This is a genomic window from Kribbella sp. WER1 (assembly GCF_054189145.1).
Genome location: NZ_CM135186.1, coordinates 5,220,184 through 5,446,637 on the forward strand (window position 1 = coordinate 5,220,184; position 226,454 = coordinate 5,446,637).

209 protein-coding genes, 3 pseudogenes and 1 riboswitch (1 of these 213 running past the window's edge) are annotated in these 226,454 nt (G+C 69.3%); of the genes and pseudogenes, 115 read left to right on the forward strand and 97 right to left on the reverse strand.

The genetic code is table 11. The features are described from left to right. Together ACXJJ3_RS25365 and ACXJJ3_RS25370 are read left to right on the forward strand one after the other, a co-directional pair. Positions 1 to 230, forward strand: the final stretch of a protein-coding gene (locus tag ACXJJ3_RS25365; RefSeq protein WP_458164339.1) for an alpha-ketoacid dehydrogenase subunit beta. 757 nt of this gene lie to the left of the window's left edge; only the last 230 of its 987 coding nucleotides appear in the window; its start codon lies beyond the left edge, outside the window; its stop codon occupies positions 228 to 230. Next, a complete protein-coding gene (locus ACXJJ3_RS25370; RefSeq protein ID WP_458164340.1) occupies positions 227 to 1,537 on the forward strand; it encodes a dihydrolipoamide acetyltransferase family protein in 1,311 nt (436 codons plus the stop codon). Before ACXJJ3_RS25365 ends, ACXJJ3_RS25370 begins: the two co-directional genes overlap by 4 nt. On the opposite strand, the gene ACXJJ3_RS25375 is transcribed toward ACXJJ3_RS25370, so the two are convergent. Then, on the reverse strand, positions 1,534 to 2,262 hold the full coding sequence (locus tag ACXJJ3_RS25375) for a TetR/AcrR family transcriptional regulator C-terminal domain-containing protein (protein ID WP_458164341.1): 729 nt from the start codon (positions 2,260 to 2,262) through the stop codon (positions 1,534 to 1,536). The genes ACXJJ3_RS25370 and ACXJJ3_RS25375 overlap by 4 nt on opposite strands. Before the next feature lie 105 nt (positions 2,263 to 2,367). On the opposite strand from ACXJJ3_RS25375, the gene ACXJJ3_RS25380 reads away from it, so the two are divergent. Next, positions 2,368 to 3,462 (forward strand): hypothetical protein, encoded by a 1,095-nt coding sequence (locus ACXJJ3_RS25380; protein WP_458164342.1) that lies wholly within the window; start codon positions 2,368 to 2,370, stop codon positions 3,460 to 3,462. On the opposite strand, the gene ACXJJ3_RS25385 is transcribed toward ACXJJ3_RS25380, so the two are convergent. Next, positions 3,449 to 4,270 carry an aldo/keto reductase gene (locus ACXJJ3_RS25385; RefSeq protein ID WP_458171943.1) on the reverse strand — a complete coding sequence of 274 codons (822 nt, stop codon included), beginning with the start codon at positions 4,268 to 4,270 and terminating at the stop codon, positions 3,449 to 3,451. The two genes, ACXJJ3_RS25380 and ACXJJ3_RS25385, sit on opposite strands and share 14 nt — an antisense overlap. Further along, on the reverse strand, positions 4,267 to 5,451 hold the full coding sequence (locus ACXJJ3_RS25390) for an MFS transporter (RefSeq protein ID WP_458164343.1): 1,185 nt from the start codon (positions 5,449 to 5,451) through the stop codon (positions 4,267 to 4,269). The genes ACXJJ3_RS25385 and ACXJJ3_RS25390 overlap by 4 nt, the downstream gene beginning before the upstream one ends. Positions 5,452 to 5,575: 124 nt before the next feature. On the opposite strand from ACXJJ3_RS25390, the gene ACXJJ3_RS25395 reads away from it, so the two are divergent. Together ACXJJ3_RS25395 and ACXJJ3_RS25400 are read left to right on the forward strand one after the other, a co-directional pair. Continuing rightward, a complete protein-coding gene (locus ACXJJ3_RS25395) occupies positions 5,576 to 6,025 on the forward strand; it encodes a MarR family winged helix-turn-helix transcriptional regulator (protein ID WP_458164344.1) in 450 nt (149 codons plus the stop codon). Between the two features lie 2 nt (positions 6,026 to 6,027). Next, positions 6,028 to 6,216 (forward strand): DUF3099 domain-containing protein, encoded by a 189-nt coding sequence (locus tag ACXJJ3_RS25400; RefSeq protein ID WP_458164345.1) that lies wholly within the window; start codon positions 6,028 to 6,030, stop codon positions 6,214 to 6,216. Here the strand turns inward: ACXJJ3_RS25400 and ACXJJ3_RS25405 are convergent. Next, a complete protein-coding gene (locus ACXJJ3_RS25405) occupies positions 6,201 to 7,133 on the reverse strand; it encodes a cation diffusion facilitator family transporter (protein WP_458164346.1) in 933 nt (310 codons plus the stop codon). The two genes, ACXJJ3_RS25400 and ACXJJ3_RS25405, sit on opposite strands and share 16 nt — an antisense overlap. Next, positions 7,126 to 8,019, reverse strand: coding sequence for a LysR family transcriptional regulator (locus ACXJJ3_RS25410; RefSeq protein WP_458164347.1), 894 nt, complete (start codon positions 8,017 to 8,019; stop codon positions 7,126 to 7,128). Before ACXJJ3_RS25410 ends, ACXJJ3_RS25405 begins: the two co-directional genes overlap by 8 nt. Positions 8,020 to 8,090: 71 nt before the next feature. Here ACXJJ3_RS25410 and ACXJJ3_RS25415 point away from each other — a divergent pair, with 71 nt between their 5' ends. From ACXJJ3_RS25415 to ACXJJ3_RS25440, 6 genes are all read left to right on the forward strand, one after another. Further along, complete coding sequence (locus ACXJJ3_RS25415; RefSeq protein WP_458164348.1) at positions 8,091 to 9,143, forward strand: SDR family oxidoreductase; 1,053 nt, start codon at positions 8,091 to 8,093, stop codon at positions 9,141 to 9,143. Positions 9,144 to 9,171: 28 nt separating this feature from the next. Further along, the gene (locus tag ACXJJ3_RS25420) at positions 9,172 to 9,756 is read left to right on the forward strand and encodes a helix-turn-helix domain-containing protein (RefSeq protein WP_458171944.1); all 585 of its coding nucleotides are present in this window, start codon (positions 9,172 to 9,174) and stop codon (positions 9,754 to 9,756) included. Positions 9,757 to 9,877: 121 nt separating this feature from the next. Beyond that, complete coding sequence (locus ACXJJ3_RS25425; RefSeq protein ID WP_458164349.1) at positions 9,878 to 11,038, forward strand: NAD(P)/FAD-dependent oxidoreductase; 1,161 nt, start codon at positions 9,878 to 9,880, stop codon at positions 11,036 to 11,038. Beyond that, the gene (locus ACXJJ3_RS25430) at positions 11,035 to 12,873 is read left to right on the forward strand and encodes a 2Fe-2S iron-sulfur cluster-binding protein (RefSeq protein WP_458164350.1); all 1,839 of its coding nucleotides are present in this window, start codon (positions 11,035 to 11,037) and stop codon (positions 12,871 to 12,873) included. The genes ACXJJ3_RS25425 and ACXJJ3_RS25430 overlap by 4 nt, the downstream gene beginning before the upstream one ends. Beyond that, complete coding sequence (locus ACXJJ3_RS25435) at positions 12,870 to 13,781, forward strand: dihydrodipicolinate synthase family protein (protein WP_458164351.1); 912 nt, start codon at positions 12,870 to 12,872, stop codon at positions 13,779 to 13,781. The genes ACXJJ3_RS25430 and ACXJJ3_RS25435 overlap by 4 nt, the downstream gene beginning before the upstream one ends. 7 nt (positions 13,782 to 13,788) lie before the next feature. After that, complete coding sequence (locus ACXJJ3_RS25440) at positions 13,789 to 14,790, forward strand: proline racemase family protein (protein WP_458164352.1); 1,002 nt, start codon at positions 13,789 to 13,791, stop codon at positions 14,788 to 14,790. A gap of 79 nt (positions 14,791 to 14,869) precedes the next feature. Here the strand turns inward: ACXJJ3_RS25440 and ACXJJ3_RS25445 are convergent, their stop codons facing one another. Both ACXJJ3_RS25445 and ACXJJ3_RS25450 read right to left on the reverse strand, forming a co-directional pair. Beyond that, on the reverse strand, positions 14,870 to 15,217 hold the full coding sequence (locus tag ACXJJ3_RS25445; protein ID WP_458164353.1) for a UBP-type zinc finger domain-containing protein: 348 nt from the start codon (positions 15,215 to 15,217) through the stop codon (positions 14,870 to 14,872). A gap of 47 nt (positions 15,218 to 15,264) precedes the next feature. Next, complete coding sequence (locus tag ACXJJ3_RS25450) at positions 15,265 to 15,897, reverse strand: HD domain-containing protein (RefSeq protein WP_458164354.1); 633 nt, start codon at positions 15,895 to 15,897, stop codon at positions 15,265 to 15,267. A 62-nt stretch (positions 15,898 to 15,959) separates the two neighbouring features. On the opposite strand from ACXJJ3_RS25450, the gene ACXJJ3_RS25455 reads away from it, so the two are divergent. Then, positions 15,960 to 16,943 carry a GlxA family transcriptional regulator gene (locus ACXJJ3_RS25455; RefSeq protein ID WP_458164355.1) on the forward strand — a complete coding sequence of 328 codons (984 nt, stop codon included), beginning with the start codon at positions 15,960 to 15,962 and terminating at the stop codon, positions 16,941 to 16,943. A 37-nt stretch (positions 16,944 to 16,980) separates the two neighbouring features. Further along, positions 16,981 to 17,472 carry a VOC family protein gene (locus ACXJJ3_RS25460; protein ID WP_458164356.1) on the forward strand — a complete coding sequence of 164 codons (492 nt, stop codon included), beginning with the start codon at positions 16,981 to 16,983 and terminating at the stop codon, positions 17,470 to 17,472. 21 nt (positions 17,473 to 17,493) lie between these two features. Here the strand turns inward: ACXJJ3_RS25460 and ACXJJ3_RS25465 are convergent, their stop codons facing one another. Genes ACXJJ3_RS25465 through ACXJJ3_RS25475 form a run of 3 tightly spaced genes read right to left on the reverse strand, consistent with a single transcriptional unit; the run spans position 17,494 to position 19,684 of the window. Beyond that, positions 17,494 to 18,330: a 5-oxoprolinase subunit C family protein gene (locus tag ACXJJ3_RS25465; protein ID WP_458164357.1), complete on the reverse strand. Its 837-nt coding sequence runs from the start codon at positions 18,328 to 18,330 to the stop codon at positions 17,494 to 17,496. Then, on the reverse strand, positions 18,327 to 18,932 hold the full coding sequence (locus ACXJJ3_RS25470; RefSeq protein ID WP_458164358.1) for a 5-oxoprolinase subunit B family protein: 606 nt from the start codon (positions 18,930 to 18,932) through the stop codon (positions 18,327 to 18,329). The genes ACXJJ3_RS25465 and ACXJJ3_RS25470 overlap by 4 nt, the downstream gene beginning before the upstream one ends. Beyond that, a complete protein-coding gene (locus tag ACXJJ3_RS25475; protein ID WP_458164359.1) occupies positions 18,932 to 19,684 on the reverse strand; it encodes a LamB/YcsF family protein in 753 nt (250 codons plus the stop codon). The genes ACXJJ3_RS25470 and ACXJJ3_RS25475 overlap by 1 nt, the downstream gene beginning before the upstream one ends. 242 nt (positions 19,685 to 19,926) lie before the next feature. Here ACXJJ3_RS25475 and ACXJJ3_RS25480 point away from each other — a divergent pair, with 242 nt between their 5' ends. The 3 genes from ACXJJ3_RS25480 to ACXJJ3_RS25490 all read left to right on the forward strand — a co-directional run bounded on the left by ACXJJ3_RS25480 (position 19,927) and on the right by ACXJJ3_RS25490 (position 22,497). Further along, positions 19,927 to 20,664 (forward strand): GntR family transcriptional regulator, encoded by a 738-nt coding sequence (locus ACXJJ3_RS25480; protein ID WP_458164360.1) that lies wholly within the window; start codon positions 19,927 to 19,929, stop codon positions 20,662 to 20,664. Between the two features lie 42 nt (positions 20,665 to 20,706). Next, positions 20,707 to 22,125: an aminopeptidase P family protein gene (locus ACXJJ3_RS25485; protein WP_458164361.1), complete on the forward strand. Its 1,419-nt coding sequence runs from the start codon at positions 20,707 to 20,709 to the stop codon at positions 22,123 to 22,125. Between the two features lie 150 nt (positions 22,126 to 22,275). Beyond that, entirely contained in the window at positions 22,276 to 22,497 is a 222-nt protein-coding gene (locus ACXJJ3_RS25490) for a hypothetical protein (RefSeq protein ID WP_458164362.1), read from the forward strand. Here ACXJJ3_RS25490 and ACXJJ3_RS25495 read toward each other — a convergent pair. Next, on the reverse strand, positions 22,484 to 23,851 hold the full coding sequence (locus tag ACXJJ3_RS25495) for an alpha/beta hydrolase (protein ID WP_458164363.1): 1,368 nt from the start codon (positions 23,849 to 23,851) through the stop codon (positions 22,484 to 22,486). The two genes, ACXJJ3_RS25490 and ACXJJ3_RS25495, sit on opposite strands and share 14 nt — an antisense overlap. Before the next feature lie 97 nt (positions 23,852 to 23,948). Between ACXJJ3_RS25495 and ACXJJ3_RS25500 the strand changes: the two genes are divergently transcribed. The 7 genes from ACXJJ3_RS25500 (at position 23,949) to ACXJJ3_RS25530 (ending at position 28,204) form a co-directional block, all read left to right on the forward strand. After that, positions 23,949 to 24,302: a DUF3817 domain-containing protein gene (locus ACXJJ3_RS25500; protein ID WP_458164364.1), complete on the forward strand. Its 354-nt coding sequence runs from the start codon at positions 23,949 to 23,951 to the stop codon at positions 24,300 to 24,302. Then, positions 24,300 to 24,392, forward strand: a riboswitch (glycine riboswitch). It overlaps the preceding gene by 3 nt. 79 nt (positions 24,393 to 24,471) lie before the next feature. After that, complete coding sequence (locus ACXJJ3_RS25505) at positions 24,472 to 25,845, forward strand: L-serine ammonia-lyase (protein ID WP_458164365.1); 1,374 nt, start codon at positions 24,472 to 24,474, stop codon at positions 25,843 to 25,845. A 96-nt stretch (positions 25,846 to 25,941) separates the two neighbouring features. Beyond that, positions 25,942 to 26,772: a helix-turn-helix transcriptional regulator gene (locus tag ACXJJ3_RS25510; protein WP_458164366.1), complete on the forward strand. Its 831-nt coding sequence runs from the start codon at positions 25,942 to 25,944 to the stop codon at positions 26,770 to 26,772. A gap of 129 nt (positions 26,773 to 26,901) precedes the next feature. Beyond that, positions 26,902 to 27,516, forward strand: a complete 615-nt coding sequence (locus tag ACXJJ3_RS25515; protein WP_458164367.1) for a hypothetical protein — start codon at positions 26,902 to 26,904, stop codon at positions 27,514 to 27,516. A gap of 25 nt (positions 27,517 to 27,541) precedes the next feature. Continuing rightward, a complete protein-coding gene (locus ACXJJ3_RS25520) occupies positions 27,542 to 27,775 on the forward strand; it encodes a ribbon-helix-helix domain-containing protein (protein WP_458164368.1) in 234 nt (77 codons plus the stop codon). Beyond that, a complete protein-coding gene (locus ACXJJ3_RS25525) occupies positions 27,772 to 27,954 on the forward strand; it encodes a hypothetical protein (protein ID WP_458164369.1) in 183 nt (60 codons plus the stop codon). The genes ACXJJ3_RS25520 and ACXJJ3_RS25525 overlap by 4 nt, the downstream gene beginning before the upstream one ends. Before the next feature lie 25 nt (positions 27,955 to 27,979). After that, on the forward strand, positions 27,980 to 28,204 hold the full coding sequence (locus ACXJJ3_RS25530) for a hypothetical protein (RefSeq protein ID WP_458164370.1): 225 nt from the start codon (positions 27,980 to 27,982) through the stop codon (positions 28,202 to 28,204). On the opposite strand, the gene ACXJJ3_RS25535 is transcribed toward ACXJJ3_RS25530, so the two are convergent. Both ACXJJ3_RS25535 and lysX read right to left on the reverse strand, forming a co-directional pair. Then, complete coding sequence (locus ACXJJ3_RS25535; protein ID WP_458164371.1) at positions 28,201 to 29,115, reverse strand: hypothetical protein; 915 nt, start codon at positions 29,113 to 29,115, stop codon at positions 28,201 to 28,203. The two genes, ACXJJ3_RS25530 and ACXJJ3_RS25535, sit on opposite strands and share 4 nt — an antisense overlap. 41 nt (positions 29,116 to 29,156) lie before the next feature. After that, positions 29,157 to 32,513, reverse strand: a complete 3,357-nt coding sequence (gene lysX, locus ACXJJ3_RS25540; RefSeq protein ID WP_458164372.1) for a bifunctional lysylphosphatidylglycerol synthetase/lysine--tRNA ligase LysX — start codon at positions 32,511 to 32,513, stop codon at positions 29,157 to 29,159. Positions 32,514 to 32,621: 108 nt separating this feature from the next. On the opposite strand from lysX, the gene ACXJJ3_RS25545 reads away from it, so the two are divergent. From ACXJJ3_RS25545 to ACXJJ3_RS25555, 3 genes are all read left to right on the forward strand, one after another. Then, a complete protein-coding gene (locus tag ACXJJ3_RS25545) occupies positions 32,622 to 33,374 on the forward strand; it encodes a DUF998 domain-containing protein (RefSeq protein ID WP_458164373.1) in 753 nt (250 codons plus the stop codon). Between the two features lie 10 nt (positions 33,375 to 33,384). Further along, positions 33,385 to 34,044, forward strand: a complete 660-nt coding sequence (locus ACXJJ3_RS25550; RefSeq protein WP_458164374.1) for an alpha/beta hydrolase — start codon at positions 33,385 to 33,387, stop codon at positions 34,042 to 34,044. Positions 34,045 to 34,245: 201 nt separating this feature from the next. Further along, positions 34,246 to 34,383, forward strand: coding sequence for a hypothetical protein (locus tag ACXJJ3_RS25555; protein WP_458164375.1), 138 nt, complete (start codon positions 34,246 to 34,248; stop codon positions 34,381 to 34,383). A gap of 150 nt (positions 34,384 to 34,533) precedes the next feature. On the opposite strand, the gene ACXJJ3_RS25560 is transcribed toward ACXJJ3_RS25555, so the two are convergent. The 4 genes from ACXJJ3_RS25560 to ACXJJ3_RS25575 all read right to left on the reverse strand — a co-directional run bounded on the left by ACXJJ3_RS25560 (position 34,534) and on the right by ACXJJ3_RS25575 (position 41,830). Further along, entirely contained in the window at positions 34,534 to 35,763 is a 1,230-nt protein-coding gene (locus ACXJJ3_RS25560) for an ROK family transcriptional regulator (protein ID WP_458164376.1), read from the reverse strand. Positions 35,764 to 35,931: 168 nt separating this feature from the next. Continuing rightward, entirely contained in the window at positions 35,932 to 38,856 is a 2,925-nt protein-coding gene (locus ACXJJ3_RS25565) for an ATP-binding protein (RefSeq protein WP_458164377.1), read from the reverse strand. 101 nt (positions 38,857 to 38,957) lie between these two features. Continuing rightward, the gene (locus ACXJJ3_RS25570) at positions 38,958 to 39,131 is read right to left on the reverse strand and encodes a hypothetical protein (RefSeq protein WP_458164378.1); all 174 of its coding nucleotides are present in this window, start codon (positions 39,129 to 39,131) and stop codon (positions 38,958 to 38,960) included. Positions 39,132 to 39,145: 14 nt separating this feature from the next. Beyond that, entirely contained in the window at positions 39,146 to 41,830 is a 2,685-nt protein-coding gene (locus ACXJJ3_RS25575) for a type 2 lanthipeptide synthetase LanM family protein (protein ID WP_458164379.1), read from the reverse strand. A 466-nt stretch (positions 41,831 to 42,296) separates the two neighbouring features. Here ACXJJ3_RS25575 and ACXJJ3_RS25580 point away from each other — a divergent pair, with 466 nt between their 5' ends. Further along, positions 42,297 to 43,274, forward strand: coding sequence for an MsnO8 family LLM class oxidoreductase (locus tag ACXJJ3_RS25580; protein ID WP_458164380.1), 978 nt, complete (start codon positions 42,297 to 42,299; stop codon positions 43,272 to 43,274). 41 nt (positions 43,275 to 43,315) lie between these two features. Beyond that, positions 43,316 to 44,782: an NAD-dependent succinate-semialdehyde dehydrogenase gene (locus ACXJJ3_RS25585; protein WP_458164381.1), complete on the forward strand. Its 1,467-nt coding sequence runs from the start codon at positions 43,316 to 43,318 to the stop codon at positions 44,780 to 44,782. 109 nt (positions 44,783 to 44,891) lie between these two features. Here the strand turns inward: ACXJJ3_RS25585 and ACXJJ3_RS25590 are convergent, their stop codons facing one another. From ACXJJ3_RS25590 to ACXJJ3_RS25615, 6 genes are all read right to left on the reverse strand, one after another. Further along, positions 44,892 to 45,752, reverse strand: a complete 861-nt coding sequence (locus tag ACXJJ3_RS25590) for a polysaccharide deacetylase family protein (protein ID WP_458164382.1) — start codon at positions 45,750 to 45,752, stop codon at positions 44,892 to 44,894. Between the two features lie 4 nt (positions 45,753 to 45,756). Further along, the gene (locus tag ACXJJ3_RS25595; protein WP_458164383.1) at positions 45,757 to 46,485 is read right to left on the reverse strand and encodes a 3D domain-containing protein; all 729 of its coding nucleotides are present in this window, start codon (positions 46,483 to 46,485) and stop codon (positions 45,757 to 45,759) included. Positions 46,486 to 46,576: 91 nt separating this feature from the next. After that, positions 46,577 to 49,018, reverse strand: coding sequence for a glycoside hydrolase family 2 protein (locus tag ACXJJ3_RS25600; protein ID WP_458164384.1), 2,442 nt, complete (start codon positions 49,016 to 49,018; stop codon positions 46,577 to 46,579). A 73-nt stretch (positions 49,019 to 49,091) separates the two neighbouring features. Next, the gene (locus tag ACXJJ3_RS25605; protein ID WP_458164385.1) at positions 49,092 to 49,694 is read right to left on the reverse strand and encodes an SGNH/GDSL hydrolase family protein; all 603 of its coding nucleotides are present in this window, start codon (positions 49,692 to 49,694) and stop codon (positions 49,092 to 49,094) included. After that, on the reverse strand, positions 49,691 to 50,788 hold the full coding sequence (locus tag ACXJJ3_RS25610; RefSeq protein ID WP_458164386.1) for a Gfo/Idh/MocA family protein: 1,098 nt from the start codon (positions 50,786 to 50,788) through the stop codon (positions 49,691 to 49,693). Before ACXJJ3_RS25610 ends, ACXJJ3_RS25605 begins: the two co-directional genes overlap by 4 nt. Beyond that, positions 50,785 to 51,534 (reverse strand): sugar phosphate isomerase/epimerase family protein, encoded by a 750-nt coding sequence (locus tag ACXJJ3_RS25615; protein WP_458164387.1) that lies wholly within the window; start codon positions 51,532 to 51,534, stop codon positions 50,785 to 50,787. Before ACXJJ3_RS25615 ends, ACXJJ3_RS25610 begins: the two co-directional genes overlap by 4 nt. A 274-nt stretch (positions 51,535 to 51,808) precedes the next feature. Between ACXJJ3_RS25615 and ACXJJ3_RS25620 the strand changes: the two genes are divergently transcribed. Next, positions 51,809 to 52,858 carry a LacI family DNA-binding transcriptional regulator gene (locus ACXJJ3_RS25620; protein ID WP_458164388.1) on the forward strand — a complete coding sequence of 350 codons (1,050 nt, stop codon included), beginning with the start codon at positions 51,809 to 51,811 and terminating at the stop codon, positions 52,856 to 52,858. A gap of 400 nt (positions 52,859 to 53,258) precedes the next feature. Here ACXJJ3_RS25620 and ACXJJ3_RS25625 read toward each other — a convergent pair whose 3' ends face one another. The 3 genes from ACXJJ3_RS25625 to ACXJJ3_RS25635 form a co-directional block, all read right to left on the reverse strand. Next, positions 53,259 to 55,376: a molybdopterin-dependent oxidoreductase gene (locus ACXJJ3_RS25625; protein ID WP_458164389.1), complete on the reverse strand. Its 2,118-nt coding sequence runs from the start codon at positions 55,374 to 55,376 to the stop codon at positions 53,259 to 53,261. Positions 55,377 to 55,408: 32 nt separating this feature from the next. After that, positions 55,409 to 55,924 (reverse strand): AAA family ATPase, encoded by a 516-nt coding sequence (locus ACXJJ3_RS25630; protein WP_458164390.1) that lies wholly within the window; start codon positions 55,922 to 55,924, stop codon positions 55,409 to 55,411. 72 nt (positions 55,925 to 55,996) lie between these two features. Continuing rightward, positions 55,997 to 56,596, reverse strand: a complete 600-nt coding sequence (locus ACXJJ3_RS25635; RefSeq protein ID WP_458164391.1) for a TetR/AcrR family transcriptional regulator — start codon at positions 56,594 to 56,596, stop codon at positions 55,997 to 55,999. Positions 56,597 to 56,674: 78 nt separating this feature from the next. Between ACXJJ3_RS25635 and ACXJJ3_RS25640 the strand changes: the two genes are divergently transcribed. Genes ACXJJ3_RS25640 through ACXJJ3_RS25650 form a run of 3 tightly spaced genes read left to right on the forward strand, consistent with a single transcriptional unit; the run spans position 56,675 to position 58,548 of the window. Further along, complete coding sequence (locus tag ACXJJ3_RS25640) at positions 56,675 to 57,211, forward strand: 2TM domain-containing protein (RefSeq protein ID WP_458164392.1); 537 nt, start codon at positions 56,675 to 56,677, stop codon at positions 57,209 to 57,211. A gap of 40 nt (positions 57,212 to 57,251) precedes the next feature. After that, positions 57,252 to 57,893: a Pr6Pr family membrane protein gene (locus ACXJJ3_RS25645; protein WP_458164393.1), complete on the forward strand. Its 642-nt coding sequence runs from the start codon at positions 57,252 to 57,254 to the stop codon at positions 57,891 to 57,893. Between the two features lie 4 nt (positions 57,894 to 57,897). Next, positions 57,898 to 58,548, forward strand: a complete 651-nt coding sequence (locus ACXJJ3_RS25650) for a class I SAM-dependent methyltransferase (protein WP_458164394.1) — start codon at positions 57,898 to 57,900, stop codon at positions 58,546 to 58,548. Between the two features lie 75 nt (positions 58,549 to 58,623). Here the strand turns inward: ACXJJ3_RS25650 and ACXJJ3_RS25655 are convergent, their stop codons facing one another. Beyond that, positions 58,624 to 59,244, reverse strand: a complete 621-nt coding sequence (locus ACXJJ3_RS25655; protein WP_458164395.1) for a transglycosylase family protein — start codon at positions 59,242 to 59,244, stop codon at positions 58,624 to 58,626. A gap of 560 nt (positions 59,245 to 59,804) precedes the next feature. Between ACXJJ3_RS25655 and ACXJJ3_RS25660 the strand changes: the two genes are divergently transcribed. Then, entirely contained in the window at positions 59,805 to 60,368 is a 564-nt protein-coding gene (locus ACXJJ3_RS25660) for a response regulator transcription factor (RefSeq protein ID WP_458171945.1), read from the forward strand. Here the strand turns inward: ACXJJ3_RS25660 and ACXJJ3_RS25665 are convergent. The 9 genes from ACXJJ3_RS25665 to ACXJJ3_RS25705 all read right to left on the reverse strand — a co-directional run bounded on the left by ACXJJ3_RS25665 (position 60,347) and on the right by ACXJJ3_RS25705 (position 71,683). Then, on the reverse strand, positions 60,347 to 62,032 hold the full coding sequence (locus ACXJJ3_RS25665) for an ABC transporter ATP-binding protein (RefSeq protein WP_458164396.1): 1,686 nt from the start codon (positions 62,030 to 62,032) through the stop codon (positions 60,347 to 60,349). The two genes, ACXJJ3_RS25660 and ACXJJ3_RS25665, sit on opposite strands and share 22 nt — an antisense overlap. Next, positions 62,029 to 63,681, reverse strand: a complete 1,653-nt coding sequence (locus tag ACXJJ3_RS25670; RefSeq protein WP_458164397.1) for an ABC transporter ATP-binding protein — start codon at positions 63,679 to 63,681, stop codon at positions 62,029 to 62,031. Before ACXJJ3_RS25670 ends, ACXJJ3_RS25665 begins: the two co-directional genes overlap by 4 nt. Then, entirely contained in the window at positions 63,678 to 65,438 is a 1,761-nt protein-coding gene (locus ACXJJ3_RS25675) for a prolyl oligopeptidase family serine peptidase (RefSeq protein WP_458164398.1), read from the reverse strand. Before ACXJJ3_RS25675 ends, ACXJJ3_RS25670 begins: the two co-directional genes overlap by 4 nt. A 293-nt stretch (positions 65,439 to 65,731) precedes the next feature. Then, complete coding sequence (locus ACXJJ3_RS25680) at positions 65,732 to 65,869, reverse strand: SapB/AmfS family lanthipeptide (RefSeq protein ID WP_184839847.1); 138 nt, start codon at positions 65,867 to 65,869, stop codon at positions 65,732 to 65,734. A gap of 4 nt (positions 65,870 to 65,873) precedes the next feature. Then, positions 65,874 to 68,429, reverse strand: a complete 2,556-nt coding sequence (gene lanKC / locus ACXJJ3_RS25685) for a class III lanthionine synthetase LanKC (RefSeq protein WP_458164399.1) — start codon at positions 68,427 to 68,429, stop codon at positions 65,874 to 65,876. 212 nt (positions 68,430 to 68,641) lie between these two features. Further along, positions 68,642 to 69,715 carry an ABC transporter ATP-binding protein gene (locus tag ACXJJ3_RS25690; protein ID WP_458164400.1) on the reverse strand — a complete coding sequence of 358 codons (1,074 nt, stop codon included), beginning with the start codon at positions 69,713 to 69,715 and terminating at the stop codon, positions 68,642 to 68,644. Continuing rightward, complete coding sequence (gene modB / locus ACXJJ3_RS25695) at positions 69,712 to 70,485, reverse strand: molybdate ABC transporter permease subunit (protein ID WP_458164401.1); 774 nt, start codon at positions 70,483 to 70,485, stop codon at positions 69,712 to 69,714. Before modB ends, ACXJJ3_RS25690 begins: the two co-directional genes overlap by 4 nt. A 29-nt stretch (positions 70,486 to 70,514) precedes the next feature. Beyond that, complete coding sequence (gene modA, locus ACXJJ3_RS25700; protein WP_458164402.1) at positions 70,515 to 71,297, reverse strand: molybdate ABC transporter substrate-binding protein; 783 nt, start codon at positions 71,295 to 71,297, stop codon at positions 70,515 to 70,517. Then, positions 71,297 to 71,683, reverse strand: coding sequence for a TOBE domain-containing protein (locus ACXJJ3_RS25705; RefSeq protein ID WP_458164403.1), 387 nt, complete (start codon positions 71,681 to 71,683; stop codon positions 71,297 to 71,299). The genes modA and ACXJJ3_RS25705 overlap by 1 nt, the downstream gene beginning before the upstream one ends. Before the next feature lie 109 nt (positions 71,684 to 71,792). Between ACXJJ3_RS25705 and ACXJJ3_RS25710 the strand changes: the two genes are divergently transcribed. Then, positions 71,793 to 73,727 carry an acyl-CoA dehydrogenase family protein gene (locus tag ACXJJ3_RS25710; protein ID WP_458164404.1) on the forward strand — a complete coding sequence of 645 codons (1,935 nt, stop codon included), beginning with the start codon at positions 71,793 to 71,795 and terminating at the stop codon, positions 73,725 to 73,727. Beyond that, positions 73,720 to 74,358, forward strand: a complete 639-nt coding sequence (locus ACXJJ3_RS25715; protein ID WP_458164405.1) for a hypothetical protein — start codon at positions 73,720 to 73,722, stop codon at positions 74,356 to 74,358. Before ACXJJ3_RS25710 ends, ACXJJ3_RS25715 begins: the two co-directional genes overlap by 8 nt. A 456-nt stretch (positions 74,359 to 74,814) precedes the next feature. On the opposite strand, the gene ACXJJ3_RS25720 is transcribed toward ACXJJ3_RS25715, so the two are convergent. Next, a complete protein-coding gene (locus ACXJJ3_RS25720) occupies positions 74,815 to 77,328 on the reverse strand; it encodes a bifunctional FO biosynthesis protein CofGH (protein WP_458164406.1) in 2,514 nt (837 codons plus the stop codon). A gap of 91 nt (positions 77,329 to 77,419) precedes the next feature. Here ACXJJ3_RS25720 and ACXJJ3_RS25725 point away from each other — a divergent pair, with 91 nt between their 5' ends. Then, positions 77,420 to 77,974: a TetR/AcrR family transcriptional regulator gene (locus tag ACXJJ3_RS25725; protein WP_458164407.1), complete on the forward strand. Its 555-nt coding sequence runs from the start codon at positions 77,420 to 77,422 to the stop codon at positions 77,972 to 77,974. 78 nt (positions 77,975 to 78,052) lie between these two features. Continuing rightward, complete coding sequence (locus tag ACXJJ3_RS25730; RefSeq protein WP_458164408.1) at positions 78,053 to 79,879, forward strand: ABC transporter permease; 1,827 nt, start codon at positions 78,053 to 78,055, stop codon at positions 79,877 to 79,879. Here ACXJJ3_RS25730 and ACXJJ3_RS25735 read toward each other — a convergent pair. The 8 genes from ACXJJ3_RS25735 to ACXJJ3_RS25770 form a co-directional block, all read right to left on the reverse strand. Further along, complete coding sequence (locus tag ACXJJ3_RS25735; protein WP_458164409.1) at positions 79,827 to 80,324, reverse strand: DUF2867 domain-containing protein; 498 nt, start codon at positions 80,322 to 80,324, stop codon at positions 79,827 to 79,829. The two genes, ACXJJ3_RS25730 and ACXJJ3_RS25735, sit on opposite strands and share 53 nt — an antisense overlap. A gap of 10 nt (positions 80,325 to 80,334) precedes the next feature. Continuing rightward, positions 80,335 to 80,862: a TetR/AcrR family transcriptional regulator gene (locus tag ACXJJ3_RS25740; protein WP_458164410.1), complete on the reverse strand. Its 528-nt coding sequence runs from the start codon at positions 80,860 to 80,862 to the stop codon at positions 80,335 to 80,337. A gap of 31 nt (positions 80,863 to 80,893) precedes the next feature. After that, entirely contained in the window at positions 80,894 to 83,275 is a 2,382-nt protein-coding gene (locus ACXJJ3_RS25745; RefSeq protein ID WP_458164411.1) for a GH116 family glycosyl-hydrolase, read from the reverse strand. A gap of 65 nt (positions 83,276 to 83,340) precedes the next feature. Continuing rightward, a complete protein-coding gene (locus tag ACXJJ3_RS25750; protein WP_458164412.1) occupies positions 83,341 to 84,555 on the reverse strand; it encodes an MFS transporter in 1,215 nt (404 codons plus the stop codon). Continuing rightward, positions 84,552 to 84,998 carry a MarR family winged helix-turn-helix transcriptional regulator gene (locus ACXJJ3_RS25755; RefSeq protein ID WP_458164413.1) on the reverse strand — a complete coding sequence of 149 codons (447 nt, stop codon included), beginning with the start codon at positions 84,996 to 84,998 and terminating at the stop codon, positions 84,552 to 84,554. Before ACXJJ3_RS25755 ends, ACXJJ3_RS25750 begins: the two co-directional genes overlap by 4 nt. Positions 84,999 to 85,062: 64 nt before the next feature. Continuing rightward, positions 85,063 to 85,422 (reverse strand): VOC family protein, encoded by a 360-nt coding sequence (locus ACXJJ3_RS25760; RefSeq protein ID WP_458164414.1) that lies wholly within the window; start codon positions 85,420 to 85,422, stop codon positions 85,063 to 85,065. 52 nt (positions 85,423 to 85,474) lie between these two features. After that, the gene (locus ACXJJ3_RS25765) at positions 85,475 to 86,014 is read right to left on the reverse strand and encodes a hypothetical protein (protein ID WP_458164415.1); all 540 of its coding nucleotides are present in this window, start codon (positions 86,012 to 86,014) and stop codon (positions 85,475 to 85,477) included. Positions 86,015 to 86,054: 40 nt separating this feature from the next. Beyond that, the gene (locus ACXJJ3_RS25770) at positions 86,055 to 87,008 is read right to left on the reverse strand and encodes a winged helix-turn-helix domain-containing protein (protein WP_458164416.1); all 954 of its coding nucleotides are present in this window, start codon (positions 87,006 to 87,008) and stop codon (positions 86,055 to 86,057) included. 57 nt (positions 87,009 to 87,065) lie between these two features. Here ACXJJ3_RS25770 and ACXJJ3_RS25775 point away from each other — a divergent pair, with 57 nt between their 5' ends. Then, complete coding sequence (locus ACXJJ3_RS25775) at positions 87,066 to 88,298, forward strand: MFS transporter (RefSeq protein ID WP_458164417.1); 1,233 nt, start codon at positions 87,066 to 87,068, stop codon at positions 88,296 to 88,298. Positions 88,299 to 88,845: 547 nt separating this feature from the next. On the opposite strand, the gene ACXJJ3_RS25780 is transcribed toward ACXJJ3_RS25775, so the two are convergent. Then, on the reverse strand, positions 88,846 to 90,459 hold the full coding sequence (locus ACXJJ3_RS25780) for a GMC family oxidoreductase (protein WP_458164418.1): 1,614 nt from the start codon (positions 90,457 to 90,459) through the stop codon (positions 88,846 to 88,848). A gap of 121 nt (positions 90,460 to 90,580) precedes the next feature. On the opposite strand from ACXJJ3_RS25780, the gene ACXJJ3_RS25785 reads away from it, so the two are divergent. From ACXJJ3_RS25785 to ACXJJ3_RS25795, 3 genes are read left to right on the forward strand one after another with little or no spacing between them, the layout of a single operon-like run. Beyond that, positions 90,581 to 91,201 (forward strand): TetR family transcriptional regulator, encoded by a 621-nt coding sequence (locus tag ACXJJ3_RS25785; protein ID WP_458164419.1) that lies wholly within the window; start codon positions 90,581 to 90,583, stop codon positions 91,199 to 91,201. Further along, positions 91,198 to 92,775, forward strand: coding sequence for an MDR family MFS transporter (locus tag ACXJJ3_RS25790; RefSeq protein ID WP_458164420.1), 1,578 nt, complete (start codon positions 91,198 to 91,200; stop codon positions 92,773 to 92,775). Before ACXJJ3_RS25785 ends, ACXJJ3_RS25790 begins: the two co-directional genes overlap by 4 nt. Beyond that, positions 92,772 to 93,071, forward strand: a complete 300-nt coding sequence (locus ACXJJ3_RS25795; protein WP_458164421.1) for a thiamine-binding protein — start codon at positions 92,772 to 92,774, stop codon at positions 93,069 to 93,071. Before ACXJJ3_RS25790 ends, ACXJJ3_RS25795 begins: the two co-directional genes overlap by 4 nt. On the opposite strand, the gene ACXJJ3_RS25800 is transcribed toward ACXJJ3_RS25795, so the two are convergent. Then, the gene (locus ACXJJ3_RS25800) at positions 93,060 to 93,791 is read right to left on the reverse strand and encodes an SDR family oxidoreductase (RefSeq protein WP_458164422.1); all 732 of its coding nucleotides are present in this window, start codon (positions 93,789 to 93,791) and stop codon (positions 93,060 to 93,062) included. The two genes, ACXJJ3_RS25795 and ACXJJ3_RS25800, sit on opposite strands and share 12 nt — an antisense overlap. Before the next feature lie 99 nt (positions 93,792 to 93,890). Here ACXJJ3_RS25800 and ACXJJ3_RS25805 point away from each other — a divergent pair, with 99 nt between their 5' ends. Both ACXJJ3_RS25805 and ACXJJ3_RS25810 read left to right on the forward strand, forming a co-directional pair. Further along, the gene (locus ACXJJ3_RS25805) at positions 93,891 to 94,730 is read left to right on the forward strand and encodes a helix-turn-helix transcriptional regulator (RefSeq protein ID WP_458164423.1); all 840 of its coding nucleotides are present in this window, start codon (positions 93,891 to 93,893) and stop codon (positions 94,728 to 94,730) included. A gap of 116 nt (positions 94,731 to 94,846) precedes the next feature. Continuing rightward, complete coding sequence (locus ACXJJ3_RS25810; RefSeq protein ID WP_458164424.1) at positions 94,847 to 95,173, forward strand: hypothetical protein; 327 nt, start codon at positions 94,847 to 94,849, stop codon at positions 95,171 to 95,173. 142 nt (positions 95,174 to 95,315) lie between these two features. On the opposite strand, the gene ACXJJ3_RS25815 is transcribed toward ACXJJ3_RS25810, so the two are convergent. The 8 genes from ACXJJ3_RS25815 to ACXJJ3_RS25850 form a co-directional block, all read right to left on the reverse strand. Further along, positions 95,316 to 96,086, reverse strand: coding sequence for an endonuclease/exonuclease/phosphatase family protein (locus ACXJJ3_RS25815; RefSeq protein WP_458164425.1), 771 nt, complete (start codon positions 96,084 to 96,086; stop codon positions 95,316 to 95,318). 76 nt (positions 96,087 to 96,162) lie between these two features. Continuing rightward, positions 96,163 to 97,110, reverse strand: a complete 948-nt coding sequence (locus ACXJJ3_RS25820) for an AMP-binding protein (protein WP_458164426.1) — start codon at positions 97,108 to 97,110, stop codon at positions 96,163 to 96,165. A gap of 706 nt (positions 97,111 to 97,816) precedes the next feature. After that, a complete protein-coding gene (locus tag ACXJJ3_RS25825) occupies positions 97,817 to 98,842 on the reverse strand; it encodes an LLM class flavin-dependent oxidoreductase (protein WP_458164427.1) in 1,026 nt (341 codons plus the stop codon). After that, positions 98,839 to 100,209 (reverse strand): condensation domain-containing protein, encoded by a 1,371-nt coding sequence (locus ACXJJ3_RS25830; protein WP_458164428.1) that lies wholly within the window; start codon positions 100,207 to 100,209, stop codon positions 98,839 to 98,841. Before ACXJJ3_RS25830 ends, ACXJJ3_RS25825 begins: the two co-directional genes overlap by 4 nt. Then, on the reverse strand, positions 100,206 to 101,786 hold the full coding sequence (locus ACXJJ3_RS25835; RefSeq protein WP_458164429.1) for an amino acid adenylation domain-containing protein: 1,581 nt from the start codon (positions 101,784 to 101,786) through the stop codon (positions 100,206 to 100,208). The genes ACXJJ3_RS25830 and ACXJJ3_RS25835 overlap by 4 nt, the downstream gene beginning before the upstream one ends. Positions 101,787 to 101,788: 2 nt before the next feature. Continuing rightward, the gene (locus tag ACXJJ3_RS25840; RefSeq protein ID WP_458164430.1) at positions 101,789 to 102,043 is read right to left on the reverse strand and encodes a phosphopantetheine-binding protein; all 255 of its coding nucleotides are present in this window, start codon (positions 102,041 to 102,043) and stop codon (positions 101,789 to 101,791) included. Positions 102,044 to 102,573: 530 nt separating this feature from the next. Beyond that, on the reverse strand, positions 102,574 to 103,842 hold the full coding sequence (locus ACXJJ3_RS25845) for a condensation domain-containing protein (protein ID WP_458164431.1): 1,269 nt from the start codon (positions 103,840 to 103,842) through the stop codon (positions 102,574 to 102,576). A gap of 34 nt (positions 103,843 to 103,876) precedes the next feature. Further along, positions 103,877 to 104,158 carry an acyl carrier protein gene (locus ACXJJ3_RS25850; protein ID WP_458164432.1) on the reverse strand — a complete coding sequence of 94 codons (282 nt, stop codon included), beginning with the start codon at positions 104,156 to 104,158 and terminating at the stop codon, positions 103,877 to 103,879. Positions 104,159 to 104,443: 285 nt separating this feature from the next. Between ACXJJ3_RS25850 and ACXJJ3_RS25855 the strand changes: the two genes are divergently transcribed. The 4 genes from ACXJJ3_RS25855 to ACXJJ3_RS25870 all read left to right on the forward strand — a co-directional run bounded on the left by ACXJJ3_RS25855 (position 104,444) and on the right by ACXJJ3_RS25870 (position 108,365). Next, positions 104,444 to 105,544 (forward strand): hypothetical protein, encoded by a 1,101-nt coding sequence (locus ACXJJ3_RS25855; RefSeq protein ID WP_458164433.1) that lies wholly within the window; start codon positions 104,444 to 104,446, stop codon positions 105,542 to 105,544. Between the two features lie 677 nt (positions 105,545 to 106,221). Further along, a complete protein-coding gene (locus ACXJJ3_RS25860; RefSeq protein WP_458164434.1) occupies positions 106,222 to 106,503 on the forward strand; it encodes a phosphopantetheine-binding protein in 282 nt (93 codons plus the stop codon). Continuing rightward, entirely contained in the window at positions 106,500 to 106,886 is a 387-nt protein-coding gene (locus tag ACXJJ3_RS25865) for an AraC family ligand binding domain-containing protein (protein WP_458164435.1), read from the forward strand. Before ACXJJ3_RS25860 ends, ACXJJ3_RS25865 begins: the two co-directional genes overlap by 4 nt. A gap of 216 nt (positions 106,887 to 107,102) precedes the next feature. Next, entirely contained in the window at positions 107,103 to 108,365 is a 1,263-nt protein-coding gene (locus ACXJJ3_RS25870; RefSeq protein WP_458164436.1) for a hypothetical protein, read from the forward strand. 147 nt (positions 108,366 to 108,512) lie between these two features. On the opposite strand, the gene ACXJJ3_RS25875 is transcribed toward ACXJJ3_RS25870, so the two are convergent. From ACXJJ3_RS25875 to ACXJJ3_RS25885, 3 genes are all read right to left on the reverse strand, one after another. Then, positions 108,513 to 108,632, reverse strand: a complete 120-nt coding sequence (locus tag ACXJJ3_RS25875; RefSeq protein WP_458164437.1) for an ATP-binding protein — start codon at positions 108,630 to 108,632, stop codon at positions 108,513 to 108,515. Positions 108,633 to 108,652: 20 nt separating this feature from the next. Continuing rightward, positions 108,653 to 108,982, reverse strand: coding sequence for an ATP-binding protein (locus ACXJJ3_RS25880; RefSeq protein WP_458164438.1), 330 nt, complete (start codon positions 108,980 to 108,982; stop codon positions 108,653 to 108,655). Positions 108,983 to 109,265: 283 nt separating this feature from the next. Next, complete coding sequence (locus ACXJJ3_RS25885) at positions 109,266 to 109,472, reverse strand: hypothetical protein (RefSeq protein ID WP_458164439.1); 207 nt, start codon at positions 109,470 to 109,472, stop codon at positions 109,266 to 109,268. 185 nt (positions 109,473 to 109,657) lie between these two features. Here ACXJJ3_RS25885 and cysC point away from each other — a divergent pair, with 185 nt between their 5' ends. Together cysC and ACXJJ3_RS25895 are read left to right on the forward strand one after the other, a co-directional pair. Beyond that, positions 109,658 to 110,215, forward strand: coding sequence for an adenylyl-sulfate kinase (gene cysC / locus ACXJJ3_RS25890; RefSeq protein ID WP_458164440.1), 558 nt, complete (start codon positions 109,658 to 109,660; stop codon positions 110,213 to 110,215). A gap of 893 nt (positions 110,216 to 111,108) precedes the next feature. Next, complete coding sequence (locus ACXJJ3_RS25895; RefSeq protein WP_458164441.1) at positions 111,109 to 112,233, forward strand: cytochrome P450; 1,125 nt, start codon at positions 111,109 to 111,111, stop codon at positions 112,231 to 112,233. A 950-nt stretch (positions 112,234 to 113,183) separates the two neighbouring features. Here ACXJJ3_RS25895 and ACXJJ3_RS25900 read toward each other — a convergent pair. Together ACXJJ3_RS25900 and gntD are read right to left on the reverse strand one after the other, a co-directional pair. Beyond that, the gene (locus ACXJJ3_RS25900; protein WP_458164442.1) at positions 113,184 to 114,461 is read right to left on the reverse strand and encodes an MFS transporter; all 1,278 of its coding nucleotides are present in this window, start codon (positions 114,459 to 114,461) and stop codon (positions 113,184 to 113,186) included. Positions 114,462 to 114,491: 30 nt separating this feature from the next. Further along, positions 114,492 to 115,511: a guanitoxin biosynthesis L-enduracididine beta-hydroxylase GntD gene (gene gntD, locus ACXJJ3_RS25905; RefSeq protein WP_458164443.1), complete on the reverse strand. Its 1,020-nt coding sequence runs from the start codon at positions 115,509 to 115,511 to the stop codon at positions 114,492 to 114,494. Positions 115,512 to 115,948: 437 nt separating this feature from the next. Between gntD and vioD the strand changes: the two genes are divergently transcribed. The 7 genes from vioD (at position 115,949) to ACXJJ3_RS25940 (ending at position 124,241) form a co-directional block, all read left to right on the forward strand. Next, entirely contained in the window at positions 115,949 to 117,076 is a 1,128-nt protein-coding gene (vioD, locus tag ACXJJ3_RS25910; protein WP_458164444.1) for a capreomycidine synthase, read from the forward strand. Beyond that, on the forward strand, positions 117,073 to 119,040 hold the full coding sequence (locus tag ACXJJ3_RS25915; protein ID WP_458164445.1) for an amino acid adenylation domain-containing protein: 1,968 nt from the start codon (positions 117,073 to 117,075) through the stop codon (positions 119,038 to 119,040). The genes vioD and ACXJJ3_RS25915 overlap by 4 nt, the downstream gene beginning before the upstream one ends. Beyond that, positions 119,037 to 119,930 carry a transglutaminase-like domain-containing protein gene (locus ACXJJ3_RS25920; protein WP_458164446.1) on the forward strand — a complete coding sequence of 298 codons (894 nt, stop codon included), beginning with the start codon at positions 119,037 to 119,039 and terminating at the stop codon, positions 119,928 to 119,930. Before ACXJJ3_RS25915 ends, ACXJJ3_RS25920 begins: the two co-directional genes overlap by 4 nt. Before the next feature lie 482 nt (positions 119,931 to 120,412). Beyond that, a complete protein-coding gene (cysD, locus tag ACXJJ3_RS25925) occupies positions 120,413 to 121,306 on the forward strand; it encodes a sulfate adenylyltransferase subunit CysD (RefSeq protein ID WP_458171946.1) in 894 nt (297 codons plus the stop codon). After that, positions 121,306 to 122,601, forward strand: coding sequence for a sulfate adenylyltransferase subunit 1 (locus tag ACXJJ3_RS25930; protein WP_458164447.1), 1,296 nt, complete (start codon positions 121,306 to 121,308; stop codon positions 122,599 to 122,601). Before cysD ends, ACXJJ3_RS25930 begins: the two co-directional genes overlap by 1 nt. 72 nt (positions 122,602 to 122,673) lie before the next feature. Next, positions 122,674 to 122,835: an FAD/NAD(P)-binding protein gene (locus tag ACXJJ3_RS25935; protein WP_458164448.1), complete on the forward strand. Its 162-nt coding sequence runs from the start codon at positions 122,674 to 122,676 to the stop codon at positions 122,833 to 122,835. A 1,052-nt stretch (positions 122,836 to 123,887) separates the two neighbouring features. Then, complete coding sequence (locus ACXJJ3_RS25940) at positions 123,888 to 124,241, forward strand: hypothetical protein (RefSeq protein WP_458164449.1); 354 nt, start codon at positions 123,888 to 123,890, stop codon at positions 124,239 to 124,241. Positions 124,242 to 124,609: 368 nt separating this feature from the next. Here ACXJJ3_RS25940 and ACXJJ3_RS25945 read toward each other — a convergent pair whose 3' ends face one another. Then, a complete protein-coding gene (locus tag ACXJJ3_RS25945; protein WP_458164450.1) occupies positions 124,610 to 126,529 on the reverse strand; it encodes a RiPP maturation radical SAM C-methyltransferase in 1,920 nt (639 codons plus the stop codon). A 338-nt stretch (positions 126,530 to 126,867) separates the two neighbouring features. Between ACXJJ3_RS25945 and ACXJJ3_RS25950 the strand changes: the two genes are divergently transcribed. From ACXJJ3_RS25950 to ACXJJ3_RS25985, 8 genes are all read left to right on the forward strand, one after another. Beyond that, complete coding sequence (locus ACXJJ3_RS25950) at positions 126,868 to 128,157, forward strand: aminotransferase family protein (RefSeq protein WP_458164451.1); 1,290 nt, start codon at positions 126,868 to 126,870, stop codon at positions 128,155 to 128,157. An 18-nt stretch (positions 128,158 to 128,175) separates the two neighbouring features. Continuing rightward, complete coding sequence (locus tag ACXJJ3_RS25955) at positions 128,176 to 129,159, forward strand: TauD/TfdA family dioxygenase (protein WP_458164452.1); 984 nt, start codon at positions 128,176 to 128,178, stop codon at positions 129,157 to 129,159. Between the two features lie 93 nt (positions 129,160 to 129,252). Further along, positions 129,253 to 129,987 (forward strand): hypothetical protein, encoded by a 735-nt coding sequence (locus ACXJJ3_RS25960; protein WP_458164453.1) that lies wholly within the window; start codon positions 129,253 to 129,255, stop codon positions 129,985 to 129,987. 24 nt (positions 129,988 to 130,011) lie between these two features. Continuing rightward, positions 130,012 to 132,540: an amino acid adenylation domain-containing protein gene (locus ACXJJ3_RS25965; RefSeq protein WP_458164454.1), complete on the forward strand. Its 2,529-nt coding sequence runs from the start codon at positions 130,012 to 130,014 to the stop codon at positions 132,538 to 132,540. After that, a complete protein-coding gene (locus ACXJJ3_RS25970) occupies positions 132,537 to 134,021 on the forward strand; it encodes a lyase family protein (RefSeq protein WP_458164455.1) in 1,485 nt (494 codons plus the stop codon). The genes ACXJJ3_RS25965 and ACXJJ3_RS25970 overlap by 4 nt, the downstream gene beginning before the upstream one ends. Beyond that, positions 134,018 to 134,962 carry a GHMP family kinase ATP-binding protein gene (locus ACXJJ3_RS25975; RefSeq protein ID WP_458164456.1) on the forward strand — a complete coding sequence of 315 codons (945 nt, stop codon included), beginning with the start codon at positions 134,018 to 134,020 and terminating at the stop codon, positions 134,960 to 134,962. Before ACXJJ3_RS25970 ends, ACXJJ3_RS25975 begins: the two co-directional genes overlap by 4 nt. Further along, entirely contained in the window at positions 134,959 to 137,241 is a 2,283-nt protein-coding gene (locus ACXJJ3_RS25980) for a pyridoxal-phosphate dependent enzyme (protein ID WP_458164457.1), read from the forward strand. The genes ACXJJ3_RS25975 and ACXJJ3_RS25980 overlap by 4 nt, the downstream gene beginning before the upstream one ends. Positions 137,242 to 137,251: 10 nt before the next feature. Beyond that, complete coding sequence (locus ACXJJ3_RS25985) at positions 137,252 to 138,286, forward strand: GntG family PLP-dependent aldolase (RefSeq protein WP_458171947.1); 1,035 nt, start codon at positions 137,252 to 137,254, stop codon at positions 138,284 to 138,286. A 7-nt stretch (positions 138,287 to 138,293) separates the two neighbouring features. Here the strand turns inward: ACXJJ3_RS25985 and ACXJJ3_RS25990 are convergent, their stop codons facing one another. Next, positions 138,294 to 139,016, reverse strand: coding sequence for a hypothetical protein (locus tag ACXJJ3_RS25990; RefSeq protein WP_458164458.1), 723 nt, complete (start codon positions 139,014 to 139,016; stop codon positions 138,294 to 138,296). A gap of 458 nt (positions 139,017 to 139,474) precedes the next feature. Here ACXJJ3_RS25990 and ACXJJ3_RS25995 point away from each other — a divergent pair, with 458 nt between their 5' ends. From ACXJJ3_RS25995 to ACXJJ3_RS26010, 4 genes are all read left to right on the forward strand, one after another. Continuing rightward, positions 139,475 to 140,848, forward strand: coding sequence for an FAD-binding oxidoreductase (locus ACXJJ3_RS25995; protein WP_458164459.1), 1,374 nt, complete (start codon positions 139,475 to 139,477; stop codon positions 140,846 to 140,848). Between the two features lie 175 nt (positions 140,849 to 141,023). Then, on the forward strand, positions 141,024 to 142,031 hold the full coding sequence (locus ACXJJ3_RS26000; RefSeq protein WP_458164460.1) for a hypothetical protein: 1,008 nt from the start codon (positions 141,024 to 141,026) through the stop codon (positions 142,029 to 142,031). Positions 142,032 to 142,864: 833 nt separating this feature from the next. Beyond that, entirely contained in the window at positions 142,865 to 143,677 is an 813-nt protein-coding gene (locus ACXJJ3_RS26005; RefSeq protein WP_458164461.1) for an endonuclease/exonuclease/phosphatase family protein, read from the forward strand. Positions 143,678 to 143,923: 246 nt separating this feature from the next. Further along, positions 143,924 to 145,357 carry an NlpC/P60 family protein gene (locus ACXJJ3_RS26010; protein WP_458164462.1) on the forward strand — a complete coding sequence of 478 codons (1,434 nt, stop codon included), beginning with the start codon at positions 143,924 to 143,926 and terminating at the stop codon, positions 145,355 to 145,357. 203 nt (positions 145,358 to 145,560) lie between these two features. Here the strand turns inward: ACXJJ3_RS26010 and ACXJJ3_RS26015 are convergent, their stop codons facing one another. The 3 genes from ACXJJ3_RS26015 to ACXJJ3_RS26025 are packed head-to-tail and all read right to left on the reverse strand — an operon-like array spanning position 145,561 to position 148,183. Continuing rightward, a complete protein-coding gene (locus tag ACXJJ3_RS26015; protein WP_458164463.1) occupies positions 145,561 to 146,268 on the reverse strand; it encodes an SDR family oxidoreductase in 708 nt (235 codons plus the stop codon). Positions 146,269 to 146,314: 46 nt separating this feature from the next. Further along, positions 146,315 to 147,205, reverse strand: a complete 891-nt coding sequence (locus ACXJJ3_RS26020; protein ID WP_458164464.1) for a LysR family transcriptional regulator — start codon at positions 147,203 to 147,205, stop codon at positions 146,315 to 146,317. A gap of 12 nt (positions 147,206 to 147,217) precedes the next feature. Beyond that, the gene (locus ACXJJ3_RS26025; RefSeq protein ID WP_458164465.1) at positions 147,218 to 148,183 is read right to left on the reverse strand and encodes a quinone oxidoreductase family protein; all 966 of its coding nucleotides are present in this window, start codon (positions 148,181 to 148,183) and stop codon (positions 147,218 to 147,220) included. A gap of 88 nt (positions 148,184 to 148,271) precedes the next feature. On the opposite strand from ACXJJ3_RS26025, the gene ACXJJ3_RS26030 reads away from it, so the two are divergent. Then, positions 148,272 to 148,703: a MarR family winged helix-turn-helix transcriptional regulator gene (locus ACXJJ3_RS26030; RefSeq protein WP_458164466.1), complete on the forward strand. Its 432-nt coding sequence runs from the start codon at positions 148,272 to 148,274 to the stop codon at positions 148,701 to 148,703. Here ACXJJ3_RS26030 and ACXJJ3_RS26035 read toward each other — a convergent pair. After that, entirely contained in the window at positions 148,700 to 149,188 is a 489-nt protein-coding gene (locus ACXJJ3_RS26035; RefSeq protein WP_458164467.1) for an inorganic diphosphatase, read from the reverse strand. The genes ACXJJ3_RS26030 and ACXJJ3_RS26035 overlap by 4 nt on opposite strands. A 50-nt stretch (positions 149,189 to 149,238) precedes the next feature. Here ACXJJ3_RS26035 and dacB point away from each other — a divergent pair, with 50 nt between their 5' ends. From dacB to ACXJJ3_RS26110, 15 genes are all read left to right on the forward strand, one after another. Beyond that, complete coding sequence (dacB, locus tag ACXJJ3_RS26040; protein ID WP_458164468.1) at positions 149,239 to 150,594, forward strand: D-alanyl-D-alanine carboxypeptidase/D-alanyl-D-alanine endopeptidase; 1,356 nt, start codon at positions 149,239 to 149,241, stop codon at positions 150,592 to 150,594. 29 nt (positions 150,595 to 150,623) lie between these two features. After that, positions 150,624 to 151,715: a zinc-dependent metalloprotease gene (locus tag ACXJJ3_RS26045; RefSeq protein ID WP_458164469.1), complete on the forward strand. Its 1,092-nt coding sequence runs from the start codon at positions 150,624 to 150,626 to the stop codon at positions 151,713 to 151,715. Between the two features lie 8 nt (positions 151,716 to 151,723). After that, a complete protein-coding gene (gene tilS / locus ACXJJ3_RS26050; RefSeq protein ID WP_458164470.1) occupies positions 151,724 to 152,752 on the forward strand; it encodes a tRNA lysidine(34) synthetase TilS in 1,029 nt (342 codons plus the stop codon). Positions 152,753 to 152,757: 5 nt separating this feature from the next. Further along, complete coding sequence (gene hpt / locus ACXJJ3_RS26055; protein ID WP_458164471.1) at positions 152,758 to 153,312, forward strand: hypoxanthine phosphoribosyltransferase; 555 nt, start codon at positions 152,758 to 152,760, stop codon at positions 153,310 to 153,312. Positions 153,313 to 153,486: 174 nt separating this feature from the next. After that, complete coding sequence (ftsH, locus tag ACXJJ3_RS26060) at positions 153,487 to 155,532, forward strand: ATP-dependent zinc metalloprotease FtsH (protein WP_458164472.1); 2,046 nt, start codon at positions 153,487 to 153,489, stop codon at positions 155,530 to 155,532. Between the two features lie 71 nt (positions 155,533 to 155,603). Further along, positions 155,604 to 156,176, forward strand: coding sequence for a GTP cyclohydrolase I FolE (gene folE / locus ACXJJ3_RS26065; protein ID WP_458164473.1), 573 nt, complete (start codon positions 155,604 to 155,606; stop codon positions 156,174 to 156,176). 218 nt (positions 156,177 to 156,394) lie between these two features. Then, entirely contained in the window at positions 156,395 to 157,546 is a 1,152-nt protein-coding gene (locus ACXJJ3_RS26070) for a S1 family peptidase (protein WP_458164474.1), read from the forward strand. A gap of 103 nt (positions 157,547 to 157,649) precedes the next feature. Next, the gene (gene folP, locus ACXJJ3_RS26075) at positions 157,650 to 158,447 is read left to right on the forward strand and encodes a dihydropteroate synthase (protein WP_458171948.1); all 798 of its coding nucleotides are present in this window, start codon (positions 157,650 to 157,652) and stop codon (positions 158,445 to 158,447) included. Next, on the forward strand, positions 158,444 to 158,917 hold the full coding sequence (locus ACXJJ3_RS26080; RefSeq protein ID WP_458164475.1) for a nuclear transport factor 2 family protein: 474 nt from the start codon (positions 158,444 to 158,446) through the stop codon (positions 158,915 to 158,917). The genes folP and ACXJJ3_RS26080 overlap by 4 nt, the downstream gene beginning before the upstream one ends. Then, positions 158,914 to 159,303 (forward strand): dihydroneopterin aldolase, encoded by a 390-nt coding sequence (gene folB / locus ACXJJ3_RS26085; RefSeq protein ID WP_458164476.1) that lies wholly within the window; start codon positions 158,914 to 158,916, stop codon positions 159,301 to 159,303. The genes ACXJJ3_RS26080 and folB overlap by 4 nt, the downstream gene beginning before the upstream one ends. Then, the gene (gene folK, locus ACXJJ3_RS26090; RefSeq protein ID WP_458164477.1) at positions 159,300 to 159,857 is read left to right on the forward strand and encodes a 2-amino-4-hydroxy-6-hydroxymethyldihydropteridine diphosphokinase; all 558 of its coding nucleotides are present in this window, start codon (positions 159,300 to 159,302) and stop codon (positions 159,855 to 159,857) included. The genes folB and folK overlap by 4 nt, the downstream gene beginning before the upstream one ends. 2 nt (positions 159,858 to 159,859) lie before the next feature. Further along, positions 159,860 to 160,369 carry a DUF3180 domain-containing protein gene (locus ACXJJ3_RS26095; protein ID WP_458164478.1) on the forward strand — a complete coding sequence of 170 codons (510 nt, stop codon included), beginning with the start codon at positions 159,860 to 159,862 and terminating at the stop codon, positions 160,367 to 160,369. Between the two features lie 95 nt (positions 160,370 to 160,464). Beyond that, positions 160,465 to 160,821: a hypothetical protein gene (locus ACXJJ3_RS26100; RefSeq protein WP_458164479.1), complete on the forward strand. Its 357-nt coding sequence runs from the start codon at positions 160,465 to 160,467 to the stop codon at positions 160,819 to 160,821. A 187-nt stretch (positions 160,822 to 161,008) separates the two neighbouring features. After that, positions 161,009 to 161,779, forward strand: a complete 771-nt coding sequence (locus ACXJJ3_RS26105; RefSeq protein WP_458164480.1) for an inositol monophosphatase family protein — start codon at positions 161,009 to 161,011, stop codon at positions 161,777 to 161,779. Between the two features lie 103 nt (positions 161,780 to 161,882). Continuing rightward, complete coding sequence (locus tag ACXJJ3_RS26110; RefSeq protein WP_458164481.1) at positions 161,883 to 162,851, forward strand: hypothetical protein; 969 nt, start codon at positions 161,883 to 161,885, stop codon at positions 162,849 to 162,851. Between the two features lie 52 nt (positions 162,852 to 162,903). Here the strand turns inward: ACXJJ3_RS26110 and ACXJJ3_RS26115 are convergent, their stop codons facing one another. Then, on the reverse strand, positions 162,904 to 164,091 hold the full coding sequence (locus ACXJJ3_RS26115) for an NADH-quinone oxidoreductase subunit D (RefSeq protein WP_458164482.1): 1,188 nt from the start codon (positions 164,089 to 164,091) through the stop codon (positions 162,904 to 162,906). A 26-nt stretch (positions 164,092 to 164,117) separates the two neighbouring features. Here ACXJJ3_RS26115 and ACXJJ3_RS26120 point away from each other — a divergent pair, with 26 nt between their 5' ends. Continuing rightward, positions 164,118 to 164,606 (forward strand): PH domain-containing protein, encoded by a 489-nt coding sequence (locus ACXJJ3_RS26120; RefSeq protein ID WP_458164483.1) that lies wholly within the window; start codon positions 164,118 to 164,120, stop codon positions 164,604 to 164,606. After that, a complete protein-coding gene (locus ACXJJ3_RS26125; protein ID WP_458164484.1) occupies positions 164,603 to 166,009 on the forward strand; it encodes a PH domain-containing protein in 1,407 nt (468 codons plus the stop codon). The genes ACXJJ3_RS26120 and ACXJJ3_RS26125 overlap by 4 nt, the downstream gene beginning before the upstream one ends. Positions 166,010 to 166,116: 107 nt before the next feature. Here ACXJJ3_RS26125 and ACXJJ3_RS26130 read toward each other — a convergent pair. Beyond that, a pseudogene (locus ACXJJ3_RS26130) lies at positions 166,117 to 166,755 on the reverse strand (SAM-dependent methyltransferase); the annotation flags it as partial. A gap of 30 nt (positions 166,756 to 166,785) precedes the next feature. Here ACXJJ3_RS26130 and ACXJJ3_RS26135 point away from each other — a divergent pair. After that, a complete protein-coding gene (locus ACXJJ3_RS26135) occupies positions 166,786 to 169,578 on the forward strand; it encodes an AAA family ATPase (RefSeq protein ID WP_458164485.1) in 2,793 nt (930 codons plus the stop codon). Here ACXJJ3_RS26135 and ACXJJ3_RS26140 read toward each other — a convergent pair. Continuing rightward, the gene (locus ACXJJ3_RS26140; RefSeq protein ID WP_458164486.1) at positions 169,568 to 170,125 is read right to left on the reverse strand and encodes a 2'-5' RNA ligase family protein; all 558 of its coding nucleotides are present in this window, start codon (positions 170,123 to 170,125) and stop codon (positions 169,568 to 169,570) included. The genes ACXJJ3_RS26135 and ACXJJ3_RS26140 overlap by 11 nt on opposite strands. Positions 170,126 to 170,207: 82 nt before the next feature. Between ACXJJ3_RS26140 and ACXJJ3_RS26145 the strand changes: the two genes are divergently transcribed. From ACXJJ3_RS26145 to ACXJJ3_RS26180, 8 genes and pseudogenes are all read left to right on the forward strand, one after another. Beyond that, on the forward strand, positions 170,208 to 171,035 hold the full coding sequence (locus ACXJJ3_RS26145) for a Rossmann-like and DUF2520 domain-containing protein (protein WP_458164487.1): 828 nt from the start codon (positions 170,208 to 170,210) through the stop codon (positions 171,033 to 171,035). After that, positions 171,032 to 171,859, forward strand: coding sequence for a pantoate--beta-alanine ligase (panC, locus tag ACXJJ3_RS26150; RefSeq protein ID WP_458164488.1), 828 nt, complete (start codon positions 171,032 to 171,034; stop codon positions 171,857 to 171,859). The genes ACXJJ3_RS26145 and panC overlap by 4 nt, the downstream gene beginning before the upstream one ends. Before the next feature lie 141 nt (positions 171,860 to 172,000). Next, a complete protein-coding gene (locus ACXJJ3_RS26155) occupies positions 172,001 to 173,659 on the forward strand; it encodes an L-aspartate oxidase (RefSeq protein ID WP_458164489.1) in 1,659 nt (552 codons plus the stop codon). Then, positions 173,652 to 174,506: a carboxylating nicotinate-nucleotide diphosphorylase gene (gene nadC, locus ACXJJ3_RS26160; protein WP_458164490.1), complete on the forward strand. Its 855-nt coding sequence runs from the start codon at positions 173,652 to 173,654 to the stop codon at positions 174,504 to 174,506. Before ACXJJ3_RS26155 ends, nadC begins: the two co-directional genes overlap by 8 nt. Beyond that, the gene (locus tag ACXJJ3_RS26165) at positions 174,506 to 175,282 is read left to right on the forward strand and encodes a type III pantothenate kinase (RefSeq protein ID WP_458164491.1); all 777 of its coding nucleotides are present in this window, start codon (positions 174,506 to 174,508) and stop codon (positions 175,280 to 175,282) included. Before nadC ends, ACXJJ3_RS26165 begins: the two co-directional genes overlap by 1 nt. A 61-nt stretch (positions 175,283 to 175,343) precedes the next feature. Then, complete coding sequence (locus ACXJJ3_RS26170) at positions 175,344 to 175,775, forward strand: DUF6220 domain-containing protein (RefSeq protein ID WP_458164492.1); 432 nt, start codon at positions 175,344 to 175,346, stop codon at positions 175,773 to 175,775. A 26-nt stretch (positions 175,776 to 175,801) separates the two neighbouring features. Beyond that, positions 175,802 to 175,906: pseudogene (locus ACXJJ3_RS26175) on the forward strand (multicopper oxidase domain-containing protein); the annotation flags it as partial. Positions 175,907 to 176,114: 208 nt separating this feature from the next. After that, positions 176,115 to 176,381 (forward strand): annotated as a pseudogene (locus ACXJJ3_RS26180) (multicopper oxidase domain-containing protein); the annotation flags it as partial. On the opposite strand, the gene ACXJJ3_RS26185 reads toward ACXJJ3_RS26180, so the two are convergent. Further along, a complete protein-coding gene (locus ACXJJ3_RS26185; protein ID WP_458164493.1) occupies positions 176,369 to 176,929 on the reverse strand; it encodes a carboxymuconolactone decarboxylase family protein in 561 nt (186 codons plus the stop codon). The pseudogene ACXJJ3_RS26180 and the gene ACXJJ3_RS26185 sit on opposite strands and share 13 nt — an antisense overlap. 246 nt (positions 176,930 to 177,175) lie before the next feature. On the opposite strand from ACXJJ3_RS26185, the gene ACXJJ3_RS26190 reads away from it, so the two are divergent. Further along, positions 177,176 to 178,438 carry a hypothetical protein gene (locus ACXJJ3_RS26190; RefSeq protein WP_458164494.1) on the forward strand — a complete coding sequence of 421 codons (1,263 nt, stop codon included), beginning with the start codon at positions 177,176 to 177,178 and terminating at the stop codon, positions 178,436 to 178,438. Here the strand turns inward: ACXJJ3_RS26190 and ACXJJ3_RS26195 are convergent. Genes ACXJJ3_RS26195 through ACXJJ3_RS26210 form a run of 4 tightly spaced genes read right to left on the reverse strand, consistent with a single transcriptional unit; the run spans position 178,424 to position 181,089 of the window. Next, positions 178,424 to 179,086, reverse strand: coding sequence for a DedA family protein (locus ACXJJ3_RS26195; protein ID WP_458164495.1), 663 nt, complete (start codon positions 179,084 to 179,086; stop codon positions 178,424 to 178,426). The genes ACXJJ3_RS26190 and ACXJJ3_RS26195 overlap by 15 nt on opposite strands. A gap of 46 nt (positions 179,087 to 179,132) precedes the next feature. After that, positions 179,133 to 180,041: an SPFH domain-containing protein gene (locus ACXJJ3_RS26200; RefSeq protein WP_458164496.1), complete on the reverse strand. Its 909-nt coding sequence runs from the start codon at positions 180,039 to 180,041 to the stop codon at positions 179,133 to 179,135. Continuing rightward, positions 180,029 to 180,475 (reverse strand): NfeD family protein, encoded by a 447-nt coding sequence (locus ACXJJ3_RS26205; protein ID WP_458164497.1) that lies wholly within the window; start codon positions 180,473 to 180,475, stop codon positions 180,029 to 180,031. Before ACXJJ3_RS26205 ends, ACXJJ3_RS26200 begins: the two co-directional genes overlap by 13 nt. Positions 180,476 to 180,531: 56 nt before the next feature. After that, positions 180,532 to 181,089, reverse strand: coding sequence for an ArsR/SmtB family transcription factor (locus ACXJJ3_RS26210; protein ID WP_458164498.1), 558 nt, complete (start codon positions 181,087 to 181,089; stop codon positions 180,532 to 180,534). Positions 181,090 to 181,147: 58 nt separating this feature from the next. On the opposite strand from ACXJJ3_RS26210, the gene ACXJJ3_RS26215 reads away from it, so the two are divergent. From ACXJJ3_RS26215 to ACXJJ3_RS26245, 7 genes are all read left to right on the forward strand, one after another. After that, positions 181,148 to 182,359 carry an MFS transporter gene (locus tag ACXJJ3_RS26215; RefSeq protein WP_458164499.1) on the forward strand — a complete coding sequence of 404 codons (1,212 nt, stop codon included), beginning with the start codon at positions 181,148 to 181,150 and terminating at the stop codon, positions 182,357 to 182,359. Positions 182,360 to 182,368: 9 nt separating this feature from the next. Continuing rightward, on the forward strand, positions 182,369 to 183,889 hold the full coding sequence (gene lysS, locus ACXJJ3_RS26220) for a lysine--tRNA ligase (RefSeq protein WP_458164500.1): 1,521 nt from the start codon (positions 182,369 to 182,371) through the stop codon (positions 183,887 to 183,889). Positions 183,890 to 184,078: 189 nt separating this feature from the next. Further along, the gene (locus tag ACXJJ3_RS26225; protein ID WP_325039858.1) at positions 184,079 to 184,411 is read left to right on the forward strand and encodes a histone-like nucleoid-structuring protein Lsr2; all 333 of its coding nucleotides are present in this window, start codon (positions 184,079 to 184,081) and stop codon (positions 184,409 to 184,411) included. 390 nt (positions 184,412 to 184,801) lie between these two features. Then, positions 184,802 to 187,342, forward strand: coding sequence for an ATP-dependent Clp protease ATP-binding subunit (locus ACXJJ3_RS26230; RefSeq protein WP_458164501.1), 2,541 nt, complete (start codon positions 184,802 to 184,804; stop codon positions 187,340 to 187,342). 126 nt (positions 187,343 to 187,468) lie between these two features. Next, entirely contained in the window at positions 187,469 to 188,689 is a 1,221-nt protein-coding gene (locus tag ACXJJ3_RS26235; RefSeq protein ID WP_458164502.1) for a right-handed parallel beta-helix repeat-containing protein, read from the forward strand. A gap of 312 nt (positions 188,690 to 189,001) precedes the next feature. Then, entirely contained in the window at positions 189,002 to 191,281 is a 2,280-nt protein-coding gene (locus ACXJJ3_RS26240) for a kinetoplast-associated-like protein (RefSeq protein ID WP_458164503.1), read from the forward strand. Positions 191,282 to 191,353: 72 nt separating this feature from the next. Next, complete coding sequence (locus ACXJJ3_RS26245; protein WP_427888292.1) at positions 191,354 to 192,304, forward strand: DivIVA domain-containing protein; 951 nt, start codon at positions 191,354 to 191,356, stop codon at positions 192,302 to 192,304. Positions 192,305 to 192,355: 51 nt separating this feature from the next. Here ACXJJ3_RS26245 and ACXJJ3_RS26250 read toward each other — a convergent pair whose 3' ends face one another. Further along, positions 192,356 to 193,243 (reverse strand): A/G-specific adenine glycosylase, encoded by an 888-nt coding sequence (locus tag ACXJJ3_RS26250; RefSeq protein WP_458171950.1) that lies wholly within the window; start codon positions 193,241 to 193,243, stop codon positions 192,356 to 192,358. A gap of 27 nt (positions 193,244 to 193,270) precedes the next feature. Between ACXJJ3_RS26250 and ACXJJ3_RS26255 the strand changes: the two genes are divergently transcribed. Next, a complete protein-coding gene (locus tag ACXJJ3_RS26255) occupies positions 193,271 to 193,933 on the forward strand; it encodes a hypothetical protein (RefSeq protein ID WP_458164504.1) in 663 nt (220 codons plus the stop codon). Here ACXJJ3_RS26255 and ACXJJ3_RS26260 read toward each other — a convergent pair whose 3' ends face one another. From ACXJJ3_RS26260 to ACXJJ3_RS26310, 11 genes are all read right to left on the reverse strand, one after another. Next, positions 193,934 to 195,445: a DHA2 family efflux MFS transporter permease subunit gene (locus ACXJJ3_RS26260; RefSeq protein WP_458164505.1), complete on the reverse strand. Its 1,512-nt coding sequence runs from the start codon at positions 195,443 to 195,445 to the stop codon at positions 193,934 to 193,936. It abuts the gene before it with no gap. Beyond that, on the reverse strand, positions 195,421 to 195,993 hold the full coding sequence (locus tag ACXJJ3_RS26265) for a PadR family transcriptional regulator (protein ID WP_458164506.1): 573 nt from the start codon (positions 195,991 to 195,993) through the stop codon (positions 195,421 to 195,423). The genes ACXJJ3_RS26260 and ACXJJ3_RS26265 overlap by 25 nt, the downstream gene beginning before the upstream one ends. Before the next feature lie 131 nt (positions 195,994 to 196,124). Continuing rightward, the gene (gene disA / locus ACXJJ3_RS26270) at positions 196,125 to 197,219 is read right to left on the reverse strand and encodes a DNA integrity scanning diadenylate cyclase DisA (RefSeq protein ID WP_458164507.1); all 1,095 of its coding nucleotides are present in this window, start codon (positions 197,217 to 197,219) and stop codon (positions 196,125 to 196,127) included. Positions 197,220 to 197,388: 169 nt separating this feature from the next. Continuing rightward, positions 197,389 to 198,336: a beta-ketoacyl-ACP synthase III gene (locus ACXJJ3_RS26275; RefSeq protein ID WP_458164508.1), complete on the reverse strand. Its 948-nt coding sequence runs from the start codon at positions 198,334 to 198,336 to the stop codon at positions 197,389 to 197,391. A gap of 109 nt (positions 198,337 to 198,445) precedes the next feature. Continuing rightward, complete coding sequence (radA, locus tag ACXJJ3_RS26280; protein WP_458164509.1) at positions 198,446 to 199,846, reverse strand: DNA repair protein RadA; 1,401 nt, start codon at positions 199,844 to 199,846, stop codon at positions 198,446 to 198,448. Between the two features lie 10 nt (positions 199,847 to 199,856). Continuing rightward, on the reverse strand, positions 199,857 to 201,128 hold the full coding sequence (locus tag ACXJJ3_RS26285) for a hypothetical protein (RefSeq protein WP_458164510.1): 1,272 nt from the start codon (positions 201,126 to 201,128) through the stop codon (positions 199,857 to 199,859). Beyond that, positions 201,125 to 202,897: an ABC transporter permease subunit gene (locus ACXJJ3_RS26290; RefSeq protein WP_458164511.1), complete on the reverse strand. Its 1,773-nt coding sequence runs from the start codon at positions 202,895 to 202,897 to the stop codon at positions 201,125 to 201,127. Before ACXJJ3_RS26290 ends, ACXJJ3_RS26285 begins: the two co-directional genes overlap by 4 nt. After that, a complete protein-coding gene (locus tag ACXJJ3_RS26295; protein ID WP_458164512.1) occupies positions 202,897 to 204,150 on the reverse strand; it encodes an ABC transporter substrate-binding protein in 1,254 nt (417 codons plus the stop codon). The genes ACXJJ3_RS26290 and ACXJJ3_RS26295 overlap by 1 nt, the downstream gene beginning before the upstream one ends. Further along, on the reverse strand, positions 204,140 to 204,691 hold the full coding sequence (locus tag ACXJJ3_RS26300) for a hypothetical protein (RefSeq protein WP_458164513.1): 552 nt from the start codon (positions 204,689 to 204,691) through the stop codon (positions 204,140 to 204,142). The genes ACXJJ3_RS26295 and ACXJJ3_RS26300 overlap by 11 nt, the downstream gene beginning before the upstream one ends. A gap of 78 nt (positions 204,692 to 204,769) precedes the next feature. Next, positions 204,770 to 205,465 carry a class I SAM-dependent methyltransferase gene (locus ACXJJ3_RS26305; RefSeq protein ID WP_458164514.1) on the reverse strand — a complete coding sequence of 232 codons (696 nt, stop codon included), beginning with the start codon at positions 205,463 to 205,465 and terminating at the stop codon, positions 204,770 to 204,772. Positions 205,466 to 205,469: 4 nt separating this feature from the next. Next, positions 205,470 to 206,669: an MFS transporter gene (locus ACXJJ3_RS26310; RefSeq protein ID WP_458164515.1), complete on the reverse strand. Its 1,200-nt coding sequence runs from the start codon at positions 206,667 to 206,669 to the stop codon at positions 205,470 to 205,472. Between the two features lie 49 nt (positions 206,670 to 206,718). Here ACXJJ3_RS26310 and ACXJJ3_RS26315 point away from each other — a divergent pair, with 49 nt between their 5' ends. After that, on the forward strand, positions 206,719 to 208,143 hold the full coding sequence (locus ACXJJ3_RS26315; protein ID WP_458164516.1) for a beta-N-acetylhexosaminidase: 1,425 nt from the start codon (positions 206,719 to 206,721) through the stop codon (positions 208,141 to 208,143). A 206-nt stretch (positions 208,144 to 208,349) separates the two neighbouring features. Further along, positions 208,350 to 209,876, forward strand: a complete 1,527-nt coding sequence (locus ACXJJ3_RS26320; RefSeq protein WP_458164517.1) for a WS/DGAT/MGAT family O-acyltransferase — start codon at positions 208,350 to 208,352, stop codon at positions 209,874 to 209,876. On the opposite strand, the gene ACXJJ3_RS26325 is transcribed toward ACXJJ3_RS26320, so the two are convergent. Beyond that, complete coding sequence (locus tag ACXJJ3_RS26325) at positions 209,873 to 210,505, reverse strand: VOC family protein (RefSeq protein WP_458164518.1); 633 nt, start codon at positions 210,503 to 210,505, stop codon at positions 209,873 to 209,875. The genes ACXJJ3_RS26320 and ACXJJ3_RS26325 overlap by 4 nt on opposite strands. Before the next feature lie 54 nt (positions 210,506 to 210,559). Next, on the reverse strand, positions 210,560 to 211,300 hold the full coding sequence (locus tag ACXJJ3_RS26330) for a hypothetical protein (RefSeq protein ID WP_458164519.1): 741 nt from the start codon (positions 211,298 to 211,300) through the stop codon (positions 210,560 to 210,562). Between the two features lie 62 nt (positions 211,301 to 211,362). Between ACXJJ3_RS26330 and ACXJJ3_RS26335 the strand changes: the two genes are divergently transcribed. From ACXJJ3_RS26335 to ACXJJ3_RS26360, 6 genes are read left to right on the forward strand one after another with little or no spacing between them, the layout of a single operon-like run. Further along, positions 211,363 to 212,295, forward strand: coding sequence for a Ppx/GppA phosphatase family protein (locus ACXJJ3_RS26335; protein ID WP_458164520.1), 933 nt, complete (start codon positions 211,363 to 211,365; stop codon positions 212,293 to 212,295). A 4-nt stretch (positions 212,296 to 212,299) separates the two neighbouring features. Further along, positions 212,300 to 213,148 (forward strand): sugar phosphate isomerase/epimerase family protein, encoded by an 849-nt coding sequence (locus tag ACXJJ3_RS26340; RefSeq protein WP_458164521.1) that lies wholly within the window; start codon positions 212,300 to 212,302, stop codon positions 213,146 to 213,148. Continuing rightward, complete coding sequence (locus tag ACXJJ3_RS26345) at positions 213,145 to 213,735, forward strand: TetR/AcrR family transcriptional regulator (RefSeq protein WP_458164522.1); 591 nt, start codon at positions 213,145 to 213,147, stop codon at positions 213,733 to 213,735. Before ACXJJ3_RS26340 ends, ACXJJ3_RS26345 begins: the two co-directional genes overlap by 4 nt. Then, positions 213,735 to 214,304 carry an HD domain-containing protein gene (locus ACXJJ3_RS26350; RefSeq protein WP_458164523.1) on the forward strand — a complete coding sequence of 190 codons (570 nt, stop codon included), beginning with the start codon at positions 213,735 to 213,737 and terminating at the stop codon, positions 214,302 to 214,304. The genes ACXJJ3_RS26345 and ACXJJ3_RS26350 overlap by 1 nt, the downstream gene beginning before the upstream one ends. A 43-nt stretch (positions 214,305 to 214,347) precedes the next feature. After that, positions 214,348 to 215,070 carry an ABC transporter ATP-binding protein gene (locus ACXJJ3_RS26355; protein ID WP_458164524.1) on the forward strand — a complete coding sequence of 241 codons (723 nt, stop codon included), beginning with the start codon at positions 214,348 to 214,350 and terminating at the stop codon, positions 215,068 to 215,070. Then, entirely contained in the window at positions 215,067 to 215,804 is a 738-nt protein-coding gene (locus ACXJJ3_RS26360) for an ABC transporter permease (protein ID WP_458164525.1), read from the forward strand. Before ACXJJ3_RS26355 ends, ACXJJ3_RS26360 begins: the two co-directional genes overlap by 4 nt. A gap of 620 nt (positions 215,805 to 216,424) precedes the next feature. On the opposite strand, the gene ACXJJ3_RS26365 is transcribed toward ACXJJ3_RS26360, so the two are convergent. The 4 genes from ACXJJ3_RS26365 to ACXJJ3_RS26380 form a co-directional block, all read right to left on the reverse strand. Beyond that, positions 216,425 to 217,453, reverse strand: a complete 1,029-nt coding sequence (locus ACXJJ3_RS26365) for a hypothetical protein (protein WP_458164526.1) — start codon at positions 217,451 to 217,453, stop codon at positions 216,425 to 216,427. Positions 217,454 to 217,464: 11 nt separating this feature from the next. Further along, a complete protein-coding gene (locus tag ACXJJ3_RS26370) occupies positions 217,465 to 217,971 on the reverse strand; it encodes a SigE family RNA polymerase sigma factor (protein WP_458164527.1) in 507 nt (168 codons plus the stop codon). A 69-nt stretch (positions 217,972 to 218,040) separates the two neighbouring features. Next, the gene (locus ACXJJ3_RS26375; protein WP_458164528.1) at positions 218,041 to 218,211 is read right to left on the reverse strand and encodes a hypothetical protein; all 171 of its coding nucleotides are present in this window, start codon (positions 218,209 to 218,211) and stop codon (positions 218,041 to 218,043) included. Between the two features lie 46 nt (positions 218,212 to 218,257). Further along, positions 218,258 to 219,292 carry a DUF695 domain-containing protein gene (locus tag ACXJJ3_RS26380; protein ID WP_458164529.1) on the reverse strand — a complete coding sequence of 345 codons (1,035 nt, stop codon included), beginning with the start codon at positions 219,290 to 219,292 and terminating at the stop codon, positions 218,258 to 218,260. Between the two features lie 161 nt (positions 219,293 to 219,453). On the opposite strand from ACXJJ3_RS26380, the gene ACXJJ3_RS26385 reads away from it, so the two are divergent. From ACXJJ3_RS26385 to ACXJJ3_RS26395, 3 genes are all read left to right on the forward strand, one after another. Further along, positions 219,454 to 220,383, forward strand: a complete 930-nt coding sequence (locus tag ACXJJ3_RS26385) for a proline dehydrogenase family protein (RefSeq protein WP_458164530.1) — start codon at positions 219,454 to 219,456, stop codon at positions 220,381 to 220,383. Positions 220,384 to 220,412: 29 nt separating this feature from the next. Next, the gene (gene proC / locus ACXJJ3_RS26390) at positions 220,413 to 221,216 is read left to right on the forward strand and encodes a pyrroline-5-carboxylate reductase (protein ID WP_458164531.1); all 804 of its coding nucleotides are present in this window, start codon (positions 220,413 to 220,415) and stop codon (positions 221,214 to 221,216) included. A gap of 73 nt (positions 221,217 to 221,289) precedes the next feature. Beyond that, on the forward strand, positions 221,290 to 221,874 hold the full coding sequence (locus ACXJJ3_RS26395) for a hypothetical protein (protein ID WP_458164532.1): 585 nt from the start codon (positions 221,290 to 221,292) through the stop codon (positions 221,872 to 221,874). A gap of 20 nt (positions 221,875 to 221,894) precedes the next feature. On the opposite strand, the gene ACXJJ3_RS26400 is transcribed toward ACXJJ3_RS26395, so the two are convergent. From ACXJJ3_RS26400 to ACXJJ3_RS26420, 5 genes are all read right to left on the reverse strand, one after another. After that, entirely contained in the window at positions 221,895 to 222,641 is a 747-nt protein-coding gene (locus tag ACXJJ3_RS26400) for an endonuclease/exonuclease/phosphatase family protein (protein ID WP_458164533.1), read from the reverse strand. After that, on the reverse strand, positions 222,638 to 223,606 hold the full coding sequence (gene trpS / locus ACXJJ3_RS26405) for a tryptophan--tRNA ligase (RefSeq protein WP_458164534.1): 969 nt from the start codon (positions 223,604 to 223,606) through the stop codon (positions 222,638 to 222,640). The genes ACXJJ3_RS26400 and trpS overlap by 4 nt, the downstream gene beginning before the upstream one ends. Before the next feature lie 149 nt (positions 223,607 to 223,755). Beyond that, positions 223,756 to 224,511 (reverse strand): hypothetical protein, encoded by a 756-nt coding sequence (locus tag ACXJJ3_RS26410; RefSeq protein WP_458164535.1) that lies wholly within the window; start codon positions 224,509 to 224,511, stop codon positions 223,756 to 223,758. Between the two features lie 222 nt (positions 224,512 to 224,733). Next, entirely contained in the window at positions 224,734 to 225,828 is a 1,095-nt protein-coding gene (locus ACXJJ3_RS26415; RefSeq protein ID WP_458164536.1) for a GDSL-type esterase/lipase family protein, read from the reverse strand. A 59-nt stretch (positions 225,829 to 225,887) separates the two neighbouring features. Further along, a complete protein-coding gene (locus ACXJJ3_RS26420) occupies positions 225,888 to 226,445 on the reverse strand; it encodes a TetR family transcriptional regulator (protein ID WP_458164537.1) in 558 nt (185 codons plus the stop codon). Positions 226,446 to 226,454: the final 9 nt, after the last annotated feature.

Sequence of the window (226,454 nt, forward strand, 5' to 3'; positions counted from 1 at the left end):
GGCGGACCGGGCGGGCGGTGGTGGTCGCGGAGGCCAGCGGGTTCGCGAGTGTGTCGTCGGAGATCGTTGCCCGGGTCACCGAGAAGTGCTTCCACTCGCTGGCGGCGCCGGTCCGGCGGGTGACCGCGTTCGACATCCCGTTCCCGCCGCCGAAGCTGGAGAAGTACCAGCTGCCGAGCGTGGACCGGATCCTCGACGCGGTCGACGACCTGCAGTGGGAGGACTCGTGAACACGTTTCTGCTGCCTGACCTCGGTGAAGGGCTGACCGAGGCGGAGATCGTGCGGTGGCTGGTGAAGGTCGGCGACGTGGTCGCCGTCGACACACCGATCGCGGAGGTCGAGACGGCCAAGTCGATCGTCGAGCTGCCGTCGCCGTACGCGGGAGTGATCGAGGAACTGCACGGTGAGCCCGGTACGACGGTTCCGGTCGGGAAGCCGCTGATCACTGTCGGGGATCCGGCGGGGGCGGCGTACCGCGAGGAGGAGCGCGCGGGGTCGGGGAACGTGCTCGTCGGGTACGGCACGGTCGAGTCGAGCGGGAGCGGACGGCGCCGGAAACCACGAGTTTCCTCGGTTTCCGAAGCTTCGGAAACCGTTTCGCCGGCTCGGGTACCGGTGGTGATCTCGCCGCTGGTACGGCGGCTGGCGCGGGACGCCGGGATCGATCTCCGCGAGCTGACCGGCTCGGGGCCGGACGGGTTGATCGTGCGCCGGGACGTGGAACACGCGATCGCCTTCCGCGCCCGGTCGACGACGGCTGCGGCGCCTGCGGCGGGCGCGGCATCGGCGGACGCGGTGTCTGTGGGTGGGCCGACGGTGGAGGGGGAGTCGCGGACCGGGCTTCCGGAGTTGCGGCGGGTGCCGATGAGTGGTTTCCGGAAGGCGGTTGTCGCCACGCTGAGCCGGAGCCGCGCAGAGATCCCCGAGGCAACCACCTGGGTCGACGTCGACGCGACCGCCCTCGTCGACCTCCGCGAATCATTGCGCTCGGCAACAGACCCCGGCCCGGGCCTGCTCGCGCTGATGGCCCGCTTCGTGGTCGCCGGCCTACTCAAGTACCCGGAGCTCAACGGCTACGTCGACACCGCCCGCGAGGAACTCGTCCAGTACGACGGCGTCAACCTCGGCCTGGCCGCGCAGACGGACCGCGGTCTCCTGGTACCGGCCGTCGGCAACGCGCACACGCTGACGACCCGCGGCCTGGACGCGGAGATCCGCCGGCTGACCACGTCGGCGCGCGACGGCCGGCTGACCCAGCACGAGCTGACGTCCGGCACGTTCACGCTGAACAACTACGGCAGCTTCGGCGTGGACGGCAGCGCGGCGATCATCAACCACCCGCAGGTCGCGATCCTCGGCGTCGGCCGGATCATGGACCGGCCGTGGGTGGTCGACGGCGAGATCGCGGTCCGCAAGCTGACCCAGCTGTCCCTCGTCTTCGATCACCGGGTCTGCGACGGTGGCACCGCGGCCGCGTTCCTCCGGTTCGTCGCCGACGCCTTCGAGAACCCGGCGTCCGCGTTCGCCGACCTCTAGGGCGTGTCTCCTGCGCCCACGCCGTAGAAGATCTGCCGCGGGCGCAGGCCGACGAGGATCACCCGCAGCCCGGAAGCGAACCGTGCTTCCGGGCCGGCGGTGCTCTCGTGGTTCAGGTACGCCGCGAGGTGCTGCGCGTCGACGCCCATCCGGTGCGCTGACCTCGACGCCCAGCGTGGTTCGCTCAGCCCGCTGCGGCGTACGACCGTGAGCCACGCGGAGTCCGCGACCGCCGAGCCGATCAGGTAGTGGATGACCGCGGACACCGCGGAATCCAGGTGTGTCCCCTTGAAGCCGGCGGAGGCCAGGATGCCCTGCACCCGATCGGTCAACGCCTGGTAGTTCGGCCCGAGCCCGGCGTGCGTCGGCAGCAGTTGCGCGGCCCACGGATGCGCGCACAACGCCTGGTACGCGGCCATCAGTACGTCGGTCGCCTGCTCACGCCAGTCGCCCTCCGTCTCGACCAATGCGTCGCCGAGGACCGCGTCGACGATCAACTCGAGGAGATCGTCCTTGTTCGCGATCCGCCAGTACAGCGCGGACGTCGCCGCGGTGCCCAGCTCGGCCGCCATCGCCCGCATCGAGAACCCGTCGAGGCCGTCCCGGTCCAGCACCCGAATCGCGGTCGTGACGATGTCCTCGCGGCTCAGCCGGCTCCGCGTCGGCTCCGGCTCCTCCCGCAGCCACACCGATCCGAGCGCCGTCCGTCGATCTGCCTCACGCACTGAAACAGTGTGTCACAGTCGAGTACACCGTTTCACGACCAAAGTCGGCCAGCCCGCGACCTCGGTACGACGACCTGCCCGCCGTACTGGCGAAGACTCGGCGGCATGACGATCAACCGGGCCCAGTTCCTCGCCCTAGGGGCAGCCGCCGCGACCGCGGGTGTGGCGACACCGGCCGCCGCGTCGCCGAATCGGCTGACGCTCAAGGGCGTCGCGTACGACACCGGCGGCGGACCGGACGACAGCCGCGCGCGCTGGCGGCACAGCCTGATGCGCGGCGAGATCCACGCCGTCCGGCACCGGCTGCACGCGAACTGGGTCAGCATCTACGGCAGCGACGTACGCCGGCTGATCGACACCGCGACGGTCGCCCTCGAGGAGGGGTTGACGGTGTCGATCCAGCCGCGGTCGTTCGACGAGCCGCAGGCGGCGGAGCTGGAAAAGCTGCGTCAGGTCGCCGTCGAGGCCGAGCGGTTGCGGCGCCGGTACGACCGGGAGGTGATCCTGGTCGTCGGGTGCGAGTTCATGCTGTTCACGCCGGGAATCGTGCCGGGTGCGACGTTCTACGAGCGGGTCGCGTACCTGTCCAAGGGCGGCTTCGACATGGCCGAGCTGCAACGGAAGTTCCGCGCGTTCACCGCCCGGACGGTGAAGGTTGCCCGTAGCAACTTCCACGGCCGGGTCACGTACGGCGCGGCGTCGGATCTCGAGCAGGTCGACTGGTCGATCTTCGACATCGTCGGGCTGGACTACTACTCGTACCACGCGGACCACGCCGGCCATGCGAAGGAGCTGGCGCCGTTCCGCCGGTGGAACAAGCCGATCCTGATCCTGGAGTTCGGCTGCTGCACGTTCACCGGGGCGGCCGAGCTCGGCGGGATGGGGTGGGACATCGTCGACTACAGCGGCGATGTCCCGGTGATCCCACCGCAGTACGTCCGCAACGAGCAGGAGCAGGCGGACCACCTGGCCGACATGCTGCAGGTCTTCACGGAACAGGGCTTCCTGGGTGCGTCGCCGTACACCTTCATCTCAGCCGACGCCCCACACCGCCCGCGCGACCGCCCCCACGACGAGGACATGGCCGCCTTCAGCCTCTGCAAGGTCCTCCGCTACGACGACCAGAACCCGTCCTCCCCGTACTACTGGCTCCCGAAGAAGTCCTTCCACGCGGTGTCACGGGCGTTCAGGCGACGTTGAAGGTGTCGGGGTCCGGGCCGGTGCGTTCGTTGCGGTTCAAGGGGTTGAGAGTCGCCATGTCTTCGCTGGTCAGGGCGAAGTCGAAGACGTTGAGGTTCTCGCGGATGCGGGCCGGGGTGACTGACTTCGGGATGACGATGTTGCCGAGCTGGAGGTGCCAACGGAGTACCACTTGGGCCGGTGTGCGGTCGTACTGCTTGGCCAGGGCTTCTACGGCCGGCTCGGTGAGCAATGCTCCGCCCTTGGCCAGCGGGCTCCACGCTTCGGTGCGGATCCCGAAATCGGCGTTGTACGCGCGTACGTCGGCCTGCTGCAGGTACGGGTGCAGTTCTACCTGGTTCACCGCGGGTGTAAGGCCCATAAGACGGTCCAGGTGGTCGGGCTGGAAGTTCGAGACACCGATGGCGCGGACGCGGCCGTCCGTGTACAGCTTCTCGAGTGCGCGCCAGCTGTCGGCGTACAGCTCGCGGGCCGGCGTGGGCCAGTGGATGAGGTACAGGTCGAGGTACTGGAGGCCTAGCAACGACAGGCTCTGGTCGAATGCCTTGAGCGTCGAGTCGTAGCCCTGGTCCGCGTTCCAGAGCTTGGTGGTGACGAACAGCTCGCTCCGGTCGATTCCGGATGCGGCAAGAGCCTGCCCGACACCTGCCTCGTTCTGGTACGCCGCAGCAGTGTCGATGCTCCGGTACCCGGCCTCGAGCGCGTGCGTCACGGCCGTTGCCGTCTCGTCGTTCGGGACCTGGAACACGCCGTACCCGAGTTGGGGCATCTCGACGCCGTTGTTGAGCGTCACGGCGGGAATCATCAGTGGCTTCCTTCAAGAACTAGTGCGGGGACCTGGCTGCGCTGGCGGCGGTCCAGGAGGCCGGAGGTGAGGGCTACGAGCAGGCCGGCGACAGCCAGCGCGGCGCCGACCCAGTTGGGGGCTGTGTAGCCGAGGCCGCGCTCGATGGTCAGGCCGCCGAGGTAGGCGCCGATGGCGTTGCCCAGGTTGAAGGCGGCGATGTTGGCGGCGGACGCCAGCGCGGGAGCGCCAGATGCCTTGTCCATGACTCGTTTCTGCAGCGGGGCGACCGTGGCGAAGCCGGCTGCGCCGAACAGCGCGATCGTTACGGCAGAGGGGATCTTGGCGTGCGCCGTAAACACAAAGACCACCAGTACGGCGGCCAGCAGCGTAAGAATCAAGTACAGGCTCGGCATCAGCGACCTATCCGCAGCCTTACCTCCCAGCAGGTTGCCCACGACGAGCCCGCCGCCGAACAGCACCAGCAACCAGGTCACCGCTCCAGCAGAGAAGCCCGCGACCTCCGTCATCATCGGAGCGATGTAGGTGAACGACGCAAACACCCCAGCGAAGCCCAAGGCTGTCATGGCCAGCGCCAGCCACACCTGCAGGCTCTTGAACACTGCCAGCTCGCTCCGCAACCCGGGCCCTTCAGCAGAGTCCTGCCGCGGTACGAGGAACACAATGCCCAGCAGCCCGATCACCCCGAGCGCCGTAACCGCCCAGAACGTCGACCGCCACCCGAACTGTTGCCCAAGCGCGGTCCCGCCCGGTACGCCGAGCACGTTCGCAACCGTGAGCCCGGTGAACATCAAAGCGATCGCACTGGCCTGCTTCGCCTTCGGTACGAGCGACGCCGCCACGACCGACCCGACACCGAAGAACGCGCCGTGGGACAGCGCCGCCACGATCCGCCCGGCCATCAGCACGCCGTACGACGGGGCGACCGCGGAGAGCAGGTTGCCGGCGATGAAGACGCCCATCAGCGCGAGCAGCACGGTCTTGCGGGAGACCTTGGAGCCGATCGCGGTGAGCAGCGGGGCACCGACCACGACGCCCAGCGCGTACCCGGAGATGAGCAGTCCGGCGGACGGGATGCTGACGCCGAAGTCGGTGGCGACCTCGGGGAGCAGCCCCATGATGACGAACTCGGTGGTGCCGATCCCGAAAGCGCCGATGGCTAGCGCGAGGAGGGCCGCGGGCATGGGTTCTTCTCTCCCTCGAATGTAGTCTTATGACTGTTACCGGCGTGCGCGATAGTTGCACACGCGGGCTATTGCACAAGCGCTATGATTGCGCATGCAAGCGCAATGTTCAAGTGGAGGTGTCGTGGGACTACCGGATGACGCCGCGGAGGCGCGGGCGCAGGGGTGGCGAACCCTCGCGGCGCTGCACGCCCGGATCGAGGACGAGCTGGAGCGCGCGCTGCAGAAGGAACACGGGCTCTCGGTGAGCGAGTACAGCGTGCTGGACGTGCTGGCGCGGCAGGACGACTACCACCTGCGCATGAACCAGCTCTCGAACGCCGTAGTGCTCAGCCAGTCGGCTACTACCCGCCTGGTGAACCGGCTGGAGGACCGCAAGCTGCTACAGCGGTACCTGTGCCCCACAGACCGGCGCGGTATCTACACAGAGGTCACCAAGGCCGGCCGTGACCTGCTGGACGAGGCCCAGCCGACCCACGACGCCGTATTGACGTCCGCACTGTCGACTGCTGCCGAGCTACCCGAGTTGTCCCCGCTGGTGCGTGCGCTGGGGAAGCTCCCGCTGACGGTGTGACCATGGCCCGCAAGTACGACAACCGCAAGCTGTACGTGCTGTTGATGGGCAGCTGTGCGACGTTGATCATCCTGGCGTGGTTCGTCGTCCGGCTGTTCTCGATCCCGGCAGCCGTCGCGATGAGCGCGGTCGCCGCGGTACTGCCGCCGGCCGCCGCGATCGTCGCGAACTGGGGTCACGACAAGCGCTGACGCGGATCCCCGGGTGTCGGGTCCAGGTACAGGTGCCGGATGCTCGGGTGCTTCCGGCGTACCTCGGCGTCGACCTTCTCGGCGAGTTGCTCGATCGCCGCCCCGGTGGTGCCGGCGTCGACCAGGTCCACGGTGGCGACGACCAGCACCTGGTCGGGCGCGAGCTGCAGGCTGAGCAGATCGAGTACGCGGACGATCCCGGGCTCGGCACCGATGATCGTCCGCACCTCGCGCTGGATGTCGTCCGGCAGCGCCCGCCCGATCAGCATCGCCTTGTTGTCGCGGCCGAGGGTGAACGCGACGGCGATCAGCAGTACGCCGATCGCGATCGAGGCGGCGCCGTCCCAGATGTGGTCTCCGGTCAGGACGGCCAGCGTCACGCCGACGGCTGCGAGCAGCAGGCCGATCATCGCCGCGGAGTCCTCGAAGGCCACGGTCTTCACCGCGGGCTCGGCGCTCCGGAGCTGCTCGAGCAGCGGTACGCCGGCCTCCTTCGCCTCCCGCCGGAGCTGGAGTACCGCTCGCAGCCAGGACGATCCCTCGAACACGAACGAGATCGCGAGCACGGAGTAGATGACGGCGAGCGCCGCGATCGGTTCGGGCGCGAGGATCGAGCGGAGGCCTTCGGTGATCGAGAAACCGGCGCCGAGGACGAAGATGCCGACGGCGGCGAGCAGCGCCCAGAAGTACCGCTCCATGCCGTAGCCGAAGGGATGTCGCGCGTCGGCCGGCTTCCGGCTACGGCGCAGCGCGGTCAGCAGAAAGGCCTGGTTGAGCGTGTCCGCGACCGAATGCGCCGCCTCCGCGAGCAACGCCGTCGATCCGGACAGCAGCCCGGCGGCGACCTTGGCGATCGCGATCACCAGGTTCGCCGTACCGGCGAGCAGGACTGTGCCGTCCGACGCTTCCTCAGCCATCCTCTTCGCGTGCCCGCAGGCCGCCGGACCGAAACAGTACGTCGATGAACGCGGCGGCCAACGGGTCCGGCGTACCGCGCGTGTATGCCGTGAGCGTGCGGCGTACCGGAGGCTCCGGGCGGAGGACGTGGCCATCGAAGTCCTTCGGGAGGATGTTGTCGGGGACCAACGCGGGCCCGAGGCCGGCCGCGGCGAGCGCGGGGGCTGCCGCCGTCTGCTCGGTGCGTACGGCGATGCGCGGCTCGAAACCGGCTTGTGCACAGGCGTTGTCGAGGACATCCGCGAGCCCGTGACCTGGCGCGTAGTGCACCCAGGAACGGTCCGCGAGGTCCTGCAGCTTCACGGTGTCGCCGGTTGCCGCGGGGTCGTCGGCGGCGACCACGACGACCAGGTCTTCGGTGCCGAGTACGTGCGTGAGACCGGTCCAGTTCGTGGGCTCGGGCCCGACGGCGAGGTCGGCCTGGCCGGCGTGCATCGCGTCGACGAGTTCGTCGGTATGGCGGTGTTCGAAGAGGCGGATGCCGACGTTCGGACGGGTCTGCCGCCAGCTGCGGAGCGCGGCGGGCAGGACGCCCAGGGTGATCGAGTAGAGCGTCGCGATTTGCAGCTCGCCGACTTCCAGTCCGGCCGCCTGGCGTGCGGCGCATCGGGCACGCTCCGCGTCAGCCAGCGCCGCGCGGGCGTGCGGGAGCATCGCTCGGCCGGTCGGGGTGAGGCGGACGCTGCGCGGCAGGCGCTCCAGTAACGGACCGCCGGCGGAGCGTTCGAGTGCGCGGATCTGATGGGAGAGCGCGGGCTGCGTGACGTGCAGCAGCTCGGCGGCCTTGGTGAACGAGCCCTCGCCGATCACGGTGACGAAGTACTCGAGCTGCCTGAGCGTTGTCATGAGCGGAGTTTATGGCTTCGGTGAAAACTATGTCTTGGATTTATCTTCGCAGGTCAGCAAGGCTGTTGGGCATGGAGAACGTTGCGTTGGTGGTGGGCGCCCGCGGAGTGATCGGGACGAATCTGGTCGAGCATCTGGCGTCGCTGCCGGACTGGCGGGTGATCGGGCTGTCGCGGCGCGGCGGCACCGACGTATCCGGGCGGGTCCGCCATGTCGCGGTGGATCTGCTCGATCCGGACGACACCCGCGAGAAGCTCTCGGGGCTGTCCGACGTGACACATGTCTTCTATGTCGCGTACCAGGATCGCCCGACGTGGGCCGAGCTGGTGCCGCCGAACCTGGCGATGCTGGTCAACGTCGTGGATGCGATCGAGCCGGTCGCGCGGGGGCTGCGGCACGTCAGCCTGATGCAGGGCTACAAGGTGTACGGCGCGCATCTCGGGCCGTTCAAGACGCCCGCCCGGGAGGACGATCCGCCACACCTGCCGCCGGAGTTCAACGTCGACCAGCAGCAGTTCCTGACCGCGCGTGCGGAGGGGAAGACGTGGACGTGGTCGGCGTTGCGGCCTTCTGTGGTTGGCGGTTCGGCGCTCGGGAACCCGATGAACCTCGCGGTCGCGATCGCGGTGTACGCCTCGCTGTCGAAGGAACTCGGCGTACCGCTGCGGTTCCCGGGCAAGCCCGGCGCGTATCACTCGCTGCTGGAGCTGACCGACGCCGGATTGTTGGCCAAGGCAACTGTATGGGCGGCGACCGCGCCGGCCGCGGCGAACCAGGCGTTCAACATCACGAACGGTGACCTGTTCCGGTGGAGCGAACTGTGGCCGAAGCTCGGCGCGTGGTTCGGGCTGGAGGTCGCGTCCCCGTTGCAGCTGTCGCTGCAGGACGTGATGGCCGACAAGGAGCCGGCCTGGAAACAGTTGCAGGCGACGCACGGACTGGCCGCGACCCCGTTCGCCGAGGTCTCGTCGTGGCTGTTCGCCGACTTCGTGTTCGGCTGGGACTACGACTTCTTCGCCGACGCCTCGAAGTCCCGCCGGGCCGGTTTCCACGCGTACGTCGACACCGAGCAGATGTTCTACCGGATCTTCGCCGACCTGCGGACCCGCCGCGTCATTCCGTGAATGTGGCATGCTCCGGGCTGTGACTGCGATGGGTGCGGGAAAGCTGCTCGGGACGAACCTGCGGGCGCGGCGGGACGAGCAGGGCATCTCGCTGTCCGAGCTGGCCCGCCGGTCCGGGATCGCGAAGGGGACGCTGTCCCAGCTGGAGTCCGGCGCGGGCAACCCGACGATCGAAACAGTGTTCAGTTTGTCGAACGCTCTGGGGATTCCGGTGTCGGCGTTGCTGGCCGAGTCGCCGGCCGCCGGCGTGGTCCTGGTACGGTCCGCGGACGTCGACGTCCTGTCCGGTGATGCCATCGACCTGCGGATGCTCCGGCGGCTGGAACACCCGGGCGGGCTGTTCGAGATCTACGACCAGGAGATCCGGCCGGACGCGGTCCAGCACTCGGACGGGCATCCGGGTACCGAGCATCACGTCGTACTCTCCGGGCGCCTGCTCATCAACACCCATGGGCAGAACGAGGAACTCGGGCCGGGGGACTACCTCGCGTTCCGGGCGGCCGGGGAGCATTCGTACCAGGCCGTGGACGGGCCGGTGCGGTCGGTCTTGCTGCTCGAGTACCCGCCGGACGTGTACCCGACGGCGGCCGGCGGGCCGCATCTGCCGGGATAGTTCCGGGATAGTTCCGGGAAAGGTCCGGGAGAGGTCCGGTTGGGTGCATTGACCGGTCGTCGGGACCGCGCGTAATCTCGGTATCGTTCATTTTAGCGAACGTCCAGCCGAGGAGGCCGTCATGCACCGGTCCGCGACACCCGACGTGGTGGTGGTCGGTGCGGGCATGGTCGGGGCCGCGTGCGCGGAGGCCCTGGCGGCGGCCGGCGTCCGGGTGCTGGTGATCGACCGCGACGGCCCCGCGAGCGGTACGACGGCGTCGGGCGAGGGCAACGTACTGGTCTCCGACAAGGAGCCCGGGCCGGAGCTGGAGCTGGCGGTCGCGTCGCGCGCGGAGTGGGACGTCGTCCGCGGCCGACTGCCCGAGCGGGTCGCGGACGTGGAGTGGGAAGCGAAGGGCGGCGTCGTGGTGGCGACGGGCGACCCGGAGCCACTGACCGCGTTCGCCGCGAAGCAGCGCGAGGCCGGGGTCGACGCGCGGGTGATCACGCCTGCGGAGGTCTTCGAGCTCGAGCCGCTGCTCACCCCGCGGGTGACGATCGGGGTGCACTACCCGGACGACGCGCAGGTGCAGCCGGTGCTGGCCGCGACCGCGTTGCTGGCAGCCGTTCGCGAGCGCGGCGGCGAGGTGCGATCGGGGGTCACCGCGCTCGGGATCCGGCAGTCACGCGGCCGGGTCGTCGGCGTCGACACGTCGGACGGCGACATCGCCTGCGGCGCGGTGCTGAATGCCTGCGGCCCGTGGGCGGGCGCGTTCAGCGCGGCGGCCGGTGCCCGGATCGAGGTCCTCCCTCGGCGCGGGATGATCCTCGTGACGGCACCCCTGCCCGAGTGCGTGCGGCACAAGGTGTACGACGCGGACTATGTCGGCGCGGTCGGCAGCGGAGACGCGGAGTTGCAGACGTCGACCGTGGTCGAGTCGACCCGTGGCGGGACGGTGCTGATCGGTTCGAGCAGGGAGCGGATCGGGTTCGACGACACGATCCGGGTGCGCGTGTTGCGCGAGCTCGCCCGGAAGGCCGTCGGGCTGTTCCCGTTCCTCGGCGACGTCCCGGTGATGCGCGCGTACGGCGGGTTTCGTCCGTACGCTCCGGATCATCTGCCGGTGATCGGCGAGGACCCACGGGTGCACGGCCTCTGGCACGCCACCGGCCACGAGGGCGCGGGCATCGGTCTCGCACCGTCGACCGGCCGGCTGATCACCGAACAGTTCCTGGGCCTGACACCGCACCTCGACCCGGCGCCGTTCCGCGTCGACCGCCCGGCGGTGATCGCAGCATGACCGCCTACCAACGCCATCGCCCGGACGACCCCGCCGAGATCGGCACACCCCCGAGTTTCGAGGTCACCGTCGACGGTCGTCCCGTCACCGCCGAGGCCGGCCAAACCGTCGCCGCCGTACTCCTCGCCAACGGCCAAGACACCTGGCGAACTACCCGAGTCCACAACCGTCTCCGCGGCGTCTTCTGCGGCATCGGCGCCTGTCAGGACTGCTTGATCACCCTCAACAACACTCCGAACACCCGAGCCTGCCAACGCACCGTCACCCCCGGCGACACCATCAGCACGCAACCCGCGCCACTCCTTCAGACCCCCTCTGCGGACGAGGCCAGCAGCTCGGTGAGGGTTGAAACGGAGGTTGTCGTGGTGGGGGCCGGTCCGGCAGGGGTTGCGGCTGCGCTTGCTGCTGCGGAGGGTGGGGCGGAGGTGCTGGTGGTCGACAACGGGCGGGCTGTCGGCGGGCAGTACAACCGGCAGTTGCCGGAGGAGTTCGCGGCGCGGCGGCCGGATCGGTTGCAGCACGAGTGGAAGACGTTCGCGGCGCAGCGGGATCGGCTGCTCGACGATCGGCGGATTACCTATCTGCCGGAGACCTCGATCTGGGCTCTCGAAGGACCCCGACTGTGGGCGCAGACCGGCCCGGCGGACGCACCCGGGCGCCAACCGTTCCCCATCGACGCGAAGGCTGTCGTGCTGGCGACCGGTGCGTATGACCGCGTGCTTCCCTTCCCTGGTTGGGATCTCCCCGGCGTCTATACCGCAGGCGCCGCGCAAGCCCTCGCCAAAGGCCAACGCATCGCGGTCGGGCGCCGGGTGCTCGTAGCCGGCACTGGCCCGTTCCTCTTGCCGGTAGCCGAGTCGCTGATCGGCGTCGGCGCACACGTCGTCGCCCTCCTCGAAGCCAATACTCTGAAGACCGTCCGTAAGGGCTGGTCCACCGACCCACTAGTTGCCCCCGGCAAGATCCGCGAGGCCGCCACCTACGCCACCCTGCTCGCCCGCCACCGAGTCCCCCTCCGCCACGGCTGGACAGTCCTGGCAGCCCACGCCTCCGACCACCCAGAGCCCGCGGAACACGCGGGTCGGGGTGAGGCGGAGCATGTGGTGGCGGCGACGATCGGCCGGTTGGACGAGAACTGGCGGGTGATTCCGGGGAGCGAGCGTCGGGTCGAGGTCGACGCGATCTGCCTCGGCTTCGGCTTCACCGCGAACCTGGAGCTCGCGGTCTCCGCCGGCTGCACCCTCGGCCCCGGCCCGGACGGCGGACCGGCCGTGATCGTCGACGCCAACCAGCAGACCACCACCCCCGGCTACTTCGCCGCCGGTGAACTCACCGGCATCGGCGGAGCAGCCCTCTCCTCCGCCGAAGGCGCTGTCGCCGGGACCTCAGCCGCCCGCCACGCCCTCTCCGCACCCCCCTCGCCACGAACAACACCAGCCGCACAGCCAGCCTTGGGAGATGTCGAACCAGCTGTTGCCAAGGGGCGCCGGTTCGCGGCCGCGCTTGCCAAGGCTTATCCGGTGCGCGATGGGTGGAAGAGCTGGAGTACTGCGGACACGCTCGTCTGCCGGTGTGAGGAAGTGACCCGCGGCGAGCTCGAAGCCGCCGCGGACGATCGCGGCCTGCCGGACGGACGTGCCATGAAGCTGAGTAGTCGCGCCGGCCTCGGGATGTGTCAGGGGCGGGTGTGTTCGCGCACCGTCGCCGCGCTGCTCGCCGTGCCGGGCGACGTACCTGATCCGAGCATGAAACGACCGATCGCCGTGCCGGTGCGGCTGCGGGATCTAGCAGCGGCCGAGGTCGCGGACTCAGCAGAAACGATGGAGGAACAATGACCGAGAAGCTGGACGGCGTGATCGTCGCGACCGCCCTCCCGTACGTAGAGGACGCGTCGGCGCCGGCCGGGTTGCGGCCGGATCTGGACAAGTACGCCGAGCACTGCCGCTGGCTGGTGGACAACGGCTGCCGTGGCGTCGGGCCGAACGGGTCGCTCGGGGAGTACTCGTCGCTCACCGACGACGAGCGCCGCGCCGTCGCCAGGACCGCGATCGAGGCGGTCGGCGACGACGGCATCGTGGTCGTGGGCGTGCACGGTGTCGGGTCGCACCAGGCCCGCGCCTGGGCGGAGAAGGCTGCCGAGGACGGTGCGCACGGCGTGCTGTGTCTGCCGCCGACGATGTACCGGGCGAACCGCGGCGAGGTGATCGCGCACTTCACCGAGGTCGCGAAGGCCGGGCTGCCGGTGATGGTCTACAACAACCCGCTCGACACCAAGGTCGACCTGACGCCGGACCTGCTGGCCGAGATCGCGCAGATCGAGAATGTCGTCGCGGTGAAGGAGTTCTCCGGCGACGTCCGGCGGATCCTGGAGATCCGCGAACTGGCGCCGGACCTGGCCGTGATCGCAGGCGCCGACGACCTGACGCTCGAGGCGTTGCTGATGGGCGCGACCGGCTGGTTCGCCGGATTCCCGAACGTGTTCCCGAAGGAATCGGTGCAGTTGTTCGAGCTCGCCACGCAGGGCAAGCTGGAGGAGGCGCGGGCGCTGTACGAGCCGCTGGTCGCCGCGTTCCGGTGGGACTCGCGGACCGAGTTCGTGCAGGCGATCAAGTACGGCATGGACTACGTCGGCCGGTTCGGCGGACCGTGCCGGCCGCCGCGCGGACCCCTCGTGCCCGAGCACGTCGCGCAGCTGGAGCAGGACATGAAGAAGGCAGTGGAGTCGCTGGAGTCACCGAGATGAGGTCGGCATGAGGTCCGTCCGGACGATCAGCGCGATCGACTCGCACACCGAGGGCATGCCGACCCGCGTCGTCACCGGCGGCGTCGGCGTGGTCCCGGGCGCGACGATGGCGGAGCGCCGCGAGTACTTCGTGAAGCACCTGGACGACCTGCGGTTGTTCCTGATGAACGAGCCGCGCGGGCATGCCGCGATGAGCGGGGCGATCCTGCAACCGCCGACGCGGTCCGACGCGGACTGGGGCGTGCTGTACATCGAGGTCTCCGGCTGCCTGCCGATGTGCGGCCACGGGACGATCGGGGTCGCGACCGTGCTGGTCGAGTCCGGGATGGTCGCCGTCACGGAGCCCGTGACGCAGGTCCGGCTGGATACGCCTGCCGGGCTGGTTGTCGTTGACGTTGCCGTGAGCAACGGTCGGGCGGAGCACGTGACGTTGCGGAACGTTCCGTCGTACTCGCATGCGCTGGATGCGACGGTCGACGTACCTGGGCTGGGTGCGGTCACGTACGACATGGCGTACGGCGGGAACTACTACGCGATTCTGCCGTTGGCGCAGTTGGGGATCCCGTTCGATCGGGCCGAGAAGGACCGGATCTTGAAGGCCGGGCTGGACATCATGGATGCGATCAACGCGAGCGATCGTCCGGTGCATCCGCTCGATCCGGGGATCAACGGGTGCAAGCACGTGCAGTTCACCGCGCCTGGTGCGGATGGGGCGGACTCACGGAATGCGATGGCGATCCATCCGGGCTGGTTCGACCGCTCGCCGTGCGGCACCGGTACGTCCGCCCGAATGGCCCAGCTGCATGCGCGGGGTGAACTCGCCCTCGACACCGACTTCGTCAACGAGTCCTTCATCGGCACCCGCTTCACCGGCCGCCTCGTGGAGGAAACCACGGTCGGACCGTACGTCGGCGTCGTACCCACGGTCACCGGCCGCGCATGGATCACCGGCACCGCCAACTACCTGCTCGACCCGGACGACCCGTTCCCCACAGGCTTCGTTCTGTAGTCGAGAGTTACCTGCAGTCAGCCGGAACGCCCTGCACGAGGGGTGAGTACTGCGCGGGGTGTTTGCGCGCGGGGCGGGGTCAGCGGTGGAGTTTGGATTGCCAGTCGGTGGGGACGTTGCCGCCGGGGACCGGTTGGGTTTCGGGGCGGGAGGCGGGTGGGGCGAGGTCCGGGCCGTCGTAGTACTGGGATTCGCCGTAGTGCCAGAACCAGTCCTCGCCCGGCTCGAAGCTGCGGACGATCGGGTGGCCGGTCTCGGCGGCGTGGGCCGATGCGTGCTGCGCGGGCGAGGAGTCGCAGCAACCGATGTGGCCACACTGTGCGCAGCGCCGGAGGTGGAACCACCAGCCGTCGACAGCCAGGCACTCGACACATCCGGTACCGCTCGGCGGGACAGTGCTGTCGATACCCGGCGTTCCAGAAGTCATACCGCCCATCCTCGCGGCTCCTCGGCCCACGGACAAGCAACGCGGGGCTACTCGGGCCAGGCGGAGTTCTTGATGGCTTCGACGAAGTCGGTGTGGCGGAAGCCGGGTACGAAGTGCTCGAGTACGTCGCTCTTGACGTTGCCGAAGGTTGTCGCCGGTCGGTCCCAGATGCCCTCGGTGAACGCCGCGAGGATCCGGGACTTGAAGTCGGGGCGGGGGTGCGCGGCCGTGATCGCGGCGCGTTGCGCGTCGGTGATCGCGTCGTACCCGAGGCCGAGGACGTCGAGTTCGACGCCGCGAGTGACGAGCGCGACCTCGGGGGACAGGTGCAGCGGGATCTCGGGTGTGGTGTGCAGCGCGATCGCGGTCCACACCCGGTCGGCCGGATCGCCGGTGATGCCGTGTGCGTCGAGGAATCGCCGCGCCTCGTCGGCGCCGTCGATCTCGAAGCGCTGGTCGGTACGGCGGTAGCGCTCGGTCAGGCCGAGGTCGTGGAACATCGCGCCGACGTACAGCAGCTCCGGGTCGTACGCGAGCCCCTCGCCGCGGAGCGAGCCGAACAGGAACACGCGGCGCGAGTGGTCGAACAGCAGCGCGGAGGCTGCGTCGCGGACGAGTTCGGTCGCCTCGCGCGCGAGGGTGCTGTCGGGGATGCGGATGCCGGCGATTTCCTCGGCCATTGGTGGTCCTCTCGGGGTGGAGTCGATGGGCCCAGGTTCGCGGTGCGGGTTACGCTGGCGCCATGGCCGTATCGCCACATGAACCACAGATTCGGACACGCCGGGTCGCTTTCGTCGTGTACGACGGCGTGACGCTGCTCGACGTCACCGGGCCGCTCGAGGTGCTCCATCAAACGGGCCGCTACGAGACCGTGCTCGTGTCCGCGACGGGCGGGCAGGTGACCGCTGCGTCCGGGGTGACGCTGGCAGGAGTTGTCCCGGTTGCAGAAGCCTTCGCAGTCTTGGACACAGTGCTGGTCGCGGGGGCGGATCGGCTGGTGGACGGTGTTCCCGAGGACGTGTTGGCGGTGACGGCGGCGCTCGCCGGGCGGTCCGGGCGAGTCGCATCGGTGTGCAGCGGGGCGTTCGTGCTGGCGGCGCTCGGGATGCTCGACGGGCGGCGCGCGACGACGCATTGGCGGCATACGGCGGCGCTGGCGCGGCAGTACCCGAAGGTGCGTGTCGAGCCGGATGCGCTGTACGTCGTCGACGGCCGCTACCTGACCTCGGCCGGCATCAGTGCGGGCATCGACCTCACCCTCGCCTTGGTCGAAGCCGATCACGGGCCCGAGGCCGCGCGACGCGTGGCGCGTGAGCTAGTGGTGTTCATGCAGCGACCGGGCGGACAGACCCAGTTCTCGACGGCGATGGCGACACCACCGGCGCGAAGCGATTCGTTGCGCGCCATCACCGACACAGTGGTCGCCGACCCGGCCGCGGACCACAACCTGTCGACGCTGGCCGCGGCCGCCGCGATCAGTCCGCGACACCTGACACGGCTGTTCCGGAACGAGTTCGACACCACCCCTGGCCGATGGGTCGAACGCGTGCGCCTCGACCGCGCTCAGCACCTCCTGCTGGACGGCCACAGCATCACCACGGCGGCACGCCTCAGCGGGCTCGGCAGCGACGAGACCCTGCGCCGAGCGTTCGCACGGCACCTCAACACCACGCCGACGGAGTACCGACGCCGCTTCCAGGCCACCGCAGAACGGCCCGCTGAGTAGGACACGAGCTGTCCGCTGTCCCCGGGAAGCTTGGGGCATGACGAAGATCCCGGGTGGTAAATCGACAGTCACGCCGTACGTAGTGGTGAAGGGTGCGGATCGGTTCCTGGAGTTTGTGGAGCGAACGTTCGAGGTGCAGACGAGTGGCCGGTTCACGAACGAGGACGGCACCGTCGGACACGCCGAGATCACCGTCGGCGAGTCCGTGCTGATGAGCTTCGACGCCGCACCGGAGTGGCCTGTGACGCCTGCCTTCTTGAGCGTGTACGTCGACGACGTCGAGCGGACGTACGAACGCGCACTCGAGGCCGGCGCGACCGTCGTGACCGAGTTGATGTCCTCGCGGATCACCGGCGACCGTGGCGGAAGGGTGAAGGACCCGGTCGGCAACATCTGGTGGCTGCAGACACACGTGCGGGATGTCGACCCGGCCGAACTGCCTGGCCTGTTCGCGGATCCGGTCGAGGCAGCGCTGATGCGCAAGGCCCAGGAGAGCTTCGCGGACGAGATGCGCACACGGAGCCGATGAGCGCGGCGTCTGGAAGAAAGGTCAGTTGCCGAGGCGGACGGACTGGCCCGGGCGGAGTTGTGCGCAGGCGTCGAGGTCGCGCTCGGCGACGTACGCGATGACCGGGTAGCCACCGGTGACCGGGTGGTCGGCGAGGAAGATGACCGGGGTGCCGGACGGCGGGATCTGGATCGCACCCCGCGCCATGCCTTCGCTGGCGAGTTCACCGGAGCGGGCGCGTTCGAGTGGCTCGCCGTCGAGCCGTACGCCGACCCGGTTGCTGTTGCTGCTCACCTCGTAGACCTGCGAGACGAGCGACACCCAGCCGGCGTCGGTGAACCAGTCCCGTCGCGGTCCCGGCGTCACGCGGACGACGATCTGTCCTGCGGCTGGATGGGCGACCGGAGCGTGGTCGACACCCGGCATTGGCTCGGCCAACGATCCGACCCGCAGCGTCTGCCCGGTGATCAAGGGCGCGGGGCCGAGTCCGGACAGGAGGTCGGTGGAGCGGGAGCCGAGGACGGCCGGGATGTCGATGCCGCCGCGGACCGCGACGTACGTGCGCAGTCCGCTCGGCGGGGGTCCCAGCCGCAGGATCTCTCCGGATCTGAGCAGAGCAGGAGCATTCAAAGGTACGCCGGTGCACGGGGCGCCGGTGATCGCGACGACGAGATCGCCGTCGGCGTGGACGGCGAGACCGCCGTACGTCACCTCGACGACGGCCGCACCGGCGACGTTGCCGACCAGCCGGTTCGCCAAGGCGTAAGCCGCGCGGTCACACGCGCCGGAGACCGGGACGCCGAGCGCGGCCTGGCCGGCCCGCCCGCTGTCCTGGATTGTTGCCAACGGCCCCGTTGCGAGAACGGTCAGGCTGCTCATCCACGACCTGCGTCGACGAACCGGACGCGGCGCCCGGGGTACAGCAGTGCCGCGGGTTCCCGCGCCGAGTCGAAGATCCGCACCGACGTACGGCCGATCAGCTGCCAGCCGCCCGGCGACTCGCGCGGGTAGACTCCGCTGAACTCGCCGCCCAGCGCGACGGCACCGGCCGGTACCTTCGTCCGTGGCGACGTCCTGCGCGGGATGTCCCACGCGTCGGTCGAGGTCAGGTAGCCGAACCCGGGCGCGAACCCGGAGAACGCGACCGTCCACTCGCCGGCGGTGTGACGCGTGACCACCTCGTCCGCACCGCAGCCGAGTAACTCGGCGACGTCGTCCAGGTCCTCGCCGTCGTAGACAACCGGGATCTCGATCAGGTCGCCGGTCGTCCGGCGGTCCTGCGCCGGTGTCAGCTTCCGTAGGAACTGTGACAACGAGCCGAGGTCGCCGCGAGTGGTGACGAGAACCGTCCGCGCGGCCGGGACGATGTCGACCACGTCCGGCGGCGGATCCGCGGCCAGTGCCGCGTAGTACCCGAGTACCTCGTCCAGATCGTCGAGCTCCACCAGCAGCGCCTGATGCCCCGACGGCAGAATGCGCATCAGCCCGTGAACGGGCGCAACGGTACGCCCGCTCCCTCCAGCGCGCCACGCACCCGCCGCGCGATCTCGACGGCGCCCGGGGTGTCACCGTGGACGCAGATCGACGCCGCTTCGACGACGAACGTGCCCCCCGCGTGGTCGCGGATCGCCTGGCCGGTCGCCATCGCCGTACAGCGGGCCGCGATCTCGTCGGCGTCGTGCAGCACCGACCCGGTCTCGCGACGTGGGACCAGCGTGCCGGCCGGCGTGTACGCACGGTCCGCGAATGCCTCGTGCACGACGCCCAGGCCGGCCTCGGCGGCCAGCCGTAGCCAGGCGGATCCGGGCAGGCCGAGCACCGGGAGCGTCCGGTCATACTCGGCGACGGCGGTCACCACGGCGGTCGCCTGCTCCAGGTGGTGGCCGATCGTGTTGTACAGCGCTCCGTGTGGCTTCACATAGCGGACCTGGCCGCCCGCGATCCGTGCGAAGGCGTCCAGCGCGCCGAGCTGGTACAGCACCTCGTCGCGCAGCATGTCCGGGTCGATGTCGACGTGCCGCCGCCCGAAACCGGCCTTGTCTGCGTACCCGACGTGCGCGCCGATCGCGACGCCGCGCTCGACTGCCTCGGCGGTCACCCGGCGCATGATCGACGGGTCGCCGGCGTGGAAGCCGCAGGCGACGTTCGCGCTGGTCACGACCTCGAGCAGCGCCGAGTCGTCACCCATCGACCAGGAGCCGAAGCCCTCGCCCAGGTCCGCGTTGAGGTCCATGTGCCCGAGCGTAGGGATTGTTGAACAATCCGGCAAGAGGCTTGTTCCACTTTTCCCCCCCAGCTGGGATGATGCAGAGATGAGAGAGAGGGCATCTGAGAACTCTGCGCCTACTGCGGGGCACTCGGCACGGCATCTCGGCGCACGGGTGCAAAGGCCACGATGCTCCGCATCGAGACCTTCGCCCCCGCACGCCGAGCTACCGCACCGAGCACCTCCTCGCTACGACGCAGAGTCCTCAGATGCCCTCTGAGACCGGCCGCCAGGCCTGGCTGCGGACCGTCGCCGCGGACGTCGCGCGGCTGGACCGGAGCAGCTCGGCGGAGCGCGCTGCCGACATCCTGCGCCGTAGTATCACCGAGGGCGCGCTGCCGCCCGGCGCGCAGCTGTCCGAGGTCGAGCTGACCGAGGTCCTGGAGGTCAGCCGGAATACGCTCCGGGAGGCGTTCCGGCTGCTCACCCACGAGGGGCTGCTGGTCTACAAGCTGCACCGCGGAGTCTTCGTGCCGGAGCTGGACGAGCAGGACGTGATCGACCTGTACCGGCTGCGCCGGGTGCTCGAGGTGGACGTCGTCCGCGGGCTGTCCGCGCGCGACCCGGAGCTGCCCGCAAGCCGGCTGGAGCCGCTGCACGACGACGTCGAGGTGGCCGAGGCCGCCGCCCGCGCGGACCGCTGGCCGGCCGTCGGTACGGCGAACATGCGCTTCCACCAGCACCTGATCGGGCTCGCCGACAGCTCGCGGATGGACGCGATGACCGGCCGGCTGCTCGCCGAACTGCGGCTGCTGTTCCACGTGATCGCCGCCCCGCGCGAGCTGCACGAGCCGTACATCGCGCGCAACCGCGGCCTGCTCGAACTGCTCGAGGCCCGCAAGTACGACGAGGCCACCGCGGACCTGCACGAGTACCTGCTCGACTCCGAACAGGGCATCCTGGCCGCCTTCCGGGATAAGGGCTTGCAAACCCCCGCGGCGACCTGAGTTGATGAGTCATACCGTCAGCAGCAAAGGGGAGCACAGGTCATGACCGAGTCCGACGAGACGCCGAAGTCCTACCGCCCGATCGACGCCAAGGGATTCCGGGACTTCATCTCCCGCGGCTGGGGACCGGTCGACCGGTCGGTGTCCGTACCGGAGGGGCTCGCCGAGGCGGCCGCGGAACACCGGCGGAAGCTCGCCGCGGCGCTGCCGGGCCGCCGGATCGCGCTCGCAGCGGGCCGCGCGCCGGTCCGATCGAACGACACCGACTACCAGTTCCGCGCGGACAGCGACTTCGTCTGGCTGACCGGCTGCCAGGCCGAGGGTGCCGTCCTGGTCATCTCCGGTGACGGCGACGCGACGCTGTACCTGCGCGAGACCGCCGGCCCGGAGGAGGCGGATTTCTTCGCGAACGCGCGCGACGGCGAGCTGTGGATCGGCCCGGTGCCCGGCCTGAAGGACTGGTCGGACGCGCTGCAGATCGCCTGCCGCCCGATCGACGAGTTGCCTGCGGCGGTGCGTGGCGCCGTACCGTTCATGCTGTCGGTGCCTGGGGTGGAGCCGATGCTGGACGCCCTGGTCCGGACGTCGCCGACCGACGGCAACGCGCTGCGGCAGAGCATCGCCGAGCTGCGCCGGATCAAGGACGACTGGGAGCTGGACCAGCTCCGCGAGGCGGTCGCGGCGAGCGTGCTGGCGTTCGGCGACGTCGCGAGCGAGCTGCCGGAGGCGATCCGGGGCGGCGGCGAGCGCTGGCTGCAGGGCACTTTCGACCGGCGCGCGCGGACCGCCGGCAACGGCGTCGGGTACGCCTCGATCGTTGCTGCTGGCAACCACGCGCCGGTACTGCACTGGGTCCGCAACGACGGCCCGGTGAACGAGGGCGACGTGATCCTGCTGGACGCCGGCGTCGAGACCCGGACGCTCTACACCGCCGACGTGACCCGGACCTTCCCGGCCACCGGCGAGTACACCGCGGCGCAGCGGCAGGTGCACGACCTGGTGTACAAGGCGCAGCTCGCGTCGCTGGACGCCGTCAAGGTCGGGGCGCCGTACCGCGCCTTCCAGTACGAGGCGCTGCGGGTGCTGGCCGAGGGGCTGCGCGACTGGGGTCTGCTGGACGCGTCGATCGACGAACTGCTCGGCCCGGACGGCCAGCAGCACCGCCGGTACATCGTCTGCGGGACCGGCCACTACATCGGCCTCGACGTGCACGACTGCGACGCGTCCCGTCCCGAGGCGTACTTCGCCGGCACCATCGAGGCCGGGATGGCGCTCGCGGTCGAGCCGGGCCTGTACTTCCACCCGAACGACGAGACCGTGCCGCCGGAGCTGCGCGGGATCGGGATCCGGATCGAGGACAACGTGGTGGTGCACGAGGACCGGCTGGAGATCCTCACCGAGGACCTGCCGATCACCACCGACGGGCTGGAGCAGTGGACCCGCTCGCACCTCGGGAAGTAATCAAGATTACCGATCACGAACAGTAACGTTCGTCGCTCCCTGCCGATGTACTAGGCGGGGGAGGGCTGAACTCGGCCCGGCGCGTGGCAGTGGGGGGCCGCGATCCACGCGCCCGGCCGAGCCGGCCTCGTACGGGGGTTGGTGGGGGACATGAACCTACGGGTGCGCGTACTGAACTGTGGCAACCGGCATTGGTACGCCGACATCGACGACGCGGACGATCCGCAGCCGGACGACCCGTTCTGGTACGTCGACAACTGCCGGAGCCAGGCGCAGGCGCTGGAAACCGCCTGCTCCGAGCTCCGGCTGCTGGCGAACCGGGTGGGGCACGGGGACGAGCTGGGCCGGGTACTGGAAGCTAGGTCGGCCTGACTGCCGGACAACTGAGCCTCGGCACCCTCTTGTCGATCAGGTAGCCGTCGATTGCGCTCTGCATGCACGGGCTGGTCGTGTAGCTCCCATGTCCCCAGCCCTGGTACGTCAGCAGTACGCCGTGCTGCCCGAGCTGCCGTTGGACGTTCTGGGCCCAGCTATAGCCCGTGGCCGGGTCGTGGACCGCGTTGGCGAGCAGTACCGGTGTCTTGAGCCCGTGTACGTCGAGCACGTGCTGTGGGTTGTTGGCCTGCGGTGCACCGAGACAGATCGACACAGCCATCAGCTGACCCGGGTAGCGCAGGTCCTGGTTGTTGCGCGCCAGCCGCTGCAGGTGTGCGGCGTACTCGCGGTAGTCCCGGACGGGCAGGCTCCAGTCCTGGCAGAAGACGGCCAGCGGGTACTGCCCTGTCTGCGGTTGCTTCGGGGGAGTGCCGCCGGCCTTCAGCAGCGCAGCCAGCCCGGGCCAGTCCGGGCCGTAGAGCCGCTTGAACACGACGAAGCTCAACGTGAACGGATCCGGTGACTTCGCCAATTCCGAGGCCCACAGTGCGTGGATGTCCTGGCCGTGCAGGACGCAGGTGGTCGTCGCGTCACACCACTTCACGAACTCGTCGAACGAGTCCTGTGCCGCCGACGCCTGGTCGTCGAGGAAGGACCGCGTGGTCGGCGAGCTGTGATCGCTCACGCTCTCCAGCACCATCGCGCGCACGCGCCGCGGGTAGGTCTCGGCGTACTGCGCTCCCAGCAGCGTCCCGTACGAGCTGCCGTGGAGCGAGATCGTCGACTCGCCTAGCGCCCGGCGGATCGCGTCGACGTCGCGGACCGTCTGCCAGGTGTCGAGGTGGTCGTACAGCGGACCGGTCCGCGCGCGGCAGTCCGCGGCGAGCCTGCGGTTGTAGCTGATCGTCGTACGGAACTCGGCCTCGCTGGTGATGATCGGTGACGGCTGCTGGTTGAGGAGGTCGACCGAGCACGTCACCGGGTTGCTGCGCGCGACGCCGCGTGGGTCGAAGCTGACGATGTCGAACCTGTCCTGCAGGTCCTTGCTGAACCGCGACATCCCGGTCTTGATCCGATCGACACCGGAATCACCCGGCCCGCCGGGTCCGAACACCAACACCCCGACCCGCTCGCTGGGCACCGCCGCCTTCCTCCGGGCCAGCGCCAGGCCGAAGGTCGGGCCGTTCGGGTTCCGCCAGTCGACAGGTAGTTGCAGGGTCGCGCACTGAGCTCCGTCGGACTGGCAGTCGGTCCACTGCAGGCGTGGACCGGCGGAGGCGGCGGTCGTCAGCCCGGCGGTCGTCACGCCGACCACTACTGCGCCCACCAGGACGCGTCGGATGAATTTCATGCGAACGATCGTTCGGCAATCGCTTGCTGACGGCATCCGGGAGCAGCCCCGCCGACACCCCGAACCGGGCTTGGGGGGCTTGTTAGGGTCGGCGGTGATGAGTACCAAACATGCACAGTGGTTCCGGGCGGTGGCGATCGCGGAAGCGATCTCGTGGACCGGGTTGCTGATCGGAATGCTGTTCAAATACGTGCTGTCCGACAACGAGATCGGGGTCAAGATCTTCGGCCCGATCCACGGCGGCATCTTCGTGGCGTACGTCGTCACCGTGCTCGCCGTCCGCGGCCCGCTGCGCTGGTCATGGCCGGTCACGCTCGCGGCGCTGGCGGCCAGTGTTCCGCCGCTGTTCACCTGGTTCTTCGAGATCTGGGCGGTCCGCACGGGCCGGATTGACGGCGCCCGGCAGACCGCCGTACCGTCCACAACGTCAGTCAACTCAACAGCCGCATGAACCCGTGCGGGAGAGTCCCGGGCACGAGCCGGGCGCCGTAGGAGCAACTCTCCCCAAGAATCTCTCAGGCACCTTCACCGCGCGGGCGAGGCACCTCTGGAAGACCTCCGTCTGACAGAGCGGGGAGGACACCAAACGGTCAACGGCGACCGGAAGGAACCTCCACACGATGGCGATCAGTGTCTTCGACCTGTTCAGTATCGGGATCGGCCCGTCGAGCTCCCACACCGTGGGGCCGATGCGCGCCGCCCGCACCTTCGCACTCGGTCTCGCCGAGGACGGCCTGCTGGCCGCGACGGCACGCGTCGAGGCGCAGCTGTTCGGCTCGCTCGGGGCCACCGGCCACGGGCACGGCAGCAACAAGGCCGTCGTCCTCGGGCTCGAGGGCGAGGACCCCGAGACGATCGTGACGCATTCCGTCGACGCCCGGGTCGAGACGATCCGCGAGCGCGGCCGGCTGCGGCTCGCGGGCGTCCAGGAGATCGCGTTCGACGAGCACCACGACCTGGTGATGCACCGCCGCAAGGCGCTCCCGTACCACCCGAACGGGATGATGTTCGCGGCCCGCGACGACCAGGGCGCGGTCCTGCGGGAACGCACGTACTACTCGGTCGGCGGCGGCTTCGTGGTCGACGAGAACGCCGCGGCGGGGGACCGGATCGTGCCGGACACCACCGCGCTGAAGTACCCGTTCAGTACCGGCGCCGAGCTGCTCGACCGGTGCCGCGAGTCGCAGCTGCCGGTCAGCGAGGTGATGCTCGCGAACGAGCTGGCCTGGCGGACCGAGGACGAGATCCGGGCCGGCCTGCTGCGGATCTGGCAGGTGATGCAGGATTGCGTCCGCGAGGGCTGTGAGACCGAGGGCATCCTGCCCGGCGGGCTGAAGGTGCCGCGCCGCGCGCACGCCCTGCACAAGAAGCTCAGCCAGGACCCGTGGTCGGTCGACCCGCTCAAGGTGATGGACTGGGTGAACCTGTTCGCGCTCGCGGTCAACGAGCAGAACGCGTCCGGCGGCCGGATCGTCACCGCGCCGACGAACGGTGCCGCCGGCATCATTCCCGCGGTGCTGCACTACTACCGGCGGTTCGTGCCCGGGGCAACCGACGACGGCGCGGTCCGGTTCCTGCTCGCGGCCGGTGCGATCGGCGTGCTCTACAAGGAGAACGCGTCGATCTCCGGCGCCGAGGTCGGCTGCCAGGGCGAGGTCGGTTCCGCCTGCTCGATGGCCGCCGCCGGTCTCTGCGAAGTGCTCGGCGGTACGCCGCAACAGGTCGAGAACGCCGCCGAGATCGCGATGGAGCACAACCTCGGGCTGACCTGCGACCCGGTCGGCGGGCTGGTGCAGATCCCGTGCATCGAGCGGAACGCGATGGCGTCGGTGAAGGCGATCAACGCGGCCCGGATGGCCATGCACGGCGACGGCGTCCACGTGGTCACGCTCGACAAGGTGATCAAGACGATGCGCGAGACCGGCCGGGACATGAAGGTCAAGTACAAGGAGACCTCGCGCGGCGGCCTCGCGGTGAACGTCATCGAGTGCTGATCACCACGGCACGGTGCCGAGCACGTTCCGGAACTCCGCGGTCATGGGACCAGCAGTACCAGGCTCGGCCGGATCGCGCGCGGGATACTGGACACCATGGGTGAGCTCGGGAAGACGTTGCACGCCTGGCGGGACCGGGTGACGCCGGCCGACGTCGGGCTGCCGGCCGGCGGGAACCGGCGCGCGCCCGGCCTCCGCCGCGAGGAGCTGGCGTTGCTCGCCGGGCTCTCGGTCGACTACGTCGTACGGCTCGAGCAGGGCCGTTCGGACTCGCCGTCGCCCCAGGTACTGACTGCGCTGGCCCGGGCGCTCCGGCTGTCCGATGCCGAGCGCAACCATCTGTTCGTGCTGGCCGGCGAGGTGGAGCCGTCGCCCGGGCGGATCTCGACGTACATCCCGCCCGGCGTGCAGCGGATCGTGGACCAGCTGGACGGCGCACCGCTGTGCGTGTGCGACGCGGCCTGGACGGTGATCAGCTGGAACCCGATGTTCGCCGCGCTGGCCGGCGATCCGTCGCCGTGGCACGGCCGGCAGCGCAACATCGTCTACCGGCACTTCCTGGCGCCCGGCGACCGGATCGTGCAGACACCGGAGCAGCGGCGGGACTTCCGGATCGCGATGGTCACCGACCTGCGCGCGTCGGTCGCGCGGTACCCGCACGACCCGGATCTGCGCGCGTTGATCGAGGAGCTGCGGGCGGTCCCGGAGTTCGCGGTGTTGTGGGACCAGCCGGTGATCGGGTTCCACCGGTCCGAGCAGAAGGTGATCCGGCATCCGGAGGTCGGCACGTTCGCGATCGACTGCGACGTACTCGCGGTCCCGGGCAGCGACCTGCGGATGGTCGTCTACACCGCGGCGCCGAACACCGAGGCCGCCGAGAAGCTCCGGTTGTTGTCGGTGATCGGCCTGCAGGAGCTGACCCGCTGACGCACCGCATTGCTACGGTCGCGTAATCGGTACCGGAATTCCCGGAAGGTCTCGCTTTGGCGTGGAATTTCTTCGAAGGATTGTTTGAAACGACTGCTGAGCCGATACCCTGCGGGACTTGTGAACGCGATGCCTGCCACGGCTACCCGCCGCCCGCCCTGGCAGCACCCGCGGCGCCGTCAGGTCGCCGCCGGCATCGGCGTCCTGCTGCTCGCGTACGCCGTCCTGTTCGTGATCGCGCTGCTCGGCGGCCCACGGATCGGCGCGTCGTTCCTCCCGCTCCCCGGCGGCGGCCCGGACCCGGCCAGCCCGGTCGCCGGTCTCCAGCCCGGCCAGTCGACGCAGACGGTCACGGTCCCGCACCAGACCCCGTCGACCCCCGCGGCCACCCCGACGGCGACGCCTACCGTCGTACCGACGCAGTTGCCGACCGCAACCACCCCGCCCGGGGCGACGGTGCGGACGGCCGGAAGTACGGTCACGCCTGGTTCCGCTGAGACGCCGACACCGGAGATCGTCGAGTCCACCGGCCCGACGCACCCGCCGGTCACCGAGCGCCCACCGACCGACCCGACCACGACCGCACCGACCGAACCCACAGTTCCCCCGGTACCACCGACGACGGCGACCCCGACCGCCAGCCCGACATCCCCCACCACCCCGCCGACCACCCCGAACGACCCCAACCCACCCGGCAAGATCGGCGGCTTCCTCGGCCGCCTCCTGCACAAGCTCGGGTTGTGATGTGTACGTGTCTTAGGGTTGCTACATGTCGACGAAGCGCACGAACGTCTATGCCGATCCGGAGGATCTGGCGTTGATCAAGGACGCTTCCCGGCGGCGTGGAATCCCGGAGGCCGAGATCATTCGAGAAGGCATCCACCTGGCTGCAATGGCGAACCGGGTCTGGGACGAGCCGCTCGACTGGCCGACCTTCGACGGAACCGGTGAACCGGTGACCAAGGACGAGATCCGCGGCGTGGTTGCCCGGCGTACCGAGTGATCCTCGTCGCCGACACGTCCGGCATCATCGCGGCTTTCGATCGCAACGCGCCGGAAGGTCCCAGTTGCCGGAAGCTTCTGCAGGAGGCCGGGACGGTGGTCCTGTCCCCGCTGGTCCCGGCAGAGGTGGATCATCGCGCGCGCACGGCTCGGCGCGGCGGCGCGATCGACAATTCTTGAACTACTGACTACGCAGGTGCAACGGATGCGTTTTCAGGTGCCGGACATCGGCGCCGAGACGTTGGCGACGGCTCTCACAGTCATTCACCGTTATGCCGATCTCGACCTGGATCTCGCTGACGCGGTCACCGTTGTGCTGGCCGCCGACTATCGCACCGACGTGGTCCTCACCCTCGATCGCCGCGACTTCCGCGCTGTGCGGCCATTGACTCCGCATTCTTCCTTCCGCTTGTTCCCGGACGACCTCTAGTACGCCTCGACCTCGGTTGTGGTGGCGTTGCCGTTTGGGCTGGGTTGGAGGTTGATCTGCCAGCCCTGGTCGGGGGTGAAGGTCTGCGCGAACTTCTTGAACGAGCAGTCCGAGCGGAACTTGCGGCGCTGTGCGTCCCAGTCGGCGCCGCTCTTGAAGTACAGGTGGTAGGTGCCGCCGATCCGGTTCACGGTGGTGGTCTGGGAGGCCCGGATGTAGATCATGAGCTGCGGGCTGCCCGGCGGGCGGCCGTCGTTGACGATCGAGATCGCGACGTCCTTGGCGGTGCCGTTGGTGATCTTCAGCCGGCCGGATCCCTGCGTGCCGCGGCGGACCAGGACCTCGCCGCTCGCCGGGCGCTGCTCCTTCGGCGCCGGGCCCGGGTCGGGCAGCGTCGTACCGAACTTCAGCTTCAGCCGCCGCAGCTCGGCGAGCGCCGTACTCAGGTCGGCCCGCAGTTGTCGCTGGACTCGCTGTGAGGTGAACGCGACCCCGCCGCAGCGCGCATCCTCCTCGGTTTGGTCCAGCGAGCCGGTCAGCCGCGTCGCCGCGACACCGATCCGCTCCTGCAACAGCTGGTGTACGGCGCTCAACCGGGACGCCACGGTCAGCGCCGCCAGCCGGATCCCGATCGTGTTGAGCGACTGCGCCAGCGTCGTGATCGCCTCACCCAGCCCCTCGGCGGTCCGGACCCGGGTCAGCGCCTGCGCCGAGCCGCCCAGCACCTGGTCGATCCGGCCCAGCTCCTCCTGGTACGCCGACAGGCTCAGCGGCGCCCCCAACGGAACCGACGACACCGGCGCCGGCACGGCACTGTTCGACGCCGACACCGCCGGGTCCGGCCGCTCCGGATCCCCACCACAGGCCGTCAACACACCCAGCCCGACACACAGCGCAACCCAGCGCCTCATCCCCACCCCCAGGTCCCCACCCGAAACGCCAGCCTAATCCATTACTCGCGAGCCGCCGGACGGACGAACGGGAAGGCCAGCGTGCTGCGGATGTTCTGGCCCGTCAGCATCATCATCACGCGGTCCACTCCGATCCCGAGGCCGCCGGTCGGTGGCATCGCGTACTCGAGTGCGGACAGGAAGTCCTCGTCGAGCGACATCGCCTCGGGGTCGCCGGCGGCGGCCTTCAGCGACTGTTCGGTCAGCCGGCGGCGTTGCTCGACCGGGTCGACCAGCTCGGAGTACGCCGTGCCGATCTCGGCACCGAACGCGACCAGGTCCCAACGCTCGGCCAGCCGTGGTTCGGAGCGGTGGTTCCGGGTCAGCGGCGACGTCTCCAGCGGGAAGTCCGTGTAGAACGTCGGCAGCAGCGTGTTCGGCTCGACGAGCTCGTCGTACAGCTCCAGCACCAGCTCGCCCGCGGTCATCTCGAACGTCGTGTGGACGCCGTGCTCCGCGCACAGCTCGCGCAGCCGCTCCACCGGCGTGTCCGGGTCGATCGGCGTACCGGCGGCTTGGCCGACCGCGTCGTGCACGGTGACCACCGGCCACTCGCCGGAGATGTCGATCTCCTCGCCGTCACGCCGGACGACAGGCTTGCCGTACACCGCGGTCGCCGCCTCGATCAGCAGCTCGCGGGTCAGCTCCCGCATCACCACGTAGTCGGCGTACGGCTGGTAGGCCTCGACCGAGGTGAACTCCGGGTTGTGGGTCGCGTCCGCGCCCTCGTTGCGGAAGTTCCGGTTCAGCTCGAAGATCTTGCCCATCCCGCCGACGCTCAGCCGCTTCAGGAACAGCTCCGGCGCGATCCGCAGGAACAGGTCGGTGTCGTACGCGTTGATGTGGGTCACGAACGGCCGGGCGTTCGCGCCGCCGTGCACCGCCTGCAGCATCGGCGTCTCGACCTCGATGAACCCGCGGGTCTCGAAACCGTTGCGCATGGCCCGTACCGCGGCGCTGCGCTGCTGCATCATCCGCAGCGAGTCCGGGTTCATCACCAGGTCGATGTGCCGCAGCCGGACCCGCGCTTCGGGATCGGTGAAGCCCTTCCGCTTGTCCGGCAACGGGTGCAGGCACTTCGCGGCCATCGTCCAGGTGGTGACCGCGATCGACAGCTCGCCGCGGCGGCTGGTGACGATCTCGCCGGTCACGCTGACGTGGTCGCCGATGTCGACGAGCCGTCGCCACTGGTCCAGCGGTACCTCGCCGCACGACTCGGTGGTCAGCATCACCTGCAGCTGCGTCAACCCGTCCTGCAGCTGCGCGAACGACAGCCCGCCGTGGTCGCGCATCCGCATCACCCGGCCGGTCACGGACACGATGTGGCCGGTGTGGTGGTCGGGCGGCAGGTTCGGGTACAGCTCGCGGACGCGTTCCAGGGTCTCGGTCCGGGGCACGCTGACCGGGTACGGGTCGATGCCTGCAGCAACGAGTTCGGCAAGCTTGGTACGCCGGATCTGCTCCTGCTCGGTGAGTTTGCGGGCCGGGAGTACGGGCCGCAGCAGCTCGTCCTCTTGCTCGCGGACGGCGGTCGCGAACGCCCTGCCGTCGGTCGCCATGATCGCGTGCCGCTCACCGGCCTCGACGGTGTCGACGCGGGTCCACGGCCGCGGCGCGGGCAGGAATCCTTCCGCGGTACCGGCGGCGAGCACGACCTGCGCGAGCGAGGCGCCGCGCGAGTAACACATCAGCCGCGGCGACCAGCGGGGCAGGTACTTCTCGTTCGACTGGTACAGGCTCTCCAGCTGCCAGAACCGGGACGCCGCGGTCAGCAACGCGTTCGTGGCCCGCAGGACCGGACCGGCGCCGACCCGCTCGGCGTCGCTGAAGATCTCCCGGAACATCGCGAAGTTCAGCGAGATCCGGTGGATGCCGAGGTCGCTGCTCGCGTCGATCAGCGACGTGACCATGAACTCCATCAGGCCGTTCGCGGACTCCGGGTCGCGGCGCATCAGGTCCAGCGATACCCCGCGCACGCCCCACGGCACGAACGACAGCAGCCCGCGGACCTCGCCGTGGTCGTCCCGCGCGATCACCATCACGCAGCGCGCGTCGGCCGGGTCGCCGAGCCGCCCGAGCGCCATCGAGAACCCGCGCTCGGTCCGCGCCCCGCGCCACTTCTCGGTCAGATGCACGTACTGCGCCAGCGCCTCCGGGGACAGGTCGCCGTGCCGGATCACCTCGGCGTGGTACCCGGCGCGCTGGACCCGGGTGACCGCCTGCCGGACCGGTCGCATCGTCCGGCCGTCCAGGGTGAAGTCCGCGACGTCGATGATCGCCTCGTCACCCATCGACAACGCGCGCAGGCCGGCGTCGACGTACGCCTGCGCCGCCTCCTCGCTGGCCGACAGCACCGCGGGGGACCAGCCGTACCGCCGGGCCTCGGCGAGCCAGCGCTGGATCGCGGCCGGCCAGGCGACCGGGTCGCCGAGCGGGTCGCCACTGGCCAGGCTGACGCCGTTCACCACCCGGTACGCGATCGCGGCGTCGTTGCCCGGCGCGAACACGACCGCCTTGTCCCGGCGGGTCGCGAAGTATCCGAGGGAGTCCCGCTCGCCGTGCAGCAGGAGCAGCCGGCGTACTTCGAGCTCCTCGGGCTGGGTCAGATACCGGACGCGCTGGACGGAGCGGAGGAAGATCCAGAACGCGAGCACCAGCGAGGCGGCCGAGATCGCGCCCACCGTCAGGCCGATCCAGCCGTGTCCCTCGTGGCCGCCCATCTTGTTGCGGGACTGGCCGAGGGCGGCGATGACCGCCCAGCCGATCTTCTGCCGCTGTCCGCTCAACGTCCGCGGGAACAGCTGCGTCAGCGTGATGCTGACCGCGATCGAGATCAGCATGCCGAAGACGAGCGCACCGATCGCCAGCCGGCGGCTACCGGGAGCCAGCCGGGCCGGGAACGCGCCGCGGATCGTCCACAGCAGCACGACGATGGCGGCCACCACGACCGCCTGCACGATGCCCCACTCGAGGTCCTGCACGCTGGCCGGGCCGAAGTCGCGGAGCAGTTCGGCGTCCGTCGGGTTCGCCAGCCGGACGCTGGTGAAGGCGATGCCGGCGACCTGGGCGAGCAGCCAGAGGGCCTCGAAGACCCACAGCACCCAGAGCAGCGCGGCCCGCTTGCCGCGCAGCAGTGCACTGCCGACGACCCCGAGATAGACGGCGGAGAAGATCGTGTGCCCGGCCGGTATGCCGACGAAGTCGAACGCGATGTCGACGTGCTTGACCGTTCTCGGTGCCGCGAAACGCAACGGGATCGCAACAAACGACCAGACAGAGGCCAGCACTACGATGCGGCCCACCCAGACCGCCGCACGATGCTTCCACGCTGGTACTACTGCCACTTGTTCCGACCGCACCAGCCGATCATCCCATTACTTTGCTGAGACTTTGGTCGACCTAGCACTACCTCAACAGTACAGCTGACGCCACAGACGAGACTTTGGTTGACATGGAACGGTGTTGGGATGGACCACGTGCCCTACCGCCTGCTCCGCACCGTGATGCTCGTCTCTGCTGTTCTCTACTGCAGCCTGCTGCTGGAAGCGGCGGCAGGCTTCCCCCTGGACGTCCATCACTCGTTTCTGAGCGAGCTTGGTGCATTGGACCAGTCAACGAGTTTCCTGGCCCGGACGATGGATCTCGCCGCGGGCACGTTGCTGCTGCTCGTGGTGGTGTTGGCACGTCCCGCCGTGCGCGGCCGGCGGGAGCTGAGTGGTCTGCTCGTCAGTACGGCGGCCTTCGGCCTGGGGACGTTGTTCGACGCGTTGTCGCCGATGGACTGTGCGCCGTCGGCCAGTGCGGCCTGTCAGGCGGCTGAGGCGAACGGGCAGACCGGTGGTGACCTTGTGTTGCACGAGGTGACATCGACGGTCGCGGGCCTCGGCAGCATCGCCATGGGCGTCTATGCGGTGCTCGCACTCCGGAAAGCCGGCTGGGGCGGTGCCTGGTGCCGGGCGGTCGCCGTACTCGCGGCTGGTGTTGCTGTGACGCAGGCCTGGCTCGGGCTGCAGACGGGGAGCGACGTACTGCGTGGTGACGACCTGGATGCGCCAGGCATCCTGCAGCGGATGTCGGTGCTCCTGGTGTGCCTGCTGCTGGGGTGCTTGTTACCAGCCTTGAGGCACGCTGGTGTCGATGAGCATGACGTGGATCGTGGTGCCGGGCTTGGCCGTGGCCCCGGAGGAATTCGGGCACGTAGTCGAGCTGCTGCCCGCTGAAGACCTCCGTGTGATCGATCCGTGGCGTACGCCGGTCACCTCGGACGTCGACGCGCTGCGGGCCGCGGCCGGGGTGCCGCCGAGGACACCGGTCGGGTTGATCGGGCACTCGATCGGCGGGCTCGCCGTACTGCGTTGGGCGTTGACGCGGCCGGCCGAGGTGTCGCGGCTGATCCTGGTCGACAGCAGCCTGCCGTCTGAGACCGGGTGGCAGCCGTTCTACCCGGGACAGCGCGGTGACCAGGCGACCCGGTCCGTGGTGCGGTTCCTCGGGCAGGTCGGCGTACCGCAGACGGTCGGGACGACGGTCCGCCGGCTGAGCATCCGGTTCGGCAGTACGGCCAACCGCGACCCGTTGTCCAAAGCAACCGCGAAGGAGCGGTACGGCGGCCAGGACTCGTGGCTGATCTTCTGGGACGAGCTGTCCGCCAGCTGGGAGCTCGCCGCCGAGGTGGCCAAGCTGGTGGACGCACCGGTCGACGGCCTCCCGCCGACCACGTTCCTGGTGGCGACCGGCGGTATGAACCGTTTTACCGCCAAAAGCTGGCTAGACGGTCACGAGAAGCTCGCGGCCACCCTCGGTGCATCCCTGGAAGTCCTGCCCGACTCCGAACATCTGGTCCACCTTGACCGCCCGGACGCCATCGCCAGCGCGGTCCGTCGGCGCTAGACTCGACTGAAACAGTCGTGGCAGTACTTTTCTGTAGTGGATGTGAACTATGGGTGATCGCATTCCGTGGGATCTGCGGTGGAGATGGTTCGTCGACGACGTCCAGGCGCACTGGCGACGGATCCACCGGCTGTACGTCGGCCGCGCCTACAGCTGGGGCAGGCGGTGATCGTCATCGTCTGTGCGTCCTGTGATCGGCGCATGCTGCTGCCGTTGAGCATGGTGACGGGCCTGTCCCGCCGGATCGACCTGGCGGGACAGGTGCACTACGAACTCACCTACACCTGCTGGTGCGGCGTACCCGGGGTAAAGCTCGTCGACGGACCGAGTGCCCCGTAAGCGATGTGGCTTGACGCTACCGGCGCCCAGGCACGCACCTCGCGGCACTTGGTCAGCGCCCACGATGCTCCGCATCGAGGCCACTGACCAAGCACCCCGATGCACGCACCTGGACACCGCTATCGTTCAAGCCACATCGCTTACGGGGCACTAGGTAGTGCTGGTCATCGCCGGTGTCGGGAGCTTGCGCTGCCAGACCTCGTCCAGCGCCATCCGCATCGCGCCCGTGACCACCGCGTCCTCGGCCAGCGCGGACAGCTCCAGCTTCGGATGGTTGAGCGTCAGCAGCCGCAGCTGATCCGAGATGGCGTCCAGCAGTACGGCGCCCGCCCGGGCGACACCGCCGCCGATCACGACCGCGGTCGGGTCCAGCACGAGGACGGACGGTGCCAACGCCCGCGCGAACGTCCGCGCCACCTGCTGTACGACGGACTGCGCGATCGGGTCCCGCTCCGCCGCCGCCGCGAAAACATCCGCGGTGTCCAGCTGCTCACCGCCCAGCTCGGCAAGCCGGGACTTCGGGTTGTCCAGCGCCGCCTGACGCCCGAGCGCCGCGATCGCCTCCGAACCGACCGCCCGCTCCAGCGGCCCGCGGCTGTCCTCCGGGTTGATCACGTCGTCGGTGTCGGTGGCGATGAAGCCGATCTCACCGGCGGCCCCGGTCCCGCGGTGCAGCCGGCCGTCGATGACGATGCCCGCACCGAGCCGTTCGCCCCACTGGACCGCGAGCAGTGTCCCGGTGCCGCCGCGCGCGGCCGCGATTGCCAGGGCCGCCAGGTTCGCGTCGTTGTCCAGCATCACCGGGCAGTCGAGCAGACCGCGCAGGTGCTTGATCAGGTCGACCGCCGACCAGCCCGGCACACTCGGGACCAGCTGGACCCGGCCGGTGTGCTCGTCGACGATGCCGGGGCTCGCAGCCACCACCGCGGCGATGTCCTCGGGCGGCACCTCCGCCTCGCCCAGGGCCTCGTCGATGACCTCGCCGATCACGCCGAGCAGCTCCTGGGCGGACCAGCCCGGCCCGGAGCGGCGTACCAGCGAGAGCTTGCGGCCGGCCAGGTCGGAGACACCGACGGTGACCCGGTGCGGGCCGACGTCCAGCCCGAGCACCGGCGCGGCGCGGCCGCGGAGCGATACCCGGATCGCCGGGCGGCCGAGCGACCGGTCCGCGGAATCGGGCCCGTGCTGCTGCAGCCAGCCGGCGTCGAGCAGCTCGTCGACGGCCTGGGCGACGGTCGGCCGGGCCAGCCCGGTGCGCTCGACCAGTTCGGCGACGCGCAACGGTGCGGGCGCGGACCGCCGGACCGCGTCCAGGACCGAGGCGACATTGATCCGCCGCAGCATCGTCGTACCGCCGCCGCCGACCGTTCCCTTGCTCATGTCCGACCCCTTGCCTGCCACCCGCACAGTATACGGAGCGAGCGTTCGTAAATACTGTCCATTCTGCGCGCCGACTGGCGGATGCCGGTGCGTGCGTCGACAACTATCACCCCGGGACCGCCGGATGCTCCAGTACACGCACCCCTGCCCGGAATCGGCACCGATCGGTCAGTCCTGCAGCACGGTCCGGGCGAAACTGCTCAGCGCCTCCCGATCCGGCTGCTGGGTCTTCGTCATCAGACTCGCCACATGCTTCTCGACCGTACGCGGCGAGATGTGCAGCCGGGACGCGATCGACTTGTTCCCGATCCGGTCCACCAGCAGCCGGCACACCTCGTACTCCCGCGTCGTCACACCCAGTTGCCGCAGGTACGCCGGAACCTGATCCGACCCGCTCCGCCGCTGGGACACTGTCGCGCCGAGCTGCCGCATCAACCCGCGACACGCACTCGCGACCGCCGTGATCCCCGCGTTGTGGAAGTACTCCTCCGCCAGCCGCAACCACGCGACCGGCTCACCCCACCCGTCCGCGGCCGCCACCTCCGCCACCATCCGCAACCCGAGATGCTGCGCCAGCGGAAACAGGGATGCGGTCTCCAGCGCCTCCTGCATCTTCGCGTCGGCCGCATCGACCTGACCGTCCCGGCCGAGCAGTGCGGCGTGGGCGAACTGGACGAACTGCTTGTTCCACCGCATCCCACTCGCCGCGGTCGCCGTCACCGCCTCGAAGTGCTCCCACCCGTTCCGCCCCGACAACACACCGAGCAACAACGCGAGCCCATTCTTGCCGGTCAGATGCAGCGTGGTCGGGTTCTGTGCGTCGAACGCAAGCGCCTGCGCCAACTCGGACTCGGCCAGCTCCCGGTTCTCCTCGAGCAGGGCACAGAATGTCCGGGCCAGGCCATAGGAGTACGGCAGCTCGTACGACGCCCGCTCGCCGCCCCAGTGCGCCACCTCGGCCAGCGCCGCTTCCATCGCGGACCGGCGGCCCTGGTGCGCTTCCAAGATCGCCTTCATGGCCAGGAAGTACGTCGCCGGCCGACCCATCCGCAGTCGCCGGGTGACCTCCACGCCGTCGGCGATGATCTCGGCGGCCCGCGCGTACTCGGACCGCAGGATCGCCTGCTGGCCAAGGATGCTGTCCACGTCGTACATCAGCTGGATCGCGCCGATCCGGAGCGCCTGCTCGCGGGCCCGCTGGAGTTCGACGATGCCGCCGTCGGCGAGGCAGATGGTGCCGGCCTGGAAATAGTGGGAGACAACCCGCTGGACGACCATCCCGTGGTTCTCGGCGATCTGCCGAGCCCGATGGAAGTAGTCGATCGACAGGCCGAGATCGTGCTCGCGGGCCAGAATGCCCAACAGCTGCAGGGCATCGCAGGCCACGTCGGGCAGGGCCGCGCGTTCGGCCGCCGCGGCCGCGCGGGTGGCCAACTCGGTCGCGACCTGGATCCGGCGGGGGCTCTGGCGCGCGAGCTCGAGGTTGGCGGCGACCCCGTCGATCGGCGCGAGATCGGCGTCTCCTGGATCGGCGCCGAGCAGCGAGCGGGCGGCCGCGACATGGTCGAGCGCGACCGCCGAGCGCCCTGCCATCATCTCGGCGTTCGCGAACTGGACGTGCAAGGCGGCGAGCCGGCGGCTGTCGAGATTGCGGTCGGCCAGCTCGTCGACGGTCGCGGCGTGCGCGGCGATTCGCTCGAAGCCGCCGGTCGCGCTCAGCGCGAGCAGCAGCGAGCCGAGGACCTCGGCCCGGTAGCCGATGTCGGAATCGCCGGTCAGCAGGGTGTTCGCGCGATCCAGCAGGTTGGCCGCCGACCCGGTCGAGCCGTCGTCGTACGAGCGGCGTCCGGCCAGCGCGAACAGCCGGCCGGCACGGACCGTGTCGCCGCCGGTCTCGGCGAGTTCGGCGACCATCGGGCACCACTCACCTGGCAGCCCTGGGTGCAGTTCCTCGACCGCGTCCGCGCAGCGGCGGGCCAAGGTGGACCGCTCGGTCGGGGTCAGACCCGCAAGCAGGGATTCGGCCGTGAGCGGATGCCGGAACGCGTACCAGTCCGGCGCCGGTTCGTCCGGCCCGACCAGTTGCGCGGCGACGCCGGCCCGAAGCGTTGCCAGCAGCAAACGTTCGTCAGTCCCGGTCGCCTCGCGGACGACGCTCAACGGGAACCGGTGCCCGATCGCGGCGGCCAGCACGAGGATGTCCCGCGACTGCGGCCCGAGCTGCGCCGTACGGCTGCTGATACTGCGGACGACGGCGGGCGGCACGCTCGTGTGCAGGTCGTCGACCACCTGCACGCTGCCGTCCGGCCCGGACACGAGCTGGCCGCTGCGGTTCGCCTCCTGCAGCAGTTCCTCAACGATGAAAGGGATCCCGGCGCTGTCGCTCCACAGCTGGTCCGCCAGTTGCTCCGGTACGCCGTCGACCGGGACCTCCAGGCACCCGGCGGCGAGTTCGGCGACCTCGTCCCGCACCAGCGGCCGCAGTTCGACGAGCTCGGCGGCACCGCGTTGCGCCGACAGCTGGGCGAGTTCGTACGCCGGGCAGGTTCCGGACCGCAGCGTCGCCACGAGAGCGATCGGCTGCTCCTCGAGGTTGTCGAGGAGGTACTCGATCACGGCCAGCGTCTCCGGGTCGGAGCCGTGCAGGTCCTCCAGCACCAGCAGACAGCCGCGATCCTGCCCAGCCAGCGCAAGGAGCCGCAGTACTGCCTCTCCGAGTACGACCGGTGACGCAGCGGTGTCGTGGGCGGTGCCGTCGTCCCAGTCCGGGACGAGTCGGCCGAGCACCTGCCGGTACGGCCCGAGGCCTTCTGCGGTGGGCATCTCGCCGCGCCGGATCAACGAGAGCAGCGCTTCGGTGAACGGGCGGAAGGCAACCATCGTGCCGATCGCGCCGACCCGTCCGCGCAGCATCGTCATGCCGCTGTCAAGAGCCTGGGTGGTGGCGGTCGCGGCCAGCCGGCTCTTGCCGATTCCGGGCTCGCCGACCAGGAAGATCGCACCACCGCGCCCGCTGCGGGCACCGGCCAGCAGGCGGTGAAGGCTCTCGATCTCCGGGTCCCTGCCGACCACGGTAGGCGAACGGGTCTGCATGGTTGCCAACCTTAACGACTGATGGTTACCGGTGCAGGCAGTCGACCAGTGGCCGGCCGCTCGGACGAGCGGCCGGCCACTGGGTCAAACGTTTCGCCGGATCAGGTCTGCCCGTAGGGCCAGCCGTTCGCGGTCACGACGGTGGCCACCGCGGCGGCCATGCCGACGAGTCCGACGAGGGCCATCGCCCGGGCGCCGACCCGACGCCACCTCGACATCGTGATCGGAGCGGGTGGAACGTTGTGTTGCTCAACTTCGTGGTGCTGGGCGGTCATGCTGTAACCCCTTGTCACACAGTGGGTCCCGGTGCTGTGCCAGGCCGCGACCCGGCGGTTGGTTGGAGCAGCAGCACGGACGGAACCCGCTCGGGGTACGCAAGACGGAGCAGCCCGTAGCCAATCCCTGCCAGGCCGGTCAGCAGGCCTGGAGACGGCACGTTGTCGGGTGTTCCGCAGTGCGGTCCGTACTGCTCTACTGCCGCGAGCACCAGCCCGGCCCGACGTCGTCGGGCCGCCTCTGTGGCTGGGTACTCACGTGCGGCGAGCCACAACAGTGACTCCACCGCGCCGAGCTCGCCGTGGCACAGACTCAGGTCGGCGAGCACCGGACGTTCGGTTGCGGTCCTCAAGTAGGCGTCGAGGTCCGCGGGGACGCCGGCGGCAGCCCGGGCCAGAGTGGTGCCGGCATCGCCCCGGCACCACCCGTGGCCGGCTGGACCGTTCCGGCGGTCCAGATCGGTTGCGACTCGCGCAGCGTCGAGGTATCGGTCGCCGGGTACGCCGTACCGGCCGAGCGCCCACGCGATTCCCTGGAAGCCGCGAGCGAAGCCATGGTCCGCTGCTACTCGGCCATGGAGGCCGCTCTCGACTGTTGTCACCAGGTGGTCGGCGTAGCGCTCGGCCAGCCGGTCGGCGGCCGGAAAGCCTTGCACTGCTTGCATCGCGGCCAGCCCGCCCGCCGCGCCTTCGGCGTACGACGGGAAGTCGTTGGGGTCCTGCACGAGCTGTTCGCTGAGCTCCAGGGAGGTGGCCAGCCAGCCGTTGAGGTCGCTGTCGTCGAGCAGCTCCGACAGCCGGTGGAGCCCGTAGCTGATACCGCCGAGGCCGTGGAAGCCCGGACCGATCAGGTTGGCGGACTCGAGGTCGCCTTCGAGTGCCTGCAGCAACTGGGGGATCGGCCGAACGGCGTCCCGCGCCAGCTCGCAGTACTTCTGAGCCCCGGTCAGTACGCCGACCTGCGCGAGGAAGAGCGCCGTACCGGTGTAGCCGTTCGACAGGCCGGCGCCCATCTGGCGGACGGACCAGTGGTGGTCGTCCAGCAGTTCGAGACCGAGCCAGTTGGCGGCCCCGCCGCGTTCGCTGACGACCTGCGCGACGATCTCGTCGGCGATGTCCGCGGCCGCTGCCAGGAGCTGGTCGGGGTCGGCTTCGACCGTCCCTACGTGCGGCCGGACGGTCGTGCCGGCGTGCGTGACCGGCTCGGGACGGGTGGCGAGCGACGCGGAGATCAGCCAGGTCTGACGGTGTTCGTCGATGTCGCCGAGGTTCGCGACCTTGGCCCGGACCGCGGCGAGGCCGTCGACGGCCAGTACGTCGGCGATCCGGGTGCCGTCCGACGCCCACACGTCCCGGCTGTCCGGGCGTGCGGTGAACAGCGGTACGTCGCCCGCCCACAGGTCGGCCAGCTCGTACGGTACGAACGCCTGCAGCGACTCGTCCGCGTCCCACAGCAGGTCGAGGAGCTGCGTCCGGCCGGCCGCGTCCCGCAGTACGTCGGGATGGGTCGACTCGTCCAGCAGACCCGTGTAGAGACTGGTAGGCCGCGGTACGAACCGGAGCTGGTCCGAAGCACACTGCGCCAGCAGCCCGTCCGGTCCGAGGAGCTCGTCACGGTCCCGGACGATCGCCTCGTATGCGGTCCGGAACCCTGTGAGCACAGCGGTCTCGTGGACGCGCGGCTCGATCAGCCTGCCGTCGAGCAAGGGCCGGTTGGCTGCACGGTCCGTCCGGTCAGGACGGCGTACCAGATGCATCGAGTCCAGTCCGGCGTCGGCCCAGTCGACCACGCTCCGCGCGGCCGACGCATCGGCGTCACCGCCGAGCCCGGAGATGTCCGTGACACCGTTCTCATTCGTTACGAGCAGTGGCAGCAGCGCGGTGCGGTACACCGACTCGAGCAACGCCCGGTACGCCGGATCGCCGGTGGCCACCACCTGCGTCGGGTGGAACAGCGTCTCGACGTCCACCAGTACCGGTTGGTCGCCGGCGGCAATCAAGTTCTCGAAGTGCATGTCCGTGCCGTCCAGCACGTACAGCAGCGCCAGCAGGGCACCCTGGCGGTGGTAGAACCGCCGTACGCCGGACAGGTCCTCGCACGGCTCGTGTACGACGAACTCGAGCCAGCCGTAGCCGTCGCGGGGGAGCAGCCGGACCGTACGGACGCCGAGCGCGGTTCGGGCGTTCAGCCAGTCGACAAAGGCGTTGAAGTGCTCGTGCAACGCGAGCGGCCGGGGCTTGTAGACGAGCCGCTGCCCGCTCGCGAACGTCAGAATCGCCGTACAACGGCCGCCCTGGTGGGCATCGCCGCCCGGCTCGATCGCGATCAGCGCGCCGGGGTCCCGGCCGTCGAGCAGCCCAGTGACGAGCGCCTTCCGGTCCTCGGCGAGGCGCGCGAGCAGTTCGAGGTGACCTTCGACACCCTGTCGGCAGGACTCGCCCAGAACCCGGGCCAGGACGGGGTACGCGGCCAGGAACTCCGCCAGCTCGCTCCCACCGACCAAGCGGTGGGTGAAGTCGAGGAAGCGGGCGGCCGGGGTGTCACCGGCGAGCTCGCCGCGGTCCCTGGCCCGGGCCAGTTCCAGGACCAGAGTGCGCGCGGCGAGCTTCACCAGCCGGAGGCCGAGACGCTGCAGGAACGCCTCGGCCAGTACGCCACTGTGCCCCGCCGCGGCCAGGTCCTGCCGGGCGGAGTCCAACAGTGGCTCCAGGCAACGCATGAGCGCCTGCCGCCAGTCCGTGCCGGACCCATCCGTTGCAACGGCCGTCCCACCTGACGCGTGGCCACCGTTGACACCGGTCCCTGCAGGGTCTCGACCGGCGACAGGCGCGCTCGGTGGGAGAGAGGTACTGCGTTCCACGTACTCGGCCCAGGCCGGCGCCGACTGGGTCAGCGCGTAGCCCTGTTCTTGTGGCCGCAGGCCTGCCGACCACCAGGTCTTGCATCGATCGGTCCTGGTGGGCCGGGTGGTCGCGGGGTCGAGCACGCGCTCAGGTTGTCATCGCGGGCAGGGGCGGGGCATGGGTGATCAGCACCCATATTTAGCCCCCGGAGCAGCCCTCAACTTTGGGTGACGACTCCCCATGTGCGAGCCGGACCCGCACTGTCACTGTGGGTGCGTGCTCACCCCCCTTGCTCCTGGACTGCCTGTCTCGGCTCACTCTGTGCTGGACGTCGTACCGCAGCTGCCCGGTCAGTCGGCTGCGGCCGCGCTCCGGGAGACCGCGGAGGTGGCACTGACTGCCGACGACCTCGGATACCGTCGCTTCTGGCTGGACGAGCAACACGGTGTCCGAGGTGTCGGCGGCGCAGCACCGGCCGTGCTGGCGGCAATACTCGCCGCACGGACCGACCGGATCCGCCTGGGCGCCGGCGGACTCCCACTGGCCAACCACCAGCCGCTCGTGGTCGCGGAGCAGTTCGCCGCGCTGGCTGCGGCGTACCCGAGCCGCATCGACCTCGGCGTCACCGGGCAACGCGGTCTTTCGAGCGGTACGGCGGGTACGTCGTTCCCGGAGCGGCTGGACGAGCTGCGCGGGTTCCTGAACGCGGGCGACGTACGGCTGGCGCTGGCCGGCCTGCCGGTACCGGTGTTCGTGCTGGCCGACCACCCCAACGCTGCGGTGGCTGCCGCTGTGCGAGGGCTCCCCGTGTTCGTGGCGCATCATCGGGCGCCGGGGGTGACAGCCGCTGCGGTCACGGCGTACCGGGAGCACTTCGAGCCCTCCAACGGGCAGCCCTACCTGGCTGTAACGGTCGGTGTGGTTGCCGCGGACACCGACGAGGAGGCGTTGGGCCGCTTCGCCGAGTACGTGCGGGTCAGTTCGCGGCTGGCTGCCGCCGGGACGGAGGCTACGTCGGCTGAACTGACAGCGTTGCTGGCGCCGCCAATCACCAGAGACGAGCGAGAGCTGTCCGAGCGCTTGCTGGACGATCCGGGCCATGTCGTCGGCTCCCGTGCGACCGTCGCCGGCCGGCTGGGAACGCTGGTGGCCGAGACCACCGCGGACGAGGTCATGCTGGTCCCACTGGCCTTCGACGGACTGATCCGGTCAGCGATCCTCCGCACCGTCGCGACCGCCCTGCCCCGGCCCGCGCGGACGGTCCCGCGGCGCACTTCTCCGCTGACTGCCACCGCCTAGTCTGGGAATTACCAGACCCGCCCTAGTCGAAAGGCAGGCTCATGGCACGAGAGCAGGAAGTCGTCGAGGCGTGTCCGACCGAATTGTTCATCGGTGGGAAGTGGGTCGCGGCCGCCAGGACCTTTGCCGTCGAGGACCCGGCGACCGGTGCGACGCTCTGCGAGGTGGCGGACGCGAGTCCGGCGGACGGCAAGGCCGCCCTGGACGCGGCCGTCGCCGTCCAGGAGGAGTGGGCCGCGACGCCGCCGCGGGAACGGGGCGAGATCCTGCGGCGGACGTATGAGCTGATGACCGCGCAGGCCGACGACCTGGCGTTGCTGATGACGCTGGAGATGGGCAAGCCGGTCGCCGAGTCGAAGGGCGAGATCGCGTACGCGGCCGACTTCTTCCGGTGGTTCGCGGAGGAGGCGGTGCGGATCGACGGCGGGTACCAGATCGCCCCGAACGGCGCGAGCCGCTTCCTCGTGATGCGGCAGCCGGTCGGCCCGTGCCTGCTGATCACGCCGTGGAATTTCCCGGCCGCGATGGGTGCCCGCAAGATCGGGCCGGCGATCGCGGCCGGCTGCACGATGGTGATCAAGCCCGCGGCGCAGACCCCGCTCTCGATGCTCAAACTGGCCGAGCTGATGACCGAGGCGGGCCTTCCGGCGGGGGTGCTGAACGTCGTCACCACACAGGACGCGGGCGGCGTGATGGAGCCGCTGATCCGCGACGGCCGGGCCCGCAAACTGTCCTTCACCGGCTCGACTCCGGTCGGTAGGAGGTTGCTCGAACAGGCCTCCGGTCAGGTGTTGCGGACCAGCATGGAGCTCGGCGGGAACGCGCCGCTGCTGGTGTTCGAGGACGCCGACCTCGACAAGGCGGTCGACGGCGCGATGCTCGCCAAGATGCGCAACGGCGGCGAGGCCTGTACGGCGGCCAACCGGATCTACGTGCACTCGTCGGTGATGGACGCGTTCGCGGCGAAGCTGACCGAACGGATGGCCGCGCTGAAGGTCGGCCGCGGGACCGAACCCGGCGTCGACGTCGGCCCGCTGATCGACGGGAAGCAGCGCGACAAGGTGGCCGATCTGGTCGCGGACGCGATCGCCCAGGGCGCCCGCACGCTGACCGGCGGAGCGGTTGCCGCGGGCAACGGGTACTTCTACCAGCCGACCGTGCTGGCCGACGTCCCCGGGACCGCCCGGCTGCAGCGGGAGGAGATCTTCGGCCCGGTCGCACCGTTGACCGCGTTCGAGACCGAGGACGAAGCGGTCCGGATGGCCAACGACACCGAGTTCGGCCTGGTGTCCTACGTCTTCACGCAGGACCTGAACCGCGCCCTCCGCGTCTCCGAACGCCTCGAAGCCGGCATGATCGGCCTCAACCAGGGCATCGTCTCCAACCCCGCCGCCCCCTTCGGCGGCGTCAAGCAGTCCGGCCTCGGCCGCGAAGGCGGCACGGTCGGCATCGACGAGTACCTCGAGGTCAAGTACGTCGCCATCAACCTCGACCATTTGCGGGGTTGACGCCTGAAACGCTGGGTTTGCGGTCGGCATGCGGGTAGGTAACCCCACAGCTCAGACGCTAACCCCTCAAATGACCGGCCCTGCGAACGGCCGCCACCGCGCAGGGTGGCTACCTTTCGACTAGTTGGGTGACGGTGACGAACTGGTAGCCGCGGGTGCGGAGTTCGCGGACGATGGGGCCGACGGCATGGGCGGTGTACGGGGCGTTGTCGCCGCCGTGCATGTGGAGGACGACGATCGAGCCGTTCTGCACGTGGTCGAGGACCTGTTTGACGATCGGCTGTGCCGACTTGGTGAACCCGTCTCCGCCCGGCACGTCCCCGCCGACCGCAGTGACGCCGGCGGGCGCGAGTTCGTGCAGGGCGGTCGCGTCGTAGCAGTCGCCGGGGAAGCGGAACCATCTGGTCGCGTGTGGATCCACACGGTCCAGCTCCACGATGGCCCGGCGTACGTCCGAGAGCATCTGGCCGGGTGGCACCGTTCCGAGGCCATAGCACTTGTTGGTGAAGCCGCGGTGGTCGTAGGTGTGCGTGCCCAGCTCGAACAGCGGGTCGGCGGCGAGTTGCTTGGTGATGTCCGGGTACTGCTCCATCCACATCCCAGTCAGGAACAGCGTGGCCGGCACGTGCAGTGCACGCAGCTCCTGGATCAGGGCGGCGTTGTAGTACGACTTGACCGTGCCGGAGACCAGCCGTCGCCGCATGAGTGCCGTGAGGTCGGCGTCGAACGTCAACGCGACCTGCTTCTTGTCTCGCGGCCCGTGGTCGAGCACAGGCATCACCTGGGCGTTCTTGGACGTACCAGGCTTCACCTGCACCGGTGCCAGCGTGGGCCGCAGCGGTTTCGTCGTACGGACCGGCTCGACGGGTGCACGTGTCTCCGGCACCACTCCAGCCGTCTGCTTGGAGTCGCTGCACGCGACGAGAGTCAGCAGCAACGCTCCGACGGCAACACGCTTCCCCCAGCTCACACGCTCACTCTACGGTGAGCGTGAGTCGCTGGATGCCCCAATTGTCCGCATCCGGGCCGGGCGGGAACCACACGTCGACAATGTCGTCCTTGATCCAGCTACCGATGTCAGCCGCGTAGCAGTGCCCGTAGCCGGGGACGTACAGCCGCGTACCCCACGGAATGTTCCGGGCGTCCACCGCACAGATCCCCGTCCCCGCGTTGTACCCAAGAGCCGTCTGGGCGACGTCGTTGTACGCCGACACGCGATACGTCAGAGTCGTACCCGCAGGCAGCCGGTACGACGCCAGGTGGTTCGAGGAGTCCAGCCGGTACGACGTACTGAGCTGGCCGATCGACGACGGAGAGGTGTCCTCGGTGGACATCGCGTAGATCTGGTAGTGCGCGCCGTCGCACGGGCTCGCGTCCGTGACCTGCAGCGTCGGCTGACCCCAGTCGCTGATCCACTGCAACGCTTGCCCGTTCCGGAACGCCCGGTACGCCTTCGCGCCCGGGACCCGGTCGAACGTGAACGTGACCTTCCCGTCCGCGCCGAGACCACCCGCAATGCCCCCGGGCGCCGGCAACCGGCCGCTGACGTCGTACGGCGGTGCCGTCGTCCCGTTGCCGTGGCCGCCGGAGACCGGGCGGTCGGGGATCGGGCCGGTGTAGAAGTGCTGGCAGGCCGGCAAAGAAGCAGTCGGAGCGGCAACGAGAGAGCTGAAGCTCAACAGGGCAGTGGCAAGAAGATGCATGGCGACAAGACCTCCGAGGTGGGGCGGGACCTAGGGGTTTCACCCACCAGTAACGGTCCCGCCGCACCTTTAGTCAAGGTCTTGACGTAAATCAGTTCACCAGATCGTTGGCCGACCGCAGCACCGGTACGCCGACCTGCTCCGGCGCGCTCGCACCGGTGACGTGGAACGTGTGGCTCTCGCCCGCGGACAGCGTGACGAGGCACGAGTCCACCCGGGCCGCCGCATCCAGCCGGTCCGGGAACAGCGCCAGGTCCTTGGTCAGCGCGGTCGCGGTCACCGTCACGTCGTACCCGTCGGCGGTCGGGGTGACCGTGATCGTGTAGGCGTCGGCGGCGAGCCGCAGCTCGGTGTCCTCGGCGAAGTACGCGTACGCCGTCTCCCCGTCGGCCGTCCGCACCTCGAGGTACTCCTCCGAAGGCCTGCCCGCAACGGCGACCGACTCCGGGAGATCGTTGACGACGGCCGAGCGCGCCGCGACCTCGATCGCGAACGTCTCCTGGGCCAGCACCTCCGCACCGCTCGTCGACCGTCGGCTGACCGTGACCTCGGTCGACCACGCCTCGTCGGTGTCGTTGTGCACGGCAACGACCAGGCCATTGTCCCGTGGCTGCACGGTGAGCAGGCGGTTGGCGTACACGCGCTTCAACGCGTACCACAACGGCTTGCGGATCCCGTGCCCGTCGACGGCGGCCCACGAGACGACCGGCCAGTTGTCGTTCAGCTGCCAGACGACCGCACCGGTGTTCAACGGGAACAGCGACCGGAAGTGCTCGATGCCGTAGGCAACCGCACGCGCCTGGTTCAGCTGCGTCGTCCAGTGCCAGTCGTCGATGTTCTTCCACTTCGGCAGGTGCGCACCCAGACCGCGCTCCAGCTTGAGGTTTCCCTCGAACGCCTTCTGGTGCACGAGCATCTGCTCGCCGTAGGGATCGAGTGGTACGTCGTGCACGACCGACGTCAGCGTCGACCACGCCGGTGGCCCCTGGAAACCGAATTCGGAAACGAAGCGCGGCTTGTACTTGCGGTACGTCGTGTAGTCCACCTGGTTCCAGACGTCCCAGATGTGCATCGTCCCGTGCCGGTCGTCGTTCGGGTGGATGAACTGGTCGAACGAGTACGGGCTGCCGGCCGAGTACGGCGTCCGCGGGTCGAGCTCGGCGACGATCTTCGGCAGCAGGTCCAGGTAGTACCCGGCGCCCCACGCGCGACCGGCCAGCGGGACCCGCCAGCCCCACTCGACGTACCCCCAGATGTTCTCGTTGTTGCCGTTCCAGACCGCGAGGCTGGCGTGGCTGCTCAGCCGGGTGACGGCCTCCCGCGCCTCGGCCTCGACCTCGCTCCACAGCGGCTCGTCCTCCGAGTACGCCGCGCACGCGAACAGGAAGTCCTGCCAGACCAGGATCCCGAGCTCGTCGCAGACGTCGTAGAACTGCTCGCTCTCGTAGATCCCGCCGCCCCAGACGCGCAGCAGGTTCATCCCGGCGTCGACCGCGTCCTCGACCGAGGTGCGGTACGTCGACGCGTCCAGCCGGGTCACGAAAGCGTTGTCCGGAATCCAGTTCGCGCCGCGGACGTAGATCGGCTTGCCGTTCACCGAGATCACGAGCGGCGTACCGTCGTTGTCCGGGGCAACGTTCACGGTGATGTTCCGGAAGCCGACCCGGCCGTGCCAGTCGTCCTCGTTCACCGTCACGGTCACGTCGTACAGCGGCTGCTCGCCATGGCCGCGCGGCCACCAGACGTCCACTGCGGAAACCGTGTTCTCGATTTCCGCCGAGGATGTTCCGGGCGTCACCGTCACGGACTGCTGGGTGCCGCCGACCTCGACGGTGACGGTCGCGTCGGCCGCGCCGTCCGCCCAGTCCAGCTCGACGAAGGTCTTGAGTACGCCGTCCGTGCCCTCGACTCCGGCGAGCGGGCGGACCGCGGCGATCCGGACGCCGGACCAGGACTCGATCCGGATCGGCCGCCAGATGCCGGCGGTCGCGACGTCCGGTCCCCAGTCCCAGCCGAAGTTCGAGGCCATCTTGCGAAGTTCGTTGTACGGGTGCAGGTTCGTGTGCGGCCAGCTGCCGCGCTTGTCCCGCTCCGCCTCCGCCGCGGTCACCGGGCCCTCGAACTCGACCACCAGCTCGTTGTCCCCGGCAACCAGAGCGCCGGTGACGTCGAACCGGTACGACCGGTGCTGGTTGGCGGTCCGGCCGAGCTCCTGGCCGTTCAGCGTGACGGTCGCGACCGTGTCCAGGCCCTCGGCCACCAGCTCCTGCCGGTCGTTGCCATCAGCAACCCAGGTGAAGCTGGTCGTGTAGCTCCAGCGGGTCCGGCCGATCCAGTGCAGCTTCGACTCGTTGTCGCCGTCGAACGGATCCGGGATCTCGCCGGCCGCGAGCAGGTCGGTGTGCACCTCGCCGGGCACGGTGGCGGCCAGCGCGCGGCCGATCAGTCCGTCGGGGGCCGGACCCTCGACGGCGCGCACGGTCCAGGCGGCACCGCCGGCGGTGGTCAGGTCGAGGGTCTTCAGTGCTGTCACAGTGGAGCTCCAGGGGATGAACCGGTTTAGTAAGAACGCACCGCTCCCCATCGGCGATGGGGAGCGGTCGACGTCAGTTCAGAACGTACTGGCGCCAGAGATCGGCGAGCGCCTGGTGTCCGATCGCGGACGGGTGCACGCCGTCGCCGGCGAGGGTCGCGGCGCCGACGGACGCCGCCTGCTTGGTCAGCTCGACATCGGTCGGCACCAGGATCGCGCCGTACTCGACGGCGAGCTTCCGGACCACCTCGAGCTTCGGGTCCAGGTCCTCGCGCCACGCGTCCTGCCCGTCCTTCACCGGCAGCAGGAACGGCTCCATCAGCACGACCGGACAGTTCAGCGGGTCGAGCAGCGACCGGTACGACGCCTCGAAGGACTCCGGCGTCGTCGGGTCGTTCTCGTCGTACCGGCGCCAGGTGTCGTTGATCCCGATCAGGATCGACACCAGTGCCGGGTCGTGGGCCAGCACGTCGTCGGCCCACCGGGCGGCCAGATCGACCGCCCGGTTGCCGCTGATGCCGACATTGACGATCGGCGGCCGCTGCTCGCCGAGGTCGTCGTACAACCTGCGGACATAGCCGTCGCCGAGCCCGTCAGGGTCGGTACGGCGGCCGCAGTCGGTCACCGAGTCCCCGGCGAACACCACGGTCCGCCGGGGGTCCAGAACGATGCTCACAGGGTGGCCGCCGTCACGTCCCAGTCGTCCGGCAGGATCGGCGCGACCTCGACGGTGCTCTGCACGTCGACGAACGCGCCGGTGTCGATCGAGTCGGTGATCGAGGCCATCACGTCGACGATGTGGAAGGCCAGGGCCCCGGTCGCCCGGTGCGGCCGGTCGGCCCGGATGGCGCGCGCCATCTCGAGGACGCCGGTACCGCGCTGCGCGACCGCCTTGGTCTCCGCGATCGTCTCCCAGTCGTCGCCGTCGCGACGGCGGATCTTGATCGCGCCGTCGAACCCGTTCGGGTCCGGGACCGCGAGCGTCGCGTCGGAGCCGGTGATCTCGACGAACCCGCCCCGCGGCAGCGGCGAGTCGAAGCTGAAGATGCTCTGCGACGACTGCCCCGACTCGAACTTCGCGATCGTGCTGACGTGCGTCGGCACGGTCACGTCGAAGTCGGTCCCCGCCAGCGGACCGGAGCCGATCGTGCGCTTCTCCTTGGACTTCGAGCCGATCCCCGCGACCGCGGCCACCGGACCGAGCAGCTGCACCAGCGTGGTCAGGTAGTACGGACCGATGTCCCAGAGCGGGCCCGCGCCTTCCTGGAACAGGAACGCCGGGTTCGGGTGCCAGGACTCCGGGCCGGGCGACTGGAACAGGGTGAGCGCGGTCAGCGGCGTACCGATGTCACCGCGCTCGATGATCCGGCGGGACTCCTGCAGGCCCGGGCCGAGGATGGTGTCCGGCGCGCAGCCGAGCCGGACCCCCGCGTCCTTCGCCGTCGCCAGCAGCTTCAGGCCGCTGTCCTGGTCGAGCGAGAACGGCTTCTCGCTCCACACGTGCTTGCCGGCGGCAACGGCCGCGAGCGCGACCTCGACGTGCGCGACCGGGATGGTCAGGTTGACCACGATCTCGACGTCCGGGTTGTTCAGCACCACCTCGGGGCCGCCGTGGGCCTCGATGCCGTACTCCTTGGCCTTCGACTCGGCCGCTTCCGGGCGGAGGTCGCCGATCGCGACGACCTTCAGGTCCGGGAAGCTCTGCATGCTCTTGATGTACGCGTCGGAGATCACTCCGGCGCCGATGATGCCTACGCCGACAGAAGTCATTCCGGTGCACCCTCTCCGGTCAGGAACGCGTACGAACCCTCGACCGCGTCGAAGATCTCGCCGGTGAAGTCGTCCAGCTCGACGACCCGCAGGGCCTGCGGCGCCGCGGCCAGGATATCCCGGACCGCGATGGTGCCGTCGCCGACCGCGACCTGCGCCTTGTTGTTCAGCGTCCCGTCGCCGTCCTTGACGTGGATCGCGGTGACCCGCTCGCCGAACTTCTTCAGCAGCGCCGGTACGTCGGCGCCGCCGACCGCGGCCCAGTACGTGTCGACCTCGAGGATCACGTTCTCGGCCAGGTTGTCGGCCAGGATCTCCAGGCCGTGCGCGCCGCCGATCTTCGCCTCGAGCTCGAACTGGTGGTTGTGGTAGCCGACCGTGATGCCGTGGTCGGCGGCCTCGGCGGCGGCCTTGTTCAGCCCGTCGGCGATCTCCTTGATGCCGTCGGCAGTCTGCCAGCGCGCGGCGTCGGTGTGCGGGTCGATCACCGTGGTGATGCCGAGCCGCTCGGCGGCCGCGTAGATCGGGGCGCTGTCCTCGCGGAGCAGGCCGGCGTGCGTCGTCGGGGCCGAGAGACCGTGCTTGGGCAGCGCCTCGGCCAGGCGGTCGGCGAAGGCCGTCACACCGAAGGGCTCGACCTTGGTGTAGCCGATCTCCGCGATCCGGGCCAGGGTGCCGTCGAAGTCTTCCTCGAGCTTGCCCCGGACCGTGTACAGCTGGAGGGACAGGTGGTCCTTTGCGACCATGGTTTCTCCTTGTCGGCGGCGCGTCACCCGCTGCCCTTGGGGTTTGCGCCGTCTGCTAAGCCGAACCGGTTAAGTAACGAAGGAAACCGTATCCCACTGCGACGGTTCCACACCACCCTCCGCCCAACGACTGGGCGGTCACCTGAGGGTTTCCCAAGAGTGTGGGGTTTGATCAAACAACTACCTTCTGTGGTCAAGTGATGACACAGGGTTGGATCGGCGCGACACTGGAGGTCCGGACCGGTTTGTCCGGGCGCACGGTGAGGAGGACGTCGTGCATCGAGTGACCATCAAGGAGATCGCCCGGCGGTGCGGGGTCTCGCAGGGGGCGGTGTCGTACGCCCTGAACAACCGGCCCGGTGTCTCGGCGGCCACCCGGGCCCGGGTACTGCGGGTCGCCGCCGAGCTGGAGTGGGTCCCGAACACCGCGGCCCGGCAGCTGTCCGCGGCGCGCAGCGAGACGTTCGGGCTGGTGCTCGCGCGGACCCCGCAGACGCTCAGCGAGGAGCCGTACTTCATGGGCTTCGTCGGCGGTGTCGAGTCGGTCCTCGCGGAACACTCGTACGCGCTCGCCCTGCAGGTGGTGGCCGAGCTCGGCGCGGAGCTCGCGACGTACCGGAAGTGGGCCGCGGAACGCCGGGTCGACGGCGTGATCGTGGTCGACCCGCGGGTCGGCGACCCCCGGATCCCGGTCCTGCGGAAGCTCGGGCTGCCGGCCGTCCTGGTCGGGGATCCGGCGCTGGCCGACGGGATGGCGTGCGTGTGGACGGACAGTACGGCGGCGATGACCGCGGCGCTCGACCATGTCGCGTCGCTCGGGCACACGGTGATCGCGCGGATCGCCGGACCGCCCGAGTTCGGCGACGTGTGGATCCGCGACCAGGCCTTCGACACCGCCGTACGGCGGCTCGGGCTGACCGCCGTCACCCGGCACACCGACTACTCCGCGGCGGCAGGTGCGGCCGCGACCCGGGAGGTACTGGCCGGGCGGCCGACCGCGATCGTCTACGACAACGACCTGATGGCGGTCGCCGGACTGGCCGTCGTCCAAGCGGCCGACCTGCGCGTCCCGGACGACATCACGCTGGTCGCCTGGGACGACTCGACGCTCTGCCGGATCACGCATCCGACGCTGACCGCCCTCAGCCACAACGTCGTCGGGTACGGCGCCGAGGTGAGCCGCCGGCTGTTCGACGTACTCACCGGAGCCCCGCCGCAGGCGCACCTCTACTCAACCCCACTGCTGATCATCCGGCAGAGCTCAGCCCACCCACCCACCCGCCCCAAGCCCCCGCCGCCACCTAGCCGCCCCGCGGCCGTTTGAGGGGTGAACCTCGCGCGTTGCGCGTTCACTGCTTGCCTGCGGTTGGTGAAGGGTCCGTTTGCGGGGTTCACCTCTCAAACGGTGCTGGGGTGGAGGGGGTCGGCGGGGTGGGTGTTGCGGTGGGGGTGCTGGTGATCGGTGCGCCGTTGCCTGTTTGGGGGGTGAACCTCGCGCGTTGCCCGTTCACCGCCTGCCTGTGGCTGGTGAAGGGTCCGTTTGCGGGGTTCACCTCTCAAATGGCGCTGGGGTGGAGGCGATTGGCGCGGTGGGTGTTGCGGCGGGGGCGGTGGGGGCGGTGGGGGTGCTGGTGATCGGTGCGCCGTTGCCTGTTTGGGGGTGAACCTCGTGCGTTGCCCGTTCACCGCCTGCCTGCGGTTGGTGAAGGGTCCGTTTGCGGGGTTCACCTCTCAAACGGTGCTGGGGTGGAGGGGGCGGCGGGGGTGACGGTGACTGGTACGCCGTTGACCGCGGACGTGCCGGACGTCGGATCGGTGAGCGCGGTGTCGGTGATGTCGTTGATGCTCGCGCCGGCCACCTGACGCGCGACCGTCAGCCGGGACCCGTCGCGGTTGTGGCCGAAGCCGTGCGGCAGGCTGACCACGCCGCGCATGATGTCGTTGCTGGCGGCAACTTCCACGGAGATCGCGCCGGCCGCCGAGGTGACCGTGACGAGCTGGCCGTCGGCGAGGTCGCGGTCGGCCAGGTCGTGCGGGTGCATCAGTAGGTGGTGCCGCGGCCGGCCCTTCACCAGCCGGGCGGAGTTGTGCATCCACGAGTTGTTGGTGCGCAGGTGCCGGCGCCCGATCAGTAGCAGCTCGCCGACGGACAGCGGCTGCAGTGCCTCCAGTCGCGGGAGGTCGTCGAGGATCATCCGCTGGGCGAGGTCGATCCGCTTCGACGACCGGTGCAGCGCCTGCGGCAAGGCCGGCTGCAACGGTCCGAGGTCGATGCCGCCCGGCGATCGGCGGAGCTTCCCGACCGACAGCCGGTACGGGCCGATCCGCAGTCCGGCATCGACGATCCAGCGTGGCGGGACCCGGAGTCGGGCCGTCGCCTCGGCGCGCCGCCGGCTCCACGGAGTCCGTCGTACCAGGGCCAGGCCGAGGTCGCGGAAGATCTCCCAGTCGTGCCGGGACGTCGCGGGTTTCGGGAGGACGGCGTCGTTCCAGCGGGCCGTGTTCCGGACCGCGAGCTGGTGGAACACGATGTCGTAGTGGTCCCGCTCGAGCGGCGGCGCCGGCGGCAGGATCACGTCCGCGTGCCGGGTCGTCTCGTTGATGTACGGATCGACCGCGACCATGAAGTCCAGCGACTCCAGCGCCTCGTCCAGCCGGCGCCCGTCCGGCGTCGACAGCACCGGGTTGCCGGCCACCGTCAGCAGCGCCCGGATCTGCCCGTCGCCGGGCGTCAGGATCTCCTCCGCCATCGTCGACACCGGCAGCTCACCGCCGAACTCGGGCAGCCCGCGGACCCGGCTCTTCCACACCCCGACATGCCCGCGGCCCATGCCGAGCAGCGTGTTCACCGCCGGCCGCGGGAACATCGTGCCGCCGGGCCGGTCGAGGTTGCCGGTGATGATGTTGAGCACCTGGATCGCCCACTGGCAGATCGCCCCGAACTGCTGCGTCGACACCCCGACCCGCCCGTAACAGGCGGCCCGTTCCGCCGCCGCGAACTCGGTCGCCACCCGCCGGATCACCGCGGCCGGAATCCCCGTGATCGCGGCCGCCCGATCCGCGGTCCATTTCTCGACGGCTGCCTCGACGTCCGCCAGCCCGTCGACGTACTCGGCAGGATGTGCGAAACCCTGCGAGATCACCTCGTGGATCAAGGCCAGCAGGAAAGCCGCGTCCGTTCCCGGACGGACGAAATGATGCTCGTCGGAAACCGCTGCCGTCTCGGTCCGGCGCGGGTCGACGACGATCACCTTTCCGCCGCGTTTCCGCAGTTCCTTCAGGCGTTTTCCGAAACCCGGCGCGGTCATCATGCTGCCGTTCGACGCGAGCGGGTTCGCGCCGAGGACCAGCAGGTACGACGTCCGGTCGATGTCCGGCACCGGGACCATCAGCTGGTGCCCGTACAGCAGGTACGACGACAGCATCTGCGGCAGCTGGTCGATCGACGTTGCGCTGAACCGGTTCCGGGTCCGCAGTTGCCGGACCATCGTCGGCATGTGGGTGAGCGCGCCGAGGCTGTGCACGTTCGGGTTGCCAAGGTAGACGCCGACCGCGTTCCGGCCGTGCTCCCGCTGGATCCCGGTCAGCCGGTCGGCGATCAGCTCGTACGCCGCGTCCCACCCGATCGGCTGCCACCCGTCGGCGGTCCGGCGTACCGGCGTGGTCAACCGGTCAGGGTCGTCCTGGAGATCGCGGAGCGCGACCGCCTTCGGGCAGATGTGACCGCGGGACAGCGGGTCCGACGCGTCGCCGCGGATGTCGGTCACCCGGCCGTCCTCGACCGTCACCAGCACACCGCAGATCGCTTCGCACAGGTTGCAGGACGTCCGCCGTACGGTCATCCCTTCAAACTACCCTCGGGTAGCCGTCGCCGCTACGAGTCGAAGCGGGCCTCGTCGAGGCGGCCGAGGATCGCGTCCACGGTCTCGCCGACCGACAGGTCGGAGTTGTCCAGCCACAGCCCGCGCCGCGGACTGAACGCATGCAGTTCGTAGTCGAGCTCGTCGACCAGATGGTGCGAACCGCCGAGCCGGCTGGAGATCACCTCCGGCCGCGGTGTCAGTACGACGAGATAGCGCGGCCTGGTCCGGATCCCGTCCAGGAACTCGCGCAGCAACTCGCCGATCACCACGTCCTGCAGGACCACGGTGAATCCGGCGCGCGCGTACTCGTCGGCGGTCAGGCAGGCGAGCCGGTAGCGCAGCTGCAACTGGCGCTGCGCCGCGATCACGTCGTCGGCCATCGAGGCCTGCCCACTCACGATCATCCGCCGGAAAACGTCCCCCCGTAGATGCACGCCGTACTGGAACCTCTCGGCGAGCATCTGGGACACCGACGACTTCCCCGCCGCCATGATTCCGCTGACGACGATCACCCCCTCGGACTCCATGCGGCGATCGTGTCACGTGCGGCCGAGGCGCAACCCCGATGCTCGGCGATTCTTGTCGAAAACAAAGGGGGATCAGGCGAGTAGTGACTCGACGTGGTGCCTCATCAACTGACGGACACGGGTTGGTGTGGTGCGTTCGGGCTGGATGGCCGCGTGCAACGCGAGTCCGTCGAGCAGCGCGTGCAACCTCTCGGTCTCGCGCCGTACGTCGAGACCCTCTCTCAACAGCCCCTCGTCGGCGAGCGCGCGGATCAGTTTCGCGCACAGCTCGCGGAGTTCGTTGTGCACGCTGTCGGTGTGCGCGTGCAGGGTGCCGACGCCGGTCTCGGCCTGGGCCTGCGCCATGAACGCGAGCCAGATGTCGAACTCCGCCCGGCGCTCCTCGTCGAGCGGCAGCACCTCGTCGAGGTAGCGCAGCACGATCGCCGGTACGGCGCCCTTCGGGGCGATCGCGCCGATCCGTTCGGTGACCCTGCGCGACACCAGGTCCATCGCGAAGCTGAGCAGCCCGTCCTGGTCCGGGAAGTAGTAGCGCACCGCGCCCGCGGACCAGCCGGCCTCGGCGGCGATGGTGCGCACCGACGCGGCCCGGATCCCGTCCCGGCGGACCACCCGCCAGAGCGCCTCGGCGATCTCCTCGCGGCGGGCGGCGTGGTCGACGATCTTCGGCATGAGGTCCTTTTTAGCACAGCTGTGTTAGTCTCGTTTTACAACACAGTCGTATTGAAACAATCTCGGGAGGGGAACACCGTGCTGCTCGCTGTGATCGCCGCGTGTGAGATCGGCTTCTGGGTGTTGCTGGCCGCCGGCCTGGTGACGCGGTACCTGCTCCGGCTGCGCCGCACCGGGATGGTGCTGCTCGCAGCCGTGCCGCTGGTCGACGTGGTGCTGCTGGTGGCGAGTGTCGTCGACATCCACCGCGGTGCGGCGCCGTCGTTCAAACACTCGTTGGCCGCGATCTTCGTCGGCGTCAGCGTCGGCTTCGGGCACCAGACGCTGAAGTGGGCGGACAAGTGGGCCGCGCACTTCCTGGCCGGTGCGCCGCGCCCGGCGAAGCTGCCCAAGAAGGGACCCGAGCGCGCCCGGCACGAACGCGCCGGCTGGTTCCGGCACCTGATCTCGTACGTCGTCGGCGTCGGCATCATGCTCGTCCTCGGCCTGCTCTCCGGACGCGGGTACGACGCGCTGCTCGGACCCGCCGGGCCGTGGACCCTGGTGCTGGTGATCGACGCGATCGTGTCGTTCAGCTACTCCTTCAACAGAACCGAAGAGAAGCAGCCGGTGTAACCTCCCCGGTCCACGCGGTCACTCGTCGTACATTTCCGGCATGACAACGGTTGGGCGGATCTGGGCTGGGCTTACCGGGCTGATCGTCGTGCTGGGGATCGTCATCCAGCTCCTGGTGACCGCGAACGGGCACGAAGGGTTCTTCCCGGACAACCCGGAGCGGGTCTTCAACGTGTTCGCGTACTTCACGATCCAGTCGAACCTGTTGCTCGGCGGTACGGCGCTGGCGCTGGCGGCGCAGCCGGACCGCCCGGAGACCACGCTCTTCAGGACGCTCCGGCTGAACGGCGTGCTGTGCATCGCGGTGACCGGCATCGTGTACCACGCCGTACTCGCCGGTCTGGGCGATCTGCACGGGTGGGCGGAGGTCGCGAACTTCCTGCTGCACACCGCGGCGCCGGTGGCCGGCGTCCTCGGGTGGCTGCTGTTCGGTCCGCGCGGCACGGTCGACTGGCGGATCGTCGGGTGGTCGATCGTGTACCCGCTGCTCTGGCTGGTGTTCACCCTGGTCCGCGGCGCGTTCGTGCACTTCTACCCGTACCCGTTCGTCGACGTCGACCAGTACGGGTACGGACGGGTGCTCCTGAACTGTCTGCTGGTGGCGGTACTGTTCCTGGCTCTGGCCGCCGGGGCGAACGCCCTCGACGGCCGCTTGCACCGGAACAGAATCGTCGAAAGGTAGACCCGTGCTGGTGACCTCGCGCTCGTACGAGGAGTACGAAGCGATGTTCGACCTGAAGGAACTCCCCGAGTCCGTGCTCGACTGCTGCGCGGGCGGGGCCGGCTTCACCGCCGAGGCCGCGGCCCGTGGCGTGGACGCGATCGCCGTCGATCCGGCGTACGAGCTGGATCACGCCGAGCTCGTCGACAGCGTCCGCAAGAGCCTGCCGGCCACCTCGGGGATCGTGGACGAGCACCACGGCAGTTTCGTCTGGCACTGGTACGGATCACCGGAGCGAAAGGACCAGTACCGGATCGAGGCCGCCGACCGGTTCCTGCAGGATGTCGAGGCGGCGCCGGAGCGGTACGTCGCCGCGGGGCTGCCCGAGCTGCCGTTCGGTGACCGCCGGTTCGAGCTCGTGCTGTGCTCGCACCTGCTGTTCACCTGGGCCGACAAGTACGACCGGGACTGGCATGCGGCTGCGTTGCGGGAGCTGATCCGGGTCAGCAACGCCGAGGTGCGGATCTTCCCGCTGGTGATGCAAGGCGCCGGCGAACCGATCGACTGGCTGCCGGAGCTGCTGGCCTCCCTGGAGGGTGTGACCTGCGAGCTTCGCAAGGTCCCCTACGAATTCCAGGCCGGTGCGAACGAGATGCTCGTCGTCGCTCGCGACTGACACCCGGGGTGCCGGGCGGAGTGGTGGGAGGACGGTCGACCTACCACTCGCCCGGCATCACCAGGTCAGCGGTGATCAGCGAAGGAACCGGCCGCAGACCGGCCACGGGGAGGCGCCGCGCTGCGAGTAGAGCTTCTTCGCCCGCATCAGCTGCTCGCCGGCCGACGCGTTCGTCGGGTTGCCGGAGCCGCCGACGCTGCGCCAGGTCTGCAGGTCGAACTGGAACAGACCGTAGTAGCCGCCGGAGTTCACAGCGCGCGGGTTGCCGCTGGACTCACAGTTCGCGACCTTGGCCCAGGCGCCGCTGAGGTTCGCCTTGCTGCCGCTGTTGCTTGCCTGCGGACGGTCCGCGGAGCGGCTCGTCCGGTTGCTGTCGGACTGCTTGGTCCGGGACTGCTGACCGTCGTTGCTGTCCGACTTGCGGGTCTCAGCCTTCGGGCTGAGACGCGGAGCCTGGTCCTGGCTGGCCGAGCTCTTGACGCCGTCGAGGGTCAGCGTCTGGCCGATCAGGATCAGGTTCGGGTCCTGCAGGCGGTTGATCCGAGCCAGCTGGTGCCAGTCGACACCGTTGGCCTGGGCGATCTGCGAGAGCGTGTCGCCGGACTTCACCGTGTAGTTGTCGGCCGCGAAGGCCGAGGCCGCTCCCGCGGCGGTGATGCCGGCTCCCAGACCGGCGATGGAGATGGTTCGGGCCACCCGGCGAGAGCTTCGCCGGGCGCGCGCATGTCGAGCCTTGGACATCTGAAATTGCTCCTTGTGAGCTTGGGCATGGTGGAGCACACCAGGCCCCCCGTGCAGGGGTGGGGGCAATCGGACCCGTTTCACTGCAGGTAACAGGACAGCGTCCGAATGGTCACGCCCCGGTAACGGCGCGACCTGAGCCATCCTCGGTGAGGTCTGGCGGAAACGCAAGTCCAGATCCGAATCTGCCCCGAATTTTTTCCTTCTGCTGATGATCCGAAACCCCAACAACTGAACGGTTTCCGGTCCCGACACGCCGATGCGGCAACGACTGGAACCGATCGGTTTTCAGCGTTCGGAATGCCGTTCAGAGACCGGTTTCAGGGTCAGATTCCGGACGGTTTCACGCTCAGCATCCGGCCCGGTGCGTGTCATCCGGGGCGTTCACTCGTTGATCGAAGCACGGGCACCGCCGCCCGGTATCCGGTTTTCGGCACCGGTGGCGGCCGAGGCGACGGATGTGATGGGGGCAAGCAGCGGTGATCCGAGTGGCTCTCGGCCATCGTGGCACGTTGGTGCGTGGTGCACTGGCCGCGGTGCTGGCAAGGGAGAACGACCTGGACGTGGTGGCGGACGTGGACCGCTCCGAGGACGTGCTCCAGGTCGCCGGCCGGCGTCCGGACGTGTTCCTGCTCGATCCACAACTGCCCGGGCGGATCCGGTTCGAGGAGCTCTGCCGCAAACTCGCCGGCCGCGGCGTGCTGGTGCTGATCGATCACGAGGCAATCCCGGCGACCAGTCTCGCGTTGGTCAAGCAGGCCCCGCGGATCGGGCTGATCGCGACGGACGCCACCACAGACCAGCTGGTGCAGGCGGTCCGCGATGTGGCGAAGGGGCTGCCCGTGGTCGACGTACGGCTGGCTGTGGCGGCTTTGAAGGCTGGGGACAACCCGTTGACCGATCGTGAGTGCGAGGTGCTGCGACAGGTCACCACAGGCGCGACAGCGCAGGAAGTGGCGCGGACGCTCAGCCTGAGCACCGGCACGGTCCGCAACTACTTGTCCCGGATCCTCACGAAAACAGGGTCTCGGAGCCGCATCGAGGCGATCCGGAAGGCTTACGAGGCCGGCTGGATCTGAGTCCCCGGAGTCCAGCTGCCGTGCAGGTCGCGGTACATCCGGGACGTGCGCATCAACGCGGCGTGGGTACCGAGCGCGGCCTGGTTGCCGTCGAGGACGAGGATGCGCCGGGCGCGCAGCGCGGAGCTGATCCGGTGCGCGATCACGATCAACGTGCCGGGACGTTTCGCGAACGCCTCCTCGGCCTGCCGTTCCGCTTCCGGGTCCAGGAAGCAGGTCGCCTCGTCGAGGACGACCAGCGGCGCCGGTGACAGGTACGCACGGACCAGTGCGAGCAACTGCTTCTCGCCCGCGGACAGCTCGCCCGGCTTCACCTCGGCGTCCAGCCCGCCGATCCGCTCGACCAACCGGCCGGCGCCGATCGCCTGGACGGCGTACCCGAGCTGCCTATCTGTTGCATCGGGCAACAAGTACGTCAGGTTGTCGCGGACCGTCCCGGTGAAGACGTACGCCTCCTGCGGGATCAGCACCCGGGTCCGCGCGAGTTGTCCGGTACTGATCTCGGTCGGCGGTGCACCGCCGAGCAGCAGCCGGCCGCTCGTCGGGGCGAGCATCCCGCAGACCAGCGCGGCCAGTGTCGACTTGCCGATTCCGCTCGGCCCGACGACGGCCAGGTGCTCGCCCTCGGCGATCGTCAGCTCGAGCTTCTCGAGCACCGGCTCCGCCTTCGGCCCGTACGCGAACGTCAGCCCGCGCAGCCGGACCTGGTACCCGCTGACCTCGTCGACCGGCCGCGCGCGTTCCGTCGGCGTCGACGTGTCGAGGATCCGGCCGAGCGTGATGACGTACCGCAGGCCGCTGTCGCCCAGGGCGTTCATCACCGTGTTCAACGCCGGCTGCAATCCGATCAGTACGTAGGTGAGCCCGCCGAGCAAGGTGCCCGTACTGACGCCACGCCCGACCAGCCACGGCCCGGTCGCGAGCAGGATCAGCAACGGCAGCCAGCCGCCCACCGCGAAGCACAACGTCCGCAACGCCGACACCTTCGCCAACGCCCGCTCGGCCGTCGCGTGTGCCTGGATCGGCTGCTCTGCAAGCCATTCGGCGTACTCCTCGGCACCCGTCGCGGTGATGTCGCGCACCCCGCCGAAGACCATGCCGGCTGCTGACGCGAGCTGCTCGTCCGCGGCCAGCGACGCCCGCACCCGGTCCGCGGCCATCCCGAGCACGGCCAACGACAACGCGAACCCCACCAGGAACGGCGGTACGACGAACGCCGCGACGAGCGGGGCGAGCGACAGCAACCCGGTGAGTACGCCGAACAACGTCACCGCGAAGCTCCGCAGTACGAGGACCAGCCCGGCGAAGGTGTCGCGGACGATCTCGACCTGCCGATTGAGCCGCGCCACCGCACCGTCGTCGCCGGTCCGCAGCGCGCCACCGACAACCCGGCGTACCAGGTCGTCCCGCAACGGTTCGACCAGATCCCCGAGCCGCCCGTACACCTGCCGCGCCCCGGCCGCGCCGAGCCCGGCGGTCGCGACCAGCCCGGCCAGCCAGGCGATCCCCTGCCAGGCGTGCCCGCCGAGGAAGCTGTCCGTCGCTCGGGCCACCGCGATCCCGTAAACCGCCGTCGGCAGGATCTCCGGGATCGACCACCCGATCAACCCGAGCGTGGCCTTCTTCCGGAGCGCGGCAGCGCCGTACGACAGCTCTCGTTTCATGCGAAGACGGCTCGGTACGACGTGTTCTGCCAGAGGTCGGCGTGCGGGGCGAGTGCGCGGACGCGGCCGTGGTCGAGCCAGAGGACCAGATCCGCACGGGCCGCGGTCGCCGGCCGGTGGGTGACGATCAGGCGGGTGCGGTGCCGGCGGTCGTCGGTGAGCGTCCGGGTGATCTGGCGTTCGGTCGCGGTGTCCAGGCTGGACGTCGCGTCGTCGAGGACCAGCAGCCGGCGGGCCGGCCAGGCCCGGGCGAGGCCGAGGCGTTGCCGTTCGCCGCCGGACATCGGGGCCTTGCGCAACGACGTGAAGTACCCGTCGGGCAGCCGGCTGACGAAGTCGTGCGCGTGCGTCGCACGGGCTGCGGCCAGGGTCCGGATCGGGCTGACCGCGTGCGGGTCGATCGCCTCGCCGACGGTCCGGCCGACCAGCTGCGGACGCTCGAAGGCGCAGCCGACCGCGTGCCGCAGTACTCGCCGACTGACGGCCTGCAGTGGTACGCCGTCCAGCGACACCTGCCCCGTCGACGGATCCCGCAGCCGCGCCGCGACCGCCGCGAGGACGGACTTGCCGGCGCCGCTCGGGCCGACGACCGCTACCGTGACGCCCCCCGGCAGGTCGAGATTCACGTTGTCCAGCAGGACATTCCCGTTCGCGACCACGCTGACGCCGTCGAACGTGAGCTGCCCGGAACCGCGCGGCAACGACAGCGTGCCGTGCGCGACCGGCGCGATCGCGATCACCTCGGCGGACCGCCGGACGCCGGCCTTCGCGCGGGCCAGCTCGCCGAGGACACCGGTCAGGTTGCCCAGCCCGGCGCCGAGCACGGCGTACTGCGAGGCCGCGAACAGCTCGCCCGCCGTGACGTTGCCGGCCACCAGCTGCAGGCCACCGACGGCCAGTACGGCGACCAGGACGAGCGGGCCGACGACCGCAGCCTGGGCGCCGGAGCGGGCCAGGATCCGCCAGGTGACGACGCCGTGCCGGTGCAGTTCGGGGAGCAGACCGAGGATGCGGCGCTCCTCGCGGTCGGTCGTACCGGCGGACTGGATGGTGCGGATGCCGGTCAGCGATTCGGACAGCAGGGCGGCGATCCGGCCCTGGGTCTCCTGGTAGGCCAGGCTGACGTCGGCGGTGCGTTTCGCGAAGGTCCAGAGCACCAGGACCACCAGCAGGACGCCGCCGAAGAACGCGGCCGCGAGCCACGGGTCGATGACCGCGAGCAGGACCAGGCTGCCGAGCGGGGGAGCGATCGCGGCGATCGCCGTCACCGCGGCCGGCCCGGCCTGGGCGGCGTCGGTCGCGTTCGCCGAGACCCGGGTGACCAGGTCGCCGGTCTCGAAGTCGCGGGACCCGTCGGGACCGCCGCGGACGACGTGCCGGACCAGCCGGTTCCGCAGCCAGGCGGTCGTTTCCGCGACGCAGGCGGCGCCCGCGAACGCGTCGACGATGCTGGCCGCGATCCCGAGCCCGATCGCCGAGGCCGCGACGATCAGCCAGCGGGTGTACCCGTCACCGGCCACGATCGAGTCCACCGACCGCCCGAGAATCGTCGGCAACGCCAAGGTCACACCACTGCCGATCAAAGCGTTCAGACCGATCAGCGGGAGCCAGCCACGCCCGTGCTTGGCCACCTCGTTGAAAGTGATCATGCGCCGAGTCCTGTCTGGTCGGCGAGGAACGCGAGGATGTCGGCGGCCAGGCCGATGCCGCCGGTGGTGTGGCCGGCGTCGGGTTCGAAGCGCAGCAGGACCGGGCGGGGCCCGGCGGTCGCGTGCTGCAGCGCCGCGGTCAACTTCCTTGCGTGCAAGGGGTCGACACGCGTGTCGTTGCCGAACGCGGTCAGCAGCACGGCCGGGTACTTCACCCCGTCGACGACCCGGTGGTACGGCGAGTACGCGAGCAGGTTCCGGAAGTCGTCGGCGTCCCGCACCGAGCCGTACTCCGAGGTCCAGCGCTCGCCGAGCCCGGACAGCTCGTACCGGACCATGTCGGTCAACGGCGCCGAGCAGACCACGGCGGCGAACAGCTCCGGGCGCTGCGTGAGCGCGGCGGCGGTCAGCAGTCCGCCGTTCGACTCGCCGCAGATCGCGAGCTGGTCCGCGATGGTCCAGCCGTCCGCGATCAGCCGCTCGGCCGCGGCGACGAACGCGTCGACCACGTGCTGCTTGTCGTGCGGCGTGCCCGGCGGGAGGTTCACGGTCACCAAGGATCCGCCCGCCTGCACCCAGGCCAGCGCGAACGCGGAGTACGTCGGCGTCAGCTCCTGCCCGAAACCGCCGTACCCGTAGAGGATGGTCGGGCCCGGTCCGCCGATCACGTGCAGGTCGGTCTGACGGGCGCTTGCTGCGGTCGGGCGGTCGGTGCTCGGGTCGTAGCAGCGGACCGTCGGCGGCGTGACGCTGTCGGTGTACGTGTACCAGGCTCGGTTGCCGTCGGCGCTGAGCGATCCGACCGACCCGTTGCCGGGGAGGTCGACGATGCCCTGGTGGTCGCCCGTCGTCCGGTCGTACACGGTGAGCTCGGTGGCCGTGGCGACGAGTACGACGTCGTCGAGGATCGCCAGCCCGGTCAGCGGGCGGTCGGTCCGCAGGTAGTCGTGCCAGACCGTCGGTTCGGCCGGATCGCCGACGCAGACGCGGCCGGGCATCACGACGTACAACCGGCCGTCCGGACCCACGGACATGATCGTGGTCTCCGTGGTCGGGAGGTGCCGCGGCGCCGGGTCGGCCGTCAGATCCTGGAACCACAGGTCGGTCGTCGTACAGATCGTCAGCCAGCGGCCGTCCGCGCTCAGCTCGAGCCCGTACGTCGCCTCGTCCGCGAGGACCGTGGTGTCGTCGGGGTCGCCCAGCGTGTGCCGCCGGACCTGGCGGAAGCGGACGTAGTAGAAGGTGCGGTTGTCCGGCAGCCAGGCCACGGGGGAGTACCGGCAGCCGTCGAGTGGGCCGTCGACCAGCTGACCGCTGCCGACGTCCAGGACGGACAGCGTCGACTCCTCGGAGCCCCCGCGGGACAACTGGAACGCGACCTTGCTGCCGTCCGGCGACGGCTGCCACCCGTCGAGCGTGGTCAGACCGCTCGGATCCAGCTGCCGTACGTCGATCAGCGGCGACTCGTCCGCGAATAGTACGGCGTGCCGCCCGGGCTCGCGGCGCAGCGTGAAGCAGCGGCCGCCGCGCCGGACCGGCGTGGACATGCTGCCGACGGCGGACAACGCCCGGACTCGGTTCCTCCAGCCGAACCTGGTGCTCAGCGACGCGGCGTACGTCAGCCACAGCTCGTCCTGATCCCGCAGCCACCCCTCGGCGGCGGACGGGTCCTCGAGCCAGCGGTACGGATCCGCGACGGTAGTGCCGTGCACCTGCTCCACGAGCGTCAGACGCTCGGCGCATGGATAGGACTGCACGGAATCGATCACCTCACTCACCCCTCTCCCACCAACACAACGAGCGCACCGCCCCGGAGCTACCCCACGACAGGTCGGCCCTGGGCGGAATCCCACCCAGGGCCTCAGAGGTCCCGCGAACAGGTGGCGCCTGCTACGCGCCGCCCCGCGGGCACTGGGCGGCGTTGTCGTCGGTCGACAGGACTCCGTCCTGCCTCCCTCCTCCGCCTTGCCCAGCACTCCGCGGGACGACGCTCGCGACGGCACCACCTGTCCGCGCGACCTCTACTACCTGGCATAACAGGTGCCGTGGATCAGTGGCAGAGCAGCAGGCTCAGGTTGCTCGGGGTCTGCGAAGCGCAGCCCAGCACGGTCAGCGTGGAGCCGCCGTGGTGGTGGCCGTGGTGGCCGTAACCCGGGGTCTCGAGGCCCTGAAGGTCGAGAAGTGCCATGTGTTTACACCTCCTTCGGTGCAGTTCGTCGGGATGTGGACTCGGACCACTGGGGAGGTCCGAGGAACGGGAGGGACACCGGCGCGTCATGGAACGCCGTGCCCAGGGCCAGCAGGACGCCGGCCGATCCGGTCGCCAGGTCCATCGAGAGACGGAGCAACTGGTTGCCCGGGTACGCGAGACCGCCCGCGAACGGCATCGCGTGCCAGCCGAGCCCGTGTACGAGGTCGTCGACCTGATCACCGAGCGCGGCGGCGGTGAGGAGCACGCCCGCACGACCCATGAACAGGCCGGGCTGGACGTAGTACGAACAGTGGGTGACCCGCTTGAGCTCGGCGAGGACCGCGCTGAGCTCGTCGGACGGGCGGTGGCGCAGGTACCGCTCGAGGACGAGCGCGATCCCGGCCGAGCCCTCTTCGAGGTACGGCAGCGTCCGCCAGCCCTGGTTGACCTGGCGCATCCCGTCCTCGGTGAGAACGGTCCGCTTCAGGTCGTGCCGGAGCGCGATCTCCGCGAGGTCGAGCAGCCCGGTGTCGCCGAGCCGTTCGAACGCGTCGAGGAACAGCAGCGCCGGCCCGGACGACCCGTACATCAGCCCGGCCCGCGCGTACTGCCCGCCGCTGATCTCCGGTACGTCGGCCTCCAGCCGATCCGCCACCAGGTCGAGGACCCGGACCGCCTGCGCGCGGAGCGCCGGCTCGGTGTCGAAGTGCAGCAGGTTCAGCCCGATCCCGGCGAGGCCGGAGTGCAGCCCGAGCTCGCGGGTGCTCCAGTCGTCGGCGAGGGTGCGCTCGACCAGGTCCAGCGCGTCCTGCCGGTGCCCGAGCTCGTCGAGGACGTGCGCGACGCCGTGCAGCCCGTCGTACAGCCCCGGCCCGGCCGCGGTCTCGAACGCCCGCTTCCGGAGCCAGCCGTCGTACTCCGGGAAACGGCCGGCGCCGGTCTTCGCGAGCGCGTACAGCACACCGGCCGCACCGGTCGCCAGGTCGATGCCGCCCGCGTCGCGGAACTGCGCGATGTCGCCGGGGAACAACCGGTCGGTGCGTTCGGGTGTCGCGCTCGCCGCGATCGCCGTGGTGAGAGCCGTACGGACGTCGGTCCACTCGGCCTTGCCGGGCAGCGCGAGGTCCGCGAGGTTGTTGGCGGTGTTCGCGCCGACGATCGTCCGGACCGCTTCGTCGAGCGTCGCGCGCGGCACCGGGAAGGTCTCCGCGATCATGTCCGCGAGCTGGAACGCCTTGCCGGGATGGAGATTCAGCAGAATGGTTGCCTGCGGCGCATAAACGCCGAGCGCGATACAGGCCAGTGCGTACCGGTCCACGTCGACGCCGTGGCGGTCCTGCGGCGCGGCGTACCCGGGATGTGCGAGTGTCGACCGGGCCTGGTCCTCGGCCCGGGTCGCGACCTCGAAGTCGATCAGCGTGAGCTTGCCGTTCACGTCGAGCAGCAGGTTGTCCGGGTGCAGGTCGCAGAACACCACGCCGCGCTCGTGCAGCTGCCCGACGGCCTCGCCGACCTTGGCGACCATCGCGGTTGCCCAGTCGGCGTACTCGGCCTTCTGGGTGGCGGTCGCGTCCGGGTGGGTCAGCGGATACCGGCGGACCAGCTCGCGCTGGAGCGACACCGAGTCGATGTGCTCCTGGACGAGGAAGTGGTGCTCGCCGAGCTGCAGGTAGTCGTGGGTCTTCGGCACCGCGCCGAGCCCGTCGAGCTGCGCGAGGATGTCGCGCTCGTGGGCGATCCGCGCGACGGCGTCCCGGCCGGCCAGGTCGAGCCCGGCGTACGGACGGCCCTCCTTGAGGACGACGCGGGCGCCGGTCTCGTTGTGGTGGCCGAGGTACACGCCGCCGCCGTTCGAGAACTGGATGACGCCGTCGATCGTGTACGCGAGGTCGTTGGTGGTGACCGCGTTGCGGGCGTCGAGGTGCGGCTGCAGGAAGTCCGGGAGCTGCACCCAAGGCGGCGTGACGAAGGTCGGGCCGCGGTGGTCCGGGACGAGGTTGCCGTGCACGTCCTCGATCGCGAGCACGCGCTCGCCGGTCGCGGAGAGGCAGTAGCGGCTGACGAAGGCGCCGTACCGGACGAAGAGCGGACCTTCGGCGTAGCGCAGATCGCTCAGGATGTAAGGGCCTTCGACGCCTCGCAGTACGTCGTCGAGCTCCTTGAGGATCAGCTCGAGCTGCGCGTCGTCGGTCGGGTAGATCGTCACCAGCTTGCCGCTCGACCCGCGGGGAGCGGCCTTCGAGTTCGTCATCACCAGGACGGCCTCGTTGCGCAGGAACTTGAATGCGATGCCGCGCGGGACGCAGTACTCCCAGACCGCGGCCAGGGTGCGCTCGACGTCCTGCAGACGCGCGGAGACGTGGATCTTCCAGCCCTGCGCCGGCAGCTTCAGGCCGTCGGGTGCGTAGTGCATCCACTGCTCGCCCGGCACGTGCTGCCAGCCCTCGGGGACCGGCCGCTGCGTGATCGCGAAGTCCGGATGCGAGGCACCCCGGTTGGCCGGCGTCTCGTAGAAGTGCCGATCCGCAAGGCAGTAGAACTCGTAACTCTCGTGCATGACTGTCCGACCCCCCTTTCTGGTGCTCCAGAAATCCTGAAGGTCTTTCAGCGCTCGGCGTAGTGCACGATGTCATCACTCTGATGTGAAGAACGCACATACTACGAGTGAGTAAGTAAACACTCTTCGTTACGGCAGCGACTCGACTGAGCGTGAAACCGGTCGTAATAACATGTCAATCCGTCCCGAACCCATCACAACCCGTAACGTCGTCAGACGTGTGTCGTAGCCGGGTAAGTGCGGACCTCGGTGGCCTTGAGAGTCGCGTGCAAGGCGTGGCCTGGCTGCAGTTGGAGGTCGGCCACCGCGGCCGGCGTGATGTCCGCGAGGAGGTCTGCTGGACCTGCGGGGGAGGCGTTCAGCCGCACCCGGACCGTGTAGGCGTGCTGTTCGATGCCGGTGACAACGGCCGGCCAGGTGTTGCGGGGGCTGCCGGCGGGTGCGGTCGGGTAGAGGCTCACCGCGGTCGGCGGGAAGGCGACGTGGACCTTGCCGGTTGTCGGCTCCGCGAGCGTGATGGAGCCGCCGTCTGTCAGCTTGACGGTCGTGCCTGAGGCCGTGCCCTGGTAGAGGTTCAGGCCGACCAATTGGGCTACGTAGTCGGTGCGCGGGCGGTGGGCTACCTCGGTGGGCTTGCCTTCCTGGACCACCTGCCCGTTCTCGATGATGACCAGGCGGTCTGCGAGGACCATGGCGTCCAACGGGTCGTGCGTGACCAGCAGTGTGTGTCCTTCGAACCGTGACAGGTGCTGCCCGAGCTCAGCACGGACATGCAGCGTCGTACTGGCGTCCAGCGCGGCCAGGGGCTCGTCCAGCAGCAGTAGCTCCGGGTCGGTCGCCAACGCCCGGGCCAGGGCGACGCGTTGTGCCTGGCCGCCGGACAGCGCCCGGGGTTTGGTGCGTGCGTACTCCGACAGGCCGACGATGTTCAGCCAGCGGGCGGCCTCGGTACGGGCAGTCTGCTTCTCCATACCGCGGGCACGGAGCCCGAACGCCACGTTCTCCAGGCTGCTCAGGTGGTTGAAGAGCAGGTAGTCCTGGAACACCACGCCGATCGGCCGGCGGTCCGGCGTACGGAAGGTGCGTGGCGGCTCGTCCCAGACCGCCGAGTCCAGGGTGATGCGTCCGCCGTCCAGGGCGATCAGGCCGGAGATGGTACGGAGCGCAGTGGTCTTTCCGGCGCCGTTGGGTCCGAGTAGCGCGACAACCTCGCCTGGTTCGACAGCCAGGTCCAGGTCGAGGCTGAAGGCGCCACGGCGTACCTGCAGGTCGGCGTGAAGAGTCATCGCAGCCCACTGATCCAGCGCTCGCGCAGCGAGGCCAGGACGACGACAGAGACGAGCAGGAGCACCAGACTGAGTACGACGGCGATGTCCGGGTCGGTCTCCAATGCCAGGTAGACGGCCAACGGCATGGTCGTCGTACGCCCCGGGAAGTTGCCCGCGAACGTGATGGTGGCGCCGAACTCGCCCAGCGCCCGCGCCCAGCACAACACCATGCCCGCCACCACGCCCGGCGCGATCGACGGCAACGTCACGCGCCGGAACGTCGTCCAGCGCCCGGCCCCGAGCGTCGCGGCTGCTTCCTCGTACCGCGGATCCGCCGCGCGCAGGGCGCCTTCGACAGAGATGACCAGGAACGGCATGGCCACGAACGCCTCTGCCACGACCACACCGGCTGTGGTGAACGGCAACGAGATGCCGAACCACGAGTCGAGGTACTTGCCGACCAGCCCGCTTCGCCCCAGCACCAGCAGCAGAGCTACGCCGCCCACAACCGGTGGCAGGACCAGGGGGACTGTGACGAAGGCTCTGATGACACTGCGCCCCGGCAGCCCACCCCTGGCGAGCAGCCAGGCCAGTGGAACGCCCAACACGACGCACACCGCCGTAGCAGAGGTGGCGCAGATCAACGACAGCTTCAGCGCCTGCCAGACGTCAGCACTGAACAGGCGTGCCGGGAGCGTCGACCATGGGGCCTGGGCGAGCAGGCCGATCAGCGGGACGAGCAGGAACGCCAACCCGAGCAGTGCAGGCAGCAGGAGCGCTAAGGGCAACCGCCCGGTCGTGCTCCTGCCACGGCGGCTCACGGTGCGTCGAAGCCCGCGGCGGTCAGGACCGCCTTGCCCTTGTCCGACAGCACGTAGTCGACGAACGCCTTGGCGCCGTTGGGGTTCGGCGCCTTGGTCAGCGTGGCGATCGGGTACTCGTTGACCGCCTTGCTCGCCTCCGGGAACTCGATGCCCTCGACCTTGTCCTTCGCCGACAGCACGTCGGTCTTGTAGACCAGCGCCGCGTCGACCTCGTCGAGGCTGACCTTGGTGAGCGCCGCCTTCACGTCCTTCTCCAGGGTGTCCGGCTGGGCGGTCAGCCCGGCGGCCTTGAACACCTTCTGCGCGGCCGCGCCGCACGGCACCTCAGGGGCGCACAGCGCGATCTTCTTGCTCTTGTCGGTGAAGTCCTTGAGGCCGGTGATGTGGCCCGGGTTGCCCTTCGGGACGGCGATCTCGAGGGTGTTCTTCACGAAGTTGGTCGGCGTGTTCTTGTCCGTGACCTGGTCCATGTTCTTCGGCGCCGCGGAGGCGAACACGTCGGCCGGCGCGCCCTTGTCGATCTGCTGCGCGAGCGCGGAGCTGGCGTCGAAGTTGAAGTTCACCTTCACGCCGGGATGCGCGGCCTCGAAGTCCTTGCCGAGCTGGGTGAACGTCCCGGTCAGCGAGGCGGCCGCGAACACGTTGATCTCGCCGGACAGCGACGGCGTACCGGAGGCCGAGGGCGAGCTGGAGGACGCCGGGGTGTTGCTCCCGCAGGCGGCGAGGGCGACGGCGGCGACAGCTGCCAGGGCGGCGAACGCGGTACGGCGGAACATCAGGCCTCCGGGATCTCGACGACGACATGGGTGGACTTGATCGAGGCGACCGCGACCACGCCGGGCTCCAGTCCGAGCTCGTCGGCGGCCTCGCGGCTCATCAGCGACACCACCCGGAACGGCCCGGCCTGCATCTCGACCTGCGCCATCACGCCGTCCTTGAGGACCCGGGTGACGATGCCGCGCATCCGGTTCCGCGCCGAGGCGGCGGTGGTGTTCCCGGGCTCCGGCGAGTCCGCCAGCTGCTGGGCGAACGTGGCGAGCGCTTGCCCGGCGATCGCCATCCGGCCGTTCTCCTGCTGCGACGGCAGCCGGCCCTGATCGATCCAGCGGCGCACCGTGTCGTCACTGACGCCCAGGAGCGCGGCCGCCTCACTTACCCGCAAACTCGGCACGGTAGACAGCATACTTCCGCACCTACGGATTGATGCCAGCTTTTCCACAGTCACGGATCGGTGACGGAAAGTACGGGCGAATCCTCGTAAGTTAATGGGCATGAGCACAACGGCGATGCGGGACTATCTGGACGGGCCGCACAAGGCGGCGCGGGACGTCGTGCGGGCTGCCCTGGCCGCGCACGCCGACCTGAAGGACCTGGCAGTGCACCTGCCCCGCGACGAGTACCGGGACGCGGTGCTCGACCTGCTGCTGGAGTCGGCGGCGGCCGGGCTCCCGGCGCGCGGGTACCCGAAGGAGTATGGCGGGGCCGCGGACCTCGGTGGCTTCATCGCGGGCTTCGAGACGCTGGCCTTCGGCGACCTGTCGCTGATGGTCAAGGCCGGGGTGCAGTTCGGGCTGTTCGCCGGCGCGATCCTGCACCTGGGCACCGAGCGGCACCACGAGCGGTATCTGGCGGACGCGATCAGCGGGCAGCTGCTCGGCTGCTTCGCGATGACCGAGACCGGCCACGGGTCCAACGTGCAGGCCCTGGGCACGACAGCGACGTACGACGAGGCGACGGGAGAGTTCGTCGTGCACACGCCGACCGCGGCGGCGCGCAAGGACTACATCGGGAACGCGGCCCGGCACGGGCGGATGGCGGCCGTGTTCGCGCAGCTCATGGTGGGTGGTGAGAGTCATGGGGTGCATTGCCTGCTGGTGCCGATCCGGGACGCCGACGGCGCGGCGCTGCCGGGCGTGACGCTGTCGGACTGCGGCCCGAAGCTCGGGCTGAACGGCGTGGACAACGGGCGGATCGTCTTCGACCAGGTCCGGGTGCCGCGGGAGGCGCTGCTGGACCGGTATGCCCAGGTCGATGCCGACGGCAACTACACCAGCCCGATCGAGAACCCGGACCGCCGGTTCTTCACGATGCTCGGGACGCTCGTGCAGGGCCGGGTGTCGGTCGGCGGCGCGGCGATCAACGCGAGCAAGGTCGCCTTGACGATCGCGATCCGGTACGGCGATCAGCGCCGGCAGTTCGGTGCGCCGGGGAGCAGCGAGGAGACCGTGCTGCTCGACTACCGGATGCACCAGCGCCGGCTGCTGCCGCTGCTCGCCCGGACGTATGCGCTGCACTTCGCCCAGGCCGAGCTGGTCGAGGAGTTCGCCCGGGTCTTCGCTGCCGAGCGAGACGACGACCGGGGCGAGCACGATCGGCGGGCGCTGGAGGCGCAGGCTGCCGGGACGAAGGCGCTCGGCACCTGGCACGCGACCGAGACGATCCAGATGTGCCGCGAGGCCTGCGGTGGTGCGGGCTACCTCGCGGAGAACCGGCTGGCCACGTTGAAGGCCGACACGGACGTGTTCACCACCTTCGAGGGCGACAACACGGTCCTCCTGCAACTGGTCGCGAAGGGCCTGCTCACCGACTACCGGCGGTCGTTCGGCGAGCTGGACCCGTTGGGTACGGCGCGGTTCGTCGCGGCGCAGGCGGTGGAGATCGCGGTCGAGAAGGCGGCGCTGCGCCCGTTGATCGAGCGGCTGCGCGACGCCGTACCGAACCGCAGCGAGGCCGGCGACCCGGATGCCGGGCTGCGGGACGACGCATACCACTCCGGGCTGCTGCGGTACCGCGAGGAGCACATGCTGTCCGGGGTGGCGCGGCGGCTGAAGGGCGGGATCGACGCCGGGGACGACCCGTTCGACGTGTTCAACCGGTGCCAGGACCACGTGATCGCGGCCGGGCGGGCGCACGTCGACCGGGTGGTGCTGGAGGCGTTCGAGACCGCCGTACGGAATGCGCCGGAGGAGATCCGGCCGGTGCTGCAGGATCTGTACGACCTGCACGCGCTGGTCACGATCGAGGCGGAGCGTGCCTGGTACCTCGAACACGGCCGGCTGTCCCCGGGGCGTTCGAAGGCGATCACGGCGCTGGTCAACGAGCTCTGCGCGGTCGTCCGCCCGGCGGCGGTGGACCTCGTCGACGCGTTCGGCGTACCGGGCGCGGCGGTCGACGTGCCCATCGTTGTACCGTCACAGCATGAGTGAGTCGATCGAACCCGCGTCGGCCGCCGAGGCCGCCCGAGAACTCGCCCGGGTGCTGCTGGAGCAGGCCGATGCTCTGGACCTCCACGACCTCCGGGCGACTGCCGCGATCGAGAACGTCCGGGTCCAGGCCCGGGCCCTGGCCGACGCCGTGCACGAGCGCGGCTGGGGCGACATCTTCCTCGGGATCGACTCGTACGACCCCGACGAGCTGGACGACCTCCCGCTCGGCCCGGACGACTTCGACGACCCTGCCGACTACCGGGAGATCGTCGGGGGCAGCGCGCTCGACGACCTGGACGAGCTCGAGGAGCCGGTGCTCCCGGAGAACGGGCTCCGGCTCAGCTACCAGGCGCGCTACGACTACGTCGTCACGGACCCGGACGCCTTCGTGCGGTATGTGCGCGACCGCGCCGAGGAGGCCCCGGACGACGCGCTCACCGACGACGCGATCGAGGACATCGAGGACGCCCAGACGGCGTTCGAGCTGCTCTGCTACCTGGACGGCATGGGCTCGAAGGCGTACGAGTCGTTCGGCCTGGTCCCGGGCGGCGGCGAGGAGTCCCACAAGATCGTCCGGTTCTCGCTCTGGGACCTGGACCCGACCCGGCGCGACGACACCTACCCGTACTAGCACCCGTACAAGCAAGAGACCGCCCGCCGTACTGGTCCCCAGCAGCACCAGTACCGCGGACGGTCTCCAGAAAGAAACGCCGGCCGTGCCGGGTGTTGGTCGCCACCTCACTGGCGACCAACACCCCACCGACACGGCCGGCGTCCTGCTGTTGCCCCGAGAGGGCAGTGGCCCGAAGGAGGGCGGGCCCGAGACCCATTCCGCGGCCGGCAGGGGAGGTACAGTCCGGTCGCGGACGGGAGTGCATCGGGAACCACCTGGACCCAGTGCCGGCGACCCGTCCGTCGCCGACAAGACAAAACCTGTCATGCGGCCCCGGCTACCGGGAATCATCCGGTTCAAACATTTGCATTGCCTTTGAAGTAGGCAACGCTCAGTAAAAGTTCCTTCACTTTCCGTAGAGATGTTGCCTGCTGCAACAACAATGCTCTGGACAACTGGTCAGATTTTCGGGGATCAGGCGAGCTCGAGCGCGGTCGCCGGGCGGGCCGGGAGCTGGCCGTACGTCGTGGTGCGCTGCCGCGCCGGGCGGCCGGCGGCGTCCGCCATCGCGGTCAGCTCGGCGATCGACTTGCGGCTGCCGTGCTTGGAGCCGGCCATCCGGCTGATGGTCTCCTCCATCAGCGTGCCGCCGATGTCGTTCACGCCGCCGTTCAGCACCGCGACGCAGCCGTCGACGCCGAGCTTCACCCAGGAGCACTGGATGTTGTCGATCCGGCCGTGCAGCATGATCCGCGCCATCGCGTGCACCGCCCGGTTCTCGTCGTACGTCGGGCCCGGGCGGGCGATGCCGGCCAGGTAGATCGGCGAGTTCTGGTGGATGAACGGCAGCAGCACGAACTCGGTGAAGCCGCCGGTCTCGTCCTGCACCGCGGCGATCGTGCGCAGGTGCTGGACCCAGTGGTGCGGCGCGTCCACGTGGCCGTACATCATCGTCGAACTGGACGGCAGGCCGACCTTGTGCGCGGTGCTGATCACCTCGATCCAGCTTGCCGTCGGCAACTTTCCCTTGGTCAGGATCCAGCGGACGTCGTCGTCGAGGATCTCGGCCGCGGTGCCCGGGACGCTGTCCAGCCCGGCTTCCTTCACCGAGATCAGGAACTCCTCGATCGACAGCCCGGTCCGCACCGAGCCGTTGATGATCTCCATCGGCGAGTACGCGTGCACGTGCATGTCCGGGACCCGGTCCTTCACCGCGCGGACCAGGTCGGCGTACGCCGTGCCCGGGAGGTCCGGGTGGATGCCGCCCTGCATGCAGACCTCGGTGGCGCCGATCACCCAGGCTTCCTCGGCCCGCTGCCCGACCTCGTCCATCGAGAGCGAGTACGCGTCGGCGTCGGTCCGCCGCTGCGCGAACGCGCAGAACCGGCAGCCGGTGTAGCAGACGTTGGTGAAGTTGATGTTCCGGTTCACCACGTAGGTCACGTCGTCGCCGACCGTTGCCTTACGCAACTCATCGGCGATCCGGGCCAGTTCGTCGAGCGCGGGACCGGTCGCCGTCATCAATGTCAGCGCCTGCTCGTCGGACAGTCCGGCGGGGTCGCGTTCGGCCGCGGCCAGTGCCTCCTTGACGTCACCTTCGAGACGTTCCGGAGCCGCCCGGCCGGCGACGTCCTCGCGGAGCGTGTCCCAGTCGCCGTACGCCGCGTTGAAGTCGGAGCGGGTCTCGGTACGGCGGCCTTCGGTGTCGATGGCGGTGTGCAGGTCGGTGCGGCCGGCGCTGTCCCAACCGCCGTCCGGCTCCTGCCAGGGCAGGCCCTTCGGCATCGCGGCCTCGTTGGCCAACCCGGTCGCGGGGTCCACGAGCGCCTCGACGTGCGAGATCAGCCGCGGGTCGAGCCACGGCTCGCGCAGGTACTCCGGATGCGCCGTCAGCCGCTCCCGCAACACGAACCCGGCCTCGGCGGTCACCTTCGCCAGGTCGTCGATCTGCGGCCACGGCCGCTCCGGGTTCACATGATCGGGCGTCAGCGGCGACACCCCGCCGAAGTCGTCCACCCCGGCGTCCAGCAACATCCGGCACTCGGCCAGATCCACCAGGTTCGGCGGCGCCTGCACCCGGACCCGCGGCCCGAGCACGATCCGCGTCGCGGCGATCGCGGCCAGCCACTCGTCCAGCGGTACGTCGGCGTCGTTGCGCATCGCGGTGTCCGGCTTCACCCGGAACCCCTGGATGATGAGCTCCTGCAGACCGTTGTACTGCCGGGCGACCTTCCGGAGCGCGAAAATCGATTCGGAACGTTCCGAAAGCGTTTCCCCGATCCCGATCAGCAGCCCGCTGGTGAACGGCACGTTCGACCGCCCGGCGTCCTCCAGTACCCGCAGCCGTACCGCCGGGTCCTTGTCCGGCGACCCGAAGTGCGGCTGGCCCTTCTCCTCGAACAGCCGCCGCGACGTGGTCTCGAGCATCATCCCCATGCTCGGCGCGACCGGTTTCAACCGCTGCAGGTCCTGCCACGACATCACGCCCGGGTTCAGGTGCGGCAGCAGCCCGGTCTCCTCGAGCACCCGGATCGCCATCGCGCGGACGTAGTCCAGCGTGCTGTCGTACCCGGCCTCCTCCAGCCACGACCGGGCGGCGTCCCAGCGCTGCTCCGGCGCGTCCCCGAGTGTGAACAGGGCCTCCTTGCAGCCCATCGCCGCACCCTGCCGTGCGATCTCCAGCACCTCGTCCGGCGACAGGTACGGCGCGTGCACCCGGCCCGGCGTGGTGGCGAACGTGCAGTAGTGGCAGCGGTCCCGGCACAGCCGCGTCAGCGGGACGAAGACCTTCTTCGAGTACGTGATCACGCCCGGCCGGCCGGCATCGGCCAGTCCCTGGTCGCGGACCCGGGCCGCGGTAGCCATCAGCGCGGTGAGCGCGTCGCCGCTCGCGCCGAGCAGCACCTCCACCTCCGCCGGGTCGAGGGTCTTGCCGTCATCCGCACGCTTCAGGGCGCGCCGCATCGCAGTCGTCAGTTCAGTCGCCACGGAATCCGAGAATAAGTCGCGGAAAACGGTTGATCCCGCGATTCCGGAGACCAAAATCAATCCGTACGAACGTCCTGATAGTTTGCTGTTCGTGCAGGTCAGGCAGGGTGTCGACGGCCGCCGCAGGCGCGGTGAGCAGCGCCGGAGCGAGCTGCTGGCCGCGACGCTGGCCGTGATAGAACGCGACGGAGTCGCAGGTGTGAGCCATCGCGCGGTGGCCGCCGAGGCGGATGTGTCGCTCGCCTCGATCACCTACCACTTCCCGACCCTGGACGCGCTGCTGGTCGCGGCGCTGCAGTCGGCCGCGGACGACCTCGCTGTCGAACTCGACGGGCGGGGGAGCGAGCTGGGTGCCCGCCCGGCCGACGAGCTGGCCCGCCTGATCGAGCACAGCGTCGTCCGCCGGCGCGGCCGGACGCTGGCGCTGTACGAGCTGTATCTGTATGCGGCGCGGCGGCCCGAGCTGCGGGAGTCCGCGCGGGCGTGGCTGGAACCGTTGACCGAGATCGCGCGGACGTTCACCGCCGACCCGGAGAAGGCCCGCCTGTTGGTCGCGGCGCTGGACGGCTTGCTGATGCAGGCGCTGATCGGCGCGCGCGAGGTGGACCGGGAAGACCTCGCCGCACTGCTCGGGGTGCTGAGGTAGCGCTGGGGCTACCGGTGATCGGGTGTGTGGGCCAGCGTCGGGCAGGGCTGCGGGCGGTTGGCTGGATGGATGTTGAGGTTGTCTGTCGGAGCGCTGCGCACCAGGTGGCAGCTGTTCGCCGGTGCGGTGGTAGCCGTGGCGCTCGGGGTCGGCCTGGTGCAGTCGGACCTCCAGATGCTCGCGGCCACCGATCACCCCGTCCTCCCGCCCGGACTGTCGGCGTACCAGCGGGCGCAGGTGCGCGAGGGGTACGTCGGCGCCGCGACGCTGCTCGGAATGTCGGTCATGCTCGCCGTCTTCCTGAGCGTTTTCATCGTGAGTACGACGTTCGGGTTCATGACCGTGCAGCGGCGGCGCGAGTTCGGGCTGCTCCGGCTGGTCGGGGCGCAGCGCGGCTACCTGTGCGTGATGGTGGTGGTCGAGGCGGCCCTGCTCGGCGCGGCGGGCAGCGTGCTCGGCGTACCGGTCGGTGCGCTGGCGACCTGGGCGCAGTCGTGGTTGCTGGTCGAACTGGGGATGCTGCCGTCGTGGTTCCACGCTCCGTGGGATCAGGGCTCGATGTGGGCGGCGATGGTCGTCGGCATCTGTACGGCGCTGGCCGGCGTCCTCGCGGCCGCCTGGCGGGCGTCGCGGATCCGGCCGCTCGAAGCCGTCGTCGAGGGGCGGTCCACGCTGCGGGTGATGACGGGCTGGCGCTGGTTCTGGGGTCTGTCGGCCGCAGCCTCCACGGTACTGCTGGTGATCGTGGCGCAGGCGGCGCGGGATCTGGTCGCCGGGTTGATGATCGGGCTGGTCGTGATGATCAGCGGATCCGTCGCGCTGAGCCAGCTCAGCCCGGTCGTCGTACCGCTGGTCGGCCGGCTCCCCGCGGTTGTTGTCCGCGGCAACCTGATCGCCGACCTCGCGCGGGCCGGTGTCCTTCATGCGGTACGCCGGAGCGCGGCGACCGCGGCGCCGTTGATCGTGCTGGTCGGCCTGGTGGTCGGGATGTGGGGCACGTTCGCGTCGCTGGCGAAGGCGGTCGGTGTCGAGCAGCAACGCCTGATCACGGCCGACGTGGTGGTCGACCACCCGGTCGCGGCCGGTCCAGGGATCGCGGCCGCGTCGGTGCAGACCGCCGTACCGATCGTCGTCACGCGCGGCCGGAAAACGGTGTACTCGGAGGCGATCGGGATCGATCCGGTGGCGTACCAGGCGACGCACCGGCTGCGGCCGCGGAAGGGGTCGCTGGACCGGCTGACCGGGAACACGATCGCGATCGGTCCGGGGATGGCGGTCGAGGGGTACAGACTCGGGTCGACGCTCAAAGTTGCGCTGGGCAACAAACGGACGACAGTCCGGGTGGTCGCGATCATGCCGGAAACGCTGGACGTCAGCGAGAACTTCTTTGTTCCGCGGGCGTTGCTGCCAACGGGTGGGCGGACGGAGACGCTGGTGAAGCTTGCGCCCGGCGGGATGCTCGACGGGGAGCCCGTGAAGAAGTGGGCGGCTGCGCGCGGCGAGGCGCAGCAGCGGAGCAACGCCGACCTGTTCGCCGCATTGATGGGGCTGGCAGGCATCTTCACGGCGGTCGCGGTCGTCAACGCGGTCGTGATGTCGACGGCCGACCGGCGGCAGGAGTTCAGGCTGTCGCGGCTGGCCGGGCTGACCCGCGCGCAGGTCGTCACGGTCGCGGTTGTCGAGTCGGAAACCGTTGTCGTGGTCGGCGTACTGCTCGGTTCCGTGGTCGCGGCGGCCGCGCTCGCCGGGATCGCGGCCGGGCCTTACGGCCTTGCTGCGTTGGCGATTCCGTGGCGGCTGCTCGGGCTGATCTTCGGCGCGGCGCTGGTCGTGGTCGGCGGCACCGCGGCCCTCACCGCTTCGCGTGCGACGTCTCGCCGGCCCGGCACATCCCGAGGACGATGACGTGGTGGAACGGCCGGATCAGGTTGTAGTAGAACCGGCCGGCCGGCCGCAGGAACTTCACCAGCGTGACGACCTTGAACGTCGCCGGCCGCTCGTTGTCGGTGAAGATCGCGAGGTACCCGATCAGGTGGTTGTCGGTCACCTCGAGCAGCACGTAATGGTCCTCCTCGCCGCGCAGTACGGTGAAGAACGCGTTCTTCTCGCCCGGCGTGAAACTCACCGTTTCCGGCCGCAGCCGGCGCGAATCGGGTACGCCGGCCGTCTCCAGCCGGAGCGCGGCCGCGACGGCCATCCGGGCGGCGAACAATCCCTTGACCCACAAGGGGCTGTAGCTCAGCGCGCCCGCGACGAACTCCCGCAGCGTGACGTCGCCGCGCGCCGTCTTCACGTCGATCTCGTCCACAACCGGCACCAGGTCGTCGAGCTCGTGCAGCGTGGTGGTCATCGTCCCTCCACTAGTCGATGAGGCGCAGGACGAGGTCGTAGATCTCCCGCACGTCCCGCTGGTCGATCGGCGGCACGACCTGCTCGGCGCCGATAAGGATCAGGTACAGCAACTGCGCGAACCGGTCCGGATCCACGTCCGTCCGGAGCCCGCGGCACAGCTTCTTCAGGTACGCCGTCCGCGCCTCGTCCACCCGCTCCTGCGCGGCCCGTACGTCGGGATCCTGCAACGCCCACGCCCGAACGGCGATCTCCAGCGCGGCACTGTCCGGATCCGACAGCACGAGCCGCAGCAGGTGCTGCAGCTTCGCGCCCGCGTCGTCGGACCCTTCGACCGCGTCGATCAACCGGGTCGTGTACCGCAGCTCGAAGTACTCCAAGAGGGCCGCCTTGTAGCCGGCGGCCCCTGTGAAGTGGTGGTAGTACGAGCCCTTCGTGACGCCCAACGTGCCGGTCAGCCGCTCGATCGTCACCGCCGGCGCGCCTTCGGCCGCCAGCAGGTCCAGCCCAGCGTCCAACCACTCGGTCCGGCTCACCATGACACGGACCATACCATACCGTTTGGTATGGTCAGCCGACGGTGACCGACGTGATCTCCGCGGTGCCTTCGAGGGTGGTGAGTTCGCGGGTGGTGGTGTTGAAGGTGCCGAAAGCGTTTCCGGTCGACCAGAACACGTTTTCCATCCCAGCGAGACGTGGTGCGAAGCGTAGGGCTCCGGTACGGGCGTCGTAGTCGAAGCCGGTGAGCTGGACGACGGCGCCCCAGGACGCCATCGCGCGGGCGTAATGGTGGCCGCATTCGGCCTCGTCGTACGGGTTGCGGCGTTCGCCGTCGTACCGCTGCCGGATGTCGGCGATCACCTTCAGGCCCTCCTCGACCAGCCCCTCGGAGATCAGGCCAACGGCCAGGATGTGCTCGAAGCCGGTCATCACCTCGGTGAAATAAGGAAACGGCCTTTCCGGGCGGTTTCCGCGTGGGTAGCTGCACATCAGGACGGCGGACTCGTCGGCGCCGAGGACGTAACTGCGCATGTGGTTGAAGTGCCCGGTGAACCCGGAGAGCCCGTTGTGCTTGACGATGCTGCGCAATGTGGTCGCGACGTGATCCTCGTCGAGCAGCGTCCCGAGCTGCGTGATCCGGGCCAGGTGCTGTCCGACCAGCTGGTCGACGAGGCACCCGTCGCCGAGTTGCAGAACGGGATGCGTCGGGTCCGGCGCACCGGCGCGCTCCCGCAGCCCGGGCGCGATGTCGTCCGCGGACGCCGGCGGCCGGATCTCGTGCCGGTAGTACTCGCCGTTGAACAGCTCCGCGTCCATCCACGCCCGGCCGCTCTCGAACAGCTTCCGGCACTGCCCCGCGAAGTCGGTTTCCCCGAGGTACGTCGCCAATTCCTCGCACGCCCGCAACGCCGCCAGGTACCACGACTGCATCTGCGGGTTCGGCCCGTAGTACTCGACGTCCATCGTGTTGTGCTGGCAGCCCTCCATCACGCCGTCGCGGTCCGCGTCCCAGCCGCCCGGGATCCAGCAGAACTCGAGCGCCCGCCGCGCCGCCGGCCACAGCGACCGGAGCATCTCGTCGTCGCCGCTCAGCCGCCAGTCCCGGTACAGCTTCACCAGGCATCCGAGCTGCCCGTCCGCGGCCGCCACGTTCCAGTCACGCGCCTTCGTCGCCAGCGGCAGCCCGACCCGGAAGCTCATCAGCCCGTTCTCGTCGGTCCCGTGCGCGAACTCGACCTCCCGCAACGACCGCGCGATTTCCCCGAACAGGAACGGCGTCGCCTGCTCGTAGTTCCACACGTGCGTGCAACTGCCGAAGCAACTGCCCTCGTGGTCCGAACACCCTTCCCAGCCGAAGAAACGCCCGTCCGGCGTTCGGAAAACGGTTTGCGTCCGCAGCGTGCTGAGGTTGAACAGCGCCGCTTCCTTCACCTCGTCGGGCAGATCGCTCGCCAGGAACGCGCTGACGAAGCCGACCGTACGGCGCTCCAACTCGTCGAGCTGCGGCGCGAACCGCTCCAGCGCATCCCACGCGTCCGCGGACAGCGTCGTGTAGTGGTTGCCGACGAAGTCCGGGTTCTCCCAGCCGCGCCGGTTCGGGAAGTGCCAGCCGAGCAGGAACGTGAACCGCTCGGTCGCCCCCGCCGCGACGGTCCGCCGGTCCGCGACCGAGGCGACTGGTGTCTCCGACTCGCTGGAGCGTTCGTCGAGCCGGCCGTCCGCGGTGAAGTCGTCCCAGAAGTCGAGCAGGCTGTCACCCCAGGTCCGGTCCGCCCACCCGGTACGGAGGGAGACGTCGGCGCCGTCGAGTACGCCGAGCGCGATCGAGCCGTACTGCTCCGCGTCCGCCGGCACCCCGCGGCTCCGCAGCAGTACTCCCTCGACGACGCCGGACGCCGTCGTGTTGTAGTTGCCGGAAGCAACGTCGTACGTCCCGTCCCGGCCGACGAAGTTCTGCACCGAGCCGGCCAGCGAGACAGTCAGGTCCTGGTCCGAACGATTCGTGACCACGAACCGCAGCACCGCGACCGGCCACGAGCTCGCCGCCACGTCGGTCGGCACGAACGGGTTGAACGCCTCCAGGTCGACGTCCACCGGTACGTCGGCATCCCGCAACGAGAGCCGGCCGAACGGATACGCGGTCGCGAAGGTCGCCTCCCGGAACCTCGGCAGCCCGTGGTTCTGCGCGCCGCTCCCGTGCGCGCCTTCGTACTCGCTGAGGTCCAGCGGCCCCTCGACCGCGCGGGCGGTGACGGTGCCGTCCGGTGCCGCGGTACGGAGCGCGAAGAACGCCGTACCGGGATGGAAGCCCTTCGCGGGCCGGTTCACGATCTCCCAGTCGCGGAGGTTGCCGCGGCCGCCGAGGCTGACCGTGCCGGTCCCGATGCCGCCGAGCGGCAGGGCGATCCGGCGGAGTTGACGTCCGGTGTACGAGCGCAGAGTTGGCCACATACAGACCGAGCCTAGACGCGAAAACCCGCCGGAGAAATCGTTCTCCGGCGGGTTGGGTAGACCAATCAGGCGTCGGCGACGGTGAGCGCCTCGGCCTCGGTCTCGGAGTGGTTGGCCGGCACCCGCAGGTGCGACAGCGGCTTCCAGCCGGTAGCCAGGACGCCGACCGCGAGCAGCACCGCGAAGGCGCCGACGTAGAACGGCAGCTGGATGTTGAACTCCTCGCCGAGCTTCCCGGCCAGCCACGGAGCGACCGCGCCGCCGGAGAACCGGACGAAGGAGTACGCCGCGGACGCCGTACCGCGCTCGACCGGAGCCGCGCCCATCACGGCCTCGGTGATCAGCGTGTTGTTGATGCCGAGGAACAGGCCCGCGACGATCACGCCGATGGCGAGCACCGGCTTGTGGTGCGCGTACACACCCATCACCGCGAGGTCCACCGCGAACAGGAACAACACGGTCATCGCCACCGGCAGCGTGCCGAACTTGGCCTGCAGCCGCGGCGCCACGAACACCGAGGTGAACGCGAGGCAGATGCCCCAGCCGAAGAAGATCAGCCCGATCTCCCGCGCCGACATCGCCAGCGGGAACGGCGTGAACGCGAGCAGCGTGAAGAACCCGAAGTTGTAGAGCAGTGCGGTGACCGCGACGGTGGCCAGCGACCGGTGCCGCAGCGCCTTCAACGGCTCGATGACCGACGTACGACGGGCTTGCGGGGGCGAGGCGGGCAGCAGGAACGCGGTGGCGGCGAGCGCGATCGTCATCAGCACGGCGACGCCGAAGAACGGGCCGCGCCAGGAGATCGTGCCGAGCTCGCCGCCGACCAGCGGGCCGGCCGCGATGCCGACACCGAGGGCGGCCTCGTACAGGATGATCGCCTGGGCGACCGAGCCGGACGCGGAGTTCACGATGGTGGCGAGGGCGGTCGCGATGAACAACGCGTTCCCGAGACCCCAGCCGGCCCGGAAGGCGACGATCATGCCGATCGAGTTCGACAGGCCGGCGAGCGCGCTGAACACGACGATGATGGCCAGACCGATCAGCAGGGTGCGCTTGGCGCCGATCCGGCTGGAGACCGCGCCGGTGATCAGCATCGCCACCCCGATGACCGCCATGTAGCTGGTGAACAGCAGCGAGACCTGGGACGGGCTCGCGTGCAGCTGCTCGGCGATCGGCTTGAGGATCGGGTCCACCAAGCCGATGCCCATGAAAGCGATCACGCACGCGAACGCGACCGCCCAGACGGATTTGGGCTGCTTCAGGAACGACGAGTTACTCACCGGGGTGTGTCCTCCAACGGTTCAAGGGTGAGAAGTCTGTGCATGACGGCGACGGCGGCCTCCAAGGTGGCAAGGTCGTCAGCGGGCAACTGACGCAGATGACCCGCCAGCGCCTCACCCGCCTGCCGGCGGGCGCTGCGCAGCTCGGCGAGCCCCGCGTCGGTGAGGCTGATCAGGCTGGCCCGGGAGTCGGCCGGGTCCGGCGTACGAACCACCGACCCCTGCTCCTCGAGCCGCTGCACCAGGTTGGACATGGTCGGCTGCGACGTACGATCCGCCTTCGCCAACTCACTGATCCGAGCCTCCCCGAGCTCGTCGAGCCGCCCCAGCACCCGCATCGCGGCATGCGGCAGCGTGTTCACGTTCCGAGTGGCCAACCGCGACAACCGCGTCGACGTCACCACCATCTGCTCACCGAGCCGAGTCAGGTCAGTTGCAATCACACCCACAAATATACATAGCTTTACTATGTATCTCTACCCCGAGCACGGCGACCCGTGTCACACCTCAGTCGGCCTCCAGGCAGAACTCGTTGTTTTCTGGGTCGGTGAGGATGACCCAGCCGCCGGGGGTTTTGGTGCGGCGGTCGTCCTGGATGGTGGCGCCTAGGGACTGGAGGCGAGCCAGTTCGGCGGCTTGGGTGCCGTCCTGGGGGATGAGGTCCAGGTGGAGGCGGTTCTTGGTGGTTTTGGGGCCGGGGGCGTGGACGAAGACCAGGTTGACGCCGCCTTCGCCGCCGACGGTCCAGAACGGGTTGCCGGGCATGTCGTGGAAGCTGGCGGGGTGGCGGGTGGCCTGGCTCCAGAAGGCGGCCAGGTGTTGGGGATCGGTGCTGCCGAAGGTGACGTTCAGGATCGCGCTGCGCACGGTGCCTCCTCGGTGGTGGTGGTTCGAGCGTGGACCGGTACGGCGAGGTTGATCAACTGGTTACGGGTTCGCCGGTTGCCGTACGGAACAGGGCGACGGGGATGCTGCCGCGGTGCAGGATGTGCGGGATGTCGGCCCAGGGGTAGAGCGGCTCGGTGGCGTTCAGGGTGCGGAGGCGGCGCAGGGCGCGGTCGGAGGCGGTGGAAAGGCCGGCGGCCGCGGCGGCGGAGTACGGGATGAAGTCCTCGGGGGGCTGGGGTTTGTGTTCGGGGTCGTGGCGTTTCAGCAGGATGCAGGTGTCGGCGGGGTCCAGGAGGTCGGCGTCGAGGGTCCAGTAGTCGACCACCACCGGTCCGATCCGGCCGGATTCGTGCATCGCTTCGAAGATCGGTGCGGGGTGCACCGGTGACAGGAACACGACGTCGGACCAGGCGCACCCGAGCGGGTACACGGGCGTCGCCATCAGCTCCGGGCGGGCCGCGTACTTGGCGGACTCGCGTTCGTAGAGGTCCGGGTACTGCACGCGGAGCTGGTTGAGGGGGAGGATGTGCTCCCCGCGGATCTGGCCGGCGGCCTTGTAGAGAAGGGTCATACAAAAAGCCTCCGCACACGAAAACCGTGCCGGAGGCTGCCTATGGATTATATCTGGTCAGGTCGGCTCCGCGCACTGTCCGGCGATAGACGACCTTGTGGCCGTCGCGGAGCCCGACGATCAGGCCGGCGTCGCGGAGGATCCGCAGATGCCGGCCGACGGTGCCGAGGGACAGCCCGAGTTCGGCGGCGAGTTCGCTCGCAGTCCCGGGACGGGAGAGCCGGTCGAGCAGTTCGGTACGCCCGCGGCCGATCAGCCGTTCGAGCGCCACCCGCCCGTCGGCCGGGGCTTCGACGGCGGCGCGCCCGGCCGGGTAGACCAGCGCGTACCCGTCCTTGCTCTCGCACAACCATGTTCCGCTCGGCATCGTCACCGGGACGAACTGCAGGCCCTCGTCGCCGATCAGCCGATCCTCGCCGGGCCGCTGGCTGAACTGGATGCTGTCGGCACCGACCCAACGGCTCCGCCGGCTCATCCCCTCCAACGCCGTCGGCCAGCCGTACGCCGCGAGCAGACCGGCGCGATACATCACCTCGCGTTCGAGAGCGGTACGCCGACGCGACCAGTCCGGCGCCACGTGTCGCGTCCACACGGCGTCCAATGTCGCCGCGATCCTGTCCCCGAGGCCGGATCCGTCGAGCCAGCGCAGGTCCTGGTCGACCCAGCTGTGTTCGACCGACACCTCGCAGCCGGCCCGGATCTCCGCGTCGGTCATCGCGCGGACGGGTTCGAGCTCGGACGCGAGCGTCGTACCCATGCCGCCGGCCGGTGGCAGTACGACGACGTCCGGCAGCCACTTCGTATGGCCGAGCAGGTGGGCGAAGCCGCGCAGGAACGGGTCCCGCGCGGGGCCGTACGACGTGCGCCGGGCGGACCGCCACGGTCCGGCCCGCCCCCGGCCGAGGCCGATCGTCACGCCGACCGTCTCCGCGAGCGGCGACAACGCGAACCGCGACCGCGACAGGGCCAGCGGGCTCAGTCTGAGCAGGGTCAACTTTCGCCTCCTCGCGAAACGCTCGCGGTGCCCGGGATCAGTCCGCATTCTTGCGCAGTGTCCTCGCCGCTGCGTCGTCCGGCGTTCCGTTCGTTCACCGCCGGTCGGCTGGTTTCGCTGCTGGGCAGCTCGATGGCGCCGGTGGCGCTCGCGTTCGCGGTGCTGGATGCGTCCGGCGATCCGTCGCAGCTCGGCATCGTGCTGACCGCGCGGATGGTGCCGATGCTGTGCTTCGTCCTGATCGGCGGTGCGGTCGCGGATCGGATTCCGCGCCGTACGGTGCTCGTGGCCGCGCATGCGGGCGGGGCCGTCGCGCAGGGCGCGGTCGCCGTACTGCTGGTCACGCATCACTATCACCTGCTGCTGATCAGTCTGCTCGGTGCGGTGAACGGGGTGCTGGACGCGTTCACGTCGCCGGCGTTACGTGGGATGGTCCCCGATCTGGTGCCGCGAGAGCAGCTCCGGCAGGCGAACTCCTTGCTGAGCTCGATCCGCAACGCCACCAAGATCGTCGGACCTGCAGTGGCCGGCGTGCTGGTCGCGACTGTGGGCGGCGGTCCGACCATCGCGGTCGACGCGGTGAGCTACCTGCTGGCCGCGATCCTGCTCAGTCGACTGCGGATCGCGACGCCGATCGAGCCACGGTCGGCGCCGGTGCTGAGCGACGTACGACGAGGTTGGCAGGAGTTCCGCGGTATCCGGTGGGTGTGGGCGGTCACGCTGTCGTCCGCGGTGATGAACCTCGCGCAGACCGGCGTTTGGCAGGTACTCGGACCGCCGCTCACCGGGGAGAAGCTGTGGGGCTTCACGCTCAGCGCCCGCGGCATCGGCCTGCTGCTGATGAGCGCCGTCATGTACCGCCTCGTCCTCCGGCATCTGCTGCGCGCGGGACAACTGATGAGCGCGCTCGGTGCGCTCCCGCTGGTGGCACTCGGGGTCGGTGCCCCGCCGATCTGGATCCTCACGGCCGCCTTCGCCGCCGGGATCGGCTTCTCGATCTCGGGGATCAGCTGGGACACGTCGCTGCAGGAGCACATCGATCGCGGCGTACTGTCCCGGCTCGCGTCGATCGACGACCTGCTGTCGTTCGTCGCGATCCCGGTCGGGACGCTGGCGGCCGGACCGCTCGCCGATCGGTTCGGGGCCCGCCCGGTGACGCTCGCCGCCGCGATCGTGTACGCAGTCGCCGCGTGGAGTTCGTTGCTGGTCAGGGATGTGCGGGACTTGCCGCACGGTTCCGAGCGGGTGCCACTTCCACGACGGGGTTGGTCATTCGGCCGATCCCGGTGACCGCCATGACGACGGTGTCGCCGGGAACGAGGTCATGGAGGGGTGTATGTCGTGTGTGTGGTCGAACTCGAACCGTGCCGCCGTGTGGCAAACCTTCGGCCGGTCGCCGAAGCCGGCCACCACTCTAAAGGGAAAGAGCAAAGAGGGCTATTCAGAAGATCCGGCTGAGCTTTCGGGAAAGAGATTAATGAACAAGAGCAGAGAAAAGACGAGATTGAGAGTGGTGGCTGGGTCTGGTGGTCAGCCGGAGGTATGCCGCTCTTCGCCGAGTCGTGGCGAACGGCTCGGCACCTGTTCGTCGAGTCGTGGATTGTGGCTGGTTTCTGGCGCCTTTTCTCACGACTCGCCGCAGGGGGTGCGGGCCGTTTGCCACGACTCGGCGGAGGACTGGTGGCCGTCCGAGACCTGGAGCCCATGACGCCGAATCCAACCACCACTCTCAATCTCTCTTCTTTCCCTCCCCTCTTCCTTTTAGGTTCATTCGGGCCTCTTCCTCTCCTTGTCAAACCTCTCTTCTTCTCAGGTGTGAGCTGAGGGAGCGTGATTCCTAGGCTTTGACGTCCGTCGCGAGCACCCGCGCGATGTTGCGTTCGGCAAGCGCCGTGATCGTGACGAACGGGTTGACGCCGAGCGATCCCGGGATCAGCGAGCCGTCGGTGACATACAGGTTGGGGTGACCAACGACTCGGCCGTACGGGTCGGTGACCGCGCCGAGCAGGCAGCCGCCCAGCGGGTGGTAGCAGAAGTCCGCGGCGAACGCCCGATTGCCGGAGAACAGGTCGTAGCGGTACGTCGTACCGGCCGCGCGGTTGACCCGGTCGAAGAGCGCCTTGGCCGAACGGATCGACGGCGTGCTCTGGCCGGCGGACCAGTGCAGGTCGGCGCGGTCGGTGCCGTGGTTGTAGGTGAAGTGCCCGCGTTCGGGATTGACCGTGATCGCGAGGTAGAGGCTCGCCCAGGTCTCGATGCCGACCGGGAGCGGCGCGATCTCGGCGAACGCCGGATTCACCGGGTCGTCCCAGTTGTCGATCGCAAGCGTCGGGATCGTCGACTGCAGCGGTCCGGTCGGGTCCCAGATCTGGTTGGCGCGCGCCGTCATCACGTTGCCGTTGCCACCCCAACCCGTTCCGATTGCCTCCGGCAATTCCGGAAGTGTTCCGGTCTCCCTTGCTCGTAGCAACAGCTCGGTGGTGCCGACACTGCCGGCGCCGAGGAACAGGTAACGGCAGGCCAGTTCGCCGCGCTTCAGAACCTTGCCTGAGGCATCGATCTGTTCGAGGCCGACCAGGTAGCCGGCGCCCTGACGGTGGATCGTGGTCACCCGGGTCAGCGTCCGGATCGTCACCTCCCCGGTGCCGAGCGCGTCGGCGAGGTAGGTCTTGTCGAGCGACTGCTTGCCGTGGTTGTTCCCGTAGATGACCTCACCGGCCAGCGCGGACCGCGGTACGGCGTTCCGCTCCTCCTGCTCGAGGTAGTCGAAGTCGTACACGTTCGGTACGACGGCGGTCCGGAAGCCGGCCTGGTGTGCGAGCTTCCGCGACACCCGCGCGTACTTGTAGACCGGCGTCTTCTCCAGGTACTGCGGGTCGATCGTGTTCACGCCGAGCATCTTGCGGGCGAGCGGGAAGTACCGCCCGTACATCGCGTCGGCGTCGACCTGCGGCAGCACCTTCTCGAAGTACGCGCGCTGCGGTGTCGGGGCCATGCCGCCGTTCACCAGCGACCCGCCGCCGACCCCGCGGCCGACGTACACGTCCATGTTCGGGTAGTCGATCCGGTCCAGGACCCCGGCGTACGGCGCGCCCAGGTCGCGGTTCACCACGTCCAGCCAGAGGAACGTGTCCAGCGGGGCAGCGGTCCGGCGGTGGAACCACATCGACCGGCGGTCCGGGGTCAGCGTCGAGCAGAACACCTTTCCGTCCGGGCCGGGCGCGTTCCACTGCTGTCCCATCTCGATCATCGTGGTCGCGATCCCGGCCTCGCCGAGCCGCAGCGCGGTGACGGCGGCGCCGTACCCGGTCCCGACGACCAGGGCGGGGGTGTACGGCGTCGCGGACGCGGGGCCGATCCGGGTCAGCCCGGTGGCGGCTGCGGCGGTGAGGGCGGTCAGGCCGGCGAACCGGCGGCGAGTCATTGCGGACGGAGCGGTCTCGGATTTCACCTGACGGACGGTAGCTGACCGATCACGCTGACGTGAGGATGCGCGTGTCGCGCTGCAGTGGCTGCAAAGTTGCGCGATTAATTGTTTGCAGTGACTGCAAGATTCTGCCTAGCCTGGTCAGGTGGGGACAGAGGGCGGTTTGCGGGAACGCAAGAAGTTGCAGACGCGGGCGGCGCTGGCCGACGCCGCGTTGCGGCTGGCGTTGGAGAAGGGGCCCGAGCATGTCACGGTCGAGGAGATCGCCGAGGCCGCCGACGTGTCGGTGCGGACCTTCTTCAACTACTTCCCGCACAAGGAGGACGCGATCCTCGGGCGGAATCCGGAGCACCTCGTCCGGGCCCTCGAACGGATGCGGACCGCACCGCCGGACGAGTCGCCGCTGACCACCATGTGGTACGTCATCCACGACGTACTGCGGGAGCTGGAGAGCGACGGCGAACTGACCCGGCGCGGCGAACTGATCATGAGCTCCCCGAGCCTGCTGTACCTGCTGATGCTGTCGAGCATCGACGACGAGCGGCAGCTGACCGCCGCCCTCGGTGAACGGATGGGCGATCCGGCCGGCGCGATCCGGCCCGCGCTGATCGTCAGCACCGCGGGCGCCGCCTGCCGGGTGGTGATGGAGCTGCACAAGACCGCTCCGGACCGCCCGGTCGCCGAACTGCTCGACGAAGCGTTCCAACTACTTGCCCAGGGCATCGACGATGCCTTCGGGCCGGACTACCAGAAAGGCACCTCATGACGACGACCTCGTCACCCACCCCGGAACCTGTGGGTGAGGTCAGTACGGCAACCGCCACACTCACGCCCCGGCAGACGATCCAGGCCATGTCCGGCCTGATGATGGGCCTGTTCGTGGCGATCCTGGCCGGCACCGTGGTTTCCACCGCGCTGCCGCGCATCATCCACGACCTCGGCGCCAGCCAGTCGTCGTACACCTGGGTCGTCACGCTCGAGCTGCTCACGATGACGGCCACCGTGCCGCTGTGGGGCAAGCTCGCCGACCTCTACAACAACAAGCTGCTGATCCAGCTGTCGCTGAGCTTCTTCGTCGTCGGCTCGCTGGTCGCCGGCTTCGCGCCGAACATCGAGGTGCTGCTCGGCAGCCGGGTCCTCCAGGGCCTCGGCGGTGGTGGTCTGACCGCGTTGGTGCAGATCGTGATGGCCGCGATCATCCCGCCGCGCGAGCTCGGCCGGTACTCCGGTGTGTTCGGCGCGATCTTCGCGTCCGCGACCGTCGGCGGTCCGCTGCTCGGCGGCTTCCTGGTCGACTCGCCGCTCGGCTGGCGGGCCTGCTTCCTGATCGGCGTACCGTTCGTGATCGCCGCGATGATCCTGCTGCAGCGCACGCTGAACCTGCCGACGGTCCGCCGCGACGTGAAGATCGACTGGTGGGGCGCGGTGCTGATCATGGGCGGCGTCAGCACGCTGCTGGTCTGGTCGTCGTTCGCCGGCAACAAGTTCGACTGGGTGTCCGGCTGGAGCTTCGCGCTGGTCGGGGCCGCGCTGGTCGTACTGCTGGCCGCGGTCCTGGTCGAGCGCCGGCACCCGGAGCCGATCATCCCGATGGACCTGTTCCGCAACCGCACGGTGACCCTGGCCATCATCGCCAGCGCGCTGGTCGGCGTCGCGATGTTCGCCGGTTCGGTGTTCCTCGCGCAGTACTTCCAGATCGCGCAGGGGTACTCGCCGACCAAGGCCGGGCTGATGAGCCTGCCGATGATCCTCGGCATGATGACCGCGTCGACGATCGCCGGTGCGCTGATCACGAAGTACGGCCGCTGGAAGATCTACCTGGTCGTCGGCAGCGTGCTGCTGCCGATCGGGCTCGGGCTGTTCGGCACGATCGACGCGCACACGTCGAAGTACATGCTGTGGGCGTTCATGCTGGTGCTCGGCGTCGGCATCGGTCTCGTGATGCAGAACCTGGTGCTCGCGGCGCAGAACGACGTACCGGCCCGGGAGCTCGGCGCGGCGACCTCCGCGGTCAGCTTCTTCCGGAGCATGGGAGGCACCATCGGCGTCAGCGTCCTCGGCGCGATCCTGGCGAACAAGGTCACGCAGACGCTGAACCCGGGCGGCGCCTCGTCCGGCGGCGGCAGCGCCGTACCGAACATCAAGGACCTCCCGGAGCAGGTCCGGGTCGTCGTCGAGAACGCGTACGGCGACGCGACCGCGCAACTGTTCATGATGTCCGTGCCGTTCGCGGTCCTGGCCCTGATCGCGGTCGTCTTCATCAAGGAGAAGGCCCTCCTCACCACCTCGGGCGCCGAACGCCGCGCCCAGGAGGAGGAGCCTGACATCCTGGATGCATGATCGTCGCATTCAGCATCAGCCCAGCAGCAGGTGACGAGACCGGGGGCGTGAGCGAGGCGGTGGCCGAGGCCATCCGCGTGGTTCGCGCCTCCGGTCTTCCCAACGAGACCAACGCGATGTTCACGAACATCGAGGGCGACTGGGACGAGGTGATGGCGGTGGTGAAGCAGGCTGTGGACGCGGTCGCCGCCGTGTCGCCGCGGGTCAGCCTGGTGCTGAAGGCGGACATCCGGCCCGGGTACACGGGACAGCTGACCGCCAAGGTGCAGCGGATCGAGCACGCGTTAGGCGACTGAGTTCAGCACGCCGACGACCTGCTCGTAGCGGTTCTCCTTCTCGGCGTTGCGGAGGAAGAGGACCCGGTTGACCAGGATCTCCTCGGCGTCGGGGTTGTCCCGGAGCAGTTGCATCGTCTCGTCGGCGTACTCGGCCAGCGGCATGGCGTGCGGGTCGTTCTCCTGGTTGAGCATCGTGGTCTGCACCGCCGGCGGGACCAGTTCGATCACCTGCAGGTCGAGCTGGTGGCGGAGGCTCTGCGTGTAGCTGTGCACGGCCGCCTTCGTCGCGGAGTACGTCGGGGTCATCACCAGCGGGACGAACGCCAGTCCCGAGGAGACCGTCAGGATCACGCCGTCCTGCTGCTTCAGCAAGTGCGGCGTGAAGGCGGTGACGGTGCGGATCGTGCCGAGCAGGTTGATCGTGACGATCTGCTCGGACAGCGCCAGGTCGTGGTTGCGGAGGTCCTCGGGCTGCATGATGCCGGCCATCGTGATCAGCACGTTCAGGTCCGGGTACTTCGTGGTGACGGTCTCGTACGCCGCCGCGATCGACGCCGGGTCGGCGACGTCGAGCTCGACACCGTCGATGTGGTCCTCGGCGGCGATCTTCTCGAGCAGGTCCTTGCGGCGGCCGCTGATGATCACGGTGTTGCCGAGGTCGCGGAAACGGCGGGCGAGCTCGAGGCCGATACCCGACGTACCGCCGGTCAGGAAAATCGTGTTTCCGGTCGTTTTCATGGCTCCAGCCTGTGACTGGATGCCGTCGGCAACCAGGCTGAGCTCAGCCTCTGCTCGGCAAGCAGTGGATAACGCGGCGTTGCCGTGGAGACTGGAGCCATGGAGTACTCCGAGCTGTCCGACTTCCTGCGCAAGCGCCGCGAGGCCCTGCAGCCCGAGGACGTGGGCATGCCGCGCGGGCGGCGCCGCCGTACGCCGGGTCTGCGCCGCGAGGAGGTCGCCGCGCTGGCGTCGATGTCGGCCGACTACTACAGCCGGCTCGAGGGTGGGCGGGGTCCGCAGCCGTCGGTGGAGATGCTCGGCGCGATCGCGCGGGCGCTGCGGCTGACGCTCGAGGAGCGCGACCACCTGTTCCTGCTGGCCGGCCACGGTACGCCGCCGCGCACGACGCGGGCGTGCCACGTCGACCCCGGCATGCTGCGGATCCTGGACCGGCTGCACGACACCCCCGCGATGCTGCTGAACCGCTGCGGCGAGGTGGTCGCGCAGACGCCGACGCACGTCGCGTTCGCCGGGGAGCTGACGAACTTCCAGGGCATGGAGCGCAGCGAGGCGTACCGCTGGTTCGCGCATCCGGAGACCCGCGCGCTGTACGCCGATCCGGAGGTGTCGACGCACAGCAAGATCCTCGTCTCGAACCTGCGGACGGTCGCGACCATCGACGGGCCGAAGTCGTACGCGGCGTCGATCGTCCGGGCGTTGCAGAAGCTCAGCCCGGAGTTCCAGGCGGTCTGGGAGGCGCACGAGGTGGTGGTCGCGCACAGCAAGACCAAGCGCTTCCGGCATCCGTCGGTGGGCGACCTCGAGCTGTACTGCGAACTCATCGACAACCGCGACCAGCAGCAGACGCTGATCGTCTTCACCGCCGAGCCCGGTAGCGAAAGCGCCGAGAAACTGCAGTTGCTGAGTGTCCTGGGCAGTCAGGTGCTGACGGGTTAGATTTCCGCGCATGAGAATCCTGCGTGTGGCCGCTCTCGCGGCAGGAGGTCTGTTGTTGATGGCTAACGTCGTACCGGTGGGAGCTGACCCCGACCGGTGCCGCAGCTCAGTACGCGGTGGCGCTGACCATCGGCGAGGGTGAGGACGCCCGGGTCTACCGCACAGACGACGGAACAACGTCGTCGGCAACGTTCCGGAACACGGATCCGAAGGAGTTCTACGACTGCATCGTCTTCAAATCCGATGGGCACAGTAGAGAAGCCAAACAGGCCGGCATGGGCGACCCGGTGGACGGAAAGTTCCGGATCGCGGCGACGACGGACGGCGGGAAGTTGTGGCAGGTGCAGCCGACCGACGGGATGCCGGCCGCGCTGCCGGGTGTCTTTCCTGTGGCGCGCTACAGTCGCGTCGGAGAACGAGCCGAAGTTGTGGAGGAGCCGTAGGAATCCTCGGCAGTCTCAATGCAAGTCGGTCGAACTCGCTGTAGGAATTTGCGATCCAGCGGCGCTCTATCTCTGAGATCTTCGTTATGTGCCCCGGTGAGGCTCGGCGGCGCGCGCTCGGCGCACCGGGGGGCGGGCGGAGTCAAACAAGCACACTTGCGTGACAGTAGAAGTGGTCCGATTGCGTCGAAACCGTTCCAGCGGAAATCAGCCGGGTCTGGTGACCACAGAGCAGGTAGTCGCGCTTCGCCCCGCGCGGGGTCGTCGGTGTGTGTGCATCCAGCGCGCTCGTGAAGCGACCGGGCAGCATCGCCTCACCCAGCACCTCGTCGACGGGGGAGTGGTTGAGGTCGACCCCGACCACCACTGGTCCGGCTGCGTCGAGCTCGAGCAGGTCATCGGTGAACGCTCGCCACGACGGCGCGAACTGCGGGTCGGCAGGGCTCCTTCCGAAGCGACGAAGCGGGAAGAAGTGACCGTTGGCGAAATGGACCTCGCCGCCGTCGGGGAACCCGATCCTGCCGATGAGATAGCCCTTGTCGTGCAGGGCCCACTGCTCCCCGGCTGGACTGATCGCCCTCAGTTTCGGAGCGGGCAACGCCCGGAACGAGAGGCCACTCAATGGATAGTGCGACAGCATGCCGAGCGCCAACCGTGCGCCGTCGACCAGATGGGAGTCGCTCAGTGCGTAGGCCGCCCAGTGGGCGTAGCCCGCGCGCTCGGCCAGATCCTCCGTCTGGCCGGTGCAGTCGTCGTACTCGTGCGCCTCCTGCAGGCACACCACGTCGGGGCTCTGCGTGGTCAGCACACCGACGTGGTGGTCCAGGTTCGGCACGGCGCCGCGCTGGTGCGAGGCGCCGATGACGCCGCCGCCAATGTTCCAGGTGGCCACCTTCAGCTGGTGTGACGTCATGCTCGCGCCGTCGCGGCGGCGCGGCCGGCCCGCGCGAGATCCTGCAGTGCCCGGCGGTCCAGCTTGAGCGTGCCCGTCATCGGGAGGGCGGGATGGAAGTGGAAGCGGTCGCACGAGGAACTGAGGCGCGCCCCAAACATGTGCGAGCGCAGGAGGTCACCCATCTCGCGGGATGCGCCGACCGGGACGGGCTCGGCCGGCACCACGCAGGCGACGAGAAGCCAGGCGCCAACCACGTCTGCACGATCATCGCGGCTGCGTCGACCACGAGTGCGGAGGCTCGCAGTGCGGCCTCGACCTCGCCCGGCTCAATCCGCACGCGGCGCACCCTGACCCGCAGGTGCGGCAGCGGATGGCCGATGGGGGAGCGTGCCTCGCTGTCGAGGTTCTCGGGCGTCAGCCCCCGTGAGGTGATGCAGGTTGCGTCGATGGGACCGTAGACCTTGACGACGGTGGGTCCAGACTCCTGATGTTTTGACAGGAACTTGTCGATGATCTGTGCCGGCTCCCCACCGAGCACGAGGTAGCGCAGCGCCAGCTCTGGACGGCCCGCAGCGTCGTGGGCGTCCACCAGTGCCCGGAAGGAGGTTGGGACCTGGGAGTTGATGGTCACCGACTCCTTGAGAATTAGGCTGAAGAAGTCGGGCAAGTGCCGGGCGGCCCGCTCGGGGCTGACGAGCGCCGCCGCACCTGTGGGGAGTGCGGCTGACAGCTCCCACACGAAGGCGTCCAAGACGAACAGGGCTACCCGGTCGGGGTGATCGAGGTCAAACCTGGTCAGGAAGGCAAGCACGCAGTCGTTGTTGACGATGCACAGGTTGGGGCCACCCGTCGACCTGGAGGTGTGGATAACGTAGGCGAGGTCGCTGCCCGCGACGTCGACGTCGTGTGCTGAGCACCGCGGCCGGGGCGCGGGGTAGACGTGCGCAGAGCCCGCCTTGAGCACCCCGATGACGAGGTTCAGCAGGTTGGCGGACGGCTCCACCAGCTGGCCTACCTGGTCCGGGCGAATACCGTCGCTCACCACGCGCGGGGCTGGCCGGTCGAACTCGTTGTAGGTCAGGGTCCGATCAGTGGCCCGACACCCGGCGGGTCTCCGGTGCGCCCGGCCCACTCGGCGGAACAGGTCGGGGAGCGGAGCCGCTGGGGCCGACCGATTGCGCTGGGCACAGACGTGGATGGCTCGAGGCACGGCATCTGCTCTCGCTGGGTCGGCTCTGGGGTGCTCGTGGCACCGTCATGCTACGGGCGCAGCGCCTGACTCGGTCCTGACACCGGTGAGGGTGCGTCGACCGGACGGGGCCGTCGCGGGACGGCTGTTTCCCTGGTGGGAGGTCGCATCGGCATGGCCGCCGCCTGGCGATGGCCCGTGCCCGCGCCGGACCGCGCGCGGTGTCCGCGTCGTGTGCGTTGGCACATGATCGACCGGCGGTGACGGCAGAGGACGTCACGCCGACGGAGGTCGTGGTCACGGCCATGCCCCTCTCCGGCATCGTCCGCGTCGAGTTCCGCGAGGTGCTGACCAGGGCTTCGTTGTGGTGGACATCCAGGCCGCACGCGCCACCGCGAACGTCGTGCTGCTTCACCGATCCTGCGGCCCGCATCGTGGCACGCGGCCCGGACGGCCACTTCGTCGCCCACACCCTCGAAGTGTTCGGCCCCGTCATGCAGTCTGAGGCACGTCTGCAGCTGTCGGGTAGCGCCTTGACCAGGACGCAGGCCCCTGGGATTCAGCCGTCCAGGAGGCGCAGCAGGTCTCGGACCCCTTCGAGCCCCGAGGCCTCCGTCCCGATGGACACGCGGTCCACGCCGAGCGACCGCAGCTGCTCGAGCCGGGACCGCACCCGGTCCGGCGTACCTGCCACGAGGAAGCGGTCGCCGAGGTAGTCCCAGGCGCCGGACATCCGCGCGGCATCGAGGTACCAGCGCTTCCTGGTGGCTGACTGCATGCCGTGATTGCCGACGTCGTAGGCCCCGGCGAGCTCCGCCACTCCGGCGCGCAGCTCGTCGGGGATGGAGGACAGTCCTGCCTTACCGTTGACGAGGTGGTGGGCGGCCCAGGCAACCAGCCATCCCGCGCGTACGACGGCGCGTTCCTCGTCGTCGTCAACCACAATCCCACCGGCGTTCCACCAGAGCTCGAGCTGAGGCAGGCCGGCGGCGGCGCGTGACGGCGCCGCCTCCGCGACGATGCGGTGAGCCAGCTCGACCGAGGCGCGGTCGAAGCCGATCCCGACGATGGCACCGTCGGCGATCCGCGCCGCGAGGGCGAGCGAGCGCGGCCCGTGCGCGGCCAGGTAGATCGGGGGACTGCTGGTTCCCGACCGCTCCATCACTAGCTCCTGACCTCGCCACGCCGCGCGGCCGTGGTGGAGCAGCGCGCGCACGCAGCCCATGTACTCCTCGAGCGTGCCGAGGGTGGCACGCTGACGGCCCAGGTTGACCACTCCGCTGTCCCCGGTGCCCACACCCAGGAAGCTCCCACTGGGGCTTGCATGGTGGAGGCTCGCGACGGCCGATGCGGTGACGAGCGGGTGCCGCGTGACGGGGTTTGTTACCCCGACCCCGACGGGGCAGGTGGTCACGCGCTGAGAGAGCGCGCCCAGGGTGGTCCAGCAGTCGGCGTAGCGGCTAGGGGAGTCCCAGACGCTGACCCGCGCGGCACCCCACTCGACCAAACTCTCCGCCTCCTCGACGGTGCGATGGATGCCACGCGGATTGATGCTGACATCGACGTGGGTGCGCGCAGAGGTCATCGCACCGCCCGAGCGACCGAATCGTCGTAACCGACCTGCCGGTCGGGATCGTGAAGCAGGAGGCCAAGGAGGTCGAGGAAGTCGTGGGCCATCCCCGCGATGGTCTCCTCGTCGAACAGCGCTACGGCGTAGCCCCACTCGATGAACATCTCCGCGGACCGTTCGGCGCGGCCGCTGCCTTTGGCGTCGAAGATGTTGACCTGCAGGTCGAACTTGACCCGCAGGTTCTGGCCGACCTCCACCCGCGCGTCGGTGCCCGGTAGTTCGTAGGTGTTGGTCGTCAGGTAGGACATCGCCACCTGCGCGAGCGGGTGCCGGTGCGATGACCGGGATGGGTTGAGCGCCCGGACCACCTCCTCGAACGGGAGGTCCTGGTAGGAGTATGCATCGATGTCGACCTTGTGCGTGCGACTCACCAGCTCGCGGAACGACGGTGTGCCTGAGGCGTCGATCCGGAAAACCAAGGTGTTGACGAAGAAGCCGACCACACCGTCGAGGTCGCCGTCAAACCGTCCGGTGACGAAGCCTGCGACCGTGAGGTCGTCACCGGCGCCGCGCTGCGCCAGGAACGCGACGAGCGCCGCCTTGAGGAGGGTGAAGGGCGCAACCCGTTCGGTTCGGGCGAGCTCCATGATGCACTCGCGAGTCTCGTCGGGTACCAGCAGTGCCACGGTCGCGCCACGTGTGTCCGGGACGGCCGGACGCGGCCGATCCATCGGCAACGGTGTCTCCTCGGGCAGCCCAGCGAGACGTCCGACCCAGTGGTTCAGTTGGCGTGCGGCCAGGCTGCCTGGGTCGCGGACGTCGCCGAGGAGCTCACGCTGACGGGCGGCGTAGTCGCGGTAGTGGAGGCCGAGGGGCTGCCACGAGGGCGCGCTCCCGGACCGGCGCGCGACATAGGCCGCGCCCAGGTCGTCGAGGAGGGGTGGCAGGGAGGCCTCGTCCACAGCGATGTGGTGGATCACAACGACCAGCACGGCACCGGAGCTATCTTCGCTGGAGAGCAGCCACGCGTGGAGCGGGAGCTGGTCAGCGAGCTCGAAGTCGTGCTGCGAGACCTCGCGCACCCGATCGTCCCGCCGTGCCTCAGGGCCGGTCTCGACGGTGAGCAGGCCAGGCAGAGTCGCGGGCTCCCAGACCGCCAGCTGGGCGCGTCCGCCGACGTCCGCGTAGCTGGTCCGCAGGATCTCGTGGCGTGTGACGATGTCGCGCAGGGCTGCGTGCATGGCCGAGGCGTCGACCGGGCCGGGGAACCGCACGACGAGCGGGACGTTGTACTGGGCATCGGGCCCGGTGATCTGGGTCAGCAGCCAGATGCGCGCCTGGCCGAAGGACAAGGGGACGTCCGGGACGAGACGGTGGTTCACAGGATCGCCTCTTCACTGCTCCGCGGTGAGCCTGTGGTGCCACCGAGCCCGTGCTGGTCGCCGGTGAGGCTGGTGCGGTCGATCTTGCCATTCCTGGTCCGGGGCAACGAGCCCAGCTCCACAACCTGCGAGGGCAGCATGAACGGTGGCAGCGACCGCGCGAGGAACTCCTGGTAGTCGGCCGCTCCGATGCGTCGCGTTGCGACATAGCCGACAAGTCGCTGGTGCGCCCCGGTGCCCTTGACGACGACGCACGCGTCGGCGACGCTCGGGTGCGCGCGCAGCGCAGCCTCAACCTCGCCGAGCTCAACGCGGAAGCCGCGGAGCTTCACCTGGTCGTCCATCCGGCCCAGGAAGTCGACCGTCCCGTCGTCGCCCCACCGAGCGAGGTCCCCGGTGCGGTAGAGCATCCGCCGTGCGTCGAGGGGGTCGGGGACAAAACGCTCCGCTGTCAGCTCGTCCCTCCTGACGTATCCCCGTGCCAGGCCGTCGCCACCGATGTGCAGCTCGCCAACCTCTCCCCGTGGGACGCGGTGTCTATCCTGCAGGATCGCGACCTGGGTGTTGGCCACAGGCCGCCCGATGGAGAGCCGGCCCGTGGTGAGGTGCCGGGGCTGGACGTCGAGGCCTGTGCTGAAGGTCGTCGCCTCCGTCGGGCCGTACATGTTCAGCACCCGCGGGCCACCGGCGCCGAGGACGGCCCCGACCGCTCCGGGGTCCAGCACGTCGCCACCGACGAGCACAGTGCCGATCCCGTTGAGGGCGGCTGGTGCCTCGTAGGCGTGGGCGTGGAACACCGCGGGCGTGAGGAAGAGCACCGAGACCGAGTGCTCGCCCAGGAAGTGCGTCAGCTGCTGGTGGACCAGCATGTCGTCGGTGTCGAGGCCGACGAGCGTGGCGCCATTGAGCAGAGCGCCCCAGATCTCGAAGGTGGAGGCATCGAAGCTGGCGTTGGACCCGTGGGCCACAACGTCGTCTGGCCCGAGGCGCACGTAGTCGGTGTTGACGACGAGGCGGCTGATCGCGCGGTGCGTGATGGCGATGCCCTTGGGCCGGCCGGTGGACCCCGAGGTGTACATCACGTACGCCGTATCGGACGCGGAGCCGGGGAACACCGGAGGCGCACCGGCGGCGTCGCCGATACGCTCGGCCGCGCCGGCGTCGATGACCGGCACGCCCGGCCCCGGGTCCTGGTCGCCGGCGACCAGGACCGCGGTGGCGTCGCTGTCGGCCACAAAGAAGGCGTTGCGTTCAGGCGGATTGAGGTCGTCGAGTGGAAGGTAGCCGGCACCGGCCATGAGGATCGCGAGGTAGGCCACGATCCGCTCGATCGTGCGCCCCTCCTGTACCGCGACGACGTCGCCCGGAGCTACACCACAGGCGCGCAGGCCGTGGCCGAGGTGAGTCGCTCGGTCGACCAACTGGCCGTAGGTCAGGGCGTCACGTGAGGCGACCACGGCGCGAGCGTGCGGGGTACGGCGGGCCCATGCGGCAACCTGCGCGGGCAGCGTGTCGTCGCGCGGGTAGGGCCGTTGCTCTCCGTGCTCGAGCTGTGTCAGCTCACGGCTGCTCGGCACGGTCAGTGCGTGAGCGGCGCGCGGCCGCTCACGGCCTCAGAGATACCTCGCGGTGTGCGCGCAGTAAAGATGTCGCGCAGCGAGATCGGGATGTCCAACTGGTCGCGCACCTGGGCGACGACGCGGCCGGCCAGGACCGAGTGACCGCCGAGGTCGAAGAAGTCAGAGTCGGCGTCGACCTCCTCGACTTCGAGGACGGAGCGATAGGTGTCAACGAGGCAGTCGACCACTTGGCCGGATCCTGCGGCTTCTGGCATGGTTCCTCCCTCCCGGGCAGCACAGCAAACTTCGCACGCCCCCGCACCCCGAGGTACTGACACCCATCAGTACCGGGAGTGCCGCATCGCTCGGGTGCTCGTTGACACGTCGTTCCAGCACAAGGAGCACCAACCATCCTCGGCTTCCGGGTGAGGCAGAACCCCATCCAGCCCTGAGCTCGGAGCGAGAGCGGATCCTCGCTGCGCTTTGGGACGAGGCGGGCTCGCTGTCGACCGTCGTCGCGTTCGCTCTCACCGGTACCCTCGTGCTCAGAGTTCCCGCGACTCGCTGCTGATGGCGCTCTCGCTCGGGTGGGCAGCCAGGAGGAGCAGGCCATCGAAGCGTGGTGCGAGGACCGCGAGTCGGGGATGACCGCTGAGAACTTCGCCTGGCTCGACTGCACGGATCGGCGACGGCTAGCTAGCCGGCCCGGCGCGACGCCTGCGCGAGGAGCTGCTCGGTATCCAGCACGGGCACCCTGCCTCGACGAGTTGGGATGATGCGCGCCATGCACTGAGCCCGGGCGGGCTCAGGCCTCGTCGAGCCCGGCCACCGCACGCGCCGCGGCGAGCCGGACCAGCCGGTCGACGGAGTCGCCGGGGAAGAGGTTCCGGTCGTAGGTGGCTGCTACGTGCGGCGCCGACTCGTTAAGAGCCCAGGCGAACACGAGCGTGTCCTTCGCGCTGGATGCGCCGTCGAACACCATCTCGACCGACTCGGCCGAGATCCCGGGCAGCCGCAGGTTGGGCTCGGCGGAGTCTTCCTCGGTCACGCCGAGCAACATCCCGGCTGCTCGAGGGGACGCGAAGGGCGTCGACCAGGCGTCGCCGGCGATGCCGAGCGGCAAAATGTGGTCGGAGGTCTGCACGCTGCGCTGGAGGACGTCGCGCACGGTGTCGAGGTGGGACCTCGAGGTGTCCCTCAGGTGGACGGGAACGCCAAGCGTGAAGAGGCCGAGCGTCTGGTAGCTGGCGGGCCTGAATCGTCCGTGGTGGCGGAAGGCGAGGCCAACGGTATCGTCGCTCGACACCTCCTGCATGCCGCTCATCGCGGCCGCGGCGATCACGGCGAATGGGGTGGCGCGTGCCTGACTCGCGGCTGCACGGACCCTCGCCCGGGCGTCGGGCGGAAGGTCGAGTTCGAGCGTCGTCATGTCCGGCTCGGCATCGGACTCACCGCGGAGCGAGAAGCCCGGCGGGATGGACCCGAACTCGCCGATGTAGCGAGTCCAGAACTCCCGACGGTCGCGACCCCATGCGCCGGCGAACTCGTCACGCATCGTTAGTGCGAAGTCTCGGTAGGTCGCGCTCTCCGTCGTATCGGCCACGGTGCCTTCGAGCGCCTGGCGGTACTGGACGTTGAAGTCCCGCAGGAGATAGCGCCAGGACATCTCGTCGCTGATGATGTGGTCTACAGCGATCCCCAGTAGGTGCCGCTGGTCGTCCTGCTGGACGAGGACAATGCGCGCGAAGCGGTCGCCGGCCAGGTCGAAGGGGGTCGCCAGGCTGCGGCGCAAGATCGCCGCCGCCGTCTCGTCGGTGTCGGCGGTGTGGAGTTCGACCTCGGCAAGAGGATCACGGTGCGTGAGCGCCTCGACGGGCGAGGCGTACGTGCGACGCATCGCGTCGTGGCGCAGGCACACCCGCCGCCAGGCGTCGCGGACGGCATCGACGTCGAGCGGACCGGTCAGCCACCAGATCTCGTAGAGAAGGTTGTGCCAGTGCGAGAAGGCACCCCGCAGCCGCGCCTCCTCGGCAAGTGATGTCGGGCCGCGGTAGACAGCACGATCGATGCTCACTGCGCGGCTCCCGCCGCGCGGGCGTCGTGCGGGCTCAGGACGAGGATCCATCCGTGCTTACCGTGGACGCTCCCGAAGTGCCGTACAGGAGCGTGGCCAGGCTGCGTGGCGTGGTGTGGGTGAAGACGTCGCGCAGGCTCACGCTGGTGCCGAGCTGCTGGTAGATCTGGCCGGCGACCTGGAGGACGTGCAGCGACGTGCCGCCGTTCTCGAAGACGTCGGAATCCTCGTCGAGGCCCGGCTTGTCCAGGGCCTGTCGCCAGATCTCCGTTAGGTCGGCGATCTGATCGGGCTGCACGTCGCTCGGTCGGTCCATGCGCGGGAGCTCCTCGTTTCACCGTCAGACATCGGAGCGCGGACTCGTCGAGTCACGCTGGTCGTCGACGCTACGGCCCGCCCGACGGGCCCCGTACTGACATCGGTCAGGGCTGCGGGTCGGCCGGGCCCCGCATCCTGGCACCCTGACAGGACTGGGGTCGGGGACGACGGCCAGTCTTGCAACCGGTTGGAGGTACCCATGTCGTCGAGGCTTCCCATGTTGAGCGCCCAGTTCGCATTCCTGATGGAGGGAGAACGCACGGGCAGGAGGGGCAGCGTATGCATGCAGTTCTCGGCGTTGCCGGGGAGCCTGGTGGCCCGCGACGTCGAGGAGGTGCTCGCGGCGGTGGCTGCCACGAACCCCGCGCTCTGCTACCGCCCGCGGTTCTCGCGGGGCGAGGCCGGCCAGGAGTGGGTGCCGGGCTGGTGCGACTTCGCCGAGATCTGGGCTGAGTCGGAGGGAGCCGCGGACCGCGACGTCGTGCACCTGGTCGCAGGGTTCGAGAGCGATCGGGGCGGTGCCCCGATCGGGGCTCGGCTGATCCGTTCGCCCACGGGCGAACGATTGGCCCTCGTGCTGGACCATGCCCTTGTCGACCAACAGTCGTTGCTGCTGGTGATGCGTCAGCTCGCCGCCCCTCGCGCCTCCAACCCGGGCGAGCGCGAGCGCTTCGAGGAAGCGGTCCACGACCGGTTCGCATTTGAGAGCGCGGCCGCAGACGGCGCCTCGGTCGTGTTCTGGGGGGACCGGCTCGCGTCGGCAGGCGGAGCGCTCCCGCGCGTGCGGCAGGGAACGGCCACGACCGTGCCGACGGTGGCTCTCCAGAAGGTCACGGTGCCGCAGGGGTTCCGGGGCTCGTTGTTCCCCTACCTCCTCTTCTCCCTGCACCGGACCATCCAAGACGTCCTGCCCGGTTTGGGGGCGTCCGTCCTCGGTTACCCATGGGGTGGGCGCGACTCGCGCGTGGCCGATCTGGTCGGGTGCTTCATGAACACCGCGGTCTCGCTGGACATCACCGGGGCGCGCATGGGCTCGCGCGACGCGACCGCCTTCCGGGATGCCTGGTTCGATGAGCTCGACCACATCGACGTGCCCGTCACGCGGTTGATGGGGCTCAACGCCGACTTTACCGGTGCGGTGTCGGCCTACCTCAGCTTCTCCGGTGGGTGGCTGGACACGGTGGACATCGCCGGGACCGCGGCGGTGCAGATGTCACCGGCCTACGCCGAGATCCCGGTGACCGCCACCTTCCAGGCCGCCGCGTCGGCCCGCGAGGGCGAGCTGCAGCCCTGGCTGATCGTGGACGAGTCGGTGCCGGGGTTTGACACCGACGAGCTGGGAGCGCGCTGGCTCCACTGGCTCAACGAGGTGCTGTCGGAATGACCCGATCGGGGCTCAGTCGGCCAAGGCCGACCTGATATCCGGCAGAACGGTCCACGACGGACCGCGAACCATGCTGGTGCCGTGGGCGCTTGCCGGGTCCCGACACGAAGGATGCGCCGCCACAGTGAACGCATTCGAGCTCCGAGACATCTGTTCCTCGCCCTCCGCAACGGCCAGGACCAGCACTCCCTGGCCGGCAAGCGTGACCCGCCCCACAGGCGGACCGACGTGTCGAGGGGAGCCGGGAGCACTGCCATGAGACGCTCGAGGCAAGGTGGACGGACCTGCGGCGCGAGCGCCTGCAGGAGGGGCGCTGACAGCTCCGTGCTGATCCGCGGACGGGTGTCCGCCCAGGACGGCGAGGCCCCCGACGGTGTGGCGCTGAGCTGCGTCGGCGCCGCGATGACGTATCACGAGCTGGACATTGCCTCCGACGCGCTCGCACAGCGAAGCAGGCGTCAACGGTGGCCAGGCCGTCGTCGTGGTGATGGATGAGCTCAATCCCCTTCGTCGCACTGCTTGAGGTGCTCAAGGCAGGAGGCGCCTACCTCTACCTCGATCCGGCCGAAGTCTGCCTGCCCCGGTCGCACCGAGGCCCTGATGGCTGACAGGTGCCAGTACCGCGTCGAAAACCGCTCGCGCATCCTCGGGGAAGTCGAGCGTCGAAGGAGCCGAGCATGTCCATGTCACCCACCCCCGCGTCGGAGGATGCGTCGCCCGACGAGTCGCTCTGGCTCCGGGTCTTCAAGGACGTGCTCGAACTCGGCGACCTCACCGAGGACAGTGACTTCTTTCAGTCGGGCGGCTACTCCCTCCTCATCCCGCAACTGATCAGCCGCTACGAGGAACTCGCGGGGTGGCGGCCGCCGGCGCGCCTGGTGTTCGAGTTCGGCTCTCCGCGGGAGCTTGAGAGGGAGATGGCCGCGAGGAGCGAGGCGACCGAGACGGCTTCCCCGTGACAGGCGACCCCCGCCCGGCGCCGTGGCGATGCACGGCGAAGGAGGCCGTGCAGATCAACAAGCACGGGATCGACCTGACCATCTACGCCCCGGCCAACCCGTCGGCTACCGTGGCGAGGATCGAGGTGCAGCGGGGGCATTTCCAGGAGTTCTACAACACCCGCAGTACGTACCTCTACTATGTAGTCAGGGGCAGCGGCACGTTCTATGTCGATGACCAGCCGCACCAGGTCGGACCTTCCGACCTGGTCACCGTGCTCCCCCGGAGCAGGGTCCACTACTTCGGCAGCATGGAGCTCGTGCTCACTGTCGCTCCGGCCTTCGACGAGCGCGACGAGCACCACGTGCGGTTCATCAGTGAGGCCGAAGCCCCGCGCCGGTGACCACGTCACGGCCGCGCAGACCAGCATGTTCTTACGCTTCCACTGGAAGTGGACAATCGGGCTCACTGGGAGTAGGAGGTTTGGGATGTTGAGTCGGCGGAAGCTCACTCCGAAGTACTGGGCCGAGGCGAGTGCTTTGATGGTTGATTCCGGGCGTCCTGTCGCGGACGTTGTGGACGCTCGGTCCCGGCTGGTCGAGAATAAGGCCAGCGCCGCATGACTCAGCAAGCGAGCACGAGGCTGGAACTGCGCAACCCGCTACCAGAGGACCTGGCGCAGGAGTTGGAGCGGCGGCTGCTGTTCCTCTCCCCGGAGATCGTCGGTTTCGAGCTCCATTGCAGGGATGGGCAGGTGCACAGTCTCACCCTCACCACAATGGGGACCCCTGACATGGACCGACTGTCCGCGAAGGTGGACACCGTTGTGGACCGAGAGATCCGCCAGCAGACGGAAGCCCCGAGTAAGCGGATCTGGGAGTCCCCGCACTCGCGGACCGCGGATTCCGGCGTGTACCAACAGTTGCTGGAGCGGGACATTGTCAGCGAACAAGGTGAGGGCCAGGTAGCCATCGGCGAGCCGCTGCTGAGCCTGCTCAACTGGTTCGATCACCGGTTCCGCGGAATGCTGGACGCGGCCTTTGACGTCACCGAGTACCGCTACCCGACGCTCATCAGCACGCGAGCGTTGGAGCGAGCAGGTTACCCGGGCTCCTTCCCGCAACACCTGATGCTGGTCACTCGGCTGCACAATGATCTAGACACCTACCGGGAGTTCACTGATCGGCTGGCCGATGGCCCTATCGATGCCGCTGTTCTGGAACACTGCCGGAACATCGATTACTGTCTGCCGCCGACGATGTGCTATCACACCTTCCACCAGTACCGCGGCCGTACCCTGGAGCCGGACGGCTTGAAGGTAGTCACCTGCCGGGGGAAGTCGTTTCGATATGAGGCTGGTTACGCCACCACCCTGGAGCGGCTCTGGGACTTCACCATCCGGGAGGTGGTGTTCCTCGGGACCCGACACGAGGTCCTGGATGCCCGGGAATGCTATCTCGCCGAGATTCTCGCCTTCACCGAGGAGTTGGGTTTGGCCGGCCATTGCGAGGTCGCCAACGACCCATTCTTCGGCGGTGTCGACAGCAGCGCGCGAATCTCCTCGCAGCGGATGCTGGAACTCAAATACGAAGTCCGGCTCGATGTGGGGGACGGCCGGGACATCGCCTGCGCCTCGTTCAACTTCCACGACGCGCTGTTCGGCAAGGCTTTCGACATTCAGCTTGACGATTCAGGACCGATTCGCACCGGTTGTGTCGGCTTTGGTCTCGAGCGCTGGGTGTACGCCTTTCTCTGCCGCTACGGCGCCGATCCGGCTGATTGGCCGTCGGCAGTAGGCTTCGGACCGGCTGGTCGCGGTCTCCCTGAGGACAGGTTCGCCGGGCGGGACTCGCGGCGAGGAGCGGTTCAGGGGTGGCTGTGACGCCGTCCAGCTTCGGGGCCTGCAGGCTCCTGGTCCGCGCCGACCGGGTCGAGCGACTCGAGCGTCGACGTACAACCCTCCTGTGCCGGTTGGTGTACGGCCTGACCTGTCGGTCTGTCGGCGTGGTGATCATGGAATGAATTCGCCTCAGGTGACGAGTGTGAGACGGGTCCTTGAGTCGGTAGCGGGGCCGTCGAGGTTGAGGACGTCGCAGCGGTGCAGGAGCCGCTCGAGGATGGCGGTGGCGAGGACTTGGTCGCCGAGCATGCCGCCATTCGGTGAAGGACTTAATGCCGGTGATGATCATCGAGCCGTGTTAGTAGCGGAGGGAGACGGGCTGGAACACCATGGTGGCCTCCGCTCGGTTGAGCGGGGAGATGTCCGACCTCTAGGCGGCAACTTGCCGGTTGGACCGGCAGGAGGCCTCGGCCGCGCGAAGCCGGCGGAGGTTGGCCAGGGTGGTGAAGTAGATCGAGAATCCGGCCTGGACAGACCCCGATCGCGAGGGCGACGGCGAGAATGGTCTTGCCGACTCCGGGTGGCGCTAGCAGGACGACGTTGGACTTGGCACGGACGAACTCGAAAGTGGCCAGGTCGCAGACATTGCGGGCGTCCACACAGGCTGGAAAGCAGTTCGAAGTCGTTGAGGCTCATGTGATGGGGCAGCCCGGGCAGCTTGAGCGTGCTGCGGAACTGGCGGGCCTTACGCAGGCCGAGCTCTTCTTCGAGAGGAGTTCGACGAAGTCGAGTAACCCATCTGCGCGTTCTCGGCCTGTTCGACGAGCTCGGTGAGATGGGTACGTTCGAGTTGATGAGGTGGTCACGAATCCGGTCGGTGGTCAGGCTGCTCACGAGTGGTCACCCTCGGCTCCGTGGTGGATGGCTTGTGTTTCCCTCCAGTCAAAGGGCGTTGAGGCCGAGCGCGGCGATCAACGAGTCGGCGCCGGACTGGGTAGGGTGACCGGTGCGGAAGGTGCGGAGTTTGGTTCGCACCACCGGGCCAGCGGGCGTAGGAAACTGTTCGCAGCGTTCGACCAGTTCGACCAGTTCGCCGTCGGGAGCCGCAGTGGAAGTGTCGGCATGGTCGGCAAAGCTTGCCTTAGGCAATTAATTCTCATGGCGAGGCTGTATTCCTGCGCATAGTTCCGGAAATTCAGGCGGTTGGCGGGGCGGGTTTGCTATAGTCATCGGCTCTAGCAACTCGCATTCGAACGGTGCTCGGCCAGGTTGAAGCGCAAGTTCAGGATGGAGTGGGCTGTGACTGATCGCTGCAGTGTGTCCCTCGGTGAATCATGACGGACAGCCGGGCGAACGGGACGGATGCGGGCGCGACGATCTGGCTGACAGGATTGCCCAGCTCGGGCAAGAGCACAATTGCCAGGCACGCGGCGAAGCGGCTGGAAGGTGACGGCCATCGGGTCGAGATCCTGGACGGAGACGAGATCCGCTCGAGGTTCGGCGCCCGGGGGTTCACTCGGGCCGACCGCGACTTGAACGTTCGGCAGATCGGTTGGACTGCGGAGTTGCTGGCCCGCCACGGAGTCAAGGTGCTCGTTCCCGTCATCGCACCCTACGCCGAATCGCGGCTCGCGGTCCGCGAGCAGCACGAGCTTGCCGGCGTCCGCTTTCTTGAGGTCCACATTGCCGCACCTGTGGAAATCTGCTCCCGCCGCGACGTCAAAGGTCTGTACGCGTTGCAACGTTCAGGACAACTGACGGGACTGACTGGTGTGGATGACCCGTATGAACCACCGGAGTCTCCTGAGCTGTGCCTGCGGACGGAGGCGTTCGAGATCTACGAGACGGTCGACCAGTTGATGGCGATGCTGTCATCCCGAGGCCTGGCCTGACCTAGGAGGATCTCCTCGTACCCGGGTCCAGCCGGCAGGATCTTCGTTGCCGCCCGACCGTTTTGTCCGGCGGCGACCGCGGTTCGGGAGCGGTCCCCGGTTGTTGCCTTCGCGCCGTACCCCAGACTGTCCAGAGGCAAGCGCAGCCTCCATTGGCTGTGGGATGTGAGAAGAGCCGGCCTGGGTGTGAATGAAGGTGCCGGTGAGGTAGCCGCGGGTGCCGTCGTTGGCGAGGCCGCTCACGACGAAACTCCTCCGGCCGGGATTGTCCACGTCGAGGCCTTGTCAGCTGAACTCGCCACAGCCCATGGGCTGTGGCGAGGTTGCCGGTCCAGAGGGTCAGCCGATGGACACCGGGGACGAGTCCTCGGCCGGGTTCGTCTGTCGTTGTGACACCTCATGGGCAGTGGTGTATTTGAGCGGGCCCACTCCTTTGCCGGCGTAACCGGTGATTTTCCGGCGAACTCGCCACTGACCTACTGTTTGCGTCGGGTCCTGACGGTGGTTGCGGAGCATCAGAGTCTGCGTGCTTGTCATAAACCCGCCGAAGACGACCTTCGCGACGAGCTTGTCGAAACGACCGCTCCGAGATTCGGGGGTTGTGACAGCCCAACGGATGCAGGTCGATGTGCCGGGGGCAGGGCGACCTCGGACTCGCCCCATGATGGCTCGACTGCCCATGCTTGTACGGCGGCCGCTGTGCACTCCGCCTTCAGATGCTGATTCTGCGCGAGTCACATCAAACGGAACACGGTGTCCGCGTCACATCGCTAACCCACCGCACCCACTCGCGGAATCTCTTGAGCTGCTGACATCTGCCAGTACCGGCTGGCGCGGGGGCCGCAGATGCTCGAGGAGCGTCCCACTGCGTCCAACGGGACTGAGAGGAAGACATGTTCCCGCTCTTCGAACGGCCCGGGCCCCTTGAGCCGCCATCCATCTACGAGGAGATGCGGGAGAAGGCGCCCGTGGCGCGCGTCCCCGTGCCCAGGTTCGACAACGCCTGGCTCGTCACGTCGTATGACGCGGTGGCTACTGTGCTTTCCGACCGTCGTTTCGTCGGGGCTCCACCGGCGGCCGGGGCAGAGGGTGCCGCCGACGGGCACGCCCGCGTGCGTCGGCTCGTGACCCGTGGGCTCACCGCTCGCAGGGTCGAGGCGGTGCGCCCGTACGTCGAGGAGATAGGCCGCAGCTACGTTGCCCGGATGACCGCGCAGAAGGTGGACGCGACGCAGCCCATCGACCTGGTCGAGGCCTTCTCTGCTCCTCTGGCGATCAACGTGCTCGGCGAGTCTCTCGGCGTGCCGATGGAGGAGCGAGCAGCCCTGCGTGGGTGGGTCGAGGAGGCACTGCTGATCGGTAGCGTGCCCAACGGCGAGCGCATGCGCCAGGGGGTGGCGACCCTCAAGGCTTACGTCACGGAGCTGGTGGCCGCCAAGCGCAAGAGCCCAGGCGACGATGTGCTCACCGACCTGATCGCCGTCCGTGACACCGACGACGGGCGCCTCAGCGACGAGGAGCTCACCACGCTGATCATGGCACTGCTGGAGGGCGGCTACCTCAGCCCGCGCAACGCGATCTCGGTGGCCGTCATGCAGGGCATCGTAGAGGGGCGCACCAGCGAGACCGATCCCGACGTCGACGAAGTGCTCCGGCTGCTCGCCGGACTGACGGGCGAGGCGCTGCCTCGCTGGGTGCAGCGGGACCTCACGCTCGAGGGCGAGCAGCTCGTCGCCGGCGACATGGTGCTCGCCCGCCTGGAGGCGGCCAACCGGGACCCCAAAAAGTTCCCCGACCCGCACCGCTATGTCCCAGGGCGCGGCGTCGCGCATCTGACGTTCGGCCGGGGCCCGCACCACTGCCTGGGAGCCGCCCTCGCGCGGATGGAGCTGGTCACGGCCCTCAATGTGCTCGCGCGCGAGGTGCCGAACCTCCGGCTGGAGACCACGGTCCAGGACGTGCCGTGGTCCCACGGCTTCGCCGACTCCGGGCCGGCCACCCTCTACGTCTCCTGGTGACCTGAGCCCCGCGGCTATGCCGGATGAGGCAGGCTGGGCGATGCTGGACACCACCGAGTGACCGCGCAGGACTGCTGAGCGGTTGCGGGCTGGGCCTCACCCACCAGATTTGTGAGCTGCCGAGAAGGGGCTGCCTGCTCGGCCTATCGACAATTGTGGGAGGCCCCGGCTTGCGGGCGTACGGCTGTTGCACCCGACGTGGACGCCTCATCGGTTGCTGCGGCCGATCGACGGCGTCACGCGCTTGCTGTTTCAAGCGAAGGTGGCCCCGTCCTACAACTACCTCACGTCCTAGTCGCGGGCTTGCCAGACCCAAGTGGCGGTGGCTTATCAGGCCGGACCACCGAGATCTGCCGGCGGCGGGCGTCCATGCGAGGTCCTGGCACCATCGAACCGTCCAGAAGCCCGCTGGCGTCACCCCGGGTGGTCCACCGGCTAGGTTGCCTGCGTGGGATCGGTACCTTAACCCGCTTCAGGCCGGCCGTCGAGGTCGGTGACTGGCGCCGGCTTTCCGGGAAAGGCTCGGCTCGCTCGTCGGCCTGGAGTCCTCGGAGCTTTCGTCGAGCGGGGTCTCGGTCGCAGGGAGCGATCACGACCGCAACAAGAAGACGACCATCGCCATCGGCGCGATCGCCCGCGAGCTCGCCGACTCGTCTCTGGCCGTACTTGAGAAGCAGCAACCCACGACCTGCATCGTCGACCAACCCGGGCCTGATGGCAGACCTCGGAGCGACGGTTACCCGACTATGAGCAGCGCGTCCAAGGTTCGTGACGCTCGTTGCTGGACACGCGGTTCCGGTCCTGCCGAAAGCACCAGTCTCGCGGCAGCAGTCTGACCGCGCCTCACAACGACTCGCTTACCAGGATTGGAAGCCCGACGAAGCACGGGGCGCCCTCCCCTCAACCGGGACGGGCGTGTCACCGTGCCCCATGACAAGCGGCCCTACGTATCAGTCGGCCACGACCTGGTCGAGTGGCGTGTCGAGCACGCGGAGCCCGCGCGCAACGAAGGTGCTCATGGCTATGAGGGCCAGGAGGCCGGCGAAGGTGCCGGTAGCCACTGCCGGGCCGACGGCCGAGGCCAGGAGCCCGGCGGCGAGCGCGCCGACCCACCGGATCGACGACGCGCCGAACTCGATGGCGCTCGAGGCCCGGCCTATCAGCCGGTCAGGGATGATCCGCGCCTGATAGGACGAGAAGAGCACGTTGAGCGGTGCGACGACGAACATCAGGAGCGCCATCAGGACGCCGACGGCCCAAGCGGTCGTGACCACCGCGATCCCGGCGACCGCGAGCGCCATCAGCCACGAGGCGACGATGACCAGCAGCCGACCGGGGATCGCGTGGACGATCCTGGCAGCGACGAGTGCGCCGACGAGGCCGCCGATCGCTCCGATGGCGTTGACAGCGCCGACCAGCGCCGGGCTGCCGCCACGGGCGTGCACCAGGACGATGACGAGGATCAGCAGGCCCGCTGCGCTGGCGTTGATCAGGGCGGCCCAGACCGTGACGAACCGCAGGTAGGCGTTGGACATGATGAAGCGGATGCCTCCGCCGATGCTCTTCAGCACCGGCTCGCGTGGTCCGTTCTCGTCGAGGTCGGGACCTAGCGGCCGGCGGATCATCAGCACGCCGACGATGTTGATCACGAAGGAGATCGCGTCGACCAGGAACGGCAGGAACCGTGCCACGCCGTAGAGCACGCCGCCGATAGCCGGCCCGACCAACTGGATGACCATTCTCCGGGCCTGCATCAGCGAGAAGGCGGTGGGGATCTGGTCCTCGTGGACCACGCGGCGTAGCGTGGCATACTCCGCACCACCCGAAAGACCGCCCGCGAGGCCCTGCAGGAACCCGACCAGCACGACGTGCGGGATGCTCACGTGGTCACTGAGCACAGCGATCGTGACGGTGCAGACCGCCACCGCCTGGATCGACGGACTGAGGAGCATCAGGGTCCGGCGCGAGAACTGATCCGCGAGCGCCCCGCCGACCAGCAGCGTCACCACGTAGCCGATGCTGGTCGCCGCCTCTACGGCGCCGGCACCGGTAGCGGAGCCGGTCACTGCCAGGACGAGCAGCGGATAGGCGACGACCGCCAAGGCGGTGCCGAACTCCGAGAGCGTCGCCCCGATCCACCACCCGGTGTAATCGCGGTTCCGGAACAGGAGTCCCCGGGGCTGCTGCTCGGTCTCGTGGCCCAGGACGGGCGTGGTCGGATCGTCCACGGGAAGGCTGTATCCCTTTCGGGTCGGGGATCAGAAGATGACTCGGTCCGAGCTCGACAGCCGCGCCTCGCGCGAGTTGCGAAGGTTGCGGGTGACACAGATCCGCTTGAGCCAGCGGTCGTTGCCGTCGTAGCGGGCGGTGAACGGGTTGCGGCCGTGCACAGCCTTGTGGTTGTCAACGAAGCAGAGGTCGCCGGGCTTGAGCACGACTGGCTCCAGTATCCGATCGATGGCCTCGATCAGTCCCTGGATCGCACCCCGGGCCGGTTCCTCGAGCTGGTCGACATCCATGAAATAGGGGTCGAGACACATGTAGGGAGACCGGGCAGCCCCCGAGAGGATCGGGCGCTTCTCGGCCCGGGTGTTCATCTCGCTGATCCGAGCGTAGGCGGCGTCGAGGAGTTCCCTGGTCTCAGGGGAGACATCGCGGTTGGGCTGGTTCTTCGGTAGGTGCGACTCGTCCGGCCGGATGTGGAAGAGCGGCTGGAATAGGTGATCGACGTCGACCTCGTCCCACGGGATCGAGTCCGCCATCGCGATGGTGGTCTCGACATTGTCGGGGTTGCGCAAGCACATGAGTCCGACGTAGTCGCCGCGGAACGGATGAAAGGCGTCCTCGGTGTGCCACCAGAGCAGCTGCTTGCTGCCCGAGCCGAGCTGGTCGTCCTCGTCGCTCTTGATCGGGAGCACGTCGTGCACGAGGTACCCGTCCTGCTGGGTCGACCAGCCGAATACGTCGCCGAGCAGCGTTCCGCACAGGAAGAAGAAGACCTCCTCGGGCAGGGCGGAGGAGACTGCGTCGCGATCCCGCCAGTGGGCCGGCGTGCTGCCGATGCGCCCCTGGTCGATGGGGAGTCCTGAGATCACTGCAACGCCGCTGGGCTCGGCGAGTCGGAAGTCGTTGAGGAAGCCGCGTACGCGCCGCGGGAGTTCGTGCGCGAGGACGGATGCATTGAGCAGCAGCTCGCGGTCCTCGATGGTGGTGTACTTGTCGGTGATCTCACCGACCAGCCGATGAATGGCGTCGATCTCCGAGCCGTTCAACGTCATCCGATACATACTACTCCTCGCATTGGTTTCCGGTTGTGGTCAGTGAGCTCGGGGCCGAGCCGACGGATGCCTCGGCGAGCTCGAACTGGTGCGGAGCAGGCGGGCATGGAAGCGGGTGACGACCATCGTTGTCCTGCCAGGTGTCGTGACGCCGCGATCGTAGGCGGGTTGGACCCACCCTGCGGCTGGCATTTGTCAGGGTCGCACGGCTGTCGGACGGCGCCGGACGGGTGCGCGGCGGACCCTTTCATCTGTCAGTGTCCGACCCCGTGGCACGCGGTCATACCCTGAGGAACTCGTCGCCCTATGAAGGGCGCCGACTTAATCATCAGGATCACAGGAGATCCAGTTCCAGCGCTTAATGAGCTGGACGAACAGGAGGAGGGGGCCGTGGCCCGGCAACTCGAAGTTCTGTGCGCGCGTACGGGCACCGACCGGTGACCGTGCTCAGCCGGGTCCCCGCGGCCGCGCTCGAGGACTGGTTCCGCGTGCGCTACTTCGACGCACGGGTGGACATCAGCAGCAGCGGGGTCCACCCGTACAACCTTGGCGAGGTCCGGGAGCTGACAGGCACGACCGCCGAGGAGCTCGACGAGTTGGCCTTCCGCGACTCCCCGTCGTCCGGGCAGGACAGGCTGCGCACGGCGCTGAGTAAGAGGTTCGAGCCAGGTCCGGGCCACGAGCCGCTGGTGTGCAACGGCTCCACGGAGGCCATCCTCCTGGCAGTGTCCGCCCTCGTCGGCGCCGGCGACGAGGTCGTCGTCACGACGGCGAGCTACCACGCGCTCAACGCCCTCGCTGCGTCGGCAGGTGCCAGGCTGGTCAGGTGGGAGCTCGACCTGATGGGCGGCCGGCCCGACCTCGACGCGCTCCGTTCGCTGGTCGGCCCGCGCACGCGCGCGGTCATACTCAACTTCCCGCATAATCCCAGCGGGATCACTCTCACCGCTTCTGAGTACGACGAGCTCCTCGCGATCGTCGGCAGCAGCGACGCCTACCTGCTCTGGGACGCCGCCTTCGCCGAACTGGTCCACGATGCCGAGCCCTTACCCGATCCCTCGCGCACCATCGAGCGCTGCGTCTCCTTCGGCACCTTCTCCAAGGCGTACGGCCTGCCGGGGCTGAGGGTGGGATGGTGCTTCGCTCCGTCCGCCCTGACCCCCAAGCTCGTACAAATGCGCGACTACGTCACCTTGAATACCTCGCCGCTGCTGGAGGAGATCGCGGCGCGGGTGGTCGAGAACGCCGACGCCGTGCTCGGGCCGCGACTCGCGGAGGCCCGGGCCAACCGTGCCAGCGTCGTGGACTGGCTTGCGGCCCATCGCGACATCGTGGCTGCGGTCGCCCCCGCCGGCGGCGTGACGTTCTTCCCGCAGGTTCTCGGGGTCGAGGACACCAGGCCGTTGTGTGAGGTCCTCGCTGACGAGCACGGCGTTCTCACTGTCCCCGGTGACTGCTTCGATTATCCGGACCGGGTCCGGCTGGGCTTCGGCGCTCCCGGGCCCGACGTCGCCGCGGGGCTGGCGATTCTCGCGCGCGTCGTCCGGCAGCGGAGCCGCCGGTGAAGACGAAGGGCGACGGCGACGAGGCCATGCTCTCGCAGCCGTGCCCGTTCGCACGTCCGGGAGACGCCGACCTCGACGAGGTCGAGCGCGCGGCTTGGATCGAGTTCAACCAGGCGCCGGGGAACTCGGGCGGCCACCCGTCGAGGCTGCTGCCATGGCTGGCGCGGGCCGCACGGGACCATCGCGACCGTCCCGCCGTGTCGGCCGACGGCCAGGTTCTCACCTACGGCGAGCTCCACGACCGGGCCGAGGCGCTGGCGACTCACCTCCGAGGCTCGGGGGTGGGGCCGGGAGACACGGTGGCCGTGGTCGCCACCCGGACGGTGGTGCCCTACCCGGCGCTGCTCGCCGTGATCTCGGTGGGCGCCGCATACGTCCCGCTGAACCCCGACGACCCCACAGAGAGGCTCCGGCTTATGCTGGAGGACTGCGAGGCCCTCACCGTCCTCTCCGACGTCTTGAGTGCACCGAAGGTGCAGCCGCTGACCGGCCTGGTGCCAACATGCGCCGTGCTAGACGCGGGCGGCGCCGTGGACGGATGGCAGGACTGGTCCGGGGCCCCGGCCGCAGACCGGCCCGTACCGGCGCTCGTGGAGGGAGTGGGAGCTCCGGAGGACCCCACCGCCTACGTCATCTACACCTCAGGCACGACGGGGCGTCCCAAGGGCGTGCGTGTCGCGGAGTCCAGCCTGCTCAACCTCGTGCGGTGGTTCCACGACCTGCATGGGACCGTCGCCGGTGACCGCGTGGCGCAGAACGCCCCGCTGACGTTCGATCCGTCGGTGCAGCAGATCTTTCCCGCGTGGACCGCCGGCGCCTGCCTGGTGGTCATGCCTGAGGCGGCGCTCCTCGACTCCCACGAGCTGCTGGTTTGGCTGCGCGACGAAGAGATCACGCACCTCGACATGGTCACCTCCCATTGGTTCCACCTGCTCGACGCGGCCGTATCCAACCCCGGCCTGCGCGACCTCCCGCACCTGCGGTGGACCCTGGTCGGGGGTGAGAGCTTCACATACCAGAGCACGCGACAGTGGTACGACGTCGTCCGGTCGCCCGGCCTGCTCAACAACGTCTACGGCCCGACCGAGGCCACCGTGAACGCGACCTGCATCGTCGTACCTCCCGAGCGGACGGACGGCAAGGTTCCCATCGGGAAGCCGCTGCCGAACTACCGCCTCTACGTGCTCGATGACGCAGGCGGCGTGTGCGCGGTCGGTGAGCAGGGCGAGCTCTACATCGCCGGCGCGGGGCTGGCGCAGGGCTACTGCTCGGAGGAGGCCACCCGGAAGGTATGGCTCGATCACTGTGTCTTCGGCGACACGACGGAGCGCCTCTATCGGACCGGTGACCTGGCCCGGCTGGTGCGCGACATCGACGGCACTCCGGTACTGGAGTTCCGTGGCCGGGCGGACCGGCAGGTCAAGATCTCGGGATACCGCCTCGAGCTTGAAGAGGTCGAGATGGCGGCGAAGGCGTGCAGGGACGTGCGCGACGCCGCGGTCATGACCATCGGGGAACCGCCGACCCAGCTCGTCTGCTTCGTCGTGGGCGACCTCGATGGGCCTGCGGCGGTCCGCGCCGAGCTGACAGAGAAGCTGCCTGCGTACATGGTCCCGCACATCGTCCTGCCGGTCGGCAGCATGCCGTTCACCGCCAGCGGCAAGATCGACCGGGCCCGCCTGCTCCAGCACCTTGAGCAGGTGCGCGCCGGCCAGGCGGTCCTCGGTCGGAGCCTGACGCCGACCGAGCAGGTGGTCGCAGACGTGCTGGGCCAGGTGCTCCGCGTCCCCGTAACCTCGCCGACGGCCGACTTCTATCTCCTGGGTGGGTCCTCCCTGCTCGCCTTGCAGGTCGCCAGCATGCTGCGCGATGCCGGGATGCCTGTGCGCGCGACCGACCTCCTCGACCACTCGAGCGTCGAGCAGCTCGCGGCACACCTCGACCGAGAGCGCACCGTCCGATGACTGCACGCGTGGAGGTTGCCAGCGTCCTACCACCGGCGCTCTCCTTCTATGCCAAACCGGGCGGCACCACGGACGTGGGCCGCCACCGACCGCAGGTCGAGGCGTTCCCGCACGACGTGGACCGCCTCACGGCGATCAACCACGCCCTCGTGGTGCACGAGCACATCGCACCGGCGTACGGCGTCCTGCTGACCGACGAGGACCTCGGCACCACGCGCCACCGCTCGGTCGAACGGATGCTGGACTTCGTCACTGCACGGGACGGGCGGCCGCTCGACCAGCCGCGCGCACCGACGAGCCGGATCGCCGGCAACTGCTGGCACTTCGTGGTGCTTCTCGTCGCCGCCCTGCGCGTCCACGGGACACCTGCCCGAGCGCGGTGCGGCTTCGCTGGCTACTTCAACGAGGGCCGGTTTGAGGACCACTGGGTCGGCGAGTACTGGGATGCCGAGGAGCGGCGCTGGGTGCTGGTCGACGCGCAGCTCGACGCGATGCAGCGGAGTATGTTCGAGATCGACTTCGACCACCTCGACGTGCCGCGCGACAAGTTCCTCGTCGCCGGTGAGGCATGGGCGCGGTGTCGTGCCGGCACGGCCGACCCGGAGACCTTCGGTCTGAGCATCACGGGTCGTTTTGGGGAGTGGTATGTCGCCGCCAACCTCATGCGGGACGCCGCGGCTCTGCAGCGACAGGAGATGCTGCCGGACGATACCTGGGGGGCGATGCCGGGACCGGGCGACACCGTCGACGCCGGGCTCGCGCTCCTCCTCGACGACCTCGGCACGCTAACGCAGGGGTCCGACTCAAGGCTGGCCCAGCTCGAGCGGCTGTGGGCCGACGAGCGGCTGCGGGTCCCGGAGACCCGACCGGCGGGAGCTGAGTCTGGGTGATGACCTCGGACGGACCGTCTCCGGGCGGAGCCGCCCGCAACGAGCGGTCACGGGCCGATGAAGCTGAGCTACCTGACGGAGGAGGTCCGCGACAAGTGTCCCGACCTGGTCAGGCTCGTTTGGCAGGCCGTACGTCCGCTCCTCCCGCGCGGCGCGAGGGTGGTCTGCGCGACCCCCGACGGCCAACCGCACCTGTCGCGGGTTCAGGGCGCTGGTCGTGAGCGTCACCGGCTCAGCGGGCCCGGAGTGCCTCGCGGTGCCGGGCTGGATCGATCTGGTCGTAGAGCGTCGTCTTGAGCGCCTTGAGGTCCGACAGGTCCTCGCGCCACCCTGATTGATCGGGTACTGCGCCATATCGAAGGGCGCGTCCGGGTCGTCAAACCCACAGACCCACGCCGGCCCGGAACACGCATCGGTTGTTCAGCCGATACACAAGCAGGACGCAGTATTTGATTGCCGACGATTGGATTGAAGGTGTATCGATGATTCGAGGCATTCCCTGGGCCTTGGAGAGCGAGTCCATCTTTGTCTTCCGTGAGGTTGCGGCAGAGTTTGAACGGCCGGTGATCCTTTTCTCCGGTGGGAAGGACTCGATCGTGATGCTGCACCTGGCCCGCAAGGCATTCGCGCCGGCCAGAGTGCCGTTCACTTTGCTGCATGTGGACACCGGGCACAACTTCCCGGAGGTCCTGGATTACCGCGACAACGCCGTGGCCCACCTGGGACTGCCCCTCGAGGTCGCCAGCGTCGAGGAGTACATCGCCGACGGCCGGCTGCCTGAGCGCTCTGACGGGACCCGCAACCAGCTACAGACCGTTCCGCTGCTCGACGCCATCAACGCGCACCGCTTCGACGCGGTGTTCGGCGGCGGCCGGCGCGACGAGGAGCGGGCGCGGGCGAAGGAGCGGATCTTCAGCCTGCGCGACGAGTTCGGCCAGTGGGATCCACGCAACCAGCGCCCGGAGCTTTGGTCGCTGTACAACGGCCGGCACCGGCCGGGAGAGCACGTGCGGGTGTTCCCGCTGTCGAACTGGACCGAGCTGGACGTGTGGAAGTACATCGAGCGCGAGCAGATCCCGTTGCCGACGATCTACTACGCCCACGAGCGAGACGTCTTCGAGCGGGACGGCATGTTGCTTGCCGTCGGCCCCTACTCGCAGCCGCGTGACGGCGAGACTGTTGCTCAGCGCACCGTTCGTTATCGCACCGTCGGTGACATGTCCTGCACTGGCGCCGTCGCCTCCACCGCGGCCACTCCGGCCCAGGTTGTCGTCGAGGTCGCGGCCAGTACGATCACCGAACGGGGCGCGACCCGCGCCGACGACCGGGCGAGCGAGGCCGCCATGGAAGACCGCAAACGAGAGGGGTACTTCTGATGAGCCCCCCGATTCAGCGGCAGCTGCTCCGGCTCGCGACGGCAGGTTCGGTCGATGACGGCAAGTCCACGTTGGTTGGCCGGCTGATGCACGACTGCAAGGCGATCCTCGCCGACCAGATCGCGCACGTGAAAGCCGTCTCCGAAGCCCGCGGCGGCGACTTCGACTTCGCGCTGCTCACCGATGGCCTGCGCGCCGAACGCGAGCAAGGCATCACCATTGACGTCGCGTACCGGTACTTCGCCACCGAGAAGCGCTCGTTCATCCTGGCCGACTGCCCCGGACACGTGCAGTACACGCGCAACACCGTCACTGGCGCTTCGACCGCGGATGTGATGATCATCCTCGTCGACGCGCGGCACGGCATACTGGAACAGACTCGCCGGCATCTCGCCGTCGCCAGGCAACTCGAGGTTCCGCACGTCGTCGTCGCGGTCAACAAGATCGACCTGGTCAACTACGACGAAGCCGTCTACGCCAGGATCACGAAGGAGGTCGGGCAGCACGCCGACCGGCTCGGAATCGCCGACCTCAAGGCTATCCCGGTCTCCGCGCTCGTCGGCGACAACGTCGTCCAGCAGTCAGAGCAGACAACCTGGTACGACGGGCCGACCCTGCTCGAGATCCTGGAGAACGCGTCCGGCCGATCTGACAGTTCCGGCCGCCCGCTGCGCTTCCCGGTCCAGTACGTGATCCGTCCCCAGGCCGACGACGAGTACTGCGACTACCGCGGCTATGCCGGAACCGTCGCCTCCGGCACCATCTCGGTCGGAGACCAGGTGATCGTGCTGCCGGGCGGACACCGTACGACAGTCTCCGGCATCGATTATCCGGTCGTCTCCGCCACCACGTCCGCCGTCGCCGAACAGCCCGCCGCGGTCGCCGGCGACGCGGTCACCATCCGGCTCGCCGACAACGTCGACGTCGCGCGCGGCTCGGTCATCGTCGCGGCTGACTCCTCCCCTGGCATTCGCAGGGAGCTGTCCGCCACCGTGTGCTGGCTGTCGGAGCGACCACTGGCGGTGGGCGCCCGGATGCTCATCAAGCACACCACCACAACAGCCCAGGCGATCGTCACCAGAATCGACGGTGCGCTCGATCTCGACACGCTCGCGGTCATCGACGCCACTGGGCTCAGGCTCAATGACATCGGCAAGCTGCAGCTCAAAATCGCAGCACCACTCGCCGCCGACCCGTACTTCAACAACAACATTACCGGATCCTTTCTGCTGATCGATGCTCACGAAGGATGGACGCTGGCCGCAGGCATGATCTGCGACGGTCACATTCAGTAGGTCCGTCTGATGATCGATAGGATTCGGCGCTTGTCTGCGCGGGGACTGAGACTCTGACCACGGTCAAGCTTCTTGATTCCGGCCAGGCTTGACGGTGGTGCTCGTCGATCCGGAGCTGGGCGTGGGGTCGCCGCATACTCAACGTCTGACGGACGACGCCTGTTGTATATCCCGGCAGCCGGGATGAGCGCGTTACCGGACCGGCCGGAACATTTCGTCGACTGGTCGCGCTAGCACGTTGCCTCTGGCAGATCACCTCAGTTCGGTAGCCAAGGGGTTGACACCTAAGTCCTCCTGGCCGTCGTGGACTGACCATGATTGACAGTGCGCCTCGCCCCAGATCCCTCGACCGCAGCTTGCCTGCTTTCGCGTCCGGCAGCGCACCGCTCACCGAAGATGCCTCCGGCCCAGCTCCTTGCGGCCTTGCCGAAACTTGGGGCCTGGCCACGGTACGGACGACGTTCCTGCACCGCGTGGTTGAGACGGAACCGCGCGTGTCGACTGGCTGGCCGCCGTAGATTGGACGCGGCCAGATATCGCGGGGGTGGAAGCGGCTCTCCGACAGAGATAGGCGGGAGTTCCTCTGCGATTACGGACGGACCTGGGAGACGCGTCTCCATTGGATGTGGTCACCTATGCCCGCCGGCCGGAGACACAGGGGCGCATCCGCTGCTCGTGTCATTGATGGAGCGCGGGTTGGTACGGGTGGTTTCGGATGAGCTTGGCCTGAACACAGCCGCCGACGGCGGAGTGCTCGGCGCCCCAGTCGCCAGGCGTCGATCCAGGTCGCTGTCACATTCCACAGAATCACCAACCAGGACCGTTATCGACCAAGCGGCTGCCTGGGGGCGCTCGCCGCATCGGTGCCGACCCTCGCAGCCTCATGGGTCATCGAGGGCGTGGCCACTTGCGGTGCCTGTTGGCATGTGTCGCATCCCGCGCGCTGGGCATGAGGTCGTGGAGGCCGCTTAGATGGACGTCCGCACTCATTCCAGCCGGTATGTCTGACCTGCTTGATGCCCGCCGAATCCTCGTCGCAGTATGCCTTCGCCACCACCCAGTTGCGCTAGACGACCCGTGAGTTATGAGGATGCGTCCACAGGGGTCACCGAGGAGATTCTGAGCGGTTCCCCGAGGGGCGTCCTGTTGGCCCGGGCGCAATTGCGCAGGCCTTGCTGGTCGCCGTTTGGACGCGTCACGAACTCTCGTACGACTGGAACCCGAACTGCGCCTGGTACCGGGATGGGACCGGTGATTTCGTGCCCGTGCGTTTCGGAGGATTCCTCGTGATGACGTATCCCTCTCCTCTGCGCAGAAGCTGGGCCTCGCTGCCGTGGGGACGTGGCGTTCGTGCAGACCTTGAAAATCTCGCCACACTCAACATCGCGTCGTTCCGCGCCGGCGCCGCTACGGGGGCGCACGTCGAGCCTCTGCGGCACCCGACAGCGCTCACTCCCATCCCGAACCGGGACTTCGACGACTACGTCTACGATCTCGACGAGCAGCTGCGCCTCAGCGGACGTCGCTTCCGCCGCCGGCGGCGATGCCTGTCGGCCCTCAAGGCGGACCACACCTCGGTCGAGGCAGCGCCCCTCAACCTGGTCTCAGCGGAGACCGCGATCCGGGTCTGGCGCATGTAAGACGCCTGGGCCGCCGGGCGCGAGGAGTCCGCGACGCTCGAAGCCGAGCGGCGCGGGCTGACCAGGGCCCTTGAGAGGCGCGCCGAGGGCGGACTGGGGTGCGTGGGCCTAGATGTCGAGGGGTCACTGCGCGGCTTCGCCATTGGCGACGTGTTTCGGCGACTAGTCCACTGGGCGCCTCATGAAGGCTGAACACGACAGCGACATCCCGGCCGCAACCATGCACGCCCAGTTAGCGGCCGCACACGACGCGGGCGCGACCACGATCAACATCGGCTACGACGGCGGGATTGCCAACCTCCGCTGCGCCAAGGACCAACCCGAACCATCAGCGGATGGCCCTGATGGTGAGGCTCACCGCGCAGCGGTCACGGCAGCGCTGCACTTGGGGACGCCAGCTGGAGCAGCACCCGGTTGTCCTCGTCGGTCTCCTCCTCCGGCACATCGAGGACCACGAGGCTGATGATCCGGCTGTCCTCCTCGAACAGCATGCCGTGCTCACGCAGCAGCGCGAGCCGTGCCTGACGACCTCGCTCGAGCCCTCCGCGCATCAACGACTCCTCGGTGACGGGGGACGCCAGCCGCTCCAGCAGCCCGAGCATGGTCTCGTCCACGGGAAGCTTCCGGGCGGACCCCGAACGCGTGTCGAGGATCCAGCGGTTCCCCTCGCCACCGACGCGCAGCTCAAGTACCGGCCTTACCCCTCCGTCGGTCGCCGCCCGCCTGACGAGCCAGTGCTCGACGAGCTTGTTGACTACTCCAACATAGGCGAGCGACGAGTCCTGGTAGGCGCCGGCTCCGCGGTCACGGAAGAAGTACGCCAGCTCCCGCAGATCGTCGGGGGGGAGCGGAAACGCCTTCTCGTAGAAGTCCATCGGGACGAGGTCCAGACCGTACTTGTCGGGATCGGTGAAGTAGGGACTGTAGCGGTCGAACCGGACGAGGAAGGCGGCCTGCGGCGGAGGCAGGTGCGTCAGCTTTGGGATGTCCGCGACGTACTTGCGGTAGACCTCCTCACTCTCACCCGGGAAGCCCATCAGCAGATTCCACTCGGGGGTGATCCCGTTGCGCACGCAGTTCTTCAGGAACTGGATGTTCAAGAACGCCGTCGTGCCCTTGCCCATGAGCTTGAGAGTCTCGGTGCAGATGGACTCGATGCCGGGCTGCACCCGGGTCACCCCGACGCGTGACATGGCGGCCATGTCCTTGGCGCTCAGGGGAAGCTTGACCTCGTAGAACACCGGGGGGCCGTCCGGCCGCTCGGGCAGCTTCGCGAACACGTCGCGCGGGAAGTTCTTGGGCAGGATGTTGTCGGTGCACGAGAAACCCCTCGCCCGGTCGCTCAGGCCGAACAGCCAGGCGAACTGGCGCAGCGCCACGTCGGGCGACATCGCGCGGTAGCCCATGCCGAGTCCGTTGAGCCCGCAGAAGGTGCAGTGCGAGCGCTGGCCCCACCAGCAGCCCCGCGAGGTCTCGAACATCAGTTCCGGCTTCGCGTCGGGGTCTGCGCTCAGCTCGCCGCGCACCCGGTCGAAGGCGTCGAGATAGCCGGAGTAGTCGGGCTCGAAGAAGTCGTCGATGTCGCGATCCTTGCCGACAGCGGCGACCGTGACAGGGTCACCGACGTTCGACGACGTGACCACACCTTTGATGCCGTCGACAGCATCGAGTCTTCCTTCGAGGTGGAGCCGGACAAACTCGGGGAAGGTGTGTAGAGCCGGTCCGGAGAAGATCGCGTCGATCTCGGGAACGTTGCGCGCCAAGACCGAGCCCATCGGAGCCTCGCAGTTGGCACCGCCGATCACCGCCACCGCGTCCGGGTTCCGGTCCTTCACGACGCGGGCCATCGCCAGGGACGCGTTGGTCTGGGCGAACATCGAGGTGAACCCGATGATGTCGGAGTCGGCGAGCGCGTACTGGTCGCACAGCTGGTCGAGGAGTTCCGGGAGCCCGGCCCGGAGGTCCAGCAGACGCGCCCTGAACTCGCTCCTCTGGGGCCCGGTGTAGTAGCGGTCGAAGTAGGAGCCCTGATTGTCCTCGGCGTCGGGGAAGGCCATGCCTCGGAACATCCACTCGCCGAGACCGGTGAGGAGGTGCTGGACGTTCCCCGTGATCTCCTCGTAGGTCTCGGCGCCCAGGTAGCGGGCGACGTCAAGGTTGAGGGAGTGGACCGACACGTCGATCTGGTCGCCGAACTCCCGCCGGGTCAGCGCGGCGAGCTGACTGAGCGCGAACGACGGTCGGTCCCAGTCGGCGAACGGCATGTTGACGAGACTGATCTTGAGCATGCTGATCCTCGGTCCTGTTGTTCCGAAAGGCTCGGACGCGCACCGACCACCCCGCGTCGGATCGGTTCGGGTGCATCCGGGGCGAGGGTCGCCCTAAAGAGCGCGCGAGGTACCCAGCACCGATCAGACATCACCTCCTGGGGGCTGCGTCCTGCTACCTGATAGGACTGCAGACCCTCACTGCTCGGGCATCGTGGGCGTCGACAGGAGGTGGTGATCGGGATGCTGTCGGCCTCCTGTGCATCGCACTGCCGACCACGCCACCGGCCAGTCCAAACCTGTCATGCCGCGAAGCCGGCCACGGTCTCTGCCCAGCTCGAGCATGGAGAGTGAATGCGATGTCGGATACCACCCGGGCCAGCGTTCTCTGGCGTCCCTGGACGCCCATCACGCAGCAGGCGCACTCACTGCGGATCGTCGAGGCACACGGCAACCGCGTCCGCGACGAGGACGGCAAGTGGTACGTCGACGCCATCTCCGGGGTGCTCAACGCCTCTTGCGGGCACGCACACCCGAAGCTCATCGACGCGGCGACGCGGCAAATGGGCCAGCTCGTGCACTACGACCCCATGGTGACCAGCCACGACCCGGCCGAGACGCTTGCGTCGCGCCTCGCGGACATCCTTCCGGGCGAGCTCAACGAGACGCTCCTGCTCAACAGCGGCTCCGAGGCGACCGAGGCCGCCGTACGGATCGCGCTGCAGTACTGGCGCAATCTCGGCAAGAGCCGGAACCGCGTGATCACCTTCGAGGCCGGCTACCACGGCTCGACCTTCCTGTCCCAGAAGCTCTCCGGCCTGCCGTTCACAGTCAGTGAGTGGACCGAGCCATTCCCGATCGACCGGGTGCCGCTGCCGGCACCCGCGAGCTCTATGCAGACGCAGGAGGCAGCCGATGCGCTGGTCGCCGGCTTCGAGCAGGCCTTGCGGTCCGGGCCGCCTGCCGCTGCAGTGATGGTCGAGCCGCTGCTCGGCCTCGGCGGATGCGTCGTGCTCCCGTCCGGCTTCTTGTCCCGGCTCCGCAGCCTGTGCGATGAGTACGGGGCGCTTCTCATCCTCGACGAGGTCTTCTGTGGCTTCGGGCGGACGGGGCGCATGTTCGGCTTCGAGCACGAGGGCATCGCGCCCGACCTCGTCACGATGAGCAAGGGAATCAGCGGGGGCTACCTACCGCTGGCCGCGGTGACGGTGACCTCCCGAATCAAGCAGTCATTCCTCTCGGAGCCGCTCGTCCAGGGCCTGCGCTATGGACACACAACGGGCGGCCACGCGGTCGCCGCCGCGGTCGCCAACACCGTGCTGGACGTGATGTCCGAGGAGGGCCTTGTCGAGAACTCAGCCGCCCAGGGGCGCCGCCTGCTTGAGGGACTCGGCCGGTTCACCGGGTCGTCGCTGGTGACTGGCGTACGCGGGCTCGGGCTGGTCGTGGCGCTCGAGGCGTCCAGTGTGGATGCCGGCGAGGCGATCGCCGTGACGATGGCGGCCGAGGGCGTGATGGCGCGCCACGAACGTGGAGTCATCCGGATCGCGCCGCCGCTCACCATCAGCACCGAGGAGACCGACCAGATCATCGATGCAGTCAGGGTGGCGATCGGACAGGGCGCCGCTGCGGCCCAACCGGTCCGCTGAGGGAAGAGAGTTGACTGAATGAGCGGGAGCGCACCCGCGCTGCCCGGGGCTGGCGGTGCGTCGCGAACCGGTATCGAACTCACTCTTCTGGAGGCCCCGGCCGGTGACCCGATGGGCTGGCTGACAACCGAGGCGCCGATGGTCCTGGACCGCGTAGGACGGCAGGGCGCGGTCGTCGTACGCGGGCTGCAGATCGGTAGCCCGAAGGACCTCGCGGCGACGCGGGACGCGCTGGGCCACGTGCCCCACCGCGCCACCGAGCACTTCGCCCCCCGCGAGGACCGCGCGGGCGGGATCATGACGCCGTTCAGCTGGCCCAGGGATCGCGAGTTGTGCCCGTCGCAGGAAGGATCCTGCAGCCTGGCGCACCCTGCGCTGGTGCTCACTGCATGCGCCCGACTGCCGCGCTCCGGGTCACAGCACTACGTCAGCGATGTACGGCGCCTGCCCGAGGTGCTACCCGACGAGCTCGTCGAGAGGCTCCGCGCCTTCGGCTGGACGGTGGCCCGGACGTTCCACGAGGGGTTCGGGATGTCATGGCAGGACGCGTTCGGCGTAATGACGCGCGAGGAGCTCGAGCAGGTGCTCGCCCGCGAGGAGATCGATGCGACATGGCTGCCCGATGGCGCACTGCGCACTACACGGCACCGCTCGGCTTTCGTCGATCATCCGGGCACCGGCGAGTCATGCTGGTTCAACGATCTCGCCTTCTTGAACACCGGCAGCCTGGACCCCACCGAGCGGGAGGTCATGAGGCGCGCCTTCGGGCAGGACCTGCCGATGGAGACCACCTTCGGGGACGGCCAGCCCCTCTCGACCGGTGAGCTGACGACTATCCAGGCGGGCTACACAGCCGTACGCCGTGAGGTGACCTGGCAGGAGGGCGACGTCCTCGTCGCGGACAACCTGCTGAGCGCGCAGGGCCGTCCGCCGCTCGTCGGTTCGCCCGAGCTCCTGGTCGCTATCGCGGACCGCCGCGCCGCGCCCCCGACACCGACATGACCCTCGGGTGCCAGGGACGCACCGGCTCGTCCGACGTGGTACGGCGCCCCACATCCAGCGAACAAGCACCACAGACGTACGAGGAGTAGAGAAATGGCGCAGATCAGAACCGGTGCCAGCCTGCGGGAAATCAAAGACCAGCTCGACGTGGTCGTGGACAAGTCCGACACAGCCGGCTTCGGGGCGACCCTCTCGGTCCTCCGCGGCCTAGCCGCACCGACCGAGCTGAGGAGCATGCTCGGGCAGATCATTGCCGACGAGCACCAGTTGGCCGAGATCGCAGCCCGGTCCTACTACCACGCCAACAACTTCCTGAAGCTCGTGCTGATGGCCGGCGACACGAACCCGTGGAAGCTGCGCCTTCACGTGTGGCACCCGCAGCCTGATGTGACCGACGAGATTACCGAGGACGTCCACTCCCACCGCTGGGACTTCACGACCGCGCTGCTGGCCGGCGAGTACTGCGCGCGGGAGTTCCGGGTCGATGACGCCGGCGAGGAGCACCATCACCTGAAGTACCTCCCGGTGGGTGCCGACGAGTCCTACAGCTTGGAGCCGCACGGCACGGCCCGGCTGCTCAAGGTCTTCGAGGCTGTGCTCCCCGCCGGCACGGTGTATCGCATCAACCACGAGGTGCTGCACAACATCTCCCGCTCCGGCGGCGGTGCGGCGGCATCGCTGGTTCTCCAGCGGCCGGCCGTCACCGAGTTCACCAACGTCTACCGCCGATCCGCGGTGGAGACCGAGGACAAGGTCGCGGTCAAGGTTGAGCGCCCGGGTCCGGCAGATCTGCGCGAGGAGCTCACCCGGTTCCTGGCCTGGTTCTGAGTCGCCAAACTAGAGGAGAACGTCGTGACGGAGCAGCTCGAGGCAGCACAGAGCTCGCAGACGCGGGGAGTCGGTCCGCAAAGACCGTTGCCTGGCCTCCGCGCGCACGAGCTGTTCGAGGAGTGGGCGCGGAGGACGCCGGACGCAACGGCCGCGGTGCACCGCCACGAGCGGTGGACCTACGCCGGCCTCGACGCGGCCGCTGACCGTGTCGCGGGCGCGCTGCACTCGGCAGGCCTGCGGCCCGAGGGTGTTGTCGCTGTGTGTAGCGAGCGGACGCTAGAGTGGCTCGCCGCCATCATCGGCATCTTCAAGGCCGGCGGCGTGTACTTGCCGATTGAGCCCGCCTACCCGGACGAAAGGATCGCCGAGCTTCTCCGACGCTCGTCATCGACCCACGCCCTGCTGGCGGACGACGTCCCACCGCAGACCTTCCGCGAGGTGGGGGTCAGTGTCCTGCCCGTGGCGCCGGACGCGGGGGCTTCACCACGGCCGGCGGTCACTGTCTCGGAGTCCGATCTGGCGTACATCTACTTCACTTCCGGCTCCACAGGCGAGCCCAAGGGCGCTGCCTGCGAACACGCAGGCATGCTCAATCACCTGCTGGCCAAGATCGAGACCTTCGACCTGGGTCCGGGCTCGGTGGTCGCTCAGACGGCCTCGCAGAGCTTCGACATCTCGCTCTGGCAGGCCTTCGCGCCGCTGCTCGCCGGCGGGTCGACCCTGATCGTCGACCCCAAGGCCGTCCTTGACGTGCCGGCATTGCTGAGGCTGCTGTCGGAGGAGAAGGTCGCGGTGCTGCAGGTCGTGCCGAGCTACCTCGATGTGGTGGTCACCAGGCTAGAGGCGGGCGACCAGGTGCCGGGCACCCTGCGGATGCTCGGCGTCACCGGCGAGGCGGTCACCGCCGCCGTCTTGCGCCGTTGGTTCGCCCACTGCCCCGCGATCCCCGTGGTCAACGCCTACGGCGCAACCGAGGCCTCCGACGATACAACGCACGAGGTGATCACCGGGGTCGCCGGTGACGATCTGGTCAGCGTCGGCGTGCCGATCGCCAACGTCCTGGTCGACGTGGTCGGTCCCGACGGGCTGCCGGTCAACGACGACAGCGTCGGAGAAATCACCTTCTCCGGCGTGTGCGTCGGACGCGGGTACGTCAACGACCCCGTCCGGACGGCCGAGGCCTTCGAAGACGACCCCGTGCGCGCCGGACTACGCCGCTACCGCAGCGGCGACTACGGGCACTGGCTGGCCGACGGGCGACTGCGGTTCATCGGCCGTCGCGACGAGCAGGTGAAGATCAGCGGCATGCGTGTGGAGGTCGGCGAGGTCGAAGCGCAACTGCTGCGCGTCCCCGGCGTCCGTACGGCGTGCGTGATCGTCATGCCGGACGGCTCGAGCAAGCGCCTGGCCGGCTTCTACACTGCGGCGTCGCCGCTGGGGGACGTTTCCGAGTTACTCGCCGAGCTCGTGCCACAGCACCTGGTCCCGCGTACGTTGCGGTGGATGCCCGAGCTGCCGCTGACCGACAACGGCAAGGTGAACAAGCGCGCGTTGGCGGACCTGGAAACCGGGTGCGCGACGGGCACCAGCGTCACGCCCCCGCAGAACCTCCTCGAGCGCCGCATCGCGACGGCCTGGGCTGAGGTGCTCGGTGTTCCACTCGACGAGATCGACCGCAACGACAATTTCTTCGAGCGCGGAGGAGGGTCCCTCGCCAGCATCCGGCTGGTGGTCCAGTTGGCTGGGCTCGTGTCGCTAGTGGACCTGATGAAGCACCCCGTGCTGGCCGACCTCGCGGCGGCGGTGCAGCAGCCGCAAGACGGCGGCTCCCTTCTCCAGCCCCTCGCCCGACCCGACGCTGCCTCCGCTGCTCTTGTATGCCTGCCCTACGAGGCCGGCAACGCCCTCAACTTCGATGCACTCGCACACGCGGTCGCCCGGGACGACCTGTCGGTCTGGGCCGCCGAGCTGCCGGGCCACGACATCGCGCGTCCTGACGAGCAACTGTGCGACATCGACGAACTGGCCCGTCGGCTGAGCGAGGAGATCCTCGACCGAGTGGCCGAGCCAGTCATCCTCTGGGGGCACGGCGCAGGAAGTGCCTTGGCGCACGCTACCGCAGCCTGCCTGCAAACCGCCGGTGCCGCTCTCCGACATATCGTCATCGCGGCCGGTGCCGGGGACCCGGCTGACAGCACTGCCGACATCGGCAAATGGATGCGCGAGGCCGGTGCGCTCACCGACGTCGACCGCGCCCGGTCGATCCACGTCGAGATCATCGAGCGCGCGTTCCGCCACGATGTGGACCAGGCCGAGACCTACTACGGCGATGCCGGGCGCCAGCCGGTCAACACGCCCACCACTGTTGTCGCCGTGCCCCGAGCCCCCGGTGAGCGTGAGGTGGGAGCCGAGCTCACCGGACTCTTCCCCCTGGCGCGGTTCATTCCGTTGAAGGAAATGGACCGCTATTTCGTGCGCGCCCGGGCGGCCGACGCCGCCGCGCTCGTCCGGGACTTGCTCACACCTCTCGGAGAGGGCATGGCTCCATGAGCGTATCCGGGCGCCTGACCGCCACGCCTGGCGACTTCGTGCGACGTACGTTCCTCGAGCCCCAGCTCAGCCACGAGCTGGAGCATCTGCTGCCGTGGTACATCCTCATTGAGAAGGCCCTGCTGGCCGAGTACCACCGTATGGGGGTGTTGTCCTCGGGGGAAGTGATCAGCCTGACAGCAGGCCTGCGCGGGTTGACGCAGGAGAGCGTCGCCGCCCGGGCCGACGACTCGCTCACCGACATCGCTCTGGCGATGGAGGCCGAGGTCCTTGCCGGCGCCGGCCCCGTACCGGCGTGGCACGTGGACCGCAGTCGCAACGACCTGCAGGCGTGCGCACAGCTGATGCATGTACGCGACCAGGTGACGACGGTGGCCGCAGGCTTCGGCCGGCTGGCGCAGGCGGCACTCAGGCGTGCGGGCGAGGACGTCACCTCCCCGATGCCCGGCTACACCCACCTCCAGGCCGCGCAGGTGGTGAGTCCGGGATTCTGGCTCTCCGCCCTGGCCGAGCACGCGCTGGCGACATCGTCGCGCATGCTCTCGACCTACGACCGCATCAACCTCTCGCCGCTCGGGGCCGGACCGATGGCCGGCCAGGACTTGGCGTGGGACCGGCACCTACTGGCCGAGGCGGTCGGCTGCACCGCCCCCGCCCCACATGCGTTGGCCGCGGTGGCCTCGAGATCGTGGCTACTGGACGTCGCTGCCGACCTGTCCACCGCGGGTGTGGGTCTCAGCCGTTTCCACACGGACCTCATGGCCTGGCTCTCCAGTGCGTACGGCCTCGTCGAGCTGCCTCACGACCTGGCCGGCATATCGGCATCCATGCCCCAGAAGAAGAACTACCCGATCCTTGAGCGGCTGCGCGGCGGGACGGCGCACCTCGTGGCGTTCTACGTCGACCTCGCCACTGGCCAGCGCAACACGGCGTATAGCAACAGTGTCGAGGCGTCGAAGGAGGCGGGGCGGCATGCGAGCGCCGCCTTCGCCGATGCGCGAGCCGTCGTGGACGGGACCGCCCTCGTCGTGGACCGCCTCCAATGGCGCGTGGACACGATGCGTGCATGGTGCGAGCGGGACCACTTCGGCGGGTTCAGCCTCGCCAACCAGCTCACCCTGCGGGCTGGTGTCCCGTGGCGGACAGCCCAGGTTGTCGCAGGGCGCTACATCGTCGCCGTCCTCGAGCAGAACGGGGGCCGCCATGACGCCCGGCTGCTGAGCGACGTCTGTTATGCGGCCGGCTACCCGCTTGAGGACGCTGGGTCGTTCCTCGACGCATCCCTCGACGTCGACGGTCAGCTGGCGAGCAAAGCGTCGGCCGGTGGGACGGGTCCCGACGCAGTACGGGCTTTGCTGGACAGCCAGCATGAGCGCCGGGTTGCCCTGGAGCGCGAGTGGGCTGTGCGAACGTCGGCGGTGGACGCGGCCGTGGCCAGGACGGACGCGGCGCTCGACGCGCTGGCAGGGCGCCGCGCATGACCCGTCAGCTGCTCCGATCCAAGCGACCCCGGCCGGCCGGGCGGGCCCGTGGCTCGGGAGTCAGCTCGGTCTTCGGCACCTTTGGTGAGCTGCTGCAGGGTGCGTTGCCCGAGGGTCCCGACTTCCTGGTTACGCTCCCGATCGCCCGCTGGTCCACAGCCAAGTTCGAGTACGAAGGCGCCCGCGAGGGCATCGAGACCTCGCCTACGACGAAGACCAAGGCCCAGCGGGTCGCCGAGGCGGTGCTCGCCCGGCATGGTGCGGGCGGTGGTGGGTCGCTGCAGCTCAGCGGGACCCTTCCTGAGGGTCGCGGCCTGGCGAGTTCCTCAGCCGACTTGGTGGCGACTGCCCGAGCCGTCGCGAGGGCCATCGGCGTCGACATGCCGCCCGCGCTCGTCGAGGACCTGCTGAGACCGATCGAACCGACCGACGGCGTGATGTATCCCGGCGTGGTCGCCTTCGACCACCGCGACGTCGTGCACCGGCGCAGCCTCGGCGTGCTGCCGCCCATGACCATCGTCGGCATCGACGAGGGCACGCCCGTCGACACGGTCGCGTTCAACGCGATTTCCAAGCACTTCACCGACCGCGACCGCAAGGAGTACGCCGCCCTACTCACCGACCTCGGCCCGGCCGTGCTCGCTGCGGACACTCTCACCATCGGTCGCATCGCCACGCGCAGCGCATACCTCAACCAGCGGCTGTGCCCCAAGCGGTCGCTCCACGCGATGACCGCCCTCAGTGCGGAGGTCGGCGGGGTGGGCGTCGTCGCCGCGCACAGCGGCTCAGCCATTGGGCTGCTGCTCCCCCAGCACCTCCCTGACTACCGCGCTCGGCTGGCCGAGGCGATCACGCGTTGCCGGTATCTGGGCCACGGCCAGAAGCTGCTGGTGTGCCAGACCCTGGACTTCGACTCCGCCAACATTGGAGCAGAACTGTGAAGTACGACGACCTCGTCGATGCGATCGGCCGCACCCCCGTGGTTCGCCTGCGCACTGGTCCGTCGACCGCGGCGGTCTACGCCAAGCTGGAGATGCAGAATGTCTTCGCCATGAAGGACAGGGTCGCCAAGCGCGTAGTCTTCGAGGCACGCGCCAACGGTCTGCTGCACGTCGGTGCGCCGATCCTCGAGAGCTCCTCAGGCACGATGGCGCTCGGGCTCGCGCTGGTCGGCACGTTGCTCGGCCACCCAGTCCACATTGTGACCGACCCGCGGATCGACGAGATCACCCTGGCCAAGCTCCGTTCGCTCGGCTGCTCCGTGCACGTCGTCGACGCAATGACATCCCACGGCTGGCAGAGTGCGCGGCTGGCCCGCCTTGCCGAGCTGATGGCTGAGCACGACGATGCGTTCTGCCCACGCCAGTACTACAACCCGCAGAACCCGCTCGCATACAGCGCGCTGGCCGACGAACTGCTCGCCGACCTCGGCCGCGTCGAAGTGCTCGTCGGCGCGGTCGGGAGCGGTGGCTCCCTGTGCGGCACGGCGCGCGCCCTGCGACGTGCACAACGAGCAGCGGGCATCACCGATCCCGTGCGTGTCATCGGCGTGGACGCCGTGGGCAGCGTCCTGTTCGAGCAGCCCGACCACCCCGGCCGGAGACAGAGCGGTCTGGGCAACAGCTTGATGCCGGGCAACCTGAGCCTTGCAGAGATCGACGAGGTGCACTGGCTCAACGACCACGAGGCGTTCACCGCCACCCGTGAGCTCGCCCGGGACGAGTGCCTGTTCGCCGGCAACTCTTCGGGGTCGGTATACCAGGTGCTCCGGCACGTGGCGCTGACGCTTCCGGAGGGCGCCACAGCGGTCGGCATCTTCCCCGACCGTGGCGACCGCTACGTCGACACCATTTACTCCGACGACTACTGGGACCGGGTTGATCTGCGGTCCCTCCCGATCCGTCCCGAGCCGGAGCAGGTCGCTTATGGCACGGAGGTGGCCCAGTGGTCGTGGGCCACGGTAGCCTCGCCACCCCGACGGCGGGTGCTGTTCGTCGAGTCCAACACCACCGGTACCGGGATACTCGCGATGCAGCGCGTCCGCGAGCTGGGCCTAACCCCGGTGCTGCTGACCAGCTCCGCGACACGCTATCGGGGCGTCGCGGAGACCGACTGCGAGATCGTGCGGTGCGACACCAACGACCAGGCTGCGCTGTCGGAAGCCGTGCATGAGGCATTCGACCCACAGGAAGTGGCCGGGGTCACCACGACCAGCGAGTTCTACCTCGAGGCCGCGGCCGTGCTCGCGGCGGAGCTCGGTCTGCCGGGCAACCCACCCGAGGCCGTACGCCGCTGCCGAGACAAGTCCGAGACGAGGAAATCGCTCACTGCCGCGAGTCTTCCCCAGCCCGTGTCGGTCCGTGTCGGCACCGCTGGAGACGTCGCCGCCGCCGTGGCGCGTACCGGACTGCCGTGCGTGGTCAAGCCCGTCGCCGACTCGGCGTCGACCGGCGTCCTGTTGTGCGAGACCGTAGAGCAGGCCAGCGAGCAGGTCACCCTCCTCCTAGGCCTCATGCACAACGTGCGGATGCAGCCGCAGCCCTGCGGGGTGCTCGTCGAGCAGTTCGTGGAAGGCGCGGAGCTCAGCGTCGAGACGGTCTTCGTCGACGGCCGTTGCCACGTCGTCGGCATCACGAGGAAGGGCCTATCACGTCGTCCGGTCTTCGTGGAGCTGCGCCATGCGTTCCCCGCCGCGCTCGACGAGATCACTGCGCTTGAGGTCAGGCAGGTCGTGACCGAGGCACTCGCGGCGACCGGGATCGGCCACGGGGTGTGCCACACCGAGCTACGGCTGGCTGAAGCCGGCCCCACCGTCATCGAGATCAACGCCCGCCCGGCCGGAGGCATGATCCCCGAGCTGATCAGGCTCGCCGGCGGCGCCGACCTGCTCGACCAGCAACTGAGGGCGGCGGCTGACCTGCCGATAGCCATCGGGGACCTCCCCACCAGGACGACCGGCATCGCGTTCATCACCAGCACCAGCGACGGCGAGGTCTCCACGATCGACGGCCTCGAGGAGGCACGGAGCCAGGAGGGTGTCGCGGCGGTGCACACGAGCTGCCGACCCGGGGACCGCATCCGCGCCGCCGTCGACGCCTACGACCGGTTGGGCCACGTGATCGCCACCGGGGAGTCGGTCGAGCAAGTCGACCGCACCCTCGACCTGGCACTGGCCGGCATCACTGTCCGGCTGAGCGACGACCGAGTGAGGACCCACTGACTTGATCGAGATGCGGAGCGACACCTTTACGCTGCCCACCCCCGAGATGTTCACCGCCATGACCCTGGCCGACCTTGGCGACGACGTCTACTCCGAGGACCCGACCGTCAAGCGACTCGAGGAGCTTGCGGCCGAGCGGGTCGGCAAGACCGACGCCTGCCTGATGCCCAGCGGCACGATGGCCAACCTGACCGCGATGATGGCGCACGTCCCGCGGGGCGGTAAAGCAATCGTCGGGGACGAGAGCGACATCTACCTCTACGAGGCGGGCGGGGCGAGCGTATGTGGCGGGATTGTCTATGAGCCCATCCATACCCAGCCGGAAGGAACGCTCGAACTCGCCGACCTCGAAGCGGGCTGGCCACCCGACCTCGACGACTCGCAGTTCGCTCTCCCCGGCCTGATCTGCCTTGAGAACACGCACAACCGCATGGGCGGGCGGGTGCTGGCCCCCGGCTACCTGGACGACGTACGGCGCCTGGCGAACGAGAGAGGGGTTCCGGTGCATATGGACGGAGCCCGGATTTTTCACGCAGAGGTCGCCAGCGGGGTCCCTGCGGCGGAGATCGCCCGCGTCGCCGACTCTCTCCAGTTCTGCCTGTCCAAGGCGCTCTCCGCGCCGATCGGGTCGATCCTCGCGGGGGACCGCGAGGTTATCGCCCGGGCGCGTCGGCTGCGCAAGATGCTCGGCGGCGGCATGCGCCAGGCCGGCGTGGTCGCTGCCGCCGGCATCGTGGCCCTGACCTCGATGGTCGACAGGCTTGCCGAGGACCATGCCCTGGCCGCGTGCCTCGCCCAGCGGCTGGCCGAGGTCGACGGGATCGACATCGACGCGAGCTCGGTCGTGACCAATATCGTGCTGTTCCGAGTGACCGCCGGCGACCTCGACGAGAATGCCGTCGTCGGCTTGGCCCGTGAGCGTGGCCTGGCCATCGGCGAATTCGGCCATGGCCGTATCCGCGCGGTGACGCATCGCGGCGTCGGGCCGGCAGACGTGCGCGACGCGGCCGACATCCTCGCCGGCATCGTCAAGGAGGCCGGCTGACCCGGTCTCAGGCAGATCGAGGCAACTGGGGGAGCAGGTCGAGGTGCTCATCGGACACCAAGTCGAAGCGCAGGGCGAATGCGACGAGCGCCTCCCGTTTGGAGTGCCTCCGACCATCGTCGTCGTACTTCGCCCAACGGGTGACTGGGATCTTCTGCTCCACCAGGTAGTCGATGTGGTAGTTGATGCTGCTGCGGCTGGCCAGGCTGAACAGATCGGTGCCCCGCAGTCGCGCCACGACCTCCTGCACCGACGGGACGGCCGCCATGGAGTTGCCGCGCAGCCGTGGCTCGCACAGCGCGACGAGCACTGCGAAGTACTTGCTGGACTTGTCCAGGCGCGGTAGCGGGCCGCTGCCGTCGTCGGTTGCGCGCTCGACGTCCAGCATCGGCGGCTCCGGACCAAACGCCTTGAGCTCGAAGACGTCCATCCCAGCCGGAATGAGGATGCGAGACATCTCGAATGGGACCGGCACTCCCATATGCCGCGGGCGGGCCTTGACCAGCTCGCTGCCGCCTTCGAGGTTCTCGATCACGAACGTTGTGCTGGTGGTGAAGTTCGAGATGATCAGTCGGTCGTCTTCGACCTCCAAGGAGCCGACGCGGGGCAAGGCGCCGGGCTTGCATCTTCCCGAGGAGAGGTCGCGTCCGAAGTCGACGGACTCACCCTCGCACAGGTCGACGCGGCGTCGGGTCGGGCTGTCGTCGCCGACGCCGGCCGGTCTGTGCACCCATGTGATTGTCGCGATTGGTCGGACGGTCGGCTCCGCACTGCTTGCCGCCGCTCTCGTCGCCGGAAGCGCCCGCGTCCTGATGGCGCTGCCGCAGTCCGACACGGAGACGACCGGCGGTGGCGCCGCCGTGCGTGCACTGGTAGGCAGAGATTTCTCCATGGGTGGCTCCCCCTGGGCGGTGGTTCGGCCCGATTCGTCGCAAACTCAACATCTACCGAGACCCCAAGCCCCGGCTCGGCTGATTCGCCAAAAACGTAACAGCGTCAGCGGCTCGGCGTCGCGACACTCGCGATGCTTTGCATCAAGCTGCAAAGCCTCGGGACAGGTCATCGATATCCGCGCGACCGCAGGCGTCCCACGTCCGCGGCGTGTCAGCGACCTGGGGCGTGGCCTTCCACGAAATGCCTGACCGGTGTCAGGGGCGCGCGCCGCTCGCGCCATCTACCGTATGCCCGGTGAGTCCGTGGGACGGAAGGCTGTGGCGCGTCGGTGACCCCGGCTTCGAGAAGGCATCGGTGGCGGGCCTGTTCAACCAACGGATCCCCTCGCGACGGCCGCGAGCCGTGCTGCGGGCTGGCAGCGTTCCCGACGTCGTCGCCGGCGTCAGACTGGCGGCTCAGGAGGGGCTGCAGGTCGCTGTGCGAGCCGGTGGGCACAACTGGACCGCATCGTCGTTGCGCGAGCGGACCCTCCTCATCGACGTCTCCAACCTTCGCGACCTGGCCTACGACCCCGTCACGGCCATCGCCACGGTGGGCGCCGGCGCCCGCGGCGGGCACGACCTCGACCCGTTCCTCGCGCGCCACAACCGGTTCTTCCCCGTCGGACACGCACCTGCGGTGGGCCTTGCCGGCTTCCTCCTGCAGGGCGGACTGGGCTGGAACACGCGCGGCTGGGGCTGGGCCGTCGAACACGTGGAGTCGCTCGACGTGGTCACCGCTTCGGGCGAGCTCGTGCACTGCTCGGAGGAGGAGAACGCCGACCTCTTCTGGATGGCGCGAGGTTCCGGCTCCGGCTTCACCGGCGTCGTCACCTCCTTCCGGCTGCGGACGCGGCCTCGCTTCCGGCACCTGACGCACGCGACCTGGGCCTATCCGGTCGACGCAGCACCAGAGGTTCTGTCCTGGTACGCCGAGTGCCGCCACGCGGTCCCCGACGAGGTGGAGCTGGCATTGGTCGGGTGCACGGTTCCCCGCCTCGGTCAGGTTGTCGTTGTCGACGCGCTGTCCTTCGACGGGGGCGCGGGCGCGCTCGGCGCGCTCGAGACCTCCCCGGTCCGGGGGCGGGCTCTGTCGCACGAAACGACCTCCGCGGTGTCGTTCGCCGACCTTCTCGCCGCCCAGGACGGCGCCAACCCTGAGGGGCACCGCTACCACGTCGACAACGCGTTCCTCACCGATCCGGCCGATGACTGGTGCCGGGCGCTCGCACCGACCTACGGCTCGCTGCCCACGACACAGACGTTCACGGTCCTTGGCGACCTGTGCCCCGCGGCGCGCCGGGAGCGACCGGACATGGCCTTCTCGGTGGACACAGACCTCTACTTCGCCGCCTACGCCATCACGGACGCGCCTTCCGAGGACAGCCGCTGCCGGGACTGGCTGGTGCGGACGATGGCCGACCTGGCCTCGTCGTCGGCCGGGTGCTACCTCGGCGACAGCGACCTCTCCACCCCAGGCGCTCGGGTCATGTCGGATGCCGCGTGGGAGCGCTACCGGCAAGTGCGCGACGACCGGGACCCCGAACGGCGCTTCGCCGGCTTCCTCGGCGAGCCATCCCAGGCCGTGAACGCGGCTACCGCCCCGCAGGCTCCGGTCAGCGGCAGGTGAGCCCACCGAAGTCCATGATCGTGGCCGTCGAGCGCCCAGGCGGAGTCATCGTTCACGCAGGCCCTCAAGGAGAACACTCATCCACTCCTGCATCCGCACGACAGCCGCGCGGAAGGCTGTCAACCCTGTTGATCAACAGGGCCGCCACGTCCTGTAGTTCAGTATTTTCGCGGCCATGAAGGATGTGTACCTGCATGTCGGGCCGACGAAGACGGGGTCGACCTATCTACAAGATTTACTGTGGCGCAATCGCGATGATCTCGCTCGGCAGGGCTACCACCATCCCGGTGAGCACCCCAACGAGATGTGGCTGGCCACGACCGACGTGCAGAACTACGAGTTCATCCACTTCGAGATGCCGGAGGCGGCCGGAGTCTGGGCGCAGGTGTGTGAACGGGTAGCCGCTCACGATTGCCCTTCGCTGATCTCGCACGAGGTGCTGGGCTGGTCGACCGAGGAGCACATCGCAAAGATCGTGCACTCCCTCGCTCCCGCCCGGCTGCACGTCGTTGTGATGGCCAGGAGCCTGGCCTCGATCCTGGCCTCGCTGTGGCAAGAGATGATCAAGATGGTCTACCCCGACACCAGCTTGGACGACTTCCTGGTAGCGGAGCGCGAGGCCGGGTCGCCATGGACGGACGCTTCCTTGATCGTGCACCGGTGGCTCGCCCATGTGCCGCCCACGCGCATCCACGTGGTCACGGTCCCGCCGCGAGGTGCCGAACGAACCTTGCTTCTGGGCCGGTTCGCGGAGGCGCTGGGTATCGAGACGACGGCCTGGCACACCGACGGTGCAGCGACGAACAGGTCTCTGGACCGGGTCCAGGCCGAGCTCTTCCGGCGCCTCAACCTGGCAGCTTCACCCTCGCAGGACGTGCGGGCTCAAAGACGGCTGCTCAACGGCTCCTTGCTTCCTCTGCTACGGTCCGCGAACCGCAGCAGAGAGATACGTTTGCCGGAGTCGACGCGTGGATGGATCGAAGGTGAGACGTCCCGCCGGATCGACGCGCTGCGACACAGCGGTGTGCATATTCACGGTGATCTCGCAGACCTTAGGGCACGGGACGACGCCTGGGAGGACACCCCGCTCCCCGTCCGTGATGAGGATGTGCTCGAGGAGGCCCTCCAGCTGCTGAAGTCCAGCCATCCCGACCTGAAGCCGAATCGCCTCGACATCGTCTAGATGTACTGACTCGGAGGGTTGGTGATTCGGTCGTTGGGGCGTAAGCCTCCGATGCCGGCGTGCGGTCGTTCCAGGTTGCAGTGGTTGAGCCAGGCCGGCAAGGCGGTGTTGCGTTGCTCGTTGGTGTTGTAGGGGCGGGTGTAGGCCCAATCGGCAGACAGGGGGCGTTCGGCTTTGCCGTTCGCCGTACGTCGAGACGCCCGGGTGACCGCGCCATTGACCGGGCCGAGGCCGGCACGCCGGCCCGGCGGGCCAGGTCAACCGGTCCACGCCGGGACAGGTGCCTCCAGATCCGGATCCGCGTCTCGGTGCAGGCCGGGGTGCGGTGTGGACACGACCGCGTCCGCGACGGCCGGTCCACCAGCCCCGTATCTCCCTAATCGTGGTAGCGGCGCCAGCACCGCCACGCGCACGTGCGCGACACCCCATCTCCGCGGCCACATGGGCCGCCGCGCGACCCGAAGCGATGCGCTGAACCAGTGCCAGTCTCCCGGCTGGAGTCAGCCAGGTATTTGCCTGAGACACAGACCTCCGTGGGCCGAGTGGAAGGCCGTCAGGCAGCTCCCACCCGACACGGAGGTTTCGCCCTCAGCCAATGGTCTCCCGAGTCAGTAGACCCAGAACAAGAACCCCGCACTCCTCACGACCCACCCCACCGCCCGCTCACCACACCCACCCGCGACCTTTACTAGCGCCCGCCGAGTTCGCGCCCACGACCCGCGTGCACCAAACGCCCGCGCGCTGAGCGCGGGTGGGATGGGTGTCTTTGGGTGTTCAGGTGGGCGACACTCGGTGGTGGGGCGGAGGTTGGGGGGTTTCCGGGACGATTGGGTATGCGTAAATTGCTGACCGTTCTTGTGGGGTTTCTGATGGTGGTGCCTACTGTGGCTGCGGCTCAGCCTGCGGTGGGGCGGCCGGGGCGGGCTTTGACGGTGATGACGTACAACATCCATCACGGTGCGGGGATCGACGGTGTGCTCGACCTGGAGCGGATCGCCGTACTGATCGAGCAGTCCAAGGCCGACGTGATCGGGCTGCAGGAGGTCGATCGGCACTGGGATGCGCGGAGCGACTGGGTCGACCAGCCGGCGTGGTTCGCGCAGCGGCTGAAGATGCACTACGCGTACGCCGCCAACCTCGACCTCCCGCCGGCGAACCCGGGCGAGCCGCGTCGCCAGTACGGCACCGCGATCCTGTCGAAGTACCCGATCCAGGACTTCAAGAACACCCTCCTGCCGCTCTACCCGACCGGTGAACAGCGCGGACTTGCGGTGGCAAACATCACAGTGCGCGGCGCCAAACTGCGCTTCGCGAACACCCATCTGACCAGCAACAACAACGCCGAACGGCTCGAGCAGGCGCAGAAAGTCGTCCAGCTGCTCAGCGGTTCGAAGACCCCGACCCTGCTCGTCGGCGACCTGAACGCGATCCCGACCACCCCCGAGATCAAGACCCTGACCGCCGTGTACGACGACACCTGGGCCGAGGTCGGCGACGGCCCCGGGTACACGATCGAGGCGGACAACCCGACGAAACGGATCGACTTCCAGCTGCACGGGGCAGGCCTGCGCCCGGTGCGCGCCGCCGTACCGGTGACGCCGGCGTCGGATCACCTGCCGGTGGTCGCGTCGTTCGTCCTCAGCTGAATCCAGTCCTCGCGAAACGCCCCTCCGGTTCCGGCCGGAGGGGCGTTTTCGTGCGCCCACCTGGGAGTTCGCGGAATTACAAGCTTGTAGTTTGTCAAGTCGACACACGGGTGAAACAAAGTTACTTGTGTGAAAGCTGTTCCCAATGGGGCTACAGGCAACTAGTGTCACGTATGTGGTCCAGGAGGACCAAAAGTTCACGAACCCTGGGGAAGGGGTTCGTGACCGGCGGAAGGAACGATCCCGATGCGGACGCCCCCAAGGGCCACGTCCGGCGAACGGGTCGCGAGTGCTGGGAAGACCGGACGGGCAGGGAAGTTGCTGCTCTCCGGGGTGCTCGCGATCTGCTTGGCCGGCTCCATGGCCGTGCCCACGCTCCCGGCCGAGGCTGCCAAGCCGAAGCCGCCGGTGATCCCGTCCAAGGCCGCGGTCGCGCGGGCCAAGCAGGCCGCCGCCTCGAAGGCCGCCCAGGTCGCGAAGATCGAGCGCGAGCTCGCCGCCGCGAACACGCGGCTCGAGCAACTCGGCGTCCAGTCCGGGATCGCGGACGAGGCGTACAACGGGGCCGTCTACCGGCTCCAGCAGGCCAAGACCGCGGCGGCCGCCGCCGCGGCCCGGGCCGCCGAGGCCGAGAAGACGCTCGCCACCCAGCGGCAGCAGATCGGCCGGTTCGCCGCCGCGTCGTACCAAGGTGGTGGCGACGTCGCGAAGCTCGCGCCGCTGTTCACCGCGGACGGGCCGCAGCAGCTGCTCGACTCCGCCGGTGCAGCGCACTCGGTGTCGGCCGCGATGCAGGGCTCGTACCTGCGGTTCTCGGCGACGCAGGTGATGACCAACCTGTTCAAGGTGCAGGCCGACCAGGCGGTCGTGAAGGTCAAGAAGGCCGCCGACGAAGCCGCCGCGGCGAAGAAGGCGGCCGAGGCCGCGGAGGCGGCGCAGTCCGCCGCGGTCACCGCGATCGGCGTCCAGCGGAAGAACTCGATCTCCCAGCTGGCTGTCCTGCAGAACATCTCGGTCAAGGTCGCCGCCCAGCGGCAGCACGGGCTGGAAGAACTCGCCCGGATCAAGGCCGCCGAGGAAGCCGCACGCAAGGCCGCCGAGCTGAAGCGCCGGATCGCCGCCCGGGAGGCCGCCGAGCGCCGCGCTGCGGAAGCCGAACGCAAGCGCGAGGCTGCCGAACAGGCCCGCGAGGAGAAGGAAGCCAAGCAGCATCCCGGCAGGAAGCCGAAGCACCACAAGCCGTCGAACGACGGCAACAACAGCGGCGGCGGTGGGAACAACGGCGGCGGGAACAGCGGTGGCAGTTCGTCCGGGCACGGCGCGTCGGCCGCGATCAAGTTCGCGATGCGGCAGCTCGGGGACATGTACCTGTGGGGCGCGACCGGCCCGAACCGGTGGGACTGCTCCGGGTTGACGATGGGCGCGTGGGAGAACGCCGGCGTACAACTCCCGCACTACAGCGCGGCGCAGTACGAGCAGATCCAGCACATCCAGGAAGACGACCTGCGCCCCGGCGACCTGATCTTCTGGGCCCAGAACCCGAACGACCCAGCGACCATCCACCACGTCGCGATGTACCTCGGCAACGGGATGATGATCCACGCTCCGCGGACGGGCAAGCCGGTCCAGATCGACAGCGTCTACTACTGGATCCCCCCGAACTTCTTCGGTCGCCCGTAGCCTGTTAGTTGTCTCCGGCAACATCTGCGGACCTCCGCCCCCTCGCTCCGCTCGGGGGCGGGGGCGAGGGCGGGATGCCCCGCGCTTGGGGCTGGTTCGTCGGTGTGGGTTGGCTCGTGAGCCGGCGTGGTTCGCGTGTGTGGGTGCCTCGCTCGCGCGGGTGTTCGTAGGCGTGGGTCGAACCTTCTGGGGATGCGTTGGGGTTAGATCAGGTGGTGGCCGCCGTCTATGTGGAGGACTGTTCCTGTGATGTAGGGGTTGCGGAGTAGGGGGAGCATGGCGGCGGCTATGTCTTCGGGGCGGCCTATGCGGCCTGCGGGGAGGCGGGTGGCCATGGTGGCCAGGGTTTGGGGGGCATCGGGGCCGGCTACGTCTTGCCAGATGGGGGTGTCTACCCAGCCGGGGGAGATGACGTTGACGCGGAGTGGGGCCAGCTCGACGGCTAGGGCTGCTGCCAAGGAGGCTAGGGAGCCGTTGAGGGCGGCTAGTAGGGAGCCTCGGGGGCCTGGGCGGTAGGCGGCGATGCCGGAGGTGTAGAGGATTGAGCCTCCGGGTCGCAGGACGGAGGCGCCGTGTTTGGCCAGGAGTAGGGGGCCGGTGAGCTTGGAGGCGATGGCGCCTCGGGCGGCGGGTAGGTCGTAGGTGCGGATCGGTTGGTAGGCACCGGCTACGTCGGCGGCGGTGGTGACCAGGTGGTCGATCGGCCCGGTGGTGGCGAACAGTCGCTCGATGTCGGGCTCGCTTCCGAGGTCGATCGTGACGGTGTGTACGCCGAGTTCCCGGCGGACCGCGGCGAGTTTGCCGGGGGATCGCCCGGCGACGGTGACTTCGCTGCCTTGGGCAACTAGTTCGGCGGCGAGTGCGCGGCCGATTCCTGAGTTTCCGCCGACGATGACAACGTGTTCCGGCACTGATTCTCCTTCTGTGGTTGACATTCAGAGCCAACCGCAGAAATTGTCAGTCCGCCACGACTTGTTGGCTAACGACCGTTAGTCCGGGGCTAACGGTCATTGCCTGTAGCACCGGGTTGGTCGAGTCGGTGCGCCAGACGGCGGCGTATTGCGCGACCAGTGGGCGGCCGGTGAGCGGTCGCCAGACCACCTCGGCGGTTGCGGCTCGGCGGGAGCCGAGGCTGATGGCGTCTCGGCGGACGAGCAGGGCCGAGCGGAGCTGGGAGTGGCTCATGCTGATGTCGCTGAGCCGTACGCCGGGACCGAGTCGCCGTAGCGCGTCGTCGTGGAACTCGGGTGCGGCGGCCCGTGGGATCCAGATCAGTTCGAGGCCGGCGAGGTCGTCGAGGTCCAGCTCCGGGCGGGTGGCGAGCGGGTGGGTCGCGGTCAGCAGTACGCCGAGTTCCTCGGTCGCCAGCTGTTCGGAGGTGATTGCCGCGGGCAACGTGAGCGGGGTGCGGACCAGGCCGAGGTCGATCTCGCCGCTGCCGAGCATCCGGAGCTGGTCGGTGGTGGTGCCGGCCTCGAGGGTGACGGTGCTGGTCGGGAACCGTTCGGTGGCGAGCTGTTCGAGGGCGGCCGGCAGCCAGCCGGGGATGCCGTTCAGCAGGCCGAGCCGGAGGACCGGTTCGTCGAGGCCGGCGGCCCGGCGGGTGTCCTTCAGTGCCAGGCCGGCCGCCTGCAACGTCTCGCGGGCGCGGGTGAGGAAGACCTGTCCGGCGGGCGTGAGCTCGACACCACGGCTGTGCCGGATCAGCAGCGTGGTGCCGACCTCGCGTTCGAGTTGTTTGATCTGCTGGCTGAGCGTCGGGGTGGAGATGTACAGCCGCTCGGCGGCCTTGCCGAAGTGCAGTTCCTCGGCGACGCCGACGAAGTACCGCATCTGCCGAAGCTCCACCCGGGGATTATTTCAGGGCGTCGCGACCAGCCGGCCCACTGCGCTCCGGGCGTCGAGGGTTCCGTGGATCTTGGCGACGTCGGCGAGCGGGTGGGTGGCGTGCACGAGCGGGCGGAGTTCGCCGGACTGCCAGCGGCGGGTGACCTCGGCGATGTCGGCGCGGGCGGCGTCCGGGCGGGCGGTCCGCCAGCCCATGATCGAGACCCCGGTGACGGTCTTGAATCCGAACAGGGCCCCGGCGGGTACGGTCGGCAGCTCGGTCGTGATCGCGCCGTACGTCAGCATCGTGCCGAGCGGCCGGAGCAGCTCGAGGCCCTGCTCGAACACCTTCCCGCCGACCGCGTCGAGTACGGCGTCGACGCCGTCGGGGGCGAGTTCGCGGACCTTGGCCGGCCACTCCGGGTCGGTCAGGTCGACGGCCTGCGCGCCGAGCGAGCGGATGAAGTCGAGGCGGTGCGGGGCGGACGCCGTGCCGATGATTGTCTTCGGGTCGTACGAGCGGGCGAGCTGGACGGCGAGGTGGCCGATGGTGCCGGCCGCGGAGTGGATCACGACCGTGCCGCCGGGCGGCAGCTGCGCGGTCTCGAGCAGCCGGAACGCGAGCGGCCCGGTCATCGGCATCATGGTCGCTTCGGCGGCGTCGGCCCCGTCCGGGATCGGCGCCAGGAACGCGGCGTCGGCGAGGACCTGGTCGGCGAACGCGTCCTCGGCCAGCGAGCCGACCCGCTGCCCGACCGCGACACCGGGCGGTACGTCGGGGCCGACGGCGGTGATCCGGCCGATCACCTCACCGGTCAGGGTGCCGGGCAGCGGCCGGTCCCACGGCGTACCGCCGCGGCGCAGGACGGTGTCGATCGCGTTCGCGCCGATCGCCTCCGCCTCGATCAGGACCTGGCCGGGGCCGGGCTCGGGAACGGCGACCTCGTCGAGCTGGAGGACGTCGGGACCGCCGTGGCGGTGGTAACGCACTGCACGCATCGTGGGCTCTCCATATAGTGGGTGCTAGAAATAATAGGAGAATCCCACGATAACTCCAAGGAGAGGCGTTGCCAATAGAGTTGGTGAGGTGAAGAAGTCGCCGAACCATCGGCTGTCCGACCAGGTGCTGTTCGCGCTCGGGCGGGCGAGCCAGCACGCCCAGCGGCTGGTCCGGCAGCACATGACCGACGGGGGCGTCCGGACGCTGCACTACCACGTGCTGGCGAGCCTGGCCGACGACGGCGAGTCCGTGCAGGCGACGCTCGCGGACCGGATCGGGATGGACCGCAGTGACCTGGTCACGCTGCTCGACGAGCTGGAGCAGCTGGAAATGCTGGCCCGCCGCGTCGACGCGGCGGACCGGCGCCGGAAGATCGTGGCGATCACGCCGGCCGGGGAGAAGCACCTGCAGGACATGGATCAGCTGATCTTCGGCGCGGAGGCCGACCTGCTGCAGCCGCTGACCGCGGCGGAGCGCAAGACTCTGCTGAGCCTGCTCCGCCGCGTCTCAGGCGATTAGTGGCCTTCGGTCTTCAGGCGGTTGAAGGAGGCGGTGATCTCCTCCTCGGCGGCCGAGCGGCCGACCCAGGTGGCGCCCTCGACGGACTTGCCCGGCTCGAGGTCCTTGTAGACCTCGAAGAAGTGCTGGATCTCCAGCCGGTCGAACTCCGGCAGGTGGTGGATGTCGCGCAGGTGCTCCTGGCGCGGGTCGCCGGCCGGGACGCAGACGACCTTGTCGTCCGGGCCCTTCTCGTCGGTCATCCGGAACATGCCGATCGCCCGGGCGCGGATCAGGCAGCCGGGGAACGTCGGCTCCGGCAGCAGTACGAGCGCGTCCAGCGGGTCGCCGTCCTGACCGAGGGTGTCCTCGATGAACCCGTAGTCGGACGGGTACTGCGTCGCCGTGAACAGGGTGCGGTCCAGGCGCAGGCGGTTCGTCTTGTGGTCCAGCTCGTACTTGTTGCGGGTGCCCTTGGGGATCTCGATGAAGACGTCGAACTCCATACGGCAGATACTGTCACGGTTCCGACCGACCGAATGACAGGAGCAGCCCGGTGGCCCGACCTGCCCGTGCGGCATTCGTCACGCTCGTCAGTACGGCGCTCTGTGCCGCCCTCTGCACGAGCAGCGCACGCGCCGTACCCGAAGCGGTCCGGCAGGACCAGCAGGCGCCGCCCGTGCTGGCACCGGCCACCACCGAGGGCCCCGCTCCGACCGCGGCGGGTGTCGGGGCCGCGCTGGCCGCGATCCTGAAGGACCCGTCGCTCGGCCCGCACCACGGCATCTACGTGTACGACGCCTCGCGTGGCAAGCCGGTGTTCTCGGTCGGCGCCGGTACGCCGTACACGCCGGCCTCCACGCTCAAGCTGCTGACCACGGTGTCGGCGCTGGAGACGCTCGGCCCGGACCACACGTTCGCGACCAACGTGGTGAGCCTGGGCAAGGGGTCGATCGCCCTGGTCGGCGGCGGCGACCCACTGCTCGCGGCGAAGCCGTCCGCGAGCGACGGCTTCCCGGCGCGGGCCACGCTCCAGACGCTCGCCGCCAGTACGGCGAAGGCGCTCAAGGCGCAGGGGGTTGCGTCCGTCACCCTCGGGTACGACGCCACGCTGTTCTCCGGCCCGGCCGTGAACACGCACTGGGAGGCGAACTACGTCCCCGAGGGCATTGCCGCTCCGACGTCGGCCCTGTGGGTCAACGAGGGCCGTATCGCTCCCGGGATGGCGAAACGCTCGGCCTCACCGTCGCTGGCCGCTGCCCAGTCGTTCCAGAAGCTCCTGCAGCAGTACGGCATCAAGGTGGCTGCCACGGCCAAGCCGGTCGACGCGCCGTCCAGTGCGCCGCTGCTGGCCCAGGTGAAGTCGCCGACGCTCGGGCAGATCGTTGAGTACATCAACCTGCACAGCGACAACGACGGCGCCGAGACGCTCCTGCGGCACGTAGGCATCGCTACCGGCAACGGCGGCTCCTATATCGGCGGTGTGAAGGGTGTGCGCGCCGCACTGACCAAGCTGGGCCTGGACGTCTCCAAGGCGACCATCTACGACGGCAGCGGGCTCACGCGCGCCAACAAGGTCCCACTGGACCTGCTGGCTGGTGCGGTGCGTGTAGCGGCATCGAAGAACCACCCGGAGCTGCGGCACCTCCTGACCGGCCTGCCGATCGCTGGGTTCGACGGGAGCCTCCGGGAGCGGTTCACGACTGCCGGCACGAGCACGGGCCTCGGGCTGGTCCATGCGAAGACCGGGACGCTCACCAGCGTCCACAGCCTCGCTGGGTACGCCCGTGACCGCACAGGCACGCTCTTGGTGTTCGCGATCGCCAGTGACAGCGTCCCGGTGCCGAAGACGCTCGACGCGCGCGCTGCGCTCGACCGCGCCACCTCAGCGCTCGCCAACTGCGGCTGCTGATTGTTGGGACATACCACTAGGGTCGTTATATGAGTACGGCTGAAGGCGGGACCACGACCGAGATGGTCGACTGGCAGCTGGCGACCGGCGTGGCGCGGAAGCTGGTGCGCCCCGGCCCGGCCGTCAGCCGCGCCGAGGCGGACAAGGTGGTCGCCGACCTGCGGCAGTTCGCTGCCGAGTCCGAGGGCCACGTCCGGGAATTCACCGGGTTGCAGGCGACGTCGGCGACCGCGCCCGTGGTGATCGTTGACCGGCCCGGCTGGGTGCAGGCGAACGCGGACGGCTTCCGGACCGTGCTGCAGCCGCTGGCGGACAAGCTGCGCGAGAAGGCGGACCGGGCCGCGTTGGCGTCCGCGGTCGGCTCCCGGGTGACCGGGATCGAGGCCGGCGCGCTGCTGGCGTTCCTGTCGTCGCGGGTGCTCGGCCAGTTCGACCCGTTCTACCCGGCGGTGCCGGACCCGGACCGTCCCGGTGTGACCGGGCGGCTGCTGCTGGTGGCCCCGAACGTCGTCCACGTGGAGTCCGAGCTGGACGTCGTACCGCGGGACTTCCGGTTGTGGGTGTGTCTGCACGAGGAGACGCACCGGGTGCAGTTCACGGCGGTGCCCTGGCTGCGGGACCACCTGCGGTCGGAGATCGCGCTGTTCCTGGACCAGGCCGAGCTGGACGCTTCGGCGTACGCGGTGATGTTCCGGGAGGCCGTGCAGCGGCTCGGGCGGTCGCTGCGTGGCGAGGCCGAGCTCAGCCTGGTCGACCTGATGCAGTCGCCGGAGCAGCGTGCGGTGCTGGACCGGCTGACCGCGGTGATGTCGCTGCTGGAGGGCCACGCGGACTTCGTGATGGACGGGGTCGGGCCGTCGGTGATCCCGACCGTCGACAAGATCCGGGCCAAGTTCACGTCCCGGCGGGCCGGCGGGAACCCGGTCGACCAGTTGCTGAAGAGGCTGCTCGGGCTGGACGCGAAGCTGCGGCAGTACAAGGACGGCGCGGCGTTCGTCCGGCGGGTCGTCGACCGGGTCGGCATGGAGGGCTTCAACCGGGTCTGGACCGGGCCGAACACGCTGCCGACCAAGAACGAGATCGCGAACCCGGACGCCTGGGTCGCCCGGCTGCACGGCTGAGGCCGGCCGTGGGCGACGGGGTCGAGGAGCTCGTGGAGCACCGCCGCGGCAAGCTCCACCCGGCTGTCGCCCGGACCCGGGAGGCCGTCCGGACGACGCTCGGCGAGCTGCCGAAGGGTACGACGGTCCTGGTCGCCTGCTCGGGCGGTACGGACTCGCTGGCGCTGGCGGCCGCGACCGCGTTCGAGGCGCCGAAGCTCGGGCTGCGGGCCGGGGCGGTGATAGTGGACCACGGGCTGCAGGCCGACTCGGCGCAGGTGGCGGAGACGGCTGCCGAGCAGTGCCGGGGGCTCGGGCTGGACCCGGTGCGGGTGCGGGCCGTCACGGTCGGCTCGGACGGTGGGCCGGAGGGTGCGGCTCGGGCGGCGCGGTACGACGCCCTGCGTGAGGTGGCCGACGAGCTGGCCGCGGACGTCGTACTGCTGGCGCACACCCGTGACGATCAGGCGGAGACCGTGCTGCTCGGGTTGGGGCGCGGATCCGGGGCGCGGTCGTTGGCCGGGATGGCTCCGGCTGTCGGGTTGCTGCGGCGGCCGTTCCTGGAGGTGCCGCGGGCCACTACGGCGGCGGCGTGTATCGCGTCGGGGCTGCGGCCGTGGCACGACCCGCACAACGACGACCCGCAGTACACGCGGGTCCGGGTGCGGCACGAGGTGCTGCCGGTGCTGGAGGAGGCGCTGGGGCCCGGTGTGGTCGAGGCCCTGGCCCGTACGGCGGGGCTGCTGCGGGCGGACGCCGACGCGCTCGACCAGCTCGCCGCGGACGCAGCCGAGACCGCGCTCAGCCGGGACGAGGGCCAGGTGCAGTGCGACGTCGGCGTACTGCTGGACGAGCCCGCCGCGGTCCGTACGCGCGTATTGCGGCAGGCCGCGCTGGAGGCCGGCTGCCGGGCCACGGATCTCACCGCGGGGCACGTGGCGGCCGTCGACGCGCTGGCCACCGACTGGCGCGGGCAGCGCTGGATCGATCTACCACAAGGCGTCCGGGCCGTCCGCCGGGGCGGATTCATCGCATTGGGCCCCGATGTGACAGGCTGAGCCGCGTGGATGCTGCGGACATCGAGAAGGACCTGAGCACGATCCATTACACCGAGGACCAGATCCTCGCGAAGCTCCGGGAACTCGCCGGGCGGATCGAGCAGGACTACGAGGGCAAGGACCTCCTCATCGTCGGCGTCCTCAAGGGCGCCGTGATGGTGATGGCCGACCTGGCCCGGTCGTTCACCCGGCACGTCGAGATGGACTGGATGGCGATCTCGTCGTACGGCTCCGGGACCAAGTCGTCCGGGGTGGTCCGGATCCTGAAGGACCTGGACACCGACATCAGCGGCCGGCACGTGCTGATCGTCGAGGACATCATCGACACCGGCCTGACGCTCACCTGGCTGGTCAGCAACCTGCAGTCCCGCGGTCCGGCCTCGGTGGAGATCTGCACCGCGTTCCGGAAGCCGGACGCGGCCGCGAAGATGTCCGTCCCGGTCAAGTACGTCGGATTCGACCTGCCGGACGAGTTCGTTGTCGGATACGGGCTCGACTACGCGGAGAAGTACCGGAACCTGCGCTGCGTGGCGACACTGGCACCGCACGTCTACTCCTGAGCGCCACTGGCGGGCACACTTGGCGGCAGCCTGTACAACGGGTCGCACCCGTCCTTTCGTGACCCTCGTGGTGTGTTGTCTTGTGCGACACGAGACACTTGGACTGGTGTTACCGTCACAAGCCCGCATTCCCGGGCCTGCCGAGCTAGGAGGGACGGGGCCTCGGCCCCGATCATGGACGTGAAGCGCATCTTCCGCGGACCCCTGTTCTGGATCGTCGTCGCCTTCCTGGGCGTACTGGTGATCGGGCAGCTCCTGACCGGCTCGTCCGGGTACAAGACCGAGTCCACCGGCCAGGTCGTCCAGCTGATCCAGCAGGCCAAGTCGTCGAGCGACAAGACGATCAAAACGGTGACGCTGAACAACCCGGACGAACAGATCCAGGTCGAGAAGACCGACGGCAGCAAGATCCAGGCGCACTATGTCGACGGCCAGGGCCAGAGCCTGGGCAGCGATATCCAGAGCCTGTACCAGGACGGCAAGATCGAGAAGTACGACGTGCAGAACCCGAAGCCGAGCTTCATCGGCCAGGTGTTCTCCACGCTGATCCCGTTCCTGCTGATCGCGGTCGTGTTCATCTTCCTGATGAACTCGATGCAGGGCGGCGGCTCCCGGGTGATGAGCTTCGCCAAGTCCAAGGCCAAGCTGGTCACCAAGGACACCCCGAAGACCACGTTCGCCGACGTCGCCGGTGTCGACGAGGCGATCGAGGAGCTGCAGGAGATCAAGGAGTTCCTGCAGGAGCCGGGCAAGTTCCAGGCGGTCGGCGCCAAGATCCCGAAGGGCGTGCTGCTCTACGGCCAGCCCGGTACCGGTAAGACGCTGCTGGCCCGTGCGGTGGCCGGCGAGGCCGGGGTGCCGTTCTACTCGATCTCCGGCTCGGACTTCGTCGAGATGTTCGTCGGTGTCGGTGCCTCCCGGGTCCGGGACCTGTTCGAGCAGGCCAAGACGAACGCCCCGGCGATCGTGTTCATCGACGAGATCGACGCCGTCGGCCGGCACCGTGGTGCGGGTCTCGGCGGCGGCCACGACGAGCGCGAGCAGACCCTGAACCAGCTGCTGGTCGAGATGGACGGCTTCGACGTCCGCGGCGGTGTGATCCTGATCGCGGCCACCAACCGGCCCGACGTACTGGACCCGGCGCTGCTGCGGCCCGGCCGTTTCGACCGGCAGATCGCCGTCGACGCGCCGGACCTGCCCGGCCGGCAGAAGATCCTCAAGGTGCACGCCCGCGGCAAGCCGATGGCGCAGGACGTCGACCTCACCGCCGTTGCCCGCCGGACGCCCGGTATGACCGGTGCCGACCTGGCCAACGTGCTGAACGAGGCGGCCCTGCTGACCGCCCGGTCGAACGCGCAGCTGATCGACAACCGCGCCCTGGACGAGGCCATCGACCGCGTGATCGCCGGCCCGCAGCGCCGGACCCGGCTGATGTCGGACAAGGAGAAGGTGCTCACCGCGTACCACGAGGGCGGGCACGCGCTGGTCGCCGCGGCGCTGCCGCATTCCGACCCGGTGCAGAAGGTGACGATCCTGCCGCGTGGCCGCGCGCTCGGCTACACGATGGTGATGCCGGACGAGGACAAGTACTCCACCACCCGGTCGGAGATGCTCGACAAGCTCGCGTACATGCTGGGTGGCCGGGCGGCCGAGGAGATGGTCTTCCACGACCCGACCACGGGTGCGTCCAACGACATCGAGAAGGCGACGGCGCTGGCCCGCGCGATGGTCACGCAGTACGGGATGACCGAGCGGCTGGGCGCGATCAAGTTCGGCCAGGACAGCAGCGAGCCGTTCCTGGGCCGCGACATCGGCAGCCAGCGGAACTACTCCGAGGAGATCGCGGCCGCGGTCGACGAGGAGGTCGGCAAGCTGATCCTGAACGCGCACCAGGAGGCCTTCGACATCCTGGTCGAGAACCGGGCCGTCCTGGACCACCTGGTCGAGGAGCTGCTGGAGAAGGAGACGCTGGACAAGCACCAGATCGCCCGGGTGTTCGAGCCGGTGATCAAGCGCGAGCGGCGTCCGGCCTGGACCGGCTCGTCGACCCGGATCCCGTCCGACCAGCCGCCGGTGATGCCGACCCCCGCGGAGCAGAACGGGCAGAACGGGCACGAGGGCTCGCTGTCCGACGTACTGCCGGGCGGCTCGGTCGGCCCGGACGAGGCGATCCGGCCGCCGGACTACGGCAGCGGCCCGACCCCGCCGAACCACCAGTAACCGCGTTCGTGAACGCCGCCACCCGATCGGGTGGCGGCGTTTTCGTGTGTCCGCCAGGTAGCGTTCCACGGGTGACGTCACCGAAGTTCGACCATGCGCGGGCGGAGCGGGCGGTCCGCGAGCTGTTGATCGCGATCGGCGAGGACCCGGACCGTGAGGGGTTGCGGGACACGCCGGCCCGGGTGGCCCGGTCGTACGCCGAGATCACCGCCGGGCTCGGGCAGGGCGCCGAGGACGTGCTGACCACCACGTTCGCGCTCGAGCACGACGAGATGGTGCTGGTGAAGGACATCGAGGTGTGGAGCCTGTGCGAGCACCACCTGGTGCCGTTCACGGGCGTCGCGCACGTCGGGTACATCCCGAGCCGGGACGGGCGGGTCACCGGGCTGTCGAAGCTCGCCCGGCTGGTGGACGTGTACGCGAAGCGCCCGCAGGTCCAGGAGCGGCTGACCACGCAGATTGCCGAGTCGCTGGTGGAGATCCTCGAGCCGCGCGGCGTGATCGTGGTGATCGAGTGCGAGCACCTGTGCATGACCATGCGCGGCGTCCGGAAACCGGGCGCCAAAACCATCACCTCCGCCGTCCGCGGCCAACTCCGCAACCCCAGCACCCGCGCCGAGGCGATGAGCCTGATCGTTGGCTGAAGGGCGGGTCTTCCGGCCTCACGCCTACTGCGCGGCCCTCGGCGGGCACCTGCTCGCGACGGCGTGGGGCCGGAAGACCCGCCCCACCCGTAGCTCCCGAACCCCTGGCCTCGTTGAAGTTTGAGAGTGCGAGACTATGGACATTCTGTCGCTGAGCGTTTACTTTCCGTAGTGGTGCTTGGCCAACGGGGACCAGGTGCCGGTGTGAGGAGGACAGGATGTCGGGGCGTTTCCGGGTCGGCGCCGCACTCGCCGGAGTCGTCGTCCTGACGGCAACCGGGCTGGCGGCGGCGAACTGGGCCACCGCGGACACGCGGAGCAAGACCGGGCACCAGACCGCAGGGACCGCGAAACCCGCGGGCATCACCATCGATCCGCTGGTCGCGGAGACCCTGGAGTCGGAGCTCGGCTCGGACTCGGGTGTCGTGGGCAGCTACTACGACGAGGCCGGCGAGCTGATCGTCGCGGTCTCGAACCTGTCGACCGCCGAGCTGGTCCGGCAGATCGGCGCGATCCCGCGGCTGGTCAAGTACACGGCCCGCCAGCTGAACGCCGTCCAGGACGAGCTGAACCACGTCGCCACCACGTCCAGCGCCGGCAAGGTGCGGTCGTGGTACGTCGACCCGATCACCGGGACTGTCGTCGTGTCCGTCCCGCGGAACGCGCACGACTCGATCACCCAGCGGTTCCTGTCCCGCGCCGAGGCGAACGGCGAGCAGGTCACGGTCCGCCGGGTCTCCGGGACGGTCCGGACCACCGCGGACGACTTCAGCCTGCGCGGCGGTGTCCAGGTCGACAAGAACACGGGGTACGTCTGCTCGCTGGGCTTCAACGCGAAGACCCGCCAGGGCACCCGGATCTTCCTGACCGCCGGCCACTGCACCTCCGGCAAGCCGTCGTTCTCCCGCAACGGGTACGTCCTCGGCGACACCTACACGTCGACGTTCCCGGGCAGCGACTTCGGCTCGGTCGGCGTGATCGACGGCTGGGACCAGCAGGGGTACGTCGAGGGCTGGGGCAACGGCAACGTCGCGGTCAAGGGGATCGCGGACGCCACCGTCGGGTCGACGCTGTGCAAGTCCGGGAAGAGCACCGGCTGGACCTGCGGGCGGATCGTCGCGCGGAACGTGACCGTCAACTACGGCAACAACCGCGTGGTCCGTGGGCTGTTCCAGCACACCGCGTGCGTCGAGGCGGGCGACTCCGGCGGCGCCAACATGACCGGCAACTACGCCCAGGGCATCACCAGCGGAGCGGCACTGATCGACGGCCAGTGCCTGGAGAAGTACGGCCAGACGAACGAGTCGTACGCACAGCCGATCGGCGTGGTCCTGCAGTCGACGAAGTCGCGCCTGGTCCTCGCCAACTGACCTCTCTGTAGGCCTTGGGGGCGCGGGCTACTACGGTGTGTGGGTGAGAACTGAGCCGTGGGGTCACGTCGACGGGTTGCCGGTGCTGGACCGGTGCCTGGTGATGGGCGTCGTGAACGTGACGCCGGACTCGTTCTCCGACGGCGGCGAGTGGTTCGAGCCGGCCGCCGCGATCAAGCACGGCCGGGAGTTGCTGGCCGAGGGTGCGGACCTGCTCGACGTCGGCGGTGAGTCGACCCGCCCGCGGGCTGTCCGGCCGTCGCAGGACGAGGAGATCCGCCGGGTGATCCCGGTGGTCGAGGCGCTCGCCGCGGAGGGCGCGATCATCTCGGTCGACACCATGCGGGCCCCGGTCGCGGAGCTGGTGCTGGACGCCGGCGCGACGATGATCAACGACGTGTCCGGCGGGCTGGCCGATCCGGACATGCTGCCGTTGATCGCCGAGCGTGGGGCGCCGTACCTGTGCATGCATTGGCGCGGGCACTCCCTCGACATGCAGAACAAGGCGGAGTACGGCGACGTGGTCGCGGAGGTGATCGCCGAGCTGGCCGAGCGCCTCGAGGTGCTGCGTGCGGCCGGCATCGACCTGAGCCGGGTCGCGCTCGACCCCGGGCTCGGGTTCGCGAAGACCGCGGACCACAACTGGGAGATTCTTCGCCGGTTGCGGGAATTCGCGGTACTGGAAAGACCGTTGCTGATCGGTGCGTCCCGGAAGACGTTCCTCGGTAGGCTGCTCGCCGACGAGCAGACCGGTGAACCCAGACCGGCCGTACGACGAGACGACGCGAGCGTGGCCGTATCCGCCCTGGCCGCTGCCGCCGGTGCCTGGTGTGTCCGGGCGCACGCGGTGGCACCGAACGTGGACGCGGTCCGGGTGGCGAAGAAATGGGGAACGGTATGACGGATGCACCACGGCAGGGCACAGGGGGCGATGCTGCACGTGGGGCAACCGTCGAGGACGTAGTACTGAACGCGAACACCGCGTTCTACAACGCGTTCGAGGCCGGCGATCTGGATCTGATGGCGGCGGTCTGGCTGCCGGAACCGGACCCGGTCTGCATCCATCCGGGCAACGCGGCGATCTCCGGGTACCCCGAGCTGATGCGGGCCTGGGCGATGATCTTCGCGAACACGCCGTACATCCAGTTCTTCCTCACCGACGTGCAGGTACGGGTGGATGAAGACGTGGCGTACGTCACGTGTACGGAGAATGTCCTGTCGTCCGGTGAGGGTGCGCCGGAGGAGGGCTTCGCGGGCGGAAAGGCACTCGCGACCAACGTCTTCCGCAGAACTTCCGCCGGTTGGCGGTTGTGGATCCACCATGCCTCCCCGGTACTGTCGTCTGGGGGCCGACAGGAGGAGGCGGAATGAGCGGTCCCAACAATCCTCCTGATGTGATCGAGATCCGGGGCATCCGCGGGTTCGGGCGCCACGGGGTGTTCGAGCACGAGCGGGCCGACGGGCAGGAGTTCGTCGTGGACGTCCGGCTGGAGCTGGACACCCGGCCTGCCGCCGCCTCCGACGACCTGGCCGACACCGTGAACTACGGGGTGCTGGCCGAGCAGGTGCACAAGGCGATCGAGACCGATCCCGTGGACCTGATCGAGACCCTCGCCCAGCGCATCGCCGCCATCTGTCTCGCCGACGAGCGCGTGACAGCAACGGCCGTGACCATCCACAAACCCTCGGCGCCGATCACGGTGCCGTTCGACGACGTTGTCCTGACCGTGCAGCGCAGAGCCGGAGAATACTCGTGACTGAGACCCCTAGCCCCCACGTCATCGACGCGGACACCCTGAGCGGAGGCCTCAAGCCGATCCGCCAGTTGATCCTGTCGCTCGGAAGCAATCTCGGCGACCGGGAGGCGAACCTGCAGGGCGCGGTCGACGCGCTGCGGGACACCCCGGACGTCGTCGTGGTCGAGGTATCGCCGGTGTACGAGACCCAGCCGGTCGGCGGCCCCGACGAGTCCGGGCCGTACCTGAACATCGTGCTGCTGGCCGACACCACGCTCGGCGTCGACCTGCTGCTGGAGCGCGCGCACGCGGTCGAGGAGGCGTTCGGCCGGGAGCGCAGCGTGCCGGGCGCGCCGCGCACCCTCGACATCGACCTGATCGTCTACGGCAAGAAGACGATCGAGACCGAGGAGCTGACCATCCCGCATCCGCGGGCGCACGAGCGCGCGTTCGTGCTGGCGCCCTGGCTCGACATCGAGCGGGACGCCGTGCTGCCGGGCCACGGCCCGGTCGCGGACCTGCTCGCCAAGGTCGGGACCGACGGTGTGACCAAGCTCGACATCGAGCTGCAGTAGTGGTGTCCGGCGGTACCGAGCCCGGCCGGGCGCCTCAGCAGGAACCGCCCGAGGGCTCGGTGCGGCCGACGTCGCGCCGGCTGCTGGTCGCGATCGCCGTCCTCGGCCTCGCGATCGGCGTCACGCTGGTGAAGGTCGTCCAGTCCGGCGGCGGGGTGGCGCCGTCGGTGTCCTGGCTGACGCTGGTCGCCTGGTCCTTCCTGGCCGCGTTGCTGTTCGTGGCCGCCCGCAACACCCACCAGCGGATCCAGGTACGCCGGGAACGGATGGAACCCTCGCGCGCGGTGTTCCTGTTGATGATCGGGAAGGCGAGCGCTTTTGTCGGCGCGTTGTGCACCGGTGTTTACGCAGGGTTCGCGTTAAGCTTCGTTCAGGCGATGGGCTCTTCGGGGCCTCGTAACAGAGTGATCATGGCCGGAGCGGCGGCGGTGATCTCAGTGCTGGTCGTCACGGCCGGATTGTTGCTCGAACGGGCGTGTCGTATTCCCGAGGACCCCGACGAGACCCCCTAACATGGCGACCCATGGGGTCAAGGGGTAGCCGCCGTCGAACCAGGACCACAGTTCTCACCGTTGCCAACGCATCGCTGATCGTTGTCTGTCTGGGTGTGAGTATTGCGCTCTTCTCGCAGAATGCCTGGATTCTCCGGGCCGCTGCGGTGGGCGCCGCGCTGGTCGCCATCGCAGGCGCCGTGCTGTTCCGGCACCAGTTGCTGGTGGAGCGGCTGGCCCATTCCGACGAGCGCGCCCAGGTCGCGCAGGAGTACTCGCGGATCACCAGCGCGCGGGTGGTCGAGAACGCGGAGTTCGTCGACCTGATGCAGCGCCGCCTGGACAAGATCGACGAGCGCCTGGACAAGATCGACCAGGAGGTCGCCACGGTCGTCGCGGCCGGCGACAAGCACTCGCAGTCCGACGCCCCGACCGTCGTCGACCTCAAGCTCCGGGGCCTCGCCGCCTCCTGAGAGGGCGTCTGAGGACCCGGCGCCTACTGCGGGGCACTCGGCACGGCATCTCGCCGCACGGGTGCAAAGGCCACGATGCTCCGCATCGAGACCTTCGCCCCCGCGCGGCGAGATGCCGCACCGAGCACCTCCTCGCTACGGCGCCGAGTCCTCAGACGCCCTCTGATCACCCTGTAGGTTCGGGCGTGTGGATCTCGCCGAACTGCTGAAGGTTGCCCAAGCCGCCGTCGCCCGCGGCCGGGCCGTCACCGAGTCGATGGCTCCCGGGGTGCTGACCTCCAAGGGCGACCGGGACATGGCCTCCGAGGTCGACTTCGCCGTCGAACGGGAGGTCCGGGCCTTCCTCGAACGCGAGACGCCTGACCTCGGCGTGCTCGGCGAGGAGGAGGGCGGCGCCACCGACGGGACCCGCTGGGTGCTGGACCCGGTCGACGGGACGGTCAACTTCATCCACGGCGTACCGCTGTGGGCGATCTCGCTGGGCCTGATCCACGAGGGCCGGGCGGTCGCGGGCGTGATCGACCACCCGGCGCTGAACACGACGTACGTCGCCGCCGAGGGGCTCGGCGCGACCTGCAACGGGACGCCGATCCGGGGCAGTGAGTGCGCCGACCTGTCCGAGGCGTTGGTTGCCGTGGGCGACTATGCGGTCGGGCCGAACGCCGAGCAGGTGAACGCGGACCGGATCGCGCTGACCCAGCGGCTCTACCCGCGCGTGCAGCGGCTGCGGATGATCGGGACGGCCGCGACCGCGCTGACCTGGACCGCGCACGGATACTTCGACGCGCTGATCATGTTCTCGAACAAGCCGTGGGACACGATGGCCGGCGTCGCGATCTGCCGCGAGGCGGGCGTGACGGTCCTGGACCTGGACGGTACCGACCACACCCCCGACTCCCGCGGCGTCCTCGCCGTCTCCCACCCCCTCCGCGCCCCCCTACAGCAACTCCTGAGCTGAGTTGCTGGGAAACATTTGTCGCGCATTTGGACATTTGTTTCCCAGCGAGCGGTTGTCCACAGGGCCGCGGCGGCGGGCGTCGGTTTGACTCATAGTGGGGTGGATGGATTGGTGGTGGCGGCGGCAACTGGCGGACGAGGGCCTCGACGTCCTCGTGCATGTTCAAAGCCGCGTTGTGTCGCGCGCCCAACTGCTGGCGGCCGGCAGTTCCGAGGCCGAGGTGCGCCGCCGAGTTCGCAGCCGTGTGCACGGTCGTCGTTGGCAGACCGTCCACCCCGGTGTCTATCTGACACACACCGGCCCGATCGGTTACCACGAACAGCTCGTTGCGGCCCTCCTCTATGCCGGACCGGAGGCGTCGTGGAGCCACTACACGGCCGCGGAGCAGTTCGGCCTGATCAAGCCCGACGCCCGCCGCCCGGTATATGTGACCGTCCCCTGGCATCGGCGAGTTCGCGCTCGCCCGAATCTCGTGATCACTCGGGACTCGCACTGGGAGGACCGTCTGGCCGAGGGGATCCCACCACGAAGCCGGCCCGCCGAGGCAGTGCTGCAGATCATCGGCATCTCCCGATCCTTGGACACGGCGGCGGCTGTCGTCGCGGAGGCCTGCCAAAGCGGCAGAGTGGCTCCCGGCGAGATCGTGGCCGCCCTCGCGGGCCGCTCCCGGCTTCGGCATCGTGCCGCTTTGCAGCAGATTCTCGCCGACGTCGCCCAGGGGACGCATTCGCTGCTCGAGCTTCGATACCTGCGTGACGTCGAGCGCGCCCACGGCTTGCCGCGGGGGCAACGGCAGCGCGCAGTAGAGGGCGAATACACCGATGTGGCCTATGTTCCGTACGAGTTGGTGGTGGAGTTGGACGGCCGGTTTCACTTCGCGCCGCGACAGCGCTGGCGGGATCTCGATCGCGACAACCGCGCTGCGCTGAGGTCGGAGACGACGTTGCGGTACGGCTGGCTCGATGTGACGAGCCGTCCGTGTGCGGCTGCCGTACAGGTCCTGCGGGTCATGCGGCGCAAGGCCCCATCCCTCACCGCACATCCTTGCAGCCCATCCTGCCCCGTCCGATGACTGCAGCTGGGAAACAAAAGTTCGCCCCAGGGACTTTTGTCTCCCAGCTGGGCTACTTGTCGATGTCGCCGACGACGAAGAACATGCTGCCGAGGATCGCGATCATGTCCGGGATCATCGTGCCGGGGAGCAGCGCCGGTAGCGCGGAGATGTTGTTGAAGCTCGCCGAGCGGAGCTTCAGCCGCCACGGGGTCTTGTCGCCGCGGGAGACCAGGTAGTACCCGTTGATGCCGAGCGGGCTCTCGGTCCACGCGTACGTCTGCCCCTCGGGGACCTTGAGGATCTTCGGCAGCCGGACGTTCACCGGCCCGGCCGGGAGCGTGCGGAGCTTGTCGAGGCAGGCGTCGACGAGGTCGAGCGACACCTTCACCTGTTCCAGCAGTACGGCGAACCGTGCGAAGCAGTCGCCCTCCGGACGCGTGACGACCCGCAGCACGTCCTGGAGTTCGCCGTACGCGAGGTAGGGCTCGTCGCGGCGCAGGTCGGCGTTCACCCCGGAGGCACGGGCGATCGGGCCGGACACGCCGTATTGCGCGACCAGTTCGGGCGCGAGCTTGCCGACGCCGACCGTCCGGGCGCGGAAGATCTCGTTGCCGAGGACGATCTCCTCGATGTCGGGGAGCCGTTTGCGGACCGCGGTCGCGGCGGCCGAGCCGCGGCCGAGCCAGCCGTACGGGAGGTCTTCCTTGAGTCCGCCGACCCGGTTGAACATGTAGTGCATCCGGCCGCCGGACAGCTCCTCCATCACCGCCTGGATGGTCTCGCGCTCGCGGAACGCGTAGAACACCGGCGTGATCGCGCCGAGCTCGAGCGGGTACGAGCCGAGGAACATCAGGTGGTTCAGGATCCGGTTCAGCTCGGCCAGCAGGGTGCGCAGCCAGACGGCGCGCTCCGGGACCTCGAGGTTCATCATCCGTTCGACGGCGAGCACCACGCCGAGCTCGTTGGCGAACGCGGACAGCCAGTCGTGCCGGTTCGCCAGCACGATGATCTGCCGGTAGTCGCGGACCTCGAACAGCTTCTCGGCGCCGCGGTGCATGTAGCCGATGATCGGCTCGCAGCCGACGATCCGTTCGCCGTCCAGGGTCAGCCGCAGTCGCAACACGCCGTGCGTCGCCGGGTGCTGCGGACCGATGTTGAGCACCATGTCGGTGGTCGCCAGCTCGGAGCCCGCGCCGGCCCCGCCGCGCTCGAATCCCGCGGCACCAGCTCCCATTCCGACGACTCTTTCCGTGCTCATGACCACTATCGTGACAGGCTTTACCCGTGGATGACCTCTTCGCACCCTCCGATGTCAGCTGGACGCGGGTCTCACCGAAGCTGGCCGCGCTGCGCCGGCTGAACGCCGCGATCATGTCCGGCCTGGTCGCGATCGCCGCGCTGCTCGCGCTCGGGCTGACCGTCGGCTGGCTGTACGGCGTACTCGCGGCGGTCCTGATCGCGGTGCTGTTCGGCTGGTCCTGGATCCTGATCGGGCGCAACCAGAAGTCCTGGAAGTACGCCGAGCGCGAGGACGAGCTGCTGGTCAGCCACGGGATCATGTTCCGCGAGCTGGTCGTCGTACCGTACGGCCGGATGCAGTTCGTGGACGTCACCGCCGGGCCGCTGGAGCGGGCCTACGGGATGGCCACCGTCGAGCTGCACACGGCGACACCGGCCACCGACGCGAAGATCCCCGGGCTGCACCCGGACGAGGCCGCGCGGCTGCGTGACCGGTTGTCCGCCCTCGGCCAGTCGCAGGCGTGGGGCCTGTGACCCAGCAGGCTGTGGAGACCGTCGGGCAACGGCTCCATCCGCTGACCCCCTTCGTCAAGGGCTGGGGGTACTTCGTGGTCGCGGCCGTCGCGCTGGTCAACAACGAGGGCCTGCGACAGAACCTGACGTACGCCGGAATCGGCCTGGCTGCCGTACTCGTCGGCGGGATCCTGCTCGGCGCGCTGTCCTGGTGGTTCACCAAGTGGCAGCTGACCGACGACGCGATCCGGGTGGACAGCGGGTTCCTGTTCCGGCGGACGCGGATCATCCGGTTCGACCGGATCCAGGCGATCGACGTGGCGCAGCCGTTCGTGGCCCGGCTGTTCGGGATGGCCGAGCTGCGGATGGACGTGGCCGGCGGCGGCAAGAGTGACGGCAAGCTGAGCTACTTCCAGTACGGCCAGGCGCAGGACCTGCGGACGACGCTGCTGGTCCGGGCGAAGGGCAAGGCCGCTGCTGAGCAGCAGGAGGCCGAGCAGGAGACGGAGTCGGTCGCCCCGCCGCTGCTGACCGTGCGGACCGGCCGCCTGCTCGGTGCGACGCTGCTGTCGTCCACCGTGGTCGGTAGCGCCGGCGCCCTGATCTGGCTGATCGTCGCGACCATGGTGCTGAACTTCCACGTCGGTCTGGTCGCCGGTATCCCGCTGCTGCTCGGTGTGGTGCAGCCGATCTGGAAGCAGGTCGTGGGGAACCACGGGTTCACGCTGTCCGCGTCCAGCCACGGCCTGCGGACCAAGCGCGGGCTGTTCGACGTCCAGCGGCAGACGATTCCGCCTGGTCGCGTGCAGGGTCTGCTGATCACCGAGCCGTTGATCTGGCGGGCGCTGCGCTGGTCGCGGGTCGAGCTGGACATTGCAGGCGTCGCAGGCAAGCAGGACGACGCCGACGACCACATGGAGGGTGCGCAGCTCCTGCCGGTCGGTGACCGTGCCGAGACGGCGTACGTGCTGGCCCGGATCCTTCCCGGGTTCGACCTGAGCAGTATCCGGATGCACCCGGCACCGTCGCGCGCCAAGTGGCTGCGGCCGATCGGCTGGCGGTACCTGGCGTACGGCGTGGACGAGAACGTCATGGTCACCACCCGCGGCTGGGTGAGCCGCCGTACGTCGATCGTGCTGCACCACAAGACGCAGTCGGTGCGGTTGGAGCAGGGGCCGATCCAGCGGCGGCTGGGACTGGCCGACGTACATGTGGACACGCCGCTCGGCCCTACGGACGCTGTCGCGTTGCACCAGGACCAGGCGGATGCTGCCGCGCTGGTGGAGGCTCAGGCGGACAGGGCGCGCGCTGCGCGTCGTACGGCGTCTGTTCCTGCCGCTGTCCAGACCCAGCCGAACCCGCCGAGCCCGGACGGGTCCAGCAGCTCGGCCGCTTCGCCGGCTGACGACAACTCGGACAGATAGCGCAGCGGGTCCGTCTGAGCGAGCTTCAGGCTCGGGCGGGTCCCGCTGACGCCCAATGCGCGCAGGGCCTCGCGCTGACTCACCCGGTTTCCGCCCAACGAGTCGAGCGCCACGTGCGCGGTGATGTCACAGCTGCCGTCGGGGACCGGATCGCACTCCCGCCCACCACGGAAGCCGGTCAAGGTCCCGTACGCCGGCCTGCCCGCCTGCACGTGCCCGTAGTCGATCGCGACCGCGACACTGCCCGGCGTCAGCCGATCGACCACGCCGGCCCACGCCTCGTCACGCGCCAGCCCGACCTCGGCCCGATCGCCGGGCTGCCCGGACCACCAGCGCTCCAGCCACCGCAGATCGTTGCCCTCTACAACAGGTCCCGGGCTGAGGTCGGCGAGCAGGTACCGAGGGACACCGTCGTCGTCCCACTCCACGACCTCGCACGGGACGTTGTCGAGCCACTCGTTCGCGACCACCAGACCGGACAGCTGGTCGGGCAGCGCGTCGTCGAGTTCGACGTCGACCACAGTCAGCCCTTCGGTCCGCAGTACCTCGCCGAGTTCGCCGGAGCCTGCGCCGATATCCACGACCGCGTCGAGGTCGAGCCGCCGAGCCAGCCCGGCCAGGGCCCGGCCGAACAGCGGCGACGCGTGCACCGACGTACGGAAGTGGGCAGCCGGACGCTCCCGGCGGTAGAACCCGTCGGGACCGTAGAGCGCCTGTTGCCAGGCCGCTGCGAAGCGCGAGGTCATGTGGACCAGACCGAACCTAGGATCGACACCGTGGCGATCCTCCCAGAAGAGCTCGGTGTCATGTTCGCCGGTGAGCCGGTCTTCGACCTCGTCGGCACGGATCGGCCGTTCAGGGTCACGCCGGAGTGGCTGGCCGGCACCCGGACGAAGCTCGAGGAGATCGCCGGCCGGGTGCCGAACGACGACCCCACCCAGGGCCGGGCCGGCTACCAGGACGGCACGCCGCGGCTGATCAGCAACTTCTACTTCCTGGTCCGAAGCATCCTGCCGCCGCTGGGCATCGTGGTCGGCGGCGCCCGCAACCTCGCCTACCTGGTGATCTCGGACTGGCGGTCCGAGCCGCAGCAGGTCGAGACCGACCTGGGCGGCTGGCTGACCGGGCCGAGCGAGTTCATCATCCCGTTCCCGCTGCGGAACAAGCTCGGCGCGGAGCTGCAGGAGCCGTACGTGCGGGCCTGCCGGGAGATGCTCGACCTGTTGGCGGGCATCCCGGGCCTGGAGACCCGGCGAACCGCGATGGCCACGATGCTCGACGACGTACTGGCCGATCCGGAGTTCCTCGCGCTGCACACCACGGAGCTCCGGTCCACGCTGGTGAAGCGCTGGGGCGAGCGGTACGACGCCCCCGAGCTGCGCCGGGCCTTCCCGAACCTGTCCGGTAACCCGCTCGACCTCATGGTGCACGCCGTGAACCGGCTGCAGGCGGCGTACGAGAAGGTCGCCGCGGCCACGCCCGAGACCGAGCAGCCGTTCGCGGTCGAGCTGGCCGCCGTACTCCGGCAGATCGGGCGGACGAGTACGCCGGCCGGTCTGTCCTTCACCGGACTCGGCCCGTCCGGAGCAGCCGACGTACAGAAGGCGCTCGACAAGAAGGCGGACGTGCCGACGCCGGCCGACTGGCGGCGCCGGCAGCTGGACCGGATGGGCCGGGCCGTCGAGGCGGGCGCGCCGTACCAGGCGCGGGAGTACCTGGCCGCGATGTACCTGGTCGGCTCCAGCCTGAACGGGCTGCCGAGCCAGCCGGACCCGCCGAAGGACCTGCACATGACGACCGGCTTCGTCACCCGGCTGCGGGACCTGAACGCGCTCCGGCCGGCCGAGGTCGTCGTGACCGACGTGGACGGCGCACCGGACACGCAGAAAGCGGACCCGCCGGTCGGCGGCGACCCGATCGCGGACCTGAACGGGATGATCGGGCTCGGGCCGGTGAAGACCCGGGTGCACGAACTGGTCGCGGAGGCCGAGGTCGCCAAGCTCCGGATCGACGCCGGCCTGCGGCTGCCCAAGCCGATGGGGCACCTGGTCTTCAGCGGCAACCCGGGCACCGGCAAGACCACGGTCGCCCGGATCCTCGCCGAGGTGTACCGCGACCTCGGCATGCTCTCGTCCGGGCACCTGGTCGAGGTGGGCCGCGCCGACCTGGTCGCGTCGTACATCGGCCAGACCGCGCCGAAGGTGACCGAGGTGGTCGAGAAGGCGCTCGGCGGGGTGCTGTTCATCGACGAGGCGTACTCGCTGTACAACGACTCCGGGCGGGACTTCGGCCGGGAGGCGATCGCGACGCTGATCCAGCTGATGGAGAAGCACCGCGACAACCTGGTCGTGGTGATGGCCGGGTACCCGGCCGAGATGTACCGCCTGCTGGAGAGCAACCCGGGCGTGAAGTCGCGGATCCGGACGTTCGTGAACTTCCCGGACTACACCGACACCGAGCTGCACAGGATCTTCCTGCACGACGTCGGGCAGGCCGGGTTCGTGCTGGGCGAGGGCGTGGCCGGGCTGGTGCTGACCGCGTTGCAGAAGGTGCCGCGCGCGCCCGGGTTCGGCAACGCGCGGACGATTCGCACCATGATCGAGCGGATCGCGACGCTGCAGGCGGTCCGGCTGGCCGCGATCGAGTCGCCGAGCCTCGAAGAGGTCCGGACCATCGAGCAGGACGACGTCCGCAACCTGAACCAGGAGAGCCTGCGGGACCTGCCGAGCCACAAGGACCCGCAGGCCGAGCTGGCCGCGATGACCGGGCTGACCGACGTGAAGGCCACCGTGCAGCGGCTGGCCGCGGAGGCCAAGGCCGACCTTCTGCGAGCACAGGCAGGGATGCCGCCGCCGGAGCGGTCCCGGCACCTGATGTTCATCGGCAACCCGGGCACCGGGAAGACCACCGTGGCGCGGCTGGTCGCGCAGAGCTACCGGGACCTCGGCCTGCTCGGCATCGGCCACCTGGTCGAGACGACGGCGAACGAGATGGTCGGAGAGGCGTACGGCCAGACCGGGCCGAAGGTGCAGCGGCTGGTGGACATGGCGCTCGGGGGCGTGCTGTTCATCGACGAGGCGTACGCGTTCGCGGACCTGAACGACTACGGGCGCGAGGCGATCGCGACGTTGATCAAGCTGATGGAGGAGCATCGCGACGACCTGGTCGTGGTGCTGGCCGGGTACACCGAGCCGATGGAGCGGTTGTTCACGATCAACCCCGGGTTGCGCTCGCGGGTGCCGACGACGGTGGAGTTCCCGGACTACACCGATCCGGAGCTGGAACAGATCTTCATGTATCTGAGTACCAAGGCCGGGTATGTGCCCGGCGAAGGCGTCCTGGAGCGGGTCGGTGTGCTGCTGCGGCAGGCACGGAACGCCGAGGACTTCGGCAACGGGCGGGACGTGCGCAACCTGTTCGACGCGGTCGTCGCGCAGCAGGCGGTCCGGATCAACGCGCTCCGGGACCCGTCGGTCGATCAGGTCCGCGGGCTGACGGCTGCCGACGTACCGGTGGAGTGGCGCACTGCGCCGGCGACGACGTCGATGGGGTTCCAGGTCAGGAAGTAAGCCGTACGGCGTCGAACTGGTGCCATACGCCGTCCGTGTTCTCCCGCCACAGGCCTAGCTCGGTCAGCTGGACAGTCGGGGCTGGTGTGGCGGCCAGTGCGGCGTTGGCCTCGGCTACGACGGCAGGGCCGCCCTGGGCGGACGAGGAGATGGTCAGGTGCGGCTGCGGGTCCGGAAAGTCGCCGCCGTACGGCGGGCACTCCGGGAAGGCCTCGAAAACGGTCAGGAGCAGCGCACGCACCTGGTCGAACGGCTCCGGCTTCAACCACGCCGTACCGTTCGGAAACTGGCCCGCAACCGGAAAGCTCAACTGGAACGGCTTAATCGTGGACACAGCCGCCTGTAGCCGGGCTACGTCGTCGTCCGTCGGCTCTGCGACCCACGGGACCAGCACGGTGATGTGTGGCGGGATCAGCTCGGTCAACGGGACCTGAGGCCGTGCCGAGGAGCGGGACACCGCCCGCCAACGGTCCGTGTACGCCGCCAACTCCGGCACTGTGATCAGGATCGCCGTCAATTCCGTCCGCGCTGCCCAGGCTTCGGTCACCGTGCCATCCTCCCATCGCCTACGCTGACAAGTAGATCGTCTGGTACCCCGCCGTGGGACTGGAACGAGAAGAGAGTGAGTGATGGAACGGATCGGCTTGATCGGAGCCGGCCGGGCCGGGACCGCCCTGGGAGCAGCCTTGGCGGCAGCCGGACATCCCCTGGTCGGAGTAACCGCGCGGTCGGACGCGTCGCTGGAACGCGCCGCCCGGCTTCTGCCTGCTGTACCGGTGCTGACCGCCGACGAGGTCACCGCGCGCGCCGACGTCGTACTGGTCGCCGTACCGGACGACAGGATCCAGGACGTCGCGCAGACGCTGCCGTTGACCGCTGCGCAGTACGTCGTGCATCTGTCCGGCGCACACGGGCTGGCACCGCTGGCCGGGCTGGCCGCGACACCCGTGGCGCTGCACCCGGCCATGACGTTCCCCGGCGGCCCGGTGGCGTTGGACGGGGTCATGTTCACGGCGACCGCGCCCGACGCGGCCCGGGAACTCGTGGAGCGCCTGGTGAAGGCCCTGGGCGCGCAGGTGCAGTGGGTCGCCGACGACCGGCGTACGGCGTACCACGCCGGCCTGGTGCACGGTGCGAACCACCTGACCACTCTGGTCTGCCAAGCGGTCGCCGTACTGCGCGAAGCGGGCGTGGCCGACCCCGCCGCGACGCTCCGGCCGTTGCTGACCGCAACTCTCGACAACACGCTCCGATCCGGTCATCATGCGCTCACCGGGCCGATCGCCCGCGGCGACGTCGACACGGTGGCAGCACACCTGGCCGTACTGCGGGGCAGCACGCGCGGCACGTACGCCGAGCTGGCCCGGGCCACCGTGGAGCTGGCCGACTGGCTGGACGCAGAACAGGTCGCCCGACTCGGCGACGTACTGAACCGGACAGGGGAGGCACCGCGATGAGACTCACCCAGACCAAGGCCGAACTGCGGGCAGCGACCGCGATCCGGCCACGGGCGGTCGTGATGACCATGGGCGCCCTGCACGACGGCCACGCCGCGCTGCTGACCGAGGCCCGGGAACGCGTCGGGCCGGACGGCAGCGTCGTCCTGACGATCTTCGTGAACCCGTTGCAGTTCGGGCCGACCGAGGACTTCGACCGGTACCCGCGGACGCTGGCCAGCGACCTGGCGATCGCGAAGAACGCCGGCGTCGACCTGGTGTTCAACCCGTCCCGCGACGAGCTGTACCCGAACGAGCCGTCGGTCACCGTGCACCCGGGACCGCTCGCGGACGAGCTCGAAGGGGTGTTCCGCCCGGGCCACTTCTCCGGCGTACTCACGGTCGTGTCGAAGCTGCTGCACCTGACCGCGCCGGACCTCGCGCTGTTCGGCGAGAAGGACTACCAGCAGCTGACGCTGATCCGCGAGATGGTGTGCGACCTGGACATGGACGTCGACATCGTGCCGGTGCCGACGGTCCGGGAGCCGGACGGGCTCGCGCTGTCCTCACGCAACCGCTACCTGAGCGAGACCCAGCGTGACGAGGCGCTGGTGCTGCATCGGGCGCTGAGCGCCGGCGCGAAGGCCGGCATGAACGGCCCGGACGCCGTCCTCGCCGCCGCCCAGGCCGAGCTGGAAGCGGTGCCGTCGGTGAAGATCGACTACCTCGCGCTCCGCGCCCCCGACCTCGGCCCGGTGATCGGCCCCGGCGAGGCCCGGATGCTGATCGCCGCCCGGGTGGGTCTGACGCGTCTCATTGACAACATTTCCATCACCCTCAGATGAAATCGGTTGATACGGTCCCTGAATGACTGTGCTGATGCCACGCCTCCGGCGCGGCGGGTCGCGGGGCTGGTGCTCCCGCCCTTCCCTCGTCGCTCCGGTCGCTACGCTCCCTCCGCTCCTCAGTCCAGGACGGGAGGCCCCGTGACCGCACCCGCAGTCCCGCAACGGCTGGCCGCGCCGGAAGCCGGCTGGACCGATTCCGTCGACGTGGTGGTGATCGGCTCCGGTGTCGCCGGGCTGACCGCCGCTCTCAAGGCCCGTGAGCTGGGCTCTGTGCTGGTGGTGACCAAGGACGTCGTCGCGTCCGGCTCCACCCAGTGGGCCCAGGGCGGGATCGCCGCCGCCCTCGACCCCGAGGACTCTCCCGAGGAGCACCTGCAGGACACGCTCGTCGCGGGCGCCGGGCTGAGCGACGCCGAGGCCGTCCGGGTGCTGGTCACCGAAGGCCCGGACGCGGTCCGCGACCTGATCGAACTGGGGGCCCGCTTCGACACCCTGGCCGACGGCGAGATCTCGCTCGGCCGCGAGGGCGGCCACCACCGGAACCGGATCGCGCACGCCGGCGGCGACGCGACCGGCGCCGAGATCGAGCGCGCGCTGGTCGCCGCGGTCAAGCGCGCCCCGGACATCCGGATCATCGAGCATGCCCTGGTGCTGGACCTGCTGACCGCCGCCGACGGCGCGATCGCCGGCGTCACGCTGCATGTGATGGGCGAGGGCCAGTTGGACGGCGTCGGCGCGATCCGGGCCCGGGCCGTGATCCTGGCCTCCGGCGGGCTCGGACAGTTGTACGCGGCAACGACCAACCCGAGCGTCTCGACCGGCGACGGGATGGCGCTCGCGCTGCGCGCCGGTGCGAAGGTGCGGGACCTGGAGTTCATCCAGTTCCACCCGACCGTGCTGTGGCTGGGCAAGGGCGCGAAAGGCCAGCAGCCGTTGGTGTCCGAGGCGGTCCGCGGCGAGGGCGCGTTCCTCGTCGACCACACCGGGAAGCGGTTCATGCAGGGCCAGCACGAGCTCGCCGACCTGGCACCGCGGGACATCGTGGCGAAGGCGATCATGCGCCAGATGCTTGCCACCGGCAAGGACCATGTGTACCTGGACGCCCGGCACTTCGGCGACGAGAAGTGGCGGGTCCGGTTCCCGACCATCCTGGCGTCCTGCCGCTCGCACGGTATCGACCCGGTCCGGGAGCTGATCCCGGTCGCTCCGGCCTGCCACTACTCGTCCGGCGGCGTCTGGACCGACCTGAACGGGCAGACCTCGGTGCCCGGGCTGTACGCCTGCGGCGAGGTTGCCTGTACCGGCGTCCACGGCGCGAACCGGCTCGCGTCCAACTCGCTGCTCGAGGGCCTGGTGTTCGCCCGCCGGATCGCCGCACACCTCGCGGACGGCCTGCCGGCGCAGCGCGAGCCGGTCGAGGACCGCCGTACGCCGGGGCTCGTGGACGCGGACGCCGTACCCGAGCTGCAGCGGGCGATGACGGTCGGCGCCGGGGTGATCCGGAGCGCGGCCGGGCTGGCGGAGGCGGGGGCGACGATCGGCAAGCTGACCGAGCAGCCCGCCGCCGAGCCGGGCACCCCGGGCTGGGAGGCGACGAACCTGGTGACGGTCGCGTCCGCCCTGATCGCCGCGGCCACCGCCCGCGAGGAGTCCCGCGGCGCGCACTGGCGCGAGGACCACCCGGACCGCGATGATCTGCTGTGGTCCGGCAGCCTGGACGTCACCTTCGACACCCACGCTGTGCCGCAGACCACGTTCGTTCCGCGCCAAACCGAGGAGAATCACCGGCATGGATGAGACAGTCGACCGGCAGTGGGTCGGGGACCTCGTGCGGGCCACCATCGAGGAGGACCTGGCCGGGGGCGTCGACGTGACGACGACCGCGACGGTGGACCCGGACCAGGTGTCGATCGCCGAGCTGGTCGCCCGGGACTCCGGAGTGGTCGCCGGGCTGGAGATCGCCGAGCTGGTGCTCCGGCAGGTCGCGGCGCCGGACGAGCTCGAGATCGAGTACGCCGTCCGCGACGGCGCCGCCGTGCAGGCCGGCGACGTACTGCTGACTGCCCGCGGCAAGACCCGGCAGCTGCTCACCGCGGAGCGCACCACGCTGAACCTGCTCTGTCACCTGAGCGGTGTCGCCACGCTGACCCGGCGCTGGGTGGACGCGGTCGCGGGCACCGGCACGGTCGTCCGCGACACCCGCAAGACGATGCCGCTGCTGCGGTCGCTGGAGAAGTACGCCGTCCGCTGTGGCGGCGGCCGGAACCACCGGATGGGGCTGTCCGACGCCGCGCTGATCAAGGACAACCACGTGGTCGCGGCCGGCGGCGTCGCGGAGGCGTTCCGGCTGGTCCGCAAGGCCTTCCCGGACATCTCGATCGAGGTCGAGGTGGACTCGGTCGAGGACGCGCTGATCGCGGTCGAGTCCGGCGCGGAGCTGATCCTGCTGGACAACATGGACGTCCCGATGCTCCGCGAGGCGGTCGAGAAGGTCGCCGGCCGGGCCCGCCTGGAAGCGTCCGGCGGCCTGACCCTGGACAAGGCGCGTGAGGTCGCCGAGACCGGCGTGGACTTCCTCGCCGTCGGCGCCCTCACCCACTCCGCCCCGGTCCTCGACATCGGCCTGGACCTCCGCGAGGCCTGATGCTGCTAGGACGCGTCCTGACCGTCGCCGTCGAGAACACCAGGACCCTGGTGGGCCTGGTGTTCGAGGGTGCGGTCAAGCGGCACTGGTGGGTCGGGACCGACGACCGGCGCACCGCGGACGAGTGGGCCGTGCTGTTGCAGGGGCTGCTGACCGGTGAGGCTCCGGTCAGCGGGATCGCGGTGTGTTCCGCCGTACCGCATGTCCTGCACGAGCTCCGGGATGTTGTCGCGCGGTACTACCACGACGTACCGAGTGTGGTCGTCGAGCCCGGCGTGAAGACCGGGCTGCCGGTGCTGGTCGACAACCCGCGTGAGGTCGGCACCGACCGGATCGCGAACGCCCTCGCCGCGCTCACGTTGTACGGCGCACCCTGCCTGGTCGTCGACGTCGGTACCGCGATCACGATCGACGTGGTGAACCCGGCCGGCGCGTTCGTCGGCGGAGTGATTGCCCCAGGCATCGAAACCGCGACCGACGCACTCGGCCGCGCGGCCGCCCAGCTGCGCCGGGTGGAACTCGTCCGGCCACGCTCGGTGGTCGCGAAGAACACCGTGGAAGCCCTGCAATCCGGGGCGATCCACGGTTTCGCGGCGCTCGTCGACGGCCTCGTCGCCCGGATCCGGACCGAACAGTCGCTTGCCGGCGACACCCCCGTCGTCCTCACCGGCGCCCTCGCCCCGCTCTTCGACGGCCAGCTGCACATCGTTACCCGCAACGAACCGCTACTGCCCCTGCGCGGTCTGTATCAGGCCTTCACCCGCAATTCCGGCTGAAAGCTCTTGTGCCCTTGAGGTGATCGGGATCACTATGTAGGCAGCTGCATTGGGGGGAACCATGAAAGCTGCTTACCGGGCGCTGGCCGGTCTCGTCGCGATCGGTGTGGTGCTGCAGGCGATGTTCATCGCCTGGGGATTCTTCACCGTGGACAAGGATCTCGACGGGGGCGCGGTGTTCGACAAGAACTCCGCCGCGACCACCGGACTGTCGCTGCACGGCATCTTCGGGACCATGATCATCCCGATCGTCGCGTTGCTGCTGCTGATCGTCTCGTTCTTCGCGAAGGTCGACGGCGGCATCAAGTGGGCGTTGTACGTCGTCGGCCTGGTGGTGCTGCAGATCCTGCTCGCGTTCCTGTCGTTCAGCGCGCCGGTGGTCGGCGTACTGCACGGGCTGAACGCGTTCGCGCTGCTCGCCGTCGCCGGGATGGCCTCGCGGCGCGCGTCCCGGCTGCAGAGCCGGGCCGCCTCCGAGTCCTCGACCGTCTAGATGCCGTTGGCAACAAAACTGGCCAGTCGTACGTCTACCGCTTCGTCGCGAAGGATGCCGGCACGTACTGGTACCACTCGCACCAGGTCCCACATGACCAAGTACTGAAGGGCTTGTACGGCGTACTGCTGGTGCAACCAACCTCATCGGACGTGATCGCGGCCGTGCACATGTACGACAAGATCCGCACGGTCAACGGCGAGTACGGCGAACGTCGCGTGCCCGCGCCGGGTCCGACGGCCCGTGTCCGTGTCGTCAACACCGACAACGGGCCGACGACGCTGGTGATCGGGGACGGCCCGGCGGACCGGGTGTTCCGGTACGACATCGGCCCAGGTCCATCCGATGCACCTGCACGGCCACCACGTCGTCGTACTGAGCCGCAACGGCGTACGCGCGACCGGCAGCCCGTGGTGGACGGACTCGCTGAACGTCGAGGACAAGGAGACGTACGTGGTCGCCTTCGTCGCCGACAACCCCGGCATCTTGATGGACCACTGCCACAACGTCCCGCACGCCGCCCAGGGCCTGGTCACCCACCTGATGTACGCCGGCGTCACCACGAACTACCACCTGGGCGGCGCACCCCGGAATCAGCCGGAGTAGATCGGGCGGCCGACCGTCAGTGCGGACCGCAGTACGTCCGGGAGGCCGTTGAAGATCGAGTCCGGTTGGGTGCCGGTGGCGTCCAGGGTTTTGGAGAAGAAGGCGCGGGCGGCTGCGGCGAGTGCGATGTCGAGGACGTCGGTGTCGGTCAGGCCGACCGCCTTCAGCCGGTCGACGTCGGCCTGGGTGACGGTGTCCGCGCCGAGCGCGACCTGGCGGGCGAACTCCATCACCGCACGATCGACCGGGTCCTCCGGCGGTTCGGCGGCCAGGGCCGCGACCTCGTCTGCGGTGTAGAACTTGTCGGCCAGCACCTCCCCGTGCGCGAGGCTGCAGTAGCTGGACCTCAACGCGGTCGCTGCCGCGAGCGTGGCGAGCTCGTAGCGGCGCAGGTCCATCGACTGCTTGATCGCGCCGTTCAGCTGTTTCCACGCTTCGTACACGGCAGGTCGCGCAGCGAAGGTTTGGACGAAGTTGGGCACGTGCCCGGCCGTTGCCCGGTTCGCGTCGAAGAACGCGGGATCCTCGGGTGTGCTGATGAAAGCCATCGTGGTTTCCCCCCTCTGTGGCTTCTCTCACGGTAGGGGCGGCATACCGATCCGGCAACGGCCGTGGAGGGTGGACACCGTTGACTGGGTAAGGTTCACCCGGTCGGTCGTGAGGCGGAGGTGGTGGGAGTGCGGCGAGTACTAGGGCACGTCTCCCGATCCCACGCCTACTGCGGGGCACCGGGCACCTCCTCGCGACGGCGTGGGATCGGGAGACGCACCCTCGCCGTAGCGCTGGCGGTACTGGTGGGGGCGTCCTGCCTGACCGCCTGTGCCTCGGACCCGGCGCCGACCGACGTCGCGGTGGCCTGGGCGCCGAACGGCCGTCCGGCGGTCCTGGTGACCTGGAAGGACACCGGCCAGCCGAACCGGATCACGATCGAGGGCGTGCTCAGCGAGAGCCCGTCGTACGTGAAGTACATCCCGGCCGGCGACCCGAACCGCTGGGAGATCCCGACCGCGGAGTTCCCGCCGGACGGCAACTACAAGATCGTTGTCGCGACCGGTACGTCGCAGGGCGGTGTGACCAGCAAGCCGTCCAAGTCGCCGGTGTTCGACACCGACGGGCCGGTACGCCCGAGCGCGGCCACGGTCGCGCAGCAGGGCCGCGGCGTGCTGATCCGCTGGTCGGTTCCGGTCGCGCCGCAGGACTTCACCCCGAACGACCCGCTGGACGTGCAGGGCAAGAAGACCCAGAAGTACGTGCCGATGATCGGCCGCCCGGGGCAGACGCTGAAGGCGATCGGCCCGGCGATCACGGCGAACCAGCAGCTGATCAAGAGCATCAAGCCGCCGTACCTGTTCCAGCTCCGCGCCCAGAACGAGTGGGGCGCCCGGGCCGGCGGCGACGTCGTCGGGCTGACCAGCACGATCAGCGGCGTCGTCCCGCCGAAGGCGCAGTACGGCGTCCCGATCCGGGCCCGCGGCCGGGTCATCCTGCACCAGGTCGCGTGCGACCTCGACGCGCCGTGCATCACCCGCCGCGCGACTCCGGCCGGCGTACCGGTCGTGGTGCTGACGCAGGTCACGCCCGGCGCCCGGTGGACCCCGGCGGCGCGCGGCGCGACGACCGCGGGCGGGTACTACGACATCGCCGTACCGACATCCGGGAGCCGTCCGTACAAGATCACCGTGCCGGTCACGCCGAAGGGCAGCTCGTTCACCGGTACGTCGACCAGCCGGCCCGGGTACACCAAGACCGTGGTGCGGATCGCGTCCGCGGGGTTCGCCGGCGGCGACACGGCCAAGCCGCACGGCTCGATGGTCACCGTCTCGCTGGGGGTGCAGCCGGCCATGAACACGACCGTGATGCTGCAGGCCTGGAACCGGCAGACCCGCCGGTGGATGGACGCGAAGGCGCTGCCGATGCGCGGCGGAAAGGCCGCGCTGGCCTTCAAGGCCGCGCAGCCGGGCGACTTCGTCTACCGGTTCGTGGTCCCCGGCGGGATGATGTTCGGGCGGCCGATGGACGGGATCACCACGCCCGGGCTGCAGCTACACATCCGCTGACTCGACCGCGGCGGCCGAGCCCGCGGCCGCCTGCTCGCGGCGGCGCTTGCGGACCTTGTGTACGACGTACAGGCCGACCGCGACCACCGCGATCGCGATCAGCGCGCCGACCGAGACCCGGCCGAAGATCTTGTCGGCGTTGTCGCCGATCTTGTACGCGACCACGCCGATCGTGGTCGCCCAGGCGATCCCGCCGGCCGCGTTCGCGGCCAGGAACCGCGGGTAGTGCATCCGCAGCATGCCGGCCATCGGGCCCGCGAAGATCCGCAGCAGCGCGACGAACCGGCCGAAGAACACCGTCCAGACGCCGTACTTGTGGAAGTACTTCTCGGCCTTGACGATCCGTTCCTCGGAGAAGTGGTGGAACCGGCGGCCGAGCCGCTCGAACAGCCCGCGGCCCGCCTTCCGGCCGATGAAGTACCCGATCGAGTCGCCGACGATCGCGCCGAGCGCGGCCGCCAGGATCACGTACTCGATCTTCAGGTGGTGCTGGGAGGCGAGCAGCGCGGCCGCGATCAGCGTCGTCTCACCGGGCAGCGGCACCCCCATGCTCTCCACACCGATGACGAGTCCGACCACCAGGTACGCCAGCACGGCGACACCGGTCGGGATGGCGATGGCCTGAGCGAGCAGCAGAGGTTCCCCCATGTACCCATAGTGACATCGGCGGACAACCGATTAGGTGCGGGGGCAACTATCTGGGGGTGATTTCAGGGTTGTGACCGTTCTCGGACGGTACTTCGGCGGGCATCTCCGCGGGAATCTTGGGCGTCTCGCCGGTGAACGCCTTGGTGACGTTCTGCAGCGCCGTGGTGACCTCGGACGGGATCACCCAGAACGTGTTGCCGGGGCCCTTCGCCAGCTCGGGCAGCATCTGCAGGTACTGGTACGCGAGCAGCTTCGGGTCCGGGTCGTTGCGGTGGATCGCCTCGAACACCGTGTCGATCGCCTTCGCCTGGCCCTCGGCACGCAGGATCGCCGCCTGCCGTTCGCCCTCCGCGGTCAGGATCTTCGACTGCCGCTGCCCCTCGGCGGACAGGATCGTGGCCCGCTTCTCCCGCTCGGCCCGCATCTGCTTCTCCATCGACTCCTTGATCGAGATCGGCGGCTCGATGCCCTTCAGCTCGACCCGGTTCACCCGGATGCCCCACTTGCCGGAGGCCTCGTCGAGGACGCCGCGCAGCGTCGAGTTGATGTGCTCGCGCGAGGTCAGCACCTTCTCCAGGTCCAGCGAGCCGATCACGTTCCGGAGCGTGGTCACGGTCAGCTGCTCGATCGCCTGGATGTAGTTGGCGATCTCGTACGCCGCCGCGCGCGGGTCGGTGACCTGGAAGTACAGCACGGTGTCGATGTCGACGACCAGGTTGTCCTCGGTGATCACCGAGCGCGGCTCGAACGACACCACCTGCTCGCGCAGGTCGATCAGCTGCCGGGGCCGGTCGACGAACGGGATCACCACGTTCAGGCCGGGTTCCAGCGTGCGCAGGTAGCGGCCGAGCCGCTCGACGTTGCTGGCCCGGGCCTGCGGGACGATCCGGACCGTCCGCAGTACCAGGACGACGGCGAGAAATGCGACGACGATGCCGATGATCAGTGCGGCCATGGTTCCTCCTGAGGATGCACGAGGGCGGTGGCCCCCTCGATCGCGAAGACGTCGACCCGGGTCCCGGCCGGTATGTGCAGGTCCGGGTCGTACGAACGGGCGCTCCATTCCTCGCCGCCGATCCGGACCCGGCCGGTGTCGCGGTCACAGGCCGCCAGTACGACGGCCTCCCGGCCGACGAGCGCCGCGACCCCGCTCCGCAGTCCCGGGTGCCCGGTCAGGTGCCGGCGGGCGACCGGCCGGACCAGCGTGATCATGGCGCCCGCGGTGACCGCGAACGCGACCACCTGGAACCCGATCCCGAGCCCGAGCGCGGCCACACCGGCCGCGGACACCGCCGCGACGGCCAGCAGGAGCAGGTCGAAGGTCGCTGTCATCAACTCGGCCGTGCCGAGGACGGCGGCGACAATCGACCAAAGAATCCACGACTGCATGCGAAGTACCTCTACTTCGAAGGTACTCCGAGATACGCAACCAGGCAGCTAACGGTTCAGCTCTGCTCCGGGCTGGGCACTACGGCGATCAGCGTGCTGACCTGCCGGGACCCCGGTGCCGGGCCCCGCGACGACCGCTTCTTCTCGAATCGGCTGATGACCTCGGCCAGCTCTTTGCCGAGTTCCTTCGCCTCGTCGTGGTTCAGCCACAACCGGGATCGGCTCAGCGAGCTGACGTCGTCCCACGGGTCGTCCGCGTCGATCTCCGCGAACATGTTGATGACGGCGTCCGCCGTACTCCGGACCATCGCCTGGCCGGCCGCCCGGCCGGCGCCGGTCGACTGCGAGGAGATGACGAGGCTCCGGGCGGGTGCCTTCCAGGGGCGTTCGCGGCCGTCGGCGGACTCGTCGGCGCGCTGGATGATGCCCCACTTCTCCAGCGCGCGGAGGTGGTAGCTCATCGCCGACGGGGTCAGCCCGGCCAGCTCCGCGCACTCGGTCGCGGTCAGCACCTTGCCGTTGAACAGCTCGTCGATGACCCGCTGCCGGGCCGGGTGCGCGAGCGCGCGGATCGCCCGCGGGTCGGTGATCACGAGCCGTTTCTTGGTACCCACCAGGTCAGCGTAGCGAACCGCTTGACGGCGTCAAGTCTGAAGTGTTTACTTCACAACTATGAAGCAAACACTTCAGACCTCGATCTGGTCGTACCGCGACATCCGGCTCGTGCTGCCGGCCCGGGCGCTGTCCTACGCGGGCGACTCGATCGCGATGATCGCGCTGATGCTGCGGGTCTCCGACGGCCACGGCCCGGCCGCCGTCACCGCGCTGCTGCTCGCGTTCGCCGTACCGACGGTCGTGATGATCCCGTTCGCGGGGCGGATCGTGGACGGGTACGACTCGCGCACCGTGCTGGTCTGGTCGGGGTTGCTGCAGGTGGTGGCGGGCGTCGGGCTGGCGTTCGTGCACGACCTGGTCCACACGCTCGCGCTGGTGTGCGTACTGCAGGTCGGCCAGGCGGTCGCCGGTCCCGCGTGGGGTGCGCTGATCCCGCGGATCGTCGGCGAGGAGCTGGTCGGCCGGACCACCGGGGCGAGCCAGGCGCTGATCGGCGTCGCGACCCTGGCCGGGTCGGCCGCGGGTGGCGTCCTGGTCGGCTGGGCCGGGAGCCGCGGCGCGCTCCTGGTCGACGCGTCCACCTTCCTGGTACTGGTCTTCATCGCGCAGCTGGTCCGGACCCGGCGCCGCCCCGAGCCGGGCGGCGGCGGTGAAAAGGGCGGCGTGACGGCCGGGCTGCGCGCGATCTTCGGCGACAACATCCTCCGGATCCTGGTCCCGGCCCTCTGGCTGTTCGTCGTGGTCGGCGAGGCGGTCAACGTGGTGGAGGTCTACCTGGTCACGCGTGAACTCGGCCTGGGGCCCGCCCTGTACGGCGCCGCCGGTGCGGCGACCGGCCTCGGTGCCATCGCCGGCTCGTCGTACACCGGCCGGCTGCACACCGACCAAGGGCGGTCCCGGGCTGTCGTCGCGGGCATGGCGGCCATCGGTGGGGCGTGTGTGCTGACGGGCCTGGCCGGCAATATCGTCACGCTGATGATCGGCGCGACCACGATCGGTGTCGGCAGCGGGATGCTGAACGCCGCGACCAGCGCCCTCGTCGTCACCCGGTCGGCGGAGACGGTGCGGGGGCGGGTGATCGCCGCCCTGAACGGCACGGTCCGGACGTTCAGCATCCTCGCGCTGCTGCTCGGCGGCACGGCGGGCCTGCTGATCGGCCCGCGCGGGACGTTCGTGACCTGCGGTATCGCCTGCGCGGTCGCCGCGGCGGTGGCCGGCGTACTCGTGGTCCGAACAAAGGATTCGGAGCTGGAGGCGGTCAGTCACTAGCCTTAAGGCATGACTGATACACACGTGGACCCGGTGAACCCCGACAGCGGGCAGGACGACCTGCCCGAGCAGATGCGGGTTCGCCGGGAGAAGCGTGACCGCCTGCTGGCGGAAGGAGTGCCGCCGTACCCGATCTCGGTGCCGCGGACGCACCTGCTGAAGGACCTGCGGGCGAAGTACGACGTCCAGGAGCTGCCGGCCGACACCCGGACCGGCGAGCAGGTCTCGGTGACCGGCCGGGTGATCTTCCTGCGCAACACCGGCAAGCTCTGCTTCGTCCGGCTCCGCGAGGGCGACGGGACCGAGCTCCAGGTGATGCTGTCGCTGGCCGACCTCGGCGAGGACGAGCTGGCCCGGTTCAAGCAGCTCGTCGACATCGGCGACCTGCTGTCGGTCCAGGGCGAGGTGATCACCAGCCGGCGCGGCGAGCTGTCCGTGCAGGCCACCGCGTGGCAGATGGCCGCGAAGACGCTCCGCCCGCTGCCGAACGAGCACCGTCCGCTCAGCGAAGAGGCCCGCGTCCGGATGCGGTACGTCGACCTGATCGTCCGCCCGGAGGCGCGCGACATGGTCCGCGCGAAGGCCGCCGTCCTCAAGGCGCTGCGCGCGACGTACGACGACCACGGCTTCGTCGAGGTCGAGACGCCGGTGCTGCAGCTGACCAACGGCGGGGCCGCGGCGCGCCCGTTCTCGACCCACCTGAACGCGTTCGACCAGGAGATGAAGCTCCGGATCGCGCTCGAGCTGGATCTCAAGCGGGCGATGATCGGCGGCGTCGACCGGGTCTACGAGATCGGCCGGACGTTCCGTAACGAGGGCCTGGACTCCACCCACTCGGCGGAATTCTCGATGATCGAGGCGTATCAGGCGTACGGCGATTACGACACGATGGCCGAGCTCATCCAGGAGCTGATCCGGAACTCCGGCCGCGCGATCGGGCGGACCTCGGTCACCGGGCGCGACGGGCAGACCATCGACTTCGAGCAGCCGTTCCGGCATGCGACGCTTTTCGGGCTGCTGTCCGAGGCGGTCGGTGAGAGCGTGGACGTGAGCACCGACCTGGCCACGCTGCTGAAGCTGGCCGAGCAGCACGACGTCGAGCTGCAGCCCGGCCGGAATGCCGGCGAGATCGCCGTCGACTTGTTCGAGAAGCTCTGTGAGCACACACTGATCCACCCCACCTTTGTCCGCGACTATCCGGAGTCGGCGCGGCCGCTGGCGAAGCCGCACCGGGAAATTCCGGGGCTGGTCGAGGCCTGGGACCTGTTCGTCAACGGCGTCGAGCTCGGGGTCGCGTACTCGGAGCTGAACGACCCGGTGATCCAGCGCGATCGCCTGGTGGCGCAGTCGATCCAGGCCGCCGCCGGCGACCCCGAGGCGATGGAACTCGACGAGGACTTCCTCCGCGCAATGGAATTCGGTATGCCGCCGGCCGGCGGCATGGGGATGGGTCTCGACCGGTTGGTGATGCTGCTCACCGGGACCGGTATCCGGGAGACGATTCTCTTCCCGTTGCTCCGCCCGGAGTGATTCCGGTAGTTGCATAGCACAACGGCTCCGATCAGCAAATTCAGGGTCGAATTGATTCCGGTCCAGCCGGTTTCAGAACTCGTGAATACTCTTGGTCACGAAGACTGCGCAGTGTTGATGAATGACACGGGCCGGGTTTGTGCGGTACAAATCAGGTGCTAACAATTCGGCGCGGAAAGGTTGTCATCGATGGCGCAAAGGGTGCAGGTGGTTCTCGAGGACGATCTCGACGGCGGTAAGGCCGACGAGACCGTCACTTTCGGGCTGGACGGAACGACGTACGAGATCGACCTGTCCAAGAAGAACGCCGCAAAACTGCGTGACGCCCTGGCCGCGTACGTGGGCAACGGCCGCCGGGTGGCCGGCCGCCGGGGTGCGGCGGGCCGGTCCCGCGGGCGTGGCGGGCGTTCGGCGTCGGACTCCGCGGACATCCGCGCCTGGGCGAAGGAGAACGGCTACGACGTCAGCGAGCGCGGCCGGATCTCGGCCGAGGTGCGCGCGGCGTACAACGAAGCCAAGTAGAAGCCAAGTAACTGCCCCGCCTCGCTCCGCTCGGCGGGAGTGGTGTGGGTTTTCAGCTGTCGCCGGTCCCGGCACCCAATGGAGGGTGGCGGGACCGTCCGCATTCCGGTTGTTTCACAGAGTGGGACACGGCGTGTCGGATCCGGTGACTGACCGGGCAGGTAGTTCGCGGAATTCGCTGGTGGCGAACAAGGCGTCCGGAGCCGGTCACGCGGGAACACGCGGGAGATCCGGTCGGTTGTCCCCTTGTGATGCCACCTGGGCAGCCGCCGGAAGCGTGATCGGATGTTCGCCGAGAGCGAGCCTGTCGGTGCCGGGGACTAGCATGCATGTACGGGGGTCGGCCTACACGGCACGTCCGACTCCTCTGAGGCAAGGAGCGCTTTGGCGATGTTTGAACGATTTACGGACCGCGCCCGTCGGGTAGTCGTCCTGGCTCAGGAAGAGGCCAGGATGCTCAGCCACAACTACATCGGGACCGAGCACATCCTGCTCGGCCTGATCCACGAGGGTGAAGGGGTCGCCGCCAAGGCTCTCGAGAGCCTGGGTATCTCGCTCGAGGCCGTTCGCTCCCAGGTCGAGGAGATCATCGGCCAGGGGCAGCAGGCACCGAGCGGGCACATCCCGTTCACCCCCCGCGCCAAGAAGGTGCTGGAGCTCTCCCTGCGTGAGGCCCTGCAACTGGGCCACAACTACATCGGCACCGAGCACATCCTGCTCGGCCTCATCCGCGAGGGTGAGGGTGTCGCCGCGCAGGTCCTGGTCAAGCTCGGAGCGGACCTGAACAAGGTCCGGCAGCAGGTCATCCAGCTGCTCAGCGGGTACCAGGGCAAGGAGACCACCGCGCCGACCGGGAGCCAGGGCGACGCCCCGAGCAGCTCCCTGGTGCTCGACCAGTTCGGCCGGAACTACACCCAGTCGGCCCGCGAGGCGAAGCTCGACCCGGTGATCGGCCGGGAGACCGAGATCGAGCGGGTCATGCAGGTGCTGTCCCGCCGTACCAAGAACAACCCTGTCCTGATCGGTGAGCCGGGCGTCGGCAAGACCGCCATCGTGGAAGGTCTGGCCCAGCAGATCGTCCGTGGTGACGTCCCGGAGACGCTGAAGGACAAGCAGATCTACTCCCTCGACCTGGGCGCCCTGGTGGCCGGTTCGCGCTACCGCGGTGACTTCGAGGAGCGCCTCAAGAAGGTGCTGAAGGAGATCCGCACCCGCGGCGACATCGTGCTGTTCATCGACGAGATCCACACCCTCGTCGGGGCCGGCGCGGCCGAGGGCGCGATCGACGCGGCGAGCATCCTGAAGCCGATGCTGGCCCGCGGCGAGCTGCAGACGATCGGCGCCACCACCCTCGACGAGTACCGCAAGTACGTCGAGAAGGACGCCGCGCTGGAGCGCCGGTTCCAGCCGATCCAGGTGGCCGAGCCGTCGATCGCGCACACGATCGAGATCCTCAAGGGCCTCCGCGACCGGTACGAGGCGCACCACCGGGTGACGATCACCGACGCCGCGCTGGTGAACGCCGCGCAGATGGCCGACCGGTACATCTCGGACCGGTTCCTGCCGGACAAGGCGATCGACCTGATCGACGAGGCCGGCGCCCGGCTCCGGATCCGCCGGATGACCGCTCCGCCGGACCTGCGCGAGTTCGACGAGAAGATCGCGACCGTCCGCCGGGAGAAGGAGTCGGCGATCGACGCGCAGGACTTCGAGCGCGCCGCCCGGCTGCGGGACGACGAGAAGAAGCTGATCAACGCCAAGTCCGAGCGTGAGAAGCAGTGGAAGGCCGGCGACATGGACGTCGTCGCCGAGGTCGACGAGGAGCTGATCGCCGAGGTGCTCAGCACCGCGACCGGCATCCCGGTCTTCAAGCTGACCGAGGAGGAGTCCTCGCGGCTGCTGGACATGGAGAAGGAGCTGGCCAAGCGGTACATCGGCCAGAAGGACGCGGTCAAGGCGCTGTCCCGCTCGATCCGGCGGACCCGCGCCGGCCTGAAGGACCCGCGGCGCCCGAGCGGCTCGTTCATCTTCGCCGGCCCGTCCGGTGTCGGTAAGACCGAGCTGTCCAAGGCGCTCACCGAGTTCCTGTTCGGCGACGAGAACGCGCTGATCAGCCTCGACATGTCGGAGTACTCGGAGAAGCACACGGCCTCCCGGCTGTTCGGCTCGCCTCCTGGGTACGTCGGCTACGAAGAGGGCGGCCAGCTGACCGAGAAGGTCCGCCGCAAGCCGTTCAGCGTGGTGCTGTTCGACGAGGTCGAGAAGGCCCACCCGGACATCTTCAACTCGCTGCTGCAGATCCTGGACGAAGGCCGTCTGACCGACGCCCAGGGCCGCGTGGTCGACTTCAAGAACACTGTGATCATCATGACCACGAACCTCGGCACCAAGGACATCGCGAAGGCGGTCTCCCTGGGCTTCTCGCAGGCGAACGACACCACCTCGTCGTACGAGAAGATGAAGGCCAAGGTCACGGAGGAGCTCAAGCAGCACTTCCGTCCGGAGTTCCTGAACCGCGTCGACGAGATCGTGGTCTTCCACCAGCACACGATGGAGGACATCGTCCAGATCGTGGACCTGATGGTGGCCCAGATCGAGCAGCGCCTGAAGGACAAGGACATGGGCATCGAGCTCACGCCGGCGGCGAAGGAACTCGTCGCGAAGCGCGGCTTCGACCCGGTCCTGGGCGCCCGTCCGCTGCGCCGCGCCCTGCAGCGCGACGTCGAGGACGTGCTGGCCGAGAAGATCCTGTTCGGGGAACTGCGCCCCGGCCAGATCGTCCTGGTCGACGCGGCCCCGGAGGGCACGGTCAACGAGGACGGCCTGACCGAGTACTTCACCTTCACCGGGAACCAGAAGTCGTCGACCTCCGACCTGGAGCTCACCGACCTGACCACCGGCGGCGGCAGCACCGGCGTTCAGGACTCCTGATCGGCTGAATCGCTAAGACGCACCAGGGCCTCACGCTTCGGCGTGGGGCCCTGGTCGTTTGTCATCGAGGTGTCATCGAGATTCCAGCACGCTGACGAAGGCTGACGTCAGCGGAAAGGATCCTCGATGAACAAGCTGATCGGCCTCGCGACAGCGGTGGCACTCGTAGTACCCATCGGCCAGACGGCCCGCGCTGACACCGCCGCGGGACGGACGCTGACGGTGGCGAAGTCGGGGGCGCAGTTCCACACTGTCCAGGCGGCCGCGGACGCCTCCCGGCCCGGCGACACGATCCTCATCGCGGCCGGGACGTACCAGGAGGCGCTGACGCCTCGGAGCGGTGCGGCCGGGAAGGAGATCGTGTACCGCGCCGCGCCCGGAGCGGGCGTCGTACTGGACGGGAAGAAGCAGCTGAAGGCCGGCGACGGGCTGCTGGACCTCGACGGACGGTCGTGGCTGCGGTTCGAGGGCATCCGCATCAGGAACTCGCCGACGCACGGTGTGTACGGGTCGAAGACGTCGCACATCACGTTCCTGCACTGCGAGGTCGCGTCGTCGTCGAACGGCGGCCTGGTGATCCTCGGCGGCAGCGACATCACGGTCGACGGGTGCGACGTACACGACAACAACGACAAGGGGACCAGCGCCTCGCACGAGGCGATCACGATGGGGGAGGGCACGACCCGGTTCGACGTCTACAACAACCACGTGCACGACAACGGCGAAGAGGGCATCGACGCCAAGTACGACGACAACGCGCACGGCGCGATCCACGGCAACTCGGTGCACGACAACCGCGGGCCGAACATCTACGTCGACTCGTCCGCCGGCGTGCTCGTGTATGCGAACACGGTGTACGGCGCGAAGGAGTCGACCAAGGCCGGGATCGCCGTCGCGGTCGAGGACTACTCGACGTCCCGGACGGCACGGGACATCCGGATCTACAACAACGTCTCGTACGGCAACGCCGGTGGCGGGATCTCGTTCTGGAAGGAGAGCTCCGGGACGATCGCCGGGATCAGCATCGTCAACAACACGCTCGCCGACAACCCGAAGCCGGCGATCGTCGGGGCGACGGAGGTGTCCGGCGCGGGCAATGTCGTCCGCAACACGATCTTCGCCGGGAACGCGACCGGGCTCGGCGGACCGTTCGCGGCCGACCACAACCTGACGGCGGATCCCGGGTTCGTCGATCGTGGGGCGGGGGACTTCCACCTGCGGCCGGACCCGCGGGCGATCGACGCGGGAAGCTCGACCGGTGCCCCGGCGAACGACCACGACGGCGTACGACGGCCACACGGTGCGGGGGTGGACATCGGCGCCTACGAGGCTCATGGCGTGCAGTAGCGCGGGGCAGTTGGGTTGAGTGGTACAGGCCGGATCTGGGTCTTTACGACTGGTCAGTACTCTCCAGCGCCGCGGCGTACCGGAAAGACACGCGTGATTTGCGCGGGGGCTACTGATTGGTCGTATCGTCCTGCGGAGCGTGATCATTCCGATGCATCGACGACTCGCGCTCGGCTCGGTATCGATGGGAAGATCGCGCGACTGCTGATGAAGCAGTTACCTACCGCCTGTCTACCGCGTTGTAACCCTGTGAGCACGCTGTTCGGACCCGGACTGTCGGAAAGGGGGCCGGTGATGGAATCATCTCGTCGCATGGACGCTCCGCGTCTGCCGCTGACCCAGGAACCGGTCGCCGACACCGGTTCCTTTGGCGTGCGGCAGGCGGGCGGGGTGCTCGAACGGGCCCAGCGGATCGCCGACACCCTCCGCGAGCAGGCCGAGCGTGAGAACGACCTGGCCCGCGACGAAGCCGGCCGGATCCGGTCCGCGAACGAGCGCCTGAAGGCCGAGGCCGACGCCGCCGCGAAGAAGCTCCGGTCCGACGCCATGACCGCCGCCCAGCGGGTCCTGAACGACGCCGAGCGGGCCGCGGAGCAACTCCGCACGGAGTCCGAGGCCGACGCCGCTAGGGTCCGCTCAGAGGCCAACGAAGCCGCCGCCCGTCTCCGCGCCGAATCCACCGCGGAAGCCGAGCGGGTACGCCGGGACGCTACCGTCGCGGCCGACCTCCTCACCTCCGAGTCGACCGCCGAAGCCGAGCGCGTCCGCTCCGAAGCCGCCGAGGCCGCCGAGCAACTGCGCGCCGAATCCACCGCCGAGGCCGAGCGGGTACGCCGGGATGCGACCGCCGCGGCCGACCTGCTCAGCACCGAGTCGACCGCCGAAGCCGAGCGCGTCCGTTCCGAGGCGGCAGCGATCGCCAAGCGGGTGACCGCCGACGCGGAGGCCGCCGCCGAGCGGCTGCGGACCGAGAGCGAAGAAGCTGCCGCCGCACTGAAGGCCGAAAGCGAAGGGGCCGCCGCCGCGCTGAAGGCAGACAGTGAGGCCGCGGCCGCGACGCTGACCGCCGAGAGCAAGGCCTCGGCCGAGGCGCTGATCGCCGAAAGCGAAGCGTCGGCCGCGGCGATCAAGGCGGACAGCGAAGCCGCCGCCCGGGCGCTGAAGGAGAAGAGCGAGGCCGAGGCCGCCGCGCTGACGGCCGCGAGCGAGGCGGCAGCCGAGAAGCTCCGGGCCGAGTCGCAGGCCGCGGCGGACCGCCGGGTCGCGGAGGCCGAGGCCGAGGCCGAGCGGGTCAAGGACGAGGCCGACGAGCTGCTCGAGGACGCGCGGATGGCGCGCGAGTCAGCGCAGACTGCCGTCGACCGGGCCGGCCGGGAAGCGCAGCAACTGGTCGCGGACGCGGGCGAACAGGCCGCGCTGGTCTCGCAGGCCGCCGTACGCAACGAGGCCGATCTGATCGCGCGTGCCGAGTCCGAGGCGAGTGAGCTGCGGTCCGCGGTCGAGCGCGAGGTCGAGACCGCGCGGGAGAAGTCCCGGGTCGAGATCGCCGACGCGCATGCCGAGATCGAGCGTCTGCGCGGCGAGAACCGGACCGAGTTGGAGCGCCGTACCGCCGAGCTCGAGGAGACCGAACGCGCGAAGCTGGCCGCGATCAAGCTGGAGATCGACAAGCTCCGGGCCGAGGCGGTCGCCGAGATCGCCGAGCGGAAGGCCGAGACCGAGGCCGGCAACGAGCGGCTGATGGCGGATGCCCGCGCGCAGGCCAAGCTGGTCGTCGACTCGATCGAGGCGGACCGCCGGGCCGCGGCCGGTGAGGCGCAGCGGATCGTCGACGAGGCGAACCAGACCGCCGAGGCGGCGCTGGCCGAGGCCGAGAAGCAGACACTGTGGAGCAAGCAGACCGTCGACGGCCTGATCGCCGCCGCGGAGACCGAGGCGCAGGCGATCCGCGACCAGGCCGCCGCCGACGCGGCCGAGCTGCTGAAGCACAAGCGCGCGCACCTGCGCCGGGTGGTCGGCCGTTCGACGAGCCGGCTGAAGCAGACCCAGGATGCGATCGCCAAGGAGAACGCCGAGCTGATCCAGCTCGCCGAGACCACGCTGTACTCGGCCGGCGAGCGCGCCGAGGCGATGGTCGCGGACGCCGAGAAGCAGGCCGCGAAGGTGACCGCCCAGGCGCAGGCCCGCGCGGACCGGTTGAAGACCACCGCCGCCGAGGACGCCCGGGAGATCATCGAGCGGGCGAACCGCCGCGAGGCCGAGGCCGAGGCGAGCACGCAGGTACTGCGAGAACGCGCCGCGAACGACCTGTCCGAGGCGCAGCGCCAGTCGCACGAGGTGATCCGGAAGTCCCGCGCCGAGGCCCAGCAGATCGAGGCCCAGGCCCGCGAGCACTCCGACGACCTGCGCGCGCAGGCCCGAAAACTTCTCGCCGACGCCGAGGCGAGGGTCGCGGCACTGAACCAGCGCCGTGATGAGATCACCAAGGAGCTCACCCAGCTTTCGGGTGTGATCGAGGCACTCGCTGTACCGGGGTTCCGCCCAGGTGGTGGAATGTCCTCCAGTGAGGGTTCCACGGGGGAATCAGGATGAGGACGTGACAGTCAGATCCTCGTCAGTGACAATGTGTGATCCACCCACCATCGAAGTGAGCATCGGAAAAACATGAGCAGTGAAAGCCCAACCCCGTTCCGTACCGTTCTGCGTGGCTACGAGCCTGCCCAGGTGGACCAGCACATCCGTGAGCTGACCACCTCCCTGACCGCGTTGCAGCAGCAGTCCGAGCAGCTGCAGCGTCACGTTCAGGAGCTGCAGTCCCGCACGGACGCTGCGGAGGCGGCTGTTATCTCCGCCCAGGAGGACTCCAAGGACCGCGCGCCGACGTTCACCGAGTTCGGTGAGCGGGTGGCGAAGATCCTGTCGCTGGCCGACGACGAGGCCCGTGACCTGGTGACCCGCGCCCGCACCGACGCGGAGGCGATCGTCGCCGACGGCGAGGCGCACGCGAAGAAGGTCCGCAAGGAGGCCGAGCAGTACTCCCTGGACTGGAAGAGCGAGGTCGACGCCGAGGCCGCCCGGATCCTCGAAGAGGCCCGGACCCAGGCCGACGACATGCGTGACGAGGCCGAGCGCGACGCCACCGCGCGGCGCAGCGAGGCCCAGGCGCTGTACGAGCAGGAGCGGGCCAAGTCCGCGCAGGCCGCGGCCGCCTTCGAGACCACCCTGGCCGAGCGCCGGGGCAAGGTCGAGCAGGAGTTCGCTGCCCGTACCGCGCTGGCCGAGCAGCAGCTGGCCGCCGTCACCGACCGCGCTGCTCAGGTGCAGCGGGAGGCCGACAGGTCCCGGTCGGAGGCCGAGCGGCTGTCCCAGCAGCAGCTGGCCGACGCGAACCGCCAGGCCCAGGAGATCGTCGCCGCCGCGAAGGACAAGTCCGAGCGGATCCGCGCCGAGTCCGAGCGCGAGCTCGCGGCCGCGACGCAGCGCCGGGACAGCATCAACGCCCAGCTGACCAACGTCCGCCAGATGCTGGCGACGCTGTCCGGCCAGCCCGCGATGCCCCTCGACCTGCTCGCCGACGACGAGGCAGACGCCACCACCGGCAGCAAGAAGAACTGAACCACCAACCCCGTGAGAAGCCGGCTCGATCCTTCGAGCCGGCTTCTTGGTTTATCCGGGGAGGCGGTAGTGGGCGTTGGGGAGGGGTTCTACGAGGCCGTCGGAGATGAGGGTGTCGAGGGCTCGTTCGCGTTGGGGGGCGTGGGGCCAGGTGGTGTCGAGGGTGGATTTGGGGACGGGGGTGGTGGCGGCGCGGAGGGCGGCCAGGAGGCGGCCGCGGGCTTGGCGGTCGGTGCCTTCGTAGGTCTGGCCGCGGCGGGGTGGGCCGTCGTACGGCGGGCTGCCGGCCAGGACCCAGGCGCAGTCGGGGCGGATCGGGCAGGCTGCGCAGTTCGGGGTGCGGGCGGTGCAGATCAGGGCGCCGAGTTCCATCGAGGCGACGGCCCAGCGGGCTGCGGTGGGCTCGTCTGCGGGGAGGGCGCTCGCGGCCAGGCGCTGGTCGGCCGCGGTGGGGGAGACGGTGGGTTGGGCCACGCCGGTGAGGGAGCGGGCGAGGACGCGGCGGACGTTGGTGTCGACGACCGCGTGCCGTTGGCCGAAGGCGAACGACGCGATCGCGGCAGCTGTGTACGTGCCGACGCCGGGGAGCGCGAGCAGGGCGGCGTGGTCGTCGGGGACCTGGCCGTCGTGACGCTCCACGATCGCCTGTGCGGCCGCGTGCAGGCGGAGGGCGCGCCGGGGGTACCCGAGCCGGTCCCAGGCCCGCACAGCCTCACCTGGCGCCTCTGCGGCCAGGTCAGCCGGCGTCGGCCACCTCTCCAGCCAACGGTGGTACGCCGGGAGCACCCGGTTGACCGGTGTCTGCTGCAGCATGAACTCGCTGACCATCACCGCCCAGGCCCCCGCGCCCGGCTCCCGCCAGGGCAGTACGCGCTTGTTGGCGTCGTACCAGCGCAATACCGGGTCGTGAAGGGCTAACGGCGAGCCTGAGTGGTCCAGCACAGTGCCGATATTAGAGTGCGCTTCATGAGCAGTCTGCTCCGTCCGGTCGGGCACCTGCCCGCAAGCGTGTACTGGTTCCGGCGGGGACTCGTGCTCGCGGTCGTTGTGGTGCTGATCATCGTGATCTCGAACCTGTTCGGCGGCGGTGGCGACGCCCAGAACGCGGCCGCCTCGGACCCGCAGCCGAACCCGACGACCGCGCCACCGGCCTCGGCCCCCAGTACGACGCCGACCGCGGCCACGAAGCCCACCAAGGCACCGACCAAAACCCCGACGCCTACGCCGACGAAGACCACGCCGCCCACGGACCTGCCGTGCAAGGGCCCGGACCTGACCGTCGCCGCGCTGCCGGCGAACCGCAAGATCGTCTCCGGCTCGGTGCTGAACTTCGTCGTCCAGCTGACCCCGACCGGCGACGGCTGCAAGGCGACCACCGACAACCTGACCGTCACGGTGACGTCCGGCAAGGACCTGATCTGGAGCACCACGCAGTGCGAGAAGGTGATCCAGAACGCCACCCTCGTGGTTGCCAAGGGCAAGCAGTCCGCGGTCACGGTGCCCTGGGACGGACACCGGTCCAGGCCTGGCTGTCTTCCGGGTCAACCGGTGGCCAAGCCTGGAACCTATGTCGTCAAGGCCGAATACGCCGGCCGCGAGTCCGGCGCCCAGGCCTTCCTGGTCGTCTGATCACGCCGCCTCGGCCGGTGCCGTGGCGGCGGCCGGCTGCTTCTGCAGGTGGCTCGGAGCGCTGAACAGCAACGCCGCGACCAGCCCGATCAGCAGCACCAGCGCGGGCAGCACCAACGACTGCGCCATCGAGTCGCTGAACCCCTGCCGGACGATCGCCGGCAGCCGCCCGCTCGAGAACCCCTCGGCCCCGGCGCCGCCGCCCATCCCGGGCAGGTTGTGCGCCAGCCGGGACTCCATCAGTACGGCGATGCTCGCGCTGCCCAGGACCGCGCCGACCTGCCGCGTCGTGTTGTAGACGCCGGCGCCCGCGCCCGCCTGGTGCATCGGGAGGTTCCGGGTGGCCGTCGTACCGATCGGTGCCCACATGAACCCGTTCGCGACGCCGAGCAGCGCGATCGGCAGCAGCAGGTGCCAGATCGGTACGTCGGGCTCGATCACCTGGCTCATCCAGAACATCGACGCGGCGCAGCACGCCAGCCCGAACCCGGCGATGAACCGCGGCGGCGTCCGGTCCACCAGCCGGCCGACGAACGGCGCCAGGGCGCCGGAGATGACCGCCATCGGGACCAGCAGCAGCGCCGACTTGGTCGGGGACAGCCCGCGGACCGCCTGCGCCCAGAGCATCAGCGGGAACGCCATCGCGGTGATCGCGAACCCGACGGTGGTGATCGCGACGTTCGCCAGCGAGAAGTTCCGGTCCTTGAACAACCCGAGCGGCAGCAGCGGTTCGCCCTTGTTCCGGGACTGCCAGAACACGAAGCCCGCGAGTACGACGACGCCCGCGATGATCAGCCCCCACACCGAGATCGGGCCGGTGATCGTGCCCCAGTTGTACTTCTGCCCCTCCTGGATCCCGAACACCAGCAGGAACAACCCGGCCGCGCTCAGCACCACCCCGACCAGGTCGAACTTGTGCCGGTGCGTCGGCAGGTCCGGCACCAGCCGGATCGCCAGGAAGAACCCGACCACGCCGACCGGCGCGTTGATGAAGAAGATCCACTGCCAGCCGAGCCCGTCGACCAGCACACCGCCGAGGATCGGGCCGACCAGCGTCGCGACGCCGGCGGTCGCGCCCCACAGGCTCATCGCCCGGCCGCGCTGGTTCGGCGGGAAGATCCGGGTGATCACGGCCATCGTCTGCGGCGTCATCATCGACGCGCCGAGGCCCTGGAACACCCGGGCCACGATCAGTAGCTCGATCGTGTTCGTCAGCCCGCACCACACCGACGCCAGCGTGAACACCGCGAGCCCGGTCAGGTACAGCTTCTTCGGCCCGATCCGGTCGCCGAGCCGGCCGGTGATCAGCAGCGGTACGGCGTACGCGAGCAGGTAGGCGCTGGTCACCCAGACCACCGTGCCGACGTCGGACCCGAGGTCCTCGAGGATCGCCGGGGTGGCGACCGAGACGATGGTCGAGTCGACCAGGATCATGAAGAAACCGAGGACGAGCGCCCACAACGCCGGCCACGGCCGGACCTCCGGCCTCACTGTGTCTTGCGGGATAGCCATTCCAAGTCCTTGCTCTCGATCCGTTCGATGGTGGTCGCGATCCAGCGGCGCTCGGCCACGACCTGGCCCCGGACGTAGTCCGCGGCCATCCAGTACCGCTCGGGGACGCCGGAGCTCTGCGCGAGGCCGACCGCCTCGGCGACGTCGGCCAGCCAGCGGTCCAGGTCCTCGATCCGCCGGCGGAGCCGCAGTACGGCGTCGTCGGCCTCGAGGTTGTGCGCCTCGCTCAGCACCACCGGGAACAGCGGGTACTCGTAGACGAAGCTCTCGAGGCCGCTCTCCACCCGGTGGGTGAGCGCGTCGTTCCCGTCCGGGGTGATCTCGTACGTCGTGCGCTCGGGGCGGTTGCCGGCCCGTTCGGTGCCGATCGCGCGGACGTACTTCTGCCCGGCCAGCCGCTCGACCGTGTGGTAGAGCGAGCCCGGCCGGACCTTGACGATCCGGTTGTTGTGACGGCTGAGCAGCAGTTGGTACATCTCGTACGCGTGCATCGGCCGCTCGTTCAGCAGCGCGAGTACCGACATCGCCAGCGGTGTCAGCTCAGCCATGATCCTCCCAACGGAATGTTCCATGTGGAGTATTCGCCTGGCCGGACAGAAATGCAAGACGCCTCCGGTTCTTTCACGAACCGGAGGCGTCGAGTGACGATCAGTGATTAGGGCGTGTCTGGTGACACGCCCTAGACGTAGCGCTCCAGGATGCTGGACTCGGCCAGCCGGGACAGGCCCTCGCGGACTGTCCGGGCCCGGTTCTCGCCGACGCCCTCGACCGTCTGCAGGTCGTCGATGCTTGCCGCGAGCAACTTCTGCAGGTGGCCGAAGTGGTCGATCAGCCGGTCGATCACGGCACCGGGCAGCCGCGGCACCTTGGCCAGCAGCCGGTACCCGCGCGGGGTGACCGCCGCGTCCAGCTGCTCGGCGCCGCCGATCTGCAGCGCGCGGGCGACCTGGCCGATGTCCAGCAGGTCGGTGGCGCTGACCGCGTCGAGCTCGAGCAGTACGTCGTCCGCGGTCTTGGCGCGCCGTCCGGTGGCCGGCGGCAGGTAGTCGCGGACGACCAGTTCACGTTCGCCGGCGACGCCCGCGACGAGCTCGTTGAGCTGCAGCGTGAGCAGCCGGCCGTCGGTGCCGAGCTCGACGACGTACCCGTCGATCTCGGTGGCGATCCGGCGGACCATCTCCAGCCGCTGCGCGACCGCGGCCACGTCGCGGACCGTGACCAGGTCCTCGATCTCCAGCGCGGACAGCGTGCCGGACACCTCGTCCAGCCGGAGCTTGTAGCGCTCGAGGGTGGCCAGCGCCTGGTTCGCCCGGGACAGGATCGCGCCGGAGTCCTCCAGCACGTAGCGCTGGTTGTCGACGTACAGCGCGATGATGTGCATCGACTGCGACACCGAGATGACCGGGAACCCGGTCTGCCGGTGCACGCGGTCGGCGGTGCGGTGCCGGGTGCCGGTCTCCTGGGTCACGATCGCCGGGTCCGGCATCAGGTGCACGGCGGCCCGGATCAGCCGGGTGGCGTCCCGGTCCAGGACGATCGCGCCGTCCATCTTGCTGAGCTCCCGCAGTCCGGTCGCGGTGAACTCGACGTCGATCTCGAAGCCGCCGGTGGAGATCGCGTCCACGGCCTTGTCGTGACCGAGCACGATCAGGGCGCCGGTCCGGCCCCGCAGAATTCGTTCCAGGCCTTCGCGCAGTTCGGTACCGGGAGCCACCGCCGCGAGCGTCGCGCGCAGCCGGGCGCCGGTGCTGTTCTTGTCCGTGTTCGCCGCCACGGAACCTGAGTCTATGCGGTTCCGCGCAGCCTGTTGTGCGGATATCCGCCGCCTCGCCGACGACCGCAGCCGCGGTCCGGCCTCAACGGGCCGATGCGCGTGCACCCGCTCGTGCATCCGGACCGTGCAGTACTCCGTTCCCGCCTACCGCGGGAGGACCTCTGCGGCGTCAGGGGCAGCGGATGACCTGGCCGGCGTACGACAGGCCGCCGCCGAATCCGAACAGCAACACCGGCGCGCCGGACGGGATCTCGCGCTTCTCGACCAGCTTCGAGAGCGCGATCGGGATACTCGCCGCCGAGGTGTTGCCGGACTCCACGACGTCCTTGGCGACCACTGCATTGACCGCGCCGAGGCGCTTGGCGAGCGGCTCGATGATCCGCAGGTTGGCCTGGTGCAGGACGACGCCGCCGAGCTCCTCGGGCTTCAGGCCGGCCTTCTCGCAGACCTGCTGGGCGATCTGCGGCAGCTGCGTGGTGGCCCAGCGGAAGACGCTCAGACCCTCCTGCTGGAACGGGCCTTCGCGGCCCTCGATCCGGACCGCGTCGGACATCTCCGGCACCGAACCCCAGACCACCGGGCCGACCCCGGCAGCCTCGTCGGAGTCGTCGGCGACCAGGACGGCAGCGCCGGCGCCGTCGCCGATCAGCACGCAGGTCGTGCGGTCGGTCCAGTCCGTCCAGTCGCTGAGCTTCTCGACACCGATCACAACCGCCTTGGACGCCGCGCCGGCGCGGATCGCCTGGTCGGCGGTGGCCATCGCGTAGGCGAATCCGGAGCAGGCGGTGTTCAGGTCGATGGCGGCCGGGTTGCCGAGGCCGAGCCGGGCGGCGACCCGGGCCGCGATGTTCGGCGACCGGTCGATCGCGGTGCAGGTGGCGACGATCACGTAGTCGATCTCGGTGACGTCCAGGCCGGCGTTCGCGATCGCCTTGTCGGCGGCCCGCCAGGCCATCTCGTCGCATGCCTCGTCCGGCGCGGCGATCCGGCGCTCGCGGATCCCGACCCGGCTCTGGATCCATTCGTCGTTGGTCTCGACCATGGTGGCGAGCTCGTCGTTGGTGAGCACCCGCTCGGGCTGGTAGTGGCCGAGCGCGACAACTCTGGATCCGGTCATCTACCTGCTCCTGCGGGTCGGTCGGGCGTGGGGGCGACCCCAGAGTACGTTCCCGGACCGGGTGCTGTTGATCCCCTGTCTCACACCTGTGGCGGGGAACACAAGGTTGCTAGGCCAACCCGGCGGCGCTCAGGGCGGAGCGGAGGTCGGGGGCGGCGAAGGTACGCAGGCCGTACTTCTTCTGGATGTCCATCGGCTTCGCCTCGCGGCTGCGGTTCGGGATGTCGGCCGGGATGATCGCCTTGGTGAACCCGAGCCGGGCCGCCTCCGCGAGCCGTTTCTCCAGGCCACCGACCCGCCGCACCTCGCCGGCCAGGCCGACCTCGCCGATGGCGATCAGGCCCGGGTGGATCGGTTTGTCCATCACCGAGGACGCGACCGCGATCGCCACCGACAGGTCCGCGACCGGCTCGGTGATCTTCACCCCGCCGACGGTCGCGACGTACACCTCCTGGTCGGTCAGCTTCAGCCCCGCCCGGTTGCCGAGCACGGCGAGCACCATCGCGACCCGCGACGACTCCAGGCCGGACGTCGTACGGCGTGGTTGTGGGGCGGCGGACGGGCCGACGAGCGCCTGGACCTCGGCCAGCAGCGGCCGGCGGCCCTCCATCATCACGGTCACGCAGGTCCCCGCGACCGGCTCGGCGTGCTCGGAGACGAACAGGCCGGTCGGGTCGGTGACCTCGACGATCCCGGTGTCGACCATGTCGAAGCAGCCGACCTCGTCGGAGGGGCCGAACCGGTTCTTGGTCGCGCGTACCATCCGGAACCCGGAGTGCCGGTCGCCGTCGAACGCGAGCACGACGTCGACCAGGTGCTCGAGCATCCGCGGCCCGGCGATCGCGCCGTCCTTGGTGACGTGGCCGACCAGCACGACCGCGATGTGCCGCTCCTTCGCGAGCCGGACCAGCGCGCCGGTCACCTCGCGGACCTGGGTGACGCCGCCCGGCGCGCCGTCGACCTCCGGGTGCGCCATGGTCTGCACGGAGTCGATCACCAGGAACGACGGCTCGACGGCGTCGACCTGGCCGACGACCGCGCCGAGGTCGGTCTCGGCCGCGAGGTACAGCTCGTCGACGAGCGCGTCGGTCCGCCCGGCCCGCAGCCGGACCTGGGCGGCCGACTCCTCACCGGACACGTACAGCGTCCGCTCGCCGCCGCGGGCGGACTGCGCCGCCACCTCGAGCAGCAGCGTGGACTTCCCGACCCCGGGCTCGCCGGCCAGCAGGATCACCGCGCCCGGCACGACGCCGCCGCCGAGCACCCGGTCCAGCTCGCCGATCCCGGTCGGCCGGGACTCGGCCTCGATCGCGGACACCTTGGCGATCGGCATCGCCGGCGACGACACCGGCCCGGCGGTGATCCGGGCGGCCTTCGGCGCACCCACCTCGGCGACCGTGCCCCAGGCCTGGCACTCGCCGCACCGCCCGATCCAGCGCGCCGAGGTCCATCCGCACTCCGAGCACGCGTACGCCGGCTTGCCCTTCGCCTGTGTCGCCGCCTTCGCCATGCGGACCAACCTATTTCAGGCCACCGACAAAACGCTTGAAGGCACGTCTCAGCCAGGTGCCGGCCTTGCGGTGCGGCGGGTCGTCGTCGACGACCGGGAGCTCCGACGTACGGCGGGCGGCGTCGAGGTAGTTGGTGAGGAGTTCGCCGTCCGACGTGCGGAGCTGCTGGCTCTGTTCGAGCAGCAGGAGTGCGGCCTCCAGGTTGCCGGCGACGACTTCGGCGGAGCCCAGGTGCTGCAGGCAGCGGGCCTGGCCTTCGGGTTCGTCGATCTCGGCGTACAGGTGGGCGGCGTGCTCCCAGCGGCCCACGGCCTCGTGGCGGTTGCGTTGCATCCAGGCGGCGACGCCGATGAGTTCCAGCGCGTGAGCCTCGCCGCTGACGTCGCCTGCCGCGGTGGCGTGGGCGTGTGCGGGGCGTAGATGCTCCAGGGCGCCCTCGCTGTCGTGTTGGTACAGATGGACGACAGCCAGGTTGATGGAGATCGCTACGTCGGCAGCCAGGTCCGGGCCGGGGCGGCGGAGGCGTGCCTCGTCCAGACGGTCCCGTGCGTTCAGTACGGCCTCGTCCCGGTCGTTGCCGGCCGGTGCGCGATCAGCCGCGGCCAGGTTGACCAGGGCGCGCTCGACCTGGCGCCGCATCTTCAGGGCGAACGCCGTACGGCCGTTGGCGCCGATGTTGTCCGAGACGCTCAGCCGGGCGTTGGCCATGTCCAGATCACCCAGCATCCGGTACGCCGTTGCCGCGCGGGCTGCTGCGAGTTCGGACAGGCTCCGGCGGCCGGCTGCTTCGGCTGCCGCGCTCAGGAGCTCGCTGAGCTGGAGCAGCGCCTCCGGGTGCGGGCGGCGTACGTACCAGGCCTCGAGTGCGTCGCAGATGCGGGCGAAGTCGTCGATCGCGTCCTCGTGCGGGTTCTCGGCCGCGAGCAGCTGCCAGAGCCGGTCCTCGTTCAGCGTGAACCACTCGGCCGCTGCCATACCGCCCGCGTTGGAGCCGAGCGCGACCATCCACTGCTCCGCTTCCTCGGCTGCAACGTGTAGCTCGCTCACGCCGAGCTGGCGGCGCTTACGCGCCCGTTTGGCCCGGGCGCGGAGCCGGACCACGATGGCGACCACCAGCAGGGCCGTCACGGAGTACCCGACCCACTGGAAGATGCCGCGTTGGCCGAAGCTCTGGCTGAGCAGCTGCGACGTCAGGTCGGTCAGTAACGCGGATGCGACGGCACCGATGGTCAGCGACACCTCTTGGGCGCGCGACGGCTCTTCAGGCTCCTGCTCGCTCACGGCCGGCTCCCTGTGGTCAGCCCACGCACCACCGTGCGCCAGAACGACAGCAACAGCACCACGGGTACGACGGACGCGACAACCGCCGCGGCCGCGACCGGTCCGCTCGAGGTGGAGAACTGCCGCGCTTCGCCCCACAACACCAACGAGAGCGGCGTCGTACCTGGCCCACTGATCAGGAACCCGACGATGAAGTCGTTCCACACCAGGGCGAACTCCAGCACCGCAACAGCGATCAGTGCGGGCCGATACGTCCGCTGCACCGTCGCAAGTACTGCGCTTTGTCGCACCGGGCCCTGTAGCGCCTCCGACACCACTGCAGGCGGCGCCGACGCGATGGCGGACCTCAACAGCAGTACGGCGAACGGCAGACCGGCCGCCGCGTGAACGAGCGCCAACGCGACGCGTGACCCCGCCAGCCCGGCCGCGTCGATCGCGTCGCGCAACGGAGCGGCGTACATCTGCACCGGCGTCACCGCGAGTACGACGAACACGGCCATCGCCAGCCGGCCCAGCCGCGGCGGTAGGCCGCCCCACGCGACCAGGTACGCCGTAGGCACCGCAATGACCAGCAGTACTGCGGTCGCGGCCGTGGCAATGACCAGCGTGGACAGCAACGCCCGGAACAACCCCACGTTGGCGGCGGCCGCGAACGACGAGAACCCAAGGCCCGACGGCGACCACCAGCCACGCAGTCCTGCCTCCCGCGGCGAGTGCAGTGCGGTGGCGACGAGTACGACCGCCGGCAGCACCCACACGAGCGCCACGGCCGACCCGATGAACCAGCCGAGCCGCCGTACCGCCGGTCGCGGCCGGGGCCCGCGCAACGTCGGCTCCTGCGGTACGACGGCGATCGGCATCGCCCAGCGTCGTCGCCGCAGCCCGCGTACGCCGATCAGCCCGACAGCCGCGACGATCGCGAACAGCACGACACCCAACGCCGCCGTACGACCCGAGTCGACGTTGGACGTGGACGCCCGCCACCAGTTCAGCCCCAGTACGTCGGCGGACTGCTGCATAGACCCTGGTACGACGATCAGCACCAGGTCGAAGACACGTACTGCCGCAATCACCAACGTCAACGTGACCACACCGGTAATAGGTCGCAGTAGCGGGATCTCCAACGCTCGCAGACGTTTCCAGCCGCGGACGCCTTCAGCCGCGAGTGTCCGGGACACGTCGTCGGGTATGGCGTCCAAACCGGCGCGGAACAGCGACACGACGTACCCGAGCCACGTCCAGCCGAAGGCAGACATCAGCACGATCCAGAACAGCCCAGGCCCCAACCAGACCGGACTGGAGCCGAACAGGCGGGTAGTGATCGCCGTGATCGTCCCACGCTCCGGCGTTGGGTCGAAGATCATCCGGAAGGTCGCCCCTGACACCAGCACGGAGACCGCGAACGGGATCACCAGGGCCGGCTGCAGCAGTGTGGTGACCGCAGGCAGCCGATAACTCAGCAAAGCAAGGGAAAACCCGACACCGACGGTCCCGAACGCGATCAGCACCCACAGCAGGCTGTTGCCGACGGCATGCAACGCGCCCGGGTCACCGATCACCGCGAAGTTCCCGAACCCGAAGTGCTTGTGCGTGACGAACGCCTTGACGACGGTAACGCCGATCGGCACCAGCAGTACGCAGCTGAGCAGCAGTGCGGGCAGCCCGAGCAGGTACGGTCCGGCCGGGCGACGTGGTTTGCCCTGCACCGGCCGGCCGGTGATCTCCCGGCCGACGACCTCGAGCGACAGACCGTTCGTCTGCAGACCCATCAGCTCGTCTCCACCTTCCGCATCGCGCCCATCGCCGCGTCGACCGCGTCCGGTACGGCGTCCGCGCCCCGGCCGCCGACCGCGATCAGGAAGTCGGTCAGCACCCGCCAAAGGCCGTTGATGCCGCCCAGCGGACCGAGCAGGTCGGACAGGTCGAACTGCAGCTGCTGACCCGGCCTGGTGAGCTGCTCCGCGAGCCGGGTGAGCTCGGGGGAGTACCCCGTGGTGCGCCGGTCGACCAGGAAGCCGCCCTCCGCGATCCACGGGTCCACCGCGCCCGGTGCGGCCAACCGTCGTACCAGGTCGCGCGCGTCGTCCGACATAGGGGCCGTCAGCACCATCACGTCGCCGCCGACGACCACCGGCGCCGCAGCCCCGGCCGACATCGGCGGGAACGTGAACAGCTCGATGTCGTCCGGATCCGCGGCAAACGAGCGCACTACGGGCTCGGCGAAGTCGGACGCCAGCACCATCGCGGCCCGTCGATGCCCGAACACCTCCACCAGCGCATCCGGGAACTGCTGGACCAGCGACTCCTTCACCCCACCCGCCAGCGCACCGGGCGCCGACCACATGGTGCCCAGCAGCCGTAGCGCAGCCCCGAACTGCGGCTGCTCCGACGGACGTGGATGCGCCGCCGTAGCAAGCCCGACGTACACCGAAGGCGCTATGCCCAGCAGGATGTTCTCCAGGAAGTCCGTGAGCACCCAGCCGTCGCCTGCGCCGAGGGCCAACGGTGTGACGCCTGCTTGCGTCAGCGTCCGGTTCAGCGCGAGCCAGGCCGTCCAATCCTGCGGTGGCTGTACGCCGACCTGCCGGAACACCGACGGGCGGTACCAGACCGCCGACTTGTGCGCCGTCTTGAACGGAACGCCGTACGTCGCGCCCTGTTGTATCAGGAGGTCCCGCCAGAGCCTGGCCTGGCCGAGCGGGGCCAGGTCGTCGGGCATCGGCGCCAGCTCGCGCCAGTGCTCGCGGACGAGCCCCGGCTGCGGCAGCATCACCACGTCCGGCTTCCTGGCTGCGGGGTAATCGAAAGCGGTCGAGATGTCGTCGCCGAGTGGAACCACTTCAACCGGGTAGCTCAGCGCGCCTAGGCCGTCCAGGACCTTGTGGAACGCGCGCAGCTCCTCACCACTCCAGCTGACGGCCACCCGCACTGCATGGCGCAGCCCTAGTACGTCGCTCGAGCATCCTGCCAGCAACAACGTGCCTGCCGTTGCGCCGAGGAACGTCCTGCGGCTACTCGGCATCGTCGAATCCGGTAGTACGGGTCGTGCTGGTCGTGATGAGCAGCAGGGCGACCGAGGCGAGGTCAGGGTTCGGCCGGATCGACAGCAGCGAGCCCCAGGTCGGTAGGCCGTTCGCGTCCTCCAGCACGATCACCCGCGGGTAAGCGCCGAGTGCACGGGCCACACCGGTCAGCCGGCGACGCCCTGGCGTGATCTCGTGCGGGTAGCGATCCAGTACGTCCTCGAGCCCGCAGCCGATCGCCTGGACCAGGCTCTGCTCGCGGGCCGCCTGTTTGGTGATCGAGTGCGTCGTGAGGTGGCCGTGTACGACGTTGCCGAGCACGGTGAGGTGGGGGAGCAGTCCACCCTCGGCCGGCACCAGCCGGACCGCGCCGCCGGCCAGAACGATCGCGTTCGGCGGCGGCTCGTCCAGCCCGGTCAGGAGGTCGGCCAGCCTGCGACGGTCGGCCGCATGGGGCACCACCACCGCACGCTGCTCACCTACGTCGATGCGGAGCCGCTCCGGCAACCCCGGTACGCGTTCGAGCAGCAGTCCGTCCATCTGTGCCCGGCGCCTCCCAAGAGTTGGTGCGTCAACCCTATGAGTACCGGAGGTCCCTCTGCAGACCACAGAGTGTCGTCAGTAATTGCGGCTCCACAGATTGATCGCGTAGTCGACCTCGACGCCGGTGTGCGACGTGAGGATCCGCTTCGCGTCCTTCGGGGTGAACTCGATCTTCACCACCGCCTCCAGGTCGGCCCGGCTCTCGAACCGCCAGCCCATGTCCAGCCGGGTTCGCTGCCAGCCGTGGTCGGCCCAGAACCGCTCCACCGCCGGCGCCTTGATCATCGGGTACGACGTACTGAACCACTGCCCGAACGTCGACCGGCTGCCGTCGTTGTCGATCACGAACGCCGTCCCGCCGCGCCGCATCACCCGGTCCAGCTCGGCCAGCCCGGGCTCGCACCCGGGCCCGAAGAAGTACGCCCAGCGCGCGTGCATCACGTCCACCGACGCGTCCGGCACCGGCAGCCGCTGCGCCGAGCCCTGCCGTACTTCGACGTTCGGCAACGCCCTGGTACGCCGCCGGGCCGCGTCCGCGAGGCCGCCGTGCGGTTCGACGCCGATCACCCGCGCGGCGGTCCGCGCGAACTGCGGCAGGTAGAACCCGGTCCCGCAGCCGATGTCGAGCACCGTCCCGCCCGTCCAGTCCCGGATCGCGCGCATCGCCGGCTCGATCACGCCGTTCGGGTCGACCGCCCGGTTCTCGATCTCGTACACCTTCGGGTGCTGCCAGATGTTCGGGCTCGGGATCCCGCCTTCCGCGATGCTCACAGCGTCAGACCCTAGCCAGCGTCTGTCTGGTCGTGGCAGCCAGTAGGGCCGCCGGGACGAGCAGGATGCCGCAGAACACGGCAAGCCAGTGGAAGCCGAGGTGGGCGAGCACCGGGCCGGAAGCTATGCCCGAAAGGGAAGCCAGGACACCCATCGTCAGGTCGGACAGGCCCTGCGCCGACGTACGGATGTCAGCCGGCACCGACCGCGACAGCAACGTCGACCCGGCGACCAGACAGGTGGACCAGCCGAGCCCCAGCGTGAACAGGGCGAGCCCCGTGAGCACATGCGCGTCGTCCGGAGCCACGGCGGCCAGTGTCATCGCGACAGCCAGGATGCCGAGGCCTATGCCGATGGTGGGGATCCGACCGAGCCTGTCCGCCAGCCAACCGGTCAACGGGGAGAAGGCGTACATACCGGCCACATGGCCGCTGATGACGAAGCCAACGATCGTCAACGAAGCACCGTGGTGCCGTAGGTGTACCGAGGTCATCGACATCACGCCGACCATCACCGCGTGCGCCGTAGCGATCGCCAGCAGCCCCAGTCGCGCGTGCGGGATGCGGACGACCTGCTGGAACGTCTGGGCCAGCGGCTGGCGCTCCACCTTCTCCGGGCGGACCTGGCTGCGCATACCGAGCCAGATGGTGACCGCACCGAGCCCAAAGGCGACCACGGAGAACACGTACGGCCCGGCCAGCGCGAGGACACCCAGCTTCGTGCCGATCGCGCCGCCGACGCCGGTCAGGTTCGGGCCGACGATCACGCCGATCGTGGTGGCCCAGACGACCAGCCCGAGCGAACGGGCGATCTTGCTGGGCTCGGCGTTGTCGGTGGCGGCGTACCGCGACTGGAGGTTCGAGGCCGAGCCGCTGCCGAAGAGGCAGCCGGCCGCGAGCAGGAGCGCCAGCGAGCCGATCTGCGCGGCGAAGATCGTCAGTACGGCGCCGACGAACGCGATCGCGTAGCCGATCGTCAGCGAGACGCGCCGACCGCGGTAACGGGCCAGCCCGGCCAGGGGGACCGCGAGGACCGCCGCGCCCAGGGTGCTGGAGGTGGCCACGAGCCCTGCCAGCGAGGTGGAGCCCGAGACGTTTTCGGCGAGCAGTCCGGCGACGGCGAAGCCGCTGGCGGTGGCGACGCCGCCGAGCGCGTTGCTGGCCACCAGAACCCGGAGAGTCGTCCGCTGCCGCTCGCTTGTCACGGGCAAACCCTCTCATGAACCTGACAGGGAAGGCGTTTACGGTGACCGGGTGCCTGACATCGCGATCGTCCCTGCCCCGCGCGAACTCACCGTCGGCGACGGCCGGTGGATCACCGCCGACCCGATCGCCGACGCCGTCCGCGACGTCGTCGAGAACCTCGGCGCGACCGAGTACCGGATCGACGTCAGCGCGGACGGTGCGCGGCTGACGGCCGGTTCCGAGGACGCGCTGCGGCATGCGGAGACGACGTACGCCCAGCTCGTCGAGGCGGCTGAACCGGCCGATGACGGCAAGGTCGCCGTACCGCTCGCGCAGATCGCGGACGCGCCGCGGTTCGGTTGGCGCGGGATGATGCTGGACGTCGCCCGGCACTTCCTGCCGAAGGAGTTCGTCCTCAAGATCGTCGACGTGCTCGCGCTGCACCGGATGAACGTGCTGCACTTCCACCTCACCGACGACCAGGGCTGGCGGGTCGAGATCGAGGCCTACCCGAAGCTGACCGAGGTCGGCGCGTGGCGCGAGCACACGATGGTCGGGAAGATGACGCCCGGGCAGACCGAGTTCGAGTACGACGGTGTCCGGCACGGCGGGTTCTACACCAAGGACGAGCTCCGCGAGATCGTCGCGTACGCCGCCGACCGCGGCATCACGGTCGTCCCGGAGATCGACCTGCCGGGGCACATGCAGGCGGCGATCACGGCGTACCCGGAGCTCGGGAACCACCCCGACCGGCAGCTGAGCGTGCGGCCGTACTGGGGCATCAGCGAGGACGTGCTGAACGTCAATGACGCGACCGTCGAGTTCGTGAAGACCGTGCTGCGGGAGGTGCTCGACATCTTCCCGTCCGAGTACGTGCACCTCGGCGGCGACGAGTGCCCGTCCGTGCAGTGGGCGGAGTCCGAGGTCGCGCAGCAGCGGCAGGCCGAGCTCGGGCTGGACGAGCCGGGGCAGCTGCAGGGGTGGTTCACCGCGCAGGTCGCCGAGGTACTCGCCGAGCGAGGCCGGCGGCTGGTCGGCTGGGACGAGATGGTCGAGACCGACTGCCCGAAGGACGCGGTCATCATGGCGTGGCGGAGCGCGCAGCGCGGCGAGGTCGCGGCCAAGGCCGGGCACCAGGTCGTGATGGCGCCGTGCGAGTCTGTGTACTTCGACTACTACCAGGGCGACCCGGCGACCGAGCCGCTGGCGATCGGCGGCGACATCCCGCTGCGGAAGGTGTACGACTTCGAGGTCGTCCCGGCGTCGCTGACTGCCGACGAGCAGGCGCTGATCGTCGGCACGCAGTGCCAGATCTGGACCGAGTACATGGAGGGGCCGGAGCAGGTCGGGTACATGCTGCTGCCCCGGTTGTCGGCCTTCGCCGAGCGCGCGTGGGGATCGCCGAGGACGTCGTACGACGAGTTCCTGGACCGCCTGCGGCCGCATCTCGGCCGGATCGAGAAGCTCGGCGTGAACTACCGCCCGCTCTCCTGAGCCCGCCGCTCGTGGGTTGACGTCCGAGATGCAGGGTTTGCGCCCGCGATCTCGGCCGCAAACCCTGCATCTGGTGGGCGGACTCACGCGAGGAGATAGCTGAGGGGATAACAAATCTCCGTTAGCGCTGTTAGGTGGGGTAGACGTGCCGGCGGTGCCTGGCCAAGGATGAACTGTCAGGAGGCCGGGCGGGAGCGGAGGCGCGCATGACCGCGGTAGGACCCCTGGACGCGATGTTCCTCGGTGGGGAGTCGCGGGAGCAGCCGATGCATGTCGGCGGCCTGATGCTGTTCGAGCTGCCGGAAGGCGCCGGGCGGGACCACGTGTTCCCGGAGAGCTCGCGGGATTTCGTGTCGCGGCTGTACCACGATCTGCTGGCGGCGCCCGAGGTGAACCCGCTGTTCGCCCGGCGGGTGCGGAACCGGCTGGTCGACCTCGGGTACTGGTCCTGGGAACAGGACGACGAGATCGACCTCGAGTACCACGTCCGGCTGTCCGCGCTGCCCCGCCCGGGGAGGTACCGCGAACTGTTCGAACTCACCAGCCGCCTGCACGGCACCCTCCTCGACCGGCACCGCCCGCTCTGGGAAATGCACCTGATCGAAGGCGTCGAGGGCCGCCGGTTCGCCGTCTACAGCAAGATCCACCACTCGCTGATCGACGGCGTGACAGCCCTCCGCCTGATGCAGCAAACCCTCACCACAGACCCGACGCGGACGAACATGCCGGCCACCTACGCCCTGCCGGGCGGTGGAGGTGGAGGGATGCCGCCGCGCGGCGACCCGTTCCCGCCGGGGGCCGGTGCCGACCCGGCGTACCCGCGTGCAGGGCGGGGCCCCGGCGGCGCGGGCGCTGGTGCTGCCGGCGTGCCCACTCCCGCGGAGCTGTTCGCGGCCGTCGGCCGCATTCCCGGCCGCGCGATCGGCTCGACGGCGCACGCCGCCACCGGCGCCGGGCGGTTGCTGGCGGAGCTGGCGGGGTTGCCGGTGGCTGGGCTCCAGGGTCTGCTGCACTCGACGATGCCGTTTCAGGCGCCGCGGACGGTGCTCAACCAGGGGGTGACCGGGGCGCGGCGGTTTGCGGCGCAGTCGTGGGCGTTGGAGCGGTTGGAGAAGGTGCGGGCGATCACCGGCGCGACGCTGAACGACGTACTGCTCGCGATGTGTTCAGGTGCTCTGCGCAACTATCTGCTCGACCTGAACGCGCTCCCGGAGAAGGCGCTGACCGCGATGGTGCCGGTGAACATCCGGACCGCGGACATCGGCCCCGGCGGCGGCAACTCGCTCGGCACGCTGATCGCCGACCTCGCCACCGACGTCGCCGACCCGGAGCAGCGGATCCGCCGGATCATGGCGTCGACCGCGCAGGCGAAGAGCGTGCTGTCCGGCCTCACCCCGCTGCAGAACCTGATCGTCGGCGCGCTGGGCTTCGCGGTCGCCGGCCCGGGCGCGGTCCTCCCGGGCGTCGCGGGGCGTACGGCGCCGCCGTACAACATCGTCATCTCGAACGTCCCCGGCCCGACGCAGAGCCCGCTGTACTGGAACGGCTCCCGGCTGCTCGGCCTGTACCCGGCGAGCATCGTGATGAACGGCCAGGCCCTGAACATCAGCGTCACCAGCTACGACCATCAGCTGCACTTCGGGCTGCTCGGCTGCCGCCGCACCGTCCCGCACCTCCAGCGCATGCTCACCCACCTGGAGACGTCATTGGTGGAGCTGGAGAACATCCACTAGATCCGGACAATCCCGTTCGGCGTCTGGAACACGGCGGCGACCAGGCCGGGCTGACCGTTCGGCCCGACCCAGCCGACGTCGAGGTCGTCGAGCAGGTGGTCGGCCGGGTGGCCGATCCAGTCGGTGACGCGGGTCGGGTCGCCGGCGATCTCCAGACCGGTCAGCTTCACGTCCTTGCCGCCGATCGACGGGTGCTGGCCGAGGTCGTCCCAGTGGATGAAGAACGGCAGCTGCGGGTCCGCGATCAGGCCCTTGACGCCGATCTGCCGCCAGGTCAGATTCACCCCGTCGGGCCGGTGCCGGTTGCCGGGCACGGCCTGCCGGCCGAGCCGCTGCTCCATCGCGGCCATATCGGTGACCTCGACGACCCAGCCGAGCCAGCCACCGCCGAGCTCCTTGCGGGCCCGGACCGCCTGACCGAACGGCGCCTTGTCCGACGCCGGGTGGTCGAGCACGTCGACCACCTCGATGTACCGGTCGTTCTCCAGCGGGAGGATGTGGTTGACGGTCCCGAACCGCGGGTGCACCCCGCCGTCCACGAACTCGGCCCCGAGCAACTCCGAGAGCCGCTCGATCGTGGCCGCACAACCATCCGGCCCGCACGCGTACGACAGATGATCCAGACGCATGTCAGTCATTGTTGCGTCCCGCACCGACAAACCGCCGGGCAGGGTGTGTCGCGGCTACTTCGACGCGGGATGGGGTAGCAGCGGACGGGCCGCCTCGAGGTGCTGCCGGCACAGCTCGGCGAGTACGTCGTACGCCTTGTGGCCCATCAGCGTCTGCAGCTCGACCTTGCTGGACTCGAACACCGGCTCGACGCCGATGTGCGCCTCGGTGTTCCCGGTGCAGTACCAGTCCAGGTCGTGCCCGCCGGGACCCCAGCCGCGCCGGTCGTACTCCCCGATCCCGACCTCGGTGTACGTCGTCCCGTCCGGCCGCTCGACCTCGCGGAACGTCCGCCGGATCGGCAGCTGCCAGCACACGTCCGGCTTGGTCTCGACGAAGTGCACGCCGCGCTTCAGCGCCAGCCCGTGCAGCGCGCAGCCCGCGCCGCCGGCGAAGCCCGGCCGGTTCAGGAAGATGCAGGCACCGTCCCAGACCCGGGTCTTGCGGTCGCCCTCGTCGTCGGTCTCCACCCAGCCGTTGGCGCGGCCCTCCTTGCGGAACTGCCAGTCGTCCTTGCCGAGCTCCTTGACGTACTTCTTCACCCGCTTCTCGTCGTCCGCGTCGGAGAAGTGCGCACCGAGCGTGCAGCAGCCGTCGTTGGGACGGCCCTTGTAGATCCCCTGGCAGCCGCCTCCGAAGATGCAGGACCAGTTGGACGTCAGCCAGGTCACGTCGCAACGGAAGACCTGGTCGGAGTCGTCGGGGTCGACGAACTCGACCCAGGCGCGGGGGAAGTCGAGAGAAACCTCAGGCACCTGGAAAGCCTACGCGCAACCGTGAACACTCCGGTACTCCGGTTGTCCAGTAGCGTGAGGGTATGCGGCTCGGCGTACTCGACGTGGGATCAAACACCGTCCATCTGCTCGTGGTGGACGCACATCGTGGTGCCGCGCCGCTGCCGGCGTACTCGCACAAGACCGAGCTGCGGCTGGCCGAGCACCTCGACACCGACGGCAAGATCGACGGCTCCGGCGTCGACGGGCTGATCGAGTTCACCAAGGAAGCGGTCCAGCTGGCCGAGGACAAGGGCTGCGAGTCGGTGCTGGCGTTCGCCACCTCCGCGCTCCGCGAGGCGCCGAACGGCGAGAAGGTGCTGGATCGCGTCCGCACCGAGACCGGCGTGGACCTGGAGGTGCTCAGCGGCGAAGACGAGGCCCGGCTGACGTTCCTCGCGGTCCGCCGGTGGTTCGGCTGGTCCTCGGGACGTCTGGCGGTCTTCGACATCGGCGGCGGCTCGCTGGAGATCGCCGCCGGGTCGGACGAGCAGCCGACCGTTGCGGCGTCCGTCCAGCTCGGCGCCGGCCGGCTGACCCGCGAGGGCCTGACCGCGGACCCGCCGGACAAGGATGAGGTCCGCGCGCTGCGCCGCCGGATCCGGATGGAGCTGGCCGCGGTCGCCGGTCCGGTACTGCGGGCCGGGAAGCCGCAGCGCGCCGTGGCGACCAGCAAGACGTTCCGCTCGCTGGCCCGGATCGCGGGGGCGGCGCCGTCCGCCGACGGGCCGTACGTACCGCGCACGCTGAACCGGGACGACCTCGACGAGTGGATCCCGAAGCTGACCACGATGACCGCCGCCGAGCGGGCCGCGCTGCCCGGCGTCTCGGCCGGCCGCGCGACCCAGCTGACCGCCGGTGCGCTGGTCGCCGACGCCGTGATGGACCTGTTCGACCTGCCCGCGCTGGAGGTGTGCCCGTGGGCGCTGCGCGAGGGCGTCATCCTGTCCCGGCTCGACCAGCTGCAACCCCGGTGACCCGATGAGCCCCCGTACGACCGCGAAGATCGGCCTGTCCACCGCCTCCGTCTACCCCGAGTCGACCGCCAGCGGCTTCGAGCTGGCCGCCCGGCTCGGGTACGACGGGGTCGAGGTGATGATCGGGATCGACCCGCTGAGCACCCAGATCGACGCGATCCAGCGGCTGATCGACTACCACCAGCTGCCGGTGCTGGCGATCCACGCGCCGACGCTGCTGATCATGCAGCGGGTCTGGGGGACCGACCCGTGGAGCAAGCTCGAGCGCAGCGCCGAGGCCGCCAAGGAGCTCGGCGCGGACGTGGTCGTCGTACACCCGCCGTTCCGCTGGCAGCGGGACTACGCGCGCGGGTTCGTCGAGGGGATCGCCCGGCTCGAGGAGCAGACCGGCGTGACGCTGGCGGTGGAGAACATGTACCCGTGGCGCGCGCCCGGCCGCGACCTGCAGGCGTACGCGCCGAGCTGGGACCCGACCGAGCAGACGTACGCGCACACCACGCTAGACCTGTCGCACGCGTCGACCGCGGAGCAGGACTGCGTCGAGCTGGCCGCGACGATGGGCAAGAGCCTCACGCACGTCCACCTGACCGACGGCACCGGCTCCGCGAAGGACGAGCACCTGGTCCCGGGCCGCGGCACACAGCGCGCCGCCGACCTGCTCACCGAGCTGGCCAAGCAGGACTTCGCCGGGCACATCATCATCGAGATCAACACCCGCCGCGCGACCAGCCGCTCCGAGCGCGAGGTCGACCTGGTCGAGTCCCTGGAGTTCACCCGCCGGCACTTCGTGAAGACCCGGCGGACGCCGTTCGCGGTCACCCCGGACGGTGAGATCTCGGAGCTCACTCCGTGACAGCCGGCGGCCGTACGCCGGGACGCCGACCAGGGGGACCCGACACCCGGGGGGAGATCCTCGACGCCGCCCGCGAAGCCTTTGCGGACAAGGGGTTCGCGGCCACCTCGATGCGCTCGGTCGCCCGCCGGGCCGGGGTGGACGCGGCGCTCGTGCACCACTACTTCGACAGCAAGGGCGAGCTGTTCATCGAGGCGCTGGCACTGCCGGTCGACCCGCGGCAGATCGCGGCCCGGATCGTCGACGGGCCCGACGACGAGATCGGCCGCCGGATCGCGACCGCGTTCCTCGGGGTCTGGGAGTCGCCGGACGGGCAGCAGCGGATGAAGGCGCTGTTCCGGAGCGTGCTCAGCAGCGACGAGGCGGCCCGGATGATGCGCGAGGGCATCACCCAGATGATCATCGAACCGGTCTCCGCGATGCTCGCCGTACCGGACGCCAGGCTGCGGGTCGGGCTGGTCGCGACGCAGCTGGTCGGGACCGCCGTCGTCCGGTACCTGGTCGGCCTCGAGCCGGTCGCGTCGGTCGACGTCGAGACGCTGATCGACCGGTTGGCGCCCGTCCTTCAGCAGCATCTGACCGGCTGATGGAGATCCCTGGCGACGCGGAGATCCGCGCGCTGCACCGTGCGTACGCCCCGAGCCGGGAGGCGTTCGAGGTGGTGTGGGAGCACTGCCGGTTGGTGTGTTCGGTGGCGTCGCAGTTCTTCGCCGGGCTGGATGTCGACACCGACCTGGTCCGGGCGGGGGCGCTGCTGCACGACGTCGGGGTGTACCGGCTGGAGTCGTCGGCGTACGTCCGGCACGGCGTACTCGGGCACGAGTTGCTCGCGTCGCTCGGGTTCCCGCTGGAGATCTGCCGGTTCTGCTCGTGTCATACCGGGGTCGGGATCACCCGGGACGACGTGGTCCGGCAGGGGCTGCCGATCCCGGTCGCGGACTACCTGCCGCGGACGCCGGAGGAGGAGCTGGTGCTGTACGCGGACAAGTTCCACAGCAAGCGGACGCCGCCCGTCTTTCTGTCGGGGAATACGTATGCAGCCGAGGTCGGGCGGTTCGGGGCGGCCAAGGTCCGGCGGTTCGGCGAGCTCCGGCAGCGGTACGGCGACCCGGCGCTGGACGAGCTGAGCGCGGCCACGGGGTACGCCGTCATCTGACCGACCGTTGCGCCGGCGGCTCGGTGCGCGTTAAATTCATCATATGATGAAAAACTCGGTGAGCTGCCGCGACGTGGTCGTGGTCCGCGGCGAGCACGAGGTGCTGCACGGGATCGGCTTCGACCTCCGGGCCGGGACCGTCATGGGATTGCTCGGCCCGTCCGGCTGTGGCAAGACGACGTTGATCCGGGCGATCGTCGGACTCCAGGCGCGGGTCACCGGCGAGGTGACGGTGCTCGGGCTGCCGGCCGGTGCGCCGAAACTGCGCGGCCGGGTCGGGTACGTGACCCAGGAGCCCAGCGTGTACGGCGACCTCACCGTCACCGAGAACCTGCGCTTCTTCGCCGCGGTGCTCGGCGTACCGGCGTCCGACGTGACGCGGGCGATCGAGACGGTCGACCTGGTGTCGCATGCCGGCGTACGCGTGGATCGGCTGTCCGGTGGGCAGCGGTCCCGGGTGTCGCTGGCGGTGGCGCTGCTCGGCAGTCCCGAACTGCTGGTGTTGGACGAACCAACGGTCGGGCTGGATCCCGTACTGCGTAGGGACCTCTGGCAACTGTTCCACCGGCTGGCCGACGACGGCGCCGCGCTGCTCGTGTCCAGTCACGTGATGGACGAGGCGTCCCGGTGCGACCGGCTGCTGCTGATGCGCGAGGGCGAACTGCTCGCCGACGAGACGCCCGACGCGCTGCTCGCCGCTGCCGGTACGACCGACATCGAGCAGGCGTTCCTGACCTTGATCGAAGAGAAGGAGGCGGCCCGATGACTCCGCGCGTGACCTTCGCCGTCGCGGCCCGGGTGATCACCCAGTTGCGCCGGGACCCGCGGACGGTGGCGCTGCTGATCGCGTTGCCGACCGTGTTCGTGACGCTGATGTGGTGGATGTTCCACGACGACAAGGTGGTCTTCGACCAGATCGGCGGCCCGCTGCTCGCGATCTTCCCGTCGATCGTGATGTTCGTCGTCACCGCCGTGACCACCCTGCGGGAACGCTCCGGCGGGACGCTGTCCCGGCTGTTCACGATGCCGATGGCGAAGCTCGACTTCCTGCTCGGGTACGCCCTCGCGTTCGCGCTGGTCGCGCTGATCCAGGCGGTCGTCCTCGTCTCGATCTCCCTGTACCTGCTGGGTCTCGACATCCAGGGCGCCGCCTGGCAGCTGGGTGTTGTCGCGATCCTCGACGGCGTCCTCGGCGCCGCGCTCGGCCTGCTGTCCAGCGCCTTCGCGGCCACCGAGTTCCAGGCGGTGCAGATGATGCCGGCGATCATGATCCCGCAGATCCTGCTCTGCGGCCTGTTCGTCCCCCGCGACCAACTCCCGTCGGTGCTCCACGCGCTGAGCGACGTACTACCGCTCTCCTACGCCGTGGACGCCGTCCTAGGAGTTGCCAAAGGCAACGGCTTCACCACAACCACCGGCACCGACACCCTCGTCGTCCTCGCCTTCATCCTCGCCGCCCTCGCCCTAGGCGCCGCAACCCTCCGCCGCCGAACGGCCTAGGCAAACAAAGGGAAAGAACAAAGGGAAGGAAGAGAGATTTAGAGGGCTATTCAGAAGATCCGGCTGAGCTTAGTGAACAAGAGCAGAGAAAAGACGAGATTGAGAGTGGTGGCCGGGTCTGGCGGTCAGCCGGAGGGTATGCCGCTCTTTGCCGAGTCGTGGCGAACGGCTCGGCACCTGTTCGTCGAGTCGTGGATTGTGGCTGGTTTCTGGCACCTTTCTCACGACTCGCCGCAGGCGGTGCGGGCCGATTGCTACGACTCGGCGGAGGACTGTCGGCCCTCCGAGACCTGGAGCACATGACGCCGAACCCAACCACCATTCTCAGAGGGTTGTTCAGAAGTCATCAGCCGAGCGGAAGCGTCCGTGGGCGCTGTGCAGGCGGGCGGCGGCGGCCGTCGCAGGGCCGGCCGTTTGAGGGGTTAGCGTCTGAGATGTCGGGTTACCTACCCGCATACCGGCCGCAAACCCGGCAACTCAGGCGCCAACCCCTCGAGAGGATCTGCCCGCGGCGTTGGTAGTGCCAGCGGGGCCAGGACACGGGCTGCGGCTGCTGTCGGATCCGGGCCCGCTTACCGCTGGCGTTGTTCATAGACCTGACCAGTATCTCGGTCTGGTGGTTAGGGGAGGGTGCGGACCACCTTGCCGTCCTTGTCGAACGCGGTGACCCGGAGGGCGCTGGCCGGTGCGGTGGTGGGTTGGCTTGGCCAGATGTAGGCGAACCAACCGTCGGTGACCGGGATGTCGGTGGAGGCTGACGGGCCGATCTGCAGATGGATGCGGGTCGCGGTGCTGGCCACCCGGCCCCAGGCGCGGACCTCGTAGCACATCTTGGTGCCGCACTTCTGCCCGCTCAGGTCGGTGCCGGTGTACAGGTCCGTGCGGCGCGAACCCTTCGCGGGTGTGAGGATCGGGTCCTTGCCCTGCACGAACGAGTCGAGGTCCAGGAACGCCGTACCGCGCATCACCATGCCGCCGTTCAATGAGTTCTTCTCGATCTCGCAGGTGATGGCCTTGCGGCCGTTCGGGGAGACCGCGGTCAGCAGGACGCTCGGCCAGGTCTTCGAGCGTGCGGAGGCGACGATGCGCCAGTTGGTGACGTCCACCCAGCTCTGGGCCGAGCAGTTCAGCAGCTGAGTGGCCGGGTCGGCCGGCACCGGGTCCTTGCGCAGCTTCGCCAGCAGAGCGGCTGTCGGCCGGTCCCCGCCGGGCACCGTACAGAGCTGGACTCGCTTGCTGGTCAGGGGATCGCTGTTGGCCCGGTCCCCGGTGCGGTAGCCGCCGATCACGTTCACCAACGGGCCCTCCAGCGTGGGCAGCCGGAGCTTGCAGCGCCGGAGCGCCTCGGCGTTGGACACCGGTACGCCGACCGCGTCCTGCCCCTGCGGAATGCCGGGCACCGGCTGGAAGTACGCCTCCTGCTGGTTGTTCGCGACCGGGCTGCCACCGGTCCGCGAGTGGCCGGGCAGGAGACTGGCGGTGACCGCGACGGCGGCCACGACGGCGACCGTGCCTCCGGCGCCGAGGAACTTCCGGCGCCGCCGGCCGCGATGACCGCGGTCCAGCAGCAGCCCGGTGTCCAGCGGGGCGAGGTCTTCGGCGTCGGCGATCCGGCGGAGTTCTGCGGTGACGTCCTGTACGTCGTGCATCTCGTTCTCCTTCACAGCGTCGGGGTTGCTCGGCGCTGGTTGATGGCTCGGCGGAGGGTTTCGAGGCCGCGGGAGGCTTGGCTTTTCACGGTGCCTTCGGAGCAGCCGAGGACTTCGGCGGTCTGCTCGACGGAGAGGTCCTCGTAGTACCGCAGGACGACGCAGGCGCGTTGCCGCGGGCCCAGTGAGCGCAGGGCTTCGAGTACTTCGTCGCGGTCCGCATGGCCGGCGGCGAAGTCGTCGGGCTCGGGGCGATCCGGTACGTCGGCGATCGCCACCTCCCGGCGCCACGGCCGGCGGCCGCCGTCGTACGCCGCGTTGACCACGACGCGGCGCGCGTACGCGAACGGATTACCGACCCGCCGGACCTTCGGCCACGCCAGGTACAGCTTGTACAGCGCGTCCTGGACGATGTCGTCAGCCCGGTGCCGGTCGCCCACCACCAGAAACGCCGTCCGCCGCAACGCCGTCGAGGTCTCCTCGACGAACTCGGCGAACTCCCGGTCCCGTTCCGCCATCCGCGCCTCCACTCTCCATCTCCACCCCAAGACGGAAAGTCCTACGGACCAGGTTGCACCCCGGAAGGGTTACGGACGGGTCCGGTACAGACCGTACGACCCTCCGCCGGTGATCGCGGCGCCGATCAGGATCAGCAGCACGGCCCGGCCGCGCCCGCCCGGCTTGTTCTTCAGGTCGTCGTACGACTCGGTGCAGGTGCCGGTGCTGCTGTGCACGACGCACACGTCGCCCTGGCTCATCGGCCGCCGGTCGCAGGGCGGCCAAGCCGGAGGACAGTACCTCAGGTCAGCCGGCGAGGTGCGCGACGCCTTCCCAGCCGGGGTCGGGGGTGGCGACGAGGGTGACTCGGCCGTGGGGCCAGCCGGTGGTGGCGGCCTGGAGTTGGGCGTCGGCGGGGGTGGTGCCGTCGACGTAGTAGTGCAGGATGCGGACGCCGGCGGAGGTTTCGTGGGCGAGCAGGTTGCCGGAGCCGCCGAGGCGGTCGGTGAGGTGGTCCTCGAAGGCGCGGAGTTCGTCGAGCATCTCGGACTCGGGCAGGCCGTCCTCACGGACGACGGGGTACCGGATCGACACCGCCACGTGGGTGTCGAGGTGCGGCCGCCGGATCGAGCGCAACGGGTACTCCGCGGTCGCGATCACCCGCTGCCCGTCCCGGGTGCCCTCGAGCATCTTCCACGCTGGGCTGCCGTCGTCCAGCGTGTGCTCCGCCGCGAACCCGGCCACCGCCGGCAGCAGTTCGGTGACCGGTACGGCGTTCACCGGGGCGTCGGCGAGTGTGTCGATCGCGCCGACCCAGGTCTCCACCATCTCCTCGCCGAGCACCAGGTCGAGGATCAGGAACGTCACCCGCCGCTGCGTGTCCACCGACAGTTCCGCGAACGCCGGATGGTGGACGCCGACGTGGACGGACGCCGAGTCCGGCTCGATCGACACCACGGACTCGTCGACCGCGACCGGCGGCAGTCCGTCGAACTGGATCGTCACCGCGGGACCCGGGCGGCGCAGGTCGGCGTACTCCCAGACCTGGTCCGACGGCGGGGCCGCGCGCAGCCAGCGGCGGGCGACCGCGCGCTGGGCGGGGTTGCCGGCGGCGGTCACGATCAGCACGTGCTGGGCGTGCAGCCCGGGGCCGAGCTCCCACTCCAGGTCCGGGTGGATCCGGCCGATCCGCTCGGTCAGGTCGGCGTTCGCCGCGGTCGGCTCGCGGCGGGCGACGGCGGCCGCCACCTGGCCGGCGCCGGTCGTCGTCCACCAGGACCAGAACGCGCCGATCGGGTCGGCCTCCACGGCGTTCCGGCGCCGACGCTTGAAGATGGGCATGACCGCATCCTCTAACAGCCAGGGGTGCGACCATCGAACCAATGACCCCGGTGGTGTGGCCCCTGCCACACCAGCGACCGACGATTCCGCAAAGCCAGGTTCAGGCGCGTAACCTGCATTCACCACTGGCAAATGGGTGGGTTGATGAGGAGGAACACGTAGTGCTTCGGCGAGTCCTGCTGGGCATGTCCCGCAGCCCCCAGATCAAGAAGGCCGTGTCGTCGCTGCCGGTGTCCAGCGGCATCGTCGCCCGGTTCGTCGCCGGTGAGACCGCTCCGGAGGCCGTGCTGGCCACCGAGAAGCTGGTCAGCAACGGGCTGCGGGTGACCCTCGACCACCTCGGTGAGGACGTCACCGACCTGGCCGCCGCGACCGCGACCGCCGACGCGTACCTGGACCTGCTGAAGAAGCTCGCCGCGGCCGGACTGACCGCGAACGCCGAGGTCTCGGTGAAGCTGTCCGCGGTCGGCCAGGCGCTGCCCGGCGACGGCGAGAAGATCGCGCTGGAGAACGCCCGCACCATCTGCCTCGCGGCCCGCAACGCCGGTACGACGGTCACCCTCGACATGGAGGACCACACCACCACCGACTCCACGCTGGGCATCCTCCGCGAACTGCGCCAGGACTTCCCGGAGACCGGCGCGGTCCTGCAGGCGTACCTGCGGCGGACCGAGGGCGACTGCCGCGACCTCGCGTACTCCGGGTCCCGGGTGCGGCTGTGCAAGGGCGCGTACAAGGAGCCGGAGTCGGTCGCGTACCAGGAGAAGCGCCAGGTCGACAAGGCGTACGTGCGGGCGATGAAGGTGCTGATGAACGGCGAGGGCTACCCGATGATCGCCTCGCACGACCCGCGGCTGATCTCGATCGCGGGCGCGCTGGCCGACCGCGCCGGCCGCAAGCCGGGCAGCTTCGAGTACCAGATGCTGTACGGCATCCGCCCCGAGGAGCAGCTCCGGCTGGCCGGCCTCGGGCACACCATGCGGATCTACATCCCGTACGGCGAGGACTGGTACGGCTACCTGGTCCGCCGGCTCGCCGAGCGCCCCGCGAACCTGCAGTTCTTCGCCCGCTCCTTGATCAGCAAGAAGTAGCCACGCGCCGGACGGCTAACCTTTGGACCATGAGTGCAAAGGTGGCCGTCCTCGGGGCCGGCGTGATGGGGGAGACGTTGCTGTCCGGGCTGATTCGGGCCGGCCGGCGACCGGAGGACCTCCTGATCACCGAGCGCCGCCCGGAGCGCGCCGCCGAGCTGCGGGAGCGGTACGGCGTGGACGTGGTGTCGAACCTGGACGCCGCGAAGCGTGCGGACACGCTGGTCCTGGTCGTGAAGCCGCAGGACATGCCGGACCTGCTCGCGGAGATCTCCCCGGCGGTGCAGCCGACCCAGACGATCGTGTCGCTCGCGGCCGGGATCACCACCGGGTTCGTCGAGTCCCGGCTGCCCGACGGCGTCGCCGTGGTCCGGGTGATGCCGAACACGCCTGCTCTGGTTGACGAGGGGATGGCCGCGATCTCCCGCGGTTCGCACTGCGACGAGAGCCACCTGGAGCTCGCGGAGAGCCTGCTCGCAGCGACCGGCCGGGTGGTGCGGGTGCCGGAGAAGCAGCAGGACGCGGTGACCGCGATCTCCGGGTCGGGGCCGGCGTACATCTTCTTCGTGGTCGAGTCGATGATCGAGGCCGGCGTCCACATGGGGCTGCCGCGCAGCACCGCCACGGATCTCGTCGTACAGACCGTGGTCGGGTCGGCGAAGCTGCTGCGGGAGACCGGCGAGCATCCGACCGTACTGCGGGAGCGCGTGACGTCGCCTGGCGGTACGACGGCGGCCGCGGTGCGGGAGCTGGAGGACCACAAGGTCCGCGCCGCGTTCCTGTCCGCGATCGAGGCGGCCCGGAACCGTTCGCGCGATCTCGCCGCCGAATAACACCTGTCCCTCAGGTGGCGTTAAGGTGGGCCCCGCCGAGGTTTCCTGCCATGTTCGAGGGATGAGTCCGCCCATGGGTAATGGTTCGGTCGAGCCGGCCACCGCGCCTGCGCAAACGCAGCAGGTGCAGGAGGCGCAGCAGGTTCCGCCGCTGCCGTGGCGTGTGCCGCTGGACCCGGCGCCCTGGTGGGCCTGGGCCCTGTTCGTGCTGCCGTTCGTGGCTGTGCCGGCGTTGAACTCGTGGTTGTGGATGGGCGCCCGCGACATGCTCGCGGTCGGTCTGCTGACGATCATCGGCGCGTCCGTGGTGCGCGTCGCCGGCGGCGTCGTGCTGTACCGGGTGGTGCTGTACCCGGGCGGCCTCAAGGCGCGCACCAGCATGCTGATCCGCAGCCTCTCCTGGCAGGATGTCGGCAAGATCGAGCTCGGCGAGGACAGCGTCGTACTGACCCGCGGTCCCGACGAGCACGAGATCAACGGCATCCCCGCGGACCGCACGGCCGAGGTCGCCGCGGTCATGGAGGTCCTCCGCGACCGCTCGCTCACCACCCAGGTCCGCCGGCACCGCCCACGCCCGGGCATCGGCAGCGCGCTGGTCCTGCTCTACGTGGTCCTGTCGATCGGAGCGTTCCTGCTCCGTTGGCACATCGTCCTCTGAATCCCTTGTACTGAAGGCGTTCAGCCGAGCTCGAGGGTCGCGACAACCGGCCAGTGATCGCTCGGGACGCGGCCGTCGGGACGGGCGTGCGAGACGGTCGCGTCGGTCACCGTCCACTCGGGCGTGACGAGAATGTGGTCGATGCGGTCGTCGTCGACGGCGCCGGTGAAGTTGTGCCAGCTGCCGCCCGCCGACGCCGGCACCGCGAGCGCCAGGCCGGAGGCGACCAGCGCCTTCAACGGCGGCGCGTCCGGCGTCGCGTTCAGGTCGCCCATCACGATCCACGGCAGCGATCCGCTGATCCAGCGGGCGATCAACCGGGACGACTGCAGCTGCGCGACCTCGCCCGCGTGGTCGTAGTGCGTGTTGACGACGCCGACCGTCGTACCGTTGCGGTGCCGGAGCCACACGAGCGTGGCGATCCGGGTCAGGTCGGCGTCCCAGCCGATCGAGCCGGGCGTCCCGGGATCGTCCGACAGCCAACGGGTCTCGGACCGCTCGATCCGCCAGTCGCCGGGCCGGACCAGCACCGTGGAGTGCTCGCCGGCGCTCATCCCGTCGTCCCGGCCGGCGCCGACGATCTCGTACTTCGGGAACCGCCAGCGCAGGTACTCGAGCTGGTCGGGCAGCACTTCCTGCAGCCCGACCACGTCGGCGTCCAGCTGTTCGATCGCCGCCACCGTCGCCTTCCGCCGGACCGGCCAGGCGTTGTCGCCGTCGGGTGCGGACGAGTTGCGGATGTTGAAGGAAGCGGCGCGGATCTTCATGGGGTCGATCCTGCCAAACCCATCGCCCGGGTCGCAGCCTGGAGCCGTGGCGTGCTCGCCTCGAGCGCCCGGTCCCGGCCCTGCGCCAGCAGGTGGTCGATCGCGCCAGGGTCCGTCGCCAGCCGCGCGTACTCCTTCTGCAGCGGCTCGATGACCGCCAGGACGGCGTCCGCGACGTCCTGCTTCAGCGCGCCGTACGACGTGTACGCCGCGGCCAGTTCGACCGGGTCGCCGGCCGTGCAGGCGGCGAGGATCTCCAGCAGGTTGGTGATCCCGGGCTTGTTCTGCTCGTCGTGCCGGACAACGTTTTCGGAATCGGTGACGGCGCGCATGATCTGCCGGCGGATCACGTCCGGCGGGTCCAGCAGCCGGATCGTGCCGACCGCGTCGTCGGCGTCGGACTTGCTCATCTTCGCGGTCGGGTTCTGCAGGTCCTTCACCCGCGTCGCCAGCGCCGCCTTGTTCAGCTGCGGCACGACGAACGTCTCGCCGTACTCGCGGTTGAACCGGATCGCGACGTCCCGGGCCAGCTCGACGTGCTGGTCCTGGTCGCCGCCGACCGGGACCCGTTCCGCGCCGTACAGCAGGATGTCCGCGGCCATCAGGCACGGGTACGTGAACAGCGAGGCCCGGGTCATCGGCCGGCCCTTGCCCTTCTCCTTGTACTGGATCATCCGGGAGAGCTCACCGACGTACGACGTGCACTCGAGCAGGTACGCGAGCTGCGCATGCGTGGGTACGTCGGACTGCACGAACACCGTGCCCTCCGGGACACCGGCCGCGAGCATCAGCGTCGCGAACTCGCGGGTGAGCGTGGCGAGTCTTCGGGGATCGTGCTTGGTCGTCATCGCGTGCAGGTTCGCGACGAAGTAGAAACCGTCCGGGTCGGTGAACCGGCGAAGTGCGCCGAAGTGGTTGCCGAGCGTCAGCCGGCCGGACGGGGTGATGCCGGAAAGCGATGTCATGATCTTTCTCCTTCGGTTTCTGAGCCTCACCGAAAGAGGGCATGAAAAAGGCCGCCTCGGTGAGGCGGCCGTGGTGGCTGCGTGCGAACACGCGCTGGGATGGACCGCCCTAGGCGGCCCACCACAGCTGCAAGTTCGTGTTCACGCTTTCAGCTTAGCAGCGACTGGACGATCAGCTCGTTACGGGCGTCCTGGCCGAGCGGCACGGACGGGTGCACGCCGTCGCGCAGGTAGTTCGCCAGCCGGTACGGCTTCACCCAGAGCCATTCGGCCCAGCGGATGATCCGCAGGTTCGGGTACTTCTCCTGGGCGTCGTACAGCTGCATGTTCAGCCAGGAGCTGTTCCGCTGGTCGGCGAGCTGGACCGGCGCGCTCACCGCCTTGCGGACGACCTGGAGGTCGACCCAGTACAGCGTCCGGTTCTGGCCGACGATGCTCACCGCACGGTCGACCTGGGCCCGGAACTTCGGCGGGTCGAAGATGTCGTTCGAGCCGGCGGCCAGCAGTACCCGGCGCGGCAGCCCGTACGCCGACGCCGCGGCCTGCAGCGCGTCGACCGCGCCCGAGCTCGGCCGGCTCGACCAGTTGTTGACGGCGAGCTGGGTGCCGTTGCGGTTCAGCAGCCGGATCGCGAGCGCCTTGCCGTCCTGCACCGAGATGCTGTCGCCGAACATGAACACGCCGTTGGCGGCCCGGGTCTTCTCGAACTGCGCGGCGGTGGAGATCGCCCGCGTGCTGTTGGTCCACGATCCCGCGACGCCGGAGCCGTACGGCCCGCTCGACGACGTGGCGGCGGCGAACGCGGGGGCCGGATCGGCGGCGGATGCGGTCTGGGCCGAGGCGGCGACCGACGCGGCGGCCGCGGCTGCGCCCACCGTGAAGATCTGCCGACGGTTGGGTTTCATTTGCCTCACGGAAGAACCTTGGTCCCCTCGGATACCTACTCGCAAGTCCGGATCTCACTGTCCGCAGTCGCCTCATGCCGGAACTGGTGCAGATTCTCCGGTTTCTCTGCACAGAAGTGCAAAACCTGTAACGCTTTGCAGTCCGCTGCCGATGAATCGACTGTTGGACCACTGACGGGTCGGCGCGGCCAGGGAGGGGTGTCGCGCCGCCCGTTCGGTCGGTCAGGCGGTGGGCACCGGGCTAACGTCGATCGCGTCGAGCTCGGTGTAGCAGTCGCCCTTGGTGAACTTCAGCGTGTTCCAGCCCGCGTTCAGCGGCAGGTCGACCGCCGACTCCCCGAGCAGGTCCCAGCTGTACGACGGGTAGCTGACGGTCGCCGGAGCCCCGCCGTTCGCGGACACCCGGTGGCTGCAGACCGTCCCCATCCCGTTCGCGCCGCGGGCGCGGATCCGGTACGTCCCGGCGCTGCCGACCTGGAACCGGAACGTCACCGAGCTGTCCGGGTAGTCGATGTAGCCGATCTTCGCCCCACCGGAGGCCGACGCGATCGACACCTTCCTCGCGTTCGTGACGGTCGCGTTCGCGGTCTGCTCGGCCTCGAACCGGGTGATCGGTACGCCGGTCAGCGCGCCGTACCAGCGAATCGCGGCCTTCGATGCGGCGCCGTAGTTCGGATGCCACATGTCGACGAAGTCGTACGGCTGGAAGAGCCCGGAGTTCGCGTCGACATAGTGCACGTGCGAGCCGGCCGCCGCGACGATGCCGGGGATCATGGCGTTGAACGCCGCGACCCGGGCGTAGTGGTTCGGGTCCGCGAGCTGCGGGAGGTTGGCGACGAACAGCTGGACGTCCGGCAGGGTCGTGGTGATCGTGCCGACGAGCGTGGCCAGTTTGCCGGGCGCGGCGCCCGCGGAGGCGTCGTCGTACATGTCGTTGGTACCGATCTGGAGCGTGATCACGTCCGGCCGGTAGGTGGTCAGCCAGCCGGTGACGTTGTCCTGGATCTGGCCGATCGTCCAGCCGCCGTGGCCTTCGTGGTCGCGGTCGCCGAGGACACCGGCCGGGCCGCTGGTCACCGATCCGACGAAGTCCACCGGCCGATTGTCGGCGCGCAACAGCTGCCAGAGGTCGGCCCGGTACGCCGCGCCGACGGCATCGCCGCCCGCGGTGTTGGAATCGCCCAAGGGCATGATCCTGGTCGGTGCCGCTCGGTCGATCGGTACTGCGGGTTGGTCGGCGGCCGGTGCCGGGCCGAGAGTGAAGACCAGGGCACCGAGGCTGGCAAGGGCGGGCAGAGCACGAACGATCCCACGCATGGGCGTCTCCTTCGGGGCGGGTGGCCCCGATCATCGGCACCCGGGCGTGGCGCGGCAATCTATTCGACCGGCCTGGAACCCGTCACGAGTTCGTCGATCAGCGGGCCGGCGATCGCCATCAGCCGCTCGGGCGGTACGTCGAGGCCGTCGAGCTTGACCAGATGCCGGGAGACCACGAGTCCGAGCGTCAGCGCTCCGATCACGCCGGACCGGACCAGGGCGTCGTCACCGGGGAGCTGCGCGGCGATCTGGCGTTGTTGCGCGGTCATCGCGGCGCGGACCTCGGTGGCCGCTTCCGGGTGGCTGAACATCGCGCGGAGTGCGGCGAGGGCGGCGGCCGGTTCCTCGGTCAGCTTTTCGGTCAGGGCCGCGCCGAGCTGGGTCGCGATCTCGTCCGGTGTGCCCTCGATCGCGCCGTCTGCGGGGATCGCCGCGGCCTGCGCGAACAGTTGCGCCTTCGAGCCGAAGTACCGCATCACGAGCCCGGGGTCGCTGCCGGCCTGGGCGGCGACCATCCGGACGGTGGTCCGGTCGAACCCGTGCTCGCCGAACAGCTCGCGCGCCGCGGTGAGGATCCGGCTCTCGGTCAGCCGGCGCTGCTCCGCCCTGGTCGTCATCCGCTCAGT

What these genes read in the sequence shown, in the direction of transcription:
- ACXJJ3_RS25380 (WP_458164342.1), top strand. Translation starts at nt 2,368, where the DNA reads ATGACGATCAACCGGGCCCAGTTCCTCGCCCTAGGGGCAGCCGCCGCG.
- ACXJJ3_RS25390 (WP_458164343.1), bottom strand. Translation starts at nt 5,451, where the DNA reads ATGCCCGCGGCCCTCCTCGCGCTAGCCATCGGCGCTTTCGGGATCGGC.
- ACXJJ3_RS25400 (WP_458164345.1), top strand. Translation starts at nt 6,028, where the DNA reads ATGGCCCGCAAGTACGACAACCGCAAGCTGTACGTGCTGTTGATGGGC.
- ACXJJ3_RS25405 (WP_458164346.1), bottom strand. Translation starts at nt 7,133, where the DNA reads ATGGCTGAGGAAGCGTCGGACGGCACAGTCCTGCTCGCCGGTACGGCG.
- ACXJJ3_RS25410 (WP_458164347.1), bottom strand. Translation starts at nt 8,019, where the DNA reads ATGACAACGCTCAGGCAGCTCGAGTACTTCGTCACCGTGATCGGCGAG.
- ACXJJ3_RS25415 (WP_458164348.1), top strand. Translation starts at nt 8,091, where the DNA reads ATGGAGAACGTTGCGTTGGTGGTGGGCGCCCGCGGAGTGATCGGGACG.
- ACXJJ3_RS25420 (WP_458171944.1), top strand. Translation starts at nt 9,172, where the DNA reads ATGGGTGCGGGAAAGCTGCTCGGGACGAACCTGCGGGCGCGGCGGGAC.
- ACXJJ3_RS25425 (WP_458164349.1), top strand. Translation starts at nt 9,878, where the DNA reads ATGCACCGGTCCGCGACACCCGACGTGGTGGTGGTCGGTGCGGGCATG.
- ACXJJ3_RS25430 (WP_458164350.1), top strand. Translation starts at nt 11,035, where the DNA reads ATGACCGCCTACCAACGCCATCGCCCGGACGACCCCGCCGAGATCGGC.
- ACXJJ3_RS25435 (WP_458164351.1), top strand. Translation starts at nt 12,870, where the DNA reads ATGACCGAGAAGCTGGACGGCGTGATCGTCGCGACCGCCCTCCCGTAC.
- ACXJJ3_RS25440 (WP_458164352.1), top strand. Translation starts at nt 13,789, where the DNA reads ATGAGGTCCGTCCGGACGATCAGCGCGATCGACTCGCACACCGAGGGC.
- ACXJJ3_RS25445 (WP_458164353.1), bottom strand. Translation starts at nt 15,217, where the DNA reads ATGACTTCTGGAACGCCGGGTATCGACAGCACTGTCCCGCCGAGCGGT.
- ACXJJ3_RS25450 (WP_458164354.1), bottom strand. Translation starts at nt 15,897, where the DNA reads ATGGCCGAGGAAATCGCCGGCATCCGCATCCCCGACAGCACCCTCGCG.
- ACXJJ3_RS25455 (WP_458164355.1), top strand. Translation starts at nt 15,960, where the DNA reads ATGGCCGTATCGCCACATGAACCACAGATTCGGACACGCCGGGTCGCT.
- ACXJJ3_RS25460 (WP_458164356.1), top strand. Translation starts at nt 16,981, where the DNA reads ATGACGAAGATCCCGGGTGGTAAATCGACAGTCACGCCGTACGTAGTG.
- ACXJJ3_RS25465 (WP_458164357.1), bottom strand. Translation starts at nt 18,330, where the DNA reads ATGAGCAGCCTGACCGTTCTCGCAACGGGGCCGTTGGCAACAATCCAG.
- ACXJJ3_RS25470 (WP_458164358.1), bottom strand. Translation starts at nt 18,932, where the DNA reads ATGCGCATTCTGCCGTCGGGGCATCAGGCGCTGCTGGTGGAGCTCGAC.
- ACXJJ3_RS25475 (WP_458164359.1), bottom strand. Translation starts at nt 19,684, where the DNA reads ATGGACCTCAACGCGGACCTGGGCGAGGGCTTCGGCTCCTGGTCGATG.
- ACXJJ3_RS25480 (WP_458164360.1), top strand. Translation starts at nt 19,927, where the DNA reads ATGCCCTCTGAGACCGGCCGCCAGGCCTGGCTGCGGACCGTCGCCGCG.
- ACXJJ3_RS25485 (WP_458164361.1), top strand. Translation starts at nt 20,707, where the DNA reads ATGACCGAGTCCGACGAGACGCCGAAGTCCTACCGCCCGATCGACGCC.
- ACXJJ3_RS25490 (WP_458164362.1), top strand. Translation starts at nt 22,276, where the DNA reads ATGAACCTACGGGTGCGCGTACTGAACTGTGGCAACCGGCATTGGTAC.
- ACXJJ3_RS25495 (WP_458164363.1), bottom strand. Translation starts at nt 23,851, where the DNA reads ATGAAATTCATCCGACGCGTCCTGGTGGGCGCAGTAGTGGTCGGCGTG.
- ACXJJ3_RS25500 (WP_458164364.1), top strand. Translation starts at nt 23,949, where the DNA reads ATGAGTACCAAACATGCACAGTGGTTCCGGGCGGTGGCGATCGCGGAA.
- ACXJJ3_RS25505 (WP_458164365.1), top strand. Translation starts at nt 24,472, where the DNA reads ATGGCGATCAGTGTCTTCGACCTGTTCAGTATCGGGATCGGCCCGTCG.
- ACXJJ3_RS25510 (WP_458164366.1), top strand. Translation starts at nt 25,942, where the DNA reads ATGGGTGAGCTCGGGAAGACGTTGCACGCCTGGCGGGACCGGGTGACG.
- ACXJJ3_RS25515 (WP_458164367.1), top strand. Translation starts at nt 26,902, where the DNA reads ATGCCTGCCACGGCTACCCGCCGCCCGCCCTGGCAGCACCCGCGGCGC.
- ACXJJ3_RS25520 (WP_458164368.1), top strand. Translation starts at nt 27,542, where the DNA reads ATGTCGACGAAGCGCACGAACGTCTATGCCGATCCGGAGGATCTGGCG.
- ACXJJ3_RS25530 (WP_458164370.1), top strand. Translation starts at nt 27,980, where the DNA reads ATGCGTTTTCAGGTGCCGGACATCGGCGCCGAGACGTTGGCGACGGCT.
- ACXJJ3_RS25535 (WP_458164371.1), bottom strand. Translation starts at nt 29,115, where the DNA reads ATGAGGCGCTGGGTTGCGCTGTGTGTCGGGCTGGGTGTGTTGACGGCC.
- ACXJJ3_RS25545 (WP_458164373.1), top strand. Translation starts at nt 32,622, where the DNA reads ATGGACCACGTGCCCTACCGCCTGCTCCGCACCGTGATGCTCGTCTCT.
- ACXJJ3_RS25555 (WP_458164375.1), top strand. Translation starts at nt 34,246, where the DNA reads ATGCTGCTGCCGTTGAGCATGGTGACGGGCCTGTCCCGCCGGATCGAC.
- ACXJJ3_RS25560 (WP_458164376.1), bottom strand. Translation starts at nt 35,763, where the DNA reads ATGAGCAAGGGAACGGTCGGCGGCGGCGGTACGACGATGCTGCGGCGG.
- ACXJJ3_RS25565 (WP_458164377.1), bottom strand. Translation starts at nt 38,856, where the DNA reads ATGCAGACCCGTTCGCCTACCGTGGTCGGCAGGGACCCGGAGATCGAG.
- ACXJJ3_RS25570 (WP_458164378.1), bottom strand. Translation starts at nt 39,131, where the DNA reads ATGACCGCCCAGCACCACGAAGTTGAGCAACACAACGTTCCACCCGCT.
- ACXJJ3_RS25585 (WP_458164381.1), top strand. Translation starts at nt 43,316, where the DNA reads ATGGCACGAGAGCAGGAAGTCGTCGAGGCGTGTCCGACCGAATTGTTC.
- ACXJJ3_RS25595 (WP_458164383.1), bottom strand. Translation starts at nt 46,485, where the DNA reads ATGCATCTTCTTGCCACTGCCCTGTTGAGCTTCAGCTCTCTCGTTGCC.
- ACXJJ3_RS25610 (WP_458164386.1), bottom strand. Translation starts at nt 50,788, where the DNA reads ATGACTTCTGTCGGCGTAGGCATCATCGGCGCCGGAGTGATCTCCGAC.
- ACXJJ3_RS25615 (WP_458164387.1), bottom strand. Translation starts at nt 51,534, where the DNA reads ATGGTCGCAAAGGACCACCTGTCCCTCCAGCTGTACACGGTCCGGGGC.
- ACXJJ3_RS25625 (WP_458164389.1), bottom strand. Translation starts at nt 55,376, where the DNA reads ATGACCGTACGGCGGACGTCCTGCAACCTGTGCGAAGCGATCTGCGGT.
- ACXJJ3_RS25630 (WP_458164390.1), bottom strand. Translation starts at nt 55,924, where the DNA reads ATGGAGTCCGAGGGGGTGATCGTCGTCAGCGGAATCATGGCGGCGGGG.
- ACXJJ3_RS25635 (WP_458164391.1), bottom strand. Translation starts at nt 56,596, where the DNA reads ATGCCGAAGATCGTCGACCACGCCGCCCGCCGCGAGGAGATCGCCGAG.
- ACXJJ3_RS25645 (WP_458164393.1), top strand. Translation starts at nt 57,252, where the DNA reads ATGACAACGGTTGGGCGGATCTGGGCTGGGCTTACCGGGCTGATCGTC.
- ACXJJ3_RS25665 (WP_458164396.1), bottom strand. Translation starts at nt 62,032, where the DNA reads ATGAAACGAGAGCTGTCGTACGGCGCTGCCGCGCTCCGGAAGAAGGCC.
- ACXJJ3_RS25670 (WP_458164397.1), bottom strand. Translation starts at nt 63,681, where the DNA reads ATGATCACTTTCAACGAGGTGGCCAAGCACGGGCGTGGCTGGCTCCCG.
- ACXJJ3_RS25680 (WP_184839847.1), bottom strand. Translation starts at nt 65,869, where the DNA reads ATGGCACTTCTCGACCTTCAGGGCCTCGAGACCCCGGGTTACGGCCAC.
- lanKC (WP_458164399.1), bottom strand. Translation starts at nt 68,429, where the DNA reads ATGCACGAGAGTTACGAGTTCTACTGCCTTGCGGATCGGCACTTCTAC.
- ACXJJ3_RS25690 (WP_458164400.1), bottom strand. Translation starts at nt 69,715, where the DNA reads ATGACTCTTCACGCCGACCTGCAGGTACGCCGTGGCGCCTTCAGCCTC.
- modA (WP_458164402.1), bottom strand. Translation starts at nt 71,297, where the DNA reads ATGTTCCGCCGTACCGCGTTCGCCGCCCTGGCAGCTGTCGCCGCCGTC.
- ACXJJ3_RS25710 (WP_458164404.1), top strand. Translation starts at nt 71,793, where the DNA reads ATGAGCACAACGGCGATGCGGGACTATCTGGACGGGCCGCACAAGGCG.
- ACXJJ3_RS25715 (WP_458164405.1), top strand. Translation starts at nt 73,720, where the DNA reads ATGAGTGAGTCGATCGAACCCGCGTCGGCCGCCGAGGCCGCCCGAGAA.
- ACXJJ3_RS25735 (WP_458164409.1), bottom strand. Translation starts at nt 80,324, where the DNA reads ATGACCACCACGCTGCACGAGCTCGACGACCTGGTGCCGGTTGTGGAC.
- ACXJJ3_RS25740 (WP_458164410.1), bottom strand. Translation starts at nt 80,862, where the DNA reads ATGGTGAGCCGGACCGAGTGGTTGGACGCTGGGCTGGACCTGCTGGCG.
- ACXJJ3_RS25745 (WP_458164411.1), bottom strand. Translation starts at nt 83,275, where the DNA reads ATGTGGCCAACTCTGCGCTCGTACACCGGACGTCAACTCCGCCGGATC.
- ACXJJ3_RS25765 (WP_458164415.1), bottom strand. Translation starts at nt 86,014, where the DNA reads ATGACCCTTCTCTACAAGGCCGCCGGCCAGATCCGCGGGGAGCACATC.
- ACXJJ3_RS25790 (WP_458164420.1), top strand. Translation starts at nt 91,198, where the DNA reads ATGACGACGACCTCGTCACCCACCCCGGAACCTGTGGGTGAGGTCAGT.
- ACXJJ3_RS25795 (WP_458164421.1), top strand. Translation starts at nt 92,772, where the DNA reads ATGATCGTCGCATTCAGCATCAGCCCAGCAGCAGGTGACGAGACCGGG.
- ACXJJ3_RS25800 (WP_458164422.1), bottom strand. Translation starts at nt 93,791, where the DNA reads ATGAAAACGACCGGAAACACGATTTTCCTGACCGGCGGTACGTCGGGT.
- ACXJJ3_RS25805 (WP_458164423.1), top strand. Translation starts at nt 93,891, where the DNA reads ATGGAGTACTCCGAGCTGTCCGACTTCCTGCGCAAGCGCCGCGAGGCC.
- ACXJJ3_RS25815 (WP_458164425.1), bottom strand. Translation starts at nt 96,086, where the DNA reads ATGACGTCACACCAGCTGAAGGTGGCCACCTGGAACATTGGCGGCGGC.
- ACXJJ3_RS25825 (WP_458164427.1), bottom strand. Translation starts at nt 98,842, where the DNA reads ATGACCTCTGCGCGCACCCACGTCGATGTCAGCATCAATCCGCGTGGC.
- ACXJJ3_RS25840 (WP_458164430.1), bottom strand. Translation starts at nt 102,043, where the DNA reads ATGCCAGAAGCCGCAGGATCCGGCCAAGTGGTCGACTGCCTCGTTGAC.
- ACXJJ3_RS25850 (WP_458164432.1), bottom strand. Translation starts at nt 104,158, where the DNA reads ATGGACCGACCGAGCGACGTGCAGCCCGATCAGATCGCCGACCTAACG.
- ACXJJ3_RS25855 (WP_458164433.1), top strand. Translation starts at nt 104,444, where the DNA reads ATGCAGTTCTCGGCGTTGCCGGGGAGCCTGGTGGCCCGCGACGTCGAG.
- ACXJJ3_RS25860 (WP_458164434.1), top strand. Translation starts at nt 106,222, where the DNA reads ATGTCCATGTCACCCACCCCCGCGTCGGAGGATGCGTCGCCCGACGAG.
- ACXJJ3_RS25870 (WP_458164436.1), top strand. Translation starts at nt 107,103, where the DNA reads ATGACTCAGCAAGCGAGCACGAGGCTGGAACTGCGCAACCCGCTACCA.
- ACXJJ3_RS25875 (WP_458164437.1), bottom strand. Translation starts at nt 108,632, where the DNA reads ATGCTCGGCGACCAAGTCCTCGCCACCGCCATCCTCGAGCGGCTCCTG.
- cysC (WP_458164440.1), top strand. Translation starts at nt 109,658, where the DNA reads ATGACGGACAGCCGGGCGAACGGGACGGATGCGGGCGCGACGATCTGG.
- ACXJJ3_RS25895 (WP_458164441.1), top strand. Translation starts at nt 111,109, where the DNA reads ATGTTCCCGCTCTTCGAACGGCCCGGGCCCCTTGAGCCGCCATCCATC.
- gntD (WP_458164443.1), bottom strand. Translation starts at nt 115,511, where the DNA reads ATGACGTTGAACGGCTCGGAGATCGACGCCATTCATCGGCTGGTCGGT.
- ACXJJ3_RS25920 (WP_458164446.1), top strand. Translation starts at nt 119,037, where the DNA reads ATGACTGCACGCGTGGAGGTTGCCAGCGTCCTACCACCGGCGCTCTCC.
- cysD (WP_458171946.1), top strand. Translation starts at nt 120,413, where the DNA reads ATGATTCGAGGCATTCCCTGGGCCTTGGAGAGCGAGTCCATCTTTGTC.
- ACXJJ3_RS25930 (WP_458164447.1), top strand. Translation starts at nt 121,306, where the DNA reads ATGAGCCCCCCGATTCAGCGGCAGCTGCTCCGGCTCGCGACGGCAGGT.
- ACXJJ3_RS25945 (WP_458164450.1), bottom strand. Translation starts at nt 126,529, where the DNA reads ATGCTCAAGATCAGTCTCGTCAACATGCCGTTCGCCGACTGGGACCGA.
- ACXJJ3_RS25950 (WP_458164451.1), top strand. Translation starts at nt 126,868, where the DNA reads ATGTCGGATACCACCCGGGCCAGCGTTCTCTGGCGTCCCTGGACGCCC.
- ACXJJ3_RS25955 (WP_458164452.1), top strand. Translation starts at nt 128,176, where the DNA reads ATGAGCGGGAGCGCACCCGCGCTGCCCGGGGCTGGCGGTGCGTCGCGA.
- ACXJJ3_RS25960 (WP_458164453.1), top strand. Translation starts at nt 129,253, where the DNA reads ATGGCGCAGATCAGAACCGGTGCCAGCCTGCGGGAAATCAAAGACCAG.
- ACXJJ3_RS25970 (WP_458164455.1), top strand. Translation starts at nt 132,537, where the DNA reads ATGAGCGTATCCGGGCGCCTGACCGCCACGCCTGGCGACTTCGTGCGA.
- ACXJJ3_RS25975 (WP_458164456.1), top strand. Translation starts at nt 134,018, where the DNA reads ATGACCCGTCAGCTGCTCCGATCCAAGCGACCCCGGCCGGCCGGGCGG.
- ACXJJ3_RS25985 (WP_458171947.1), top strand. Translation starts at nt 137,252, where the DNA reads ATGCGGAGCGACACCTTTACGCTGCCCACCCCCGAGATGTTCACCGCC.
- ACXJJ3_RS26000 (WP_458164460.1), top strand. Translation starts at nt 141,024, where the DNA reads ATGAAGGATGTGTACCTGCATGTCGGGCCGACGAAGACGGGGTCGACC.
- ACXJJ3_RS26005 (WP_458164461.1), top strand. Translation starts at nt 142,865, where the DNA reads ATGCGTAAATTGCTGACCGTTCTTGTGGGGTTTCTGATGGTGGTGCCT.
- ACXJJ3_RS26010 (WP_458164462.1), top strand. Translation starts at nt 143,924, where the DNA reads ATGCGGACGCCCCCAAGGGCCACGTCCGGCGAACGGGTCGCGAGTGCT.
- ACXJJ3_RS26025 (WP_458164465.1), bottom strand. Translation starts at nt 148,183, where the DNA reads ATGCGTGCAGTGCGTTACCACCGCCACGGCGGTCCCGACGTCCTCCAG.
- ACXJJ3_RS26035 (WP_458164467.1), bottom strand. Translation starts at nt 149,188, where the DNA reads ATGGAGTTCGACGTCTTCATCGAGATCCCCAAGGGCACCCGCAACAAG.
- ACXJJ3_RS26045 (WP_458164469.1), top strand. Translation starts at nt 150,624, where the DNA reads ATGAGTACGGCTGAAGGCGGGACCACGACCGAGATGGTCGACTGGCAG.
- ftsH (WP_458164472.1), top strand. Translation starts at nt 153,487, where the DNA reads ATGGACGTGAAGCGCATCTTCCGCGGACCCCTGTTCTGGATCGTCGTC.
- ACXJJ3_RS26070 (WP_458164474.1), top strand. Translation starts at nt 156,395, where the DNA reads ATGTCGGGGCGTTTCCGGGTCGGCGCCGCACTCGCCGGAGTCGTCGTC.
- folP (WP_458171948.1), top strand. Translation starts at nt 157,650, where the DNA reads ATGGGCGTCGTGAACGTGACGCCGGACTCGTTCTCCGACGGCGGCGAG.
- ACXJJ3_RS26080 (WP_458164475.1), top strand. Translation starts at nt 158,444, where the DNA reads ATGACGGATGCACCACGGCAGGGCACAGGGGGCGATGCTGCACGTGGG.
- folB (WP_458164476.1), top strand. Translation starts at nt 158,914, where the DNA reads ATGAGCGGTCCCAACAATCCTCCTGATGTGATCGAGATCCGGGGCATC.
- ACXJJ3_RS26110 (WP_458164481.1), top strand. Translation starts at nt 161,883, where the DNA reads ATGGATTGGTGGTGGCGGCGGCAACTGGCGGACGAGGGCCTCGACGTC.
- ACXJJ3_RS26115 (WP_458164482.1), bottom strand. Translation starts at nt 164,091, where the DNA reads ATGAGCACGGAAAGAGTCGTCGGAATGGGAGCTGGTGCCGCGGGATTC.
- ACXJJ3_RS26145 (WP_458164487.1), top strand. Translation starts at nt 170,208, where the DNA reads ATGGAACGGATCGGCTTGATCGGAGCCGGCCGGGCCGGGACCGCCCTG.
- panC (WP_458164488.1), top strand. Translation starts at nt 171,032, where the DNA reads ATGAGACTCACCCAGACCAAGGCCGAACTGCGGGCAGCGACCGCGATC.
- nadC (WP_458164490.1), top strand. Translation starts at nt 173,652, where the DNA reads ATGGATGAGACAGTCGACCGGCAGTGGGTCGGGGACCTCGTGCGGGCC.
- ACXJJ3_RS26165 (WP_458164491.1), top strand. Translation starts at nt 174,506, where the DNA reads ATGCTGCTAGGACGCGTCCTGACCGTCGCCGTCGAGAACACCAGGACC.
- ACXJJ3_RS26170 (WP_458164492.1), top strand. Translation starts at nt 175,344, where the DNA reads ATGAAAGCTGCTTACCGGGCGCTGGCCGGTCTCGTCGCGATCGGTGTG.
- ACXJJ3_RS26185 (WP_458164493.1), bottom strand. Translation starts at nt 176,929, where the DNA reads ATGGCTTTCATCAGCACACCCGAGGATCCCGCGTTCTTCGACGCGAAC.
- ACXJJ3_RS26195 (WP_458164495.1), bottom strand. Translation starts at nt 179,086, where the DNA reads ATGGGGGAACCTCTGCTGCTCGCTCAGGCCATCGCCATCCCGACCGGT.
- ACXJJ3_RS26200 (WP_458164496.1), bottom strand. Translation starts at nt 180,041, where the DNA reads ATGGCCGCACTGATCATCGGCATCGTCGTCGCATTTCTCGCCGTCGTC.
- ACXJJ3_RS26205 (WP_458164497.1), bottom strand. Translation starts at nt 180,475, where the DNA reads ATGCAGTCGTGGATTCTTTGGTCGATTGTCGCCGCCGTCCTCGGCACG.
- ACXJJ3_RS26215 (WP_458164499.1), top strand. Translation starts at nt 181,148, where the DNA reads ATGAAGCAAACACTTCAGACCTCGATCTGGTCGTACCGCGACATCCGG.
- lysS (WP_458164500.1), top strand. Translation starts at nt 182,369, where the DNA reads ATGACTGATACACACGTGGACCCGGTGAACCCCGACAGCGGGCAGGAC.
- ACXJJ3_RS26225 (WP_325039858.1), top strand. Translation starts at nt 184,079, where the DNA reads ATGGCGCAAAGGGTGCAGGTGGTTCTCGAGGACGATCTCGACGGCGGT.
- ACXJJ3_RS26230 (WP_458164501.1), top strand. Translation starts at nt 184,802, where the DNA reads ATGTTTGAACGATTTACGGACCGCGCCCGTCGGGTAGTCGTCCTGGCT.
- ACXJJ3_RS26235 (WP_458164502.1), top strand. Translation starts at nt 187,469, where the DNA reads ATGAACAAGCTGATCGGCCTCGCGACAGCGGTGGCACTCGTAGTACCC.
- ACXJJ3_RS26240 (WP_458164503.1), top strand. Translation starts at nt 189,002, where the DNA reads ATGGACGCTCCGCGTCTGCCGCTGACCCAGGAACCGGTCGCCGACACC.
- ACXJJ3_RS26245 (WP_427888292.1), top strand. Translation starts at nt 191,354, where the DNA reads ATGAGCAGTGAAAGCCCAACCCCGTTCCGTACCGTTCTGCGTGGCTAC.
- ACXJJ3_RS26255 (WP_458164504.1), top strand. Translation starts at nt 193,271, where the DNA reads ATGAGCAGTCTGCTCCGTCCGGTCGGGCACCTGCCCGCAAGCGTGTAC.
- ACXJJ3_RS26260 (WP_458164505.1), bottom strand. Translation starts at nt 195,445, where the DNA reads ATGGCTATCCCGCAAGACACAGTGAGGCCGGAGGTCCGGCCGTGGCCG.
- ACXJJ3_RS26265 (WP_458164506.1), bottom strand. Translation starts at nt 195,993, where the DNA reads ATGGCTGAGCTGACACCGCTGGCGATGTCGGTACTCGCGCTGCTGAAC.
- ACXJJ3_RS26275 (WP_458164508.1), bottom strand. Translation starts at nt 198,336, where the DNA reads ATGACCGGATCCAGAGTTGTCGCGCTCGGCCACTACCAGCCCGAGCGG.
- radA (WP_458164509.1), bottom strand. Translation starts at nt 199,846, where the DNA reads ATGGCGAAGGCGGCGACACAGGCGAAGGGCAAGCCGGCGTACGCGTGC.
- ACXJJ3_RS26290 (WP_458164511.1), bottom strand. Translation starts at nt 202,897, where the DNA reads ATGGGTCTGCAGACGAACGGTCTGTCGCTCGAGGTCGTCGGCCGGGAG.
- ACXJJ3_RS26295 (WP_458164512.1), bottom strand. Translation starts at nt 204,150, where the DNA reads ATGCCGAGTAGCCGCAGGACGTTCCTCGGCGCAACGGCAGGCACGTTG.
- ACXJJ3_RS26300 (WP_458164513.1), bottom strand. Translation starts at nt 204,691, where the DNA reads ATGGACGGACTGCTGCTCGAACGCGTACCGGGGTTGCCGGAGCGGCTC.
- ACXJJ3_RS26320 (WP_458164517.1), top strand. Translation starts at nt 208,350, where the DNA reads ATGACCGCGGTAGGACCCCTGGACGCGATGTTCCTCGGTGGGGAGTCG.
- ACXJJ3_RS26325 (WP_458164518.1), bottom strand. Translation starts at nt 210,505, where the DNA reads ATGCGTCTGGATCATCTGTCGTACGCGTGCGGGCCGGATGGTTGTGCG.
- ACXJJ3_RS26335 (WP_458164520.1), top strand. Translation starts at nt 211,363, where the DNA reads ATGCGGCTCGGCGTACTCGACGTGGGATCAAACACCGTCCATCTGCTC.
- ACXJJ3_RS26340 (WP_458164521.1), top strand. Translation starts at nt 212,300, where the DNA reads ATGAGCCCCCGTACGACCGCGAAGATCGGCCTGTCCACCGCCTCCGTC.
- ACXJJ3_RS26350 (WP_458164523.1), top strand. Translation starts at nt 213,735, where the DNA reads ATGGAGATCCCTGGCGACGCGGAGATCCGCGCGCTGCACCGTGCGTAC.
- ACXJJ3_RS26355 (WP_458164524.1), top strand. Translation starts at nt 214,348, where the DNA reads ATGATGAAAAACTCGGTGAGCTGCCGCGACGTGGTCGTGGTCCGCGGC.
- ACXJJ3_RS26360 (WP_458164525.1), top strand. Translation starts at nt 215,067, where the DNA reads ATGACTCCGCGCGTGACCTTCGCCGTCGCGGCCCGGGTGATCACCCAG.
- ACXJJ3_RS26365 (WP_458164526.1), bottom strand. Translation starts at nt 217,453, where the DNA reads ATGCACGACGTACAGGACGTCACCGCAGAACTCCGCCGGATCGCCGAC.
- ACXJJ3_RS26370 (WP_458164527.1), bottom strand. Translation starts at nt 217,971, where the DNA reads ATGGCGGAACGGGACCGGGAGTTCGCCGAGTTCGTCGAGGAGACCTCG.
- ACXJJ3_RS26375 (WP_458164528.1), bottom strand. Translation starts at nt 218,211, where the DNA reads ATGAGCCAGGGCGACGTGTGCGTCGTGCACAGCAGCACCGGCACCTGC.
- ACXJJ3_RS26380 (WP_458164529.1), bottom strand. Translation starts at nt 219,292, where the DNA reads ATGCCCATCTTCAAGCGTCGGCGCCGGAACGCCGTGGAGGCCGACCCG.
- proC (WP_458164531.1), top strand. Translation starts at nt 220,413, where the DNA reads ATGAGTGCAAAGGTGGCCGTCCTCGGGGCCGGCGTGATGGGGGAGACG.
- ACXJJ3_RS26395 (WP_458164532.1), top strand. Translation starts at nt 221,290, where the DNA reads ATGGGTAATGGTTCGGTCGAGCCGGCCACCGCGCCTGCGCAAACGCAG.
- ACXJJ3_RS26400 (WP_458164533.1), bottom strand. Translation starts at nt 222,641, where the DNA reads ATGAAGATCCGCGCCGCTTCCTTCAACATCCGCAACTCGTCCGCACCC.
- trpS (WP_458164534.1), bottom strand. Translation starts at nt 223,606, where the DNA reads ATGACATCGCTTTCCGGCATCACCCCGTCCGGCCGGCTGACGCTCGGC.
- ACXJJ3_RS26410 (WP_458164535.1), bottom strand. Translation starts at nt 224,511, where the DNA reads ATGAAACCCAACCGTCGGCAGATCTTCACGGTGGGCGCAGCCGCGGCC.
- ACXJJ3_RS26415 (WP_458164536.1), bottom strand. Translation starts at nt 225,828, where the DNA reads ATGCGTGGGATCGTTCGTGCTCTGCCCGCCCTTGCCAGCCTCGGTGCC.
- ACXJJ3_RS26420 (WP_458164537.1), bottom strand. Translation starts at nt 226,445, where the DNA reads ATGACGACCAGGGCGGAGCAGCGCCGGCTGACCGAGAGCCGGATCCTC.